Below are 210,292 nucleotides of genomic sequence, written 5' to 3'. Positions count from 1 at the left end.
AAAGAGGCAGTAGATGACGGCATAAATGATAATGTGGTTTAAAAACGCAAAGCTAAAATTTTAACGCTGCTCCACAACATTTGGGATTGATCCAATGTAATTAACTGTAATAGTATCATATGGCACTATATCTATGAATTTCAACAAGCCCACATACAAAATTACAAGTGATATATTTATCTTGCAATCATACGTTTCAGAGAAATCGCTGAAATAAATGCTTACATATAATAACGAAAAAAGCCGCTTTTCGTTATGAAAAACAGCTTTTTACTTTGTGGACCCAACTGGGCGTTTCTCGAACCATTTCCTATCTGATTTATGTTTAATCGCTGATTTAGCAAAAGAAATTGTATAGACTTTGCTATGAGTAATCTTGCATATAGTTAAAGAAAGGGGCCTTAAAAGTGTATAATTAAAATTATCAAATACTCATCATCAAAAACGAAAAATTGGATTTGATTAATGGAATGAGTTTATGATAATCCACAATTAAAAAAACAATGCACCAGGACTTATAAGGCCAAATAAATTCAATGAACTGTGAAGTAATGCTTTTATTAAAAAACGAGGGAATAATGATTCACTCATTCCAATAGTAAATACTTAAAAATACTTATTTTTATTAAAATCGTTTAGAACTTTTAATGGACTCATCTTATCAACAAATATTACCAATCACTTCTATATCCGACTTTATAGAAAAGTTTTGGGTATTTAAAAATAATGGAGAAGAAGACAGAGCGATAACAATATTACCTGACGGTTGCTTTGAATTATTTTTTACATTTTCAGAATTAGAACCCTTAAATGTCTTCCTTTTGAAACCACAAAGTGAACCATCGGCTAAAATATCTAAAGCTCAATCGGTTATTTATTCCATCAGTTTTAAATTATTAGCACTTGAATATATCTTTAAAATGAGAAATCAAGACTTTAAAGAGGGTAAGCTAAAATTATCAGAAAATTTCTGGGATATCAATAAAAGCGATTTGACGAGTTTTGAAAACTTCGTAGATAAAGCTACCTCAAAAATAAAAGAACTAACGAAGGAAAATATTGATGTAAGAAAGCGAAACCTTTTTCAACTTGTTTACGCCTCCGAAGGCTCAATGACTGTAAAAGAATTATCTGGAAAAGTATTTTGGAGCAGTAGGCTAATAAACCTTTATTTTAACTACCAATTTGGATTTTCATTAAAATCGTTTTGCAATTTACTACGTTTTCAAGCCTCTTTTTCGCATGTAAAAGAAGGCAAACTTTACCCCGAAAAGGATTACACAGACCAAAACCATTTTATAAAAGAAGTAAAAAGATTCTCAGGTGTAGTGCCGAAGGAATTGTTCAAAAATGCTGAAGACCGATTTATACATTTTACGGCTTTGACAAAGAAAAAATAGTGGTCCAAAATTACCGATTTATACTATTTTCAGTTTTGCCTAATCTGCAATTTTGCATCATAATTTTAAAGAACATGATACTAATTACGGGTGCTACTGGAAGTATAGGACTTGAGCTTTGCAAGCTTCTAGCACAATCAAACATCAAAGCTCGTGCAATGTGCCGAAAAGAAGCGCATTTAGCTCAATTTATAGAGATGGGTTTAGAAGCCGTTATTGGCGATTTTGATAATCCAGAATCGCTAAAGAAAGCAATGCAGGGTTGTAAGCGGTTGTTTTTACTAACTACCGCACCTAACCAATTGAAGCATTACAAAATCGGTATAGACATTGCCATAGAAACCAATGTTAAGCACATTGTAAAAATCTCTGCAGCCGATGCCAATATCCAATCTGATGTATTATGGGCAAAAGAAAATGCACAAGGTGACCATTATTTGAGAAGCAAAAATATTGGCTGGACTATTCTAAAACCTACGGGTTTTATGCAAAACTTTCTAGAAGCAAAAAGAGGAATTGCGAAAGGCATTTTACAAAGCATTAACCCCAATGGAAGTATTGCCTGTATTGACATTCGAGACATTGCCCTTGTTGCCAGAGTCGTTTTGACAGAAGAAAATCATAATGGAGCAATGTATTTTCTTACCGGTTCAGAAATGGTTTCTTATAAAGATGCAGCGGAAAAACTTAGCAAAGCATTCGGCTACAACATAAAAAATGTTATTGTATCTTCTGATGATATGCGTAACCGACTTGAAGCTGTAGGAGTAGAAAATTGGCGTGTTGACTCCATCATAGCACAGGAAGTCGTTAAAAACGGGTTCAGTGTGGATGTAACTGGAGAAGTAAAGCGATTGACGGGACAGACACCAATTTCGTTTGAACAATTTGCGAAGGACTATGAAAAGCAGTTTGAAGTAAATGAACAATAAGGTGAACAAGGCAGAAGACAATCCCGTGAAACCCAAAAACTGGAAGCTAATGCTGATAGCATTCGTTTTTGTTTACTTTACAATGAACCTTGTTTTCTTTCTCTTAGGGAGCTATTTATTTGCAATTCCACAACTTATGAGGACACTTATTTTAGCAATTATTTTTGTGCCATTATTCGGTATTGGGATTCCAGCCTTACATAAGAAGTTTTATAAATGGACAATTAAATAAGAGCTCGAAAGAAAAGCACCCGATCATGATCTCCAACACTTCGATAGATTTCAAGCAAAAAATAGGAATTACTCTCTTGGGATTCAAGGATTAATGACTAGAGGCAATTACAATGACAAATAGCAGTTAGTTAATTACAGATCAAAATCTCTTATCAAATACTCATCTCAATTTCTACTAAAAAACGGTCGTTTTTTGACGTACACTTTTACATTGTTCCCTTATACTCCTATTCCAAGCTTTAATACTTAGTCTGAATTTACCAGTCTATCAGAACAAAAAAACCTCAATGGGCTCGAATCAAAAAACAGCCTTTATACTACTATTAAGGCCGATTAATTTTCAAGTGAAAAAACAAAACCCTCTCTACGGACTGTAAAGAGGGTCTGTGGGCCCAGCTGGGCTCGAACCAGCGACCAAAAGATTATGAGTCTTCTACTCTAACCAACTGAGCTATAGGCCCTGAAAAATCTATTAGATTTTGCGAGTGCAATGTTACATATTTGTATCGAATTATGGAAACAGTTTTAGCACAAAAAATAAAAAACATTATTTTCGATTACGGCAACGTCATATTCGAAATCAACTTCATAAATGCTCAAAAGGCTCTTTTGCAATTAGGTATACCTGATATTGAATCCTTTTTTGGACATAAAGGTCATGATAATATATTTTCAGAACTTGAAACCGGAGCAATCACAGCAGCAAAATTTAGGGATGGGATTAGAAACGCAGCCAACAATCCGGGATTAATGGATGAAGAGATTGATGCGGCATGGAACGGTCTGCTTATCGGTGTACCGGAAAATGTTCACGAAGTGTTGCTCTCCATAAAAGATAAATACCGGACCTTCCTGTTAAGTAACACCAATGAGATCCATTACAATTACATATTGGATTATCTTAAAAGAACCTATCAGGTAGCTAATAATGACCACCTTTTTGAAAAAGCCTATTACTCACAGCTGATGCTGCTTCGCAAACCGAATGTGGAGATCTTCGAGACTGTAATCAAAGAAAATAACCTGGTACCTGAAGAGACCTTGTTTATAGACGATAGTCCGCAACACCTTGTTGGTGCTAAACAAGCAGGTTTACACACCTTGCTGATGGATAAACATCCCAGAGAACTCGGTCAATTTTTAAAGGAACACAACCTGATCTAACCAGTTATTTTGCTTTCCCGGATTTTGAAAGGTAGTTATCTATTTGTTTTACCATCTCAGAAAATTCCTGTTCGCCAAATCCAATAGATTGGTAAATGATCTTTCCATCTTCATCGATAAGGATGTTTCTTGGAATGGATTGAGTAGCAAATTTGCTAAATACCTCCCTTTTTAGGTCTGGAAGAATAGGGAAGGTAAAGCCTTTTTTAGCCTTATAAGGATCAAGCTTGTCCCAGCCCTCTTCGCGGCCAAATACAAAAAAAGCAAACTTCGAATTGCCCTGATGTTTTTCCCAGATCTGTTTTTGAACCAGCGGCAATTCTATGTTGCATGGGGGGCACCAGGTGGCAAATAGATTGATCAGGATTAACTTGCCTTTATAGTCTTTAATCTGAACAGTTTTTCCTTTTTCAGCTTCAAAAGAAAATTCAGGAACCTGGTCTCCAATTTTTGTTAGCGTGGTTGAATCTTGCTGTGCAAGCGTAACAAAAGGGAGCAGAACCAGAAAAAGAAGTAAATGGGTTCTTTTCATAAAATTATGTTTATAAACTTGTTGCGTTATACTGTTAATCAACGTCTTAGTAAATATAATAGGTAAGTTATGAAAAGAACGTTAAATATCATGATGATTATTGTTTATTTATTAATATCCCTTATGATCGTACTTCTACTCCAGTCCAGATGAGTGTCAGCTCTTCTTGCTTTCTATATAAAACAGGCCAATTAACGTACTAAACGAATTTTTTGCGGGACTAAAATAGTTTTGTCTTAAAAAAGTTATAAATTACACCCTTCCTACAAGGTTGTTCAAAATATGCTGAGATGTATCGTTATTGATGATGAAGATCACGCCGTAAAAGGTCTTGAAAAGTACATCAGTACAGTTTCAAGATTGGAACTGGTAAAAAGCTATACAGATCCATTAAAAGCATTGGTTGAGATCTTAGCTGGAGATCCGGTAGATTTAATTTTACTGGACGTCGATATGCCGCAAATATCAGGCTTGGAGTTATCTAAAGAAATCCGTAGAAAAACAAATAAGCTGGTATTTACAACCGGATTTACAAAATATGCTTATGATGCGTTTGAATCTGATGCAGATGCTTATTTGCTGAAACCCTATTCTTTAGGTAAGTTCTTGATTACCATTAATAAGCTCTTTCCGGAGCAGGAAGAATCAGATGCTCAGAAAAGTAAAGATGATTTTTTCTTTGTGAAAAGTAAGGATGATAACCTTAAAATATTAAAGATTAGGTATGAAGATGTAATTGCTGTAGAAAGTAAAATGAATTATATCATGATTCATACACCCGAAAAGAATGTACTGACCTATATGTCATTAACGGAAATATCGAAATTGCTCAGTGCCCTCCCTGAGTTTATTCAATTTCAACGAAGCTTTATACTCAACCAGAACCACATTGACTCAATTGATGGAAATACAATTAAGATGAATAAAGGTATTGAAATAACTGTGGGTGACCATTACCGAAAAGATTTTGCGAGTTTTGTTGCCGGCAAACTGATAAAGGCGGGTAAAAAGAAATAAAATACCCGCCTTTATGGTAACTCATTTTTTGTAACTATTAAAACCGGTGGTCTTTGCAGTAGTTGTAACCATAGTTGTTGTAGGATCTGAAATCGATTTTCCGTTAGATACCTTAACTGATTTGTACACAAAAAGTGTAGTTTCATTTAGCTTAAAATTTCTCTGTTTCATGGCTTTTTTTTATGAAACTTAGCGGGTGTTTTAAGCAGTTAAAAAATGGTTATACAGAAAGGCAGAAATTCTATTTATAAAGGATTAAATACATGAAAAGAAAACAGGAGAATTGGTTGCAAAAGAATAAGATTCATATCATCGTATGGCTGTTATTTATTGTCTATGAAACCATAGTCCTTGGCTATTCTCTTAATTCTTTTGGATCACCTCTAACATACGCCGCACATTACTTCGTGATCATTTTGTTCTTCTATGGACATTCAAATGTGGCACTGCCCTGGGTATTCAAGAATAAGACGAGTTCATTTATCCTGCTCCCTGTTGTTAGTTTCATTCAAATCGTAATTTATGCGTTTGCACATCTGGTGGCAGACCGGTTCCTGAACTTAGTGGGCGTAATCCAGGAACATGGAGAAATTAAATTTGACTACCAATTTGTATTGAGGAATTTATACCGGGGCATCTACTTCATGGGATTTTCTACGGGTTATTTCCTCCTGCGCAGGTATCTTACGCAAAGGAAGAGAATGGAAATGCTGGAACTCGAAAGATTACAGAATATCATCGATCAGCGCAATATGGAGCAAGAACTTTCGAAAGCACAAAATGCATTCTTAAAAGCGCAGATTAACCCGCATTTTTTGTTCAATACGCTCGATTTTATTTATCACAATGTAAGCAGCCATTCTCCCATAGCTGCAGAAGCAATTATAAGCCTTTCAGATATGATGCGTTTTGCAATAGATTCTGATGAGATGGGAGAGTACATTAAGCTGGAACAAGAAATGGAGCAGGTTGAGAGCCTGCTCCATTTAACGCGTCTTAGAAAAGGCCGGGAACTGTACCTAACAATTGATTTCTCTGAAGATGTAAAGCATTTGAAAATCATTCCACTGGTATTGCTCACCCTGATGGAAAACATTTTTAAACATGGTGACCTGGGTAATCCGGAGCATATGGCAAGAGTGACGGTCATTAAAGACAATACGTTTTTAATTCTTGAAACCGATAACCTTGCCAGAAGAATTTCAAACAACAGGAGCAACCATACCGGATTGCTTAATATTGAGAAAAGACTGATCTATGCTTATGGTAACGACGTTAAATTTGTTTATCATACAGATGATCAAAACCATTTTAAACTTAAGATACAGGTACCTCTTGATTCGTTAAATTACCGCGACGGGAGAGCAGTACTTTAACCAGGTAGTGATAGATGATCGCTTCGTGAACACGCTGCTCCAGTGCAAAGATCCGGTTAATATGCATATGTATCAGATCAGAAATGATCTGAGGCCGTTTAGCCGTATCGTAAGTTTTAATCAGCTTGGAAAATGACCGTACCAGTTTACCAGCTGCAGTATAGATCTGCGAATGGATCTTTTGATCGCTGGTTTTCTTAAACTCATTAAAAGCCTGGTTGATGGTCTTGAAACTCTTCGGGTTCATGTGGAATTCTACTGCGAAATTTTCTGCCATATTTTTGCTGAATGCAATCTGTTCATTTAAACTGTCAAATGCAGCATCTAAAAAAAGCTGGATCATGTATAAAGTAGCCGTATACAACTCTTCGGTATTCGTGGTATTTGAAATTAACAGGCTTGCATATTTACTGTCTTTCCAGAAAAAATATTCTACCTGTTGAATGTGACTGGCCTCATAGCGTGCCATCTCACGGTAATAAGTGCGAATCTTGAAATCGCCAACCGTACCATTATAGATCTCAGGTCTGATCAGGGGTTTGAGCTTAATGATGATCTGGAATCCATAGATGGGATCTTTTAAGTGTAAACGCAGCCGGATCAGCGGATTTCCGTTATCGTCATAATATCTGATAAAGAACCATTTTTTAATACTCTTGCGGCTCTCCCTTAAAAATTCAGCAATCTGGTTTGTCAATAAGCTATTGCTTTTAGAGGGATGAACATGAATTTCAAAGTATAGCCATTCCTCTCCTGGTAAAAGGATATCAGGCAGTTTTTTAGAACTTTGTAAACTGGAATATACTGGATTAAGTGCTTCATAGATCATATCATGATGACTATAATTAACAATATATTGAGGCACATAATTATTATTGCCCTCGTCTTTTATACAATCGTGTTTATTAATAAGTGCTTCAGAAATATAGATCGGTTGCCCATCCTGCTGGCTGCAATAGGTAAGAAAGAATTTTAGATCCGTTAACTTATTGGGATCAAAGCACAGGGTCTGATCGGTATTTCCGGCCTTAAATAAGAAATCAATCTTTTGCATATTTAACCAGGTAGACAATTGATCGATTCGTTCAGTAATGGTTACTCCCTTTTGATCTTCATAGATCTTCTTTGGTACCAGCCACATAGACGGGCAAAGGATCAGCTCTTTGTAACAAACCCTGGGGTAGTGCTGAAGATCCGGAAAATAATGCTTCAGGTCAAAATTCAGATCAGAACGGATATCCTGATGTTGTAGGTCGCAAAGAAACCGGTAAACAGAAAGATCTGATCGTGTATAGTTGTAAGCAGAGGGCAGGCGGGGTACCATTCTTTTCCCGTACTTTTTTGAACGCAGAATAATCTGCTGTCCCTGAACGGAAACCATAATATCATTGAGGCTTAGAGGTTCTTCCATACACGACCAGGTTAAAATTGCCAGTTCCTTTTTATATAAAGACTTTCTCCGGTTTACATTGTCAATGTGCTTTTCTGCCTGATAAGCAATGTCAAAAAACATAACGTCTGGATTTGCTTGTTCTTCTAGTGCAGCTATTTCCTTACAGTGATCTTCCAGCTCGGTGCTGCTCATCGTAAAACGTCCAAGCAATGAGTTAGCTGTACAGCCTCCAATATTGGTGATTACAGGTTTGTCCTGGTATAAACTGAACATCACACTGAATGTGTTCGGTAATTTAACCGGACTGGAAGTGGGGGCACCTTTAAATTCATCCAACTGGAAATTCTTTCCTTGGATAAGCTTGTCTAAAACAAAACGGTGAAGCTCTGTATAACTGATACTGGTGCTGTCAACAGGAATTGATTTGGTCGCATTGATGGTTTCAATGAGCAGATCCGAATAATAACCTTGTTCCAGATTACCGTAGCCTACACCAACTTCAGGATCCATAGCAATAGACAAGGGGATTTCCTTACCCTCAAATTTATTTAAAAATGCTTTACCAAAATTGGTAAGATCACTATTCGTGCTCACCGGCAGATGGTTGGAAAGAAAGGATATAACTTCAGGGATTATCCTGATTTTCTGCTGCTCAATACTGCCAGCCAAATGCTTTCGTTCTGAAAGGATGTAATTGGAGGAAGAACTGACCAACGGATAATTTAGCCGGTTAAAATAGTCATTACCAGTGATATTAGGGAACCGGTCTGTGATCAGCAATTGAACTTTGATCAGCTGACCGATAAATTTATAGCTTTCTTTTTTGCTTAGATTAAATTTACTCAGCATCTGTTCGTAAATATCATCGATCATCACTGGCTTTGAACACAGCTTTAATAGGGCGTCAAGTTCAGGAAAGCAGTTTAATGTGGCGAGTTCAAACGTTTTATCTTTAATACGGATATACCGGATCTCATTTCCAACTTTATAAAGGGAAGAGTTGGCGAAAAAAAAGATAGAGGACCGGATGGTTTTTTTGACATCAGCAATATAATGTTCTTTGTTGCTCCAATCGGCAAATTCATGAGAGATCATCGCATTTGAGATCTGTAAAGGAACCTTATGGTCGCCCTGGCTAACGGGAAGAACGGTAAATGCAGCAAAACTGCCAAAGGGTGTAGAACGGTATTTTGACCGGTTAAAATACTTCCAGATGGTGAACTGGACTTTGTCGTCCAAATGCACTAAATCCGCTGCACACTTTGAAGCAATTAGTTCATAAAAGGGTATCGAAGATTCTTTAATCTTTTCTTTCAGGGATTCCCATTCTTCTTCGAGCGTACTTTCTATACCATATGCAGGAGTACGGCACAATGCGATATCTAGATTTTTTAGTTTCATATATTTTACAATTTGTTGCTAACTGACCGTTCAAAATTTAGTCGGGAATCTTTAGTTTTTCTAATGAAAAGACGGATTTACGATAAAAGTTGAAATGTTTTGGTGTAGAAAATATATGCTTTTAAATAGAAAAACAACCTTTACGTCCTAGTGATTTTATGTTTATTTAATTTGTATTTAAATTTAACAAGTGAATGATGGAAAAGAACTGAAAAGGATTACCAAGTATGAATCATTAATATTGTTGCCCTTAAAATATTGTTGCGCCTCAAGTTAGTTTTTAGAATTAACCAAGTAAGGACAGGAGGTTGCGCTCTTGTCCTTTACTTGTTATAGCCGGTTTTGAGCCGGCTTCTTTAAAGCATAAAAAGATTAGGCTTTTTTGTATTATGGCTGTATCTTTAAATATGCAAAACCTTTCCAGAGTCTTCCTGTTTTTAGTCGTATTGTACGTATGTAGTTGTTCCGGACAATCCATGATCCCAGTTATACGGAAAACAGAATCTAAAGGTTTTCAGAATCCAATTCTTCCTTCTGGTGCCGATCCATGGAGCACATATAAGGATGGATTTTATTATTACACACATACCTTGGGCAATAGGCTCGAAATCTGGAAAACCAAAGATCTGTCTGATCTTAAACACGCAGAACGAAAAATCGTTTGGACACCACCGGCCGGAACATCATACTCAAAGGAAATCTGGGCCCCCGAAATACATTTTATAGGTGGTAAGTGGTATATGTATTTTGCCGCTGATAATGGAAATAACAACAACCACAGGATGTATGTGATTGAAAATGCATCTGCTGATCCAATGCAGGGAGAATGGCAATTTAAAGGGAAGGTTTCGGATACATCAGACAGGTGGGCTATTGATGGAACCGTGTTTGAATATAAAGATCAGTTGTATATGCTCTGGTCCGGCTGGGAGGGACCCATTAACGGAACACAAAGCATTTACATTGCAAAGATGAAAAATCCATGGACAATCTCCAGTGAACGTTACAGGATCTCTTCACCTGTTTTTGACTGGGAAAAAGACGGATCCTTTACTGCGCCAAAGGTAAGCGTGAACGAAGGGCCGCAAATTCTGGAACATAAAAACAAATTGTTTATCGTTTACTCTGCAAGCGGATGCTGGACGGATTCATATGCACTTGGACTACTTACCTTTAAAGGAACAAACAATCTGCTGGATTCTGTCTCATGGATCAAATCAAAAGAGCCGGTATTTAAGAAATCTATAGATAATGGGGTATATGCGCCTGGACACAACTCGTTCTTTAAATCACCTGATGGCAAGGAAGACTGGATCTTGTATCATGCCAATGATGCCCCTGGTCAGGGTTGTGGTGGTCACAGATCGCCAAGAGCACAGCGTTTTAGCTGGAACAAAGATGGAAGCCCTAACTTTGGTGTGCCTCTCCCCAGGCAGTAATCATCAGATTCCGGTTCCCTCCATAATTCCTGTGCTCACAGAAATAAATACCCTGCCATGTGCCCAGTGCCAATTTCCCATTACGAATAGGGATCATAACCGATGTACCCATAATTGAAGCTTTTAGGTGTGCAGGCATATCATCAGAGCCTTCATAATCATGCTGGTATGCAGGATCATTTTCAGGAACTGCTTTGTTGAAATACATTTCGAAGTCTTTTCTTACGGTAAAATCAGCATTTTCGTTAATCGTAAGTGACGCAGAGGTGTGCAGCATAAAAACCTGGCAAATTCCCGTCTTCAATACTGAGATCTCAGGAAATGCAGCAATAACTTCATCCGTGATCAAATGAAAGCCTCTTTTTCTCTCTTTCAAAGTCAAAACTTTCTGATAGATCTTCATTTGAAATATAGGACGATAAGTTATAGAATGAAATATTTTCTTAGCAGCTCTTCAAGTTCCTTTGGAAATAGCGGTTTTCTAAGCAGCTTAATCACAAGCGGATTGGCTTCTGCTTTTTTAATATCGCCGAAGTCAAGTGTAGATGAAAGAATGGCAATGATACATTTTTCTTTTACAGGATCCGGAAAATTCTTATAGATCTCTAAAAACTCAAAGCCATCCATTTCTGGCATTTGGATATCCAGTAAAATGAAATCCGGTAAATTATTGGGATCGTCCGTATGCTCGCTTAAATAAGATAATCCATCCTCACCAGATTTGCAGACTATAATCTCATCAAATAATTTAGATATAGTAATGATTTTAGAGTTGATCTTTAAATCAACTTCGTTATCATCAATCAACATTACTTTTCTCGGTTTACTTAACATTGGGAATCTTAATTTTAAAGGTAGTGCCCTCTAAAGGGTCTGAACTAACAGATATCTTTCCATGGATTTTGTTTAGCGCCTCTTTAACGATAAATAAACCCAATCCACTTCCATGATTTGTTTTGCTTTTAAAAAACTGGGTGAATATTTTTTCCAGATGCTCATTCAGTATTCCTATACCATTATCACTAATTGTAAGCTCTGCATTCTCCTTTTTAACGAGTATGCTAATTCCTACTTTCTTATGTGTTTCTTCAGTTTTTTGATATTTAATGGCATTTGAGATCAGGTTACCTAAAATCACTTCAATCCGAAATGAATCTCCATAAAAAGGCACATCCTGTTTAATATCAACATTAAAATGTGTTTCCTTATCGGAATAAGAATAGAGTTCAATTAAGTCTGGTACCAGTGTTGAAAAATCAATATTCGTATGCTCGGAAATGGTTTTGTTATTTTTATAGTATTGAAGGGTCTTCTGAATATAATAGTCCAGCCGGTTAGAGCAGGTTTCCATTAAACTCCAGTACTCACCACAAGATTCGTAAAGCCCTTCCATTTTGACGAGATTAATAACCCCCATTGCAGAAACCAATGGTGCTCTTAGTTCATGAGATATGCTATAAATAAAGCGATTTAATTCATCATTGGTCTTTTCAAGCTCAATTACTTTATTTCGAAGGTCTATTTTTGCCTTGTAAGCGTCATATGCATTCTTGATCGAGTTGTGCAGTTCCAGGTCATTCCATGGTTTGGTAATGTACCTGTATATATCACCATGATTAATGGCATCAGCTAAAGCTTCAATATCAGTATATCCGGTTAATAAGATCCGAACCGGATCAGGAAAGGTATTTGTTATGCTTTTGAAAAATTCTACTCCTGTTGTTTGCGGCATTTTTTGATCTGCAATGATCACATGGATCGCCACATTCTCAAGTATCTTTAAACCTTCGACAGCCGAAATCGCGGTGTAGATCTCATACTGTCTCCTAAAGCCAGCCTTAAATGCATGTAAATTGTTCTCTTCATCATCAATATACAGAACTCGTACAGTTGGTGCATTCATAATAAACTATGTTAGTTTCAGTTTAAAGGCAAGTTAATAATAAATTCGGTACCTTGATTTACTTTTGTTATAACATCAATATTTCCTTTGTGATTTTCAATAATCCGAAATACAATCGATAATCCCAGACCCGTTCCTTCTCCAACATCTTTGGTTGTAAAAAAAGGTTCAAAGATCTTTTGCTTAACCTCTTCCGTCATTCCGGTTCCGGAATCTTTAATGCTGATCTTAACCTGGTCATCTTCCAGCCAGGTCCTGATGGTAATGAATTCTTCTTCTTCCTGTAACTCTTTTGACCTGATTGCTTGTATGGCATTTGTAATCAGGTTCATAAATACCTGGTTTATTTTTCCCGCCATACACTCAACCAAGGGGATCGTACTGTATTCTTTGATGATCTTCAGATTAGCAGGAAAAGTACTACGGATCAGAACCAGGGTAGAGTCCAGTCCCTCATTTAAATCGACAGGCTTGGTGTCATTCTCGTCCAGGCGGCTAAAATTCTTAAGACTTCTGATAATTTCTGCAGTTCTTTTAGCACCATCGCCAATTCCGGAGAGTAATGATTTTATTTCATCTCTTACAAACTCAATATCAATTCGCCTTTTAAAAGATTCGATCTTTCCCAATTGTTGTTCAATATCGCCTTGCAGATCCAACTGCTCATACATGGTGATTACTTCATTCAATTCATTAATATCAAGCTCCAATGGCTTAATATTGGACGTAACAAAGTTTATTGGATTGTTAATTTCATGTGCAATTCCTGCTGTTAACTGACCAAGGCCAGCCATTTTCTCTGCATCTACCAATTGTGACTGAGCCTCTTTAAGATCGGTCAATGCAGTATTTAAAGATTCATTGGTGTTTTCTAATTCCTCTGTCCGCTCCTTTACTTTTATTTCCAGAACAACATTTTGTTCACGTACTAATTTTTCATTTTCTGTTAAGATCCGCAGGGCTTCTGCCTGTGATTCTTCTTTTTCCTTCTTAAAGATATTGATCTTATCCGCCAGGGCAAAAGAAAGCAATACCGCCTCAAGGCCTGAACTGATGAGAATCGCGTTATTTGTGAAAAATACAGGGGGTAGTACACCAACGTCCTTTAGGATAAATACGATGACACCCATTAAAAAGCAAGACCAGGAAACTGTAAAATACAATGCCGGACGGTATTTTTTTCGATAGATTAAAACACCCGTGGTAATTACAGATATAGAGGCAATCACCGTTATAATTTGTAAGACCTGCTGCGCCAGGATCGGATAACCACAAATACTGATCAGGAAACCAATGGTGTAGAGAACAATCAGAATATTTAAGTAGCGGTCTACTTTTTTTAAGAAAGTTCTGACGTGTAAAAAAACTTTCGCAAAGAGAACGGAAGTTATGCCCACAAATGCAATAGAAAAAACCACGCCCTGGTTATTGAGCCAAACACTGTCTCCCCAAAGATATACCAATGAGTATCCCTTTAGAGACATTTGTGTAAACCCAACACTAAAAATATAAATTACATAGTAGAGGTAACTTTTATCCCTGACCGTGAAGTAAATAAAGATATTATATAGGAACATCGTAATAATAAGGCCGATGTACAAACTGAAAATCGTGTTGTCAAAAGAAATAGCAGCTAAAGTAGCATTGGAGCTCCCCAGATAAATTGGTAATGTAATCGGGTTTGATGATAAAATACTGATATATAGTACTGTCGTGTCTGATGCCAAAGGAGATAGCTTAAACAGCGTGTTCTGGTGGGGGATGTCACGTTTGCTAAGTGGAATGTTTTGCCCGGAGTATTTTTTTTTAAAGTTTCCGGATGAATCGGGGTTATAAAAAACCACTTCATCATAAGAGTGGTTCTTGATTTCCAGGAAAACATCTTTTTTAAGATGGGGATTTACTAATTCGATCTTTACCCAGATCTTCGAAGTTGTCAGGCCAAAGTTTGAAACGTTACTCGTATTGGGTTCAAAACCTTTTTTTGCAATCACCTTTTCAAGTGCTAGTTTGCCGGAAACATCTTCATACACGGAGATCTGGTCACTTATATTTTGTTGCTGGCTAATGTCTTTGCTGATTGTTATAACCTGACTATAACCCTTATTCTGGAATAAGAGCAGGGCTGCAAAACAGCTCAAATAAATGATGATCCTTTGATTTAGCTTCACAATCTGACCGTGTTAAGTAATTTTTAAATCATACATTACATCAATTTCACCTTTGGGTCCGGTTTCTTTTCTAATCTGTTGCGGGTTATTGATCAGGTCGAAAACCAGCTCTCTGATGTCTGGTTCAGCTTTTTCAAGTGTTCTCAGGTTATCAATAACTACAGCAGTAGCTATAAGGTCTAATTTAGGATAATAGAACTGACCGTTATTACCCAATTCAATGTTCACATCAAACCCTGTTTTTTTACCGCCCCTAACTGTTGCCGGAGCACATAATGCAAATAAACTGGCCAGACCCAACGTATAGGCTAAAGCAACGGAGGCACGGATCAGGAAGATACTTCCGACACCAAAGCCTGCAATTTCCCTTGAATTCCACAGGCCGCATAGTTCGCCTGTTTTTAATTTTTTCCGTTCTTCCAGCTGTTTGTAGATGTTTACATCAATCTTTCCAATGGCGTCTTCAATTGGAAGTTTTAATTCCTCATCAGCAATTTGGATGCGCGCACCACCCAGCGCCCGCCCATCCTCAAGTGATTCCACAAGGATCACATAAGTATTATCATGAGTAACCCATTGATGCTTGGCAGAAGTGATCATGGTGATCCCATAGATTTCAAGAACTTTTCTGTGTCCGTCAATAAACTTATAACAAGCTTCTTCGTCTTCTGTCGCTTTAAATGCCCTAAACCTTACCATTTATTTGCTGCTGTTTGACATAAATATCTGTTCTATTGGCAAACGCTCAGAAGGGGGACTTTGCTTTTCTGCATAAAATAATCTAAAAAGAAAAATGGGAACATCGTTTGGATCTGAACTTGAAAAACAATCGTAAAATATGTTATTAAGTTCCGTGAATTTATCTTTTAGGAAAAGGTCATCATTTAAGGCATCACTATACTTAAGCACATTGAAATGTAAAATACTTGCAGTCATAGGATGGATCGAAACCTGGTTCTTATTTGCAGCTAACCACATTCTTTCTATCGCTTTTCCGCCAGCAATAAAGTTATCAGCGTTAAAATAAGGCATGGTAATCAAACCCAATGCGGCGGAAGCAATGCCTGATTTTCGGGACAAACGCTCCAGTCCGCCACCACCTTTCCAATCTTTTAACAAGTGAAGCACTTTAGGGTCTTTAGCGATCCGCATACCAACTGATTCTCCGGGAGTAAGTTCAAAGGATTCCAGGTCTAAGCCGCTGCCGGTTTCCCTGCTGTGTTCTTTTGTCCATCTCAGTTCAAGATTAAAAAGCTCGTGATGTCCTGAAGGGGTAAAAAGACGAAGCTTGTCTGCTTCTCCCAATATATTGGCAATTTTATTAAGGTCTGCCGGGTTTTCAATGCTGTAAAACTTTGCACCATCAACCTGCTCTGCAGCTTCTTTAATTTCGGCTAAGTGCAATGCGTTCATTGGTATTATTTCCTTCGGCCGGTTTCTGCTGGTATGTCTCAATGCTGTAAAATCAGCTAAAGGATCTTTTACCTGTGTATCTGGCAGCTTGGAAAATTGCAGGATAGTAATCAGGGTAGGCAGAGTGGGGTCAGGAAATGTGTGTTCATGAACCAATACATTAAAAGTCTCTGCCTTTAGCCGGATACTTTCAATGACCAGGCCAAAACTGAGATAGGCCGCTATATTCTGTTGGTTGGCAAAGGAAAATGAACGTTCTGTATCGTGAAACAGATATAGTGCACCGTCGTTGTAGAGCCATTTCCAGGGCTGATTGTTCCCTGCAGAGCTGCCCTTTTGAGCAATGGAAATGATTTGGTTCAACTGATCGTCAGATAAGATCAACGGATTAGCTATTTTCTCAAAACTAACCTGCTTTACAGATTCCCTGATCTCATCAAAGGTGATCCCTTTCTCAACAGACAGTTCTTCGGACACAGCATGCTGAGGTTCCGGATTGGAAATGATCTCTTCAATGTCTACAAAGAACCTTCCCGAAATATGAAGCATATCTAATAAGATCCTTCTGGAAAGATCTGCCGTTATCCCGCCGCCATACGTAACTGCACTGGCAAGCTGTGGCCATGAGGTAATGGTTTGCTCAATTTCAAGCATGGAAGCTTTCATCCGGGTGGATAAGGTTTCTACACCCGCTATTGGTAAGATGTAAGGGATTTTTTCTTCATTGGTTTTAAGGTCTTTTACTTTAGAAATATCGAGATGCTCAATAAATCCATGAAGAATAGGACGCTCAGGTTCAAGATCAAACCTTTCTATATCGATTGTGCCACGGTCGCTTGCTTCCATTAATACCGGAATCTGGTACCCTTTGGCTTTTGTTCTGCACAGGATCTTAATGGCTATCCCATCACATTCATCGATCAGCAGATCCAGTTTGCCATTTTCCGTTAAAAAGGCATCAATGTTATCTTCAGTAATGCCTTCATGAAAACAGGTAACCTTTAAAAATGGATCTATCTCTGCAATTTCACGGGCAACAATGACTGTTTTTTTGAGGTCTATATTGTGTACACCAGAACGGATCCGGTTTAAATTGGTGAGGTCGAGCACATCGAAGTCAGCAATGCGCAATTCTCCGCAGCCCCTTTCAATAGCAAGCGTTAATGAAACCGACTGGCCTACCGATAACCCGATAACACCAATTTTTTTCTGCATTAACCGATCCTGTTCCTCTTGTGTGATCTTATGTTTGTTGCGATTGGTGCGAACCTGGATAAATTCTTGCTGATCCAGAATATGAACCACTTTTTCCATCCATGGATAGTACACCCATACGCCGTACTTAAAAGGTTCAATAGTGCCCACATGATCTTTAATGGCAGCGTCAATCGTATCCTTATTGAAAATAACTTTTGGATTAAGCCCTTTTACCAGATCTGTTAGTTGGTTGATGAGCGTGTCAAATACCTGTATGTGTGGTTTTTCCTGGAGTAGAGCTGCTAGTTTTTCTGAATCTTCATGGTTACTTAATCTATAAAAAGAAGGTGTATAAATATCTTTATACAATTTTGAACCTAAAATAAATTCATTTATCTTGTTAAAACTTTTATCTAAATGCATTCGCTTGTATGAAAATATTTGCCCCCGCAATGTAATTCAGCTTCTGAACTAAAATCTACTAAAATTATACTTTTTTAATGTGATAATGAAAACGTATTCTTAACTTTATTTTTAGTTATTCCCCCGTTTTGTTATTAGAGGCTGAATATGAGATATTTCAAGAGCAAAGCCATTTATTAAAATATTTCGTAAGTATTCAAAGAAATAATTTTTAGACCAAAAAAGTTCTTTAAAACTCGGAAAAGCAATATCTTTAACAAAAACATCAAGAGAATATGAATAATGAAACATCGATAAATGTTTTGTACGTAGATGATGAGATACATAATCTCAACTCTTTCAAAGCTGGGTTTAGAAGATTATTCAATATTTTTACTGCGGAGTCTGCCGCAGAAGGCCGGAAAATATTAGAGACTGAGAACATTGAAATTATCATTACTGATCAGCGTATGCCCGTCACTACGGGTATAGAATTTTTAGAATCCATTATCCCTGATTTTCCTGATCCGATCCGGATCCTTTTAACAGGATATGCAGATATCAATGCCGTGATTGATGCAATAAATAAAGGCCAGGTTTATAAGTATATACAGAAACCATGGATGGATGAAGACTTGAGAATCAACATCGAAAAGGCCTATGAAATTTATTCTCTAAGAAAAGAAAACCGCGAACTTACTGAACAGCTGCTGCTGGCAAACAGGCAGCTTGAGTTTTTATTACGGCAGAATCTCCTATCTTAGGAGTCGGGATAAGAATTTATTGTTATGAAAAAACTGGGGTTAGTCATCCTATTGCTAATTTATTTCCCTTTTATTTCTAATTTGGCGGCGCAGAATATATCAAATGAAGGTATAGATTTCTGGACCACCTTTCCAACTCACGACCCATCCGAAAATAATCGCGGTATCCAGTACGCGAACATCCGTATCTACGTAACCTCAAAAACAACTTCTGAAGTAGTGGTTAGCTGCGGCAGTTATACCAGCGGTCTTACTGCTATTCCTGCAAATGAAGCCGTTCCTTTTGATATCCCCAGAACAGATGCGTATATTTCAGAGGTACAAAGTAATGCGGTACTTTCTCAAAAAGGCATTCATATCGTAGTTACTCCAGGTAAGCCTAAGGTAGCCGTTTATGCGCATATCTATGCAGGTGCCAGGTCTGCAGCATCCCTGATTTTGCCTACAGAATCACTCGGGCAGAAGTATTATTCTATGAATTATACACAGGATGCTGCACAGGGCGGTATAAACAGGAATTTTTTAACATTGATAGCCACAGAAGACAATACCTCGCTGCTGCTCCATAGAAACAACGGGGTGGTCATTAAGATTGCTCTTGCAAAAGCTGGTGAGGTTTATCAGTATATGCCAGGCAACACTGAAGATCTTACGGGTACTTTTGTGGAGATAGATCCGGCATCTGCCGATAACTGCAGCAAACGTTTTGCCGCTTTTTCAGGTAGTACCTCCTTAACTATTGGCTGCTCGAATTCCAGAGATCCGCTTTTTCAACAGCTTTATCCAACAACAAGCTGGGGTAAAAATTATGGAATTGTACCTTTTAAAGACAGGACATACTATATTAGGATCATTGCACAGGAGGATAATACTAAAGTTCAGTTTAATGGCAATACGATTGTTATTGCAAAAGCTGGAGATTACTACCAGGATAACCAAATATTAACACAATCTTTATTTGTTACTGCCGATAAGAAGATCAGTGTGGCGCAGTACTCACTTACACAGGATTGTACATCGGCAATAGGCGGCGATCTTTATGGCGACCCTGAAATGGTCATGCTCAATCCCATTGAGTTTAATATCAAGTCTGTTACTTTATTCTCATCAGACAGGGAAAATATTATAGAAAGATACATCAATGTATGTATGAAAACTTCTGCCATATCATCTTTTAAAATAAATGGATCAGCTCCATCAAATGGAACATGGAGTATAATTCCTTCCAAACCGGAATATTCCAGCATACAGATCAATATCAATGAGATTAGTTCTACACTTACAGCAAGTGATGGTTTTAATGCGATAGCCTATGGATTCGGTGACCATGAATCCTATGCCTATTCTGCAGGTACCAACCTCGCAGCAAATAATTATTTACTGATCAGTAATAAGACCACTAAGATAGATGCGCAAAATGCATGTTTGAATCAGGCTTCAGATTTTAAAATCGTACTTTCCTATAAGGCCATTAAAATTATCTGGACATTGGATGATCTGGCCGGTGTTGAGTATACACCGGTACCACAGGAGGTGCCAACCGCAAATGGGTTAACCTATGTATACCTGTATGATAAGAACATTACATTTGATTCGATAAAACAACATAAGATGGTTGTAAGTGCAGAAATGCCGAATCTGGACAATTGCCTGGGAGCAGATGTTGAATATGAATTTACATTTGATGTATACCCAATTCCAACGCCTAAGTTTGGTGCTGCTGATGATGCCTGTACCTATGCCGAAGTTATATTTACGGAATCAAGCGAATCAAATATCACCAGCAGATTAATTAATAAATGGCAGTGGGACTTTGGTGATGGGGAGATCTCAACTGAGCAGAACCCGAGGCACATTTATAAAAATTCAGGATCTTTTACCATTAAGTTTTCTGCCGGACTGGATGATGGATGTATGTCTGATGTAATTGAGAAGTTAATCACCATAAAACCCAAAATAACGGCTAAATTTTCGGTTAGTCCAACAGGATGTGTAAATACAGAAGTGGTGTTCCTAAATCAGTCAACGGTTGAACCAGGAGCAACGATCGATACATGGTTATGGAATTTTGGCGATGGAGAAACCTCAGCGGAAGAGCACCCCAAACATAAGTACATTCTTGATAAGGTTTATGAAGTAACCCTGGTAACCGGCACAGATAATGGCTGTTTAAGCCTGCCCCAAAAAATACAGGTTACCATTAACAAATTGCCATTGGCAGATTTTGTCCTCCCTGAAGCCTGTCTTAAAGATGATGCGGTAACTTTTAAAAATCTATCGGCGAATACAGGCGGTGGTGCATCGGGTTTAACCTATCTGTGGAACTTTGGAGACCCTGCTTCGGGAGCCGGCAATACTTCAACACAGACAGATGGATCTCATAAATATTCCAGTGCAAAGCTATATCAGGTTAGCTTAACCACAATCAATCCAAATGGTTGCATTAATACGATAACAAAAGATTTTACAGTGAACGGCGGTAAGATCACACCCGCTCTTTTGGTCATGAACAAAAGTAATTTATGCAGCAACAGAGAAGTTTTGGTTCAAAATAACTCGAAAGTTGACTTTGGGAAGATTACGCGGGTAATCTTTTACATCGATGCGTTAAATAAGCCAACAGAAGCCATTGTAGATGAAGATCCTGAAGAGGGAGAAACCTATCCCTTTCTTTATCCAGCCTTTACCACTACTGCTGATCAGCATTTTACCATCCGCATGGTTGTCTTTTCAGGTACTAAATGCTTTGAGGAAATCAGTGAAAGTATTGTGGTTAAATCTGCTCCAATTGTAATTTTCGGCTCAATACCGCCAATCTGTATAAATGGTGGAAAAATAACGATTAACCAGGCCAGGGAAACCATAGGCATCCAAGGTACAGGCAGGTACGATGGACCAGGAATTCTTGCTGACGGAACATTTGACCCTGCAGTAGCCGGTACAGGCAATCATACCTTAACCTATACATTTACAGCAACTAACAGATGTGATGAATCTAAAACACAAACCATCACGGTGTATCCAATTCCATCAGTAACCCTAACTAGAGATATTTACGTGTTTATTGGCGGACAGAAAAAGATGGAAGTCAGTGCATCAGGTTCTAATTTAACTTATAAATGGACACCATCTGCCGGTCTGGACCGTGATGATATTCCCGAACCTTTGATCACCGCAGATGACGACCGGGTTTATACATTAACCATACAATCAGATCAGGGTTGCAGCATCACAGAAAAAGTTTATTTACATGTACTCAAAGCCATCGTTGCCCCAAGTGCTTTTAGTCCGAATGGGGATGGGGTAAATGATCAATGGGTGATTAAATATCTGGAGACCTATCCGGATGCAAGCGTGTCCGTTTTTAGCCGTTCAGGAGAACGGGTGTTCTACAGCCATGGCTATATCACCCCATTTGATGGAAATTATAAAAATCAGCCTTTACCTGTTGGAACTTATTACTATATTATCGACCCAAAGGGAGGTCGAAAAACTGTTTCCGGACCATTAACCATATTAAGATAAAGTGAGATCAGCCGCGTATTTATTTTTTGCATTAATTCTAGTCAATTTTAGCAGTATTGCGCAGCAAAGGCCGCAGTATACCCAATATATTTTTAATAATTATCTGCTGAATCCGGCCTTAAGTGGAATGGAAAATTATACCGATGTTAAAATTGGTTATAGAAAACAATGGACCGGTATAAAAGATGCCCCTCAAACTTCGTTCGTTTCTGCAAACTGGAGCCTCGGAGATGAATATCTATGGAGAAATGCACTCTCCCTGCCTGATAACGGAGATGACCCCATGAGCAGGAACTATATGCAGAATTATACGGCCTCACCAGCCCATCATGGCGTTGGTGTGATGGCCGTTATAGATGATGTTGGCCCTTTGTCCAGACTGGATGCCAATGTAACCTATGCTTATCACCTGCAAATGACTGGCCAATTGAACCTTTCATTGGGTGTAGCAGCTGGATTAACACGTATTGGATTAGATGTAAATGCACTTTCATTTGAACAGGAATACGATCCTGCAATTCAAAATACAATTGTAAGCCAGGTAAAGCCAGACCTGAGCATGGGTGTATGGTTATACGGGGCCAGCTTTTTTGCAGGTGCATCCGTACAGCAGATCCTGCCCCAAAAATTAAAGTTTACCAATGAATCCGGATACAATACCGGAAAAGAAGTTCCTCATATATTCTTAACTACCGGCTACCGGTTCTTCTTAGTGGAAGACATTGCGGCTACACCTTCTGTAATGATTAAAAAGGTAAGTCCAACACCAATATCTATTGATGCGAATATAAAGCTTGCATTTAAAGACAGGTTGTGGATAGGAGGGAGCTATCGTAAAAACGATTCGTTCTCCGCACTTGCAGGTGTTAACGTCAGTAAGCTGTTTAATCTAACGTACTCGTACGACTTTGTAACTTCTGCATTAAATAATGTGAGCAGTGGAAGTCATGAAATAGTTTTGGGTATTCAGCTCAATAATATTTACGAAGTACTGAGTACCCAAAGAATGTGGTAGCAGCTTAAAGTTCTTTTCTTAAACGGGCAACAGGAATATTCATCTGTTCCCTGTATTTAGCAACCGTTCTGCGGGCAATGTTGTACCCTCTTTCCTTTAAAATGTCCGTTAGTTTTTCATCAGCAAGCGGTTTGCGCTTATCTTCATTACCGATACAGTCTTCCAATATCTTTTTTACCTCTTTATTAGAGACCTCTTCACCGCTTTCTGTTTGGATGGCTTCAGAAAAGAAAGACTTTAACAGGAACGTTCCAAATTCAGTTTGTACATATTTAGAGTTTGCAACCCTTGAAACGGTAGAAATATCCATATCGATCTTATCTGCAATATCTTTTAAGATCATGGGACGCATTTTACGCTCATCTCCGGTAAGCAGATACTCATATTGATACTGCATAATGGCATTCATTGTTTTAAGCAGCGTTTGCTGTCTCTGCTTAATGGCATCAATAAACCATTTTGCCGAATCCAGCTTCTGCTTTACGAATTGTACCGCCTCTTTTAATTTTTTATCTTTTTGTGCCGCCTTATCATAGTGATCAAACATATCTATATAAGAGCGGCTAACCCTTAATTCAGGGGCATTTTTAGAGTTAAGGGTAAGTATTAAAGTACCATCGTTATTTGAAACATGAAAGTCGGGTATAACCTGAAGCTGCTTTGTAGTCACCTGGTTAGAGTCGCCCGGCTTTGGATTAAGTCTCAATATTTCAGCAATGATCTCTTTAAGGTCTTCACTGTTCAATCCTAAAGATTTCTCTAGTTTATCATAATGCTTCCGTGTAAACTCATCCAGGTAATGCTCAACAATGGCAATGGCTTTCTGGATGATCGGATTTGCAGGGTCTTTACGTCTCAGCTGCAGGGTAAGGCATTCCTGTAAATCCCTTGCCGCAATACCAGGAGGGTCGAAGCCCTGGATTACCTTTAACATTTCCAGTACATCTTCCTCTTCAACGATTACATTCTGAGAAAATGCAAGATCATCGATCATAGAAGTGATAGGCCTGCGCAGATAACCGTCGTCATCCAGACTGCCAATGATCTGTTTGCCGATAATAAAATCCTGATCAGATAATGGAACGAGATCCAGCTGTTCCTGTAAGCTTTCAAAAAAAGTACTTTCAATAGCTATTGGTGTTTCTTTTTTCTCTTCATCATCATCACTATTATTATAGGAGGTGCTGTAGTCATTAACACTGTCGTCCTGTAAATAATCGTCAACATTAAATTCATCAGAACTTTCTTCTTTTGAACCCGCATCATAATCTTCAGGGGTATCATTCAGATCATCGTATTCACCTTTAGGCTCTTCAGCGATCATTAAGCTGGGATCTTCCAGTGCAGGGTTTTCTTCCAGTTCTTCTTTGATGCGTGTATCTAATGCAACAGTAGGTACTTGCAGTAATTTAATAAATTGAATTTGCTGCGGTGATAACTTTTGAAGTAGTTTTTGTTGTAAATGTTGTTTTAGCATAAAGGAAAAATCGGTATTTTATGTACCCGTTTCAAAAATACGCATTTCGTTTACATAAAAGTAATTCCTCAAATTATAATTGTAATAAACGCTGATATACAACCGAAAAATAATATTGACAGAAACAATACCTTTGATTTTAGTGTTAGAATTTATATTTTTAAATAAATAGCAACTAATTATTTATGGGTTTTGTAAAAGAGTTTAAAGAGTTTGCCATTAAAGGCAGTGTAATGGACCTCGCTGTAGGGGTAATCATTGGAGGTGCATTTAGTAAGATCATTGACAGTGTAGTGAAAGATTTGGTTATGCCGCTAATCTCGGCCGTGATTGGCTCTGTTGATTTCAGCAACATGTATGTAGTGCTTAAAGGTACGGTGGCAGAGAACCTGGCATTGGAAGAAGCCCGTAAAATTCCGGATACCGTAATCTTTGCCTATGGTAATTTCATCACGGTAGCCATCAATTTCTTTTTATTGGCCCTTGCCGTTTTTATGCTGGTCAAAATAATCAATTCCTTAAAACGTAAGGAAGAAGCTAAACCAGCAGCTCCTGCAGGTCCGTCTAAAGAAGAAGTGTTACTGGCTGAGATCAGAGATCTGTTAAAAGCAAAATAGTTAAAAAGTTCTTTTAATACCTGGGTCGGTTATGATCACATAATCACCCAGGTGTTTATAACCTTCCCATTTGGGATCCTTAAAGTCGGCCGCAGAAAAACAGGAGAGGTTAGCCGTTTTTAATTTCGGAGCCATAGTTTTCAATTGCTGGTAAGTTCCCAACTTCTCATCGCTGTGAAAACGGCCGTTCAGCTGTAAAATCTTTGAACCTTTATTCGCTTTCATGTAGGTTGCAATAGACCATGCCATAGTCGCGTCCCATAGATTTTGGGTTTGGTAAATTTTCATTCCGCCCATATTGTGGCCGCCCAGTGTTTCTATGAATTTATTGTAATAGTTTCCTGTTGCGGTATCTATAGGTAAGGGGGGCAGTAAACGCTTTGAAGTTTTAGGCAGGGCATCTAAACCGCTTAAGCCAGATTTGGTAACCAGGTTACTGTAGCGCGTTGCGGCATTGCCGGCAACTACATTCAGATCGTTGGCCCTGGCATATTCAATTAAGGGTTTGTAATCTTTATAATTGTTCCATGCCCTGGCATCTTTAATAAAATTCTTCTCAGAAATATAGCCCTTTAGATATTCATTCAGCACCAGCTGAACATCGGTATGGAACATCTCTGTGGTTAAGGCAACCTTTGGATAATTGCTGTGCATGGCTTTAAATAAATTCAACTCCAGCTGGTGTCCGATCGAATCGTTGTGCTCTTCGCCAAAGAATAAGACATCAATACCGCTTAACCCACTGGCCAATTCATTTAAGGTGATTATTTTTTGCTGTTTTACATCGTAAATTTTATAATGTTCTGTATTTTGAGCAACAGAAATTACAGGTATCAGTAGGTATAAGATAAACAGCAATTTTTTCATAGATCAAATTAACGAATATTTTTTCACCGATTAAAAATTGTTATTTACCGACCTTTTACCTGCATATTGCGAATTGCTATTTGGTAATGGAATGCTTCTGTATACATTTGAAGAAACAAAGACAACGCAGCAATTTTTATCTAATCAGATATATAATATAAGAAAATGGAAAAGTGCACAAATAATAGTTCGAGCAGAATAGTTACAGGAGTGGTGATCCTGGTAGTGGGGATGGTATTTTTTTTAAGGAATTTTGGTATTGAAATACCACATTGGATAATTAGCTGGCATACCATGCTCATCGTTATAGGATTGCTGGTAGGTTATAAAAGGGATTTTAATGGCATTGGCTGGCTGGTTATGGTATTGATCGGTGGTATGTTTACACTTGCAGATATTACAGCATACAACCTTTCTAAATTATACTTTCCGATCGGCTTAACCGTGTTGGGATTGTTTCTCATCTTAAAGCCTAAAAGCCTTCATAAACACAAATGGGACAAGAAATGGAAAAAGAAACCCACTAACTTTGATGCCTTTGACCCTGCTGCAGAAGCAGAACCCCAGCCGGTAGAAGGCGGGATCAATGAACATGATATTTTGGATTCAGTGAATGTGTTTGGTGGAAGTCACCAGAATATTTACTCTAAGAATTTTAAAGGAGGAGATGTCATTGCCATCTTCGGCGGATGTGATATTAACCTGACGCAGGCAGATTTTCAAGGGACCATTACCCTGGATGTGGTGGCCATCTTTGGCGGAACAAAGATCATTATTCCATCAAACTGGGAAGTGAAATCAGAAGTTACAGCCATCTTTGGCGGAATGGACGATAAAAGAGGGGTAGGGCCGGTTAAGAGTGATGAAGCGCGTAAAATATTAATTATTAAAGGAGTAGCCCTATTTGGTGGTGTAGATATCAGGAACTTTTAAAGGGGCATTATGACAACAAGACCTTTATCCATCCCCAAGATACAGAAATTCTCATCTGCTATATTTATAGCCTGGGTGGGGGTTTTTGTGTTTTTGTTCTATTATACGCTGAATTTTAACCTGCTTATATCAGTTTCTGATAGTCTGGTTACCAATGGCCTGCTGGCCATTGCCTGTATTATTCTAAGTAATTTGCTGGGATATTACCAGCCTAAGGATGAAACCATCTTGTTCATATTGGTTTTAACATTGATACTGGCGCTTGTAATTACTTACGCCAGTAAGTTTGTACTAAACCTTGTATTTGATGGAAATGTTACTTACCAGAGCTTTCTAAACCTGTCCTTGCTAATCCGTTTCATCATTGTCTTTGTATTTCTGGCCTGGTGCGCCCTCGCCAATATCTTATGGTACAGGCTGGAAGAGCAATCTGCCACGCAAGACAGGCTGCTTACTGCCCAGAATTTATCCAAAGAAGCTGAATTAAACAAACTAAGACATCAGCTGCAGCCCCATTTTCTATTTAACAGCTTAAATTCAGTATATGCATTAACCATTGTAAACCCAACGGAGGCAGGTACCATGATTACTAAGCTCGCTTCTTTTTTACGGGGAACCCTTAAACGGGACGACGAAGTGTGGGTTAACGTCAGAGAAGAAATGGAATATATCCAGCTCTATCTCGATATTGAAAAAGTACGCTTTAGCCACAGACTTAACATTCAGGTTACCATAGATGAAGCAACAATGGATCTCTGTTTGCCGGGCACACTATTGCAGCCAATAGTAGAAAATGCGATTAAGTTCGGCTTGTACAATACATCGGCACCCATAACCATTACGATGAATGTTACGGTAGAACACCAGACGCTGGTTATACAGGTAGAGAATCCATACGATCCTGAAATGAAAGCAACAGGAGGCACCGGTTTTGGTTTGACGGCAATTAGAAGAAGGCTATATTTGTTATTCGCGGATGATACCTTATTACATACACAGGCTACTGAAGAAAAATTATTTATAACAACGCTTAAAATACCTCAGAATAATGATAAGAACAATACTAATTGATGATGAGCCCTTAGCCAGGGATATTGTGAAACATTATTTGAGCAGTTTTCCGGATATTGAGGTCGTTGCAGAGTGCAGTGATGGCTTTGAAGGCATAAAAGCGATTACACAACATCAGCCTGACTTTATATTTTTGGATATCCAGATGCCAAAGATCAATGGCTTTGAAATGCTGGAGCTTCTGGATAAACACCCGGCAGTAATTTTTACGACCGCATTTGACGAATATGCAATCAAGGCATTTGAAGTAAGTGCGGTAGACTATCTCTTGAAGCCGATAGAAAAAAGCAGGTTTGACCTGGCCATTCAAAAGCTGCCCTTACGCTTAACAAATGCAGAGATAAGTGCTACACAAGAGCTGTTGGATTCAGCAGCCTTAAGCCCTGCACAAAACAACAGGGTGGTGGTTAAAAAGAACGGGGTGATCAAGATCATTGCAGTAAGTGATATCCATTACCTGGAGGCAGATGATGATTATGTGAAATTAAGTACAACAGAAGGTATCTTTCATAAGAATAAAACGATGAGCTTTTTTGAGCAGACGCTCGATTCCGCACAATTTATTCGTATTCATCGTTCGTATATTATAAATTTGGCCCAGGTAACCCGGATTGAATTGAAAGAAAAAGACAGTTATATTGTTCTTTTGAAATCAGATATCTGGCTGCCGGTAAGCAAAACAGGGTACATAAAGTTGAAAGCAGCTTTAGGCTTATAGAAAAATCGAAATCTATTTGCAATTAGAAAAAAATCACACTATATTTGCACCTCTTATTTAAAAAAATAGTTAAGATATAATACAGTTATGAAAAGAACATTCCAACCTTCGCAAAGAAAGAGAAGAAACAAACACGGCTTCCGCGAAAGAATGGCTACAGCAAACGGTAGAAGAGTATTAGCTTCACGTCGTGCAAAAGGAAGAAAAAGATTATCAGTTTCTGACGAACGTCGTCATAAAGCATAGTTTTTGATTGCAGCACCTGGTGCTGGCAGATCAGAATGTCTGCAAATTTGCAATCAAAAATATGAACACATTCAGCAAAGAAGAACGGTTATGTAGCAGAAAATTAATAGATCTGCTATTTAAGGACGGTTCTTCTTTTTTATTATATCCTTTTCGCGTATCGTATATCTTTACAGATACACCGCATCAATATCCGGTGCAGGTTGTGATCAATGCGTCTAAAAAAAGATTCAAAAAAGCGGTTGACAGGAACCTGATCAAACGCCGCTGCAGGGAAGCATATCGCTTGCAAAAGCAATTGCAGCTTTATACGGATCTCGCTAATCGCGAACAGCTTTTATTGCTTTCTTTACAATTTGTTGGTAAACAGATCTATGACTATTCTTTTTTTGAAAAGAAACTGTCAGGTGTGTTTAAAAAATTGCTGGTTAACATAGAAAGTGATGGGCGTAATTAACCAGGTTATTGGATGGATCTTTCTTGGGCTGATCAAGCTTTACCAATGGCTCTTATCGCCATTGCTCGGAGCCAGCTGCAGGTTTACACCAACCTGCTCCCAATATGGAATTGAAGCAATAAAAAAGCATGGACCATTTAAAGGGGGATGGTTAACCTTAAAGCGAATTGGAAGATGTAATCCATGGGGTGGTCACGGTCATGACCCAGTTCCTTAACCCATTTTAATTTAACCAGATGGCAACTCTACTTCAAATTGAAACCGCTACACAAGTTTGCTCTGTTGCATTGTCAAAAGACGGGCAGACCATAATGTTGAAAGAACGCATGGCAAATAATATCCATGCCAGCAATTTAACACTGTTCATTCAGGAGGTTATGACCGCTGCAGGCTTGCAGTATACAGATTTGGATGCCATTGCGGTCAGTAAAGGCCCTGGCTCTTATACCGGGCTAAGAATCGGCGTTTCTACTGCAAAAGGACTTTGTTTCGCGTTAGATAAACCGCTACTGGGTATCGATACCCTGCAAATGATGGCAGAAGGGTTTTTAATAGAAAACCCAGGTTATGATGGTTTGATCTGTGCCATGATCGATGCCAGAAGAATGGAAGTATTCACTGCAGTTTATAATGCAGGTTTAAACCCGGTAATCCCTGTTAATGCTAAAATTATTGATGAGCATAGTTTTGAAGAAATATTAAAAGAAAATAAAGTTACGTTCATTGGTGACGGGGCCGCTAAATGCAAAGATGTACTGCAGCATGCCCATGCCGCATTTTCCGAATCAAACTATAACTCTGCAACCCATATGAGCAGACTTGCCAATCAGGCCTTTCATGCTGCAGAATTTGAAGATGTGGCTTATTTTGAGCCTTTTTATCTGAAAGATTTTGTGTTCACAACACCTAAAAAGAAATAACTACCTTTTTTTCTTAGAGAAAATACCAAAGATCTTTTTAAAGATACTGGACCCTTCCTCTCCAATACCTGGCATGGTACTGCTGTTTTGCGGATGCTCTACCAAATTGCCGAATTTTATGCCTACACCCAGGTAGATAGAAGCACTGTTGTACCCTTTTCCTATTGCAGCATCCTGCTGAATGGCAGACCTGGTTTGGGTAACCGTTTTAAATAAATTATCCGAGCCTAAAAAAGCTTCGAAATTGGGTGTTTGATACATGCCCTGCATGCCAAATGATACAATGCCCGCCAGGTTATAAGTTGGCACAGCACTTACCGAAAGATCATTAAAACTAAATTTATTCACAAAAGCAACGTCGCCGCCTTTATACAACACATTCTTTGAAATGATAAGGCTTGGTGTATAGTAATCAAAGGTTTTAGAAACTAAAAAATCGATCTTGGCATTTGTTGGCGTATAAAAACTTTTGTTGATTTCGCTTCGGGTTACAATGTCTATGATCTCGTCTTCCAGGTCATCAGAAGACATTAGGTCCGGGTTATCGATCACCAGCGGGCTTTTAATGTTGTTGAAGGTGGCTGAATAGGAACTTTTAGCCCATTTTATTACGCCAAGATCTTTAATATTGGCCATGATAAACGTTCCATCTTTTGAGGTATATGATGTTCCAAAGCTCAATGCAATACCTGGGTTTTTAAAATTAGGGAAAAAGTTCTTTTTGGATATCTCATCCTCATATTTGAAACTTGTTCTATAGCTCCCATTCACAGCAATGCTTAATGGCCCCTGTTCAGAAGCCAGGCTGATGTTTGAATTGGTAATCTTTAGCTGGTTATAAGTAATGCCGCTCAGCAAGCTTATTTTACCGCCAAATGCAAGTTTTTTAGTCAGGTTCTCCCGGTAGCTTAAACTAAACTGGTGGTAAGACTGTGCATAACCTTTGTTGTTAAAAGCATCGTTAAAATCGGTGTCATAATAATCTTCAAATCTTCGGTAATTGTCAATAATGGCGAGGGTCTCATTCGTATAATCTACCTGTGCATCGGTACGCAACTGCCAGGAGAACCCAATCTCCTTCTGAAATTTGTACGACTGGAAAACTTTAAAAGCGAACAGGTATACGTTGGTATTCTGATAAGCGGTATTCATTTCTTTAGTTCCCAAAGGTAAATCACGCGCTGTAAATACACCATCGCTTGCCAACCTTCTAACCAGGTCATTACTGCCCCTGGATGTAGCGTTTAATCCCAAGTAAGGCAGGAAAAAGTTGGATGAAAAGCGCCTGGAATAATCCAATCGAAAAGTCTTTTGAGCCGGATTTTCAAACCCATCAAACAACGTATTTGTATTGAACAAACCGTATTGCTGCGCTTGTAATTGTTGTGCCATGATCACTAAAAAGCACAGCAAAAGGTATTTCCGTATCATAGGAGCAAAATACTGATTAATGCGAATAAAAAGAATTATTATTTCGTAATTGTCAACGAATCAATTTCTATTGTTAAAGTATCCGCATTCAAAGATTCAGTTGCTTTACTGAGCAGCATATGGGTCTGGAATTTGCTGCCTTCCGGATTTAACTGGTAAAGGAAAGCGGTGTACCCTTTTAATCCGTTCTTCGCATTCAGGTATCTGTAATACGGTAAATAAATATTTTTACTAAATAGCCCTGATGAATTTTTAGGATCAATAAAGAAGCTGATCCCTGCGTTTGCAGGAACCTGGTTGATGGCATTGCTATACGCCGTATCATTTATAAATAACCTGTTGCTGGCATAAGCGTTTAAAAAGGATTCTAAAGTACTGGCATTATTTGCAAAAATCAGGTAATTGTCTATAATCACATAATAAGGCCTTTTAAATTTTTTAAATGGTTCACCAAAATAAGCATACAATAGATCAGGTTCTTTAAAAATCTTGATCTGATCGTTGTAATCGCTGCTTAGATCCAGGAGCAGCTGGCCAACCTTGTCGCCATTTGTTAAGTTGATCGCCCCAATTTTTTCAGTTGTACTCAATTGAAAAGTAATCATCTGATCTTTAAAATATTTAGGGAAAATCTGCTCCAGGTCAATCCGGTACTTTTGATTGATGCTATTTATTTCTTCCAGTAATACTTTGTCCTCTTTTCTTAAAGTCAACCATTCATTAAGCGATTTTTTCCATTCCGTATAATTACCTATTGTAAAAATGGTATAGTTAGCCGTATTATTGGGCAGGATATTATTTATACTGATCTTTTGAGATTCCTGTTTTGCAAATAACTGGTAGTAACTGCCAGGATCATTAACTTTTGTATCCCCTGTAAAGAGTATTTTTTCCTTACTGAAATTATAAACCAAATAAGCAAAAGCATTTTGCTTATTGAAAACAGCCAATTCCCCCGTTAAATTTCCGGCAATTGCTGAAGCCAGTAAACCCGGCATATTTGAGAAGTTAACATAAAGCTGTGCCAGTGAATTTTTAGTTAGGGTAGTGTTGGATTTAATGTATTCAACAAATTCATTTTTTGCCGTAAAGTTTGCCTTCAATGCATTTGATACTGCAGCTGATGAGCTGGACAATAATAATAAATTCTCTTTGCTGCCCAAATAGAACACACTGCTGTCTGTCAGCGTTATCTTTGTGAGTTCTTTTTCCCGGCTTATTTTTAGCTGTTGATTACTTAAGTAACTAAAAAGCTTTGAGCGGTCAGCATCTGGATTCAGTTGTGTGCTGTACAGAAAATCTATGCTTTTGTCCTTACCAGGGATGAGGCTGATGAAAATGGGCTGATGTTCTATGGCCTTACTTAAAAGCGGCAGACTAAGAACATGTGTTTTTAGGGAGATCAATTGCGCATACTTTTCTTCACCTGTCATTTGCTGCAAAAGACCCTGGCTCTTTAGCAGTTCCAGGATGCTTTTGTCATTCTCAAACGAGAAAATAAGTGCAGAATTTACAGTCGCAGCATACAGGCTGCTTTCCGAATTCTTTTGGTCTGCATTTAACCTGGAGAAGTACAGATACGCCATGGTTACAATGGCTGCAAATAACGCAATGATGATAAAAAGTATTTTTTTCATTTGTTAGCTACAAATTTAATTTTAATAGTTGGCATTAATAAAAATGCAGTCAAGTTTGTTAATTTTGTTTTTTTAAATCCGGTACACAATGGCTAAACGTATAATAATAACCGCATCTGTATTGGGTGCCCTGGCAGTGATTCTTGGTGCCTTTGGCGCACATGCTTTAAAACGGGTATTGGAAGTAAACGAATTGGAAATATGGGCTAAAGGGGTAGAATATCAGTTCTATCATACGTTTGCATTGCTGTTCCTTTCTCAGGTTAAAACAGAAAATACGAAGCTGATCCATCTTTCTTATCTCTCTTTTTCATTGGGTATCTTACTTTTTTCTGGTTCTTTATACTTATTAGCTACGCGGACTGTATTAAATATTGGCTTTGTAGATTATATTGGCCCGGTTACACCGATTGGAGGCTTATTGTTAATTATGGGCTGGGTGCTGATGCTGGCAGCCGCTTTAAAACATAAATAATGCTGGATTTTAAAGATCCTGAATTCATAGAAAGGGAAACACTCTTTATAGAGGTGATCCTCCCATTATCGCTGTCCATAAACTATTTTTACCGGGTACCATTTGATTTAAATGACCAGGTGGCAGTAGGGAAGCGGGTAGTTGTGCAGTTTGGAAAGAACAAGATCTATACAGCATTGATCAAGCGCATCAGTACGAATGCCCCAGGCATTTATGAAGCAAAATATATCATCGATGTTGTAGATACCTATCCAATCGTTACGGAGGCACAATTGCAGCTTTGGGACTGGATGACTGCTTATTACATGTGTAATGAAGGAGAGGTAATGGCTGCCGCATTGCCAACAGGTCTAAAGCTGGCCAGTGAAACCATCATTGTATTAAAAGAAGATGCGGCATACAATGAAATGCGGTTTACAGATAAAGAACAAATTATCATAGCCGCATTTAAAAATAGGCCGCGCTTAACCATAGATGATGTATCTGCATTATTGGGACAAAAAACAGTTTATCCGATCATCAATTCCCTGCTGGATAAAGGCCTTATTTATATCGCTGAAGAAGTCATTGAAAAGTATAAGCCCTTACTCAAATCATTCCTGTCACTTCAGCCTTTTTATAAAGATGAAGCCAACTTAAAACCACTGTTTACGGTTTTAGAAAGAGCACCAAAGCAAATGGATGCTTTTCTTGCATTTTTGAAACTCTCCAGGCAACAGGAGGTCATCTCTAAACAGCAGCTGCTGGAAGAAAGTAATTGCGGTGCAGCAGCATTAAAAGCACTTATAGATAAGGAAATCTTTAAAGTATATAAAAAACCAGTTAGCAGGTTAAATGAAAACAGCGATGATCTGATCGCAAATTTTGAACTGAGCCCGGCTCAGTTGGCAGCACTAACACAAATTGAAAATGGTTTTGATGTTAAAGATGTCGTATTGCTGCACGGCATTACAGCATCCGGAAAAACACAGATCTATATCAAGCTTATTGAAAGGGCAATTGAAAAAGGTGGACAAGTGTTGTTTTTATTACCTGAAATTGCATTGACCACTCAAATTGTAGAACGGATCCAGCGATACTTCGGAGATGCCATCGGTGTATACCATTCCAAGTTCAATAACAATGAGCGTGTAGAAATCTGGAATAAGGTATTAAATGGAACCTATCGGGTAGTGCTGGGAGCCAGATCAGCAGTCTTTCTGCCCTTTAAAGAACTTAAGCTTATTGTAGTAGATGAAGAGCATGAGTCATCTTATAAACAGCACGATCCGGCACCACGCTACCAGGCCAGGGATACGGCCGTTTACCTGGCACATCTCCATACCGCTAAAATCGTACTCGGATCGGCAACGCCATCTGTAGAGAGCTACTTTAATGCGAAAGCTGGAAAATATGAATTGGTTACGCTAAATGAACGATACGGAGGCGTAGAATTACCGCTTCAGGAAGTGATCAGTATTGCAGAAGAAACAAAAAAGAAAAAGATGGTTTCTTATTTTACATCCAAACTGATTGACGAGATTACACTTACCCTGGAAAATAAAGAACAGGTAATCCTGTTCCAGAACAGGAGGGGATATGCAACCATCTTAATTTGTGCCACCTGCGGCTATGCGCCTAAATGCGTAAATTGTGATGTCAGCCTAACCTATCACAAAACAAGCGGAAAGCTGCACTGCCATTACTGTGGTTACCATCAGAGCAGTATTAATATCTGCCCCGCTTGCGGATCGGTACATATTGAACAAAAAGGCTTTGGAACAGAACGTGTAGAAGAAGAATTGAGTCTTATTTTTCCTGAAGCAAGAATTGCAAGGCTGGATGTGGATAGTACTCGTACTAAGAATGGTTTACAGCAGATCATCTCAGAATTTCAAAATAAAAAGACCGATATACTGATCGGTACCCAAATGGTGGCCAAAGGGCTCGACTTTGATAATGTCACACTTATCGGTGTAATTAATGCAGATACCCTGTTAAACTACCCGGATTTTAGGGCCTTTGAAAGAAGCTATCAGTTGCTTGCACAGGTGGCCGGCAGAGCAGGCCGGAGAGATAAGCAGGGTAAGGTGATCATACAAGCCTATGCGGATGATCATCGCATCATTACACAGGTAATTGATAATAAATACCAGGAAATGTATGCCGAAGAACTTGCAGAACGTAAGCAATTTAATTATCCGCCATTTACCAGGCTCATCTTTATCAATATCAGGCATAAGGACCATGATGTGCTGAATGTGGCATCCCAGCAGTTTGCAACTGCATTAAGAATGCAGCTGGGTAAGCGTGTTTTGGGGCCTGAGCAGCCGTTGGTATCAAGGATCAGGAATTATTACATCAAGCAGGTGATCATTAAGAGTGATAAAGATACTTCTATACAAAAGGTAAAATCTGTATTAAGGGAGATCATCCTGCAATTTCAATCTGAAAAAGAATTTAGGGGTGCAAACATCCAGGTAGATGTAGATCCGTATTGATAAGTATTGCAATTGATCCTGTGTAGATTAGCAGATTTTTCATTTTTTACCACTAAAAAATTAAGCGTATTAAGATTCAAAAAGCTATTTTTGATTGCTATGGCGTACAAGTTTGTTGACAATTATAGAGAACAGGGAGCAAGAAAGAAATTAGTTTCTCATCTTGAATCGAGAGGTATTGAAGATAAAAAAGTACTTAAAGCCATAGGAAAAGTACCCCGTCATTTCTTTTTTGATGAAACGTTCTGGAACCAGGCATATAAGGATATTGCCTTTCCAATTGGCGACGGCCAAACCATTTCACAGCCTTATACGGTTGCCTATCAAAGCGAGCTGCTGCACATTAAAAAAGGAGATAAAGTTTTGGAAATCGGTACCGGATCAGGTTACCAAACTTGTATACTGATGGAACTGGGTGCCAATGTGTATACCATAGAACGACAGGAAAGTATTTACCGCCATACCATCCGCGTTTTGCCAGGCATGGGATACAATGCGCATTTCTTTTTCGGAGATGGCTCCAAGGGTATAGCAGAGCACGCGCCTTATCACAAGATCATCGTAACCGCCGGAGCACCGTTTGTTCCTGAGATCTTGTTAAAACAACTCAGGATCGGAGGCATTTTAGTGATACCGGTAGGTGATGAGCAAACTCAAAAAATGGTCACAGTAATTCGCGTAAGCGATACAGATTATGAGCGGATCGAACTGGATACCTTTAGATTTGTTCCGCTGGTAGGAGATCAGGCCTGGTAAATTTATCCTTAAACCTTTAAGGCCCGGTCCATTTCACGTTTAGACTCTCTGTCCTTAATGCTGTCCCTTTTGTCAAATTCCTTTTTACCCTGAGCAAGTGCAATTTCTATTTTAGCAAAGCCTCTGTCGTTCGTGAAAATTCGCAAAGGAACAATTGTATACCCTTTTTCCTCACTTTTTACTTTGAGTTTTTTAAGTTCTTTCTTTTGAAGAAGTAGGATGCGGTCACGCTTAATGTCGTGATGATGAAAAGAACTGTGGCTGTACTCTGAGATGTGCAGGTTTCTTACATAAAGAACATTACCGATGAACATGCAGAATGCATCAGACATATTTGCTTTACCTTGTCTGATTGCCTTAATCTCTGTTCCCAGCAAGGCCAGACCAGCATCATATTTTTCAATGATGTGGTAATCGAAATAAGCCCTTTTATTTTTTATTTGGATATCGTTCTTCATAAGAATCTGCTAATATCTGAAACAAATGCTGATTAAGTATAGTTTATCTGAATTTTATCTTACAATCAGAACAGGTATGGTTACTTTATGCCGTACGGAATTGACCGTAGTTCCCAATATCAGATCTTTTAACCCTTTATGCCCATGGGCACCCATAACTAACAACTCAAGCTTGTTTTTGTTGCTGATCTCAACTATGGCCGTCACGGTTCCCCCATATCCGATGTGTGCAGTGGATGAATAGCCAAGTTCTTCCAGGTTATTACAATATTTCTCCAGGTTTTTAGCATCGCTCTGCGTCTCATGGTCCATAGCAGAATTGCCATGGTATCTCGCTACAGCAGTTTCTACAACATGAATTAAATAGTAATGTGCGTCTTTTCCACCCTGGATGAGGGCATGCCGGATCGTATTGCGGTCATTTTTAGAGAAATCAACAGTAATTCCGATTCTCAGATAATGGATCTTCTCTATCTCTTCAATATTCAAGGCATTGCCATGAGGTACATTGTCATGATCGGCCCTGCTCTTCTTAATGAATGGGTAGATAAAAATGAATACAAGCAGCAGTCCGATCAGTATGGCCAACGGGACAATAATGGTATAGATATACCAGCCGCCATCAGCCCCCCATGAACTGATCTCCTCAATAACCAATTTAACATTTAATGCAACAATAACCAGTGAACTTAGCCAGGCCAGTACCTTAACCCAGGGCTTGATGGCAAAGCCCATCATGGTTTTTTTATCCGAGGTAAAATGGATCAGCGGGATTACGGCAAAGCCCAGCTGCAAACTCAGCACCACCTGGCTAAGGATCAATAATCCGCCCAGCGCATCATCTCCAAAAAATAACAGGGTAAAAAATGCAGGGATTATAGCAAGTAAACGCGTAATCAATCTTCTTAACCAGGGTTGGATACGCAGCTTTAAATGTCCCTCCATAATGATCTGACCAGCCAGTGTACCCGTAACCGTTGAACTTTGTCCGGCAGCAATCAATGCAATCGCAAATAATGCAGGCGCTACATTTCCAAATATGTTTTGAAGCAATTTATGCGCATCCTGTATTTCAGCAACTTCATGCAGTCCATTTTTAAAAAAGGCGGCAGCAGCAAGAATTAAGATCGCAGCATTTACAAAGAAAGCCAGGTTTAAAGCCACTGCAGTATCAATGAAATTGAATTTTATGGCTTCTTTTATTCCTTTACTGTCCCGCTCAAATTTCCTGGTTTGCACCAGTGATGAATGCAGGTAAAGATTGTGCGGCATTACCGTAGCACCAATAATACCAATAGCGATATATAAAGCATCACCAGATAACATAGAAGGTTCAAACCCTTTAATGATCTCTTTTAGCGAAGGTTCAACAATGAACATTTCTACCAAAAAGGAGAGGCCTACAATAAATACCATAGAAACAATGAAAGCCTCCATTTTACGCATGCCTTTATTGAGCAGGAACAACAATAAAACAGTGTCAAATATCGTAATGCTGATTCCCCAGATCAGCGGAAGACCGAATAACAGGTTTAAACCAATGGCCATACCAATGATCTCTGCCAAATCACAGGCAACGATCGCCGTTTGGGCAAGCGCAAAAAGCGGAATATTAACCCATTTTGGATACGCGTTTCTTGAAGCCTGTGCAAGATCCAGTCCGCGCACAATTCCTAAACGCGCACTGAGTGATTGTAAAAGCAGGGCAATCAGGTTAGACATCAGCAGGATCCAGATCAGCTGGTAGCCAAATTTACTTCCGCCAGCAATATCAGTTGCCCAGTTACCCGGATCCATATAACCTACACTAACCAGGTAAGCAGGACCAATAAATGACAAGATGCGTTTCCATCCGGTACGTTTACTCGTATCTACACTTTGGTGAACTTCGCTTAAGGAATCGGAATGCTTAATATTTTCAGTACGCTTCATTTTATATTTTAATAAGGATATGTTTAGCCACTTCCCGGCTTACGCTAATTTTCTTGTCTTCTAATAAAAGCTCTATTGATCCGTCAAAATCTGTTACCTCGATAATGGATATATGCTTACCTAAGGTAAGGCCAAGCTTTTCAAGGTGTTTTAAAAACGGAGAAGAGTGCTCACTTACACCCATGATCAAACCAGCGTCTGCCGGCTTAAGCTTATTTAATTTTACAACGGCCATGTGATCAAACTTTCCATTTCTATCCGGAATGGGATCGCCATGGGGATCATTTTTAGGGAAAGAGAGAAACTCGTCTAAACGTTCAATAAGTTCAGCAGAATTGATATGCTCAAGCTCTTCTGCAATGTCATGTACCTCATCCCATTTAAAATTTAACTTATCAACCAGGAAAACTTCCCAAAGTCTATGCTTCCGAACAATATTGACCGCAGATAGTTTTCCTTTAGGAGTCAACTTAACACCCTGGTATTTCTTGTAATCAACCAGTTCTTTATCGGCCAGTTTTTTTATCATATCTGTTACAGAAGCAGGTTTTGTCTGCATCTTTTCTGCTATGGCATTGGTCAGAACAGCGTGATCATTGTTCAAAGACAGATGATAGATTATTTTAAGATAGTTCTCTTCAGTAAAACTCTGCATTTTTGTATACCTAATTTTAAATTTAGACAAATCTAAAAAAATAACAAGAAATAAACTCTATATTTTTAGAATACTTTTAGAATTAAATTTGGTTTAGGCCTCTTTTTTGTACTATATTTGGACTATATTAACACACAAATGGCAGCAGAATTAGATAAAACAGATTTTAAGATCCTGAAATTATTGCAGGAGAACGGTAGAATAACCAATTTACTTTTATCTCAGGAAATAGGATTATCACCGGCACCGACCTTAGAGCGGGTTCGTAAATTAGAAATGTCCGGCTTTATAAAAAGTTATCATGCACTGGTTGATGAAGAGAAACTTGGGCTTGGCATAAAAACCTTTATCCAGGTACAATTGGATTTTCATAAAAACAATACCATCCAGATCTTTTTAGATGAGGTAAACCAGATTAAAGAAATCACGGAATGTCACCACGTTACCGGACAGGCAGATTTTCTGGTTAAGGTATATGTGAATGATATCAAAGCCTACGAACGTTTGATCATGGACAAAATAAGTAAGATCTCTGTGGTTAAAACCTTCCAGACCATGATGATCATGTCAACCACCAAAAAAGAGCCTATCGTTCCATTGGAATACTAAACGATCTGCCAGTCAATTGGCTTGATACCTTCCTTATCTAATATTGCATTTGCTTTCGAAAAATGCCTGCATCCCAAAAATCCGTTATAGGCAGAAAATGGAGATGGGTGTGCTGCGGTAAGGACGGTATGTTTACTTTGATCAATTAATGACGATTTATTCTGGGCATATTTGCCCCATAACAGAAATACGATCCCTTTTCGCTGTTCGGATAACTCGGTTATAATTTTATCCGTAAAGATTTCCCATCCTTTACCCTGGTGAGACCCTGCCTCATGCGCCCTTACGGTAAGGGTAGCATTTAATAATAAAACACCTTCATCCGCCCATTTGGTTAAATTACCATGATTTGGGATGACAAACCCTTCAATGTCGGTAGCCAGTTCCTTATAAATGTTCTTTAACGATGGGGGGGTGACTATCCCTTTTTGTACAGAGAAGGACAATCCATGCGCCTGCCCAATACCGTGGTAAGGATCCTGACCCAGGATTACAACCTTAACCTGGTTAAAAGGGGTATGGTTTAACGCATTAAAAATGTCAGATCCTTTTGGATACACCGTAAATCCTTTCTGCTTTTCTTCCAGCAAAAAGGACTTGAGGTTTTTCATGTATTCTTTGTCAAATTCCCCGTTCAGGGCCTTCAGCCAATTTTCTTCTAATGCAACAGACATCGTTATTTTTTTGTTAAAATAGATAGCATATCCTTTTCAAGGGTAGCAGCAGGTGTTTCAATGATCCGTCCTTTTTCTTTACCCGCTTCATAGAAAATGATGGTCGGAACGCGTTCAATGTTTAAGTTGTCCAGTAATCCATTCTCAGCCTTTTTTTGGCCATCTACGCAAATGATCGTAACGTCTTTCCCGGAAATAGCCAGTTCATCCATGACCTTAAAAAAATGAGGCACCTGCAATTTGCTGTCCCCGCACCAGGTACCCAGAACAATGGTGATTTTTTTGTCGACCACTAAAGGTTTCAATTCCTGAATTACCGTAGAATCCGGTTTGTAATTCGGGTATTCAACATCGTATCTTTCCTTCATTTCCGGAAAGCTAACCAGGCCTTCGCGCGTACATATATTTAGCATAACTTTCTTGTTTCGTGTAGGATCTTCAATGGTTTTATTGATTTTCTGTGCACTAACCTGCATCGCAATGAATACCAGGATAACCGTACCTATTGTTCTCATATGATGATTTCTTTTTTTGTTGAAATTATAATTTTAAATCTACTTTTTGGTATTTAAACACGATATTTGCAAAAAAAAATTATAAAAGAATATGTCAAACATAATTCGTCTTATTATAGGTTTTGTCGTGTTGGGAGCTTCAATTGCCCTTATGGTCTTCAGTTTCTGGGGATGGGGTATTTTAGGCGTATTCATCAGCATCTTAATCTTTGTTACCTATTTCTTTAATGAAAACATGTTACTTGCCCAATGGTTTTTGAGAAAAGATAATATGCCTAAAGCTGAGGTCTTTTTAAAGCGCATCACGAATTATGAAAAACAACTGATCCGGGTTCAGCATGGTTACTATCAATTGCTGATCGGACTGATCGAATCCAGACGCGCACCCATGCAATCGGAAAAGTATTTTAAGAAAGCACTGTCATTGGGTATGCATATGGATCATAACATTGCCCTGGCCAAGCTCAGCTTAGCAGGTATAGCAATGTCAAAGCGGAATAAAAGAGAGGCGCAGATGTATCTTACAGAAGCAAAGAAGGCAGATAAGAATAAATTACTTGCCGATCAGATCAAACAGATGAAAGATCAACTCGGAATGATGGACAGGCAACAGCAGGTCAGATATAGATAATCAAAAGCTCAAAGCCACATGAAAATGTGGCTTTTTTTATTTCTCGCTTAAACGGTCAAAGTTTTCATTCGGTTCGTAAGCTGAAGACCTGCTGATGATGTCATCTTCCAGGTAAGCTTTCTTTTTGCTGAAGAACAATTGTTCTGACTGGATCCTGGTAATCAGTTGTCTGATTAGAGTAAGATCAAATGATTCCTTGCTTAATTTAATACAGTATTCGTTTTCAGTTATTTCTAATGAGCTATTCATGTGATTCAATTTTAATATTGTTAAATGGTAACGGGCACTTATCCGGGTTTTCAGATTAAATTCAAAAGCCGAAAAAACACAACGTTTTGTAGGTATAAATATAAAAAGGCCCGCTAACATTTTATGCAGCAGGCCTTTAAGTTATTGTTATTTATCTGTTAAGAAAACCAGGTTTCTACATCCTCTTTTGAAGGCATTGTTAATTCCAGTTTAAGTTTCTTACGCATTCCGCCCAGATCATTAAATACCTTATTTGGATTGGCTGCTTTTAGCTCTTCAATGGTATTGATTCCCATCTTACGGATTACCTGTACCCACTCTGCAGCAACACCTGCATTTACAAAATCTTCATCCGTAGTTACCTTTGCTTTTTTCTCCGGTCTCATCTGAGGGAAGAAAAGAACTTCCTGTATGGTAGATTGATTGGTCATTAGCATCACCAACCGGTCAATACCAAAACCTAATCCAGAAGTTGGCGGCATTCCATATTCCAATGCCCGGATAAAATCATCATCCATCGCCATGGCTTCAGCATCGCCTCTTGCAGCAAGGTGCAGCTGGTCTTCAAAGCGTTCTCTCTGATCAATAGGGTCATTCAGCTCAGAGTAAGCATTGCCGATCTCTTTACCATTTATAAATAACTCGAAACGTTCTACCAGCCCTTCTTTGCTCCGGTGTTTCTTGGCCAGCGGGGTCATCTCTATCGGATAATCCGTAATGTATGTAGGCTGGATCAGGTTTGCTTCTACCTTCTCACTAAATATTTCATCCACAAGTTTTCCACGGCCCATGGTTGCATCGATCTCAATATTCAGGCTTTTACAGGTCTCTTTCAGCTCATCCTCAGATAAGTTGGAAACATCAATACCCGTATACTTCTCAATAGATTCATACATGGTTAATTTCTCGTAAGGACCTTCAAAATTAATTTGATGGTTGCCAACGGGTACAATAGCAGATCCATGAATGGCCACCGCAATTTTTTCCAGGCACTCTTCAACCATACCCATCATCCAGATGTAATCCTTATAGGCTACATAGATTTCCATGGAAGTATATTCCGGGTTGTGCGTACGGTCCATGCCTTCGTTTCTGAACATCTTGCCGAATTCGTAAACGCCGTCAAAGCCAGCAACGATCAGCCTCTTCAAATACAGCTCATTGGCTATACGAAGGTATAACGGCATGTCTAAGGTATTGTGATGCGTAGCAAAAGGACGTGCAGCAGCGCCGCCATGAATCGGCTGCAGGATCGGGGTTTCAACTTCCATCCAGCCCTGATCATCAAAATAACTTCTCATCGTGTTGATCACTTTTGATCGGTTCATGAAGATCTGCTTAAAATCAGGGTTAACGGTTAAATCAACGTAACGCTGTCTGTAACGCAATTCAGGATCAGTAAAACCATCGTATATATTTCCTTCTTCATCGCGTTTTACAACAGGTAAAGGTTTTAAGGATTTAGAAAGCAGCTTGAACTCTGTAACGTGTATGGAGATCTCACCGGTTTGTGTGGTGAACACATATCCCTTGATCCCGATGAAATCACCAAGATCAAGCAATTTTTTAAATACCGTATTGTAAAGTGTCTTGTCCTCATCCGGACAAATGTCATCCCGCTTCAGGTAAACTTGTATTCTGCCTGTAGAATCCTGCAGTTCCATAAAAGAGGCGCTGCCCATAATCCGGCGGGTCATGATCCTTCCGGCAATGCTGATGTTCTTGTAAGCTGTTTTATCCCGCTCGTAATTGGCCGAAATATCTGCCGCATTGGCATTGATCTCAAATTCTTCAGCAGGGTATGGGTTTATACCCAATTCACGCAGTTGGTTTAGTGAATTGCGACGTAATACTTCTTGTTCTGATAGTCCTGTACTCATATATCTATAATATCCGGCATAGCCGTATAATGCTGTTTATTTTTTTGTTCCGCAAAAATAGGTATTTACCGCATTTTTGTCCGTATTAAATTGGAATAATAACCATTAATTAGAAGCAGGTTCAAATGCGCTAATCTGCTTCAACAGATTCCATATACATTTCATTGATGGATTCTGCATATTTACGTTCAATAACCTTTCTCTTAGCCTTTAAGGTTGGCGTAATTTCGCCCTCTTCCATACTAAACGGATTGCGTTTTATTTTGAAGTTCTTGATGCGCTCAAACTTGGCCAGTTCAGCAGAATACTTTTTAATGTCTTTTCCAATCCAGTCAATGATCTCCTTTTCGGAGATGAACAGTTCAGGATTCAGGAAAAAGGATTCCGGTAAGTTGAACGCCTCCTGCATACTCTCCCTGTTCGGAATCACAATAGCAGTCAGGTATTCTCTCTTATCACCAATTAAGAACAAGGACTCTATTTTAAGGCTTTTTAAGTAAATATTCTCTACAGGTGTAGGATACACATTTTTGCCATAGGCATTTACGATCATATTCTTCAGACGATCTGTAATTTGAAGGTTTCCCTTGTAAAAGCGGCCAATATCACCGGTATGGAACCAGTTGTCTTTATCAATGGCCTCAGCAGTCTCAGCAGGTTTGTTAAAATAACCCTGCATCACACAATGTCCGCGGACAATGATCTCACCTTCTGCACATTCAAAATCCTCATCAAACGATTCATGGGTTTGGATGTTGATCATTTCTTTTGTCTCAATATCCTGTATACCAATCTCAATGCCTGGTATAACCCGTCCAACCGTACCATACACCTGCCTGTGGTATTCAGTTACCGACATAACCGGTGAGGTTTCTGTTAAACCAAAACCTTCCAAAATCTTGATACCCAGGTTACCGAAAAACTCACCAACATTTTTGGGAAGGGCGGCACCACCTGAGATCATGAACTTTAACCGGCCACCGGTCTTTTCCTTGATCTTGCTAAAGACAAGTTTTTCGGCCAACGCTTTTTTAACAGATAACAATAACCCCGGACTGTTACCGGCTTCTTTTTTTCTTCTGTAATCCTGACCGGTCTCCAGGGCCCACAAAAATATTTTGGCTTTCATGCCGCCATCTGCTGTACCGCTTTTTATCGCTTTGTCGTGGATCCTTTCCAATAAACGCGGTACACAGCTCATTACCGTTGGTTTAATTTCAGCCATATTCTTAGCCAGAAGTTCTAAACTTTGTGCATACGCGATCTTACATCCTTGTGCACAACATACGTGGTAGGTAGCGGTCCGCTCAAAAACATGAGATAAGGGTAAAAAAGATAGAAATGTTTCAGTCTCATCAATAACCGGGATCTGTTGCAGGCATACTTTTACATTTTCAACAAAATTACTGTGAGAGAGCATCACACCTTTTGGGGTGCCGGTAGTTCCGGAAGTATAGATAAGGGATGAGGTATCTGAAGGACGTAATGATTCACGGATCCGTATGATTTCCGCGATGCGCTGTTCAGTAAGTTCTTTTTTGGTATCCAGGATCTCATCGAAACTGATGATGTCAATTTGAAGTCCTTCAGGAATACTGACCTTTTCATAACCAGCAAAAGCCGGAATGATCATCTGAAGATTTCTGCAGTTGGCAGCAATCTTCAGTACTTTTTTAAACAGAAAAGTATTTCCAATCAATATCGCGCGAATCCCGGAATCGTTTATGATATATTCTACTTCATGCTCAGACAGGGTAGGGTAGATGGATACATTGATTGCACCAATCTGTTGAATTCCCTGATCGTAATACACATATTCCGGAGAGTTTTCGATCATAAGACCCATTCTGTCGCCCTTTACAATCCCACGGTTTAAAAAAAACGCAGAAACTGCATCCGCATGTTCCAGGGTTTCTCCGAAAGAGATCTCTTCCCAGTCGGAATCTTTTTTATGTATTAAAAAGGTTTCTTCAGGTTTATGAATAGTCTTGACCACATTCCGAAGCAAGCTTGGAATGGTAGAAAACTCGTTAAATAATACCATATTAAATTTTGGTTAGCTTGTTATAACAATGATAAACTTTTTTCTATGCCTTATATATAACTAAAAAAGGGCACAAAAGTGCCCTTTACAAATATAGTATACTATTTCTATTAAACAGAAAAACTCTCGCCGCAACCGCAGGAACGGCTTGCATTTGGGTTATGGAAATTAAAACCTTTCCCATTTAAACCATCAGAAAAATCTAATTCAGTGCCTGCCAGGTATAAAAATGACTTCATATCTAAAGCTATTTTAATTCCTCTGTCTTCAAAAAATTGATCTCCTACTTTTTCTTCGTTATCGAAGTCCAGGTTATAAGAAAGACCAGAACATCCGCCGCCTTTAACTGAAACGCGCAAAAAATAGTCGCTGCCCATTTGCGAATCCTGCATCAGGTGGTCAATTTTGCTTTTTGCTTTATCTGTTATTGTGATCATGTTGTAATCGTATTAATGCTTATAAGGTACTCAAAATGCATACCAAACCAAATTCAATTCAAACCGTATTCCGGTAAGCTGATTTTAGTGATGCGATTTTGCCAGTTCAATTGGCTCTAAACCGTTTTTAACGCGGTAATCATTGATTGCTGATTTAATAGCGTCTTCTGCCAATACAGAACAGTGGATCTTAACAGGAGGTAAAGCCAGCTCCTCAACAATATCCATATTGTCGATCGTCATTGCTTCATCTACTGTTTTACCTTTTAACCATTCCGTAGCCAAAGAAGAAGATGCAATCGCAGAACCACAGCCAAACGTTTTAAATTTAGCGTCTACAATTACATTGTTTTCATCAACTTCAATTTGTAAACGCATCACGTCACCGCACTCAGGTGCACCAACTAAACCCGTTCCAACTGATTTACTGTCTTTATTTAATGTACCAACGTTTCTTGGGTTGGTATAGTGTTCCATTACTTTTTCTGAATATGCCATTTTATTTTCCTCCTGATCTCTTAGAAAGAGATGTTAAATATATTTATAAATTGACAAAGCTTAGTGCTCTGCCCATTCAATTTTACTTAGATCAATACCTTCTTTAAACATTTCCCATAGTGGAGAAAGGTCTCTCAGGTGGTTAACTGCTTTCTTTGTATTCTCAATTGCATAATCAATCTCTTCTTCCGTTGTAAAACGGCCCAATCCAAAACGGATGGAAGAGTGTGCAAGGTCATCAGACAATCCAAGGCTCTTTAACACATAAGAAGGTTCAAGCGAAGCCGATGTACATGCAGAACCAGATGATACTGCAAGGTCTTTCATCGCCATCATTAAGCCTTCACCTTCTACATATTTAAAGGAGATATTGGCAACGTGCGGTAAGCGGTGTTCCACATTACCGTTCACATAACTTTCTTCCATTTGAGAAAGTGAGCTTTCTAATTTATCTCTAAGTCCGGATAAGCGTTTTGCTTCTTCGTCCATCTCTAAACGGCACAGTTCACATGCTTTACCTAGACCCACAATACCAGGAACGTTTAAGGTACCAGAACGCATACCGCGCTCATGTCCACCACCATCCATCTGTGCGGTTACTTTAACTCTTGGGTTCTTGCGTCTCACGTACAATGCACCAACACCTTTCGGGCCGTACATTTTATGTGCAGAAAATGCCATCAGGTCAATTCCATCTGCATTTACATCAACAGGGATCTTACCCACTGCTTGTGTAGCGTCTGTCATGAACAAGGCACCAAATTTATGTGCTATTGCAGATATTTCTTTTACAGGCTGAACTACACCAATCTCATTGTTACCATACATGATGGTTACCAGGATGGTTTGTTCTGTCATTGCAGCTTCTAATTCCTGAAGATCAACCAGGCCGTCTTCCTTTACTTTAAGATAAGTAACCTTTGCACCGAGTTTTTCAAGGTGTTTACAGGTATCTAAAACCGCTTTATGCTCAGTAGTCACTGTAATGATATGATTACCTTTATCCTGATACATTTCAAATACACCTTTAATACCCAGGTTGTCAGCTTCTGTAGCACCTGAAGTAAAGATGATCTCTTTTTCAGTACAGCCAATTAATTTGGCCACTTGCTCACGTGAATAATCCACAGCTTCTTCAGCCACCCATCCAAAAGCGTGGTTACGGCTGGCTGCATTACCGAATTTATTGGTAAAATATGGTAGCATAGCTTCTAATACTCTAGGATCTAGAGGAGTAGTTGCATTATTATCTAAGTAAATAGGAAGTTCCATTGTTATATTATTTCTTATTAATACACAAAGATACGAAAAAACTATCCCAATGATTATAATTAATAGCTATGAAGGTATAGATAAAACTCGCATTTTTACATTCCTGTAACGGTTTAAGATCACATGAAGAAAATAGAGCACATTGGTATTGCAGTTAAGAACCTGGATGAATCCTGTAATCTTTATGAAAGGTTGCTGGGTGTGGAATGTTATAAGAAGGAATTTGTAGCTTCAGAAAGCGTAAATACGGCATTCTTTAGAACTGGCGAAAATAAAATTGAGCTTTTATCGGCAACGGATGAAAATAGTCCAATCGCTAAATTTTTAGACCGGAAAGGTGAGGGTATCCATCATATTGCGTTTGATGTAGCAGATATTCGTGTAGAAATGAAACGGCTGAGAGATGAGGGTTTTGTGCTGTTAAATGATGAGCCAAAATTGGGTGCAGATCATAAACTGGTTTGCTTTGTACACCCAAAGGGGACAAACGGTGTACTGGTTGAACTTTGTCAGGAGATAAAATAAATGCGTTTTATGATGCTACAGCACTATATTAAGGTATCTTTACAACGGAGTTTTCCACAAGGTTAAAAAATGTTTGGTTACTCCTTGTTTCTAAAAAATAAAATTCTGATATTTGCAACCTTAAAAATAAGCGACAAATAAGTATATAATAATATGAAAAAAGATCTGCATCCATCAAACTATAGATTTGTAGTATTTAAAGATATGTCAAATGAGTACTCTTTTTTAACAAAATCTTGTGTAGATACTAAAGAAACTGTTCAATGGGAAGACGGTAATGAATATCCTCTATATAAATTAGAGATCTCACACACCTCTCACCCTTTCTATACTGGTAAAATGAAATTGGTTGATACTGCCGGACGTATTGATAAATTCAAAACGCGTTACGCTAAGAAGTAATTATACCAAAATAAAAAATTATTTTAAAGTCCCGTTGCTGATGCTTCGGGACTTTTTCTATTTTTGCTGCTTATGATAATCAATTTATTTGATGATAGTGCCTGGCTTTCATTACGTCCGTTGTCTTTTACCAGACCGGTTGCAGATCTCCGTATAGGGATATTAACGATAGCCCAGAAGTGGGAAAAGTACCTTTCTGCCCAGGCTGGTTTTTTAACAACAGCTTATCTAAGCACAAAATATCCTGCAGATAAAAACGCAGAGCTTTATATTAATGGCTCTATATGCCCCGATGAAAGGCTATTGGAAGCCATTTCAAATTTAAATTCCGGAGAATCTTTAAAAAAAGATGATCTGCTTATCGCTTATAAAGTAAATTCAGGCAGTATCCATTCTCCTGAAATGACTTTTCAGCTTGATTCAATACAGTTTACATCCGATTTTATCCGCATCCGGGAGCCTGAAGATATTTTTAAATTTAATCATATTGAATTGGTTAAGGATTTTGAATTGCTTACAAAAGGACGTACTTCAGGACAGTTAAGTTCAACCAATACATTTCTTGGAGATCAGGTATTTGCCGAGCCCGGTGCTGCAGCAGAATGTTCTACCTTTAATTCCTTAAACGGACCGATCTATCTTGGCAAAAATTCAGAGGTATGGGAAGGGTGTAACATTCGCGGGTCTTTTGCGCTCTGTAATGATTCTCAGGTTAAAATGGGCGCAAAGATCTACGGACAAACCACAATCGGTCCATTCAGCAGGGTTGGTGGAGAAATCAACAACGCGGTGATCTGGGGATATTCTTCTAAAGGGCATGAGGGCTATCTGGGCAATTCTGTAATGGGACAGTGGTGTAACATTGGTGCCGATAGCAACAACTCAAACCTGAAGAATAATTATGCTGAGGTAAAGCTATGGGACTATGAGACGGAAATTTTCCGCAAAACGGGTCTTCAGTTTTGCGGCCTGATCATGGCCGATCATGCAAAATGCGGCATAAATACCATGTTTAATACCGGGACAGTTGCCGGCGTAAGTGCCAATGTATTTGGTGGCGGTTTCCCAAGAAATTTTATACCTGACTTTGCCTGGGGGGGTGCACAGGGTTTTGAAGTTTACAAACTGCAAAAGATGTTTGAAACCACAGAAAAGGTTTATGAACGCAGAAATATAGCATTTAATCAAATTGAAAAAGATATTTTAATCCAGGTTTTTGAAGATACTAAGAAATACAGACAGTTTAAATAACCAGCTGTCCATGTAAAACTAAAGCCACAAATATATATTATGAGAAAAAAAATAGTTGCCGGAAATTGGAAAATGAATTTAGATTATGCAGAAGGTATATCTCTATTTTCTGAAATTGTTAACATGGTTAGAGACGAGAAAAAAGGCGATCAGATCGCAATCATCTGCGCTCCATACCTTCACTTAAACAGTTTGACAAAATTAGGTGGTAATGTGGTAAGCATTGGTGCCCAAAATTGTCACCAAAAAGAAAGCGGTGCTTTTACAGGCGAAATTTCAGCAAAGATGATTAAATCTGTTGGCTGTGAATATGTGATCGTCGGACACTCAGAAAGACGTGAATATTTTGCAGAAAGTGACGAATTGCTTGCTCAAAAAACAATCATCGCTTTGCAAAATGGATTAACTCCTATTTTCTGTATCGGGGAGACACTTGATGAAAGAAATAACGGAAGCTATTTTGAAGTCTTAAAATCACAATTGCTGAATGGTGTTTTTGGATTAAGCGCAGAAGATTTTTCTAAAATTGTTATCGCTTATGAACCAGTTTGGGCAATAGGCACAGGCTTAACGGCTTCTTCAGAACAGGCTCAGGAAGTCCATGCATTCATCCGTAAGGAAATCGCTGCACAGTATAATGATGAAACTGCAGAAAATACAAGTATTCTATATGGAGGAAGCTGTAATCCAAAAAATGCAGCAGAACTATTTGCCCAAAAAGATATCGATGGCGGCCTTATTGGTGGCGCATCATTAAAATCAAGGGATTTTGCAGACATCGTTAAAACCTTTAACGCTTAATGCAGTATATCCAGGTTACTTTTATTTTCAACAGGATCGAGGAATATCAGCAGGACCTGCTCATTGCTGAACTCGCAGATATTGGATATTCAACCTTTGAAGATACTGAAAATGGTTTTGCTGCTTTTGTAGATTTTGACAGTTATCATGAGGTCAAACTGGGTAATTTAATGACCCGGTTTGATGGAGAGATCGAATATACTTTTACCGTAACAGAAATTGCTGCTGAGAATTGGAACGAAGAATGGGAGAAAAACTTTGAACCTTTGATCATCAGTGAGGAATGCTATGTGAGGGCTACCTTCCACCAGCCACAGCCTCAGTATACCTATGAGATCGTCATTGATCCAAAAATGGCATTCGGTACCGGTCACCATCAAACGACCACCATGATGATGCAGTATATCCTGTCAGAAGATATACAGGATCAGGTTGTATTGGATATGGGCTGCGGTACAGGGATCTTAGCCATTTTAGCAGCGAAAAGGGGCGCCAGGAAATTGGTTGCTATTGATCATGATGAGGTTTGCTACCAGAGTACATTAGAAAATTCAGCTTTAAATGAAATCGGTATTATAGAAGCTGCCTGCGGCGGCAAAGAGGTAATTCCGGCAACTGATTTTGACCTGATCCTCGCCAATATTAACCGTAATATCTTATTGGATCAGATCCCTGTTTATGCCAGTGTATTAAAGCCTGGCGGAACCATTCTTTTTAGCGGTTTCTATGAATCGCCGGATCTTGAAATGATCACTGAAGCCTGCAAGCCATTTGGAATTAATTACTCAGATCATAAAAAGATAGGGGATTGGGTTGCGGCCCGTTTTAATAAAGTAATTTAAGATACGATATGCGGATACATTTCATTGCTATAGGCGGTAGTGCCATGCACAACCTTGCTATAGCTTTACATAAAAAAGGCTATCAGGTTACCGGCTCTGATGATGCCATATTTGAACCGTCTAAAAGCCGGCTGGCAAAGCATGGCATTTTACCTGCTGAAATGGGATGGAATGAAAATCGGATCACAGAAGGTCTGGATGCTGTAATTTTAGGGATGCATGCGCTCACCGATAATCCGGAGTTACTAAAGGCGCAGCAATTAAATGTAAAGATCTATTCCTATCCGGAATACATTTACGAGCAGACAAAAGACAAATTAAGGGTCGTGATTGGTGGAAGTCATGGTAAGACAACCATCACTTCCATGATCCTGCATGTGCTGAATTATTATCACAAGGACTTTGATTACCTGGTGGGCGCACAGCTTACAGGATTTGATACCATGGTAAAGGTAACGGATTCTGCGCCAATGATCATTATTGAAGGTGACGAATACCTGGCTTCACCGATAGACCGGAGACCAAAATTCCATTTGTATAAGGCAAATGTTGCGGTCATCAGTGGTATTGCCTGGGATCATATCAATGTGTTTCCTACTTACGCAGATTATACCCGGCAATTTGAGCTGTTTATAGACACCATTCAGTCTGACGGTACATTGATCTATTGCGAAGCAGATCATGACTTAAATGATATAGTAACGCGCTCAGCTGCAAAATTAATTAAGGTTCCGTATCAGATTCCTGATCATATGGTTAAAAAGGGAATTACTTACTTGTTGCCGGATGAAACGCCATTGCAGGTTTTTGGAGATCATAACCTGATGAACCTGAATGCTGCAAAATTAGTTTGTAAGGAATTGGGGATTACAGCTGGTGATTTTAATAAAGCCATTTCTTCTTTCAGTGGGGCAGCAAAAAGGCTGGAGCTTTTAGAGCGTAAAAATGAGACCAATGTTTATAAGGATTTTGCGCACTCACCCTCCAAGCTAAAGGCAACAATTGAGGCAGTAAAAGCGCAGTTCCCAGAAAGAAAATTAGTAGCGTGTATAGAGTTACATACATTTAGCAGTTTGAATAAAGATTTCCTTGGAGAATATGCCAATACTATGACACAAGCAGATTTGGCAATTGTATACCTCGATAAAAAGACATTTGAAAGCAAGAAAATGCCAACTTTTAGTAACATTGATGTTCAAACAGCATTTAATAATGATAAAATAAAGATTTTTGATAATTTTGCGTTATTAGAAAGTTACCTGTTAAACGTAAATTTCTATCGTACCAATTTATTATTAATGAGTTCGGGAAACTTTGGGGGGTTGGATCTTATTAAATTGGCACGTGAGTTGAATACAATATCACTAGAAGAATAAATAAAATAACACACCTAAATTTTAATTATGAATATTATCGGTAAAAACATTAGACAGCTGCGCCAAAAAAACGGATGGAGTCAGGGAGAAGTAGCGAAACGTCTAAATATTTCCATTCCTGCATTTTCAAAAATAGAAACCGGTATCACTGATATAAATATATCCAGACTTGCCCAAATTGCGAATCTTTTTGAGGTTTCTACCATGGATATCATATCAAAAGAAGGTGAAAATCCTCAGTCTCTGAATTTTGAAGAAATCTCTAATTTAAAAGAGAAACTTTCTCAAAGGGAAGAAGAAGTGATTAAACTTCAGAAGAAAGTAATTGACCTTTATGAAGAAATTCGGGAAAAATAATCCGCTTAGTTAAAAATTTTACGCATAGTCAGGTGCCGCTTACCAAAGGTGGCACCTGTTGCTTGATGGATGGAAAGCATTTTATCATTAAAATCACCAACCCATGACAATTCAAGTTCATCATATTGGTTCATAGGCAGCACATATTCCTTTAGCTTTATGAACAATGCCGATTCAAGGCCATGCTTTTGATAAGCTTTCTTGGTGCCCATTACTATTGCCCGCATTCTATTTACCCCAACCCAGCGTTTGTAAACGAATTTAAGTTTTTCTATTAAACCTAGTTTACCATTGAAACCTTTGATCATTTGATTCGCATCGGGAATGATCACCACAAAAGATGCAGGTTCTCCATTCAGATACGCAAACCAAATCAGCTTTTCATCCATGATGGTTTCCATTTTCTTAAAGCTTTCTTCCAGTGTTTCTTTTTTAATGGGAACAAAATTTTCAAAATCAAGCCAGGCATCGTTGTAGATCTCCATGAGATCACTAACATATTTTTCTGCATTCTTTTTTGAGAAATGCTCAAAGGTATAACCGGGTTTATTCGCAACCCAATTCGCAATTTTTGTAAAACGTTCCGGGAAAGGCTTTCTTACGGCCAAATGATTGGTAATTTGTTCGTATACCTTTTCAAAGCCATATGCTTTAAAAAAATCATGATAATATGCCGGATTATAATTCATGCCATAGGAGGGTGGTGTAAAACCTTCTACAAGAAGTCCCCAGAAAGAATCATTCTCCCCAAAATTAATAGGGCCGTCCATCGCCTGCATTCCATTTTCTACCAACCAGCTTTTAGCAGTATCAAACAGTTTAAAAGCAGCATCGGAATCGTTAATACATTCAAAAAAGCCAATTCCTCCGGTAGGCTGTTCGTATTGATGTGCCTTCTTATCATTGATGAATGCAGCTATTCTTCCTGTCAAATTTCCAGCATCATCTTTTAAGATCCAGCGAAAGCACTTTCCATGATTGAAAAATGGGTTCTTAAGCGGATCAAAGATTTGTTCAATGTCCTGGTCCAGCGGGCAGATCCAATTCTTGTCATCTTTATATATATATCGGGCAACATCCAGGAAATCTTTATTGGCTTGTTTATCAGATACAGGTAATACGATCATTTTTAGGGTACGGCTTTAAATAAAAAGCATCCCGGAGGGATGCTTATAAACATATATTTTATCAATTAATAATCTTCATCGTCGTCATCCGACCCAAAATTATCAAATGTATCGAGATCATCTAATGGAACATCAAAGTCATCATCGTCATCATCATCGAATTTGTTGCTACTAGTTTCTTCATTTGAATCTTCCATATCGGTTTCTGGATCATCAACTAGCGGACTTTTCTTAATTGGTTTCTTTGGAGTTTTCATTGTCAAAAATCTAATTCCCTGTGGCTTTAATTTGTCAGTTTAAATTTACAAAAAAACCTTTAAATATAAATAGCTATTTATCGGCTTTTGTTATTTCAAAAATAATATAAAAAACACTTTTTAGGAAGATTAATTTTAAAAAAATAAGGCTTAATGCAACGAATTTTATTTGAAACAGGTATTCATCTGAAAATAAGGTGGATTGATACGAATCGTTTAAAGAAATTTTAAGGTAAACTTTCAAATTGGTACCTGATCTTTTTTTGACTGAAAATAATTCATAGGTTTTGGTCCTGAATTGAATAATAAAGATCAAACAAGTGGCCGGATTGAGTACGGAAAGGGTAGGATAAGGGCGGGATAAGGGTAGTACATAAACAGGGTGCTAACAGGGTAGTAACAGGGTCGTAACAGGGTGCTCACAGGGTCGTTGATCTGCTGAGTAGTTTGCATAGATTGTGTATAGATAAAGTGTAGTTTAAGTATGCCCGGAACACGGCCTTAACCCTCATGCTTTTTCCAGGGTTATCTAATCATTTGGTTGGTAATCATGATCAATTTTATTTGGAGATCAATCGTTTGTTAACTATAGATTATTTTTATAAGGCTGTTTTCTGATTTTTAAGATTCAAGGGAAGGTCCTTAGAAGAATTTGAAAACTATTTCTTTTTCCCTGTTACTTCTTTTTGACCTTTAGGCTCGTAAAATCAAATTGAACCATAGGATAAACACCATTAAAAATATTCAATTCTAAATCAATAATATATTGAATGAGTGTTCAATTAATCTTTTGATTCTGTGTTAACTTCTCCTTAATATAATATAGGCAATTTAGCGCAGTAAAAGCCCTCTAAAATAGAAGTGGTCTTGTATTAAATATAATTTGGCTGATAATCATATGGAAATAAAAAGAAGAACTTTATTGAAGTCGGCCGGAATGGCCGCAGGCTTGGTGGCTACCGCCGGACTTTCCGCACTGGCTGCAGAAGACAAAAAGAAGGTTGCATTAACCGTAGCACATATTACGGATGTTCACATTCGCGCTGGTGACAGCGCACCTGATCGTTTTAAAAATTGTTTAAAGCAGGTCATCAACAAACATAAGCCCGACTTCTTTTTAAATGGCGGAGATTCAATTAATGACGCTTCTTACGATAACGTCCTGCGTGAACAGGTAACCGAGCAATGGGGTATTTGGGATGATTGTGTGAAAATGCTGGAGAAATATGAGGTGTACAGCTGCATCGGTAACCATGATACCTGGTGGAAGGCACCGTCGACCACAGATGAGATGTATGGCAAGGACTATGCAGTAAAACGCCTGAAGATCCCTAACCGTTATTATAGTTTCTCTAAAAAGAACTGGCATTTTATTATCCTGGATGGCAATAACAGTAAGATATCGCTTGATGATGAGCAATATGCATGGCTGCAGCAGGATCTGGACAAGCTACCTCCAAATACACCGACGTTGATCATGTCGCACTATCCAATCCTGGGTACCACACAAGTTCTGGTAGGGGGTGGTCATTCCGACTGTAAAAAGCTGAAGGATCTATTCTATAAACACCGTGATAAAGTAAAGGTATGCCTGAGCGGGCACAATCATTTGTCTGATCATACGGTTTATAATGAGGTGTTGTATTGCTGTAATGGTGCTATGAGCGGTTATTGGTGGGGGAAAGGCGATAAAGAATCCGCCGGTCCCGGATATTACCTGGAAACGCCTCCAGGATATGCCATGTTGAAATTATATGAAGACGGAACGGTAGAGAATGAATATTTTCCGCATTCTTTTTAAATTTTTTTGATTTGGCATGGCCGCAAGAATTGGGCAAAAAAAATGGTAAAGCTATGAACTTTACCATTTTTTAACACACAAATGAAACCTGAATTGAGATATAGTTTTAGGTTAGGTAAAATATCTTTGATCAATTCTATAAGAACGAGTTTACAAACTATTGTTTGTTTTAATATCTATAACAAGTTTAATGCAAATTTGAAGATGATTTATATTTAATTAGTAAGTGGTATAAAAAACTGAGTAAACGGTATTTTACTCAGTTAATGGGATCGTAATTGATACATATGTACCCGATTCACCGTTTTGTTTGATCTCCAGTTGTATCGGATTTGCTTCAACCTGATTTAAAAGGTTAATCCGCTCTTTTGTTAAATCCATTCCTTTACTCTGATGCTGACCAGTTTTTTGCTGCAATGAGTTATTTATTCCAATTCCATCATCGATGATCTTAATTAATAAATGATCTTCGTCAGTCAGGTCAATATTGATGTCTATCTTTCCGCCTTCTTCCTGGGGCATAATACCATGCCATATGGCATTTTCTATATACGGCTGGAGGATCATAGAGGGGATCAGCGTTTCTTCTTTGTCAATACTGCTATCTACATTAATCGCATAGTTAAGCTTTCCGCCGAAACGTTTCTTTTCCAAACTAAGGTATAGTTCCAGGTACTCCAGTTCTTCTTCCAGTGTAATATAGCTTTTCGTACAGATCTCCAGGTTCTTTCTAATTAACCTTGCAAAGCCTGTAAGTACTTTATTGGCAGATGTGGTATCTTTTGTATTGATATAATGCTGAATGGAATTCATCACATTGAAAACGAAATGGGGATTCATCATCGCTTGTAAAGCCCGTTGTTCCAGCATCAGGATCTTATTCTTTAAAAGCAACTGTTCCTGTTCCTTATTCTTCTGCCGCTTGGTTACAAATACAGCGATCCTGTAAAAGGCCAGTCCGGCAACAACAAACAGAAGAATCAGAAACCAATAGCTTTGCCAAAAATGCTCTTTCAGAATAAACTTAATCCGGGTAGGGCTGCTCCAGTTACCATCATTAAATCTGGCACTGATCTCAAATGTATAATCTCCCGGTTCCAGAGAAGAGAATTCGAGCCTTCTGGTTTTTGTTTCAGTCCAGTTGGACTGTGATTTTAAGCGGTAGCGGTAACTTACATTTCTATTTTGAAAATCGATTACGCTGTAATAAAAGGTAATGTTATTATTTGAAGGGTCCAGAACATGTTCCTGCTGGTTAAGTACAAGTTTGATCTTGTTATTGATGATGCCTGAGATCAGGACCTGTGGTGCCGTTTTAATACTTTTTATCTTGTTTACCGCAAAGTATACCAGGCCGTTATTCGTTGCGAAATACGCATAGTCTGAGTCAATGTACAGCGAATTCACATCGTCGGCAAGCAGATCATTGGTATATTCAAAAGTTTCTACACAAACCGTTCTTTCCTTTAGGATAACCTTATTGATACCCTTATTGGTGATCACCCAAACATTGTTGTTCTTCACAAAAAGCTTCTTGCAAATGTTGTCTGCCAATCCATCCCTTTGGGTAACTACTTTGATCACCTTTTGGTCTTTAATATAAATGATACCATATCCATCTGTAGCCAGTATCATTGTGCCATCGTTTAACTGCTGGATATCATTGATCCGCCGGGTTAAGAGTTCACTTTTGATGTAGTAATCTTTAAGTGATGTAGAAAACTTAGACAGTCCCTTAATATTTGAAAACCAAAGATTCTGATCTTTATCGTAAAAAACACAATATGCCCTGCTGCTGAAAAAATCACTCCCTTCCTTAAAATAGAAAGAGCTGAACTCAAATTTATTGAAGCGGTCCGGTAAGATCACTACCCCTGAAGAAAGCGCGATGGAGAGACTTTTATTCTTTGAGATACTGAAACTCTTGATCACGAACATGGAGTTATTCGTTTCTTTTACATAATCAATTTCATTTTTTTGACTATAAATATTTTTTATCCTGCCCAGGCCATAATCTGATGCAAAGTAAATGGCGTGATTTGCAGAGTCAAAGCTGAGGTGTTTAATTGCATTGTACTTTTTTTTATCGGGCAGTAAAAACTCATTTACCTTGAAGTCGTATGTGCTTACCGCATTAATTTTTCCCTCATCAAGGCCGAGCCAAAGCCTGTTCTGGTTGTCTTTAGTAATGCTTTTAATCACATCCCCGCTTAATCCCTGAGATTTATTGACGAGATATAAACGTTCGTCCCTCTGGGGCAGCATATATATACCGTTAGATGTGGTGAACCACATGTTGTTCTTTGCATCTTTAATAACCTGACTGGCGGATATATTCGTCAAGTAGTTTTTTGTTTCTCCATTCTTCTGGATGTGATGAACTCCCGCCGCATTGCTTAGCCACAGATTTTCCTGATCATCGAAATAAAAATATCCGGGATCATTGTTCAGCAGCTCGGGAGCGATCTTTAGCTGTAAAGATTCATCGGCACCGTTTCTTAACTTTAAACCTTCGGTATCAATAAATACCATACTCTTTCCAGGAAGGTTCAATGCCGTTTTGTAGGATATTGGCAGACTTTTGTGTGCAGCAACGCTAAAGGTATTTCCATCATAAGTACGTACACTGCGATTGCTGAATGCCCAAATCCTGCCGGTTTTATCCTCATGGATAAATGTATTTATAAATTGACGGTCATGATCTGCAGATACATATTTTTTGATCGATTTTCCATCCCACATCACCAGGAGGTTCTTGTTCGTTCCAAGCCAGATCCTTCCTTTAGAATCTTCAAAAAACGAGACGATCACTGCATTTAACTTTAGTGATTTTAAAAGGCGGTCATTGGTCTCATTATAAATTTTTCCGTTAAAAAAGTAACTCAGCTGGCCATTTAATGCAAGAAACCAAATGCGTCCGTTCTTATCTTCTTTTAACTGCAGGATCTGATTGTCAGGCAGTCCGTCATCAACAGAAAAGTTTTCAAAAAGTTTGCCGTCAAACCGGCTTACACCTGCATCCGTAGCAACCCAGATATAACCTTTAGAATCTTGTGTGGTATAAAAGCAATTGTTGCTTGGAAGTCCATTCTTAGTGCTGAAATGCTGTAAATAGGTGGTTTGTGAATATACTTGTACACTAAAAGATAATAATGCAGTTAACATTAAAAACCTGAAAATGAAAGCGGGTTTGTTATTTGTTGTCACTGTCAAAGCTGGTGTATAATTTAACTTTCTCTACAAAATCACTGGCACGTCTTCTGGAAACGGCAATTTTACTTCCATTTTTAAGAATAACTTCCAACCCATTTTTGGAATTATATTCCTTCAGGTAATCCAGGTTAACAATACTGGATTTGTGGATCCTGATGAATTGATTTTCTGGTAAGATCTCTTCATATTCTTTTAAAACTTTGGAGACCGTTATTTTTTCGCCATTTGCCAGGTAAAAGATCGAGTAGTTGCTGTCCGCTTCAATATGGATAATATCGTCAATACTGATCAGGCTATATCCCTGGCCATTGTGCAGGCTAATTTTTCTGATCTCATTTTTTTCAGATAGATTTTGTACCAGATTTTGTAAACTTTCAGCTCTGCCGGACTTATTTTTACTTAAAGAAATATATTTTGAAGCTTTTTCTACCGCTTCTTTTAGCTCATCAATATCTATTGGTTTTAGCAAATAATCGAGTGCATTTGCCTTTATTGCCTTTAGTGCATACTGGTCATAAGCCGTTGTAAAAATGACGTGTGCTTCACTTTGCTGAGCCTGGCCGATGAGTTCAAAACCGTTTTCTCCAGGCATGGCAATATCCAGAAATATAAGGTCTACTGCGTTTTGAAGCAATAATGTTCGTGCTTCGGCTACAGACTTTGCGATGCCAGAAATGTGAATATTATCACAGTTTTCCTGCAATAGAAAGTATAAGGAAGAGCGCGCAAACTCTTCATCGTCTACAATAATGGCATTTAGCATGAATAACTTTTATAATGGTAAATCTTTTTTAATAAATCATCTATATACTGATTTTCTTGTAAATATCAAAAAACCGGATGCAAATTCACAACGTAAGTGCCAATATAAGCCTAAAAATATTGAATATCTGAAGTTTAGTTAAAATCTACTGACAAGCTTCAAAACTTAAAATCAAAAACTATGAAAAACTTAGAAAAACAAGAGCAAGAATTGCTGCAGGAAGAGCGGAGTGTTTTCACTGCTCCATTGCAACGCCGTTCTTTTCTTCAATTTGCCGGAGCTGGTGCTGCCGGTGTAGCATTAGTAGCTGCAGGATGTAAAAAAGACCGTGGTGATTTAATGACAAGTACAGGCGTAACGCTTGATTTTAAAGATGACTTTGGAATCTTGAACTATGCGTATGCGTTAGAACAATTGGAAGCAGCATTTTATGTGCAGGTGGTTAAAACCCCATATGCATCGATGCCGGCAAATGAACTGGCCTTACTTACCGACATCCGTGACCATGAAGTGGCACACCGTGAATTCTTTAAAAATGCATTGTCTACAGCGGCTATCGGCAGTTTAGAGGTTAATTTCAGCAAAATAGATTTTTCATCCAGAGCAAGTGTATTGGGAACTGCCAAAGCATTTGAAGATTTGGGTGTATCTGCATATAATGGTGCTGGTAAAATGATCAAATCAGTTGATTATTTATTATTGGCTGGTAAAATTGTTTCTGTTGAAGCACGTCACGCGGCATTGATCCGTGATTTGTTAGAAAATGGAACATTTGCAAATACAGAGGTTGTTGCTGCATCTACAGGTTTAGATACCTCTAGAACTCCAGCGGCCGTACTTGCAATTGCAGGTGGTTTTATCAAAACAGAAGTTAAGGCTATTAATCTATAATCCAGAAATCATGAATATCGTAAATATATTAGAAGAAATTGAAAAAGTTGATGGTGAGATCTATGAGCGTTTAAACCCGCGTAGAAAAGCCATGAAGGAGTTTTATAACTTCGGATCTAAAGTGGCTATGGCTTCAGTTCCATTGGCTATAGGTTCCATGTTTAAAAAAGCATATGGTCAAACTGTAACTCCAGCTGTGATCAGCATTTTGAACTTTGCTTTGACCTTAGAGTATTTAGAATACCATTTTTACAACCACGCTCTATTGGCAGCACCAGGTTTGCTTACTCCTGGAACACCGGCTCATGGTGCAATCACTACCATCCGTGACCATGAAAAAGCACACGTTGATCTGTTAGCTGGTGCAATCAGAGCTGCAGGTGGTACTCCGGTATCCTTTGAATATGCTCAATTTGATTATACTGGTAAAGGTAACTTTAACAGTGTGTATGACAATTATGTAACTTTCTTAGCTGTTGCCCAGGCATTTGAAGATACAGGTGTAAGAGCCTACAAAGGTCAGGCTGGCGGTTTAATGGGTAGTCCATATCTGGAAGTTGCTTTAAACATCCACTCTGTTGAAGCACGTCATGCTTCGCACATCCGTCAAATGCGTAAAGCAACTGCTGGTGGTGGTGTAAACATTAAACCATGGATCACTGGTGCAAACGATAGCGGTGTAGCTCAGGTAGCAGCCGTTTATCTTGGAGAAGATAACGTAAATCAGGCAAACATTACCATTACCAACATCAATGGACAAAACGTTCCGGTTAGTGCCGCTACTGAATCTTTCGATGAGCCTTTAACAAGAGCTGCAGTAGAAGGAATTGCAAGTCTGTTTATAAGATAAATTTTGTTTAAGTTTAAGATAGAGGGAGCAGACTTTAAATAGTCTCTCCCTTTTTTTATGCAGTTATAAACGGCTGGTTTTAATAAGTGATCACTTGTTCTTCCAGATGCTCCGGAAGATCGCGGAAATTGTATTGCTGTCCGCGTAACTGGGGTTCAAAACCAGCTTCTCTAATCGCATCCTGAATTCCTTTTGCTGTAAAACGATGTGGTGCCCCTGCTGCAGAAACTACATTCTCTTCGATCATGATCGATCCGAAATCATTTGCGCCGGCATGTAAGCAAAGCTCAGCCACATTCTTTCCAACAGTTAGCCAGGAAGCCTGGATATTCTTTATGTTTGGAAGCATGATCCGGCTAAGGGCAAGCATCCGGATATATTCGTCGCCGGAAACATTGTTGCTGATTCCCCTCAATCGTTTTAATAGCGTGCCGTCATCCTGAAAAGGCCAGGGTATAAATGCAAGAAATCCTTTGGCATGTGCCGGTTTTTCACTTTGTACTTCCCGGATCCACACCAGGTGTTCAAAACGCTCATCTATGGTTTCCACATGGCCAAACATCATGGTTGCTGAGGTTGTAATGTCCAGCTGATGCGCAGCACGCATCACATCCAGCCATTCTTGTCCGCCGCATTTTCCCTTTGAGATCAATCTTCTTACGCGGTCGTTGAGTATTTCTGCTCCTGCTCCCGGTAATGAATCCATTCCGGCGGCTTTAAGTGCAGAGAGCACTTCGGTATGGGAAATACCTTCGAGTTTTGCAACGTGTGCAATTTCCGGCGGACCTAACGCATGAAGTTTAAGATCAGGATATAGATCTTTTAGCTGTTTGAACAGCTCGGCATAAAATTGCAATCCCAAATCCGGGTGGTGTCCGCCTTGAAGCAGCAGCTGATCTCCACCTAATCTAAAGGTTTCTTCAATTTTTACTTTATAGGTTTCGATATCGGTAATGTAACTTTCATCATGCCCCGGTCTTCTGAAGAAGTTACAGAACTTGCAGTTTGCAATACATACATTGGTTGTATTTACATTGCGGTCTATCTGCCAGGTAACTTTACCACTCGGAACCTGTTTCTTTCTGAGTTCATTTGCAACAAAAGCAAGCTCAGCTGTTGCCGCATTGTGATACAAAAAAACACCTTCTTCTTTTGTTAAAAAGTCGAAATTCAAGGCTCTCTGTAGTAATCCCGCTGTTTCCATACTGCAAATATACCATAAGTTCTTTTGTTTTTATTTCACATTATTATCACAATTGCGCATGCCTTATTTCCTATATTTGGCACAATTATTTTAATTATGGTAGATTTTAATCGTTTTACATTATCGAATGGGTTGCGTGTATTGGTTCATGAAGATGATACCACGCCCATGGCAGTGTTAAATATTTTATACGATGTTGGTGCACGTGATGAAGAACCGGATAAAACCGGATTTGCACATTTATTTGAACACCTGATGTTTGGTGGCTCTGTAAATATTCCCAGCTACGATGAACCTTTACAGCGGGTTGGGGGAGAGAACAATGCTTTTACAAGCAATGACATTACCAATTATTACATTACCCTTCCTGCGGTAAATATTGAAACTGCTTTTTGGCTGGAGAGCGACCGGATGCTGAGCCTTGCATTTTCTGAAAAAAGTTTAGAAACCCAGCGTAACGTGGTTTGTGAAGAATTTAAACAACGCTACCTGAACCAGCCTTATGGCGACGTTTGGTTAAAGCTCAGACCCCTGGCCTACAAAGCGCACCCATATCAATGGGCAACAATTGGCCAGGATCTGAAACAGATTGAAGATGCAAAAATGGAAGATGTGAAGGCATTTTTTAAAAAACATTACAATCCTCAGAATGCAATCCTGGTTGTTGGCGGCAACGTTAAGGTGGCAGATGTTAAAGCACTTGCCGAAAAATGGTTTGAACCAATCCCTGCAGGTGATAAATACCACAGAAATCTACCTCAGGAGCCTCAGCAAACTGCTGCCAGAATGGAAACAGTTACTGCTGATGTACCCTTAAACTCCATCTATATGGCATTTAAAATGCCTGCCAGAAATGATGCTGAATATCAGTGCTATGATCTTCTGGGTGATATATTGTCTCAGGGCCAATCGTCAAGACTGTATAACAGTTTGCTCAAGGAGCAGCAGCTGTTTAGTGATATTCATGCTTACATCACCAGTAGTATTGACGATGGGTTGTTCATTGTTGAGGGAAAGCTGGTTCACGGCATTTCTGTAGAAGCTGCAGAAGCAGCAATCTGGAAGGAGCTGTTTAAGCTGACTGAGCAGGAAGTCACTGATGAAGAGATTACCAAGGTGAAGAACAAATCTGAATCGATCATGGTATTTGCCGAAATGAGTTTGCTGGACAAGGCCATGAACCTTGCCTATTATGAATTATTGGGTGATGCTGCTGAACTGAATACCGAAATTGATAAATATTTGGCCGTTACTCCACAGCGCATCCTCCATGCTGCAAAATCTACTTTTGTGAAAGAACAATGTTCCACTTTATATTATTTAACTTCCCAAGATGCTTAACCGTACACTAGCACCAGAATCTAAACAGGTTGATGAGATTAATTTTATCAGTCCATTAAAACAACAGCTGGATAATGGCATACCCGTTTTTACGATCAACGCCGGTAGCCAGGAACTTGTGCGGATAGAATTTATATTTCAAAATGTAAACTGGGATGCCTCAAAACCTTTGAGCGCCATTGTAGTGAGCCACCTGATCAATAATGGTACGACACACCTAACGGCAAGAGAAATTGCTGATACCGTAGATTATTATGGTGCCTTTCTTCAAACAGAATATGGTGCCGACCAGTCCAGCGTTAAATTATATACGCTCAATAAACACCTCTCATCTGTACTGCCTATTTTATATGCCATATTGAATGAGAGTATCTTTCCGGAACAGGAACTGGCAATTTTTACACAGAACCAAAAACAATCCTTAGAAGTAAGTCTTCAAAAGAATGACTTTTTAGCAAGGAAGAATTTTGCGAATGCCCTGTTTGGAGATACCACCTACGGATCGAACATCGAGCTTGCTGATTACGATGCACTGCAAAGAAATGATCTTGTTGCTCATTTTAAAGCCGCATTTAAGCCTGAAAATTGTACCATCATCGTTGCCGGCAAATTCGAAGAAAAAGAATATGAGGTCTTAAATGCGATTATTGGTAAGGCGTGGGTTAACAATGAACCATCCTCCATAAATACGTTTGAGTTCAATACGGCAAAAACCGGAGATCTGTTTATTGATAAGCCAGAATCGATTCAATCGGCTATCCGTATCGGTGGATTAAGCATCAATAGGACCCATCCTGATTTTGCGGGCTTCCAGGTACTTAACTGCATCCTGGGTGGCTATTTTGGATCCAGGCTGATGGCCAATATCCGTGAAGAAAAAGGATATACCTATGGTATTGGATCCGGAGTGGTTTCGCTAAAGAACGCAGGCTATTTTTTCATTTCAACTGAGGTAGGTTCCGATGTTTGTAATAGTGCGCTTGCTGAAATTGATAAAGAGATCAGCTTGCTTAAGACAGACCTTGTTCCTGAACAAGAACTGGATCTTGTACGCAGTTATATGCTGGGCTCTATGCTGGGCAGTTTAGAAAATGCGTTTTCACACGCGGATAAATTTAAGAATGTTTACTTCTCCGGACTGGATTACACCTATTATGAGAACTATATCCATATCGTAAAAACGGTTAGCCCGGAAGCGTTGAAAGATCTGGCTAACAAATATTTGAACACAGATAACTTTGCAAAAGTAGTAGTGGGCAAAAAATAGCCTACTCTACTTTTGCTAAAACTGTTTTTTGTTTATCGGACTGATAGATCTTTTTCGAAAAAGCAACATATTCATTGTACTTTTCAGGAGGATATTTTTTATTCGTCATCATTTTTGTACGCGTATAGGTTATTTTATCATCCTTAACTACTGCTTTGGCGGTATATCTGCCAAATTCAGATTCAAGGATAATATCTGCCGGTACATATTCTAACTTATATCCTTTCGGGATGGTGTAAATGATCTCATCATCATCCTGATAGCTGTAATCTACTGCGAAAAAGGTTTTTCTATTGTCTATAGTTGTGATTGTGCCTTCCTGCCTGTTTAGCATGTTCAACGTTAGAAATAACTTATCACCGCCTTTGGTTAGCAGCTGGGTACATTTTAAGCTGATCTTCTCCATCAGGACTGGCAACTCTTTGTCAGGCTGTGTAAAGCTGAATGATTCCATTTGTATGTTAGGAATGCTCAGGCTGTTTATCAATCTTTTCCTTTGCTCAGTGGGTTCCATATACAGCATTCCCATATTGTCTTCATACTGGGCATTTCCATATTTGGTCTCTATCGTGATCGCTGCAGATCCTTCTGCATCCAGATGGACTGTGGCTACCCTTTTTTGGAAATTATTTGCGGGGCTATAGGTTGGTGTTTGTGCCAACTTTCCGCCTTTATCAGTAATTAGAAGTACTGTTTTGTCTGAATTGCCATTACCAATAAATCCTGCGGGTACATATTGACTGGTGCATTCCAGCCAGGTGGTATCTTTTTCCATTGGAACGCATAAGATCATATGGTTTGCCTGGTTCAGGCTGGCATATTTGGTATTCAAAGAAGGCATATCATTTCCAATCATCACCAGATCAGACTTTATTCCTGCTTCCTGCAGCATGGCTTTCATAAAATTAGATAAAGCTTTGCAGTCGCCATAATTTACGGAAAAGACCTTCTCCGCGGCAATGGGCTTGTATCCGCCAATGCCCAGCTGTACGCCAACATACCTGGTGTTGGACTGCAGGTAATTATAGAGTAACTTTATCTTTTCCTTTGGTGTTGCCGCATTTTTTATAATACTGCGGACCTTCGCCCTGGCTGCATCAGGAAGTAACTGTGAGCTGCTGCTTAAACTGTAAAGCCATGATCCTACATTTTTCCAGTTCTCAATATTTCCTTTAGACTCATCAAACTCAAATGTATTTGGCGCAACCATCACCCATGGTAATACATTTCTTAATCCCACACTTAAAGGTTCATATTCGATGGCCTTGATATTCTGACAACTCCATTTATATTGATTTTTATCCTTGATCTTTAACGAATCCGTTTTTAGGTCTTTACTTTTCAAATATTTAAAAGTCATGGTTTCCGGGATCTTAAACGTATACTCAGATTTCTCGATCGCATAACCCCAGGAGCTGGAAGGGTACCAGGATGGATAACTCCTGATTCCGCTGTAATCAATACTATAGCTATATTCTATGGTATAAGGAAACGTGTTGTTAAGGATCTCTAAATATTTAATCCTGCTGTCATCATAAATTGTTCCATCAGATACTGCACTCCGGTCTTTAAAATCAGCGTTTCTGTATTCTTTGATCTTAATTCCTTTTGCATCGTAAAGAATAGCTTTTAAATTGTAAATGCTTGAAAATTTATCGTAGAATTCATGAATGGCAGATGCATCTTCACCATTTTTATTTAAAATGGTAATTACCGTTTTATATTGTAAGGTAGCACTTCCGGGGTTCTTTACTTCATAATTCTGATCTTCCATTCTAATGATGACACTTGCATTTTTTAGAAGATCGGGTTGGATCCTGGCAACATCGTAGGCTCCCTGCGCATTTGTTGATTTATAGGTAACCAATAGAAGTAGGATAACCAAAATATTTTTCATCATCAGATCTTTTTAAATACCAATTGTTCTGCCTGTTTTCTGACTACACTTTTAAATAACTCCTTCAAATAATGATATTCTTCTGGTGTAAATAAAGATTTGTTAACCGTAATCTTACTGGTCAATGCAATCTTATTGTCTTGTTGTGCTACGAGGAATGTAAATGAAGCAGCACCCTCTGGTAAAGAATATTTTTCACTTTTCGGTATTTTATCCAGCTGATATCCTTTTGGATAATCGATGCTAATGCGGTACATTTCTTCAGAAGGGTAGGCAAAGTCTACCGGAAAATTACGCTCTTCTGATTTAAATGGATTTTCTTTGGTCCGGTCGAATAGCAGCGGCGTAAAATATACCAGGTTACCAGCTTCTTCTAAATTATCTTCAATAACCACATCCATCGTTTCATTCAGCAATTCATATGGATTGTTTACATTTTCTATGGTATAATTGGATACCTGGAGCCCTGGTTTATCACTCTTAAAGGATTTTAGAAAATCATTCTGATCGGTAGCAGAAATGTATTTATTTCGCGTGGTAAGGCCTTCAAAATCTGTCCCTGTTAAATATAATTTACCACTTAGCTTATTGTCTGTGTCAAGGGTGAGCATATAATTAATGGTTTTCCGGCTTACGTTCTTTGTCTCCAGTGAAATCCATTCTGCAAGTTCCAGATCGATATCTAGTTTTAAACCCTGGTGGTTCATGTGCTGATAAGAAATAAGATTTGGGCTGTAGCTTTTATTTGTTGCATCTAAAAGGATGGATCTTTCACCAATTTTTGCTTCAACAATTATGGAATTAAATTTAGTTAGCATCGGGTAACCGGGATGGGCACCATTATCACGTGTGCTGACCAAAACCGGCAACGCATTTATTCCTGCTTCCTTTAGCAGGACCAGGAGTGATAGATTAATGTCTCCTGAGTTTCCCGCTTTTTTATCGAATATGGATTTAGAGGTCAGTTCAGAAGTATAGAGATTATAGCTTCCATTCCATTTGATGGAAGTTTTAACATGTTCAAAAATCTTTTTGATAATTGTATCCGGATCCGTTGCATTCTGGATGAGGTTCTTTACTATCGTTTTGCTGCTTCCATTTCTCTTTATAAAAGATCCAAAGTTCTCATCTGTTTTTAATTCTTTCGCTATTTTACCCCAGGTCGATGTAAATTGGCGGTATACCTGCCCGGGAATGGTAATCGAACTCAATTCAAAATCAACCTTGCTTAGATAGTCGTCTATGGTGGTGATGTAGCTTTCTTTCTTTAATCCGGGAACATTTTCGGCCTGATAACTATAATGTGTTGTTTCGAGATTGAATGAGCCGTCAGATCCCATATAATTCTGGTTTTCTACCGTTCTCTTTGGATTTATATACAGAAAACCACCTGCACTTTCTTTATACAGATAGTAGGAGGGAATCAGGACATCATACTTTGAATACAGCGTAGGAATCTCCCGTTGAAAGTACCAGGGATTTAATGTAAATATAAAGTCAGAAGTAATTTTATATTTAAACTCTACAATGGATCCTTCTTTAATATTTGGCAGCGCAAACTTTTTTAAGGTATAATTTTTATCCTGTTTCTCAGAAAATTTGGCTTCTTTATTAAGCTTGCTGGTTATAATTTTACCACCTTCCAGGTTGTAGGTAGCACCTTCAAGACCTCTTAAGTCTGTTTTGCTTCCATTGGAATTGTAGAATTGAAGTTCAAGATTTGCATAATCGTATCCTGCCTTATTATAAATCTTATACCTGACATGACGTTCCAGGATATAATTAAAGCTGCCCGATGTAGGATCGAGTTGAAAATATCCTCTGCCAACATCAAACAAGACCACTGCAGAAGCTGCAGAATCTGTACCGCTTACTTTGGTATTGAATTCGGCGAGGTCAACTTTTCCGTACTTGAATGTTTTTGGGGTTAATTCTTTTTCTTGCGCGTTTGAAGCTATAGTTGTACCTATGAACAAACTAAGCGTGAGTAATTTAATGAATTTCATTTGAGCGAATTTAGCGTATGCAATTATACTGTATTATCCTGAAAGGAAAAAAATAAATCGTGAAATTTAATTGGATTATTTTTTTGTTTAATAGCAAAATTTGCTTTCTGAGTGATTATATCTTTTTAATTATGAGCTGTTCTGCTTGCTTTCTAACAATGCTTTTGAACAGTTCTTTCAGGTAATGGTATTCTTCAGACGTAAATACAGCTCTGTTAATGGTGATCTTGCTGGTTATTGCTATTTTATTATCCTGTTGTGCTGCAACAAAGCTGAAGGTTGCAGCTCCTTCCGGTAAAGTGAATTTTTCAGTCTTTGGCATTTTTTCAACCTCGTATTCTTTTGGCAGATCCAGACTAATCCGGTAGGTCTCTTCATGTGGAAATGCAAAATCAACAGGGAAGTTGCGTTCTTCTGATTTGAAGGGATTTTCTTCTGTCTTATCAAATAACAATGGATTAAAATAGAGTACGTTTCCAGCTTCTTCCATATGATCTTCAATAACTACATCCATGGTCTCATTAAGTGCCTGGTATGGAGCATTTACATTTTCAATTTTATAATTGGTTATTTGTAAACCTGGCTTATTACTTTTATAGTTTTTAAGGAAATCATTTTCATCATTTGAGGATAGATATTTGTTCCTTGTTGATAAGGAATGATAATTCGTAGCGGTTATGAAAAGCTTGCCGCTAAGCTTATGATCTGCTCCAAGGGATAGCACATAGCTGGTTGTTTTCTTGCTGATGTTCTGAGGTTCAAGAGAGATCCATTCGCCAACTTCTTTTTCAGCATTGACCTTCAGTCCGAAATGGTTGAGATGTTCATAGGCGATAATGTCAGGGCTGGAATTTTTAGTTGTTGCATCTAAAAGAACGTATTTCTCTCCAATCTTTACCTGGAGAATTAATGAATTAAATTTAGAAAGCATTGGATATCCGGGATGGGTGCCATTAGACCTTGTGCTGATCAAGACTGGTAGTACTTCTATTCCCGCCTCTTTTAAGAGGATCATTAATGAGAGGTTAACATCTGCTGAATTACCGGATTTTTTATCGAAGACTGCTTTTAAACTTAATTCTGAAGTAAAGAAATTATAATTCCCGTTCCACATCAAATTGTTTTTAACATGGTCTAAGATCTTTTTTACCACAGTATCCGGATTTTTCTCATCCTTAATCAGATCTTTTACAACGATCTTGGAATTTCCAGTCTTCCGGATAAAATAGCCAAACCTTAACTCATCTTTTAACTCTTTAGCAATCAAAGGCCATGAGGAGGTTACCTGGTAAAACATCTTGCCGGGAATCTTATAAGAGCTAAGTTCATATTCTACTTTGCTGACATGATCTTCCATGGTTGTGATGTAACTTTCACTTTTTAGTGCAGGAACATTTTTAGCTACATATTCCAGGTGCATTGGAAAGTTGTTTTGAACGCCTTGTGTATTTAAATAGTTCTTATTAGGTTCGGTTCTGTTTAATTCTATATATCCTCCAGTTATCTCTTTATATTGATAGTCTGAAGGAATGATAATACTGAAGTTGGAATATAAGGTAGGTATTTTCCGTTGAAAGTACCATGGATCAATAGAGAATAAGAAATCAGAACTAATTTTATATTTGAATTCGATGATAGATCCTTCTTTAATATTTGGTAAGGCAAACTTTTCAAGCGTATAGTTCTTATCTTCCTGTTCAGAGAATTTGGCCTCCTTATTAAGCTTACTGATTACTATTTTTCCATTATCAAGATTGTAAGTAGCACCATCAATGATTTTTAGCTCTGTTTTTCTTCCGTTGTATTGCAACATTCGAAGTTCAAGATTGGCATAATCATATCCTGCTTTACTAAAGATCTTATATCTGATGTGTCTTTCAAAAATATAATTTAAGCTTTCAGTGCTTGGGTTAGGTTCAAAATAACCTACACCTGTGTCAAATAATACGACAGCAGATGCTGCAGAATCAGGCCCGCTTACTGTGGTCTTAAATTCGGAGAGTTCAACAACACCATATTTTTCGAATTTCTTCCTTAAAGTTTGTTTGTCTTGCGCAGACACAGAGATTGCGCAGAATACCAGTAGTAGCGGAGCGATGAATTTTGTGATTTTCATTGAGCGGTTTTAGAATGGGCAATTATACCATTTATACTGTGAAGAAAAAAGTGGTATTATTTATTTTTTCACGGTTTTTAATTTTTTATTACTTATTAATTATACTTGTCGATATGGTATAGGATAACATGTTTTTTACGGAAACTAAAATCACATTATAATGTTTAATTACATAAATTTGTTGAATTATGTCTGCTGTTAAATTAGATGCCACCAAACTTAGTTATGAGATTAATCCTGACTTGTCAAGGGTCGACTGGAAATATGTCTGTGAACTTTTTGACAAGGTGAACTGGAGGGTTAGGGAAGAGCGTGAGATTGAAGCGGCTTTTAAAAAAAGCACCTGGTCCATTTTTATTTATGAAGGGGAGCGCTTAATTGCATTTGGACGCACGGTAGACGATGGCCGGTATTATGCGCTTTTGGCAGATGTGGTTGTGGATCCGGATTTTCAGGGCAATGGCTTAGGTAAATACCTGGTTAAAACGTTAAATGAAAAACTTGGCGATAACTACCACTTTGTGAACCTCACTGCAGCACCTGGTAAAGGTGATTTTTATAAAAGCCTGGGCTGGAAAAAGCAGTCTACGTCCTACATCTGGCCACAAGGACCCAAGCAGCTGAGGCAGCATACCGAGCCGGATCAATAGCCCTTAGTAATTTTAAGCTCAAAAGAGGCCTTCATCTCAGTCGTTAATTCTGTTTAATCTAATTGTAATCTTTTAGTCTCCTCTGCCTATATTGGTAATACTGTTGTTTATTATCAATTATAATCGTATTTTTGCCTCGCAAATAGTAACTCATAAATTATTTGCTATGCAACTCGATCCCAATAAATTTATAGCCGAAGGTTTAACATACGATGATGTATTGTTAGTGCCTGCATATTCTGAAGTTCTGCCGCGTGATGTGGATACCGGAAGTTATCTGACCAGGAAAATCCGCCTCAACGTACCTATAGTTTCTGCTGCAATGGATACCGTTACCGAAGCTGGTTTGGCTATCGCTATTGCCCAGGCTGGTGGTATAGGTATTCTTCATAAGAACATGAGCATAAGCCGTCAGGCTGAAGAAGTAAGCAAAGTTAAGCGTTCGGAAAGTGGTATGATCCAGGATCCGGTAACACTTAGGGCAGATGCCGTTCTTGCAGATGCGTTCCAGATCATGACCCAGTTTAAAATAGGTGGTATCCCTGTCATAGATCATGACAATAAACTAGTAGGGATCATCACTAACCGTGATCTGCGTTTCCAAAAAGATATGCAGCGTCCGGTTTCTGAGGTAATGACGTCTGAAAATTTAATTACTGCTGCTGAAGGTACTACACTCATCCAGGCAGAAGAAATTTTACAGGATTATAAAATTGAAAAACTTCCGGTCATTGACGCCAATGGCCGTCTGGCTGGATTAATCACCTTTAAAGATATTCAGAAATATAAAAATTACCCTAAAGCATGTAAAGATGAGCGCGGTCGTTTAAGAGTAGGTGCCGCTGTTGGCGTTGCTGCCGATAATATTGACAGGGTTGCTGCACTGGTACAGGCAGGTGTGGATGTGGTTGTGGTTGATACTGCTCATGGTCACTCTAAAGGGGTAATTGATATGGTAACTGCAGTAAAACTGAGGTTTCCTGATCTGCAGGTCATTGCCGGGAACATCGCCACTGCTGACGCTGCCCTTGCCCTGGCTGCTGCTGGTGCTGATGCGGTTAAAGTAGGAATTGGTCCCGGATCAATTTGTACTACCCGGATCATTGCCGGTGTTGGTGTACCTCAATTGTATGCTGTTTTTGAATGTGCCCAGGCATTAATTGGAACGGGGATACCTGTTATTGCCGATGGTGGTATTAAGCAGACTGGTGACATCGTTAAAGCAATTGCTGCGGGTGCCAGCTGTATCATGGCAGGCTCATTGTTTGCAGGAGTGGAAGAGTCGCCGGGTGAAACCATCATTTACGAAGGACGTAAGTTTAAATCTTACCGTGGAATGGGTTCTGTTGAAGCCATGCAGCAAGGTTCTAAAGACCGCTATTTTCAGGATGAGACCGATGTGGTTACTAAACTTGTACCAGAAGGTATTGTTGGCCGCGTTCCTTATAAAGGTACCCTTGCCGAAATTATCTATCAATATGTTGGTGGTTTAAGGGCTGGAATGCATTATTGCGGAGCTGCTACGATTGAAGAGCTGCAAAAAGCTAAATTTGTAAGGATCACTGCTGCGGGTATGCGCGAAAGTCACCCTCATGATATTTCAATAACTAAAGAAGCGCCAAACTATTCACGTTAATCAAAAAATATTACCCCTAAAATCCCCTGGCTTGCCAGGGGATTTTTTTATTACTTTCCATTATGAAATCTATTTGTGTTTATTGCGGTGCTAATTTTAACGGAGATCCGGTAGTAAGAACAGCTATTGAAAATCTCGCGCAGACTTTTGTTGATCAGCATATTTCCCTGGTATATGGTGGTGGCAGTGTAGGTGTAATGGGTGTGATCGCTGATGAAATGTTAAAAAGGGGCGGACTTGTTACGGGTGTAATCCCTCAATTTTTGATGGATAAGGAAATTGGACATAAGTACATTACAGAAATGATCGTTACGGAGAATATGCACGACCGTAAGAAAAGAATGGCAGATATATCCGATGGTTTTATTGTCCTTCCCGGCGGTTTCGGTACACTGGAAGAATTTTTTGAAGTACTTACCTGGTTACAGCTTGGTCTGCACTCAAAACCCATAGGTGTACTCAATGTAGACGGCTTTTACGATCACTTGTTTGCACAAATGGACGTTATGGTTAAAGGTAAATTTCTTAAGCAGGTAAATAGAGACCTGGTTATTAATGAATCCGATCCCGTTCAATTGGTTCGTGAAATGTTATCCTTTAAACCGGTTACTGATGGTGATGTTTGGTTTACAGATAGAAACCTTACTTAAGCCGCTATAGAAACTCATCCGGACTAATTTCCCAGGTCCAGGGTTTTTTGAAACTTGTAAATGTACGCAGCTGTTTAACTTGCAGCGGTTCTTCTTTACTTGTATTCGCAGATTCTCTATTGAATGTTGTTCCTGTAATCACAAGACGCTTTTTATTGACAAAGTCATATTGCTTTTCGTTCATCTCTCCCGACGATGCATGATAAGAATTGTTGGATGCCTGCGTGAGCAGCCAGTCATTATTTTGAAATTTAAAGGTGTAATTTAATTTCCAGCGCCAGTTGGCACCCCCTTCAAATAAGAAGTTAAGTTTATTGTCGGTGATGTGAAGCGGCCTTAATGGATCGCCCATTGCACCTCCTTCTTCTGATCTTAGTATAAAATTGTTGTTTTGCTTAGCCAGTTTATAACTCTTGCCGCTTTTAAAATAAATGGCCAGAATTCTGGGCTTTTGAATTTCAGTGATAATCTCTGTGGTATTGTCTCCATAGGCCCTGCTCTCCTTAACCGGAGCATAAAATTCCAGGATTAGTGCCATATCTGCTATCTGATCACGGTTTAAATCACCATAAACAGAATCAATGACCTTCCATTGTGCAGGTATTAACGATTTAATGGTTCGCCCCTGGCTGGCCATTGCCGGATATTTAAAGGACTGTGCCTGAATGGAGAATCCACAGATCAAAATAAACAAGGTCAGCTTTATCTTCATAATGATACAACGCTGGTTAGCAGCAAATAGTCTTAATAAAAAAATACGATGCCGGAATCCTCCGGCATCGTATTGGATAATTGCTATATATGTATTGAGGTTATTGAACGATTTTACCGTCTTTGTCAATTTTTAACGATCCGGTTTCCTGCTCTTTTTTAACGTTAACCAGGTAATATTGAGTTTTATCTGCGTTAGTTACTAAAAAGGCATCCGTTGGTGTCCAGGCTTTAACGGGTTCAGTCTGTAACGTTTTTTGAACCGGTTCTGGCAAATCTTTAATTTCTACAGGAGTTCTTGTTGTACTGTCTTGTTTAGTAGTTGAATCCTGTTGTACAGCAACTCTGATTGGGTTTTTAACTTCGCTTGCTTTTACTGTTGCTAATCCTGCTAGTGCTATAAATGTTGCTGATAAGATGATCTTTCTCATACGAATTGTTTTAATGTATTGTTTAAAATTTTTGTTAATTATGTTTAGACTATGCTTCATAATCATGCCTTAACAGCTTGTTTTTGGCACTGGATTGATTTTCAGGGTATTATTAGTTGTGCCGGTTTTTATTTGTGGGGTGTTTCTCTACAGTTTGTTGATGAAGGAATCAAAAAGAGTTGCAGATAGTCGATAAAAAACGGGATCAAGCTAAGCCTGATCCCGTTTTTATATTTTGAACCGGCAAACCATACTATGGCTGACTGGATTCAACGATTTATTTTTAAATGTATTATTTGATTGGATTACCTGCTACACCCTCAAAAGTAATTTTCACTGGTTTTATCAATCCATTTTCATCAAATTCCATTTTGTCAATACAAGTAACGCGATGATTTCCGTTGGTTTCACCCAATGGTCTGCGGTGGTAAATGATGTAGTAGTCGTTTGTTTTCGGATGTTTAATCACCGAGTGATGACCTGCACCTGTTGCTATCAAAGGATCCTGGTTCAAGATCTTATCAATTCTTTTGAACGGGCCTAATGGCGAATCTGCTATGGCGTAAGCTACAGAATAGTTGGGTCCTGTCCATCCGCCTTCAGACCACATGAAATAATATTTTCCGTTACGGATAAACATAAATGGACCTTCTACATATCCTTTTGGGGTAATCTCTTTATAAGTAGTTCCATCAGGAAAGGGAACAACACTTTTAAAGTCATCGCTTAGTTTTACCACATTACAGTGCGACCATCCGCCATAAAATAGATAATGCTGTCCGTCTTTATCTTTAAATACATATTGATCAATTGGCTGTGCACCATTGTGGAATTTATCGATCAGTGGTTTTCCGATCAGATCTTTAAACGGACCTTCCGGTTTATTGGAAACGGCAACACCGATGCCGCCTGTTTCTGAGTCTTTTTGGATGTCATTTGCACCAAAGAAAAGATAATATTTGCTGCCTTTTTTTATAATTGAAGGTGCCCATACCGCTTTTTTAGCCCATTTTACGTTTGATGTATCTAAGATCTTGCTGTGTTTTTTCCAGGTTAAAAGATCTTTAGAACTGTATGCATCTAAAAAGATCTGGTCTGTATAGCGTGCAGAATAGGTTGGATATACCCAATATTCTTTGCCAAATATTGTTGCTTCGGGATCTGCATACCATCCCGGAAATATTGGGTTTCCAGAGGTGCTTTTAACTGTTTTCTCTTGCGCGAAAACGGATAATGCCAGTACAGAAAGGCATAATGCGAAATAATACTTCTTCATTTTAGATTTATAATGTGTGTATAAATTGAAATTGGGTTGAAGGTATTATTTTATATTGTTTTCTACAAGCAATAACGATATAGCGGTTGTGTATTTAGAGGCTTTTGTGTAAAAATGATGTGCATAACCAGGTTAATCCAGGTGTTAAATCCGTTTAAATGTATATTGGGTCTATTATGGAGAAAGGCTTGCCGTAACTCTAAGCATGTTTGGCCATGGTTTAGTACATTTACCAAAAAAGATAATGTTAATGAGAGCCTTACTGCTACCTATCCTAACCTTTATAAGCCTGGCCTTTCCTGCCGTACAGCAGATGTCAACCGATGATGTTTTGGCTGATCGTCAGCTTTTGCTGGCAGACCCAACCATATTCCTTGACAAAGGCATCTATTATCTGTATGGCACGAGTTCTGATTCTGGCTTTTTGGTGTACCAATCTACCGATTTAAAGAATTGGAGCGGACCCGTTGGAAAATCAAATGGATTTGCATTGCTTAAAGGTCAGTCTTTTGGTACTAAAGGCTTTTGGGCCCCACAAGTGTTTAAGTATAAAGATACTTACTATATGGCCTATACTGCTGATGAGCAAATTGCCATTGCAAAAAGTGACCATCCTTTAGGCCCATTTAAACAACAAGAGATCAAGTCTATTTCAGGATCTGGAAAACAGATCGATCCATTTGTCTTTTATAATGCCGGTAAATTCTATCTCTACCATGTAAAGCTTCAGGATGGCAACAGGATCTTTGTTACGGAAATGAAGGCAGACCTTTCTGATGTTTCATCCAAAACTTCTACCCCATGTATTTCTGGTTCATTGCCCTGGGAAAACACAGAAAATACAAACTGGCCAGTTACAGAGGGGCCAACTGTGATTAATTATAAGGGGATGTATTATATGATCTATTCTGCCAATGATTTTAGAAATAAAGATTATGCAGTTGGATATGCAACGGCAACCAGTCCGCTTGGTCCATGGAAAAAATATACTGGCAGTCCAATTCTAAGCCGGCAGAATTTAAAGTACAATGGTACGGGGCATGGCGATTTGTTTAAAGATAAGGACGGCCAGTATCAGTATGTTTTGCATACACACAATTCGATGTCAAAAGTTTCTCCGAGAATGACTGCCTTAATAGGGGTGTCATTTTATAAGAATGGAAAAGACGATGCCGTTCTAAAAGCGGATGACCCGAGTTTCCGGTTCTTATCTTTAAAACCCTAAGAAGTCCTTAACCGCACTGTTTTTTTATCTAAAATTTGGCGTAGCCCAGGAACTCTATTTCTTCCGGACTTTTTGTAAGGTGTGTTTTTCCGCCAGACAATACGTACAGATCATCACTGATCGAAATCACATCACGGTGCATATGGTCTGTAATCAGCAGGCCTTTGTTTTCCTTTTCGGCTACCATCAGTGTTTTAATCTGCTCCACCATGAGGGGGCTTAAATGTGAAAAAGGCTCATCCAGCATCACGAATTGAGTGGGTGACTTTAAAATAACGTAAAGCTCGATCAATCTTTTTTGTCCCCCTGAAAGTTTTTTTAACGGGGAATTATATTTTAATCTAAATTCCGGAAACAGGTCTTCAAATGGGATATAATCTAAATTGAAATCTAAGAATATTCTTTTTAAGCTGAGGCCGTCCGGAATAAAATTAAACTGCGGAAGGTATAAATGTAATTCTGGTCTTTTATAGGCACATGGGATAGATTGACCATCAAAGCGTACCGATTTACTATTTGCAGTTAGATTACCATAAATGATATTCATCAGGGAGGTTTTGCCATTTCCATTTCTGCCCAGTAATCCGGTGATCTTTCCGGTTTCACATTGAATATAAATATCAGAAAGGATTTTCCGTACCCCAAATTCTAAGAAGATGCTGTCGGCCTCTAGTTTGTGGATCATACTTTGGCCCCGATAATTAATAAAAATATAAACAGGAATACATCAAAGGTCAGGGTGCAGCTCCATAAGGATACTTTTGAGATCCCTAGGTTTTGATAATAAAAGAATTCCTTCTTTTTGTAATTGGTTATATAGTAGTAGATTGTTGCTGTGGTAAGCAGTTTTAACCATACCAGAACAGGTATCGTCCTGATACCAAATAGAAAGATCGCGTATGCTAATGTTAAAGACAACGACAGGGTTACTAAACAGAAACTGCTGTAAAATGTGAGGAGTAAACGGAGCGTTTTAGGTATTTTCATGGTTCCATATGTATATGCTAAAGATAGCGGTTAAACATCTATTTCCTAACACATCTTGGTACATGTGCTCAAAAACCCTTATTTTTAGACGCTGGTCTGGTAAAATGCCAGCAAAAGATAGGTGCTGCTATATTAAATATCCAGCAAAAAGAAACGTACGTATTTGAATACCAGAAGTAATTGGTATCATTAAAGAAGTAAACATGAAGAGAGTAGTAGTAACAGGTTTAGGTGCAATAACACCAGTAGGAAATACAGTAAACGAATTTTGGGAAAATATTGTTGCCGGGAACAGTGGTGTGGCAGCGATCACAAAATTTGATTCCTCAAAGTTCAAAACCAATTTTGCTGCTGAGGTAAAGAATTTCGATGCTGAAGCTTACATTGATAAAAAAGAGATCAAAAAATACGATCTGTTCACTCAATATGCAATTGCTTCGAGTGATCAGGCCATCAAAGATTCGGGTCTTAATTTTGAGGAGATGTCTGAAGCCGAACGTTATGAAGTAGGTGTGATCTGGGGTTCTGGTAACGGTGGTATTGGTACGTTTGAACAACAATTAAAAGATTTTCACCTGGGTGACGGTACGCCAAGGTTCAGTCCATACTTTATCCCGAAAATGATCCTTGATATTGCAGCTGGTGTTATTTCTATCCGCAACAAGCTGCACGGACCAAATTACGCCACTGTTTCTGCCTGTGCGTCTTCAAACACTGCGATCATCAATGCATTTGATACCATCCGGTTGGGCAAGGCAACGGTTATGGTTGCCGGTGGTTCTGAAGCGGCAATCACACCTTCTGCTGTTGGGGGCTTTAATGCGGCCCAGGCCTTATCCAAACGAAACGACGATCCTACTGGTGCGTCACGCCCGTTTGATGTAAGCCGTGACGGTTTCGTGATTGGTGAAGGTGGTGCTGCGCTGATCCTTGAAGAACTGGAACATGCCCTTAAACGCGGAGCCCATATCTATGCTGAAATGGTTGGCGGTGGTATGGCTGCTGATGCGTATCACTTAACGGGAACTCCTCCGGATGGCCTGGGAGCTTCACTTGGGATTTCTAAGGCGCTTGCTGATGCGGGCATTTCTGCTGATCAGATCGATTATATCAATGCACACGCTACATCTACCGGTTTGGGTGATATTGGAGAGTTAAACGGGATCAAAAAGATCTTTAAAGATATTCCTGTCGCAATAAGTGCAACAAAGTCCATGACTGGTCACCTTTTGGGTGGTGCCGGTGCCATAGAAAGTGTGATCAGTATACTTTCTGTTAAGCATGACATCATTCCTGGTACGATCAATACGGAAACACTGGACCCGGAGATCCCTCAGGGGTTAAATATTATATTGGGTAAATCTATTCAGCAGCCTGTACATTATGTGCTGAATAATACGTTTGGTTTTGGCGGTCATACGGCAACTTCAATCTTTAAAAAATATACTTCATAAATTTATTTTGCGCTGCAGGCCGCATAATGATCTTCTTTATACCAAAGCCCATTTTGGACTTTTGTTTCATTGGAAATAAGATTTAACTTGCCCCGTATGGATATAGAATTCAATAAGAACGAGGACTTTAACAAGCAGTCTGTTTACGAGTTGAAAACAAGACTAAAAAAGATATATAAAGGTGGGGGAGAGCAGAGTGCTGCAAAACAAAAAGAGAAAGGTAAGCTGCTCGCCCGTGAGCGAATTGCCTACCTGATTGATAAAGAAACCGAGTTTTTAGAAGTCGGCGCATTTGCTGCTGATGGCATGTATGCGGAGCAGGGCGGCTGTCCGGCTGCTGGTGTGGTATGCGGCATTGGTTATGTTTCTGGCAGACAATGCATGATCATTGCGAATGATGCGACGGTTAAGGCTGGTGCCTGGTTTCCAATGACAGCTAAAAAAAACCTGAGGGCACAGGAAATTGCGATGGAAAACAGGCTTCCTGTAATCTACCTGGTAGATAGCGCGGGTGTTTATTTGCCCATGCAGGACGAAATATTTCCGGATAAAGAACACTTTGGCAGGATGTTCAGGAACAATGCACTGATGTCTGCCGATGGGATCGTTCAGATCTCTGCCATTATGGGTTCTTGTGTTGCTGGTGGTGCCTATCTGCCCATCATGAGCGATGAAGCGATGATTGTTGAGGGCACCGGCTCTGTTTTTTTAGCGGGTTCTTATCTTGTAAAATCTGCCATTGGTGAAGATATTGACAATGAAACCTTAGGTGGTGCTGCCACACACTGCGAAATATCAGGTGTAACCGATTATAAGCACCCAAATGACCAGGCTTGTTTGGATAGCATCCGGAACATTATGGGGATGCTTGGTGCGCCGCAAGTTGCAGGTTTTGACCGCATCAAGCCTGCCATGCCTGCAAAAGATCCGCTGGAGCTTTATGGTTTACTACCCGAAAACAGGGAAAAGCCTTATGATATGCTGGACGTGATCCACCGCCTGGTTGATCATTCTGAGTTTGAAGAATATAAACAATTATACGGACAGAGCATCATTTGCGGACTGGGCAGGATCGATGGATGGGCGGTAGGCATTGTAGCTAATCAGCGTAAAGTGGTGAAGTCTAAAAAAGGAGAAATGCAGTTTGGCGGGGTCATTTATTCAGACAGTGCAGATAAATCTGCAAGGTTCATCATGAATTGCAACCAAAAGAAAATTCCATTGGTTTTCTTACAGGACGTTACCGGCTTTATGGTTGGAAGCCGCTCAGAACAGGGAGGAATCATTAAAGATGGCGCTAAAATGGTCAATGCCGTTTCTAATTCTGTGGTTCCTAAATTTACTATTGTCATGGGTAATTCTTATGGTGCGGGCAATTATGCCATGTGTGGAAAGGCTTATGACCCCAGACTGATCTATGCCTGGCCAAGTGCTAAAATCGCCGTCATGGGCGGTGCTCAGGCCGCAAAAGTATTGCTTCAAATCCAGCAAGCTTCCCTCAAGTCAAAAGGTGAGACCATCACCCCGGAGAAAGAAGCAGAATTACTTAAAGAAGTTACTGAAAAATACAACAGCCAGACTACTCCGTATTATGCGGCAGCAAGATTATGGGTTGATGGTATTATCGACCCTTTGGAGACCAGAAAGGTCATTTCTATGGGTATTGAGGCTGCCAATCAATCGCCTATAAAGAAGCCGTTTAATGTTGGGATCATTCAAACCTGATCATTTATAATCCTGATCTCACAATGTTGCGTTTGTTGCGTATTCACGCTTGTTGAATAGCAGGATAAAGCGTAATTTTGTAAGGTAATAGCTAAAATATGTCACAAGAAATAGAACACGTTAAATGTTTAATTATAGGTTCTGGTCCTGCTGGTTATACCGCTGCAATTTATGCTGCACGTGCAGACCTTAAACCAGTTATGTATACAGGTATGGAACCTGGGGGACAATTAACCCAAACCACAGATGTAGATAATTTCCCTGGATATCCCAATGGGATCATGGGTCCTGAAATGATGGAAGATTTCCGTAAACAAGCGGAACGCTTTGGAACAGATATCCGTTTTGGGTATGTAAGTTCGGTAGATTTTTCTGCCATGCCCCATAAAGTGGTGGTTGATGAGATTAAAACCATTACTGCTGATACCGTAATTATCTCTACCGGTGCAACTGCCAAATGGCTGGGCTTACCTAGTGAGCAGCAATACAATGGTTTTGGTGTTTCTGCATGTGCAGTTTGTGATGGTTTCTTCTTTAAAGGGCTTGATGTTGCTATTGTAGGTGCCGGTGATACCGCTGCTGAAGAGGCTACTTATTTAGCCAAGTTGTGTAAGAAAGTATATATGCTGGTACGCAGAGAAGAGTTCAGAGCTTCTAAAGCGATGGTTCACCGCGTATTGACTACCCCAAATATTGAAGTAATATACAATACAGAAACTACGGAGATCTTAGGTAACGGTAAAAATGTAACCGCAGTTAAGGTCTTAAATAACCAGACTGGTGTTGAATCTGAATTGCCTGTTGATGGTTTCTTTGTCGCCATTGGCCATAAACCAAATACAGATATATTTAAAGGCTGGCTGGATATGGACGATACCGGTTATTTGAAAACGATTCCGGGATCAACAAAGACAAATGTTGAAGGTGTTTTTGCCAGTGGTGATGTTCAGGACCATTATTACCGTCAGGCCATAACTGCTGCAGGTTCTGGCTGTATGGCTGCACTTGATGCCGAACGTTATCTTGCGGCTAAGGAAGATGAGGTGAAGGTTTTGTTGTAAGATTTTTTTATATTGGCCAGTAATTCAGCCCATATAAAAAGATTATGAAAAGATTAATTTCTATTGCTATACTGGCCTTTGTTTCTATAAACGTACTGGCGCAGAATGATGTCAACATGGGCATTATCCCTGCGCCAGTTTCTGTTAAGAAGAAAACCGGATCCTTCAAGCTGGACAAAACGGTTGTTCTTATCGCTGCAGATCCAAATCATGCTGCAATTGCTGATCTTTTAAATGCTTCAATCGTAACTAAGGGCGGTTTTGCGCTGCGTGAAGCAAAAAGTGCGGCAGCAGGCGGAAAATCTATTGTATTGACTTCAGAAGGAGCTGATGCATTACCTGCAGAGGGATATACCATTGACATTACAGATAAAAAGATCACCCTGAAAGGTAAACCTGCCGGTTTATTTTATGCGGTACAATCCATGATCCAGCTGCTGCCTGAAAAGCAAAACAACGGGATGAGTATACAAGCTGCAGAAATTACCGACTATCCGCGTTTTAAATACCGCGGGATGCATCTTGATGTATGCCGGCATATGTTCCCGGTTTCTTTCATTAAGAAGTATATTGACCTGATGGCCCAATATAAACTCAATAACTTTCACTGGCATTTAACAGATGACCAGGGCTGGCGGATTGAGATCAAAAAATATCCAAAGTTAACTGCTGCAGGAGCAAGCAGAAATGGAACGATCATCGGTCACCATCCAGGGATTGGAACGGATAATACGGTATATTCCGGCTTTTATACCCAAAATGAAGCAAAGGAAGTGGTTGCTTATGCAGCCTCAAAGTTTATCAATGTAATTCCTGAAATTGAACTTCCCGGTCATAGTTCAGCGGCTATAGCTGCGTATCCGGAACTCAGCTGCTTTCCGGAAAGAGATACTTTTGTCGAAGAGAAAGCCCCATGGGCAGGTTCCAGAAAAGGTAAGCAGGTTCAGCAGACATGGGGGGTGTTTAGTGACGTTTTTGTTCCTACAGAAAATACCTTTACATTCTTAGAAAATGTATTGGATGAGGTGATTGCTATTTTCCCTTCCAAATATATTCATATTGGCGGTGATGAAAGTCCGAAGGAATATTGGAAAGAAAGTGAGTTTTGTCAAAAGCTGATTAAACAACTGGGTATCAAAGATGAGCATGAACTGCAGAGTTATTTTATTCAGCGGATAGAAAAACATGTCAATTCTAAAGGACGCTCTATTATTGGATGGGATGAAATTCTGGAAGGTGGATTGGCACCAAATGCCACGGTAATGTCCTGGAGAGGTACGGAAGGCGGAATTGCTGCAGCACAACAAAACCACGATGTGATCATGACGCCTGGTGGTAATATCGGACTATATTTTGATCATAAACAGTCAAATTCTCCCGATGAGCCCATGACCATTGGTGGTTTATCTCCTTATAGCCTGGTTTATGCGTATGATCCAATACCTAAAGAGTTAACCCCGGAGCAGCAAAAACATGTGATCGGCGTTCAGGCAAATATGTGGACAGAATATATCCAGACGCCGGCTAAAGCGGAATATATGGTTTTACCGAGAATGCTTTCCCTCTCAGAGATTTCATGGAGCCAGGTTGCCAACAAAGATTTTAAGAATTTTTCTGAAGCGCGTGTTCCCGTTCATTTGGCCCGTTTAGATAAATCCAATATAAATTATTGGGTTCCCGTACCATTGGGTACCAGCAACCAGGAGCTAAAGGGTGAAAACTTTAGCTATGCATTAAAGGCACCGGTAACCGGTGCAAAGATCTATTATACATTAGATTTAACCCGGCCATCTGAAACGGCTACATTATATAAAGATCCAATCCGGATCGTTGTTCCTGCAGGTCAGAAGCGTACACTGAAGACCATCGTAATTACGCCTGCCGGCAGACGCAGCGTAGTAACGGAAACTGTGTTTAACAACGGTGCCCCGGATATAAAAACAAAATAATAGCTTTACACCAAAAGAACCACAATCCATGAAACCCTTCTTTAAGATCATTCTGCTGTTTGCCGGACTATTTTCAATAGTTTCCTGTACAGATCATGCTTCAGAAAAACCAGTTGGCCAGAATATTCCTGAAAGCAAAATATCAGGACCATTCCATTTTTACAAAAATATAGAGATCAGACCGGGAATTAACTTTGAGGTAGTGAGCTGGGGCAGGGGTGTAGATAGCCTTGGCGGATACCTGGTGCTGATGTCAGATACTTTGAAAAATAACTATAAGTCTCTGTCTAATGAGCGTGAAGGAATTATAACCGATGCCTGGAATATGGATCTGGATAATGATGGCAATCCAGAGATCTATATTGAATTTAGCAAGCAGCATATTTTAGATCTGAATGTTTATGAATATTCAAGTGGTAGTTTTAACAAGATCACGTTTCCTGGTTTAAACGAAAGCCTAAAGAAAAACTACGGTGGAAATGATAAGTTCTTTATGAAAGAAGGGGAGCTGTTCAGAAGTTTTCCATTGGTGAATCCCAAAGACAGTACCCAAAAGGCTGGTGAACTAAAAACAGTCAGATACCGGTTAAGCAGCAATAGTTTCTCGTCATCAGAAGTAAAAGAATAGTTTAGATCAGCCGGTTTAATTTAGCCACTTTTATTGCATCTGCTTTTGAGTTTACATGGAGCTTTAAATAGATATTTTTAACGTGGGTTTTTACGGTATCTATTTCTATAAATAGTTCTCTGGCTACCTGGCTTCGGTTCTTTCCGATGGATATCAGTTCCAGTATTTGTGTTTCTCTTTTTGTAAGTGGTGAATTTTGATTCTTCTGAAGTGACCGGATCAGGGTTTTAGCCACATTCGGACTCATAGATCCTCCACCCAGCATGACTTCTTTAATGGCATTTATGATCCTGGACGATGCCATGTTTTTTGTAAGATAACCTGAAGCCCCATTGCTGAGCGCTTCTATGATCAGCTTTTCAGTTTCATAAATGGTAAGCACAATGAAATGGGTAAATGGGAGCATCTTTTTCAAAACTGGCAATGCCTCAATGCCGCTGGTTCCCGGTAATTGAATGTCTATGATAACCACATCCGGATTGTCATTTACGATATGGTTCCTGGAAGCATCAAAAGACGGGTAGGTATTCACTACTGTAAAAGCAGCAGTGCGGTTGATCAGATAGGCGTATCCGTTCCTAACGGTTTCATCATCTTCAATGATCACAACACTTACATGTAAAGGTGTATACATCAGAGATTTTTTAGTGATGAAAATGGAAGGGTCAGGGTTATTTGTGTTCCGTTACAATTTGAAGTTATCGCCAGATCTGCATGAATTCTTTTTGCCCTTACATACATGTTATTTATTCCGTGTCCATTTTTGACATGGGTTGTATTAAATCCGATGCCATTGTCACGCAGGCTGATCAATACCAGGTTATTGATCAATTTAGTTTTAAATGTTACCTCGTTTGCCTTAGCGTGTTTTAATGCATTATGTATGGCTTCTTTAAAGATCATCAGCATATTTCTGCTTAGATTTAAGGAGAGTACAGCGTGCATTTGATTTGTATTCATTTCGCTTTTAAACTGGACTTCAGTCTCCTCAAACATTTCAATCGCAAATTCTTCAAGGTGGTCCAGCAATTGATTTAGAGTGTCGTTCTTAGGATTTAGCGACCAAAGTATGTCTTTTGTACAGGTAAACAATTCATCAACATTCTGGCTGATCTGCTTTAAAATAGTCCTTTTTTTGGTGTCATTTTCATCGATCATGCTCTTTAATACTTCGGATAAGATGGTTATTCTGGTCAGTTTGTTACCAAGATCATCATGGAAATCTTCCGCTGTTTGCTTCCTTATTTTAAACTGCTCCTCATATTTAATCCTCAAACGGAGTTTAAGTTTGAATTTTTTTAACAGATGCAGGCTATAAAGGGTAAGAAGAAGAATCAGCCCGGTTAGCGCAATGACCGTAAATAGCTTAGGTACTTCAGTTTGATCATTGAAAGGGATGATTTCAAAAGAAAGAATAGAGCGGAAAAATAATAGTAAGGTCTTTTCGTAATACACTGAACATAAATAGATGGCTAACCCAATGTAAATATATTTATCAATCATCAATTAAAGGATCACCCTTCAGGGGGTATATTTTAATTATTATGAAAAATGCCCCTTAAAGGGTGATTAATATTAAAAAGCGTTCAATTAGATTTGTCTTACGATACGGATCTGTCAGACCTGATATCGCTGGATATTTACAGGAGACAAAAATGACCCATGCAAGCATATAAAGAAAAACTGGCCATCTAAGTTTGGATAAACTTAAAGTTTAGGTTAGTTAATAGTTAAGTCATCCGGAAAGCTACGGATGGCTTTTTTATTGACCCTCTTTAAACTGATCGCTAATTCGTTCAAACTTTTCAATGAGCAGGTCTATTCGTTCTTTTTCCCGTTTCATGTATGCTTTTCTTAAGATAGTGGCACACAAGCCCATCCAAAGAATGGTAAAAGCAATAATGCCTGTTTGTGTCCAAATGTTCAGGTTATCGAGCATTTCATAAAAATATAGGATAAAGCCTACTGAAATGGCAGTTGCATAGATCCAGTATAGTTTGGTATAGATGGTAAACTTATTAAGCTGGTATACTTTAAGGTTTGATAAAAATGCGTTTGGATGTTCAGTAAAGTCATTTTTAGCAATGATGCGGTAGTCTTTATATAGGATAATGGTATAAAGGGCAATTGCAATAATGATGATCGTTAACCCGGCTTGGGTAGTCCATGAATTGAACGGATAAAATAGCTGCAATGCGACAATGGCGGCGAAAGAAAGCAGCATTCCAAGGATATTAAATAAAGACCTTGTCGTGATACCTGCAACTTCTTTCTTTGCCTGTGAAAGCATTTCATCAGATGAGATTTTTACCTCAACAGAATGTGATTGCCAAAGCGATTGTATGTGATCAAATTCTTGCATGCTGATTGTATAATTCGGTAAGTTTTAATTTAATACGATGAATTTTTACCCTTAGGTTTCCCTCACTGATTCCAGATATATCTGCAATTTCATGGTAAGGAAGCTCATCCAGTACCATGGTAATGATCAGACGATCATTTTCTTCCAGTTTTGAAATGGCCTTATAAAGTAACGATACCTGTTCGTTTTTTTCTGAGAATTCTTCCGGGCGGTTTTCTATAATGTTTTCAGTAAGTTCGTCTTTTGCCTGGCGTTTTTCTGATCTTAAATAGGTTAAGCAGGTGTTTACAGCGATCCTGTAGATCCAGGTAGAAATTAAGGACTTATTGCGGAATTTATCCAGATTTTGCCAAACTTTTAAAAAGGTTTCCTGAAGCAGGTCATTTGCAGAATCCTCATCTCCGGTATATCCATAGCATAAATGGAATATCTTCTTCGAATTGGTGTCGAAGATTTCTTTAAATAACTGGTCCTTTTTTTCCATTAATTAACGGCTAATGGGTGTTTGATTGGTTTAATCTTAAAATGTTACAAACATTAAGAACTGCAAAACTAATAAATGTTTGCGGGCTTAACGCAATTAATTACTTTTGCTGAGGATCAAACTAAACCTCTGATATGAAACAAAACCGTGCCGGGTTAATTACTTTAGCATTTGTTACCATTGCGATTATATTAGCTGTTTTAAAAGATTTTAACCTGGTTTCCATTCCTGATGTATTCCTGGTGGTAACCAGATGGGCGCTGGCTGTTGTGCTGTTTATTTATGCGGTGTTAAGAAAGAACCTGACCACATGGATCTTAGTATGTATGGTGCTGGGTGTATTTCTGGGTATTGATTATCCGAATGTTGCAGTGGCGATGCAGCCATTGAGCAAAGGCTTTATTAAGCTGGTTAAAACCATTGTTGGCCCCATACTTTTTGCTACATTGGTTTATGGTATTGCAGGTCATTCAGATCTTAAGCAGGTAGGCCGGATGGCCTGGAAATCCATGCTGTATTTCTATTGCGCAACCACCGTTGCCCTGTTCATTGGTTTGGCCGCAATTAATATCTCACAGGCCGGAGCGGGTGTTAACATCCAGAACATGCCGCATACCGAACTGCCCAAGCCCGTAAAAGACCTTGCTGATGAGAGTATTCTCCAAACCTTACCTGATCACATTCACTGGTTATACAAAACGCTTGCTTTCTTTAGGAACATATTTCCGGAAAATATAGCCAAATCCATTTACGATGCACAAATTCTTCAGATCGTGATCTTTTCGATCATCTTTGGTGTCGGTTTGGCTATGGTTGATGAGAAGAAGAGAAAACCCATGGTCGATTTCTGCGAAAGCTTGTCGGAAACGATGTTTAAGTTTACCAATGTGATCATGTACTTTGCGCCAATTGGTGTTGGTGCTGCTATGGCCTATACGGTAGGACATATGGGGGTAGAGATCCTCAAAAACCTTTTTATGCTTGTGGCCACCTTATATGTTGCGCTATTTGCATTTATTTTACTGGTGATGCTTCCAATCGCATTGTATATCAAACTACCGATCCTTAAATTTATCAATGCGATCAAGGAACCCGTGTCTATCGCCTTTGCAACTACAAGTTCTGACGCTGCCCTGCCAAAGGCCATGAGTGCAATGGAGAAATTTGGTGTGCCCAGAAAGATCGTTTCATTTGTAATCCCTACGGGTTATAGCTTTAACCTGGATGGAACTACATTATACCTGTCATTGGCTTCTATATTTGTAGCCCAGGCTGCGGGTATGCACTTGTCTTTTGGTGAGCAGCTGCTGATCGTATTTACCCTGATGATCACCAGTAAAGGAGTAGCTGCAATTCCAAGGGCTTCCCTGATCATTCTGATCGCTACTGCAGATCAATTTGGGTTACCTACGTTTATCATTGCAGCTATTTTGGGCATTGATGAGCTGATGGACATGGGCAGAACGTCATTAAACGTGATCGGGAATTGTCTGGCCACCGTTGTTATTGCAAAATGGGAGGGAGAATTTAATCCGGACTACATAGAAACAGAAGAAGTTTAATTTAAATTATGAGTACTAAAGCAAAGAAAATATTTTTATTGTTAACCATTGTTGTGCCTTTTTTAGCATACTGCGTGATCTATTACATGCCTATGCTGCGTAATGCACCTTTTAAATCTGCTGAATTTGTATCTATTGTATATAAATGGGGGCCGGGAAATAACCTGGAGAACACGTATAATTCGGCTACAGGCGACTATCAGTATATTGATGGAAAGGATTCATTGATCAGAACAAATGTTAAGCTGAGATCTAACGATATTATTTACCTTCATGGTAAGGCCAATGAGATTGGCTTCTGGAACTTCCCGGACCTGATTGCAAATACGGGTACCGACCTTAAAACTTCGAAGGTGCTGAGGTATGTGATCCAGTTTAACTATAAACGCAAATCTAAAACAGTAACCTACGTGACGGATTACAATGAAATTCCGAAATTAAGGGACCTTGCCAAACAGATGAAAGATCTTATTGATCAGAGCATTAATGATGCGGAAGAAAGATATAGTAATAAAAAGTAATTGTGTTGTGAATTTAGAAAAATAAGTTCTATATTTGCACCTCGATAAAAAAATAAACAATTTAAAATAATAATTATTTAACAATGTACGCAATAGTAAATATAGCAGGACAGCAATTCAAAGTTGCAAAAGACCAGCACCTTTTTGTACACCGTTTACAAGGAGATGAAGGCGCTAGTATTGAATTTGACAATGTATTGTTGGTTGAAGATGGTGGTAACATCTCTGTAGGTGCTCCTTTATTAAAAGGCGCTACGGTTTCAGCTAAAATCGTGTCTCATTTAAAAGGTGATAAAGTTATCGTTTTCAAAAAGAAACGTAGAAAAGGTTACAAAAAGAAAAACGGTCACCGCCAGTATTTCACTAAAATCCAGATCTCTGGTATCAGTTTATAATTAGTTGTTAAACAAAACTTACTTTTCAATAGGTAGTTTATAAAATATAAAACATGGCACATAAAAAAGGAGCCGGTAGTTCGAGAAACGGACGCGAGTCGCATAGCAAACGTTTAGGTATCAAAATTTTTGGTGGACAGGAAGCTATCGCAGGAAACATTTTAGTACGTCAGCGCGGTACAAAACATCATCCTGATAAAGGAGTAGGTATTGGTAAAGACCATACATTATTCGCTTTGGTTGATGGAACTGTAATCTTCAGAAAGAAACAAGATAACAAATCATATGTATCTATTTTACCTGCTGCGGTAGTTAAAGAAGTTCCTGCTGAAGTTGCACCTGCTGTTAAAGAAGCTAAAGCTGAGGCACCGGTTGCAGAAGTTGCTGCTGAAGAAAAAGCACCTAAAAAAGCACCTGCAAAGAAAGCTGCTAAAGTTGAAGAGACTGAAACTACAGAAACTGAAGCTGCACCTGCAGAATAATAAAATATTTCTATATAGAAAAGCCTGGTTCAATCTGAATCAGGCTTTTTTTATATCATAATTCTGAGATCTATCAGGATTGTACTTCATTGAATTTAGTCAGTTCAAGTTCCAGGATCCTTATTGTATCTTTAAAATTTTCAACAGAGTGCTCCAGTTCATTGATGAGCATCTTTACCAGGACAGGAGTTTGGGTCTTTGAAACATTTGAAACGAATGTATCTCCGTGTAAGATCCAGTCGTAGCTGGTGCCGTAGTGCTTTGCTATCAAATGCAGGGTGGTAAAAGATGGGTATTGATTTCCTATTTCTATTTGAGAGTAATTGCTTCTGGAAATGGAAAGTATATTTGCTACATATGCCTGAGATAATTTGTTTACCAATCTCAAATTCTTTATCCGTTCTCCAATTTCCCTTTTTGACAGTAATTCTTGCATATCTGATTTTTATTTTGTTGATTTGTATAGGGCATCTAGCTAATAATTAAATAGGTTTGCAATTAATGAACCATAAATATTTAAAATATGGATTAGGAGCCTGCTTTGCGGATGTTTCTTGTAAATAAGATAGGCAAAGTTTACAAAGTGATTTAAATAAATTACGCTTTAGATGAAATTTAAGCTCTGCATTGGCCTTAATCATATCTCAAATGCCTATTAAAGGTGTATGTGAGCAGTATGCCTGTTCTTTTTTTATAATTGACAGGAATGGGAGGTTATCATTTTTTAATATTGAGCCCCTAAATTTCCTGACAGAATTTATAGCAATCGAACCCTACATTGGGGGAAATATTGAGGAAATCGTTGCACAAAAATATAAACCACATCTACAGAGGCAAATAAAGAAGTGTTTTGCCGGTAACTGCTTCACCCTGGAGCGTAAGTTTGAAAATGTAGAGTCAAAAGAACTCCTGCTGCAGATCGTATTTACACCGATGCTTCAGAATAATGAGGAGTTTGTAATCTGTACCATTTTGAACAATAACATTGGCCTCGGTCAATTAAAGATCCTCAATGATTACTCTCACTTTACTTCACATGAGCTGAGGGCTCCAATCACCAATATTTTAAGCTTGTCTAATATCACTAATTATTCACAAATTGAATCTTATGACGGTGTGAAGATCAATGAGCTGCTCACTGACATTAACATGCAGGCAGAAAAACTCGATGACATCATCGCTACGCTGAACTCACTGATCAATAAGAATGAAACTGTTGAATCGTTTGAAAAGGAGTATCTGAAAAGAAGAAAGCGGCATATTGTTTTGGTTGACGATGATGTGATGACCAATAAGATCCATCAGGCACTTATTAAAAAGCATCATGCAGAAAAACAGGTGGTTTTGTTTGATAAGCCCGGAGCCGCATTGGAATATATCGACAAGCATCATCCCGACCTGATCTTACTGGATCTGCACATGCCTGAAATTGATGGATGGAGGTTCCTTGAAATGATGCAGGCCCATCATATGGAAATCGATGTGATCATCGTTTCTTCATCCATTGATCCCAAAGAAAGAACAAGAGCCAAGTCGTACGAGTTCGTTAAAGATTTTGTTTCAAAACCTTTAACCCACGACAAAGTAAAGCTGATGTTTGACTTTTAATACATTTAAGTAATTTATTTCTCTCTGTTCATCAGTTCAAGAGAAAGACTGATCAGCTGTGATTTCTGAGATTCAGGTACATCAATGCGGTTTAGGGCGTCAAAGGCTTTATCCAGGTAGGCTTTCATCTCAGCTGTTGCAATTTCCCTGATCTTATAGCTTTTGTACATTTTAGTGATATTCCCTATCTTGTCGCTCAGGTCTGCATTGTTGAATTGGCTGGTAAGTTCCGTAAGGTCATCTGCATTTGCAAGCTCCTGCAGCTTTAACAGAAGGAAAGTCTTCTTGTTGGCAATGATATCTCCCGCAATCTGTTTTCCAAATTTTTCAGGATCTCCAAATACATCCAGTATATCGTCCTGCAGCTGAAAGGCGATCCCGAGGTTTTCACCAAAGCTGTAGATCAGCCCGGCATGATCTGCAGTTGCACCGGCTACAATGGCGCCAAGCTTCATTGCACCACCTACGAGTACTGCGGTCTTTAAGCGGATCATGTCTATATATTCAGGAATACTGACATCATCCCTGCTTTCAAATTCCATGTCCAGTTGCTGCCCCTCGCAAACGCCTTGTGCGGTTGCGTTAAATGTATCAAGAGCTGGTTTTAGTACGCTTACATCCACTCTGGTGAGGTGCTTGTTGGCTTCTACCATCATCACATCGCCACTTAATATAGCCGTATTGACATTCCATTTCTCATGTACTGTTTTTTTACCCCGGCGCAAGGGTGCATTGTCCATGATGTCATCATGGATCAGGGTAAAATTGTGAAAGGTCTCTATGGCTAATGCAGCTGGTATTGCCGGCTCTATTTGTCCGTTAAACAAGTCTACAGACATCAAGAGCATGGTTGGGCGGATGCGTTTTCCGCCAAGGCTCATCATGTAACTTATGGGCTCGTATAACGTTGCAGGATAAGTTGGGTATTCAATTTCTACTATTGCTGTTTCTATTTGTTTTAATAATTCCGACGGAGAATGCATTTTTGATTTTATAGTGTTCTTAATCCTGTACTAAAGTGAAATCAATTTGTCTTTTAGACAGATCTACTTTTTTGACCTTTACCTTAACCTCATCACCCAACTGGTACTTTTTCTTTTTGCGCTGACCAACAATGCAGTAGTTCTTTTCATCCAGCACATAGAAATCATCTGCAATATCCCTCAGGCGGATCATTCCTTCACATTTGTTCTCAATAATTTCTACGTACATTCCCCATTCGGTTACTCCTGAAATTATTCCGAGGAAGGTATTTCCTATGTTTTCTTCAAGATATTCTGCCTGTTTGTATTTTATTGACGCACGTTCTGCATCTGCGGCACGTTTTTCCATGGCAGAAGAATGGGATGATGCGGTTTCATAAAAGTCTGCATCGGCAGATTTTTCATTATTTAAATACGAAGCGAGCAGCCGGTGTACCATTACGTCCGGATACCGGCGAATGGGAGAGGTAAAGTGAGTGTAATGATCAAAGGCTAAACCGTAATGACTTGTTTTCTTGGTGGTATATATCGCTTTTGCCATAGACCGGATGGCCAGCTGGGTCAATACGTTCTGCTCTTTCTTGCCTTCTACGTCTTCCATCAGGAAGTTTAAAGAATTGGCAATGTCCTTATCGGTTTTCATGTTGATCTTATAGCCAAACCGCGCTGCAAATAATGCGAAATTACCCAGGTTCTCCAGGTTAGGTGAATCATGTGAACGATAAACGAACGTATATTTACCCTTTCCTTTACCTTTTTTAGCTACAAATTCTGCTACCTTCTTGTTGGCAAGCAGCATAAAATCTTCAATAAGCTTATGGGCATCTTTACGTTCTTTTACATAAACGCCCAACGGCTTGCCGGTTTCATCCAGTTTAAATTTAACTTCTGTACTTTCAAAGCTGATCGCACCATTTTTAAACTTCTGCTCACGCAGGATATAGGCCAGTTCATTCAGCTTGGTAAGCTCTTCAGCGTAGTCGCCTGCTTTATTTTCAATAACCTCCTGAGCCTCTTCGTAGCTAAATCTTCTGTTGGAGTGGATGGCTGTGCGGCCAAACCATTCTGAAATGATATGGGCACGGTCATCGAGTTCAAATACGGCTGCAAAGCATAGTTTATCTTCATTCGGGCGCAATGAACACACCCCATTGCTTAACCGTTCTGGCAGCATGGGTATCACGCGGTCTACCAGGTATACAGAGGTTGCCCTTAAAAAGGCTTCTTTATCGAGGTTGCTTCCCGGTTTTACATAATAGGATACATCGGCAATGTGTACCCCAATCTCATAATTTCCGTTAGCAAGCTTTTTGAATGAAATGGCATCGTCAAAATCTTTGGCATCAGCGGGGTCAATTGTAAATGTCGTGGTATCCCTAAAATCTTTACGGTTCTTTAAGTCGGCTTCAGTAACCTGTTCAGGAATCGCATTGGCTTCTTTTTCTACATCCTTTGGAAACTCCAGCGGGAAGCCGAATTGTGCAAGTATGGCATTCATCTCCGTATTATTCTCTCCTTGTTCGCCGAGAATAGTGGTGATCCTTCCAATGGGGTTTTTAGCACCTTCTGGCCAGTCTGTAATGCTTACCTGCACTTTTTGCCCATTTTTAGCGCCATTAAGGTCGCTTAGCGGAACAAAAATGTCATGAAGCATTTTACGGTCGTCTACATTAACAAATGCAAAGCGATCTGATATTTTAATAACCCCGATAAAGTCGGTTTTTAAACGCTGTATGATCTCTACAACCTCTCCTTCGTTTTTACGGCCGCTTTTCTTTGCGTAGATATAAACTTTAACCTTATCGCCATTCAGCGCGTTATGCAGCTTACGTGCAGAAACAAATATGTCTTTCTCGAATTCATCATCCGGGATCACGAAGGCAGCACCATCTGCGGTCATATCGACCTTGCCGATCACGAATACCTTTAAATCCTTTAAACGATATTTTCCTTTTTCAGGTTCTGTAAAAATGCCTTTTTTTGCTTGATCCTTTAAAACTTCATTTATAGTTTCGCGTGCAGCAGTATCTGTAATATTTAATTTAGCGGAGACCTGTTTGTAATTTAAGGCCTCATTATTGCTTTTCTCTAGAACATCGCTAATCAATTGTATTAAAACAAGTTCGAGGTGAGAAGATTTCTTTTTTGCCATTGTGTAAAATATGAATCATCCGAAGGTAACAATTTGAAGTGAAACATTGTTGTATTATGTACCTTTGCGCATGCACCGCAGCGCGTTTAATAATATTTTTGGCTGAAATGATTGAAGATAGAGAAAGAAAAATTGGCAATGAAATTATCACCATCCTGATCAAGGCTGTTTTATGCGGGGTACTGGTTTATTTTCACAGTAAACAAATCAGGCCTGATTTGTATCTGCAATATCCAAATCTTGAAAACTATGCACGTGGTCTCCTTACTTTTTTAGGCCCCAGCTTAGCTGTTTCTATCTTAAGACTGATCGTCATCTACTGGTACATTAGAAAACATAAATTTAAGAACAACATTAAGGATAACTTTATCCTGGGCATCAACAGGATTGTTTCTATTTTAAATACACTGTTCTTTTTATTTGCGCTGATTGTATTTTTCGGTTCGGATCCGAAAGAGTTCATTACCAGCATCTCCATTGTTGCTGCGGCAATTGCATTGACCTTTAAAGATTATGTTACCAATATGATTAATGGACTGATCATTATGTTTTCTGACCGCTTATCTCTTGGTGATCACATTAAGATCGGCGACAATGAAGGGAAAATATTGGACATCACGTTAATCAATATGATCCTGCAGAATGAAGACAGTGATATGGTGATTGTTCCTAATTCGATTGCTTTTAGCTCTGTCATCATCAACCAGTCCAAGCAAAACACCAAAAAGTTAAGTATTGAATTTGATATGTCTTTGGATAATGGATATACACCTGAATATCTTGAAAACCACCTTAATAAGGTGATCGAAGGCTATACTGCAAATATTATCCCTGGTGGTTTGACCGTGAAGACGATTGCAATTAACAAGGACGTAGCGGTTTTTAAGGCGATGGTATTGTTAAAACATTACGATAAGCTAAAAGAAAGGGAGATTACACGCTCCATTAACACCGCGCTGCTGAGGCTTTCTGCGTCATTGAAAAAAGAAGAGCAGGCTGAGCTTGAAAAAGTAATGAAGGGCAATTAACCCAATGCAGATGTTCCCGGAATGGCGGCAATTAATTTTTTAGTGTATGCTGCCTTAGGATGATCATAGATCTCTTCAGGAAAACCTTCTTCTTCAATTTTACCCTTATTCATCACGATCATCCGGTCTGAGATGTGTTTAACTACCGCAAGGTCATGTGAAATAAATATATAGGTTAAGCCGAATTCCTGCTGCAATTGTCTGAGCAGGTTTAATACCTGTGCCTGTACGGAAACATCCAGGGCCGAAACAGATTCATCACAAATGATGAATTTTGGTTTCAGGGCAAGTGCCCTTGCTATGACGATACGCTGGCGCTGTCCTCCTGAAAACTCATGCGGATACCTGTTAAAATATGCTGCTTTCAGATCAACGCGTTCCAGCAGATCCATTACGTGGGCCTTTCTTTGCTGATCATTTTGAAAGATCTGGTGTACCTGCAATGGCTCCATTAATGCATTACCAACCGTTAACCTGGGGTTTAAAGAGGAGTAAGGGTCTTGAAAAATGATCTGAACATCCCTTCTCATTTTTCTCAACTCAGTCCTGTTTAAACTGGTGATGTCACGGTTTTCAAAGATGATCTTACCGGATGTAGGTTCTACCAGTCTCAATATGCTTCTTCCGAGTGTAGTTTTGCCGCATCCGGATTCGCCTACCAGACCCAGGGTTTCACCGGGAAAAACGTTAAAACTAATGTGATCTACCGCTTTGACATGGTCTGTTGTTTTACCGAAAATCCCTTTTTTAATTGGATACCAGGTGCACAGGTCATTTATTTGTAACAGCGGTTCGTTGCTATAAAGATTTTTTCTTCTTTCTTCTATTTCAAGTTGGGTATAGCTATTTTTTTCTAATAGGTGGGCTACTGCTACATTTGGGTCTTCGTTTAAAAAATCGGCAACCACTGGTAGTTTTTTAAGCAGGCGCTGCGGACTGGGCCTGCAGGCAAGCAGACCTTTGGTATAAGGGTGCTTTGGGTTTTCAAATAATTCTCTTGCATTTCCCTGCTCTACAATGGTCCCATTATACATCACGGCCACCTCATCGGCAATCTCGCTGATTACGGCAAGATCATGAGAAATGAAGATCATGGCCATGTCTCGTTCTTCCTTAATTCTGAGCAGCAATTGAAGTATGGTTTTCTGAACCGTAACATCAAGCGCGGTTGTCGGCTCATCAGCTATTAAAAGTTCGGGGTTACAGCTCAGTGCCATCGCAATCATAACGCGCTGCTTTTGTCCGCCGGAAAGCTGATGCGGGTAACTGCTGTAAATGTGCTCAGGTCTGGGCAGTTGTACTTCTTCAAAAAGAGATATGGTTTGTTCTGCAGCGGTCTTCTTATCCACTTTTTGATGCAGCATGATCGCTTCCTTTACCTGTTCTCCGCAAGTAAATACAGGATTTAATGAGGTCATTGGTTCCTGGAAGATCATGGCAATTTTATTGCCTCTGTATTTCCTGATCTCTTCTGCAGATAACTCCAGTAAGTTAACCTGGCTAAATACGATCTGTCCGCCAATTTTGGTGCTTTGGGGATCATGAAGCCTCATGATTGAAAATGAGGTGACCGATTTTCCGGAGCCTGATTCACCAACTATACCCAGAACCTTTCCTTTTCCAATGCTAAAGTTAACGTTACTGACCGCCTGATGCCAGGACTTATTTTCTTTATTCAGAAATTGGATGTCGAGATTTTTAACGTGAAGCATCGGTTACTTAGATAGGGTCTTGATAAGTAAAATTTTGGTATCAAGGTAAGTATTTTATCTTTCAATTCATCTGTTTGTACTATTTTTGCACTATGGAAAGAGAAATTCTTGATACCAAGCGAAAAGCCTTAAAGATTAACTTAAACCCTAAAATTTACGGAACATTTGCTGAGATCGGTGCCGGACAAGAGGTTGCCCGTAACTTCTTTACCGCGGGTGCTGCATCTGGTACGGTAGCAAAGACCATGTCGGCTTATGATATGACATTCAGCGACGCCATTTATGGCGTAGAAACGTCTGGAAGATATGTGAGTCAATCCAGGTTACTAAAGATGCTTGGTCATGAATTCGGACTTTTAAATGAACGGTTAAATGGTGAAAAATATGACGACCGTACTTTTTTTGCGTTCGCGGATACGGTAACAACCTTAAACTACAATAAATCAAATGATCCCCATGGCTGGATTGGACTGCGTTTTCAGGTAGAACCAGACGGAGAAGCGAATGAGATCTTCTTTCATGTAAGGTTGCTGGATACGGATGCTGCACTGCAGCAAAATGTACTGGGTATTATTGGTGTAAATTTAGTTTATGCTGCTTTCTACTATCATAAAGATCCGAAGACGATGATCGAATCCCTGGCAGACAACCTCACGGTAGGTTCTGTTGAAATTGATCTGATCTCTGTAAACGGACCTGCATTCCAGAATATCAATAATATTCTTTTAAATCTTTATCTGATCGTTAAGGATTTTTCTGATGCGGCCATATTTGATGCGAACGGCAAGCCGCAGCTTCCCAAGGACCTGCTGTATAAGAAAGACATCATGATCTTACGCACAAAATATGCGCAGAAATCAAACCCAAACTTTAGCATGCTCAATAAGGCGGTAGATCAGTTTGTACGCACGGAAAACGTGAAAGAAGAAAATCTAAGCGTGCTGATCGAGGTATTGATGTCAAACGTAATTACCAATGACGATGAGATTGATGAAGATATTGACCTTGAGTCTGTTGCCCAGCGCGCTGAAGACATGTGTAAAACAGGAAATAAGGTGATTGTATCTAATTTTTCCAGGCACAATAAGCTGGCTAAATATTTAGACCGGTGCCGTCCTAAAAGCGTAGGGCTGTCTACCAATATCAATAACTTAAAGTTCGTATTTAATTCAAGCAATTTTGGAGAGAACTATTCCAGTCAGCTGCTGAGTTATGTAAGTGATATGTTCAGCAAAAATGTGAAGCTTTTTGCCTATCCGTTTTTAGACAAGAAAACAAATGCAGTGATCACTACGGCAAATATGCCGGTTACTCCGGATGCCAAACCATTATTTGATTTTTTGATCATCAACGGGTATATTACTGACATTAAAGAATACAGCGAGGATGATGTAAAGACTGTATAGCAATACAGTCTTTTTATTTATAAGCGTCTTTGATCACTATGGCCATCAGACGGTCGGGATGCTCGATTGCTTTAAAGCCAAACTGTGCATACAGTTCATGCGCATCCTGTGTGGCAAGCATATATCTTCGCAAACCCTGCAGGTCTTTGTGGAACAGCATAACTGACATGAGTTTTTTGGATAAACCCTGTCCCCGGTATACTTCTTCTACATACACATCTGCGAGATACGCAAATGTGGCCTTATCCGTAATCCATCTTGCAAAGCCTACCTGTATCTTATCTTTATAGATCCCGAAACACAAAGAATTCTCAATGGAAGTTTTAACTGCTTCCAAAGGAATATTTTGTGCCCAATAGGATTGTGTACTTAAATAATGGTGGACTGCAATTGGATCGATCTTCTTAACATCGTCTGAAAAGATAAAGCCGCTGTCTGCAATTTCCATTAGTTGCGCATATTGATAAACTGAAGGGGCTGTCCAAAGTCTTCCTTCCTGCACAGTGCAATCACACCCTGAAGGTCATCAATACTCTTGCTTTGTACCCGCACCTGGTCGTCCATCATAGAAGCCTGCACTTTTAATCCGCTTGCTTTTATCTTCGCGACAATTTTCTTTGCCGTTTCTTTATCAATACCTTCTTTGACGGTGATCTCCTTACGGATCATATTGCCGGATGCATATTGTTCCTTACCAAAATCCAGGCTTTTGGCATCCAGGTTTTGTTTGACCATCCTTGAAATTATGGAATCTTCTATGGCTTTTAAGCGCATATCATCTTCTGTAACGATGGTGATCATGTTCGTTTTTTTATCGTGATCTATCGTACTCTTTGAAGTGCTGAAATCATAACGGTTTAGAATTTCTTTTTTTGCATTATTCATCGCATTATCAAATGTTTGCGAATCAACTTTGCTTACGATATCGAAAGTGGGCATGATTATAGCTTTATAGTAAAAAATATATTAGATTAGGGTAAAAATTGATTACCGGTACAAAAAAACAAAAATTATGTGAACGAATGTGACTTTTCATGTAAAAAAATGGAATTTCATAAATTGTCAACAGCCTATAAATCCTAACATTTAAATCATAAGACATGAAAACCGTTAAACCAAAAGTGCAAAAAAAAGATGCTAAAAAGGCAGCTAAGAAAGAATTAGAGAAGACGCTTACAGAAAAGATCCTGGAAGTGGTTAAACATCTTGGACATGATGCAGAAAAGATCGGTAAGGATATTGAAATTGCGAGCAAGTTTGTTGCTAAGAAGTTATCAAAAAAATTCAGCGAGGTAAAAGCGGCTGTAGAAAGTAAACTGGATGAGGCTGCTGCTGCGAAAACGCCGCCAGTTAAAGAAAAAGTAGAATCGGTTAAGAAAAGTGTGGTAAAGGGTGCTAAAAGTGCGGAAAAGGTAGTTGCTAAAGCAGTTAAAAAAGCAAAGCCTGTGGTTCAAAGTGTTAAGGTTGCAGCCATTGCTACTGAAGAAAAAGCAGCCAATGCGATTGCTAAGCCCATACAAAAAGTAGTTTCTAAGGTTTCAGCTAAAGCAGCAGCTATCAAAGCTCCTGTTGTTAAAACTCCCGCTGCGGCTAAAGCCCCTGTAAAAAAAGCAGTCCCTGCTAAAGCTGAGGTTAAAACAAAAACAACGCCTGAAAGTAAATAGTCGGTTATCTTATTTTTAGATGAAGGGTGATAATTAACAATAACTTAACAATAAAATTTGCAGTTTTGAACGTCCCTGTTTAGGCAGGGATTTTTTTTATTTTTATTCATGACAAAAAAGAAGGCTCCCTTTTTAAACAGGGAAATCAGTTGGTTATATTTTAATGATCGTGTGCTGCAGGAAGCTGCGGATGAAACTGTACCTCTGATTGAACGCATCAAATTTTTGTCTATTTTCTCATCAAATCTCGAAGAGTTTTATCGCGTAAGGGTTGCAACGATGAGCCGGCTGTCTAACTTAAATGATAAGGCAAAGAACTTGCTGGGCTTTAATCCAAAAAAGGTTTTAAATGAGATTAAGAATATTGTAGTAAAGCAGGAGCGTAAATTTGAGCAGCTCTTTCAAGCCACTTTAATTAATGAACTTGCCCAGAACCGGATCTTTATCTTAAACGAGACCCAGTTAAATGTGTCCAGGGGAGAGTTTGTCAGGAATCATTTCCGGGACAGGATCCTGTCCAATCTGGTTCCGATCATGATTGATCTTGAAAAGCCATTTCCAGAACTCAAAGACAGGTATTTGTACTTCTTTGTACGGCTTTCCAAAAAGTCATCTAAGAATGAGAAATATGCATTAATTGAGCTTCCTCCTGATCTTCCACGGTTTTTGGTACTTCCTGAAACCAATGGGCTAAAGTTTATCATCCTCGCAGAGGATATCATTAAATATTGTCTTGATGATATCTTTTATGTGTTCAATTATGACATTATAGATGCCTTTTCTATTCAGCTGACCAGGGATGCTGAGTTGGATATTGACAAGAATGTGAGCGACAAATTTATTGAAGAACTTAAAACCAGCTTGGATAAACGTAAAAAGGGTAAACCCATGCGGCTGCTTTATGATACTGAGATGCCATTTGATATGCTTACGGTATTGGTTTCTAAAATGAAGATCGAGGCTGAAAGCCTGATCCCGGGTAACCGTTACCACCGTTTTAAAGATTTTATTGCGTTTCCCAATGTAGGCTCTAAAGAACTTGAATATCCGCCAGCCCCTCCAATTAAGGTTTCCGGATTACACCGTACTGAAAGTATTTTTAATAAGCTGCAGGAAAAAGATTATCTGATCAATTTGCCCTATCAATCTTATGATTATATCATCCTTTTTCTTCGTGAGGCCGCTATTGATCCGAAGGTTACTGAAATTAACATCACGTTATACCGTTTGGCAGAAAATTCCAGGGTGATCAATGCGCTGATCAATGCCGCCAAAAATGGTAAAAAGGTAAATTGCCTGGTAGAATTAAAAGCGCGGTTTGATGAACAGGCAAATATTTTTTGGTCAAGCAGGCTGGAAGAAGAAGGGGTTCACGTTAATTATGGCCTTACCGATTATAAGGTGCACTCTAAGATCTGCCTTGTTAAACGCATGGAAAAAGGAAGGGCCGTTTATTACGCCAATTTGGCCACGGGTAACTTCAATGAAAAAACCGCAAAGCTCTACTGTGACCATAGCATCTTTACTTCTAAAAAAGAAATTACTTCAGACCTGTTGAAATTATTTACCGCGCTGAACAAAAAAACGGTAGTTAAAGGGTTTAAGCATTTAATTGTTTCCCCTCTGGAATCCAGAACTAAGCTTTATGCGCTGATAGACCGTGAAATTAAGTTTGCCAAACAAGGTAAGCCAGCCTACATGATCCTTAAAGTAAACAGTATTGCGGATGAGGGGGTAGTTGAAAAACTTTACGAAGCCAGTAATGCGGGTGTCAAAATAAAAATGATCGTACGCGGAATTTGTACACTGGTTCCCGGAGTTGCCGGTTACAGTGAAAACATCACCGTGATCAGCATCATTGATAAATTTTTGGAACATGCCCGTGTCTTTATTTTTGGAAACAATGAGAAAGAAGAAATGATCCTTTCTTCGGCTGATCTGATGAGCAGGAACCTGGAGCATCGTGTAGAAGTAGGGTTTCCGGTATTGGACGCTGAGGTTCGTCAGGAGATCAGGGATATCATCGAGTTTCAGCTGCAGGATAATGTGAAAGCACGGGACATTACGAGATTAAACAATAATAAATACCACAAAAATAGATTAACAACAAAAATTAGGGCGCAAGTGCAAACCTATAATTACCTCAAAAATAAACACCAATAACTTCAATGTTAAGATACGCTGCCATAGATATAGGATCAAATGCTGTAAGGTTACTCATTGCTGATATCTCTAAGACCGATTCTGGTTTTACCTTTAAAAAGAACACATTAATCCGTGTGCCGCTAAGATTGGGTGACGATGCTTTTTTAGATCAGCATATATCTGAGCGTAAGGCAGAGGATTTGTTGAAAACCATGGCTGCGTTTAAAAATTTGATGGATGTTTATCACGTTTCGGAATACCTTGCTTGTGCCACATCCGCCATGCGGGAAGCAAAGAATGGTCAGGAACTCATAAAGAAGATCAAGGAGCATACCAACCTGGATCTGGAGATCATTGAAGGACAGCGCGAGGCTAATATTATTTATTCTAATCATATTGAAGAAAACCTGGACCTTAAAAAGAGTTATCTTTATATCGATGTTGGCGGTGGCAGTACCGAGCTTTCTGTATTTGTAGAGAAGGTTCCGGTTGCCTCAAAGTCGTTTGATATTGGTACCATTCGGATCCTGGACAATAAGGATAAAGAAGAAACCTGGGAAGATATGAGGATCTGGGTTAAGGAAAATACAAAGTCCCTTAAAAATGTAGCAGGTATTGGAACTGGTGGAAACATCAATAAATTATTCCGTATGTCTGACGAAAAGGAAGGGATGCCGCTTACCTTCTTAAAATTAAAGTCTCTTTACAACCAGCTAAACAGTCTCTCTTTAAAAGAACGGATCAGTGTGTTTGGTCTTAATCCCGACCGTGCGGATGTGATCATTCCAGCTTGCGAGATCTATATTACATTGATGAAGTGGACAGGTATTAAGCAGGTCTATGTGCCAAAGGTTGGAATGGTTGATGGGATCATTAACCTGCTGATTGAAGAAAATCTGAATAAAGCAGTTTATAAATAGGCAAGCGCAAGGTATTTTCCATGATGGCTTACTGATGCCGGACCGGTACTTCTATAATCTGAAGTATCGTAAGCACTGATCATAACTTTTGCAAGCGTCAGGTCTGTTTGATCTATGGCTGCTAAGGTGTGGATATAATCCGTTTGCAGGGTGCTGGATGTATAGTAAAGCTCTTCATCGTAATTAACCTCACCAATGGCATGATGCTCATGGACAATGAGGTTACGGCAGCTTATTTTTAAAGGGGCAAACTCCCGCAATTTAAATTTCCTGGCATGTACCTTATAGGCAGATTCCTTCATGGTCCACAATAACCATACGAGCAGGTTTGAGCAGGTTCCGGATGAGATCATGAATTGTTCTTCGGCTGTAAAGATCTTTTTAAGATAGTCTTTTCTATTCCAATCGCTATCCTTTAATGCCTGATTAAGATCAACAATGTCGTTTCCGATCATTTTTCACTTAATTTAATTTCTATAATTTCCAGTGCAGTACCTACGGTAAGCATACGTTCCATGGATTGATTGTCAATGACAATGTCAAAGGCTTCTTCAAGATCCAGAACCACATCAACAAGGTTTGCTGAGTTGATTTTAAGATCGGTAATAAAATCTGTACTTTCGGTCATGTTCTCTAATGCTGCAGGATCCTGGGCATAAGTAGAAATAATGGCTTTGAGTTTTTCTGTTAATACTTCTTTATTCATGGTCGTATTTTTTTAAGAGAATGCATGCATTGACATCTCCAAATCCAAAGCTTGCTTTGGCGAGTATTTTAAGGTCTGCCCTGATCATCGTTTGCGGAATTTTATCCCTGCTGATCAACCGGGTTATTTCCGGGTTCAGATCTTCACAATTGATATTTGGAAAGATAAAACCTTCACGGAGTTCCAGTACGGCAGCCACGCATTCGATGCTGCCTGCAGCACTCAAACAATGCCCTATGGTAGATTTTAAGGAGTTTATATATGGAAAATCACTCCCTTTGCGTTCCAGGGCTGCTGTCCAGTTTTCTATCTCAAGGCTGTCTTTTGCCGTAGCGGTCAGGTGGCCGTTTATACAATCGATCTCAGCAGCAGTTACCTTTGCATTGGCCATTGCGCTTTTAATACAACGCTGAACAGCAATGGAATTTGGGGCGGTCATGGTTCCGCTTCCACGCTGGCCGCCGGAATTGATGGCACCGCCCAAGATCTCTGCATAGATCTTTGCGCCTCTTTTAGTTGCGCTTTCCAGAGATTCCAAAACCAATGCGCCTGCGCCGCTTCCGGGAACAAATCCGGCTGCCGTGGCACTCATGGGCCGAGAGCCTTGTTCCGGAACATTATTGTGTTTATAGGTGCAGACTTTCATGGCATCAAAGCCGCTCCAGATATAGGGTCCGCTGTCACTTGTACTGCCAGCGAGCATCTTAGTTGCTTGTCCGGTTTTTATGCGCTCATAAGCCATTAAAATGCTTTCTGTGCCCGTAATACAGGCAGATGAATTGGTGCTTACCTGGTTTCCGAGTCCAAGCTTGCCGCCCAGGTAAGCACTAACCCCGCTAACCATGGTTTGAACCACAACAGTACTGCCCAGTTTTTTGATCTGCAGTTCATCGAGCTTATAGATCGATTCCCTGAATTTATCAATGCCGGAAGTTCCTGCACCGAATATCGTCCCGCTATCCCAGTCCGGATCTTCATTTTGCTCCAGGGATAATCCGGCATCTGTCCAGGCATCTATGCCTGCAATAATCCCATAAAGGATCCCCGTACTGTTAAAATTCCGTAGTTCCAGCGGACTTAGGTATTTAGCGATATGGGAGGCTTCCAGGTCCGGTTTTCCTGCAATCTGACAGGAAAATTGAAGTTGTTCTAACTGGGGATCATGCCGGATGCCAGAAGTCCCATTCCTGATGGCTTCCGCAAATGAGGTCAGATCAACTCCATTAGGGGCAACAACGCCCAATCCTGTGATCACAACCCGTTTATCCATTCATCTTATTGGTTACCATACCCGCGATTGTGCCTTTGCATACCACTTCTCCGGCTGCATTAAGCATCTGAACACTGCAGTTTAATTTTTTAAAGCGGAAATAGATCTTCTCTGCCAGCACCTTTACTTTTTCACCCGGAAAAACAGGCTTCATGAAATCAATGGCAGTAGATGTAAGCATTACATGTCCCGGAACACCGGATTCAGAATTTCCGGTCAGGTAAATGCCCAGGCAAACCAAACCAATCTGTGCCATTGTTTCTGTTAAGATCACACCTGGAGTTACCGGATGGTCTTTAAAGTGTCCTTTGTAAAAATCAAGGCTTTTATCAAACGTATACGTTCCGGATACTGAGTTTTCATCAATTTCCAGCAATTCATCTACAAATAAAAAGGGCTTTGAATAGGGCAGGCACTGTAATATTTCTTCTTTATTCATGTTTAATTTTTGTGGACTAAAAATATCTTTTCTTTACCTCTTAATTACCATTTCAGCAATATTCTTTGCGCAGAAAATCCTGGACCAAAGCTAAGCATCAGTCCAAGGTCGCCAGGTTTAGGGCCGGCATCCATAATACGTTCTAAAACATATAACACGGTAGCACTGGATAGGTTTCCATACAAGGCCAGAACCGCTTTGGTATCGTCTATATTCTTTCCAAGCTTTCCAAACAAGCCTTCTACCAGCTGCACAATTTTTTTGCCGCCAGGATGAAAGATCAAGTGGTCAACGTTATCAATGGTTAACTGCTGTTTAGCCAGAAATGGATGAATGATATCCGGAAAATGGGATGCTATGGTATCCGGAACAGCAACGTCCAGCACCATTTGTAAGCCGGTGTTGGTCAATTTGAAGCCCATCATTTCTTCGGCATTGTAAAAGTGGTACATTTCTTCGGCAATAAGTTCCGGCCCGTCATCATCCGGGTGCGACGATAAAAGCACGGTTGCGGTACCATCTCCAAAAATTGCGGCACTGATGATGTTGGCCATTGAAAAATCATTGAGCTGGAAAGTTGCCGCCGGAGATTCAAAAGAAACCACTGCTGCACGCTTTCCGGGGTTTGACCTCAGGAAGTTCTTCGCATAGATCATTCCTGAAACTCCGGCTGCACAGCCCATCTCAGTAACCGGTAGCCTAACAATGTCAGATCTTAGGTTCAATTTATTAATGAGGTACGCATCTAATGAAGGGATCATGATCCCTGTACAGCTTACCGTAATGATGTAATCCAGGTCTTCTGGTTTCCAGGCTGCTTTTTCCAGGCTTTGTTTCAAACAGGCCGTGGCCAGCTTAATGCCTTCAGTACAATAAATTTGATTTCGCTCTTCAAAGGAGAGCGTGCTGAATATCTGTTCAGGAGACAAAATAGAATAGCGCTTGTCTACTCCGGCATGCTCAAATATCTTTTTAACTTTCCGGATAAAGCGTTCATCCTGTCCCGTAAGCCAGGTATCTAAAAAAGGAAGGATCTCTTCCGTTCTTCTCGAATATTCGGGCAGCACTTTAGAAACTGTTTTAATTTTTACACTCATAGGGATAGTTTATTATACTGGGATAATCCATTGATACCTAAATGCCCATTTCCAATGCAGTACATATTTCTTCAGGCCGAGCTGTCTGGAAAATGATTCCAGGTCTTTTCGTTTAAATCCTCTTAAAATAGAGATCAGGCCATCGTCCTTTGACATCTTGTTTAGCCTGAATACCACACAAAGTGCGGTAAATAAATAGTAAGCAAGCGCACTTCTGTGCAGATCATTGACCACAATTCCCAGTCTTGCACTGGTCTTAAATCCATTTATCAGTTCCAGTATTTCCGGATCTTTAAAATGATGGAGGGTTAACGTGCAAAGAATAATATCATAAGCGCTTTCCTTTTTAATCTCTTCAAAAATATCGGCACATATATAACTGATGTTTGGGTATTCTGTTGATAACTGACTGGCATGGCCAATGGTAAAGTCATTGGCATCAATGCCGGTTAGCTTAAAGTCTAACTTTTTTGTATGGGCATAATCTGCCAATGCCCGCAGCATATCTCCATTTCCACAACCCACATCCAGTATGCAGATCGGGCCGTGCTTTTTGTTTTGAAGCAGCATTTCTACACCTTGCAGGGTAACTTTATTACCACCCAGTAACCGGTTTATACTGGCAATCTTATCCAGGGCATCTCTTAATAATTCGCCTTTCATCGCAAAATTATCCATGATCTCTGGTTGGTCACTTCTATGATCCGTATTTACTGGCATTTATTTAATGAGGTTACCGTGGGTTTGTTTAATGATAAATGGCATTACTGAAGGAAATTTGACCAGTACGTTTAGAAGAACATTGAATAGTTTGTTTCTGTTGACTATTCCGGCCAGTAATCTTCCGGCGGTGATGCGTCTCCTAAAATTCCTGTTCCAGGCAGAGCGGTAGCCATCTTCTAAAACTGCCCTGGAACCAATGGCCCTGTTCATATACCGGATAATTAATTCTGCGCATATTTTAGCACTGTGTATCGCCATAGCCATTCCGTTACCGCAAAGGGGATGAATAAGACCAGCGGTATCACCAATCATCAAAATATGATCATAAACAGGTTCTTTTTTTTCAAAAGACAGCTCAGCTATGGACAATGGCATTTCTGAGACTCTTGTGCCAGACTTAAAGATCTTTTCCAGATGCGGATTTTGGCAGATGATGTCTTTGATGAACTCATCTGTAGTTTTGCTCGCCTTAAAGGCATTGTAAGTAGTAATGTAACATACGTTGATCTCATTATCTTCCACTTTAGATATGCCGCAATATCCACCGGAAAAATTATGCAAGGCGACAAGATCATCCGGAAAATCTCCGGTAAGATGAAATTTCGTAGCTAGTAAAGACGACCGTTTGGTAAAAAAAACACGTTGTAATTTTTGATCGATTATGGATCTCTTGCCATAAGCGCCTATAACCAGGCAGGCATTTAACTTCGTGTTGTGGGTAGTAACAATAAATGAATCATTCATAAACTCGACCGCACTTACTGAATCCATGAGCACGGTACAACCATTTTGAACTGCTTTTTTATAAAGAAAATGATCCAGGGCCGAGCGACTGATTCCTAATCCGCCAAGGCTGAGATCGGAGCTCACCATTTTACCGGCAGAAGAGGAGATGGAAAATCTTTTTATTTGCTTTGGATTTAACTCCAGGAGATCTATATCTAAAGACCTCAAATATGGAACGACTTCATTGGAGAGGTATTCACCGCATACCTTATGGTGCGGATAGGATTTTTTTTCGATGAGTGTAACTTTAAAACCGGATCTCAAAAGATGAATGGCGCATGTTAATCCAGCCAATCCGCCACCAACTATAACAATTTTATTTTCAGGATCCATAGGTCATTGAACTTAATCATTATAACCGTATAAACCTATTTATTGTTTAGAAATCATAACATCTGAGCTGTCTTTGTCTCAGCAGATTTTTTCTACCCAGGTAGAGGCCTACCGATACCTCGTGACTGCCGTAATTGTAGTTTCTGAATTTGTTGAGTGCATAATCATATGAATAGCCGATTCTTAGATTTTCAGTCGCAAAAAGTTCAAACATCAGTCCGGTTGCACTTTTCTTGGTCAGGTAGTTGTCAAGGTCAGGCTTTTTGTAAAGGGGCACCGATGTTCTGTAAAATGCGCCGATCCATACTTTTTCATTGAGCAGTAAAAATGCATTGAGATCCAGTGAGGTTGGCCCTTTAACGTCATCTTTTAATAAAATAACGGGTTTAAGATCTAATCCGTCGCCGAGCGGAATCAAGGCACCTGCAGTAAAATAGTAATGGGGTTGTGGTACAGGAACGAGCAGGTTGCTGTTGCCCTTACTGTTCTTCGCAGCATAACTGGCCAGCATATTGGTTGCAGAAAGTCCTGCGAAAAACTGTTTGTTGGAGTAGTAAACTCCAAACCTTGCATCCGGAAAAGTTCTGGTTTCGGCATTAACCGGTATTACCTCATCATTCTGTTCAATCGCCCCAAGCTTATTTCCATCCAGCCCCAGCTGCATGATCCCGGCAGCGATCCCAAAAGAAAGTCTGGAAGTTTCATCATAACCTACCTGGATCTTGTACGCATAATTGGCATAGCCGGACAGGTAGGTTTGTGCGCCAATCTTATCGTTTGATACAATTAACCCTAAACCCACATTGCCATCATTTACAGCACCATCCACAGCAACTGAAAAAGTGGTTGGCGCGCCTTGTATACCAACCCATTGTGAACGGAAAAAGGATTGGATATAAATTTCTTTTTTAGCACCCGTATAACCGGGATTGATATGTATGTTGTTAAAAACATACTGTGTAAACTGGCTGTCCTGCTGTGCACTGGAAGATAAGGTCATCCCGATTGCCAGCATTAATAAAAAGATCCGTTTCATCATTGCTTTCCTCTTAATAAAGTCACATATCCATTGTATACTTCCCATTTATTATCGGCTGTCTTGATTTTAAGTAAATAGAAGTAAGTGCCTTCGTTCAATCCTTCGCCGGTCCAGTCATTTTTATAGCCTTTACGGTAATACAAAGTACCTCCCCAGCGGTTAAGTATGGTCAGCTCGTTGGCCTCGTAGAAATCAAGTCCGGGTATCTGGAAAGTGTCATTCTTATTGTCTCCATTGGGTGTAAATACATTGGGTATAATGATGCCGATAACTGATTTGGTATCTTCAGCACTGTTGTTTGATGGTACAGGGTCAGTTTCCAGGGCAGCTGCATGAGCTGTATTTCGAATTACTCCTGCTTTGGTCGCTTTAACCTTTAACCTGAGTTCGGCACTCTGACCATTATCCAGCTGGTCAATTTCCCACAGCACAGTTTTTGAAAATGAATTGTAGCTTGCCCTGCCCATCCCGGGAGTTATGATCTGCTGAAAATTCAATTCTTCGGGCAGGCCGTCCTGGACTTTAACCTGTGTGGCATTGGCAGCACCCTTATTACTTACCTTGATCAGGTATTCAAAGGTTTCATTGACAGTTACCGATCTGAATTCTGAATTTTTACTGACCACTAGGTCAGCATATTGAACCCCACCCTGATCGGCAACAATGACAACGGGATCTGAGATGTTCGAAGCGCATCCCTGTGCATTGAAAGAGATTACCGCATAACTTCCGGTTTGTGTAACTACAAATTCCTGCTTGCCCGCATTTACAATGGCTGTTCCATTCCTGATCCACTGGTAGGTAGCCGCATTCGAAGAATTGGCCTTTAATCTAACCGGAGATCCGGGTTTCATTTTTACCGTTTGTAAAGCAGGAGATTGCGCAAAGCCTGCCGTTGCAGTAAGCAGCAGCAGGCCATACACAAAACTTGTTATCCTGTTAAACATAGGTTGAAAATGATTACTATTTCTGAAGCGGGGCTTCAGAAATAGGTTTAAGAAACCGTAATTACTGGTGTTCCTGGTTTTGGTGCTGCTTTAATTTCCGCAGAGTCGGTTGCGGTACATACACCACTTGCCGGTGATTTTAACGTTTTGCCTGTAGCTGTTACATCAAATACCACATTAGAAACCACGGTATATGTGCCCACAGTAGTTGCTGTCATGTTGAATTTTTTAGGATCCGTACCATCTACTGCACCTGCTCCGGCTGTTGTTCCAGTCCAGTTATAGGCTAAAACTACTCCTGTTGGCAGCGTAGCACTATTCGCAATCGTTGCTGCCGCTGTTACTACAGTTTTTGTGGTATTTGTTGTTCCTTCAACGCAGTAGGCAGACGTTTCAGGGGTAACATCAACAGTAAATGCAGGAAGCATATAAATGTCAATCGCGTTAGAAACATCACCGGTACATGCCGCTGGATCTGCACTGACCACATGGGCTTTCCAAAAATGCTCACCAGTTGTGGTTAGGTCTGTCGTTCCGGTAACTAAAAGATTTGTACTGGATGCTGTTCCATTATATGTTAATGTTTGAGCGGTATAACTTGGAATCGGAGCGCCCGCAGCATCAACCTTCTGCCAGACTACCTTATCACCTGTCACTAGTACATAAGTGCCTGAATACGCTAAATTTACTTCTCCGGTACTACAAACATAAATGTCCGGAACAGCGGCAAATACGCCCAATGGCAGTACAAGCGTGAAGCATAGTGCCATTAATAATTTGATTTTTCTGTTGATAATTTTCATGATCTTTTAATTTTTAAGAGTTAAATAAATATTTATTGAGTTGTGATGTGCGGTGATCCTGGTTTGTGATTTACTTTCACAGTTACATTGGTTATCGTACTGCAGCCATTTGCAGTGATGGTGAATGCATAAGTCACGTTTACAGGCGAAAAGGTGGTGTTGATCAGCGTTTCATTAACCACATTGCTGCTGCCCGATCCTGCAGCGTTACTGATCCCGGAAACCGTTGCCCTGGTCCAGCTAAATGTGCTGCCAGGCGTATTGCTCAAGGCGGTATATGAAAATGAAATACCGCTGCAAACCATGGCGGTGGTACTGCTGGTTAATGTTGTGGCTGCTTTAACGGTCACACTTAAAGGGTATGTCTTGGTACAGCCTGTAGCCGTATTTTTTAAGGTGAGTGTTCCGGTATGCACACCTGCCGAAGCGGTATTTGGAAGCGTTAATGAAATCGGGCTAACCGGAAGATCTGCTGCGGTAACATTAGCAAATCCCGGGGTATTCCAAACGATGTCGTATTTTAACGTACCTGCGGAGGCAGCGGTATAAGGCAACGTTGCGGTTGTACTGCCAAAACATACATCTGCAATTGTACCGGGAGTAATTGATGGTAAAGGATTTACCGTAACCGTAACCGGAGTTCTTTCAGACTCACCAGCACAACCAATTACTGAGGCAGACACATAGTAAGTTGTTGTTGTAGTTAGTATTCCAGTGGTATAGGTAGCCCCAATTGTGCCGGTTCCACCGGATGATGCAGTGTACCAATGGAGTTCGTTACATGCACCGGTTGTAGCTGATAGGGTAGTGCTGTTTCCCGTACAGATGGTTTGTGCCAGGGCATTTAAGGGTGATAGCGTTGGTTTTGCTGGGGTTCTTCTCACCTCATACAAGTTCATCTGACCGATTAAAGAAAGTAGAGAGGTCATCGATATCTCTATTCTGTCAAATTTTTTGTCTGGAACAAGTGAGGTGGTTACCACATTGTTTCCCCTTAGTAAGGCCAGGAGATCAATGGACAATAGAGAACCCAGGTTAACGGCAGTTCTTGCAGTATCTCCGTAATAAGGGGTCATGTAAATATCGTTCAGTAAACTCAGGTCGATCAGTAAAGCTGGAGGAATGGAAAAGGTTACGGTTGCCGCATCACCAATCTTTGATGGGCCAGGAAAATAAACGGTTTCTTTTAATGTCGTTCCAACCCCGGCAACACCCATTGAAAATGTAGTGTAGGTGCTTTGGTTATTGTCTATGGAATTGTTGGGGCTAGTAACTGCACCGCCAAGAGTAAGCAATCCCGTTACGCTGGTCGCTGTGCCCAAAGCAGGATCACAGCTTACCCCATTCGTTTCATAAAAGCCATGGTAAACAAAGATCTGGCCTGTTCCAACCAGTACCGACGCATTCAATGCAATTCTAACCGCATTATAAGCTTCTGCCGAGGTAATTGCGAGGTATACAGACCCATCTATAGTGGTCAGGCTGCTTACCTTTACTTTGGCTGCAGCAATCTGTGTACCTACGCCTCCAGCGGCAGACGTTGCACCAGAATAGGCATAGACCGGTAAACTGGCGCCGCCAATCAGGCCAAGTAAATTGCTCACGCTGCTTCCGCCTATCTTTACATAGGTGGTGGTACCCGCAGTTATCGTAGCCGTAGTGAATTTTAACTCGATCCATGACTCTGCCGCGCCTGCTATAGTAGCCACGTTTAGCGTGGCATAATTGTTAACCGTACTGTTCAGGCCAACGGCATTATCCGGGTTTGCTACAGATGAGGTTGCCAATCCTGCATGTGTGTTACCATTTGACTGAAAGTTGGCATAGATACGGGTAGGGGCAGTACATTGGCCCATGGCAAAATTCATTCCGGCGGCCATTAGCAAAAACGTTACCGGGAGCGTTCTCAAAAACGTTCTCAAAAGTGTTAACGGAAATGTTCTCAAAAACGTTCTCAAAAACGTTCTCAGTAACGTTCTTGGGAACGTTATTGAGAGCCTTAACCTGAGCGTTGTTAGCCTCAAATGGAATGAATATGGAAATTTTACTTTACCCACTTTAGAGGAGATTAATTAATGCACAATCCACTCTGGCTTATTTTTAAGGGATAAATAATTTAGGTGTCGTACTGTATTTCAAACTTATTACAGAAAGCTGATGGATTTTTATTCATTACATTCAGTTTAAAGCCTTGTAAAGCCTGTAATTGTGAAAGTTATTCCAATCATATTTTTATTGACATTAACTTAAGTGTCTGATAATCAATGATTTTTTATAAATCAAAGAAATCATTCATTTTGTTCAATAGTTAATCTGGAAAACAGCTGCATTTAACTGAATTTTTAATGAATGGATTTCTTCCTGAAATGTACTTTTGGAGAAAGAAATTCGTTAAAAATTAACTTTTGACAATTGATCGATAAACCCTATCGGTTAGTCTCCATATCTTTGACCGATGATAAATTTTAATTTATTTAAGACAAAGAAAGCCCGGCAGTTAACTGCAGTATGGGGCATACTGATCTGGGCATTATTTTCCGGATCTGTATTTTCACAAACGGTGGATAAAAGTGATCCTTCTCCGGTTAAGTTTCCGGTGCCTAAGGGAATATCAAACCAGCTTTTTTATTTACAGAGAGATCCAAACATCAATACCATTATTTGTCAGCTTAACGTAGACAAAAAAGGAGAACTGAACAGGGAAGAGCCGATCCTGGTATATTGGATGCGGTACGAGGATGTTGGTAACGAAAAAAAGGACTTAACCTATATTCAGAAAAAATTTGCATATGGCATTCAAACCAAAGAGCTTGCTAAAGATCAGTATGAGCTAAGATTTGTTTCTCATAAAAAACTTCCGCTTTACCTGGTTAGATCAAGCGACGACAAAAAGTTCCATGTTTATGTAACGGTAAATAATAAAAAGCTCCAGGTAGACCGGATATTCATTAGGATTGAGGGTGGATCATTCTGGCTGCCCAATGTTAAATATGTAGAGATCAAAGGGACCAATACAGAAACGAATGCATTGGTTACTGAGCGGATCAAGGTTTAATAAACCGCTTTTAAATAAACAAGCCGGCTTATCAATGCGATAAGCCGGCTTATTTATTTATGGTATAAAGTATTTAGCTTTCCAATAGTTCTGCTGCTGCTTTATCCAGAAACCAGGTCACACTTCCATCAATTGGAACGATCAGCTGAGTAGGATATAAGTCCGTATTTTTTTCCTGATCTTCAATAACATGTTTTACAGCATTGGCTTTTGATTCACCAAATACCAGGAATGCTACGTTACGCGCTTTGTTAATAAGTGGTGCAGTAAAGCTGATCCTGTAGGTAGATAGCTTTTCAACAAAAACAGAATCTGCTTCAACTTCTTTGCTTTTTAGAATGGTTGTACCAGGAAACAGGGATGCGGTATGTGCATCATCGCCCATGCCAAGCAATATCAGGTCAAATACAAGATCCGTACCTTTAAAGTGATCAGCAATTGATTTGGTATATTCAATTGCGGCTTTTTCAGGTGCCAGGGCAGTGTTTACATAAAAGATGTGGTCTTCGGTAATTCCAAGAGGATCCAGGATAGACCGCTTGGCCATTAATCCGTTGTAACTTTCATGATCAGGCAGCACATTCCGTTCATCGCCAAAAAAGAAATAGACCTTATTCCAGTCAATCTGATCTTTATAGGTTGTTGCAAGTGATTCATAAAGTGCTTTTGGAGAATTGCCCCCGGTAAGTACAAAATTAAAACGGCCACGATCAGCAATAGATTGATTGGCCAGGGTTACAATGTAATCTGCCAGGTCTTTTAGCAATTCAGCTTGTGTCTTATAGATCAGTAAATTCATTAATCTTTATTTAATGGTAAGGTAAACCAATGAAAGCCATCTCTGGCAATTAATGCCTCCGCATCCTCTGGTCCCCATGAGTCTGCCGTATAATTCGGGAAGCTTAATGATTTTTTACTTTCCCAGGCATTCACTACAGGCATCAATAGTTCCCAGGCACTTTCTACCTGGTCTGCACGCATGAATTGGGTTTGATCACCAGTCATAACGTCCAGCAGTAAGGTTTCGTAAGCTTCGGGAGTTTCAGAGCTGTAGGTTCCATTGTAATCAAAAACCATGTCAACCGGATTTAACACCATATCTAATCCAGGTCTTTTTGCCTGAACTTGCAAGCGGATGCTCATTTCTGGCTGAATGCTGATGATCAGCCTGTTTTGCTGCCAGTGTTCTGTTACCGCTGCCGGGAATATATGGTGAGGAACATCTTTAAACTGGATCGTAATTAAAGAAGAGGTTTGGAATAACCGTTTACCGGTGCGTACATAAAATGGTATTCCCTGCCAGCGCCAGTTGTCAACAAAGAACTTAATTGCTGCAAATGTTTCTGTATTTGAGTTTGGATCAACACCATTTTCATGACGGTAACCCGGAACTTCTTTTCCTTCAACCCATCCTTTGGTATATTGTCCGCGTACGGTACTAAAGCGGATGTCTTCCGGACTAAACGGACGCATGGCCTTTAATACATCTACTTTTTTATTCCTGATCTCATCAGCATCAAAATTAACCGGTGTTTCCATACCGATCAAACACAACAACTGAAGCAAATGGTTTTGGATCATATCCCTTAATGCACCGGCACCTTCGTAATAACCACCTCTATCGCCAACGCCAAGTTGTTCGGTTACAGAGATCTGAACATGGTCAATATAGGTACGGTTCCAAAGTGGCTCAAGAAATGAATTTGCAAAGCGGAAAGCCATGATATTCTGTACGGTTTCTTTACCCAGGTAATGATCAATACGATAGATCTGCTTTTCTGTAAATATTCCGGTAAGGATGCAGTTCAGCTCTTTTGCAGTCTCCAAATCTCTTCCAAAAGGCTTTTCAATCACAATCCGGCAATTGTCTTCCGTACCTGCAAGCTCATATTTAGATAAACATTTTGCAATTAAAGGGAATAGGTTAGGAGCAACAGCAAGGTAATAAACTACTTGTGTAGTGGGTCCAAACTCCTGTTGGTATTTCTCAATGGTACTTTTAAGATCACCAAAAGTTTCAGGCGCTTCAACATCAACAGGGCTATAAAAGACATGTTCTGCAAATTTGCTCCATTTTTCTTTCTTGACCTTACCAGATCTGGAAAAGCTGTTTACCCCTTCCATAATGGTATCTCTAAACTTTTCATCAGTAAGCGGTCTGCGTGCAGTTCCAATAATGGCATATTTTTCAGGCATATAGCCATCAGAATACAAATTATATATAGCAGGCGCAAGCTTGCGCATATTTAAGTCACCGGTACCACCAAATATTACTATGATTGTGGGATTGAGGTTGATGCTTGTTTTCATTTTTTGAATTTTTTTATTAAATGATCAGAGGGGAATATTAATCGAGGTTCTTTGAATTCCAGTCGGCATGAAAAATTCCCTCAGCGTCTATCCGTTCAAAGGTATGCGCACCAAAAAAGTCTCTTTGTGCCTGCGTTAAATTGAGTGGTGAGCTGGCTGTTCTCAGGGAATCATAATACGTTAATGCAGAAGCGAAACAAGGCACAGCAATGCCATTCTGAATGGCGGTGATTACCACTGCTCTCGTTCCTGGTAAGATGTCTTTAAGCTGCTGCTGAATACTTTCATCTGCATACAAATGCGGAAGGGCAGGTTGTTTTGTATAGGCCTGATAAATATCTTCCAGTAATTCAGCACGGATGATACAACCGCCGCGCCATATTTGAGAGATTTCCTTTAAATTAAGTTCATACTTAAATTCTACAGAGGCTTGTTCTAAAAGATGAAGTCCCTGGGCGTATGAAGTAATCATTGCAAAATAAAGTGCTTGTTCCAGCAGGATCTCAAAAGCACTGCTGTCTTCAATTTTAATCCCTTCATGCGGAAGCGATTTGGAAAGAGATACGCGTAATGCTTTGAATTTCGAAAGATCACGTGCGCTTACCGATTCATTAATGGTTGGAATCGGCAACTGAAGATCCATAGAAACCTGTGAGGTCCATTTTCCAGTTCCTTTAGATTTGGCTTCATCCTTAACATAGTCCAGTAAAAAGCCACCGGTTTTCTCGTCTTTAACTTTAAAGATGTCCTTGGTCACTTCAAGGAGGAATGATTTTAATCTGCCATTGTTCCATTTTTCAAATAAGGCATAGATCTGATCGTTATTATAACCCAGACCATTCTTCAGCAGGTCATAAGTTTCGGCAAGCAGCTGCATCATTGAATATTCAATACCGTTGTGTACCATTTTAACAAAATGTCCGGAAGCACCGGGGCCGATATAGGTTACACAAGGATCTCCGTTCACTTTTGCAGAAACGGCTTCAAGAATTGGTTTTACCGCCTCATATGCTTTTTTGTCCCCGCCAGGCATCATACTGGGCCCAAAACGGGCACCTTCTTCACCTCCGGAAATTCCCATTCCAAAGAAATGGATGCCCTGATCGGCCAGTTCAGTGGCTCTTCTGCTGGTGTCGGTAAAATGAGAATTACCGCTGTCGATAATCATATCATCTTTCTCTAAAAGCGGAACAAGCTCTTTGATCACACTATCCACAATGGCACCTGCAGGTACCAAAAGCACAATTCTTCTTGGCAGCTCCAGGCTCTGTATAAAATCTTCCAATGAGTCAAAACCGATCAGGCTATGGCTTTTACCATCTTCCTCCAGCTTTTTTAACATTTTAGGATCCTTATCATATCCCGTTACCTTAAATCCATTGTCGGCCATATTTAGCAATAAATTGCGTCCCATGGTTCCAAGACCGATCATTCCTAACGTGTACTTATTATTCATTGTGTGCTATTTATTATTTGGGTAATTGGTATAAACATGGTACTTCTCTGCTACTTCCCACAGTTTTGCACCTCCGGTTATCCCATCTTTGTTCGTAACCAGTTTAATGTTGTGATCAAGTTCAAAATTGATGTGTTTAGAGTTGCCTCCTCCTATATATAAGGTATCGTAATTGAAAACGGTCTTGTAGATCTCAATGATCCTTTTCAGGCGCTCGTTCCATTCTTTTTTGCCAATCTTATCAAAAGATTTGGTTCCGATATAATCGTCGTAGTCCTTAGTTTTTGTAACCGGAAGATGTGCCAGTTCAAGGTGGGGGAGCAGTTCGCCGTCAAACGTCAGTGCAGTTCCAAAGCCGGTACCTACCGTAAAGACAATTTCGAATCCTTTGCCGCTCACAATGCCTAAGGCTTGCTGGTCTGCATCGTTAATTAAACGAACAGGCTTACCCAGCATATCACTTACCTGTTGGGCAAGATCAACATTTGTCCATTTGTTCTTAGCCAGGTTTGGTGCGGTTTCTACTTTGCCGTATTTAACATATCCCGGAAAACCAATGGAGATCTTATCAAAGTCGCCATTTAATTCCAATACCAGTTCCTTAACACATTTAAGGATCACTTCGGGGGTGGAGTTAACAGGGGTGGCTATCTTTTTAAATTCAGATTTCAATTCGCCGTCAGCGGTTAATATACAAGCTTTAAGGCTGGTTCCACCAATATCTATGGAGAGGATGTTACTGTTATTTTCTTTTTTTTCCTTAACTGGCATATTTGTTTTTTGAGTATAAAAGCCTGTCTTTTTTAATATAGATCAAAATAACAAATTTTCATTCATTAAATAGGTTATGTTATTGTTTTAATATGGTAATAATTACGGATGGGTGATAAAAACATAAAAACACATTTAAACCGATACAAGCTGAGCATACAATCTGTCTCATTATCAAATCATAATGTTTAAAAAAAATAGTGTAAAATATTTGTAATTAATATTTTCTTTCGTATCATTGTTATAGGTAAATCGATTTAACACACATAAGGTCATTTATCAAAACCATTTATATAACCAATATAAACCAAATTATGAACCTAACATTTACACAAACTCCCTGGGGTAGTTCTGCCCTTATCTTTTACCATTACTTTTCCGAACCTCAATTAATTGGATTTTCAACTGGATCTTAGCATTTTTTTAATCAGCTAAAACCAGCTAAATCGATTTAATCTAATTTTGACATTCTATATGCGACAGAACCTGCATCCAGCGGGGGTATTAACGACGCACGTATAATTCAAAGTATAGCACTGTACAATCCATTCTTAAAAGATTTTCAATCAGTTAATACTTAATTATCTGTTATGCGCTTTATTGCAACTATAACGTTTTCGGGACTGTTGTGTTTAACAACATCATCTTTCGGTACCACTACCGGATATACCCATGTGCCGGGGTATGCTTCACTGTTAAATAGTCAGTTACAAACAGATACGGCTAAAAATAAAAAAGCAGACACAAGTACAGTAGATACTGCACTTCTAAAACTATCGCCACAGCGTAAATCCGGTCTTTTAGAACTTAAGTTAAAAAGTACAAAAATTAATCCGGAGAAGCTGCTCACTTACCCTGCCGTATCCATACAGCAATATTTAAAAGGACAAGCTGCTGGTCTCTATGTTCAGGAAACATCCGGTGAGCCCGGCACCATGCAGAACATGTTCATGCATGGAACTTCACAGCCCTTGTTCTCCGCCAGAGAGCAGTTTCAAACCCAGCCGCTTATTGTTCTGGATGGGGTAACACTGGTTGGTGAACATCCCTTTTCATTTGACATCCAACAATACAAATTTAACAGGATCGGGCCGGCAACAAACCTGCTCACCAATATTGATATGGAGAATATTGCATCCATAGAAGTATTAACAGATATTGCAGCAATTGCAGCGTATGGACCCAGAGGGATCAACGGCGTGATTGTTTTGGTATCTAAAACACCAGATAAGGCAAACCAGATTGCTTTTAATTCGTTTTTCAGTGTGGGCCAGCGCCCGCAGGTTACCACCATCAACGGTAAATATGAGAATGCATTCAGAAAGCAATTCTACGATAAGTATACCGCTGCAGGTCGTTTTTCTGAAGACGATACCTATCCGCTGTATTTGAGTGACTCTTTGAGTAACTCCTATTATGGCCCCTCTAACTGGACTGATCTTTATTACCGTAATTCCATTTCTCATAATGTAAATGCAGCCATTTCCGGCGGTGTTGAGCGTGCAAACTTTCGTTTCTCTTTAGGGAATGTCCGCAATCAGGGGGTAGCCGATAAAACCGTATTAAACCGTTACAGTACCCAGTTTAACATCAATATGAAACCGCTGCAATGGCTTACCTTCTCTGCATTGGTGAACGGAAACCGGGTAGAACGATTGCGGAACAGAAACCAGCGTGACCGTTTTGGCCAGATGAATTATGTGCCCGATCTAAGTACCCCGTTAAGTCCCAACAAAGAGATGTACGGCAACTTCTTAAGCAATACTGATAATGGTTTTGATGACAATAAAACAAATATACTGGAAGGCTCTGCCAGGATGGCCATCAATGTAGGTACATTCAGCTTTGCATCCAGGTTTGGTGCAGATTATAATGAAGGTTACAGAGATCTCTTTTATCCTAAAACCTTGCTGGAAGGTAATAGTTATGCTTCCAATTATTATGGATTTAATCAGCGCCTGATCTTTGACAATACCGCCATGTATGATCTAAAGCTCAACTCTTCACATAACTTTCATTTTGAACTCGGACAGTCCATTACCTGGGATACCTATAAATACAATTATGGTTATGCCTATAAGGGATTTAATGAGTTCATCAAGCTAAACCTGCTTGATGGTGGCGGCGGTTCAAGTGCCTTTCCAAAACAATTGCTTTATAAGTTCCTGGATAAGACAGAAAATAACCTGCTGTCGTTTTATGGAAGAGCCGTGTATAATTTCAAAGATAACTATACATTGTCTGCCCTTGTACGTGCAGATGCGTCTTCAAATGCCCAGCCAACAAGCCGCTGGTTTGTATCCCCTGTCTTGTCTGCAGCCTGGAACGTTAAAAATGAGCTGTTAAGTACAAATGACCTGTTTAATCAGTTTAGCATTCGTGTAAGTGCCGGAAGATTAGGGCGGATTGAACATTTTGACAATTCCGCTCAGGGTCCGCAATATACCGCAGAACTTGGCTTTACCGGTAACATAACAACTCCCGGATACAACGCATTTGCAGGATTAACCAGGCCATATACCTATGGATGGGTAGGTTATGGGATTCCATGGGCCTATGCAGACCAGTTAAACATTGGTACAGACATCAGTGTACTTAAAGACCGCCTGCGTTTATCGGTTGACTTCTACACCAAAACAGATAAAAATCAATTGCTGGGATTACCTTCTTATGCAGAATATGGATACACCCAATCTTTTGAAAGTGGGATGTCTGTAAATAATAAGGGAATTGACCTAACCATTTCCGGAGACGTGTTCAGCACCGGTAAATTCTCCTGGACACCAGCACTAAACCTAAACTTTAATGCCAATAAATTAATGGCACTACCCAGAAACCTGGATCAGATCATCATCAATGATAAGATGCTTAAAGTTGGTGAGCCGATAGATCAATACTGGCTGTTTACCAATGAAGGCATATATACATCGGATGCAGATGTTCCAGTAGTTAACGGGGTACCTATGAAATACAATGGCATCACCTTAAAAGCCGGTGATCCAAAATGGAAAGATCTGAATGGCGACAATGCCATTGATTTTAATGATAAATCTTTAAACGGTAATGCGCTACCGAAAGTTGCCGGTGGTTTTAATAACGACTTCAAATATGGCAACTGGAATTTCGGGGTTAACCTGTATTTCAATATAGGCAGACAGCTGATCAATCAGGAAATGGCAAACCGTTTTGACTTCATCAACCAGGAAAGCGGAAATACCATTAATTCAGTGAAAGAGATCACTTTCTGGGAGAAAAGGGGCGACTTTAGCAAATACCCGATTTATAACCCATGGAGCACCGTAATCCCTTACCGGATTGATCAGGATCTATTCCTGGAAAATGCTTCTTTCCTGAAATTGAGAACCGTTACTGCAGGTTACGACTTGAGCAGCTGGTTCAATTCCAAAAGCAAAAGACCAGGTAAGCTTTACGTGTATGCAACCGCAAACAACCTGTTTACACTAACAAATTATACCGGGCAAGATCCTGAACTGGTAAGCTATACCGGATATGACAATGGCTATGGTATGACCATACCAAAAACATATACACTGGGTATACGCCTTGGATTATAGACTTAATTACTGAATCGAATTATACAATTATAGAAATTGATAAATGAAAAAGATAATATTAGGTAGCCTCATTTCCTTATCCTTACTTTCTGCGGGTTGCAAAAAAGCAATTGAGATAGATTCAAAAAGGGTAGTTGGAGAAAAGAACATGTGGCTGGTACTTGAAGATACCAGGGCTGCATTGATCGGTACTTACGGGTTAACCCGGGCGGCTCTTGCCGATAATAATGCACACTGGTTATATGGCGATGTAAGACCTGGAGAATTTACCGTTACAAACCGCCAGGATTTAAAAGCAATTGTAGACAACAATCTGAATGCATCATATTCAGCAGTTGAAGCACTTTCTAACTGGAGAAGATGGTATGCCGTAATCAATTCGGCCAACCTGTTCCTGGAAAGGGTAGCAGAGGTTAAGGCAAAAGATCCGAGATATACAGAAAACAATATGACGGTTGACATTGCCCAAATCCGTTTTTTAAGGGCTTTTGCTTATTTTTATATGGTTCGGATCTGGGGCGATGTGCCTTTGATCGTATCCTCTCATGACGGACAATTTGAAAATGTAAAAAGAGAAAGCCAGCAAAAGGTTTTAGCCTTTGTAGAATCTGAACTGATCGCTGCTGCCGCATTGCTTCCCTATAAATACAGTGCAAACGATATACAGCAGCCAGGCCGGTATTACAATGAAGATGAGACACGCTGGGCGGGTGCGCTGGCACGTAAGCTAACCGCTTATGCCATACTCACACATGTGGCTGCATGGCAGGGTAACTATCCCAATGTGGCTACCTACAGTAAGTTCATTATGGATAACTATGGTAAAGGCGGCAACGGATTTATCAGCACCGATGAACTGACCAGGGCCAATGGTTTCTTTAATGAGAAAAAGAACAACCACCTGCTTGGATTTAACTTCGACTTTGGTCACGTCGATGCGTCTTTTACAGGCCATATTGAAGAGATCACCCTGGCCAGCCCGGTAGTGAATAAACCGCTTCCTGATATTTACCTGAGTAAAGACTCCATTCTTTCCGTTTTTAACGAAGCAAAAGATCAGCGCTTTAGTCTGGATACTTTAGGACAGCCAATCAATGCCAGGTACTTTACCAATTTTAATGGTAAATACCCGATCTTTAGTAAGATCAAAGTGATCCAGGGCGGAAGTACCGATCCAACATTCCGAATTTTCGGTAGTGCCATTGTCGTTACCAGGCTTGAAGATATCGCCTTGCTCAGGGCAGAAGCACTCGCCGTTCTTGGTGAACGTGACGGCGCCATTGAGATCTTAAATAACAACATCAGAAGAAACAGGGGGCTTGACAATTACAACCCTTTAATTAACGGTAATCTCATCGATGCCATTTTTAAAGAGAGACAACGCGAACTCATGGGTGAAGGACACCGCTGGTATGACCTGATCCGTTATGCGAAAATAAGGACCACCATGCCTAAAATTAACCGGCTGATAGAAAATGGCGGGATCTACTGGCCAATTTCCAGAAACCTGATCATCCAGAATAATTTACTCACTCAAAATTCTCATTGGAAGTAATTAAGCAGATATGAAAAAGCTACATAAAATATTCAGTCATATATTCATCTTATTGTTCTTTGCTGCATTAGCCCTGCAGAGCAGCTGTACAAAGGATCAGGGTTTTTATGAAAATGAACAGGTTCCGGAAGAAGCGGTATTAAATACCTACGATTATTTGAAAAGTAAAAGAGGCGTGTATGACTCCCTGCTGTTTGTAATAGACAGACTTGGACTTGCAGATACATTAAGGAACAATAAGATCACCTTATTTGCGCCAACCAATGCAAGTTTTAAACTGGCCATTACCAATTTAAACAACCTGCGGAAAAATACAGGAAAAACATCCCTGTTCCTTGCAAATATAGATACCCGGCATTTAGATACCTTGATGACCAAATACATCATCAGGGGGAATTATCCGTCAGATTCATTGACCAAACAGGATGGGATGATGTTCTACGGTGTCAAATTTAAACGGATGATGCATGCCAAACTAACGTCTTCCACATCGTCAGGATATCTTGGAGGCGGACCACAGTACATCATACTTGACGATACCAAACAAAGTATCTTCAACAGAAACTGGGTATCTACAAATACCGGTTCCATCAATATCAAGACAACAAATGGTGTGGTACATATTGTTGAACCCAATCACGTATTCGGATTCGACGAATTTGTAAGCCGGATCACTTTTATACCAAAGGTGCGTACCCCTTATTATGGCGTTCCTTTTGAAATTCCGGGAACGATCAATGCCATCGATTTTGATTTTGGCGGTGAAGGTATCGGATATTCTGATGCAGATCCTCAAAACAGAGGCAATCGTTATCGCAGTGCAGAAGGTGTTGATATCGAGTTCTTTGGTACAACCGGATTTAATATCATGGAAACCGTAACCGGAGAATGGCTTTCCTACAGCATCAATGTGGCCGTAGCCGGAGATTATACATTGGACATGCGGGTGTCTACGCCAGATAGCGGCAGAAAACTAAGCGCTGAAATTGATGGCGTCAATGTAACCGCAGGAACCATGAACGTACCAAATACCGGTGGATGGCAAAACTGGCAGTCTGTAAAAAAGGATATCACCTTAACAGCTGGCAGACATATATTTAAGATGAATGTAGCAACAGCAAGATTCAACATATACCAGTACATTTTTACAAAGAAAAACTAGTATCGGAGAATAGCTATGAAATTTCAATTTGATAAACAGATGATAAAAGCATTAAAATATAAACCACTAATCCTAAGCCTGGTCCTTCTTAGCTCAGTTGCGGCAGCGCTTACCGGATGTAAAAAGATCTTTGATCTGCCCGAGGAAAAGGAATTCCTGAGCAACAAGATCAATTACGGAAATAAGGTCTTTGAACCCGTTTTGGGAAGAACCTCTTTGATGGGAAACCTGAACACCGATAATTCTACGGTACCTCTGAAATTTGAGATCGTAAATGCGCGGTATGGCGATGGAAGACCGTATAACGACATCTTTCAGGTTCAAAAAACATACGTTTGGACAGCACCCTATGATGGTCTTGAAACCTCACTGGCCCAGATCGAAGCAAAAAGAAAGCTCGAAGATCATCCGATGTTTGAAGTAAGATCGTCAGGTCAGTTTATCATGTGGCAGTCCTCCACTAATGACCTGATCGCTCCAAGACCGGCAGACAGCAGTAACCTGGAGCAGGACAAACGTTTGTTTGATCTTAAGATCACCAATGTAGGTGGTGAGATCATTCTTAAGAATTTTCAGATCAGACCCTGGAGAGAACGCCTTTATGAACCTTCAACAGACATTAATCCGTATACCGGTAAAACAGCAAGAGATCCTAATGATCCTAAAAACCCGAATAAACGCGACTATATTACGCCTGGGTTTAATAATGTGATCGGTGTTGAAACCAACCGCGGACTGGTAAATGATGCGACAAGAAAAGATCTTGTGGTTTATATCCGTCCATTTACCGGGGGAACAGGAAACTCGTTAAGATTTAAGTTCTTAGGCAAAGATTCATTACCCATAAACCCGGTGTTTTTCAATGAAACCAAGTGGGACTTTATTGTGCATGGTTTCAATAAGGTCATGACTCCGCAGTATGTACAATATGATGTTGCTTATCCGATCCCGGTAATCAACCTGGGTACAAAATATGCACCAAGCGGTTCACAAGCCAGATCAATCTTCTCCTATTCGAGAAGAGGCTTTGGTGGAACCATGACCACAGCGAACATAGAACTTAATTATAATATTTTTAAAAAGGGTGACTGGGAGATCGTATTTCACTTCCGCCGGGAAAATCCAAAATTTCAAGACGAATAATTTATGTTAGGATTTAATATTATGAGAAAAAATATACTCTTTTTATCGATCATGTTTTGCGCCCTGATGATCAATACCCTCCAGGCACAAACAACAAAAATAGTGCTTAAAGGTATCGTCTCAGAAAGGGCAACGAACCTGATCATGCCTGGAGTATCCATCAGTACCGGCAAACCAGGTAAAGTAATCGCTGTAACCAACGCAAAAGGAGAATTTTCAGTAGCTGTTGATGAAGGTGCAACACTAACCATTACCTATACCGGATTTAATCCGCAAATCATCAAACTGAAGGCCGATCAAACTACCTTGAATGTGTTGATGACAGAATCCAATAACCAGCTTACAGAAGTTGTTGTTCGTGGTTATCAGATCAGGTCTAAAGAAACCAGTACAGGATCTTCTTTTACCATCTCGGGAGATCAGGTACAGGACGTTCCGGTATCCAACGTGGAGCAACTCCTTCAGGGTAAAGTAGCTGGTTTAAATATCCAGGTAAATACCGGGGCACCAGGCTTTAGGGGCTCCGCAGCCATACGCGGTCTAAGTACATTGACCGTAACCGGTACCGGTGACGATTCATTTCTTCAGCCTACCTCTCCGCTGTACGTAATTGATGGGGTTCCTATCGATGCAGATAAGGCGGCAGAATATGGTTACAATACGTTAGGTCCAGGGGTGAGCCCGCTTTCCCTGATCCCGCAGGAAGATGTGGCAAGTTTAGAGGTATTGAAAGATGCACAGGCTACTTCGCTGTACGGATCAAGAGGTGCCTACGGGGTAATTATCATCACCACCAAAAGAGGAAATTCTAAAATACCAAGAGTTCGTTATACCACTAACTTTTACGTAAATACGCCTCCAAAGTTAAGAGAGACGCTGGGCGGTAACTCAGAACGCCAGTCTAAGATTAACCACATTCTTGCAAATGCAATCAATGAAGATGATTTTGACAGATTAACCAGAACGTTTTTCCTGGCAGATAGTTTAAATGACTATTACAACAACTCAACCAACTGGCAGGGCATATTCTTCCAGAGTACCTATAACCAAACGCACAACCTGGCGTTGGACGGTGGTGATACCAAATTCAACTATAAGACCAATATTGGTTATTCCAGTGAAAAAGGTGTAATTAAAAATACGGGCTATGACAGGTACAACATGAATATGAACATGGAGTATAATCCTACAGAACGTTTTAGATTTTTTGCCGCTGTAAATGGTGGGGTAGGTAAACAAAATAAAGGAAATGGAAGCGGTCTGCTTCAAACCGGGGTAGCCAGTAACGGACAGGCATCCTCCCTGTTACCAGGCCCGTCGTTCTTTCAGTCCAGTGCCGGAACGCTTGCTTCCTTACGGACATTGAACAACAACGATTCCAGGAATATCCGCGCAAATATTGATGCCCGGTTCCAGATCATCCCCGGCTTATGGGCAGCAACCAGTGTGAGTTATGATTATACCTCCGATAACGAGGATACCTTTACACCCGCTGCTGCTGCCAATCAATTTGCAAGGGTATATTCATTTAACGGAAGAAGTTCCAACCTGTACAACAGAAATAACCTTTCCTATTCAAAGACATTAGGTACCGACCATAATATTTTTGTAAACGTATTTAATGAGATGTCTAAAGAAACCGGACAAGCCGGCCTGATTGAGCAAGTTAAAACGGCGAATGATCAGTTCCAGGGACCACTTGGTTTTGATGCCTATTTCTCAAGAGGGGGAGGGGTGCTTCCAAACTTTAAGAACAGGCACCTTGCATCCTTTGCCGCTGCATTTTCTTACGATTATAAAAAGAAATATATCATTGACCTTTCTTACCGGTTGGATGGATCTTCATTAAGCGGATTAGAAAATCCATATTCTAAAAACCCTTCCATAGGTTTCAGATGGAACTTTAACAAGGAAGCCTGGTTTAAAGATCAAAGCTGGCTTTCCTATAGTGCCTTTCGTTTAACCTGGGGACGTAACGTGATCCCTAATGGAAACCTGCAAAGCATTTATGGATTGTACAACATCAAAGGTACTTATAACAACAATCCTGCAATTGGAATAGACTACGGTGCGGTACCAAATCCAACATTAAAACCAACAACAACCTCCCAATACAACCTGGGATTTGATATGGGATTTTTTGACAGCAGGATTGAGCTGAACTTTGATACCTATTTTAAAAAGGTAGATAATCTTTTGGTAGACAGATACCTAAACAATACTACAGGATTTGAAAGGGTATTAAGTAACGATGGCGGTATTATAAACTATGGTTATGAACTGGCGGTTATTTTCAGGCCATTGCCAAGAAGCAACCCGTTCGATTGGTCCATCTCGTTAAATGGAGCAATAAACAGGGACGTTCTAACCAAGCTTCCGGCAGAATACAACGGACAGTACATCCGCAGGGATGGAAGTCAGTACATCGTAAACCGCGTTGGAAAAAATACCTTCTCTAACTTCCTGATCATTAATCAGGGTGTATTCGGTACAGATGCCAATGTTCCGGTAGATCCGGTTACTGGTTTGAAATATCAGACAGGAGGCCGCTTTTTTCAAGGTGGCGACCCGATCTTTAAGGATGTGAACGGTGATTATATCCTGGATAATCAGGATTATCAGATTACAGGTAACTCCATGCCTTTAATTACAGGCGGACTCTCCACCAACGTGAACTATAAGGGATGGGGCTTAAATATATATGGATCATTTACCTTACTGCGTACCATTTTAAACAATGCACTGGCAGATCGTTTCAGGATCATGAGTGATCCGTTCGACATGAGATCTGTTGTGCCGCTGGATGATCTGGATACCTGGAAACAACCAGGAGATAATTCAAAGTATCCATATGCCTACGATTACGCCAGGTACGGACAGATCAATCCATTCAGGTATGACCAGACCTTATGGGCAGAAGAAGGATCTTATTTTAAATTTAACACGATCACCCTGTCTTATCGCTTTACCAAGCAGTTGGCCAAAATAGTCGGTTTAAATAATTTCAGAACCTATATATCAGCAAATAACCTGATTACCCTATCGCCTTACAGCGGGCCAAATCCGGAAAACGTAACTGCCTTAGGCAGGGATGCTTCGAATGGATACCCGGTACCGCGTACCTATAACATTGGTTTTAATGTGGAGTTTTAATAATATGGATATGAAAAAATATATAGCTTGCTTCTTTTTTGTATGGTGTGGCATCAGCCAGTTCAGTTGTAAAAAGTTTCTGGATGTTAAGCCATTAGATAAGCTTACCGGTAATAATTTTTACCAAAATAAAGAAGATGTCGAGGCAGTCATCAATGACATGTCGCGCATGATGTTCGATAAATTTAATGAAACACAATTTGTGGGTGCAACCGGTGAATACAGATCTGGTGAAGTAAAACATGAACCCGCTTCCGATGGTGGCCCAATCCGCAGGTGTGTAGAAATTGCGGGTACAAACAACCTGCTGGAACTGATGTCTAATGGAACCTGGAACAACACGTATCATTTTGAAAGGATCACCCAGTGGATGACCTATTACAAAATTATCCAGGCTGCAAATATTTTGGTATTTAAGCTAAACGAAGGAATCCCTGCATTATCTGCTGTTGAAACCAAGCAGTATTTAGGGGAAGCAAAATTTGCACGCTGCCTGGCCTATTTCTTTATGGTTCGCCTGTATGGAGATGTGGTGTATTATACCGATGCCTATCACATCGAAGCACTTCCGCGTGAAAGCATGGTTTCGGTATTCAATAAATGTATTGCAGATCTGAAAAGCAATATGAATGATATGCCATGGGGATTTTCTGATCCCGCTCAAAAGGGGGTACGTGCCAGCAGGGGTAGTATTATTGCATTAATCATGAACATGAACATGTGGAATGCAGGTTTTGATGGTTCTAATGCAACCAAATACTGGAGGGAAACCGCAGAAATGGGAGATGTACTGATCAAAAGTAATGCCTACAGATTGCTGCCTTTAACCGAATGGGCAGTAGTGGCAAGGGGAAGATCGGATGAAAGCTTGTTTGAGCTATTCCGTACCGTTAATTACGGTGATTACGTTTGGCCGGGAGCTCCCATATCAGATATGTTTATCCATTTCCCATATAAACAGCCTCAAAGCAGGTTTCAGCTTAGCTACGCTTATTATAAAGCGGAATATATGCAAAAGATCTTTCCGGAAACAGACCCTGATAAACGCAAAGATGCGTGGTTCCAGAACATGTATGCAAATACCGGAGAGTTCCTGTTGTTAAAGGTTGCTATGAACAAATATACCGAAGGTACAGAAGATAATAACCCGGAAAATACCTTTCAGATCTTCCGCTATGCAGATGCCATCTTATTGCGTGCCGAAGCATTGGCCAATCTGAATGAAGATGTTGATGCTTTAACCGCCCTGAACATGGTTCGGAAACGCGCAGATGCGCCAAATTATATTGGCACAGGCCAGGAGTTGAAAGACTTTATCTTCAATGAACGTTCCAGGGAGTTATTTGGAGAAGGGGTTTTGTACTTCGACCTCATCCGTACAAAAAGAATATTAACCAGGACCTGGACATCAAACCCGTTAACACTGGATCAGTTTAACCGTGGCGGATGGACCTGGCCTATTGATGGTGCAGCAAGAGATAATAACCCTTTTATGGTCTTAAATACCTATTGGACAAACGGAGGCATTTAATGCCGGTAAAAACAAATGATATGAAAAATTCAATATTAAATTATTTCAATTTACCCTTTGTAATCGTAGCAGGCTTGCTCCTTGTATTGTCCTCCTGCGCAAAAGATTCTTATTACAGGGATGGTGGTAAAGCAAATCCAATATTTGATGGCAATATGCTGGAGTTTCTCCAGTCTAAACCAAAAGAGTTCGATACCATTGCACAAGTGATCAAGCTGGCAGGTATGGAAGAAGTCTTTAAAAATGAAGAACTTACTTTCTTTGCACCCAACGACAAATTTATCCGGCAAACCATACGCCGCTTAAATCCGGAGCTGCGTACACTATACCTGGATACTATCAAAACTTTAGCAGATATTAAACCAGAGATCTGGAGAAAATACCTTTCCCGGTACCTGTTTAAGGGCAAGAATAAACTGGCAGATTATTCTCAGATAGATTTCGATCTGATCAATACCTTTCCCGGACAAAACTATTTCTCCTACAACAATGCCGTTTTAAATATTGGGGTAATTTATGAGTCTGCCAATGGGGTTAAATATTTAGGCTACAGAAGACTGGTCATTAACCACATTCCCGATATCTCTAAACCGAGGGACAACTGGCAGGGGGGAACTGTTTCCTCTTCAGACATCCAGCCGTCCAATGGTGTAGTTCATACGCTGGTTTGGGAAGGAAGGCTTTTTGGTTTCGATTACAACGATTTTTATCAGGACGTAATTTTCTCCAAAAGGTAACCACGGCCAAAACCATGTATATAATTGACAGATCTAATCCAATCCATATGAAATTTAGAATTATAGTTTTTGCGTATCTCCTGCTGGTTCTTGCCGGATGCAAAGAAACAGAAGAAGTATTCGACCCTCCTTACCAGGGTGGAAAAGAAGCCCTCGGCATTAAAATAAATGAAACACAATTGCCTGTGCCTGCAGAAGGGCTGCCGGGAAGTACCGTGCAGGTTGCCGCTACAGGATTACTCCCGTATAAAGATAAACTGGTGTTTATGTTTAACGGAGAACCTGCAGAAGTACTCGAAGTAACCACCACAGGAATTAAGGCTAAGGTGCCAAATAATGCAAGTTCTGGTGTTACCTCGGTAATGGTGGATGATAAGATCATATTCGGCCCCATCTTTAAAGTTCAGGGACTGATTGCCTTTGACCCAACCTTTAGGGTAATAAACGGAACAAATGCAGAGATTAATCAATATCTGGAATTGCCTGAAGGAAAATACTACTTTGTAGGCGGCTTTACCAATTACGATAACAAAGGAGTTGTTGTACCTATAAACCGGATTGTCAGGACCTCACTTGATGGTGATATTGACCGTACACTGCGTTCTGGTTATGCAGCCAATGGCCCATTGGACGGGATCGTTCCACTTGGAAACCAGTTCATCATTAGCGGAAGCTTTAGCGGTTATAACCAAAGAACAGAAAGTATCAGTAACATTACCCGGATAAACTCCAATGGAAGCATTGATACGATGGGTATTAAAACATTCAGGCCAGTTCCAAAGCCAGATACCATCAAATATTTTCCAAGATTTAATGGCGGTACCAACAGCTCGATCACCAGGTTGTATAACTACCAGGATAAAATAATTGGTACAGGAAATTTCAGGTATTATGTGAAACGTACCTATGATAAATCTAACTTTTACCAGACAAAGGATACCATCATTCTTGACAGTACAGAAGTTCGCCAGGTGATCCGTTTTAATGGGGATGGAAGTTTAGATAAATCCTATCGTTTCAATATCGCAGCAAACAAAAGTTTATCAGCAGGAAATGGAAATGTGACCAGTTATATGCATACAGATGGTTCAAATGCAGGTAAATTGCTGTTGTTCGGATCCTTTACCACATTCGATGATGCACCAGCCAATTACATTACCCGCTTAAATCCAGACGGAACAAAAGACCCCGGCTTTAACCCCGGTTCAGGTACGAATGTAGAGATTGGAAAAGTGACCTACAGTGCGGTCACTAAAAAATACATGGTTACCGGACGGTTTAAAACCTATAATGGAACTGTTTCAGAGTCTATGGCCATGGTTAACCTGGATGGAACGATCGACAATAGTTTTGTTCCAAAAGCAGTTACCGGCGGATTTGTTCGCGGTGCCTCTCAGCTTAGTGATGGTCTGATCGTGGTATATGGCGATTTTAAAAAATATGGAGAGTATACCCGCAATGGTTTCATGATCCTGAAGGCAAATGGAGAACTCGCACCAGGCTATAATGCTACCGGAATATTTAATGGTAACATATCTCATGTGATAGAAACCAAATCAGCCGATGGAAAAAGAGCGTTGCTGCTGATCGGTTCTTTCAACCGTTTTGATAACCTGCAGGTTTCAAACATCATACGTCTGATCATAGAATAATTGCTAAAAAGGAATCATAAGAAATTTAATCATATAAAGATGAAAACAAATCCATTCATATTATATTCAAGACGTTCGGCATTCTCAATGCTGTCAACGTTCTCAGCGCTGCTGATTTTCTGCGGAGCCGTGATGACGGGATGTAATAAAGACTTTGAAACTAAGATTTCAGATAAGGAATATAGCGACAGCGTATCCATTGCATTTGGAAATCCAAAGGTAATCCTGCTCATCGTAGACGGCGCCAGGGGAACATCCGTAAGAGATGCAAGAACACCTGTACTTACGTCGATGCTGCCTGCATCCATTTATTCATGGAACTCAGTAGCCGATGAGGAAAACCCTCAGGAAGGTACGAACTGGGCAGATATGCTTACAGGAGTTAAAAAAGATAAGCATGGCGTAATCGGTAATGATTTTACCGCCAACAAATTCGAGAACTATCCGTTGATCTTCAGCCGTATTAAAAAGGCAAGACCAAATACAAGGATCGTATCTTATGCATCTTCAGCCTTGTTTAAAGAAAAACTATCTAAGGATGTAGATCTGAGTGAAGTGCCAGGTACAGATGCAGGTGTTAAAACGGCCCTTGTAAATGCGTTGAAAACAGATACCGCTTCTTTTTTAGTCGGACAGTTCAAAGAAGTTAATCAAGCGGGGGCAACAAGCGGATATGATGTAAGCAAAGCAGGATATAAAGACGCAATCGTCAAGTTTGATACCCAGGTAGGCGAAGTGCTTGCCGCAATGAAAAGCAGACCAGGGTATGCCACTGAAAATTGGCTGGTCGTTGTAGTTTCCAATAACGGCGGCGACTATCCAACACCTCCGGAGCTGGATGATAAAACGGTCTTTAGCAATTCAAAGGTCAATACTTTTACCATCATCCATAACCCAAAATATAAAACACGGTTTATTGGTAAGCCATATTTGGGTAATAAGTACAATGGCAGGGGAGTACGAATCTATGGTCAGAACGTGAAAGCAGAGGTCACCAACTCTGGTGACTTTAATTTCGGTGATACCACGCAATTTACATTAGAAATAAAAGTGAAGAAAAATATCGGTCCAAATAACAACTACCGCTTCTATTATCCGTCCATTTTAGGGAAAAGACCAGAGTGGTCAAGCGGCGGACCAACTGTAGGCTGGGTTGTGTTTATAGAAGATAACTTCTGGATGTTTAACCTGAGGGGTATTAAGTCATCCGGAACAAGCCAGGTTAGAGGCGGCGACCTAAGCAACGGCAACTGGAATACACTTGGTGTAGTTTGCGTAAACCGTGATGGTAAACGATTTGTAAGGACCTTTACCGATGGTAATTTTAACAATGAAATGGAAATTACTTCTTTTGGAAGTCTCAATAACAACAGTCCGCTAACACTTGGTTATATTCCTGGAAATGGTCACCGTGAACCGGATGCTACATTAACGGACATCCGCATCTGGAGAAAAGCACTGCCAGATACCATCGTTAAAAAGTTTGCCTGTGATACCGATGTATCAGAAGACCATCCTTATTATGGATTCCTGCTGGGTTATTGGCCAGCTACAGACGGATCGGGTGGACAATTGGCAGATCTTGGATACTCTGGTAATAACTTCATCCTTAAAGGCAATTATGAGTGGAGTAATTTCAGCGACCTGATCTGCGCACCTTCAGCCTCAAATATCAGTGCTTTGGTTCCCAGAAATATGGACGTTGCTACACAATTGCTCAGCTGGTTTAAGATACCGACCCAGGAAAGCTGGAACCTTAACGGACGGGTTTGGCTGGATCAATAATTTAACTATTTAATTGGAAAACATGAAAATGATTAAAAATAAAATGCTGATGGGCCTGGTGGCTTTAATGGCTATACTTGGAACTTCCTGTAAAGAAGATCAGCTGGAGGATTTTAAGACTGCAGCAGGCGGAACCGTTAAACTCTCGGCAAGCACCCAGGTTGGTGCCATAGTTAAGGAAGTGGGTAATGTATCTATGGATCTTGAGGTCATGCTGTCTTCACCATCAAACAATGCATTTGAAATAGACTTAAGGGATAACCAGGACACGATCAAAACCCTGATCGCCAATGGAACGCTTAAAGACGTAGCGATGCTTCCTACAGGTACCTTTAACTTTCCAAGTGTGATCAGCGTGCCTTATGGTGTAAATAAAACGACATTCAAAGTTGCATTAAGTATCAATATCATCGAAAAGAACTATGGTAAAAAAATTGCATTTGCCATTAAATTAGCGACGCCCAGTAAAGGCAACCTGGTAGATAACGCGAAAGAAACTTTTATCGTCGTAATCGATACCAAAACGATTCTTAGTGAGACAGATATCCACTACCTAACCATTGAAAGTGGTGTTGACGGAAGATTACTGGTGCCTTCGGCAACAGCCAGGAATTACAATGTAACTTCTGCAGGTATAGTAATCCCAATAAAGGTAGCCTTGAACGGCACCTCAGAAGGTGCAGCCTTCTCTGTAAAATTGAGCTTAAATACAGATACCATCAAAACGTTGGTAACGAATGGATTGCTGCCGGCAAATACCGTTCCTTTGGTTGCCGGAACTTATTCGCTGGATACGCTCGTTCGCTTCCCGGTTAATCAGAAAGAAGGAATTTTTAATCTAACCTTACCAATGGCGCTGGTTGATGCCAATATTACCAAAAGACTTGCGGTATCTGTAACACTTAGCGACGCCACAAGAAACCTCATCGATGTAAATAAAGATAACCTGGTTATACTTATAGATCCGGTTAATATCTCCGAAAAAGACATCACTAATGATAATTCCGTATTGTCTGTGTCTACGGAAAATGGAGCAGGCCCTAACGGCGTTGAAGGTTCACTAAAAGTGATCGATAGAAATCCAAGTACTAAATACCTTGCAGATATGAGGCCGAATATATGGATCCAGCTTAAATATCCAACTGCGGTAAATGTAAAGGCCTATACACTCACCACAGGTGATGACGCTCAGGATAGAGATCCTAAAGATTGGCAGTTTGAAGGATCTAATGATGGGGCAAACTGGGTAATCCTGGATAAAAGAACAGGTATAAACACACCTAATCGTAAAGAAATGAGGCGTTATGAGTTTTCTAACGCAAATAACTATACTCACTACCGGATCAATATAACCGCCTTAAGAAATGGAACCGTTTTCCAATTGTCTGAGTTCCGTTTAATCAAAATGCCATAATTCTTTTCCAGGCCCGGCAGCCCCGCTGCCGGACCTGGAAATAACACGATCTTAAAATAGTACAGAGATGAAAAATATATATCAAATAACACTGATCGGCCTGCTTGCGTTAACGCTGGGATGCAGTAAAAATGAAGACATTGCCATTGTTCCCGAAGAGCCGAAACCAACAGCAAAATTTACGGTTGCCCCGGTGTCAGAAAGTGATGCCTATACCTTAGAATTTAAAAACGCTTCTGTAAACGGCAAAAAAATAAGATGGACATTTGGAGACGATAGTGTGTCTGCAGAATTCTCGCCCATTCATACATTCAGAAGCGCAGGTACCTACCGCGTGCTGTTGTCTGTAGAAAATGGCGACGGGTATAAAGCGCAAAGCGAAATCTTCCTGAAGTTAAATCCAGATCTTCTTTTAAATTTTGCAGCAGTTAACCAGGGTGCGGGTAAAGTAAAACTGAATGTGTCATCACCGACAGTTTACACCACTTTTAAATGGACATTTGAAGATAAAACAACTTCCACAGAAGCCACTCCAATAACTACAGTTCCTGCTGGATCTGTACGTTTGGTCACCTTAGAAGCAAAAACAGCCAAGGGATCAACCGCAACCGTCCAGCGCCTGGTTACCGACTTCGGTGTAGCTCAGGATGTAACCATCGGATCAACCCTGATCGTTTCGAAAGATAATAACTCCGGTGCTTTTGGTGGTGAAGGTTCGCTAAAGCTCATTGATAATAACATCAATACCAAGTTCTTGATGTCTGCCTTTAAAGGAATGTATGCGCAGCAGGTACTAACCACACCACAAGTGGTCAAAGTATACGGGATTACCTCTGGTGATGATGCCCAGGTAAGAGATCCGCAGCAATGGACACTGCTGGGTTCTGAAGACGGCCTAACCTGGGATTTGCTGGATACCAGGGATGAACAGTTTACCGGCAGAAAGATGCTGAGATTATTTGCAGTTCAAAACACAAAAGCTTATACTTACTATCGGTTAAACATCACTAAGAACCAGGGTAATAACGACCTGCTTCAAATCAGTGAATGGCGTCTTTATAAGATCAACTAAAACACCTTTACGCAAATAGAACAAACGCAAATAAAGCACACAAATGAAAAAAACAAACCTCCTATTATTTTTAACCGCTGTATGTAGTTTTGCCGCAATTGCGCAAGAAAAGAAAGCACCCTCTTATCCTTTAATTACTCACGATACGTACTTTAGCATCTGGTCTGATAATGATCAGCTAAACCAGTCGGTCACTAAACACTGGACAGGTGCAGAGCAGTCTTTGCTGGGCATTATTAAAGTGGACGGTAAATCGTACCGCTTTATGGGAAATACAGAACAGGCTTATGTTAATGTTCTTCCGGCTTCAGATGACCAGGCTTACCAGTTTAAATACTCAGAGTCTGTTCCCACAGGCGAATGGAAAGACGTGGAATATGCAGACGGCGACTGGAAATCAGGTGCTGCCCCATTTGGTGATCTGGACCAGTTTGCTAAAACAGAATGGAAATCTAAAAACCTTTGGGTCCGCAGAACATTCGAACTGACCAATCCGGATTTGAAGGACCTTTCATTAAAATTAAATCACGATGATAATGTGGAGGTATATATTAACGGAAGCCTGATCTACAAACATGTAGGGTGGACCAATAACAAGTTCACCTATGTTCCGGTAAAAGAAGTCCTACTAAAAAGCCTTAAAAAAGGTAAAAATGTGCTCGCTATTCATATCGCAAATACTGCAGGTGGTGCATGGTTAGACGCCGGCCTCGTAAGTAAAGCACCAGTTGCAGATCCGGTTATGCTTGCCACACAGAAAAGTGTAAACATCACCGCTACACAAACCAGTTATGAGTTTAAGGCCGGAGCGGCAGACCTTTCCGTAACCTTTACCTCACCGCTTTTGTTAAACGACCTTCATATGGTGTCGCGACCAATATCATACATCACCTATAGCGTAAAATCGAATGATCAAAAAGCGCATACGGTAGATGTTCTGTTCAGTGCATCCACCAGTATCGCAGTCAACACGCCAAGCCAGGAAGTTAAGGCCGAAGCGGTAAAAGCACCCGGTTTATCCGTACTTAAAGCGGGAACAACGCAACAACCCATTCTGAAAAAAAGAGGAGATGATCTAAGAATTGACTGGGGATATATGTACATAGCAACTCCTGCAGCCAATAAGGCAATTCAATATGCAGGTGTTCAGAAGGATGCCGTTGCTGAATTCAACAAGACCAATAAAATAGTAAAGCCAACCACCATGACCGGTACTAAACTGGCATTAAATACAGTGTTATCATTTGGAAGCGTAGGTGTTGCTGCAAAACAACAGTATGTGATGGTTGGATATGACGACATTGAATCTGTTCAATATTTTGGTAAGAACTTAAAAGCTTTATGGAACAATGATGGAACCAAAACCTTTGAAAGTGAGTTGGGTAAAGCGGCAGCTGAATATACCCAGGTAATCAAAAAAAGCAACGACTTTGACGTTTCCATGTACAAAAATGCAGCGTCTGCAGGTGGTGAAAAATATGCCAAACTCTGTGTTTTAGGATACAGACAAGCAATAGCTGCGCATAAACTGGTAAAAAGTCCGGAAGGCGATCTGTTGTTTATGTCCAAAGAGAATTTTAGTAATGGATCTATCTATACCGTTGACATTACCTATCCTTCTGCTCCATTGTTTCTGGCCTATAATCCGGATCTGGTTAAAGGCCTGTTAAATGGCATCTTTGCCTATAGCGAAAGCGGTAAATGGAAAAAACCATTTGCAGCCCATGACCTGGGAACCTATCCATTGGCAAATGGCCAAACCTATGGCGAAGATATGCCTGTAGAAGAATCAGGCAACATGCTGATCGTAACCGCAGCAATTGCTAAAGCAGAAGGAAACGCAGAATATGCACGCAAACACTGGAAAACATTAAGCATCTGGGCAGATTACCTGAGTAAAGAAGGATTTGATCCCGGCAATCAATTGTGTACCGATGATTTCGCCGGTCACCTGGCCAGAAACTCGAACTTATCCGTTAAGGCTATTGTTGCATTGGGTGCTTACGGACAGCTCGCCGCACAATTGGGTGAAACTGCAGAAGCAGAAAAATATACCAAAATGGCTAAAGAAATGGCCCTGAAATGGATGACCATGGCTGATGATGGCGATCATTATGCCTTAACATTTGACAAAAAAGGAACCTGGAGCCAAAAGTATAACATGGTTTGGGATAAGCTTTTGGGCTTAAACCTGTTCCCTAAAGAAGTGTATACCAAAGAGATTAAATATTACCTGACCAAACAAAATCCTTACGGTCTGCCATTAGACAGCCGCAGAACATATACCAAGTCAGACTGGATCATCTGGACTTCCGTACTTGCTGATAATGATGCCGATTTCCAGGCACTGATAGCCCCGGTATATAAATTTGCTGTAGAAACCCCATCAAGGGTTCCACTATCAGATTGGCACGAAACAACAACCGGTAAAATGACAGGGTTTCAGGCAAGAAGTGTAGTTGGTGGATATTTCATTAAAATGCTTGAAATGAATTGGAATAAAAAATAATTCCCGCTATTGAAACGCAATAAAGGGGCATATAATGAAAATTATATGCCCCTTTTCAATGGGTTAATGTCAATGGATTACCGCTTACCCAAACATTGGTAGATCTCTGCAAACAAAAGTCCGCTGCCGCCTCCGTAGTGATGTACAACCGGTACTGCAAGACTTAATTTATTAACCACACCGGCCAGCTCCGTTTCTTCGTTTTCCGCTAAACCGGCACCAACCAGTACCATATCAAATGCCGTAGCCTTAAACAATGTAATGGCTTGTTCAAGTGTATTTGCACCAATTCCATGCAGCTCACTGTTAGAGTTGATCAGCCTCACAATCGTATTCAGGATTTCCTGGTGTGTACAAATGACTAAGATCTCTGTCTGTTTCATCATATTTATAAGTTCATGGGAACTTCCATCAATAGAATTTCCGAGACGGTGGTCGATGTAATAGAAACCAGATCAGTTTCCCAAAGGCCATAGCCATCACGGGTATTTAAGATCTGGTCATTTACAAGGGCATCACCCTCAATTATAAATACATATAAACCGTTTTCTTTGTTTTTTAATTTATAGTCTATTTTATTTCCAGCTTCAAATTTCCCAATATTAAACCAGGCATTCTGGTAGATCCAAACCCCCTGATCATGCTGATCGGGAGATAAGATCTGGGTAAAGGCATTGGGTTTCATCAGGGCTTCGTAACTGATCTGCTGATACCGGGGTTCTACATTGCGCTGGTTTGGAAATAACCAGATCTGCAGAAATTCAACCGTTGTTATTTTACTTTTGTTAAACTCCTTATGATAGATTCCTGTTCCTGCACTCATTACCTGGATCTCTCCGGGTTCAATTACAGCAATGTTATCCATGCTGTCTTCGTGCTGGAGTGAACCCCGTAACGGTATAGAGATGATCTCCATATTGTCGTGCGGGTGTTCACCAAAACCACCACCACCGGTAACACGGTCGTCATTAAGAACCCGCAATGCACCAAACTGGATCCTTTCCGGATTGTAATGCATCCCAAAGCTAAAGGTCTGGTGGCTTTTAAGCCAGCCATGGTCAGCAGCTCCACGGGTATCTGCCTTATGTAATATGGTCTGTCCCATTTTTATAAAATTAAGCGTTGTTAAAAATTAGTGTGTTACTCAGATCAATTTCAGGCTGACTGATGGAATGCGCTTTCCCGGCATATATTTTCAGGTTTACCTTCGCATTCATCTTTGTTAAAAGACCTTCAGTAACCTCAACACGTCTCAATGGAACATGCGGGTCAGGATCACTGGTTGTAATCAATATTGGGGTCTGTTTAAAATCGCCCTTATAATTGTTCATATTGATCTCTTTACCAATTAAACCACCCGTAAATGCGGCAACACCGCCATATTGAACTGCATTTCTGGTAATATATTCCAGTGTTAAACAGGCACCTTGTGAAAACCCGGCAAAATAGATCTTGTTTGCCGGAATACCAGATTCAATAATTTCGGCAACCAATTCTTTAAGCACACTTAATGCAGAATCCAAAGCCGGCTGGTTTTCAGCAACCGGCGAAAGAAAACTATAAGGGTACCAGCTGCTGTTTGTAGCCTGTGGTGCAAAAACAGCAGCATTGTCAAGTTTTAAATGTTTGCCCAGACTGATGATGTCTTCCGCAGAAGACCCGCGGCCATGAAGCAGTATAAGTGCCTTGCCGGCGTCTTTTACAGGCACACCTGCCGTTACAATATCTTTTATGTGTGTATACATCTTATTGATCTAATTTAGGTAAAATGCTTTCAATCTCCGCTCTGCTGCTTTCATATTGAGCAGGCAGTTTCAGGTTTTTGCCCAACTCTTCAAGCGGCTCATCCACTGTAAATCCGGGATTGTCAGTAGCCAGTTCAAAAAGTACACCACCTGGTTCACGGAAATATAAAGAGAAGAAGTAATTGCGGTCAATCTTTTCGGTAATGTTCAATCCCATTTCCACCACTTTATCTCTGAAGTACATTAAGGTCTCTTCATCTTTTACCCGGAAAGCAACGTGGTGTACAGATCCTGCTGCAACATGACCTATCGCTTCACCAGGTGCTTCAACAAGATCAACAATGGCCGCATATTCAACAGTATCAGTCACAAAACGGGAGCGGTTAACTTCTGTTTTGTCTGGTTTATATCCAAATATAGAAGTCAACACAGCAGCAGTACCCTCCATTTTATTGGTAGTTATGGTTACATGATGAAAACCATGTACCGCATGATCAGTGTTGATCTCTGAAGTAGTCCATTGGGCCCTTTGATCCGGAGTACTAACCTCGGTTAGTTCAAATTTTAATCCATCAGGATCAAGAAACGTTAAATAGCGTTCTCCGAATTTCTCTGCCGGTTTATTATAGGTAACGTTATTATCTTCAAAGCGCTGCTGCCAGAAAGCAAGGCTCCCTTTAGGAACACTGTATCCAATTTCTGTAACTTGCCTGGTGCCCCTTCTTCCGGCGGTAATTCCTTCCCATGGAAAAAAGGTTAAGATACTTCCCGGCGTACCCTGTTCATCACCATAATAAAAATGATAGGTATGCGGATCATCAAAATTCACTGTTTTTTTAATCAGCCTTAAACCCAATATGCGGGTATAAAAATCATGGTTTTTTTTTGCGTTCCCTGCAATTGCAGTAATGTGGTGCAGGCCTAAAATTTCAGTTTTCATAATTCAATTTTTTAATAACACCACAAATCTAAACCTATATTTTTTCAAAAATCTTACCATAGAATAAGAAATGATTAGCTTTATGTCCAGATCGTTAACTCATGCTAAAATATACTCTTCTCCTTACTTTACTGCTATTAAGCACTTTCGGGTATGCTCAGGATTCCATATCCGTCAGGATCTATCCTAAATATGACAGTGTAGGCAAGTTTCACCGATTCATGTTCGGAGAAAACTATAGAAAGGAATATGCAATGGATACGAAAGTACCCATCATTAAAATATCTGAGATCAAAGGCGGCTTAACACCAACACAGCGGGGCGGGGGCAATCAGTCACATTCCCTCCGGCTTGTTGATCGAAGCGGAAAAGAATGGGTGCTGCGGAGTGTAGAAAAATATCCGGAAATACTTTTGCCGGAAGTATTCAGGAAAACCTTTGCCGGAGCCGCCATCAAAGATAATATGTCTGCACAGAACCCATTTGCCGCATTGATCGTACCCATTGTGGCCGATGCGGTAAAAGTGCCGCACAGTGATCCAATGATCGGATGGGTACTCCCCGATGCAAAGCTTGGACAGTTCTCAGAGATGTTTGAAAATACCCTGTGCCTTCTGGAAGAAAGAGAACCTGTAGGTGATACCGATAATTCTGAGAAAATGCTGAGAAAGCTGAATGAAAATTCAGACAATAGCTATGATGGGATAACATTGCTCAGGGCTAAAGCAATGGATGCATTATTGGGAGACTGGGACCGGCATGAAGACCAATGGAGATGGAAACCAGAAAAAAGAGGCGATGGGATCACTTATATTCCCATCCCCAGGGATAGGGATCAGGTATTTTACCTTACTGAGGGCATCATACCCAGGTCTGCCCAGGTATCCTGGCTGCTGCCGATGATCCAGGGATATGACCGGAAACTTAAAAATATCAATTGGTTTTTTTGGGAAGGAAGAGCAATCTACAGCAGGTGGTTCTCACAGATCAGCGAAGACGAGTGGACAAGAACCGTTAATGCATTTTGTGATGCCGTTACAGATGACGTGCTGGAAAAGGCACTTCGAAAATTACCAGAACCAGGGTATACCTTAAGGCACGATCATTTACTAAAAGAATTGAAAGCGAGGCGCGCAGCACTTCCTAAAATGATGAATACCTACTATCATTTTATCAACCGTATCGTAGACATTCAGGCCACTAATAAAAATGAACTCATTACCATCTCTGATACCGCAGGTCAGCAATTAACAGTAACCATACGCAAAATATCAAAAGAAGGAAATGTTAAGGATCTGCTTTTTAAACGCACCTTTAATCCTGAAGTAACCAAAGAGCTCCGCGTATATGTAAGAGATGGCAATGACAGCCTGATCCTCAACAACAGTACCTCTAAGATTAAACTGCGCATCATAGGAGCAGAAGGGGTAAAGAAGTATCACATCGAAAATTCCAACCGTACCGTACGTCTGTACAGCAAGGAAGAAGCCGTAAGCTTTACCGGAAACACCAGTAAGCTTCATAAGATCCTGGATAACGATACTTCCAATACACACTTTGTAGCAACAGACCTCTACAAAAGAAAGATGACCTTATTAAATGCAGGATATAACATTGATGATAAGCTGCTGCTGGGCCTTTCCTATACCATCACACAGCCCGGATTTAGAAATGTACCCATTGGAAGTACACATTCTTTCTCTTTTCTTCATTCCTTTGCTACAACAGGCTTTAGGTTTAGTTACAAAGGCGAGTTTTATAAAGCCATCGGTAATGCAGACCTGATCCTGCAGGCCAATGCAATGGCACCGGAAAACTCCCAGAACTTCTTCGGACTGGGCAATGAGACCACATTCAATAAATCGGGAGATTACATCCGGTATTACCGGGCAAGATTTAGCCTATACCAGCTGGATCCCGCTTTAAGATGGCACATGGATAAATCTACCCTGACCGCAGGCCCGTCCATTCAATATTACCGGTACAATAGAAGTGAGAACGATGGGCGTCTCATCAACAACATGATGGAACTGCATTCGCCAGACAGTGCAACCGTAGCACGGGATAAAACCTTTGCCGGTATTACCATAAACTATAGCTACAACAACAGGAACAATGACATTCTCCCATCATCAGGGACCTACCTGGATGTAAAATTTAGCGCCTATAAAGGATTAAATACCTTTTCAAATACCATCGGGCAATTAAATGCATCTTATTCCATCTATAAGAACCTGAATAAAAAGAGAACGATCATCCTTTCTGACCGGATTGGGGGAGGGGTAACCGTTGGAAAACAGGCGTTTTACCAATCGCAGTTTTTAGGCGGACAAGGAAACCTGCTTGGGTATCGTGAATTTAGGTTCGGCGGACAGCATAGCCTGTATAATAACCTCGAAGCCAGGGTTAAGATAGCAGATTTTATCAGTTATGTATTACCCGGACAATTTGGTTTAATCGGACTGTACGACATTGGGCGGGTATGGATAAAAAATGAACAGTCAGACAAATGGCACCAGGGGTATGGCGGAGGGATCTATTTTGCACCTGCATCATTAACCGTATTCCGCGTTGTAGTCGCAAACTCAGAAGAAGGTACGTACCCATATATCGCCATGAAATTTAGATATTAAATTAATATGACTAAATTATAAACAAAACACTTTTCAAAGTATTTTAAAAGACTTAATTTTATCGGCTTATTAAATTAATCAAAATTAATAAGGATGAAGAAGAATTTTATATCCAATTCTACAGAATCTGTAAGAATGTTTAAGAGTCCGCTTTTAGAAGCTTTGTCAAAAGTACATTACTTTATTCCATTGGTGGTATATATCCCTGTAATTAGCTATTTCTGTTTCGAATCTGTTCAGGAGAATGGCTTTGTTCCTTTCTTTGGGTACCTGCTGCTCGGGCTCTTCTTCTGGACCTTAACAGAATATATCCTTCACCGCTTTATATTCCATTTCTATCCATCTTCAGCTATAGGAAAAAGGATCCATTTTATCTTCCATGGTGTGCACCATGATTATCCAAACGATGCCAAACGCCTCGTAATGCCGCCATCTGCGAGCGTTCCGCTGGCAATCGCCTTTTATTATTTGTTTAAATGGCTGCTGGCCCCGCTCATGCTCAACGGTTTTTTTGCTGGTTTTATGCTTGGTTATTTGTTCTATGACATTACCCACTATATGCTGCACCATGCCCAGTTTAAAAATGAATTCTGGAGAAAATTAAAACAACAGCACATGCTGCACCACTATGATGATGCTACCAAAAAATATGGCGTAACATCAGATTTTTGGGATAAGATCTTCAGAACAAAATAACCGTTCTGTAAAGAACCTTATTTCTTATCCGTCTTTACCTTTTTTGCATCCTTTGCCGATGTCGCATTTTCAGGCTCGGCACCTTTAGGTTTTTTCTGATCCGTGATCTCTGCTTTTTCTGTTTTATTCTTAGGACTTTTCATGGCATTTTTACTTTAATGGTCAGTACAATTAAATAATAAACCTATAACAAACTTAAAGTTCAATAAGTTCGAAAAAACTAATACTTTTATCAACTTTAAACATCACAACCTATGCGGATCAAGATCCTGTTCATTATCTTACTATCTATTACAGTCAATAAAATCTATGCCCAGGAAGTTGAAGGCAATATAAACATACACACCTTTGCTGATAACAGGGAGTATGGGAAATCCGGCCGGTATCCGCAAACCATATTCGGACTTCGTTTCTCCCCGGAAATTGGCCTGTTGTTAGACAGTACACACCGGATCCGTGTTGGCTTTAATGCCCTCCATGAATTCGGCTCGCCAAAGTTTACCAATAAGATAGATCCAGTCGTATACTATGAATTTCTTAAACAAAACTGGAACTTCTACATGGGCGTATTCCCGAGGCATAACCTGCTTTCAGATTACCCAAGGGCCGTTCTTACCGATACCTTAAATTACTATCGCCCAAATGTGGAAGGGATGCTTGTTAAATATGAAAATGAAAACTGGCGGCAAACCATCTTTATCGACTGGACCAGCCGCCAGACTGCAACAGACCGGGAGAATTTCATATTCGGTTTCTCCGGCCGCTATAAAAAAGGGATCTTCTTTGTATCCCACTATGCCATGATGCTCCACAATGCAGGGCCGGCAATTGAAATTCCTGGTGATCATATCGAAGACAACGGTGCCATTGCCGTTAAAATAGGACTGGATCTTTCAGATAAAACATTTCTGGATTCGTTAACCTTAAACACCGGCGGACTCATGTCCTTTGAGCGCACACGCAGTGTTGGCGATTGGCAAACCCCAAAGGGAGTACTGTTGGAAATGCATGCAGAATACCACAGGTTTGGCATCATCAATTCCTTTTACAGTGGTGAAGGTCATAACCTCAATTTTGGAGATCAGTTCTATACTGCTAAAAAATATAACCGTACAGATCTGATCTGGCGCCCAATTATCTATAAGAACATAGAAGGTAAACTGGCGCTGTCCTTTCACTTCGTGGATGGGGTAGTAGACAGTCAGCAGGCATTCGGACTTCGATATAACATTGGCGGCAGCAAATCACTGCGCAAAAAGAACGATTAAGTACAGCTTCTTTTTGAATTAAGTCTTTAATTGGTTCATTATTGATCAACATATATCCGGATGATATAATTTGATCAATAATTGATTGGTTTTAGGTAAAAAAGTACATAGATTTTAAAATGTAATAAATCAATTTAATGCATTGATTTATAGTATTTTAAGATTTTATGTGTTTTGGTGTAGTCTTTTTATGACTAGCATAAGTTAAAATACTATTATAAAAGCAGTAGCCTTCTCCATTAAATTTGATTTAATAAATCATTAACCAAATATAAAAACTATGAGTACAACTTTACGAGCAATCTGGCTCTTCATGTTGTGTCTGGGTTCGATAAATATCGCATTGGCCCAAAACACACAAAACAGGGTAATCACGGGTACGGTATTCGATGAATCGAAAACTTCACTGCCCGGAGTTGGAGTGGTGATCAAAGGAGGTACTACTTCTGCTTTAACAAACATAGACGGTAAATTTACAATCACTGTTCCTTCCAACACCACCACACTCGTATTTTCTTACATCGGAATGAAAACGCAGGAAGTACTTGTCGGTACCAGGTCAACCCTTAACATCACCTTAGAATCTGCAACCACTACCTTAACAGATGTTGTGGTAATCGGTTATGGTACTGCCAAAAGATCAGATGTTACTTCGGCAATTTCTTCTATTGGTGAAAAAGACATCAAGAACCTTCCGGTTTCGGGAATAGACCAGGCCCTGCAGGGAAAACTGGCCGGGGTAAGTGTAAATAACAACGGCGGGCAACCCGGGGGTGGTGTTTCTGTTCGGGTAAGAGGGGTAACCTCCGTAAATGGTAATGAACCTTTATACGTAGTAGACGGGGTGCCGCTTCAAACTACACGCAGTACCATCTCACAAGATCAGCTGGGTGGTATGGGTGGTCAAACGTCACAAAGTCCGCTGGCTTCCTTAAACCCATCAGATATATTAAGCATAGACATTCTTAAAGACGCTTCTGCACAGGCCATTTATGGTTCTCAGGCAGCCAATGGTGTGGTGATTGTAACTACAAAAAGAGGTAAGGCAGGAGAAGGAAGGATTACTTATGAAGGATATTATGGCCTCCAGGAAGTTCAGAAAAAGCTGGACATCATGGACCTGAGCCAGTTTGCACAATACAACAACGAAGTGCTTGGAGAAATTGCTGCCGTTGATGGTAATCCAACTTATACAACCATTGGAGAATTTCAAAACCCGTCTATCCTTGGTAAAGGAACAGACTGGCAGGATGAAGTATTCAGAAGGGGAAAAATGCAGAACCACCAGGTAAGTTTCTCCGGCGGACAGGATAAAACCACTTACTATACTTCATTGAACTATTTCGATCAGGAAGGAACCATCCTGGGTTCAGAATTTAAACGGGTATCCCTTCGTTTCAATATCGATCAGCAGGTAAAAAGCTGGTTAAAAATAGGCTTAAGCGCCAACGGGACACGAAGCAACCAGCGCATATCGCTAACAAATGGTTCTGATGCCATTGTAACGATCGCCACAGCAAACAGCCCTGCAGCCCCTGTATTTACACCGTCCGGCGGATACGCAACAACCGTTGCTGTTGGTGGTTATAACTTTGGTAACGTCAGAAATCCAATCGCCCTGGCATTGGCACGTGAGGTTAGAAACATCCAGACCAAAGGATATGGTAACCTGTTCGGAGAGCTGTCGTTCACTAAATTCCTGACTTTTAGAAGTGAGGTCAACTTTGATTATACCGTGGGTGATAACAGCGCCTTTCAGCCATACATAGATGGTATATTAACACCAAGTAAACTGGTAGAGCAGCGCTCAACCAATGTGTACTATGGCCTGCGTAACTTTTTCAATTACAACCAGACATTTGGTAGGCACAACGTAACCGCCTTACTTGGGCATGAGATCCAGGAAGGGGAATACGATCAGCTGGATGCCTCCAGGCAAAATCTAACACAAAATATACCGGCAATCGGCGCAGGTGGAGAAGCCGGACAAACCCTGGGTTCTTACCTGGGCAACTTCGCCATGGAATCTTACTTCGCAAGGGCAGGATACAGCTATGACAACAGATATGCCCTAAACCTGTCCATCAGAAGAGACGGTTCATCAGCGTTTGGTCCGGATAACAGGATTGGTTATTTCCCGGCAGCATCAATAGGATGGACAGTAACCAATGAAGCCTTCGCTAAAGACATTAAATTCTTAAATTATCTAAAGGTTAGAGCAGGAGCAGGAGCCGTTGGTAATCAAAACTCACCAACGGCAAATGCTTACGTTACCCGTGTAAGACTGGTATCTACAGCGCCTTTTGGTCAGGGTGGTATCCCGCAGAATGTGGGTAACCCTAAACTGGGCTGGGAATCTGTAATTACCTATAATGGGGGTATAGACATGGCCTTTCTAAATAAAAGGTTAGAAGTTAGTGTTGATGTGTATAAGAAAGAAACATCAGATATGATCCTTTCCAGTTCCCTGCCGGTATTTACCGGGATCGGAACCCAATACAACGACATCCAGGCGCCGGTGGTGAATGCCGGAAACATGGTTAATAAAGGCTTCGATATTGCTGTTACGACGTATAACATGAACCGCCAGGATTTTGAATGGCGTACCAATGTCGTATTCTCCAGGTATAAGAACATCTTAAATGCGTTAAACAGTGAAACATCAGACATTTCCCGGTATGTGGAATATGGAAATGCAGTATTGCTGACCCGTACCGTTCCAGGCAGATCAGTAGGTGGCTTTTACGGCTTCCTGGAAGATGGTTTGTTCAGAAGTATGGAACAGTTGAACAGCAGTGCAGACCAGGGGTTAGGGATCAATCCCAAAGGAACCTGGCTTGGCGATATCAAATATAAAGACCTCAACTCTGATGGCGTAATTGATGATAAAGACCTAACCTTTATCGGTGATCCCAATCCTGATTTTACTTTTGGTATCACAAATACTTTCAGGTATAAGTCGTTTGATCTTTCTGTGTTCCTGCAGGGAACCTATGGTAATGATGTGCTCAACTATACCAAGCGGACTACAGAAGCACTAAACAATGTGTACAGCAACCAGCTTGTTACGGTAACAGACCGTTATTCTGCATCCAATCCAAACGGCACCATTCCAAGATATAACCAATGGCACAACAACAATATCAGGGTTTCAGACCGTTTCGTCGAAGATGGTTCTTACCTTAGGATCCAGAATGTAACCATCGGGTACAACCTGCCGGCAAAGCTCATCGCTAAGGCAAAAATGTCGAATGCACGCGTATTCGCATCCGGGCAGAACCTGCACACCTTTACCAAATATACCGGCTATGATCCGGAGCTGGGTGCTTTTAACGGAGGTGCAACTTTCTTTAATATAGATAACGGAAATTATCCCAATCCACGCACCTTCACTTTTGGTGTAAACGTTACTTTCTAAGATTTTAAGAACATGAAAATGAAAACGAAAATAATATATCCGGCCTTGTTGTTAACAATGCTGATGTTCACGTTCGCCTGTAAAAAAGACTTTCTCGAAAAACCATCAAGAAACGAGCCTACACTGGAAACGTATTATGACAATGCCACACAGGTAAGGGGTGCAACAGGCCTTTTATACAACAGCATCTGGTACGAGTATCAGGATAAAGCATTCCATGCCATAGGCGAGGTACTCAGCGGTAATATGTATACCGGCGATCCCAAATACAATACCTATTTAAACTTCTCAATATCCGGTACCGATGAGCAGGTAACGCGCTCCTGGTATGCCTTTTATAAAGTTGCAGGTAACGCCACAGTACTGATCAATACCTTTGAACAAAAGAAATCAAGGGTTTCGGATCCGGCCTTTTTAACACAGGGAATTGCCGAAGCGCGTTTCATGAGGGGAGTGGCTTATTTCTATCTTGCACGGGTTTTTGGTGCAGTTCCAATCATTACAGATCCGGTTGTACTTGCCGAAACCGGTAAGTTCAACGTGCCCCGCTATCTGCAGGCAGATGTATTAAAATTTGCAATTGAAGATCTCAAATTTGCCGAGGCAAACCTGCAGCCGTCTGACGAGCCTGGCCGTGTTACCCAGTACTCCGCAAAGGGAATGATGGCCAAGATCTATCTTTACCTTAAAGATTATGCAAATGCAAAGGCCAAAGCCAATGAGGTGATCACTTCAGGGAAGTTCTCCTTGTATCCGGACTACAGTAAAATGTTTACCGATCCGTCAGCAAATAACAACCCGGAAGTATTGTTTGCACTGCAATGGCTTGCTGCAGGCGGATATTCCATTGGGAATCCAATCCAGGCCTACGTAGGCCCGTCAACGCTGCTATTGCCAACAACAGGCGCGGGCTGGTCAGCAATTCTGCCCTCAATAGACTTGTTAAACAGCTATGAGTTTGGTGACAAGAGAAGAGGATGGTCAATTATGGAGCAAGGGTTCTCCAGACCAGACTGGAAAAACGTGAACTTTCCCAATGGGTTTGTTTACGATACCACTTATGTGACCAACGCAGATGAAAAAACGAAGATCAAGACAGGCACACGTTCCAATGCGTTAAAATATGTAGTAGGACCAGGAGGCAACGGCGTAAATGTAAATGGCACATCTACGGACATCAATACCTACATTCTCCGGTATGCTGATGTCCTGCTGATCTATGCCGAAGCTACATTGGGAGCAAATGCATCTACGGCAGACGCAACGGCACTTAAAGCGTTTAACGAGGTAAGGCACCGTGCCGGATTTGGCGTTTCGGCAGACAAGACCTCGTTGAATGCAGACATGATCCTGCACGAAAGAAGGGTGGAGTTCGCGTTTGAAGGCGATTATTGGTTTGATATCCAGCGTCTCGGTTTTGCAAAAGCAAAGCAGATCGTAGACAACCAGGAGCGCGGAACTTACGGCTTTAATGGTAAACATGAGATCCAGAGCATCAAGGCAACCCTTCGCACAGAAGCCAATCTGTTCATTCCAATCCCAACCACAGAAATTTTAACCAATCCGGAACTCGGTAAACCGGCAGTTCCTTATTATTAGTCATCAACTAAATACGTTTGACATGAAAAAAATTAATTTTAAAGGCCAGTATTTATTTCTTGCATTCCTTGTCCTCCTTTTTGGAGCATGTACCAAAGAGGAGCAAAAGCCAGAAGCATCAAATAATCCCAAAGCCAATGCCTTGGAGGTGGCCGAAGGCGCAGCAGGGACAGTGGTGTCCATTACCGGAAGCAACCTGGGTGGCATGAAAAGCATCCTTTTTGAAAAAGATAGTGTATTTGCACCCTTTAATCCGGTATTGAATAATGACAATGCCATTATTTTCCGGGTTCCGGATGATGCAGCAGGCGGGCCTCAAAACATCATCATCACCAACACCCTGAACAAACAGATCAGCATTCCTTATAAAGTGATCGCATTGCCAACGGTAAGTTCCGTTTCAAACTATAACTTTTCGGCAAACGGACAACTTACGTTAACCGGAAATAACCTGGGTGATGTAACTACAGCACTGTTTACCGGAACAACCGTTTCCGCTGAAATTGTATCCAAATCAAAAAGGGAACTGGTGCTTAGGTTTCCAGCCTCCACGGTAACCAGCGGAACATTGACCATCACCAACTCCACAGGTCCGATTACAACAACGCAGGTTTTTGTGAACCTGGATAACGCCTATAAGATCTTCACAGATACCTATAGCAATGGTTTTGAGAATGCGTCATGGGGACCAGCAGAAGTATCCAGTACATTTGCCAAGTCGGGCACCTATTCATTCAAAGCAGGTTACAACAAAGGCAACTGGAGTGCCGATGGCTTTGCCAACTGGAACGGTGTACCAAATATGCCGGAGTATAAATTTCTTTCCTTCTGGGTTAAGGGCGGATCAGCAGACTATACGCTGTACGTTACAGGCGACCAAAGAGCAGGAGGTTATGGCAATGCCGACCGTACCGTGCCTGTTGCCATACCAGCAAATGTGTGGACCTATTTTAAGATTCCGATGGCAACACTGGAACTTTGGAAAAAAGGCGGTGATTTCAAACAGCTTGGCTTTTGGATTGCCGGCCCTGATGCACAGGATGAAGCCTTTTACTTCGACGATGTGATCTTTATCAAATAAATGAAACGCACAAACCTTGCTGTACTTCTGCTTTGCTGCGCGCTGTATCTTTCATGCAGTAAGCACAAAGCAGAAGCTCCGGAAGATAAAAATGAAGTCATTGTGCCAGAAACGGAAAATCCGAACCTGGCTACCATACGGAGCGGGTTAACAGATAAAAATGCAACAGAAGAGACTGCTGCGTTATTTTTTAATCTTAAGAAGATTGCTAAAACAAATGTCCTGTTCGGCCATCAGGATGATACCAAACGCGGAGTTACCAGTGTTGCCGCCCAATGGGCCAATGAGCAGCAGTTTGCAGGCGTTTTAACTACGCAATCTGATGTTAAAGCCGTTACCGGATCTTACCCGGCCGTATATGGGTTTGATTTTATCCATATCGCAAACTTCAGTGCCGGTGCATGGTACGATTATGAACGTGCCATTGCCAAAACGTTAACCATAGAAGCTTATAACCGTGGCGGTGTCATCACTTATTGCTGGCACTACTTCAATCCGGTTAATCAAGGCGCTTTCTATTTTGCAGATAACCCGGTGCAGGCGGTTAGCCAGGTTCTGCCTGGCGGCGCAGCGAATGAAACGTATAAAACCTCGCTAAAGACCATTGCAGATTATGCAAAATCTTTAATTGGAGCAGATGGGAAGCTTGTTCCGGTTATATTCAGGCCATTTCATGAGATGGATGGCAGCTGGTTTTGGTGGGGAGCAGGCCATGCTTCCACAGCAGATTATATTGCCCTGTATAAGTATACCGTAAGCTATCTGAGAGACGAGTTGCAGGTTAGGAATTTCCTATATGCCTGGTCGCCCGACAGGAACTTTGCCTCAGAAGCCCAGTATCTGAATTACTATCCTGGTGATGCGTACGTGGATCTTGTAGGAACCGACAATTACGAAGACATGAAGGCTGGTGTAGCTACAACAGTAGCAACTGGTAAGTATAGAATAGTATCAGACTACGCGAAAACGCACAATAAGGTAGCTGCGTTAACAGAAACGGGCCAGCAGAACTTAACCAAATCAGATTGGTATACCCAGCAATTGCTCAAATCCCTCAAAAATCAAAATATTGAATTTGCATACGCACTGGTTTGGGCAAATACCACAGGTGCATTCTGGACACCCTATGAAGGCCACCCCGCAGAAAATGATTTTATTAACTTTAAAAATGATGGCTACGTGCTGTTCTCAGATAAGATGCCGCAGGTTTATAAATTGAAATAAGTAAAAACAACGCAATGAAAAAAATAGCTTTCTTAACCGCACTTATGATTGGCTGTGCATTTCAGTCATGGTCACAAAAAAATACGCCTGTTCAACTTCATGGGCAGCTTAAGGTAAGTGCTGGCAAAATCCTCGATAAAAACAATAGGGAGCCTCAATTAAGAGGAATCAGTATGTCATGGAGTATTTGGGGCGGCAAAAAATATTATAACACCAACGTAGTGAACTGGCTAAAAGATGATTTCAGGATCAGCCTGCTGCGGTTGTCCATGGCAGTCGAGCCGGATAGCGGATACCTGCAGGATCCAGTAGGTCAAACCCGGCTGATCACCAGAACAGCAGACGAGGCCATCAAATTGGGGATCTATGTCATCATAGACTGGCACGATCACCATGCGCATCTCCATCCCGAAAAAGCAAAGGCATTCTTTGCAGAGGTCTCTAAAAAATATGCAGGGATACCCAATGTAATCTATGAGATCTATAATGAACCAGAACGTGTAGCCTGGCCGCTCATTAAAAACTATGCAATAGAAATAATAGCAGAGATCAGGAAACACGATCCTCAAAATTTAATTGTGGTTGGCAGCCCTTCCTGGGATCAGGATATAGATGTAGCTGCAAAAGATCCGGTTACCGGTTATGCTAACATAGCATACTCTTTTCATTTCTATGCATCAGAACCCAGTCACCAGGAACGTTTAATGCAAAAGGCAGATGCTGCAATACATGCTGGCTTACCAATTTTTGTTACCGAATGGGGAGTGGGCGAGGCTGATGGTAATGGCAAATTCGATCAGGAGAAAACGGCCAAATGGTTCCAGTGGATGGAAACAAATAAGCTGAGCTGGGCAAACTGGAACATTACCGATAAAGACGAAACCACCGCACTGTTAAAGCCTGGTGCTCCTGTAAATGGTAAATGGAAGGCAGATCAGCTCACACCAGCCGGATCATACATCCGTTCAAAATTGAGAACGTTAGCAGAACAGGTTAAATAAAATGCAGTGCTGAACTTATTAATGACAATTTCAATTGCAGGGTTTAGGTGAATTGCAGAATTGAGAATGCCCAGTAGAACATTAAATAAAGCAGCCAAACGAATTAATAAATACGACATGAAAATAAAATTAATAATCCTGTTTGTACTGGTGTCTTTTTCTGGATTTAGTCAGGGTAATAACTATGTCCAAAATTACAATAAGTTTGATGGTCTTGCACTTACCCCGCCAATGGGATGGAATAGCTGGAACAAATTCTCCTGTAATGTAGATGAGAAACTAATCCGTGAAATAGCAGATGCGCTGGTCAGCACCGGAATGAAAGATGCAGGATATACCTACATTAATATTGACGATTGCTGGCATGGCGACCGCGATAGCCTTGGGTTTATTCATCCGGATGCGAAACGGTTTCCATCCGGAATGAAGGCATTGTCAGACTATATTCACAGTAAAGGATTAAAATTAGGATTATACTCAGATGCAGGATCACAAACCTGTGGCGGAAGGCCCGGAAGCAGGGGCTATGAATTTCAGGATGCATTAACCTATGCAAACTGGGGAGTAGATTATTTAAAATACGATTGGTGTAATACGGATGGCTTAAAAGCCGAAGGCGCTTACAAAACCATCACTGCTGCATTGAGAAAAGCCGGACGCCCAATGGTATTGAGCATTTGCGAATGGGGAAATGATAAACCCTGGATCTGGGGACCGGCAGTAGGTCATTTATGGCGCACATCGGGCGATATCTACAATTGCTTTGATTGCATCGAAGACCATGGCACCTGGAAATCATTTGGTGCAATGGTGATCCTGGACAAACAGGATGGATTGCGCCAGTATGCGGGTCCGGGGCATTGGAACGATCCTGATATGCTCGAAATAGGAAATGGTAAATTGACGCCCGGTGAAGATCGTGCGCATTTTTCGATGTGGGCCATGATTGCTGCACCGCTGATTGCAGGAAATGACCTTCGGAATATGGATCAGGAAACACTCGGCGTACTAACAAACAAAAATGTGATTTCGGTAGATCAGGATTCTTTAGGGATCCAGGGATTTAAATACCGCAGCGAAGATGGATTAGAAACCTGGTTTAAACCATTAAAGGGCGGCAATTGGGCGGTATCATTCTTAAACCGCTCAGCCACCATAAAAAAGATAAACTTCAACTGGATCCAGGAATTGGTAAAAGATGATATCTTTAAATTGGCATTGAATGCAAAAGCGATCAGCTATAAACTAACAAACGCCTGGACGGGAAAAAGTGCCGGTACCACAAAGAAAGCCTTAACTGCAGAAGTGCCATCGCACGATGTGCTTATGCTGATCCTTGAAAAATAAAAGCAGTTAAGTAAAAGGCCGAACCCATTCAGTGATCATTAAAGTATTGGCAAATTGAGATGCCGGCAACAAGGGCCCTGGTAAGTTTAAGATCCCTTGTGAATTTAAGTGCTGAATAGTAAGGAGGAACGGAGTAATAAAGAACTGAAAAAAGGTAAACGTTAAATGAAAACCCGCGTACCGGAAAAGTTTTCCCTGAACTCTTTCGGCGTACAATGCTTCTTCTTTTTAAATAAACGGTTAAAATTTGAAATGTTATTAAAACCGCAATTGTATGAAATTTCTGCAACCGAATGTGTTGTTTCAATCAACATTCTCGTAGCATGGCCGAGTCTGATATCGTTCAGGCTATCAATAAAAGTGTTTCCAGTCCTTTTTTTGATAAACCGGCTAAAAGAAACTTCAGTCATGCTTACCAGCTTGGAAAGGTCTTTCAGGGTAATGGGCTTGTCAAAGTTTGCGTGCATAAACTCGAAGGCCTTATCAATCCTTCGGCTATTATAATTTAAAACCTGGTCATTGTTAAATGTTGCATCAGATAGAATACGCATGCTTTTAGAAGTAGACAGCTCATGTAAAATGCTCATCAGCTCCAGAACAGAATCAAATCCCTGTAACTGGTCTATCGCCAGGATCCTTGGGTATAGTTTCTCTATGGTCTCTTTCGGAAAAAGAATGCCGCGCACCGAACGGTCAAACATCCTGCGGATAAAGCTAAGCTGGTTCCTTCTCAGCATCTTGTCGTCAAAAAGATCCTTGTGCCATTGTATCGTAACCTCCGTAATTTCCTCGCTGCAACAGTTGTGTGTAGTCCATACATGTGATAAATTAGGGCCAACCAGCACCAGTTCCATATCCGTAATTTCTTCAATATTATCGCCAACCATCCTGCGTGCACCAGAAGCATTCAGGATCAGGTTTAATTCGTATTCCTCATGGAAGTGTAAAGGGAAGTCAAACTCCTTCTTTACCCTCGAAAATATAGTAAAACAATCGTTTTGGGTAAGCGGAGTGATTTCTTTAATGATATTATTCATGACTGGCTGTTTCGAAAAATATGTATTTAAGATAAAAGAACATTATGCAATATAAATAAAATTACAGCTATAATGAGTTGTATCAGTGATATTTTTCAGGTAAAAATGATTATTCTATATAAATTGGTTAAAATAGTATTACTGATCAAGATAAATCTATACCTAAATTAGGTCATTATTAAACAGACAAACCAAAATATAAACAACGTAGTAAATGGTCAAAAGAATAATCCTGTTTTTGTATGTGTTTGGAAGCTTTCAATTCATATTGATGGCACAAACAGCAGATAAAAATGCAACCAGAGAAACTAAAAATCTATACCTTAACCTGCAGCGGTACCAGGGTAATGGTGTGCTGTTCGGACATCAGGATGATATGGCTTACGGTGTAGGCTGGAAATATGAGAAGGACAGGAGCGACATTAAAGATCTTGCCGGCCAATACCCGGCAGTTTTGGGCTGGGATGTGGCTGGTTTGGAAAAAAATAACAGCCGTAACCTCGATGGTGTACCCTTTGACCAGATGCGCGACTTTATAAAAAAGGCCTACGATCTCGGTGCAGTAAATACCTTCAGCTGGCACATGGATAACCCGTTAAACGGAAACACTGCCTGGGACACCACATCCACAGTTACCGTAAAATCAATGCTTCCCGGCGGAGCAGCCCACGCAACCTATAAAACCTGGCTAAATAGCTTTGCGGCGTATGTAAAGACATTAAAGGGAAGCGATGGAAAACTAATCCCGATTTTGTTCAGGCCTTTTCATGAACATACCGGCAGCTGGTTCTGGTGGGGTAAAAAAGAAAGCACACCACAAGAATATAAAGCGCTATGGCAATTTACCGTGCGCTACTTAAGAGATGTAAAACAAACACATAACCTCATCTACGTATTTAACCCCTCTGGTTTTGATACCGAAGCAGAATACCTGGAACGTTACCCCGGAAACGACTATGCAGATGTACTTAGTTTTGATATTTATCAATATGGCGACGTAGCCGGAGGAAAAGCCTTCTCTGCCGATCTGGCAAAGAAAGTGGCCATTCAGCACCAGATTGCCCTTAAAAATAAAAAGATCACAGCCATTGCAGAAATGGGTTATGTAGAAATTCCAGACCCGAAATGGTGGTCGGAAGTGGTATGGAAAGCCATAGAAGCTCATCAGCCATCATACCTTTTGGTGTGGCGCAATGCCGGTTACCGCAAGCAGGAAAACGACCAGCATTACTATGCGCCATATAAAGGGCACCGCTCCTCAGCCGATTTTCTGGAGCTGTTTAATCAAAAAAAACTAATCCTCCAAAAGGGCGCACAGCAATACCGCATGTATTCAGATCACAAATAACCAGGTATAATAACAACTATGAGATTAACAACAATAGATCTGAGTATCATAGCCGCATATCTGCTGCTCACCATCTTCATCGGATTGTGGTACAGAAAGAAGGCCAAAGAAAATAAAGACAGTTACCTGATGGGGGGCAAGTCCCTGCCCTGGTATAAGCTGGGATTAAGTGACGCGTCAGACATGTTTGATATCAGCGGAACCATGTGGATGGTGAGCCTCTGTTTTGTGTATGGGTTAAAAAGCATCTGGATCCCCTGGCTCTGGCCGGTATTTAACCAGGTATTCATGATGATGTTCCTCAGTAAGTGGCTGCGGCGGAGCAACGCAAATACGGGGGCCGAATGGCTGCTTACCCGTTTCGGGGTAACCGGAAAAGGCGTAAACGGATCGCAGGTTGTGGTCATTGCCTTTGCGCTGATCAGCTGCTTCGGCTTTTTAGCCTATGGCTTTGTCGGACTCGGTAAGTTCATAGAGATCTTTGTACCCTGGGATCTGGTTAAAGGATACCTTCCCTTTGATCTCCAGCCCAAATATGTACCGCATTTTTACGGCATCATATTCACCTTATTTGCCATGTTCTATTCCATCATCGGCGGAATGCATAGTATCGTTCTTGGTGATATGATCAAATACATCATCATGACCGTAGCCTGTATCGCCATTGCGGTCATTGCAATTACACACCTGAATGGAAACACATTGAATGTGCCGAAAGGCTGGGATGATCCGTTCTTCTCCTGGCGCCTGGACCTCGACTGGAGTAAGATCACGGCAGATGCGAATAAGAAAATTGAAGAAGACGGCTTTAGCCTGTTCGGATTGTTCTTCGGAATGATGATCATGAAAGGGGTGTTTGCATCCCTTGCCGGACCAGCACCAAATTACGACATGCAAAAGGTGCTCAGCACACGCAGTCCGGAAGAAGCAAGTAAAATGACCGGCTTTGTCAGTATCATCTTATTGCCAATCCGTTATTCTATGGTAATGGGCTTAACCGTTCTTGCACTGCTGCATTACAACCAGCTGTATCTAAAAGGTCCGGATGGGGTTACAGATTTTGAAAGGATCCTGCCAGCAGCCATCAACACCTTTCTTCCGGTAGGGGTATTGGGTATTGTATTAACCGGTTTATTGGGTGCGTTTATGGGAACCTTTAGTGGTACACTGAATGCTGCACAGGCCTATATCGTCAATGACATCTATCTAAAATATATCAATCCGGCAGCCAGCACCAAAAAGATCATATCGATGAATTACATCGTCGGCATCCTGGTCGTAATCATTGGGGTGGTACTCGGCTTGTTTGTTAAAGATGTAAATACGGTGCTGCAATGGATCGTGTCAGGATTATACGGAGGTTATGTGGCAGCCAATATGCTGAAATGGTTTTGGTGGCGCTTCAATGCAAATGGTTTTTTTATGGGGATGCTCTTTGGTATCGTACCGGCAATAGCCCTGGCCGTTTTAAAATCCTTTCAGCTCCTGTCCGGATTGGATCTGTACTACTGGCCGGTATTGTTTGTCCTGTCCATTGCCGGATGTATCATCGGAACCTATGCCGCACCGCCAACAGATCCCGCCGTCTTAAAATCCTTCTATACAACCGTAAGGCCCTGGGGTTTTTGGAAGCCGGTAAACGACCTGGTAATGAAAGAAGATCCTTCGTTTAAGCCCAATAAAAATTTCAAGTTGAACATGTTCAACGTGCTGCTAGGTATCATCGCACAATTGTGTTTAACCATTCTGCCGATGTACCTGATCATGATGCATAAGTTACCGCTCCTCATTACCGTAGCCATTCTTGCCGTAATCATTGCGGTGCTTAAAAAGACCTGGTGGGATAAATTAAATGATTATTAGAAATAGAATAGTACGATGAATAATTTCGAACAGAGGTTAAAAGACCTTACAGATAGTTATAAAGAACTTATATCAAAAGAAAATACAAAATCAGCGTTGGGAAACGGCATTTATAGCCGGTATGAGTATCCGGTGCTTACCGCTGCACATACCCCACTAAACTGGAGGTATGACTTTGACCCGGAACGTAACCCCAACCTGCTGGAACGGATCGGTATCAATGCTACGTTTAATGCCGGGGCGATTAAGTTTCAGAATAAATATATGCTGCTGGTCAGGGTAGAGGGTGCAGACCGTAAGTCCTTCTTTGCCGTTGCAGAAAGCCCGAATGGGATAGATCATTTTACATTCTGGGATCAGCCGGTAATATTGCCGGAAACAGATGAGCCAGACACCAACGTATACGATATGCGGATTGTAGCACATGAAGATGGTTGGATGTACGGGCTGTTCTGTACAGAACGTAAAGATCCAAATGCACCGGCGCATGACCAGTCCATGGCGGTAGCGCAGTGTGGAATAGTACGCACCCGGGATCTGAAAACATGGGAGCGTTTGCCAGATCTCAAAACACCATCACCGCAACAACGGAATGTAGTATTGCATCCTGAGTTTGTAAATGGAAAATATGCGTTCTATACCCGCCCTCAGGATGGCTTTATTGAAAGCGGAACGGGAGGCGGGATCGGATTTGGATTGAGCGATTCGATTGAACACGCTGTAATTGAAAAGGAAACCATTGTAGACAATAAAAATTACCACACGGTATATGAAGCCAAAAATGGAATGGGTCCGGAGCCGCTCAAAACTGAACATGGCTGGTTATTTTTAGCACATGGTGTTCGCAATACTGCGGCAGGACTCAGGTATGTACTGTATATGTTCATGACAGATCTGAATGATCTGACCAAAGTGATTTACAAACCTGCAGGATATTTTATTGCTCCGGAAGGAGAAGAGCGCATCGGAGATGTTTCTAATGTAGTGTTCAGCAACGGCTGGATCCTGGATGAAGATGGAACAATATATATATATTATGCATCATCCGATACCCGGATGCACGTAGCAACCAGTACCTTAGCAGTGTTGCTGGATTATGTGATGAACACCCCTGCAGATGGATTCCGTTCTGCAGCATCCGTTCAGACCATTCTGCAGAACATAGAAAGTAACCAGCTGGTTCAAAAAAACTAAAGCTACATGCCGGGAAGATTAAAATTATATGCAGCAGAACTTGAGGATGAACTGAAAAGCATCCTCGATTATTGGATGACGTTTACGCCCGATCCAGAGTACGGAGGTTTTAAAGGGAAGATCCATACGGATAGCCATGCCGATCCGCAGGCACCAAAAGGATCAGTATTAAATGCCAGGATCCTGTGGACCTTTGCTGCTGCATATCATCTTAACCCGCAAAAGGAATATCTTCAAATGGCAGATCGTGCGTATGCGTATATCAATGATCATTTCATAGATCAGGAATTTGGAGGGGTATTCTGGACGGTAAACTATAAGGGTAATCCCTTAGATACCAAAAAACAGATCTATGCCATTGCATTTACTATCTATGCGTTTAGCGAATATTACCTGGCCAGCAAGAATGAAGAAGCAAAGCTGAAAGCGATAGCGCTGTATAAAGACCTGGTTAAGTACAGTTACGATCCGAAACGGGGAGGTTATTTTGAAGCGTTTACCCGGGAGTGGCAAAGCATAGAAGATCTCAGGCTGAGCGATAAGGATGCGAATGAAAAGAAGACCATGAATACGCATTTACACGTCCTCGAAGCATTTACAACATTATACGCAATCTGGCCAGACCCATCATTAAAAGAAAAGATCAAAGCGTTGCTGGATGACTTTTGCAATCACATGATCAACCCATATACAGGTCACCTGAACCTGTTCCTTGATGAAGACTGGACCATAAAGTCGGAGATCATTTCTTATGGCCATGACATCGAGGCTTCCTGGCTGCTGCTGGAAGCGGCCGAAGGTATTAACGAGGAAAAAGCAGTCCTTAAAATTAAGGAGCTGAGCCTCAAAATGGCTGAAGCATCTTTAAAAGCGATCGATGATGATGGCGCCTTATGGTATGAGTACGATCCAGCCATTGTACATCTAAACCGGGAAAAACATTGGTGGGTGCAGGCAGAAAGTATGGTCGGCTTTTTTAATGCCTGGCAGCTTTCGTCAGAAACCCGCTATTTGGAAACATCGCTGGCCAACTGGCAATTTGTTAAAGACCAGATCATAGACCATAAAAATGGAGAATGGTTTTGGGGTATAGCAGAAGACGGAAGTGTGATGACTGCAGAAGATAAAGTTGGACTGTGGAAGTGTCCGTATCACAATAGCCGTGCATGTATTGAGATTGTAAAGCGCATCTCAGGTCTTTTAAACAGATAAATCTGTACCAGGAAACAACATCTGTATTACTTGTTTGAGGTAACATTTGAAGCTTAATAGTTGGTTAACATATAATTTTATAATTTAGGGGCTTTTAAAAAGCGTTGAGATCGCTGTTGAAGGATAAATTTTTTTAACAGCAGAAGCATGGATCGGAAATGATCCATAATCAACGATTATTATAGATAAAACCCGGTAAATCATAAAATCCAGTACGTAGATCATGAGAAAGTTTTTAGCTGTAGTCTGTTTGTTTGTAAGCTCAGGTGCATTGGCCCAGGTACAAAGCCCGGGTTCTTTTTTTTCCGTTAAAACCGCTAAGCCAGTTGACCTGGTAAACGTTTTTCTTGGATCAGCAGGAGACCATGGTCAGTTGTCGCCGGCAGCATCATACCCGTTCAGCATGTTAAGCATCGGACCTCAAACCTACCCCAATACCCATACCGGTTATGAATACCTGGCTAAAAAGTTTCTAGGTTTTACACACAACCGCTTTGAAGGCGTAGGCTGCCAGGGAAGTGGTGGAAACATCCTGGTTAAGCCATTTTTAGGAGCAGATCCGGCAAAGTCAGAACTTCTTAAGGTATCAGAAAATGCAGGTCCGGGCTATTACGAGGTTGGTTTTTCAAATAAAGTTCATGCTAAAATGGCTGTTCTTAATAACTCCGGTAAACACGTATATCAATTCCCAAAAGGAGAAAAAGGAATCTATCTCGATCTAAGCCATTGTTTTGTAGGTCGCTTTGTAGCAGAAGAACACCAGGTAAATGGAAATTCGGTAAGCGGATGGATCGATGCAAAAACAACATGCAGTGCCGGTAAATACCGGGTATATTATTACCTGGAACTTGAAGGGAACGACTCCTGGAAAGCCACGTCGGCACATGAGCTCGTGGCTATGCTGAAGCCAGATGCAGAAACAGCAGAAATGCGGGTTTCCCTGTCGTCGGTAAGTGCAGAAGCTGCTAAGGCATCAGTAAGCAAAAACAGCTATGAAGCAGTAAAAAGTAAAAGCAGCGCAGACTGGAATACACTATTAAGCAGGATCGCGGTAGAAGGAGATACGGAAAATGCGAAACTGTTCTACTCCCTGTTATACCGCACCATGCAGTCGCCGTATGTCATTTCTGAAAACGACGGACAATACCGGTCTACCAAAGGAGAACTGCAAAAGGATAAAGAATTAAGGTACAATGGATGGGCCATCTGGGACAATTACAGAACACAGCTGCCATTGTTGTCCATCATCACTCCGGACCGCTATGCAGGTATGGTCAGCTCCATTGCTGATCTGTATAACTCCGGAAAAAAGGACTATGCCACACAAACAGAACCATCCAATACCGTACGTACAGAACATGCCATTGTAGTCCTGCTGGATGCATACCGAAAAGGATACAAGGTAGACTTTGCTAAGATTGCCGATTCACTGGTTAAAGAAGTGAATAACCTGGATTATAAAGCACCAGATAAAGCGTTGGAGTCCAGTTATGATGCATGGGCGTTGTCAGAGATCTTCAGCATCCTGAAAAACAAAGAGAAAGCTGCATTCTATAAGAACAAAGCCCTGGAATATAAAAAATACTGGGATAAGGATTTTAAGGATATGAATAAAAGGGATGTAGACCAGATGCAGGCACGCGGCCTGTACCAGGGAACCATCTGGCAGTACCGTTGGTTTGTGCCGTATGACGTTAAAGGACTGATCGAACTGGATGGTGGTGAAGCCGCATACCTGGCCAAACTGGATGAGTTCTTTGCCAGGGATCTTTACAACCATGCCAATGAGCCGGATCTGCAGGTGCCCCTTATGTACAACGCAACCAGCCAGGGTGCAAAGTCACAATACTGGATGAATATGATCGCTGCAGATACCGTGATCCAGAACTACTTCAACGACAATAGCCGTGGCATCGGTTCATTTATAGGTAAGATCTATCAGAATACGCCCGAAGCCTACCTGCGTACCATGGATGATGATGCAGGGGCCATGTCTGCCTGGTATGTGTTTACCGCAAGCGGATTTTCACCGGCATGTGTGGGCTGGCCGGTATATTACTTAAATGTACCTTTATTCCAAACGCTAACCTATCAGCTGCCAAAGGGAAAAACCTTTAAGATCGAAGTGGAAAATTACAATCCAAAACACAAATACATCAAATCGGTGTTTCTAAATGGAAAGGCGCTTAAACGCAATTACATTACCCAGGATGACATCAATGCAGGCGGAACATTAAAGATCGTTGCTTCAGATGTACCTGTTCAGAATACGGACACTGAAAATTGGATTTCATCATTTAATTAGGTAAAACACCGCTGATACGGAATATTTATAGCGTGTTTCTAAGGTAATTGCGTTTTTTGTTGCTTAATAATTTAGATTTAAGCATAAAATACACTATAATTAGGAATATTTAATAGAATATGAGCGGTGTCAATTTAAATACGTACCAAAATGTTCCGGATACCTGGGATGAAATGTATATTTCAGACAATAATCTTAGGGAACAGTACCATAAAATTGTAGAATATCTTAAAAAAGAGTCTGCAAGCGACCTGAATAAAAAGGAAGAGCTTGCAAAAAGACTGTTCATGAGCCAGGGAATTACGTTTACGGTGTATGATAGCGGAGAAGGCATAGAAAAGATCTTTCCGTTTGACATCATTCCGCGTGTCATCACCTCTTCAGAATGGGGCTTTATAGAAAAAGGAATTAAGCAGCGTTTAAAGGCCCTTAACCTGTTTCTTAAAGATGTGTACAGCAACCAGTTTATCATTAAGGATAAAGTGATCCCTGCCGCGCTCATTTATTCATGTCCCCATTTTCTCCGGGAAATGTACCAGCTAAATGTACCGCACGACATCTATATCCACATAGCCGGTATTGATCTCATCCGTGATTATGACGGCACATTCTACGTGCTGGAAGATAACCTCAGAACACCGTCCGGAGTAAGCTATATGCTCGAGAACCGGGAGATCACCAAAAGGTTATTTCCAGACCTTATTCCGCAATGCAAAGTGCGCAGCGTAACCGAATATCCGTCTATATTGTATAAAAACCTGCAGGCCCTGTCGCCAAGAGCGGTATCCAATCCAACCATCGTGCTGCTAAGTCCGGGTATGTATAACTCGGCCTATTACGAACACACCACACTGGCAAGGCTGATGGGCGTTGAGCTGGTAGAGGGAAGGGACCTTGTAATCAGGGACCAGAAGGTATTTATGAAAACAACCACCGGGCTGCAGCAGGTAGATGTGATCTACAGGAGGGTAGACGATGATTTTATTGATCCCCTTGTATTCAACCCCAGCAGTGTATTGGGCGTAGCCGGATTAATGAGTGCCTACCGCAAAGGAAACGTGGCCATCATCAACGCCGTAGGAAACGGAGTGGCCGATGATAAAGCGGTTTACAGCTATGTGCCGGACATGATCAAATACTATCTGAATGAAGAGCCCCTGTTAAAAAATGTTCCAACATATAGCCTGGATGATCCCGATCAAAAGGAATACGTGTTCCAGAACATGAATAAAATGGTCATCAAGAAAACAAATGAAAGCGGAGGTTACGGAATGCTGATGGGACATGCCGCAACCGAAAAGGAAATGGAAGATTATAAAAAGGAGATCCTTAAAGATCCGCGTAATTTCATTGCACAGCCTACAATAAGCCTTTCTACAGCACCATGTTATATGGATGGTGTATTGCAGCCGAGAAGGGTAGATCTGCGGCCTTATGCGCTCGTTGGGCCGGATGGCATCTCCATTGTTCCGGGCGGTTTAACCCGCGTGGCCTTAAAAGAAGGATCGCTCGTTGTAAACAGCTCACAGGGCGGCGGCAGTAAAGATACCTGGGTTTTATCATCTTAAAAATTATCAGTCTATATGTTAAGTAGAGTAGCATCAAGTTTATATTGGTTAAGCAGGTATGTAGAACGTAGTGATGGCATTTTAAGGATGTTAAAGATCAACTATGCATCCTCACAGGATACCATACAGGAATTTACATGGGATCCGGTAATCCGCATTTCCTCCGGAGGAAATGAAGAAGAAATGGCGGCCATCAAGAACGATAGCCGTTCCGTAGTGGAATACCTGCTGTTTAACCGTGACAATCCAAATTCCATCATCAACATCATTACCCTGGCACGGGAAAATGCAAGAAGCGTACAGGAGCACATTGCTACAGACCTGTGGCAGTGTTTAAATGAATACTACCATACCGTAAAAGATCCAAAGCTGCTTTGGTATGTACAAAAGGACGATCCAATCACCGCACTGGATATCCTGATCAAACAAGTCATGCTGTACTACGGAACGGCAGACAGCACCATGGAACGCGGAGAGATCCGGAGCTTCATGAGCATCGGCAAGTACCTGGAACGAAGTATTCAGTCGATCGATATCCTGGACATTAAGTTCATTTCCATCTCCAGCAATCCCGATCTGCTTACCGATACATCATACTGGAAGCATTTACTGCTCTCCCTGGGCGGGTACGAACTCTATCTAAAAACATACAGGGGAGGGTTTGAAGCAGATAACATCATGGAACTGGTGATCCTCAATAAAGACTTTCCCCGTTCTGCGATCTATTCTGTAAACAACATCCTCCGTTATTTTGAACGCCTTAAAAGCGATAAGAACCTGGATCATTACAACAGCCTATCCTTTAACATCGGGCGTTTAAACAGCAGCATTACCTATACCACGGTTTACAGCATGGAAGCCGAAGGCCTGCACAATTACCTGATCAAGCTAAAGAACGAGCTGTACGGGATCGGGAATCTTTTAGATAAATATTATTTTGCAAACTACTAAACAAACGCAGTATGCCGATCTTCAAAATTAAACACATCACCAATTATAAATACGATTCACCGGTACGCGACAGCGCCAACCAGATCATCCTGTTTCCAATCAAAGACGATTACCAAAAAGTGATCAAGCATGATCTTAATATTTCCAACGGACCGGATGTAGATATCTTTATCGATTATTACGGGAACGAAGTAGGCATCTTTACACAAACAGAACGCCATACCCAACTTAAGATCTTTTCCAAGATCTATGTAGAGACCATCTCCAAGCCATTGCCGCAAGATGATGGCATCTTTAAAAAAGACCAGTGGAAAACCCTTGACGACATTAAGCATGAGGTTCCCTATATCGATTACCTGAAGCATACGTATTTTGAAGAAGCAGATATGCTGCTCCAGATCACCAAAGACCTGAGAACAGAAGAAGATACCCCATACAAAACCGCCGTTAAGTTTTGTCAGTATGTGTTCAATCATTTTGAATACATTAAAGGGGTAACCACGGTAGACAGTACCCTGGATGAGATTATCCGGTTAAGGGCAGGAGTGTGTCAGGATTTTGCACACATCTTAACCACCATGCTGCGGTTTACAAAGATACCGGCTCGCTATGTAAGCGGGTATATCTGTCCGAACAAAGATGGCATGCGCGGAGAAGGGGCAACACATGCCTGGGCTGAGGCTTATATCCCGGATTATGGCTGGCTCGGACTGGATCCAACCAACAACTGCATTGCCAATGAAAATCATGTGAGACTTGCCGTAGGCAGGGATTTCAGTGACTGCTCACCGGTAAAAGGAGTTTTTAAAGGCGCATCCGGACACATCATGGAAGTAAACGTTTCTGTAGGACATGATGATGAAGACCTGGAGACCGAAAACTATGTTCAGCCCAAAGAGGTTAATTACAGCAAATCAACAGTGCCAAGTCAGACGATAAAAAATAGCTTTCAGCGCCATATGGATGCCATCATCCAGCAACAGCAACAACAGCAGCAGTAAACAAAAAAAGCTTCCGGATCATCCGGAAGCTTTTTTTGTCAGGTTAAGTTAACCTCACTTATATTGTACAACGTGTTACTTGTATTTTACGTTTGGAAAATCTTCCTGTGCTTTTTTAAATTGCGCTTCATATACATCAGACCATCCAAAAGCAAGAGTAGCCTGCTCTTTCAAGTTTACACCTGCAGCACCGCTCCAGAAGTGAACAAAATCTCCCCAGGTCATTCTTTTTGTAAACCTGTTGTTGGCGTTCTTAGGATAATTGGCAGATAACAGTTCGAAGTATTTATTCAATACCTTACCTTTTCCATATTTACTATAAATCGGGTAGAACCAATTTTTAAACCACTGGGTCCTTGCGCGGGGGAAATTATCATATTGACCTTGCATTTGTTCGAAAACGCGTGCAGCTTCATCTTTCATTCCAATGTTCATCAATACATCGTAATTGAAGATTTCCATGAATTTGCTGTCGCCCCAAAGTGCATCAGAAGGAGAACCTTTAGTGCCATGGCTCGCATTGTTTACAATGTGACCGATCTCATGGATCGGAATGCCGATTTGCTGACCGGTAGAATTTGTCCAATCCGGTAAACCGCAATCCAGAACATTGTGGAAATCGTGACTTGCATCAAAGTATGGTGAAGGATGTCCGCCAGTCAGCGTGTTGGATTGGTGAAATACCACGTATAATTTTGGATCCGGACCAAAATCACCATAGGTCTTTTTAACATAGGCCCAGGTATCAGACATGGCTTTAAATGGCCATTTCACAGTTTTAGACATGTTGTCATCATAATAGAATGCCACATGCTTGTCCTGATAAACAAGTTTTACAAGCAGATCATGCTCAAACCAATGCTCTTTCCAGGTCAATGGCGGGGCTTTTACCGTATCGGTAGTTTTTTTTAATTGTGCATCAGCATCTCCGCCAGAAATAATCAACAGCGACATGCATAAGGTAGAAAACACGAACAGGCGTTTTAAAATAGTCATAATAGGCTCATTAAATTGTGTGCGCCGCAAATGTATAATTAAGTATTAAATAATTAATACCTTTTCTAATTCAATTTCAAGTTAAAAATCTAAAATTAATCGAGTTAGTGCTCAAATAGTTCAGGTTTATTGAATATAATGGCTAATTTTCTAGCAATATTTTAAGATTCTCTAAGAAAACATTATTAATGAGTCCCTCTCTGATTAAAAAAAATAATGTTACCCTGGAAGGTAATGTTAATGCCGGCAAAACAATCATTTTTGCACACGGCTTTGGTACGGATAAAACATCCTGGGATATCGTAAAGCAAGCATTCGCCGCTGATTACAGGCTTGTTCTGTATGATAACGTAGGTGGTGGCAACGCTGATCCTAAAGCATACAGCCCTTTAAAGTACAATACATTAAATACCTATGCAGATGATCTGCTGGCCATCGCTAAAGAACTGGATCTGAAGGATGCAATTGTTGTCGGCCATTCCGTAAGCTCCATGATCTGCCTGATCGCTGCAGTAAAAGCACCACAATGCTTTTCTAAAATGATCCTGATCGGCGCATCACCCCGGTATCTGGATGACGATGGTTATTTTGGTGGTTTTAACCAGCAGGTATTGAACGACATGTATGAGAACATGACCAATAACTATTATGCCTGGGTTAGCGGGTTTTCTGCCGTAGCCATGGCCAATCCCGATAAACCCGAACTTGGAGAAGGGTTTGCCAAAACACTGGCAGCCATCAGGCCCGATATTGCCTTGTCCGTAGCCAAGGTAATTTTCGAATCCGACATCAGAAAAGAACTTACCAAACTCAATAAGCCAACCTTACTGATCCAAACGAAGGAAGATATTGCTGTACCTGCAGCAGTAGCTGAGTATTTAAATGAAAATATATCCGGCAGTACCCTGACCTATGTAAATGCAACCGGACATTTTCCGCACATCAGTGCGCCACAGGAAATAATTTCAGCAATTAAAGCGTTTATATAGACCGCATGGATGAAAATCGAGCAGCTATAAACTGGGCCAAACGAGCGCTAAAATTTATTAGCCAGGAGCTTCAGAGTGAAACCTATGAAGGCTGGAGCACGATCATGAAAAAAAATACGATCCTGCTCAAGTCGCTCGCCGAAGCCGATCGCCTGCTCATTGTTAAAAAAGAAGATGAAGTAACGTTAAGCGTGGTCGTCCCTGGTGAATCCGTTAAAAAGAAATATATTGATCCCGAAGCATTGAAAAATGTGAATGATCAAGCCATCTTTTCCGATATGCCATTTTTAGAACTGGATATCAACTTAACAGCACAATTCAAAAATGCAGCTGCCGCAGTACTTATCCCATTTCATGAAATCGACTTCCAGGGCTGCCTGGTACTGGAATGGGACAGCCAGTTTGATTTTAATGACGACTTTAAAGAATTTATACAGGCCTGTCTGCTAAAAATCAAGGAAACCCTAAAATTATCACGCACCTATTACGCCCTCGAAGAATTAAAGGTACGTTTCAACTCGATACTGCAGTCTGTACCGCAGAACATTGTGTTTATTGACGATTCCGGAAAGAACAGCTGGATCAATGATAAAGCAGCTAAGCTGTTCGGCATTCCCGGAGGCAATGTATCGCCGGCAGTACTCGCCGGTTTAATGCAGAAACTGCGTGCCACAGCCGATAACCATGAGGAGATCTCAAAAAAGGGACAAGCGCTTTTTCAGTCTAAAGACAAACACATTAGCGACTGGCACTGGATCTATTCAAACCCGGAAACCCGGGTACTTAACGTGTGTTCAACACCAACCATCTCAGAACACGTCAGCGGCAGGCTGTGGATGTTTGAAGATGTTACCGCCAAATACCTGATCGATCAGCACCTGAAAGAACTGAATGCCGAACTCGAAGAGAAAACCAAACTCGCCGAGTCTCAGAATATGGCCAAATCTGAATTCCTGGCCAATATGAGCCATGAGATCAGAACACCTATGAACGGTGTAATGGGAATGACCAGTTTGCTCGACAATACCAAACTTACCGAAGAGCAGCACGACTATGTAGAGTCGATAAGAATCAGTGCAGACTCCCTGCTGGAGATCATCAATGAGATCCTTGATTTCTCAAAAATCGAATCCGGTAAACTCGAACTCGAAGAACATCCATTCCTGCTGTATAAGGTGATCGAAGAAACCTACGATTTGATGGCTCTTAAGGCACAGCAGAAGAAATTGGAACTGCTCTACCTCATCGATACCGATGTGCCGCTGGAGATCATCGGCGATATGACCCGCATCCGGCAGATCATTGTAAACCTCGTAGGTAATGCCATTAAGTTTACAGAAGAAGGAGAGATCCTGATCCGTATAAAGATGAACAAAAGGATAGACAGTCTCTACGAACTGGAATTCAGTGTTAAAGATACCGGCATTGGAATACCAGCAGATAAAATGCACAAGCTTTTCACGTCATTCTCGCAGGTTGATTCTTCCACAACACGTAAATATGGCGGTACCGGACTTGGCCTGGCCATCAGCTCACGCCTGGTGCAGAAAATGAACGGACACATCCGGGTAGAAAGCGAAGAGCATGTGGGCACAACGTTTATCTTTACCATCCCCGTTAATGCCAATGAAGTACTAAAGACCCTTAAACCCACACCAGTTCAAAAAGACCTCAATGGAAAGAGAGCCCTGATCATTGATGACAATCATACGAATTTATACATCCTTAAAACCCATTGTGCACTTTGGGGAATGCATGCCGATATTGCAAAAAGCGGTAATGAAGGACTGGATTGCCTGGCACAAAACACCTATGATGTTGTAGTTGTTGATCTCCTCATGCCGGGGATGAACGGCATTGATACTGCCCATGAGATCAGGAAAAAATATACCATACCACTTGTGCTATTCAGCTCGGCCGGTCAGTTTCCGGGAAGGAATACCAGCGATGGTCAGTTATTTGCTGCAATACTTGATAAGCCCATCAAGCCAAATTACTTTCATAAAGTATTAAAAGAGGTGCTGTCAAATGCTCCTGAAGAAAAGAAAGCAGACCCTGTTCATGCCAAAACAGATACGGTAACAACTCATGAAACCGAAAAAGTGGCCATCCTCGTTGCCGAAGATAACCTGATCAACCAGAAGATCATGGTCAATGCATTTAAGAACATTGGCCTCAACTGTGATGTTGTATCCAACGGATTAGAAGTACTGGCCTCATTGGAAAGACAGCATTATGACCTGATCTATATGGATGTTCAAATGCCGGAAATGGATGGTTATGAAGCGACAAGAAGTGTCATTAAGAAATATGGCGACAAGCGGCCGGTGATTATAGCCATGACCGCAGGTGCCTATGAAAAAGATAAGCAAGACTGCCTCAATGCAGGTATGGACGATTATCTGAGCAAACCATTTGATTTTGATACTTTTTATGCTAAGTTTAATAAATGGAAAGCAAAAGCAATTTGACCCCAAGGCTTACCAGAAACTTTTCTCATTCAACCGTAACCTTTCTCATTTTCTGATCACAATGACGTATTTTTCTGGTTAAATTTAGCTGCAATAATGTTGCAATTAAAAATATTGGCTACATTTGGACATGCAATTTAATTGCATTTAAGCAATAGAAAATATGTTAGCTACTAAAAAATACGATGTGGTAATCATTGGCGGAAGTTATGCCGGATTATCAGCAGGCATGGCTTTAGGTCGTGCAATTCGCAATGTACTCATTGTCGACGGCGGAAAACCATGTAACATTCAAACGCCGCACTCCCATAATTTTTTAACCCAGGATGGAAACACACCAGCAAGAATAGCGGCAATAGCAAAAGAACAGCTGTCGGCATATCCAACCGTTGAGTATAGAAATGGGTTGGTTACTACCATAAATGGAAAGAACAGCCAATTTGAAGTGTCTCTTTCTTCTGGTGAAAATGTGCAGGCTAAAAAACTGTTGTTTGCCACAGGAATAAAAGACGTGATGCCAGATATCCCCGGATTTGCAGAAAGCTGGGGCATTTCTGTGATTCATTGTCCGTATTGTCATGGTTATGAATACCGCGAACAGCCAACCGGCATCTTGATCAATGGGGATATGGCCTTTGAATTTGGCCGCCTGATCAACCACTGGGCAGGGGAACTTAGCATCTTTACCAATGGAAAATCGACCATCAGTGCTGAGCACCGCAGCGAACTGGCCGCATTAAATATCATCGTAAATGAAAAGGAGATCAAAACAATAGACCACAGTAACGGATCTATTAAACAACTGATGTTTAAAGACGGAAGCGCAGCATCCATCGACGCCATGTATGCCAGGCTCCCATTTGAACAACATTGCCAAATTCCTAAAGAATTGGGATGTGCATTAGATGAGAATGGATATATCCAGGTAGATGATTTCCAGAAAACAACCGTTCCGGGTATTTATGCAGCGGGAGACAATACTACGCCGTTTAGAGCCGTAGCTATGGCCGTTTCCGCCGGCTCAAGGTCGGGCGCTATGGTTAACCACGAACTGATTGCCGGTAAATAGTAGATGCGGCATAATAAATAACCTGCTGAGCGGGTTATTTATTATTTTCCAGGTAAACGGTTAAAATACTTTTCAGGTAAAGCTCTGGTTTAGGCATCACGATAACTGTGCCCGGTTCTTTATCCTGAGAATGTTTCAGGTAGTTCGCTTTGATCTTTCCCCAATCCTTTGAGTAAAGCTCAATGAACATATCTACAAACTGTTTATCGGTATAATCTTTTGGAAGCTTACTAAGCACAACTTCAATTTTCTCTTCTTTTCTATGTAATACTGCCATGGTGTTTTAATATTCCTGACAAAGGTACGAACTAATTTGAGTTAATGTTCTGCAATCTCTAATGGGTCTATCCATGAAAATATAAACTTAAAGATATTATATAATGAAAGCTCCCTGTTTTGGGAAGCTTTCATTATAAACTAATAATCATCTCTTTCTCAATAGCAACAAGCTAACAGCAGATATCAGTACAATACCTGCCGCAATATACTTGCGATGCGCCTTGGGTTTACCGGGAACACCCCATCCTCCGTAAACGGCATTACCGTAACTAACCGGAACAAAAACATTTCCGTCTGATTTTAACATGGGTTGGGCCTGCTTTAAATAGTGGGATATCACCTTAGCCGTAATGGTACGGGTTAATTTAGGAAACACACCATACGCAAGTCTGAGTACCGTTGATAAGCTGCCAACCATAACCTCAGGCTTCGGATTTTGCGCAAGCTTAATCACTGCAATGGCCACCCGTGCCGGATCATACACCGGAGGGGCAGGTTTTAACTGCTTACCAGTATAGTTTGCAGCATGCTGAATCCCGGGGGTATCTAAAAAAGCAGGGAATACGTCGCAAATGTGGATATCAGGCCATTCCGTTAGCTCAGCTTTCAATGCGGCAGAAAATCCACGGAGTCCAAATTTACTCGCTGAATAGCCAACGCCAAAAGGTACCGGTAAAAAACCGCCAATTGAAATGTTGTTGATCAGCGTTCCATACCCTTGTTTCTTAAAATAGGGGAGAACAGCATGTGCACCATGCAGATAGCCCATCAAATTTGTTTTAATGACCTGGTCATGCACGGCCATTGGCGTCTCGTCGAAAGTACCGGCAGCCAATAAGCCGGCATTATTGATCCAAACATCTATTTGGCCGGTATAAGCACTGGCCTCATCAGCAAGCAGGATCATCGCTCCCGGATCAGTAACATCAGTCAGTACGATCTTAACTACCGAACCCAATGCAGTACATTCGTCGGCCACTTCCTGCAGTGCCGTCTCATTTCTGGATGCAAGGACTAAATTTACCTGGTGTGGCGCAAACTCCAGCGCAATGGCTTTTCCAACCCCGCTAGACGCGCCCGTAATTACAATAGTTTTATGATATAGCATTTGAGTATCCATTTATGTGATACTAAATCAACATCACTTTAAAAATTATGTTTTAATTAACTTCAAATTAGAACCATGGCTAAGTTTGTCATACCATTTTAGGTTATTATATTTATAAATACTTTAGTAAACAAGCATACTTATTTGTCCGATTATCATCAATTTTGTCCGATATATCATCAATTTAGTCGAATCATAACAAGAAGGAATCACAATTGTCAGCAGCAGGAACTTGTGGAAGTACAGCCGGTATCTAATTGATTCGTCAGATATTTATGTTAAAATGAATATCTGACGAATCAATAGGTAAATTGAGAATGACGCACTGTTTAATGGAACAACCAACTTGAACTATTGTACACCAAAGCCAGCACCGGCAGGTTCCTGCACCTTACTTTTCCTAAAGTCTTTCATGGATTGAGGCTCTTTGGCTTCCAGTGTGCTGAAATCAACAACACCGGTTCGCTTTGCCCAATCAAAGTACTTCACAGAAAGCCTGCTCACTACATCGTGGTTGGTGCGGGCAACATTTGTCGTCTCGCCTCTGTCCGTTTCCAGGTTGTACAATTCCCAGGTATAGGATGGGTACGTAGAAACCAGCTTCCAGTTGCCATCGCGCACAGCACGGTTACCGGCTCTTTCCCAAAACAGGCCTTCAGGTCTTACTACTTCAGACTGTTTACCAAAAAGAACAGGCAGCAAGCTTTTACCCGGAAGCGGATTGGAAGCTGTATTTTTATACTTTGCCGGATATTTTGTACCAGCGAGTTCATAAAAGGTCGGGGCAATATCAATGATATGCCCGGTGCCTTTTGCAATTTCGCCGGCTTTAATTTTTGCAGGATACCAGGCGATAAAAGGAGAACTGATACCGCCCTCATACATATAATCTTTAAATGCAAGAAAAGGAGTGTTAGAGGCGTAAGACCAGTTCTTGCTTTGCGATTCATAAGAACCGTTTGAACCTACAGGGCCGCTGTTCTTCGTAGCACCATTGTGCCATTTTACAAGGTCCTCCGCGGGAGCACCATTGTCGGATATAAATACGATCAGTGTATTTTCAGCCTGTCCGGTCTGCTTTAATTTCTCCAGTACCGCTCCAATACCCTGATCCAGGCGGTCAACCATAGCGGCATAAACCTCCATCTTTTTAGCCCATTGCTGCCGCTGGTCAAAAGATAAACGGCTCCAGTCGTAAATGTCTTCATCCTTTACAGAAAGTTTTGCGTTGGCAGCAACAATGCCCAGCTTTTTCTGGCGCTCGAAGCGTTCCTTTCTCAACTCATCCCAGCCCTTATCGTATTTGCCTTTGTACCTGGCAATATCTTCCGGCAAGGCAACCAATGGCCAATGTGGTGCGGTATAAGCAAGATACAAGAAGAAGGGTTTCTCTTTTTTGCTTTCCTGATCGATAAAGTCAACGGCATTTTTGGTAATCACATTGGTCTGGAAATACGCAGATACAGGAAACCCATTTCCATCAGAAACCAGCGTGCGCTCCTGCGGGGCACCTGACCTGGCAGAATTCTCATCTCTTGGGTAGACCGAATCAAATCCCCGCTGCCAGGGCATACTGACGTTATCACCAGATACATGCCATTTTCCTGATGTGAGTGTAGCATAACCGTTTTCCTTAAGCACTTCAGCAAGTGTTAAGGAAGCTGCATTCAGGTAACCCTGATAGGCAGGCAGACCAAGGTCATTGGAGAAATAACCCACCCCAGCTTTATGCTGATACTGGCCTGTTAAAAGCGACGCCCTGGTTGGTGCACAGATCGAATTATTATAAAACTCCTTTAAGCGCAGACCTTCACTGGCCAGCCGGTCGAGGTTTGGCGTTTGGATCTCAGAACCATAAGAGCCGATATCCGAATAGCCGAGGTCGTCAGCCATGATCAGAATGATGTTGGGTTTGCTCTTTTTAACGGTGTTCTGGGCAAATCCAGCAGGGGCTGCACAAATGATCATTAAAAGAGCAAAAAGAGATTTTTGGAAAAATATGGTCTTCATGTGAAATCGTATTAAAGATAAATACTCAATTAATTGGTTCGTCTGCTGCCTGGTTGTACTCCGGCTGCAGGCAGCGGACGCAGCTTCTCATAATCTACCACGTCATTTTTTGAGGCCCAAACGGTATAAGCAGACTTTAACCGCTCTACTACTTCAGGGTACTGAGCAGCAAGGTCCGTATTTTCAGCCCGGTCCGCTTCCAGGTCGTACAGCTCATATTTGGCATCAGCACCAGCAAGAGAAACCAGTTTCCATTTCCCATCCCTTACTGCTTTTTTGCCGCTACGCTCCCAAAATAAAGGCTCTGCACGATCCACGCGGTTAACCTGACCGGTTAATAAAGGCACCAGGCTTTTCCCTGCTAATGCATTGGTTTTTGTATTTTGGAATTGTGCCGGGTAAGTGATGCCGGCAAGCTGGTAGAACGTAGGAGCAAGGTCAATCAGGTGGGCCGTGCCCTGCGCAATGGTATTCGCGTTGATCTTACCAGGGTACCAGGCGATAAAAGGAGCACTGATGCCGCCTTCATATGGAGAATCCTTGTAGCTCCGTAAAGGGGAGTTCCCGGTCTGCGACCAGTTACTGTTCTGAACTTCATAAGAACCCGCACTGCCAACAGGGCCAGTTGTCCTTTGAGTATACAATCTTAAACCATTGCCACCCTGAGATCCGTTATCGGATATAAACACGATCAGCGTGTTCTTATCCTTTTTAAGCTCCTTTAATTTTTCCAGCAGCTTCCCAATGCCCTGATCCACATGATCAATCATAGCCGCATAAACCTCCTGCCTCAATTGCCAGTACTGCTGCTCATCATAGGTCAGCTTATTCCATGGTTTTAACAGCTTGTCGGCAACCGCTATTTTCTGTCCCGGATCAATCAAACCTTTTTCAACAGCATTCTTAAACCGGATGGTTCGTAAAGAATCCCAGCCCAGCTTATACCTTCCTTTATACTTTGCAATATCTTCCGGCAATGCCTGTAAAGGCCAGTGCGGCGCATTATACGCCAGGTATAAAAAGAAGGGTTTTTTCGTTTGATTCTGTGCAGTTAAAAAATCAAGGGCATGACCGGTAATCTCGTCCGTAAGGTACTTGCCGGGCTCCAGGTAAAAGGGTTCATTGTTGAGCATCAGCGGAACCTGGGCTTTTTCTTTAGCTTCCAGTTCGTAGTAGTTGCTCGCACCGCCAATAAAGCCAAAGAACTGGTCAAACCCACGCTGGTTGGGCCATTGGTCTTTGTCGTCACCAACATGCCATTTGCCAGACATAAGTGTCGAGTATCCGCCGCTTCTTAAAACTTCAGCAAGCGTAAGAGATTCCTTGTTCAGAAAACCCTGGTACGCAGGTAAGCCCAGGTTAACGTTGAAGTAACCCATCCCGGCCTTATGCTGGTACTGTCCGGTTAATAAAGAAGCCCGTGTAGGTGCACAGATCGAATTGTTGTAAAACTCCTTTAACCGGATTCCCTCTCCGGCCAGCTTATCGAGGTTTGGTGTTTCGAGGTCCAGTGCTCCATACGGGCCGGTATCCGAAAACCCAAGATCATCAACAAGGACCAGCACAATATTGGGCCGCTCCGCTTTTTGTGCATAGACAGGCAAAACAAATAGCAGGGATGAAGCAGTGCCGATGCAGCACGCAATCATCAGGCTAAAGGATCTTTGAAAGTGTTTTTTTAATGAATTTTCCATTTTACGTAAGATTAGGATTTAGAAAACTATCCGGCTATCTGCGCCATCAAAAGCAGACGAGCGGTTTAAATTAAAAGCCAACCCAGTCCGGATGCTGCTTAAGTTTAAGGTTTAGGTTCAGTTCGCGCTGCGGAGTGGGGAAGTGTATATGCCGTGCAGCTGCGAGCGTTTTACCCGCGGCCTTTAAAATTCGGATGTAATATTCAGGGCCTCTGCGTACCAGGTCAAACCAGCGCTGGTACTCGTAAACAAATTCTTTGCGGCGCTCCTGAAAAACAGCATCGCGAAATTCATCTTTGTTCAGCGCAGGCACCTGATCCTGCAGCCTGCTGATCCCGGCACGGCTGCGTACCAGGTCAATCGCATCGTATGCAGCCGTCGTCGGACCGTTCAGTTCATTCACCGCTTCCGCGTAGATCAGCAGCACTTCGGCATAGCGGATGATGGAGAGGTTTTTGGACGACTGGCTTTGGTTGCCCACCACTGCCGGATCATAATATTTATTAAACTGGGGAGTCGCAAGTGTATATAGCTGGCCATTCACCGGACTTACAATCTGGGTAACAAAGGTAACCGCGCGGCGTTTATCCGTTGTGCTGTAGCTTTCATACAAGCCGCCGGCAACATGCAGTGCATCTGCATAATCTCCATTTATACCGGGAACATCTGCCGGCGCAGACCGGCTTGCCAGGCTATTGCCCTGGTAACCCGCATTCCCTTTAAACTGCGCAGAGAAGATATGCTCCTTACCATTTTTAGCAGCCACATTGAACACATCAGCAAACTCATCAAACAGCGCATACTGCTTGCCATCAATAACCTCCTTGCTCTTATCAGCAGCAAGCTGCCAGTCCTTATGGGTAAGGTATACCTTGGCCAGTAAACTTTTAACGGCACCAGAAGTGGCCCTCCCAATATCAGCAGCTCCATAAGTGGCTGGTAAAGTTTCCGCATCTTTCAGGTCCTGAATAATCTGCAGATAAACAGCGTCTTCCGCAGCCTTTTCTACATATAGATTCTCTGGGGTAAGTGAAGTCACTTCATGCAGAACAACCGGAATTCCGCCGAACCAGCGTACCAGGTTAAAATAGTGCAGCGCCCTTAAAAATTTAGCTTCGTTGGTTAGCCTGGTCCTGGCCGTCTCAGAAATTTTCGACGCATCAATAACCGCAATACGATCTATAGCAATGTTAGAAACGTTGATCGCATCGTAGCTTTGCTTCCACAACTGCTCCATACGGTCATTTGAAGAATCATGGGTAAGGCCAGAAATAGCCCTCACATGCGCGTTTCTTGCACGCGGACCCGCTTCATAATCGTCTGTAGCCATTTCAACCCCAATCTGAAATAACCCGTTATACAGGGATTGTCCGCTATCATATAACTTTCTGTAGGCTGCAGTAACCGCAGCTGTAGCCTGTGCTTCATTTTCATAGAACTGGTCAGAAACCAGCAAGGCGGCAGGCTTCTCATCCAGCTTAGAGCAGGAAAACAGGCTTAAAGTAAGAATGATCAGGTAGTGTAACTGTTTAGTTTTCATTAGAAATATCATTTATATCGTGATGCAGCCGTTGTAAGTGCTATTTATTATAGCACATGAACTTATTCGCACATTGGCTTCATTTAATTAATTTATAAGGGTCAGCAGCACTCCATTCAGCCTGCTAAAACCCAATTCTTACACCTGCACTAACCGTTCTTGAAACCGGATAGATCCCGGCATCAGTTCCCGGAGAGACATTGCTTCCAGAAGTTACCTCAGGATCAAAACCTGTGTAATTGGTCCAGGTCAGCAGGTTCTGTCCGGACACAAAAATGCCCGCCCTGGACAACTTTAACCTGCTCAGCAGCGATCTGGGAAGCGAATAGCCCAGTGTAACATTCTGAACCCTTAAAAAGGAACCATCTTCAATAAAACGGTCAGAAAAGACGGGAGCAGGGTCTAGCTTGGCACGTGGTAAGACCTGGCTCGGATTTGCAGGCGTCCATCTGTCCTTTGCAGAAGCAGCCGCATTTTGCTGCCCCGTAAACAATTCTAGGTTCTGCCGGTTGGTATTCAGGATCTGGTTCCCATAGGCGCCCTGCAAAATAACAGACAGGTCAAAACCCTTCCATGAAAAGGTATTCGTTAACCCAAAAATGAAATCTGGTTGTGCATTCCCAATAATATCCTTATCGGCAGCTGTGGTAAACGAACCATCGGTATTCACATCCCGGTATAACCGGTCGCCTGCCTTAGGAACCGCATTCCCGGTATATTTTCCCTTTTCAGCTTCTTCGCCGGTCTGCAGGATACCATTGGTCACATTCCCGAAAAAGCTGCCCAGGGGTTCACCAACGCGAATGATATAATTGCCGTTAATGTAGGAGCTAGCCCCATTTCCAATCGTTAGCACCTTGTTCCGGTTAATAGAAACATTCAGTCCTGTATTCCACAATAAAGCCCCGGTCAGGTTCTTCGTATTGATGCCAATTTCAAAACCGGTATTCTGTACCGATCCATAGTTTTGCAGCGACGAAGGATAGCCTGAAGTCCATGGAATTTCAACATTGAGCAGCAGGTCCGTTGTCTTTTTATAATAACCATCAAGGGTAAGCTGGATCCGGTTTGCTGCAAAGCCAATATCTATCCCGGCATCATATTGATAGGTGGTTTCCCAGCTTAAATTGGGATTTCCAATCCGGTTGGGAGAAAAGCCCGTTAAAATTGAATTTCCAATAATGTAGGTGTAAGTACCCAGTGTAGCAAGAGACTGATACTCTCCAATTTCAAGGTTTCCGGTAGTACCAAAACTCGTTCTTAACTTTAGATCGCTGATCGTTTCAGACAGGGAACTAAAAAAGGATTCATTGCTGATCTTCCAAGATAATGCTGCAGATGGAAAATATCCCCATTTATTGCCCTTACCAAACCTGGAAGAACCATCCGTCCGGATACTTGCAGTAGCATAATATAAATTGTTATAATTATAATTGATCCTTCCCAGGTAAGAATGAAGAATCCAGTCGGTCGCATCAGAACCGGGTTTAACCAGTGTAGCACCGCCAGACAATCCATCCGGACCTAAGTCATCCACAATAAAGTTTTGCGCAGCGGCAGTAAAGTTCTCCCGTGTATATTCCTGCTGTGTAAAACCGGCCAGCACATCAAAAGTATGTTTTCCAATCGTTTTGGCATAATTAACGGTATTCTCATTTAGCCAGGAATAGGAGTTGAGTGAACCTCTTCCAGCAGATCCATTGGTCAGACTGCCTTCATAGATCGTGCTGGGAACATAGCTTTTTTCGGCTATGTTATTCACATCCGCACCAAACAGCACTTTTACCGTAAGACCGGGAATAATTGAATATTCAGCAAAAGCAGTTCCCAGCAACCGGTTTGTAGTCGATTGGTTGGTCTGTTCAAGAATCGTTGCAATGGGATTGGCAAAAATATTCTCGAAAGGATTTCGGAGGGTATAGCCGCCGTTAGCATCATAAATAGATGCCGTGGGCGGCATAATCAGTAAGGAACCTATAATTCCGCCGGGTGCTACATTGGCGTCCGATTTGTTAAAGGTCAGGCTGGCACTCACCTTTAGGTTTTCATAAGGCCGGGCATCCACATTTGCCCGGAAACCAAGCCGTTTAAAGTCTGTATTTTTAATGATCCCGTCCTGTTTTACATAATTTCCGGAAAGGAGGTAACGCACCTTTTCACTGCCGCCGCTTAAGGAAATCTGGTGGGTTTGTGTAGCAGCATCCCTTAATGCAGCATCCTGCCAGTTGGTGCCTTCGCCGAGCTGGCTGATCTGTGCCTGCGACAAGTATTGGTTTGGACCTAACGCAGGATTAGCGTCAAACAAGGCTTCATTTCTTAAAATAGAGAAATCACGCGCATTAAGCACATCCACCTTTTTCCGGATGGATTGAATACCGAAACTGGCTTCATAATTTAAGACGGTTAAGTTGGACTTTCCCTTTTTAGTGGTGATGATCACCACACCATTGGCACCTCTTGAACCATAAATGGCAGTGGCCGATGCATCTTTTAAAATGTCTACCGTTTCAATATCTGCAGGATTGATCGAGGACAACGGATTAACCGGGATCCCGCTCAGCGTACCGGCAGAAGAAGTGCTGTTGTAAACCGGGAAGCCATCAATCACATACAAAGGTTCATTACCACCCTGTATCGAACTGCCGCCACGGATGCGGATACTTACACCACCCCCAGGCTGTCCCGAAGTTTGGGTAACCTGGATTCCGGGAGCAGCACCTTTTAATGCCTGGTCTATCGAACTAACCGGCTGCTTTAAACTGGTTTGGGATACCGATGATACAGAGCCGGTAACATCACTTCGTTTCTGGGTGCCATAACCAACTACAACAATGTCGTTAAGCTGGTTAGAGATCTCTTCCAGGGAAATGGCAACCGGACTTCCATCCACAAAGAGTTCTATGGTCTTATAACCAACATAGCTGATGATCAGCGTATATGGAAACTTCTGGCCGGTAATCAGTTCAAATTCACCGGTGGCATCTGTGATGGTAGAGTTCGTTACGCCTTTGATCTTAACATTCACACCAGGCAAAGATTCTTTAGTGCGCGAGTCGGTAACCTTCCCTTTAAGTTTAGAATTAATGGTAGGCTGCGTGGGGACCTGGGCAAGTCCTAAAAATGGGATAAATACGAAAAAACACGTAATGAACGAAGCCAATATCCGGATTGCCGGATTGACTTTCTCAAAATTATGCATAACTTTGAAATGGGTTAGTTGGAATAATCGAAACAGGAGCAACGCCAATTGAATTCCTGTTTCATGAATTGGCCTGGGGGAAATGCGGTAACGTATTTCCCTTTTTTATTAAAAGAAGGTGTTCAGCAGCTTTAACCAGCTGTTAGAAACTGCAAAAGGTCAGCAACAACAACAATACTGTTTTTTCGGTAGGCGGGATACGGGAATAGTAAAATATAGTTTCATATTAGTTTGATTAAGTTCACAAATATAAAAACTATTTTAATAGACTACTAATTTTGTAGACTTTATTTTGCAACGATTATTCGCTTAAACCTGCTTTAACCCAGCAGGTGCAGGAACAGCTTAGGCAGGATCCAAAGTATTCAGAAGAAGAGAAGCCCTTCGTGTAACCGCAATTGGTACAGCTGTATTTTCGGGCATCAGGCACACGGTCAGCACCGTCAAACAATGAATTGGGATCTAGTAATTCTCTGGGAACAACCGGTAGGCCCGGCTTAATGTTCTTTGGGGCATGAAAGGAAACAGAGATATAGCCGGATGTTTCAAACAATGCCATTTTTACTTCTCCCAAATGATCTACCTGGTTACTTCTCAGCGACCGGAACAAATCTTCTTGCGACAGGTTGTTTACTTTAAGGTTCTCATACACGACCAGTCCGTCATTTACTAAACAATCCGGCTTCCCCTCCATTAGGGTTTCCATTTTTCGATGCCGGTTAATCAGGCGTTCCATTCCGGTTTGCAGCAGGCCAACCGTGGTGATCACAACCATACCATGAAGTAATGGTACATCAGCACCCATCATCGGATCTCCGACGGCAGAGCCAAAGCAAATGATGATCGCAACCTCCAGGGTAGAAAGCTGGCCCATACTTCGTTTACCCAGAAAGCGAAGCAAAAGAATGGTATATATGTACATGACACCCGTTCTAAAAACGATCTCCATTAAAAAGAGCATCGGGAAATCGCCAATGAAGATGCGGTGAAAATCAAAAATCTGAAGTTTATCCATGATTCATAGTTGTATGCTTTGTTTATCGTATGCTTTATTCAATTCATCAGAAGTTGAATTTAAAGTACACCCTAAACAATTAAAGCAGACTCTAATTTATAGTACACTTTAAACGCTGTTTTGTTTCTTCATTTTGCATCCTGATGCAGAACCTATACCTTTGAACTCCTAAAACCCTATATTTTGTACAGCAAAGACCAGGCATCATCAATCAAACAATCCTTTTGGACAGCCTTTGGGCAATATATGGCCCTGCAGCCTTCGGCAGAAGGACAACGGATCAATTGGGTCAATTACAAAACAGGGATTAAGCACCTGAACTTTAAAATGGATGCCGGACAAAAATCAGCAGCCATAGCAATCGAGATCGTACACCCTGATCCCTCTATCCAGGAACTGATCTTTGAACAGTTTAAAGAATTTAAAAATATCCTGAATGGTTATTTTGAAGAGGAATGGGAATGGGAACTGCACGTATCCAATGAATATGGTAAAACGGTAACCCGGATAGTTAAGCATCTGTACGGCGTAAATATCTTTAAACAGGAAGACTGGCCTGATCTCATTACTTTTTTTAAGGTCAGGATGGTTGCATTGGATCAGTTTTGGGACGATGCACAATATAGCTTCGATGTATTTAAATAGAAGACTGCCATGATCGCGGGTGTGGCCGCGACCTAAAGCTATGGCAATCGTTAATGTCCTGGTAAAAAAATAACAGCAGCCACGAATGACTACTGTTATAACCCTACTCTCCCTTATCTTGATCATCCCTTTGTTGTCGTATTCCGAAGAATTTCGGTGACACTTCGAAAATGTATTGCACTACTTTTTCTCAGGATGTATTTCTTCAATTTTCAATTTGCATATCCGCTAATTGTTGATATAAATGTCTGCTTAATCAAGCACTATTTAGTCAATGTATCGGTAAATGATGCAATTGTATGGATGAATAGCATAGCCGATTTTAATCAGATAATGCATATACTTGTATATCTGATGGGGGTAGCATGATTTCTTATAGTGATTTTCAGGAAGCGGAGCTGCTTGATCTATTAAAGGCCGGTGATTATGCCGCATTTAATGAACTGTATGCCAGGCATTGGTCTGCACTTTATGGGTCTGCTTATAATGTATTGAGGGACAGGGATTCCTGTATGGATATTGTACAGGAAGTATTCGTTTGGTTTTGGGAGCACCGTAAAAAATGGGAACTCACCTCCTGCAAAGGATACCTCCTTACCGCAGTCAAATTTAAAGTAGCCAATTACATCAGGAACAATAAGGCGAAGAACTCTTTTTTTGAAAAACTGGCCACCACACAAATCCAGATTACCGATGAACTGGCCTTCGAAGCCCAGGAATTAATGGAATTTATTAAAAAATTTACCAATGATCTGCCAGATCGCTGCCGTGAGATCTTTCATCTCAGTCGTTTTGAGCAGTTAAGTAATAAAGAAATTGCCAATAAACTTGGGATTTCTGAAAAAACAGTAGAAAACCAAATTACAGTAGCGCTAAAAAAGCTCAGAAGTAGGCTTGGAACGAATATGATGCTCATCTTTTTCTTTTTATAGCTGTCAGTTGTGGGGTATTTTCTTTTTTTCTTAAAAAAATCACGTCTTATGTAGGGGGTGATGCGTGTTCATGTGCTTTACATATATAAGCGCATCTGGGAATACATGGAAAAAGAAGAATTTATTAGCGTTTCTGCACACGTTGCTGATGGTTCAGCAACTGAAAGCGACTTGATTATATACAATACCTATTATGATCATTTTCAAACAGATCATCCGGAATGGAATACCGTAAGTGATCGGGATAAAGAAGAAATAAAGAATACACTATACCAAAAGATCGATACCGGGATTCATCCCGCCCGGAAATCTACCGGCATAATAAAACTGTGGCCTCAAATTACAGCAGCAGCGGTACTGCTGCTAACTGTAGGTATAGCGGTATTGTTTTATTTTAAACATCAGCCATCCAGTCAAATGCAGCTGGTTAATGACGTAGCCCCCGGAAAAAATACAGCGATACTAACCCTGGCCAACGGAAAGAAAATTGACCTGGGTGGAACCAGGGCCGGAAAAGTTGTGGCTTATGGGAATGTAACTGTTACCAGAACAAAGAACGGACAACTGCTGTATGCATTCAATAACAACCCGAAAACCAACACCGGAGATCAGCAGGTCGCCTACAACACCATTTCCACACCCAGGGGAGGTCAAATCCAGATCAACCTGCCTGATGGAACACGGGTATGGCTCAATGCCGATTCAAGACTGATCATACCCTCCACATTTAACCTCCAACCAAACCGCCAGGTAAAAATGGAAGGCGAAGGGTATTTTGAAGTGGCCCACAATCCAAACAAACCATTCCAGGTAACCACAAACGATCAGGTTGTAGAAGTATTGGGCACCCATTTTAACATCAATTCGTATGCAGATGAACCGGAAACGAAGACCACCCTGCTGGCAGGATCAGTTAAAGTAAATCAGCAGATCCTGAAACCCGGACAACAATCGGTCATTTCAGGAAATGAGATTAAAGTGTTAACCGTTGATCCGGAGACGGAAACCGGATGGAAAGATGGTGTATTCATCTTCGACGGACAGGATTTTAAAAGTCTGATGCGTACCATCTCCAGATGGTACGATGTAGAAGTCGTTTATGAATATGTGCCAGAAAACCTGCACATCGTAGCGCGGGTATCCAGGTATAGAAATATATCCGAAGTATTGAGAAGATTAGAACAAACAGAAGACGTGAACTTTAAGATCGAAGGAAGGAGGATCAGGGTGATTAAATAAATACAAGATCCACCTGGTAACCTGAAAAAAGAAGCCGGGAGTGCTGCAAACACTCGCCGGCAAAGATTGGGGCCAGATAACTATTTCCACAACACATTATCAACCAATGCAATCACCCAAAGGTGACCGCACAAAACCAACCAACTAAATGTATAAAAATTTTACCAATTATTTAGGTAGGCCTCCAGGCTATATCCTGAAATTCCTGTTCATTATGAGGGTAGCCATTGTCATTATACTGACCACAATTTTGCAGCTGAAAGCTAACGTAACACTGGCGCAGCGCATCAATATCAATGAAAAAAATGTCGATCTAACCACCATACTTAAACAGATCCGTACCCAGAGTGGCTATGATATCATTTACAATAAAGACCTTGTTAGCGGAATTAAAAGCTTAACAGTAAACTTTAAAAACGTAACGGTTGATGAAGCCTTAACCAGAAGTCTTAGCAATCTTCCGCTAAGCTATGTGATTGAAGATAAGCTGATCGTGATCAAACGTAAAGCGGCAGATCAAATTATAGAAATGAAACAGGCAGATTCTGTACTGGCAGGTAAAGTGGTAGATGCCAAAACGAAACAAGGCATTCCAGGTGCAACCGTAAGTGTCAGAAATAGAAAAGGAGCAGTAATCACAGAAACCAACGGTAACTTTCTCATCAATGCAAGAGTGGGATCCGTAGTAATGGTCAGTTATATCGGCTATAAACCGATGCAGGTAACAGTTACGGATCTGGCCGGCCGGATGACCGTAAGTATGGAAGAAAGTATCAATGAAATGAAAGACGTGGTCGTAACGGGGATGTTTACAAGGAAAGCAAACACCTATACCGGATCTACAACCAGCTTTAAACAGGAAGACCTGTTGAAAGCCGGAAGCCAAAACGTAGTTCAAAGCTTGCGGAATCTGGATCCTGCGTTCGCCATTGTAGAGAACATCTCGATGGGGTCAAATCCAAATGCCCTGCCAGATATTCAATTGCGTGGACAATCCGGACTGCCCGACCTGAACGGTGAGTATTCTGCCAATCCAAACCTTCCGCTTTTTATCCTGGATGGATTTGAGACCACCCTGCAGAAAGTGATCGACCTGGATATGTACCGCGTAAGCAGCGTTACGCTGTTAAAGGATGCAGCTTCAAAGGCCATTTATGGGTCTAAAGCCGCAAATGGAGTCGTGGTTATTGAAACCCTTCGTCCGCAGGCCGGTCAGCTTCAGGTATCTTACAACAGCCAGATCGGCTGGGAAGTAGCAGACCTGAGCAGCTATAAGCTTACCAATGGGATGCAGAAATTACAGGCAGAGCTGGCAGCAGGCATTTATCAAAGTACAAACCCTGCAAACCAATACACACTGGCCACAGAATATAACAATTACTTAAGGGCCGTTGAAAGTGGTGTCAACACCGATTGGTTATCCAAACCAATCCAGAATGGGCTAAACCAGAGACATTCCATTCGTGTTGAAGGCGGTGATCAGCAGCTGGTATATGGCGTGAATGCGATGTATAATGGTATCAAAGGAACCATGAAAGGATCCGACCGGAATATCCTTTCTGGTGCAATCGACTTAAGATACCGTAAAAAGGCATTCAACATCAACAACGTGCTTACCCTGCAGTCTACCAAATCAAACAACTCCCCATGGGGCAGTTTCTCTGATTACGTGTCCATGAACCCATACCTGGCCTATACGGATGCAAGCGGCAGGATTCAAAAGATTGCAAATACCGTTGTTAAACCCCCTGCAGGTTCACCAAACTTAACATCCAGCCCGGTTTATAACCCCGCATATAATGCTACGCTATCCACTTTCGATAGAAGCAACTATACCGATATCACCAACAACACCAGCATAGACTGGCTGATCCTGCCCTCATTAAGGGCAGTTGGAAGATTTAGCTTTACCAAACAGATCAGTGAAACAGATATTTTCCTTCCGGCAGACCATACCACATTCACCACCACAGAATTTACCTCGGGTGCCGGTATATTTAGAAAAGGAAGATACACGAAAGGAAATGGTACCAATGATAATTTAATCGGTAACCTGACCCTAAGCTATACCAAACTGATCAACAAGCACGCCATCACGCTGAATGCCGCTTATGACATGTCCAGCTTCGAATCCATGGGCAATTCTTATATCGTGGAAGGCTTTCCGAACGATAGGCTCGACCTGCCTTCTTTAGGACTTCAGTATATGCTGAATACCCGTCCGGCAGGTACAGAAAGTACGGTGCGTGACATGAGTGTGCTTGCATCCGGAAACTATGCCTACGATGAAAAATATCTGTTAGATGCATCGTACAGGACCACACAGTCCTCACAATTCGGCTCAAATAACCGCTGGGGTAAATTCTGGTCTGTAGGACTGGGATGGAACCTGCACAATGAAAATATATTCAAAGAACTTGGCTTTGTAGACCAGTTCCGGTTAAGGGCAACCACCGGGTTTACCGGTTCGCAGGGCTTTAACTCCTACATGAGCCTCGGCACACTCCGTTATTATTTAGACGATACCTATTCTAACGAAAATGGGGCCTACCTGATCGGCCTGGCCAATCCGGATCTGAAATGGCAGCGCAAACAAGACCATAACTTTGGTGTTGATGTGGCTGTTCTTCAGCGCTTAAGTGCAAATTTTGACTATTATGTATCCTATACTGATGGGCTGCTAACCGATATTACCCTTCCGCCATCTGCAGGTTTCGCAACCTATAAAGCCAACCTGGGTAAGGTAGAAAACAGGGGCTTCGACTTCCGCCTGCGCTACAGCGTCTTTCAAAACTCAGCAACACGGAATTCGTTAAGCTTCTTTGCATCAGTATCACACAACAAGAATACGCTGAAAGAAATTTCAAATGCACTGCAAAGCTATAACAACAGGCAGGATGTGATCAGCAGTAACCCGGCCACAGCAGGATCAAACCTTCCAAGGGTACGCTTCGTAGAAGGGCAGTCGATGGATGCCATTTATGCAGTGCCCTCATTAGGGATCGATCCGGCAACAGGAAGAGAAGTGTATCAGAAACTGGATGGAAGTGTTACGTACGACTGGAATGCGGCAGATCAGGTAGTAGTTGGTAACAGCCTCCCTGATTTTAACAGCAACTTCGGGTTTAACCTGCAATATGCGGGATTCCTGGTGAATGCAACATTCAGGTATACTTTCGGCGGACAGATCTATAACACCACACTTGTTAACCGTGTAGAAAATGCAGACATCTATCAGAATGTGGATCTAAGGGTATTGTCAGACCGCTGGCAGAAGCCCGGAGACATCAGTTTCTTTAAAAATATAGCCGACCGTACCAACACCCGTTTAACCTCCCGTTTTGTGGAAGACAATAACCAGCTCACTTTTGCATCGCTTCAGCTGCAGTATGAACTGGACCGGTTTACCGCCATCAAAAAGTTAGGATTTAGCCGCTTAAGGGCAGGATTCCAGACCAATGAAGCCTTCGTGTTCTCAACGGTAAAAGTTGAAAGAGGAACCACCTATCCATTTGCAAGGCTATTCCAGTTCACACTAAATGCAAACTTTTAAAACCAAGGAAATGAAAGCACCTAAACTAATAAATATAAGCCTGTGTCTGGTAATCCTGTTCAGCCTTTCCTGCAAAAAATGGATTGAGGTTGAGCCCAAAACACAAATTGAAAATGACCGTTTCTTTGCCAATGAACAAGGTTTTGCAGAAGCATTGAACGGCGTATATATTAAAATGGGATCGACGCCATTATACGGCAGGGAACTCACTTTCGGGTTAACCGATGTACTGGGCGGACTGTATAACCTGTCTACCTCCAATGGATCTGTGGCCTATCGGGATGCATTTGCGGGTGCTTATCAGAATGACAGCGACCGGCCAATTATTGAAGGCATCTGGTCCAACAGCTATAATGCCATTTCAAACCTGAACAATATCCTGGAGCAGCTGGAAACGGCAGACCGTTCCCTATTTAGCGGCAATCAGTACAACATCATCAAAGGAGAAGCACTTGGATTAAGGGCATTTCTGCATTTTGACCTGCTGAGGTTATATACCCCATCTATAAGGAACGGTGGACTGGATAAACCCGGAGTTCCATACGTAACGCAGTATAAACCTGTAATTACACCAAAGCTTTTAGTAAGCAATACACTGGAAAAGATCCAGGCTGATCTGGATGCGGCAGAAGACTTATTAAAATCTGATCCATTGTTTACAACCGGTGCAGGTAACCTGGTCCGAAATCTTCGCTTTAATTATTATGCGGTAAAAGCCGTTAAAGCCCGTGTATTTTTGTGGAAAGACGATAAAGTAAATGCATTGGCCGCAGCAAAGGAAGTCATTGCCGCAGCACCGGTTAAATTCCCGTTTGTACTGCAGGCCGCTATCGCTGCGGGTAATGAAGCCGTTCGTGACCGCGTGTTTACAACAGAACAGATCTTCGGACTTTATGTAAATAAACTGGCCCAGAATTATGTAGGTATCCTGGATAGTACCCGTTTTACCACCACCCTGATTATCACAGCCGCGCGATTGGCAGAACAGTTTGAAACTGCATCCATCGGAACCACAGACTATAGGAATGTGTACCTGATCAGAAACCTAACGGGACTGGCAACGCCTAAAATATTCTTTGGCAAGCTGTACCAGCCCTCTGGCATTACTGAGGCATTTTCTAAAAGAATGCCGCTGATCAAGATCCCTGAAATGTACTACATCGCTGCAGAATGTTTGAAGGATACCGATCCAGCAACCGCGATAGGTTATCTGACTACGGTGAGACAGGCTCGTGGAATCACTGCCGTAATCAGTGCGGCGTCAACTTCTGCACAGATCCAGGAAGAGATCCGTAAAGAATACTGGAAAGAAACGCCTTCTGAGGGACAGTTCTTCTTTTACCACAAACGGATGAACAGCACAACCGTTCCCGGCGTTTCAGGAACCTATCCGCCAGCCAGGTATGTACTCCCATTACCGCAGCTGGAAACAGAATTTGGTTATTAAAGAATTTGGTTATGAACAAGAATAAAACAGTTATGTATAAAATAAGAACTTTTACCGCAATACTGATCGCCCTGGTTACTCTTCCATTGTTGTTTGCCTGCAAAAAGAACGAACAGGACAAGACCTATAAAGATGTTAACCGGATCGGCATTGCCGGAGATCCGCTTGAATATGCTACAGCAGATTCCCTGCTGTTCAGCTTCGCCGTTTATCCGGCAGGAACATCAGAAGCCCCGGTTTCTGTAATTGCCACCATAATGGGCGGGGTTTCATCGTCAGACAGGGAGTTTCAGCTGGAAATAGATCCCGCTAAAACTACAGCAATGCCTGCAGAATATGCGCTGCCGCCATCATTCATTGTTAAAGCAGGAAGCGCAACCGCAAGAATACCTGTGGTATTAAAGCGCAGTACAAGAATTCAAAGTTCAAGTGTTAAACTGGCGCTGAGAGTTGCAGCGAACGCCAATTTTGAGGCGGCACCCAAAAGTACCTTCAGCCTGGTGTGGACCGACGAACTGACAAAACCCGCCAATTGGGACGGTAGCGGAGCCGTAGGTTTTTACTTCGGAAAATACAGCAAAGTAAAGCACAGGCTTATTGTTGATGCTACAGAGTATAAAAATCTGGCGGTATTGTCCGGGCTTTATAACCAGCTGTTCTACATTGCCAGCAGGGCCCTTGAAGATCTGACCGCTTATAATGCCGCTCACCCCGGTGAGCCATTGAAAAGTGAAGGTGGCATAGCCATCGGCATCTGCAGCAGCTGCGAGTAAGGTTTAATCATGAATTTCAAAAAATAAACAGATGAAATTATCAAAATATTTAGGGTATATATTCCTGCTCCTTGCAACGCTTGCGGCTTGTAAAAAGGATAACGGGAACTACGATTACAAAGAACTGCCAGATTTTTATATCGATACGGTTGGTGTTCAAAAAACATTTGAAACCCCGCAAAGCATCGGAACGGTTGTTATCACTCCAAAAGTAGTGTACAATGGCAGTGAATCCAATTTAGAATACCTATGGCGCGTGTATGGTACCACTGCAGATACATTAAGCAGGGAGAAAGAATTCAGGTCTGTCATCGCGAATAACCCCGGTACTTACACGGCAGAGCTTCAGGTTAAGGAAAAAACAACCGGCATCCGTGCACTGATGCGGTATACGATCATCGTAAACTCTCCGCGTCCCTACGGCTGGCTGGTTGCATACGAGACCCAGGCAGGGGGCAGCACCGATGTGGCACTAATCCGGTCTACGGAAATCGTCAAAACCATCACAACAGATGTGGTAATGAGAAACATCTATTCGGAAGTGAATGGCGGTCCCCTTGCAGGTACACCGGTTTCCATTGTGAGCAATGTATCCAGTCCGGCAGCAGATATGCTCTTTACCAGCCAAACCGCAGTACGGTTAAACCGGCCGGATTATAAAAAACTGCAGGATTTTAACCAGCTGTTTGTAGCCGGTGCGCCAACACCAAAACCAGAAGCCGTAATGGAAGTTCCGTTCTTTGGCAATCACCTCATTAACGATGGCGAAGTGTACTGGCAATATAGCGGATTATTTATTGGTAAAATATCTGTAGATACTAAAGGGTATAAAGCAGCACCGTTCGGTTACGCCATTTATGGTAAGAACGGCGGGTTTTACGACATGCTGAACAGAAGGTTTATTTACATGGAACAGCAGTTAAGTCAGGCCGCCACCTATGCAAGCCCTAAAGCCGGCTCAACAGCCCGCTTCAACCTGGGCAACATTGGCAAAGACCTGGTATATGTTGGAATTGGCTTTGGACAAAATGGCGTTTCATCCAATCCGGATACTTATAAATACGCATTTTTTGAGGATATAGACAAAAGCAAGCGCTGGTTCTATGGCATTAACTTTACGCTGCCAGATCAGCCGGATCTTTGTATGGTCGATATCAGTGCGATGCCGAATATCTTTAATGCGAAGTATTTTGAGCTGGGAACATTGGGATCCGTCGCTTTTTATGCGAACGATCAGATCTTGTATAATTTTACCTATAACAATGCGACCAATACGGCAAGCACTCCATCAGTAGCCTTTACGGCACCAGCGGGCGAAGTGATCACGTCTATAAAACTCCTCAAACAACCAGGAAGCGGGTATACCGGAACAGAGAGTAAAAGCAACCGGATCATGTATGTGGCAACCTGGAATGCAGCCACTAAGAACGGAAAAGTATATCTGCTGGATGCCAACCCAACCAGCGGGTCGCTGATGGCAACGCCGCTTAAAGTGTATGACGGATTTGGGAAAATAAAAGAAATGTGTTTAAAGCCAGCTTAAGCCCGGTCATTGGTTGTATGAATAATTGATCAAGCGTACTGCTCATGGAAATAAAAATGATCGTTGCAACATTACAGAAGTTTTGATCATTGGATTCTAATGGTGAATGGATTATTGATAAGACCAAAGATCAGGAATAGCCTAAAATAACCTGAGGATGTATCATAAATCCTCAGGTTATCAAAACTTTCAAATCTGGCTGAACCTAATATCAACCTTAAATAAAATAACAAATGAAAAAATTAACACGGATCGTTTTACTAAGTATACTGGTTTTCAATGTGCTCAGCGGTTTCAATGTAACCCGGTCACACGCACAAACGGCAGAACCAAAGCCCCTTAAGTCATTGGGAGATCCGGCACCACCCCTTAAAATTGCAAAATGGTTTAAGGGAGACAGCATTTCCGAATTTAAAAAAGGCAGGATCTACGTGGTAGAGTTCTGGGCAACCTGGTGTCTGCCCTGCATTGCAGGAATGCCGCACCTGTCTAAACTAGCCAATGAATATAAGAAAGACGTATCGGTTCTTGGAATCAGCATTATGGAGCGGGCCGCAACGACCATTCCAATGATTGAAAAGTTTGTTGCCGGAATGGGCGATAAAATGGATTATGCCGTTGGTTTTGAGCAGGATAAATTTATGGCCGATAACTGGCTTAAGGCTTATGGTCAGCGGGGAATACCCCATGCCTTTGTGGTAGACCGTGAAGGAAAGATTGCCTGGGCCGGACATCCGAAGAACCTCGATAAAATACTGCCGCAGGTGGTATCCGGAACCTGGAACAACCAGGCAGAAGCGGTAAAAAGAAAAGAATGGGAACGCTTATCGGCCATAGACAATAACATCATGATGGTACTCAACCCGTTCATGGGAAATCCAGGAAAGCCGCAGGAGGCGCTTTTGGAAATTGAAAAGATCAATGCGAAAGAACCGGCGTTGAAATATTATCCCTATTTAGGGCATTTTACGTTCTGGTCGCTGGTCAAAACAGACCCTAAGCAGGCAGCAGTATATGGAAAGGTATGGATCGCCAAAAGCGATGAGCCGAAATTTTCCACCATTACAGATGCGGTAACCGGCAGGGAGAATATGCCGGCAGAGCTGTATGTGCTGGCGGCGGACAGCTACCAGGCACAGCTGGACTTGTATCCATGGAGTATGGACTTCCCGAAGACCTACACCGCAATGGCAGACTTGTATACCAAGGCCGGACAACCGGAAAAAGCCAAAACACTGTTGAAAAAGGCAGAAGCCGCCGCCGCTGAAGCTCCGAAAAAATAACTGGGATATTTTACTATTTTCGCAGCAGTTATTAATGGCAAATATATAATATTACCATAAACCACGAATTGAACCAACGATATGAAACTTAAAACATTATTTATTTTGCTTGCCGGTCTTTCGGCATTGACCGCATCGGCACAACGCGGGCCAGCAAATCCGAAATTAACTGAACTGATCAACCAAAAAGATTCAGTGGCCCTGAAGCAAAGCCTGGAAACGCTTTATAAAAGCAATGAAGAGGAAGATCTGTCCTTACTCGTTTCCTACTACAACACCAAGCGCAATGCAACCAGGAGAGATGAAGTTGCCAGGCTTTCGCGTCAGAAATTTCCGGATGGACTGGCTGCATTTGATGAAGCCTTAAACGAGATCTACAGTGAAACCGATGCGGTAGAGAATGAGAAAAAATACAAGCAGTTTGTTGCCCGGTTTGGTGCCAACCCTAAGCTTGCCGGTCACCGTTACTTTGACACCTCAAAGTACTTCGTAGCCGTTACCTTTAAAAATAACCCGGAAAAGGTGATAGAATACCTGAGCGGGATTAAAGATACCGTATATAAAACCAAGGCATTCTCTTATGCGGCGAGAGAAACTTACGCGAGAAAAGAATATGTGCTGGCAGAAAAACTGATCAAAAAATCAATCGATGATGAGCTGAAAAGTTCTTCCGTACGTTCGGCAGATTACTATGCGTATGCCAAGCAGTATGCAGCGGCATTGTATGCCAATAAGAAATATACAGAAGGATTAAAATATGCTAAAGAGGTGGCTGCTGCGCAGGACAACAGCAAAGATCTGGCCTTTAACGATACGTATTTAAACCTGTTGGTCGCAAAGAGCCAGTACAATGAAGCTTATCCATTAATGGAAGAGAGCATCAAACAGGGACGTGCATCCGCAGAAGTTAAGGCACAGTTTAAAGCCGCTTATGCAGCGGTAAAAGGAAGCGATCAGGGATTTGCAGACTATGAAAAATCATTATATGCGCAGCTAAAAGAGAAAGTAAGTGCAGAGCTGGTTAAGAAGATGATCAATGAGCCAGCATTCAATTTCACGGTTCAGGATTTAAAGGGAAAGACTGTTTCCCTGTCCGATTATAAAGGTAAAACCGTGATCCTTGATTTTTGGGCAACCTGGTGCGGTCCGTGTAAAGCTTCATTTCCACACATGCAGGCTGCAGTGACGAAGTTCAAAAATGATCCAAATGTGGTTTTCCTGTTTATCCATACCTGGGAAACGGTAGCAGATCCGGTTAAGGATGCTGGAAATTATATCAGCAGCAATAAGTACACCTTTAATGTATTGATGGACTTGAAAGATCCGGCAACAAAATCAAATAAAGCAGCATCAGGTTATAAATTATCGGGAATTCCGGCTAAGTTTGTAATCGATGGTAAAGGAAATATCCGGTTCCGTTCTCTCGGTAATTCAGCTGGTGGGAACGATGCTTTTGTAGAAGAGATCAGTACCATGATCGCACTTGCAAGATCAGAATCATCTTTAGGAAAATAGAATAAATGAAAAAGTATTGTTTGATTGTACTCGTTGCGTTCTTTTGCGCATTAACAGATGCATACAGCCAGAAGTTTGACCAAAAAGCCCTCGAAAAGACCTTAGGTCAGGCCATCAAAAAGTCGTACGCAGCAAGTGTCCGCATGTGGGGCTTTGATACGGTTCGTAAAGCACAGGCCAGTGCGCAGTTCAGTGGGGTGGTGGTAAATGCCGAAGGGTATATCCTAACGGTTTCTCATGCCATACAGCCGAACAAAACCTATAAAGTGTTTTTTCCTGATGGCCGGGAAGCGATTGCCATCGCCCTTGGAAAGATGGGCTTCCAGGAAATGGATAACCGCCCGGATCTGGGCATGATGAAGATCATAACCAAAGGGGAATGGCCATTTGCAGAGATGGGCTGGTCGTCCAGCCTGAAGGTAAATGAGCCCTGCCTGAGCATCTCTTACCCGGAAACCTTAAACCAGACCTTGCCGACCATCCGTTTCGGACGGATCACCAATGTCCTGGATCAATGGGGATTTACAGAATCTACCTGTAAAATGGAGCCGGGAGATTCCGGAGGTCCGTTGTTCGACTATATGGGAAGGGTGGTTGCACTGCACAGCAGGATCGATCAGCCGGAAGATATTAACTTCGAAGTACCGGTTGATATGTACCGAAAATACTGGACGGCCCTAACCGTTCCCGAAGCTTACAAAGCGTTGCCGGCTACAGAAGAACCGGTCAAAGCGGATCCTTTAGCAGATGGAATCAAAGCAATTCCCGGACTGGCCGCTTTAACGGCTAATTTTAAGGAATCGGCGATGAAAGTGATGGGAAGTACCCTGATGATTAAAAGCACCGTGAATGGTGAAGAAAAAAAAGCATTGGGTACTGTGTTTTCAGCAGAAGGATTATCCCCTAAAGGCAATGAAGTACCGATGAGTAAATCGGGCACCGCGCTAAAAGGCGGATCATTTCTGGTGGGCAAAAGTTCAGTGATCGGCAATTCTGCTGAGGTAGACCTGGGGGCGGGCAAAACGGCAAAAGCAGAGGTACTGTCGAGGGACAAAGAAAATGACCTGGTACTGCTTCATATTACAGAAAGCCTGAAGAACGCCATCAAACTAAAAACAGTGAAAGAAACGGATAGCCTGACCTTTAACGATCTGGGTAAATTCCTGATCTCACCATTACCGGGAACAGATTATAAGGTCAGCATTGCAGGAAGCGGATATTTCAACCAGCCAAGAAAGTTCAGTGCCGGATATTTCGGTGCTTCGGCAAACTTTAACGACGAGAAGATCATCCTAACGCGCATCAATCCAAACAGTCCGGCAGAAGAAGCAAAGCTGGCTTTGGGCGACCAGATCACAGGCTTTAACAACGTAGCCATCAGCAGACCGGAACAATACGGAGGGGAGCTGATCAAGTATGGCCCGGGTGATACGGTGACCATACAGGGTATCCGCGCCGGTGAAAAATACAACCTGATCTCCATTTTAAAACAACGGCCTCAAATCAGCAACCATCCGGCAGAAAGATTTGATGGTGGTAAAAGTATCCTTCTTGATGGATTTAAACGGGTATTCTCACACGATGCTGCGTTAAGACCAGAAGAATGCGGAAGTCCGGTTTTCAGTGCAGACGGTGTGTTTTACGGGATCAATATTGCACGTTTCAGCAGAACATCCACATTGGCCATACCTGCAATGGAAGTAAAGAAATTTATTGAAGACGCGTTAAGTCAAAAGCTGGTGCTATAATAATCTGGCACTATAACGAAAGTAGATTCTGTAAAATGCCAATTGTATAATTACGAAGGTGTATCATAAATTTACAGTGCTATAAAAAAGTTGGATTGCACAGCCCTCAAAAAGTTAGAAACTTTTTGAGGGCTTTTTTATGAATGAAAAATCACAAAGCATTCAGATATCCAACGTTCAGAGGTGGAGTTTGATTGATGACAAGTCCTCGTTTTAACATGATTGTGTCATAATGACGATTTAGCCGAACCTTACGGGAATAGATTCGTTTTAAAAATACAAGTTTAAACATTTAATATTTTTATTATGAATTCATTACAAGGAAAAGTTGCGTTAGTTACAGGAGCATCAAGAGGAATCGGACAAGGAATTGCATTAAGTCTGGCAAAAGCAGGAGCGGATATTGCATTGGCAGATATCGGTCTTGATGTTTTAGAAGAAACCAAAGTTTTAATTGAGAAAGAAGGCGTAAAAGTAAAAACATACCAGGTAGATGTTACCAATTACGATACGGTGAAGACAATGGTACAGGCGGTTGCTGCTGATTTTGGAACCCTTGATGTGGCGGTAAACAATGCCGGTGTATTGGGAATCCATAAGGTAATAGATATGACCGGTGAAGACTGGGACCGCATTATGAATGTAAATGCAAAGGGAGTATTTCTGTGCAGCAAGGCTGAGCTGGAAGTGATGCTGCCTAACAAATCTGGAAGTATCATCAATATATCATCCATTTTAGGAAAAACAGGCATGTCTGATGTATCGGCCTATAGTGCATCAAAATTTGCGGTTGTCGGATTTACGAACTCACTGGCTAAGGAAGTTGCGAAAGAAGGAATCACAGTCAACGCGTTATGTCCGGGTATTGTTGGCACTGGTATGTGGAGAGGTGATAAAGGATTGGCTAAAGCCTTCGCGAAAGATGGAGAAACGGAAGAGCAGTCGTGGGAAAGAAACCAGGAAAGCCTGTTGCCTCAGGGAGAGGCCCAAACTCCGGAAGATATGGGTCAGCTGGCCGTTTACCTGGCTTCAGCAGTTCATGTAACCGGACAGGCCATTTCCGTTGACGGCGGATTTGGAATGTAAGATTATGAATCGCATTTAAAATGTTCATTAAATGTAGTAGTTTGTTACTACGACATTGAGAACGTTAAGAACGTTGAGAACGTTGAGAACGCTCTAAGTATGATTAAATGAACATATGATTTGATTTTATAAAAAAGGTCTCTCCGATAAAATGGAGAGACCTTTTTATTGTTGTCTAATTATGCATTTACATATATTTCTGCCTAAATACTGTTAATATTTACTGGTATAATTACTCATTAATGATGGAGATGAAGCCTTTAATGATGGGGCGATAGTTTCCAAGATCAATAAAGTAATAATAAGTTCCTTCTTTGAGCGGACTTCCGTTTAGCATTCCTTTCCAATCATTTTGATATCCTTTTGTTTTATAGATTTGCCGGCCGGCCCTGTCCATGATCGTTACGGTATTATCCGGATACATGTCAATATTTCTAACGATCCAGGTATCGTTTCGTCCATCTCCGTTGTTACTCAGAATATTTGTTCCTTTAACCAGGGAATAATCTTCGGTCACTTCAATGGTAATGGTCTGGGTGCTGCTGCAGCCTGTAGCATTGGTTGTGATCAGTTCGAATGTTGTCGTCTTGGATGGCCTAACGCTTATGGAAGCCGTTCCTTGTCCGCTGATCAGTCCGTCTGGATTGGTCCAGCTGTAGGTATTTGCATTTCCGGAAGTATTCAGGTGTATAGTTTCTCCTTTTTTGATGCTATTGCCTTTATCACTGGTGATAGTTACGATCGGAAGCGGGTTAACAGTTAACGTGCCGGGAACAAGTTCCAGGGTATAATTGGCCGCAGTGCCACCTGTCAACGTAATTGGATAGGTACCTGCTGCGCTTTGAAGATCTGCAGCAGATGCAATTGACGGTATAATGATCTGTGCTTCATTTTCATTGTTTACAAAGCCGGTAAACTGCATGGTCAATGCGGGATTTTGTGTTCCATAACAGCGTGATACATTGTTAGCCACAACGCGTAACGGTGCTTTCAATATGTTAATCGTTACACTTTGGGTACTTACCGGGTAAAGCGGATTATCCGGACGGAAGGTTACAGACAGCATTTGACCGGTGCCGGAATGCAGCAAGGTACCTATTTCCGGACTGTACTTAAAGGTACCAGGAATTGCCGCACTGGCGTTCAATTGTATGGCGCTTAATGCGGTTCCATATATCAGATCAGCAGGAGCAGACCAGGTGACCATCGTGACATCGGAATTGATGGTGATGCTGACAAGTGCCGTTGTGTTGCCGCCGCTGTTTGCCGCAGTAACGGTATAATTTACGGTTGGGCTAATTGCTGCCGGTGTTCCACTGATTATACCTGTTGTGGCATTCAAACTTAACCCAGCAGGCAACGCAGGGGAAATGCTGTAGCTGGTTACTGCACCGCCACTCACTGTTGGAGATAACGAAGTGATTGCTGTACCCCTGGTAAAGACATTTGGAGTAGTGTAGCTCAACGCAGAAGGGATCACATCGTTAACCGCAATGTTCAAGCTCGCCGTTGTATTGCCACCGGTATTGGTAGCGGTTACTGTGTAATTGGTTACTGTTTTAAGCACGCTTGGTGTTCCGCTGATTACACCAGTTGTGGTACTAAAACTCAAACCAGTTGGTAAGGCAGGACTAATGCTGTAACTGGTTATGGCACCACCACTAACAGTTGGAGATAATGAAGTGATCGCTGTTCCTTTAGTAAAGATATTTGGAGTGGTATAACTCAATGCAGACGGGGTTACATCGATAACAGCAATATTTACTGCAAAGGTTGTACTGCCTCCGCTATTCGTTGCAGTTACGGTATAATCGGCTGCTGTTTTAAGTACAGTTGGCGTTCCGCTGATTACACCAGTTGTGGTACTGAAACTCAAACCAGTCGGCAAAGTGGCACTAATGCTGTAGCTGGTCACTGCACCACCACTCACTGTTGGAGATAACGAAGTGATTGCAGTTCCCTTAGTAAACACATTTGGCGTAGTATAGTTCAATGCAGAAGGGATCACATCATTAACCGTAATGTTCACTGTAAAGGTTGTGCTGCCTCCGCTGTTTATCGCAGTTACGGTATAATCTGTAGCGGTTTTAAGTACGGTTGGAGTTCCGCTGATCACACCAGTTGTGGTATTGAAGTTCAATCCAGTTGGTAAAGCAGGAGCAATGCTGTAGCTGGTTACTGCACCACCGCTTATGGTTGGAGATAAGGAAGTAATCGCAGATCCCTTAGTGAAAACATTTGGCGTGGTATAACTCAATGCAGACGGGATCACATCGTTAACGGTAATGCTTACCGCAAAGGTTGTGCTGCCTCCACTGTTTGTTGCGGTTACGGTATAATCGGTTGCTGTTTTAAGCACGCTTGGAGTTCCGCTCATCACACCGGTTGTGGTATTGAAGTTCAATCCAGTCGGCAAGACAGTACTAATGCTGTAGCTGGTTACTGCACCACCGCTAATTGTTGGAGATAAGGAAGTAATCGCTGTTCCTTTAGTAAATACGTTTGGCGTGGTATAGCTTAACGCTGACGGTATTATATCGTTAACTGTAATGCGCACACTTGCAGTTGTATTGCCACCAGTGTTAGTAGCGGTTACTGTATAATTGGAAGCGGTTTTAATTATGGTCGGTGTTCCGCTGATTACCCCGGTTGTGGTACTGAAATTTAAACCAGCAGGCAAAGCAGGACTAATGCTGTAACTGGTTACTACGCCACCATTAACCGTTGGAGACAATGAAGTTATCGCTGTACCCTTAGTGAAGATATTTGGAGTGGTGTAGCTTAATGCAGAAGGAACCACATCGTTAACGGTAATGTTTACCGCGAAGGTTGTGCTGCCGCCACTGTTTGTTGCAGTTACGGTATAATCTGCTGCTGTTTTAATTACAGTTGGCGTTCCGCTGATTACACCGGTTGTGGTACTGAAATTTAACCCAGCAGGCAAAGCAGGGGTAATGCTATAGCTGGTTACTACGCCACCATTAACCGTTGGAGACAATGAAGTTATCGCTGTACCCTTAGTGAAGATATTTGGAGTGGTATAGCTTAATGCAGAAGGAACCACATCGTTAACGGTAATGTTTACCGCGAAGGTTGTGCTGCCGCCACTGTTTGTTGCAGTTACGGTATAATCTGCTGCTGTTTTAATTACAGTTGGCGTTCCGCTGATCACACCGGTTGTGGTACTGAAATTTAACCCAGCAGGCAAAGCAGGGGTAATGCTATAGCTGGTTACTACGCCACCATTAACCGTTGGAGACAATGAAGTTATCGCTGTACCCTTAGTGAAGATATTTGGAGTGGTATAGCTCAATGCAGATGGCGTCAAATCGTTAACGGTAATGTTCACTGCAAAGGTTGTGCTGCCTCCGCTGTTTGCAGCGGTTACGGTATAATCGGCAGCTGTTTTAAGCACGCTTGGCGTTCCGCTGATTACACCGGTTGTTGTATTGAAGTTCAATCCAGCAGGCAAAGCAGGACTAATGCTGTAACTGGTTACCGCGCCGCCGCTAATTGTTGGCGATAAGGAAGTAATCGCAGATCCCTTAGTAAAAACATTTGGCGTGGTATAACTCAATGCAGACGGGATCACATCGTTAACGGTAATGTTTACCGCAAAGGTTGTGCTGCCTCCACTGTTTGTAGCGGTTACGGTATAATCGGTTGCTGTTTTAAGCACGCTTGGAGTTCCGCTGATCACACCGGTTGTGGTACTGAAATTTAAACCAGTCGGCAAAGCAGGACTAATGCTGTAACTGGTTACTGCACCGCCACTCACTGTTGGAGACAACGAAGTGATCGCTGTACCCCTAGTAAAGACATTTGGCGTGGTATAACTCAATGCAGATGGCGTTACATCGTTAACGGTAATGTTGACTGCAAAGGTTGTGCTGCCACCACTGTTTGTAGCAGTTACTGTATAATCGGTTGCTGTTTTAAGTACGGTTGGTGTCCCGCTGATTACACCAGTTGTGGTACTAAAACTCAAACCAGTTGGTAAAGCAGGACTTATGCTGTAACTGGTTATGGCACCACCGCTAATTGTTGGAGATAATGATGTAATATCAGTTCCCTTCGTAAATATATTTTGAGTGGTATAGCTCAACGAAGATGGGATTACATCAATAACAGCAATATTTACTGCAAAGGTTGTACTGCCTCCGCTATTCGTTGCAGTTACGGTATAATCGGTTGCTGTTTTTAGTAGGGTTGGCGTTCCGCTGATTACCCCAGTTGTGGTATTGAAATTCAATCCAGTCGGCAATGCAGGACTAATGCTGTAGCTGGTCACTGCACCACCACTCACTGTTGGAGACAACGAAGTGATTGCAGTTCCCTTAGTAAACACATTTGGCGTAGTATAGCTCAATGCAGAAGGGGTCACATCATTAAC

174 protein-coding genes and 1 tRNA gene are annotated in these 210,292 nt (G+C 41.0%); 97 read left to right on the top strand and 78 right to left on the bottom strand.

Translation table 11 applies throughout. The features are described 5' to 3' along the window. Positions 1-647 precede the first annotated feature (647 nt). Both ATK78_RS22195 and ATK78_RS22190 read left to right on the top strand, forming a co-directional pair. On the top strand, positions 648-1,400 hold the full coding sequence (locus ATK78_RS22195; RefSeq protein ID WP_133578338.1) for a DUF6597 domain-containing transcriptional factor: 753 nt from the start codon (positions 648-650) through the stop codon (positions 1,398-1,400). Between the two features lie 74 nt (positions 1,401-1,474). After that, positions 1,475-2,332, top strand: coding sequence for an SDR family oxidoreductase (locus ATK78_RS22190; RefSeq protein ID WP_133578337.1), 858 nt, complete (start codon positions 1,475-1,477; stop codon positions 2,330-2,332). Between the two features lie 621 nt (positions 2,333-2,953). On the opposite strand, the gene ATK78_RS22185 is transcribed toward ATK78_RS22190, so the two are convergent. After that, positions 2,954-3,027 (bottom strand) — tRNA-Ile (locus tag ATK78_RS22185). 52 nt (positions 3,028-3,079) lie between these two features. On the opposite strand from ATK78_RS22185, the gene ATK78_RS22180 reads away from it, so the two are divergent. Beyond that, positions 3,080-3,730: an HAD family hydrolase gene (locus tag ATK78_RS22180; RefSeq protein WP_133578336.1), complete on the top strand. Its 651-nt coding sequence runs from the start codon at positions 3,080-3,082 to the stop codon at positions 3,728-3,730. Positions 3,731-3,734: 4 nt separating this feature from the next. Here ATK78_RS22180 and ATK78_RS22175 read toward each other — a convergent pair whose 3' ends face one another. Further along, positions 3,735-4,262: a TlpA family protein disulfide reductase gene (locus tag ATK78_RS22175; RefSeq protein ID WP_133578335.1), complete on the bottom strand. Its 528-nt coding sequence runs from the start codon at positions 4,260-4,262 to the stop codon at positions 3,735-3,737. A 282-nt stretch (positions 4,263-4,544) separates the two neighbouring features. Between ATK78_RS22175 and ATK78_RS22170 the strand changes: the two genes are divergently transcribed. Beyond that, entirely contained in the window at positions 4,545-5,279 is a 735-nt protein-coding gene (locus ATK78_RS22170; protein WP_133578334.1) for a LytR/AlgR family response regulator transcription factor, read from the top strand. Positions 5,280-5,300: 21 nt separating this feature from the next. Here the strand turns inward: ATK78_RS22170 and ATK78_RS22820 are convergent, their stop codons facing one another. Next, the gene (locus ATK78_RS22820; protein WP_166664944.1) at positions 5,301-5,450 is read right to left on the bottom strand and encodes a hypothetical protein; all 150 of its coding nucleotides are present in this window, start codon (positions 5,448-5,450) and stop codon (positions 5,301-5,303) included. A gap of 92 nt (positions 5,451-5,542) precedes the next feature. Here ATK78_RS22820 and ATK78_RS22165 point away from each other — a divergent pair, with 92 nt between their 5' ends. Beyond that, the gene (locus ATK78_RS22165) at positions 5,543-6,655 is read left to right on the top strand and encodes a sensor histidine kinase (RefSeq protein WP_133578333.1); all 1,113 of its coding nucleotides are present in this window, start codon (positions 5,543-5,545) and stop codon (positions 6,653-6,655) included. Here the strand turns inward: ATK78_RS22165 and ATK78_RS22160 are convergent. Then, positions 6,597-9,449, bottom strand: coding sequence for a lantibiotic dehydratase (locus tag ATK78_RS22160; RefSeq protein WP_133578332.1), 2,853 nt, complete (start codon positions 9,447-9,449; stop codon positions 6,597-6,599). The genes ATK78_RS22165 and ATK78_RS22160 overlap by 59 nt on opposite strands. Positions 9,450-9,856: 407 nt before the next feature. Between ATK78_RS22160 and ATK78_RS22155 the strand changes: the two genes are divergently transcribed. Continuing rightward, entirely contained in the window at positions 9,857-10,888 is a 1,032-nt protein-coding gene (locus ATK78_RS22155) for a glycoside hydrolase family 43 protein (RefSeq protein WP_208112423.1), read from the top strand. On the opposite strand, the gene ATK78_RS22150 is transcribed toward ATK78_RS22155, so the two are convergent. Genes ATK78_RS22150 through ATK78_RS22125 form a run of 6 tightly spaced genes read right to left on the bottom strand, consistent with a single transcriptional unit; the run spans position 10,857 to position 17,995 of the window. Further along, positions 10,857-11,291, bottom strand: coding sequence for a secondary thiamine-phosphate synthase enzyme YjbQ (locus tag ATK78_RS22150; RefSeq protein ID WP_133578330.1), 435 nt, complete (start codon positions 11,289-11,291; stop codon positions 10,857-10,859). The genes ATK78_RS22155 and ATK78_RS22150 overlap by 32 nt on opposite strands. 20 nt (positions 11,292-11,311) lie before the next feature. After that, positions 11,312-11,722 (bottom strand): response regulator, encoded by a 411-nt coding sequence (locus tag ATK78_RS22145; protein ID WP_133578329.1) that lies wholly within the window; start codon positions 11,720-11,722, stop codon positions 11,312-11,314. After that, positions 11,712-12,791, bottom strand: coding sequence for a hybrid sensor histidine kinase/response regulator (locus tag ATK78_RS22140; protein WP_133578328.1), 1,080 nt, complete (start codon positions 12,789-12,791; stop codon positions 11,712-11,714). The genes ATK78_RS22145 and ATK78_RS22140 overlap by 11 nt, the downstream gene beginning before the upstream one ends. A 17-nt stretch (positions 12,792-12,808) precedes the next feature. After that, positions 12,809-14,962, bottom strand: a complete 2,154-nt coding sequence (locus tag ATK78_RS22135; RefSeq protein ID WP_133578327.1) for a sensor histidine kinase — start codon at positions 14,960-14,962, stop codon at positions 12,809-12,811. Between the two features lie 12 nt (positions 14,963-14,974). Continuing rightward, positions 14,975-15,661 (bottom strand): hypothetical protein, encoded by a 687-nt coding sequence (locus tag ATK78_RS22130; protein WP_133578326.1) that lies wholly within the window; start codon positions 15,659-15,661, stop codon positions 14,975-14,977. Then, positions 15,662-17,995 carry an Rv1355c family protein gene (locus tag ATK78_RS22125; protein ID WP_133578325.1) on the bottom strand — a complete coding sequence of 778 codons (2,334 nt, stop codon included), beginning with the start codon at positions 17,993-17,995 and terminating at the stop codon, positions 15,662-15,664. It abuts the gene before it with no gap. Positions 17,996-18,270: 275 nt separating this feature from the next. Here ATK78_RS22125 and ATK78_RS22120 point away from each other — a divergent pair, with 275 nt between their 5' ends. Genes ATK78_RS22120 through ATK78_RS22110 form a run of 3 tightly spaced genes read left to right on the top strand, consistent with a single transcriptional unit; the run spans position 18,271 to position 23,278 of the window. Further along, positions 18,271-18,738 (top strand): response regulator, encoded by a 468-nt coding sequence (locus tag ATK78_RS22120; RefSeq protein ID WP_133578324.1) that lies wholly within the window; start codon positions 18,271-18,273, stop codon positions 18,736-18,738. A gap of 24 nt (positions 18,739-18,762) precedes the next feature. Next, positions 18,763-22,263 carry a PKD domain-containing protein gene (locus ATK78_RS22115; protein WP_133578323.1) on the top strand — a complete coding sequence of 1,167 codons (3,501 nt, stop codon included), beginning with the start codon at positions 18,763-18,765 and terminating at the stop codon, positions 22,261-22,263. A 1-nt stretch (position 22,264) separates the two neighbouring features. After that, complete coding sequence (locus tag ATK78_RS22110) at positions 22,265-23,278, top strand: PorP/SprF family type IX secretion system membrane protein (RefSeq protein ID WP_133578322.1); 1,014 nt, start codon at positions 22,265-22,267, stop codon at positions 23,276-23,278. A gap of 4 nt (positions 23,279-23,282) precedes the next feature. Here ATK78_RS22110 and rpoN read toward each other — a convergent pair whose 3' ends face one another. Beyond that, entirely contained in the window at positions 23,283-24,755 is a 1,473-nt protein-coding gene (gene rpoN, locus ATK78_RS22105; RefSeq protein WP_133578321.1) for an RNA polymerase factor sigma-54, read from the bottom strand. Positions 24,756-24,940: 185 nt separating this feature from the next. On the opposite strand from rpoN, the gene mscL reads away from it, so the two are divergent. Next, positions 24,941-25,372 (top strand): large conductance mechanosensitive channel protein MscL, encoded by a 432-nt coding sequence (gene mscL, locus ATK78_RS22100; RefSeq protein ID WP_133578320.1) that lies wholly within the window; start codon positions 24,941-24,943, stop codon positions 25,370-25,372. Here mscL and ATK78_RS22095 read toward each other — a convergent pair whose 3' ends face one another. Beyond that, positions 25,373-26,239, bottom strand: a complete 867-nt coding sequence (locus ATK78_RS22095; protein WP_133578319.1) for a ChaN family lipoprotein — start codon at positions 26,237-26,239, stop codon at positions 25,373-25,375. Between the two features lie 165 nt (positions 26,240-26,404). Between ATK78_RS22095 and ATK78_RS22090 the strand changes: the two genes are divergently transcribed. The 7 genes from ATK78_RS22090 (at position 26,405) to tsaB (ending at position 30,584) form a co-directional block, all read left to right on the top strand. Then, positions 26,405-27,172 carry a LiaF transmembrane domain-containing protein gene (locus tag ATK78_RS22090; RefSeq protein ID WP_133578318.1) on the top strand — a complete coding sequence of 256 codons (768 nt, stop codon included), beginning with the start codon at positions 26,405-26,407 and terminating at the stop codon, positions 27,170-27,172. Positions 27,173-27,181: 9 nt separating this feature from the next. Further along, entirely contained in the window at positions 27,182-28,243 is a 1,062-nt protein-coding gene (locus ATK78_RS22085) for a sensor histidine kinase (RefSeq protein WP_133578317.1), read from the top strand. Further along, a complete protein-coding gene (locus ATK78_RS22080; protein WP_133578316.1) occupies positions 28,221-28,961 on the top strand; it encodes a LytR/AlgR family response regulator transcription factor in 741 nt (246 codons plus the stop codon). The genes ATK78_RS22085 and ATK78_RS22080 overlap by 23 nt, the downstream gene beginning before the upstream one ends. A gap of 87 nt (positions 28,962-29,048) precedes the next feature. Continuing rightward, positions 29,049-29,207: a 50S ribosomal protein L34 gene (gene rpmH / locus ATK78_RS22075; RefSeq protein WP_055133745.1), complete on the top strand. Its 159-nt coding sequence runs from the start codon at positions 29,049-29,051 to the stop codon at positions 29,205-29,207. A gap of 61 nt (positions 29,208-29,268) precedes the next feature. Further along, on the top strand, positions 29,269-29,664 hold the full coding sequence (locus ATK78_RS22070; protein WP_133578315.1) for a ribonuclease P protein component: 396 nt from the start codon (positions 29,269-29,271) through the stop codon (positions 29,662-29,664). Continuing rightward, complete coding sequence (gene yidD / locus ATK78_RS22065; protein ID WP_133578314.1) at positions 29,651-29,881, top strand: membrane protein insertion efficiency factor YidD; 231 nt, start codon at positions 29,651-29,653, stop codon at positions 29,879-29,881. The genes ATK78_RS22070 and yidD overlap by 14 nt, the downstream gene beginning before the upstream one ends. 19 nt (positions 29,882-29,900) lie before the next feature. Then, a complete protein-coding gene (gene tsaB, locus ATK78_RS22060) occupies positions 29,901-30,584 on the top strand; it encodes a tRNA (adenosine(37)-N6)-threonylcarbamoyltransferase complex dimerization subunit type 1 TsaB (protein ID WP_133578313.1) in 684 nt (227 codons plus the stop codon). On the opposite strand, the gene ATK78_RS22055 is transcribed toward tsaB, so the two are convergent. Then, positions 30,585-32,015 (bottom strand): DUF5723 family protein, encoded by a 1,431-nt coding sequence (locus ATK78_RS22055; RefSeq protein ID WP_133578312.1) that lies wholly within the window; start codon positions 32,013-32,015, stop codon positions 30,585-30,587. 38 nt (positions 32,016-32,053) lie between these two features. Beyond that, positions 32,054-33,652 (bottom strand): hypothetical protein, encoded by a 1,599-nt coding sequence (locus tag ATK78_RS22050; RefSeq protein ID WP_133578311.1) that lies wholly within the window; start codon positions 33,650-33,652, stop codon positions 32,054-32,056. Positions 33,653-33,740: 88 nt separating this feature from the next. Between ATK78_RS22050 and ATK78_RS22045 the strand changes: the two genes are divergently transcribed. The 3 genes from ATK78_RS22045 (at position 33,741) to ATK78_RS22035 (ending at position 37,363) form a co-directional block, all read left to right on the top strand. Beyond that, positions 33,741-34,127 carry a DUF423 domain-containing protein gene (locus ATK78_RS22045; protein ID WP_133578310.1) on the top strand — a complete coding sequence of 129 codons (387 nt, stop codon included), beginning with the start codon at positions 33,741-33,743 and terminating at the stop codon, positions 34,125-34,127. Then, positions 34,127-36,607, top strand: a complete 2,481-nt coding sequence (gene priA / locus ATK78_RS22040; protein WP_133578309.1) for a replication restart helicase PriA — start codon at positions 34,127-34,129, stop codon at positions 36,605-36,607. The genes ATK78_RS22045 and priA overlap by 1 nt, the downstream gene beginning before the upstream one ends. A 99-nt stretch (positions 36,608-36,706) precedes the next feature. Further along, positions 36,707-37,363 (top strand): protein-L-isoaspartate(D-aspartate) O-methyltransferase, encoded by a 657-nt coding sequence (locus ATK78_RS22035; protein WP_133578308.1) that lies wholly within the window; start codon positions 36,707-36,709, stop codon positions 37,361-37,363. Between the two features lie 8 nt (positions 37,364-37,371). Here the strand turns inward: ATK78_RS22035 and smpB are convergent, their stop codons facing one another. Genes smpB through ATK78_RS22020 form a run of 3 tightly spaced genes read right to left on the bottom strand, consistent with a single transcriptional unit; the run spans position 37,372 to position 40,408 of the window. Next, a complete protein-coding gene (smpB, locus tag ATK78_RS22030; RefSeq protein ID WP_208112422.1) occupies positions 37,372-37,821 on the bottom strand; it encodes an SsrA-binding protein SmpB in 450 nt (149 codons plus the stop codon). A gap of 54 nt (positions 37,822-37,875) precedes the next feature. Next, positions 37,876-39,753, bottom strand: coding sequence for an Nramp family divalent metal transporter (locus ATK78_RS22025; RefSeq protein ID WP_133578306.1), 1,878 nt, complete (start codon positions 39,751-39,753; stop codon positions 37,876-37,878). Between the two features lies 1 nt (position 39,754). After that, positions 39,755-40,408 (bottom strand): metal-dependent transcriptional regulator, encoded by a 654-nt coding sequence (locus tag ATK78_RS22020; protein WP_133578305.1) that lies wholly within the window; start codon positions 40,406-40,408, stop codon positions 39,755-39,757. Positions 40,409-40,546: 138 nt separating this feature from the next. Here ATK78_RS22020 and ATK78_RS22015 point away from each other — a divergent pair, with 138 nt between their 5' ends. Next, on the top strand, positions 40,547-41,017 hold the full coding sequence (locus ATK78_RS22015; protein WP_133578304.1) for an Lrp/AsnC family transcriptional regulator: 471 nt from the start codon (positions 40,547-40,549) through the stop codon (positions 41,015-41,017). Here ATK78_RS22015 and ung read toward each other — a convergent pair. Together ung and ATK78_RS22005 are read right to left on the bottom strand one after the other, a co-directional pair. Further along, positions 41,014-41,691 (bottom strand): uracil-DNA glycosylase, encoded by a 678-nt coding sequence (gene ung / locus ATK78_RS22010; RefSeq protein ID WP_133578303.1) that lies wholly within the window; start codon positions 41,689-41,691, stop codon positions 41,014-41,016. The genes ATK78_RS22015 and ung overlap by 4 nt on opposite strands. Positions 41,692-41,693: 2 nt before the next feature. Continuing rightward, complete coding sequence (locus tag ATK78_RS22005; RefSeq protein ID WP_133578302.1) at positions 41,694-42,206, bottom strand: thioredoxin family protein; 513 nt, start codon at positions 42,204-42,206, stop codon at positions 41,694-41,696. 91 nt (positions 42,207-42,297) lie between these two features. Between ATK78_RS22005 and ATK78_RS22000 the strand changes: the two genes are divergently transcribed. Continuing rightward, positions 42,298-42,837, top strand: a complete 540-nt coding sequence (locus tag ATK78_RS22000) for a DUF2892 domain-containing protein (protein ID WP_133578301.1) — start codon at positions 42,298-42,300, stop codon at positions 42,835-42,837. A gap of 36 nt (positions 42,838-42,873) precedes the next feature. Here the strand turns inward: ATK78_RS22000 and ATK78_RS21995 are convergent, their stop codons facing one another. From ATK78_RS21995 to ATK78_RS21970, 6 genes are all read right to left on the bottom strand, one after another. Further along, complete coding sequence (locus tag ATK78_RS21995) at positions 42,874-43,086, bottom strand: hypothetical protein (protein WP_133578300.1); 213 nt, start codon at positions 43,084-43,086, stop codon at positions 42,874-42,876. A gap of 158 nt (positions 43,087-43,244) precedes the next feature. Then, complete coding sequence (lysS, locus tag ATK78_RS21990) at positions 43,245-44,966, bottom strand: lysine--tRNA ligase (RefSeq protein WP_133578299.1); 1,722 nt, start codon at positions 44,964-44,966, stop codon at positions 43,245-43,247. A 130-nt stretch (positions 44,967-45,096) separates the two neighbouring features. Further along, positions 45,097-47,010: an AMP-dependent synthetase/ligase gene (locus tag ATK78_RS21985; RefSeq protein ID WP_133578298.1), complete on the bottom strand. Its 1,914-nt coding sequence runs from the start codon at positions 47,008-47,010 to the stop codon at positions 45,097-45,099. A 110-nt stretch (positions 47,011-47,120) separates the two neighbouring features. Beyond that, entirely contained in the window at positions 47,121-47,447 is a 327-nt protein-coding gene (locus tag ATK78_RS21980; RefSeq protein ID WP_133578297.1) for a HesB/IscA family protein, read from the bottom strand. 84 nt (positions 47,448-47,531) lie between these two features. Continuing rightward, positions 47,532-47,945: a Fe-S cluster assembly scaffold IscU gene (gene iscU / locus ATK78_RS21975; protein WP_133578296.1), complete on the bottom strand. Its 414-nt coding sequence runs from the start codon at positions 47,943-47,945 to the stop codon at positions 47,532-47,534. Between the two features lie 60 nt (positions 47,946-48,005). Then, a complete protein-coding gene (locus ATK78_RS21970; protein ID WP_133578295.1) occupies positions 48,006-49,217 on the bottom strand; it encodes an IscS subfamily cysteine desulfurase in 1,212 nt (403 codons plus the stop codon). Between the two features lie 123 nt (positions 49,218-49,340). Here ATK78_RS21970 and mce point away from each other — a divergent pair, with 123 nt between their 5' ends. From mce to ATK78_RS21935, 7 genes are all read left to right on the top strand, one after another. Further along, the gene (gene mce, locus ATK78_RS21965) at positions 49,341-49,742 is read left to right on the top strand and encodes a methylmalonyl-CoA epimerase (protein WP_133578294.1); all 402 of its coding nucleotides are present in this window, start codon (positions 49,341-49,343) and stop codon (positions 49,740-49,742) included. Positions 49,743-49,895: 153 nt separating this feature from the next. After that, the gene (locus tag ATK78_RS21960) at positions 49,896-50,144 is read left to right on the top strand and encodes a type B 50S ribosomal protein L31 (RefSeq protein WP_048906621.1); all 249 of its coding nucleotides are present in this window, start codon (positions 49,896-49,898) and stop codon (positions 50,142-50,144) included. A 72-nt stretch (positions 50,145-50,216) separates the two neighbouring features. After that, the gene (locus tag ATK78_RS21955; protein ID WP_133578293.1) at positions 50,217-51,395 is read left to right on the top strand and encodes a putative sugar nucleotidyl transferase; all 1,179 of its coding nucleotides are present in this window, start codon (positions 50,217-50,219) and stop codon (positions 51,393-51,395) included. 39 nt (positions 51,396-51,434) lie between these two features. Next, the gene (gene tpiA, locus ATK78_RS21950; protein ID WP_133578292.1) at positions 51,435-52,196 is read left to right on the top strand and encodes a triose-phosphate isomerase; all 762 of its coding nucleotides are present in this window, start codon (positions 51,435-51,437) and stop codon (positions 52,194-52,196) included. Further along, entirely contained in the window at positions 52,196-53,038 is an 843-nt protein-coding gene (gene prmA, locus ATK78_RS21945; RefSeq protein WP_133578291.1) for a 50S ribosomal protein L11 methyltransferase, read from the top strand. Before tpiA ends, prmA begins: the two co-directional genes overlap by 1 nt. 8 nt (positions 53,039-53,046) lie before the next feature. Further along, positions 53,047-54,414 (top strand): UDP-N-acetylmuramate--L-alanine ligase, encoded by a 1,368-nt coding sequence (locus tag ATK78_RS21940; protein WP_133578290.1) that lies wholly within the window; start codon positions 53,047-53,049, stop codon positions 54,412-54,414. 27 nt (positions 54,415-54,441) lie between these two features. Beyond that, on the top strand, positions 54,442-54,771 hold the full coding sequence (locus ATK78_RS21935) for a helix-turn-helix domain-containing protein (RefSeq protein ID WP_133578289.1): 330 nt from the start codon (positions 54,442-54,444) through the stop codon (positions 54,769-54,771). A 5-nt stretch (positions 54,772-54,776) separates the two neighbouring features. Here the strand turns inward: ATK78_RS21935 and ATK78_RS21930 are convergent, their stop codons facing one another. Continuing rightward, positions 54,777-55,898: a GNAT family N-acetyltransferase gene (locus ATK78_RS21930; protein ID WP_133578288.1), complete on the bottom strand. Its 1,122-nt coding sequence runs from the start codon at positions 55,896-55,898 to the stop codon at positions 54,777-54,779. A 65-nt stretch (positions 55,899-55,963) separates the two neighbouring features. Further along, positions 55,964-56,155: a hypothetical protein gene (locus tag ATK78_RS21925; protein WP_133578287.1), complete on the bottom strand. Its 192-nt coding sequence runs from the start codon at positions 56,153-56,155 to the stop codon at positions 55,964-55,966. Positions 56,156-57,053: 898 nt separating this feature from the next. On the opposite strand from ATK78_RS21925, the gene ATK78_RS21920 reads away from it, so the two are divergent. Continuing rightward, positions 57,054-57,956, top strand: a complete 903-nt coding sequence (locus ATK78_RS21920; RefSeq protein WP_133578286.1) for a metallophosphoesterase — start codon at positions 57,054-57,056, stop codon at positions 57,954-57,956. A gap of 255 nt (positions 57,957-58,211) precedes the next feature. Here the strand turns inward: ATK78_RS21920 and ATK78_RS21915 are convergent, their stop codons facing one another. Together ATK78_RS21915 and ATK78_RS21910 are read right to left on the bottom strand one after the other, a co-directional pair. Beyond that, a complete protein-coding gene (locus ATK78_RS21915) occupies positions 58,212-61,121 on the bottom strand; it encodes a ligand-binding sensor domain-containing protein (RefSeq protein ID WP_133578285.1) in 2,910 nt (969 codons plus the stop codon). 28 nt (positions 61,122-61,149) lie between these two features. Next, positions 61,150-61,932, bottom strand: a complete 783-nt coding sequence (locus tag ATK78_RS21910) for a LytR/AlgR family response regulator transcription factor (protein ID WP_133578284.1) — start codon at positions 61,930-61,932, stop codon at positions 61,150-61,152. 180 nt (positions 61,933-62,112) lie between these two features. Here ATK78_RS21910 and ATK78_RS21905 point away from each other — a divergent pair, with 180 nt between their 5' ends. After that, positions 62,113-62,823 (top strand): ferritin-like domain-containing protein, encoded by a 711-nt coding sequence (locus tag ATK78_RS21905; RefSeq protein ID WP_133578283.1) that lies wholly within the window; start codon positions 62,113-62,115, stop codon positions 62,821-62,823. A 10-nt stretch (positions 62,824-62,833) separates the two neighbouring features. After that, positions 62,834-63,673: a ferritin-like domain-containing protein gene (locus ATK78_RS21900; RefSeq protein ID WP_133578282.1), complete on the top strand. Its 840-nt coding sequence runs from the start codon at positions 62,834-62,836 to the stop codon at positions 63,671-63,673. 79 nt (positions 63,674-63,752) lie between these two features. On the opposite strand, the gene ATK78_RS21895 is transcribed toward ATK78_RS21900, so the two are convergent. Further along, on the bottom strand, positions 63,753-64,877 hold the full coding sequence (locus tag ATK78_RS21895) for a CofH family radical SAM protein (RefSeq protein ID WP_133578281.1): 1,125 nt from the start codon (positions 64,875-64,877) through the stop codon (positions 63,753-63,755). Positions 64,878-64,973: 96 nt separating this feature from the next. Here ATK78_RS21895 and ATK78_RS21890 point away from each other — a divergent pair, with 96 nt between their 5' ends. Then, positions 64,974-66,218 (top strand): M16 family metallopeptidase, encoded by a 1,245-nt coding sequence (locus ATK78_RS21890; RefSeq protein WP_133578280.1) that lies wholly within the window; start codon positions 64,974-64,976, stop codon positions 66,216-66,218. Continuing rightward, on the top strand, positions 66,211-67,485 hold the full coding sequence (locus ATK78_RS21885; RefSeq protein ID WP_133578279.1) for a M16 family metallopeptidase: 1,275 nt from the start codon (positions 66,211-66,213) through the stop codon (positions 67,483-67,485). The genes ATK78_RS21890 and ATK78_RS21885 overlap by 8 nt, the downstream gene beginning before the upstream one ends. A gap of 1 nt (position 67,486) precedes the next feature. Here ATK78_RS21885 and ATK78_RS21880 read toward each other — a convergent pair whose 3' ends face one another. The 3 genes from ATK78_RS21880 to ATK78_RS21870 form a co-directional block, all read right to left on the bottom strand. Next, on the bottom strand, positions 67,487-69,385 hold the full coding sequence (locus tag ATK78_RS21880) for a DUF3857 domain-containing protein (RefSeq protein WP_133578278.1): 1,899 nt from the start codon (positions 69,383-69,385) through the stop codon (positions 67,487-67,489). Beyond that, positions 69,385-71,388, bottom strand: coding sequence for a DUF3857 domain-containing protein (locus tag ATK78_RS21875; protein ID WP_133578277.1), 2,004 nt, complete (start codon positions 71,386-71,388; stop codon positions 69,385-69,387). Before ATK78_RS21875 ends, ATK78_RS21880 begins: the two co-directional genes overlap by 1 nt. Before the next feature lie 115 nt (positions 71,389-71,503). Beyond that, positions 71,504-73,504: a DUF3857 domain-containing protein gene (locus tag ATK78_RS21870; RefSeq protein WP_133578276.1), complete on the bottom strand. Its 2,001-nt coding sequence runs from the start codon at positions 73,502-73,504 to the stop codon at positions 71,504-71,506. A 188-nt stretch (positions 73,505-73,692) separates the two neighbouring features. Here ATK78_RS21870 and ATK78_RS21865 point away from each other — a divergent pair, with 188 nt between their 5' ends. The 3 genes from ATK78_RS21865 (at position 73,693) to ATK78_RS21855 (ending at position 76,440) form a co-directional block, all read left to right on the top strand. Then, entirely contained in the window at positions 73,693-74,154 is a 462-nt protein-coding gene (locus ATK78_RS21865; RefSeq protein WP_133578275.1) for a GNAT family N-acetyltransferase, read from the top strand. A gap of 166 nt (positions 74,155-74,320) precedes the next feature. Next, the gene (gene guaB, locus ATK78_RS21860; protein WP_133578274.1) at positions 74,321-75,790 is read left to right on the top strand and encodes an IMP dehydrogenase; all 1,470 of its coding nucleotides are present in this window, start codon (positions 74,321-74,323) and stop codon (positions 75,788-75,790) included. Between the two features lie 62 nt (positions 75,791-75,852). Continuing rightward, a complete protein-coding gene (locus ATK78_RS21855; RefSeq protein ID WP_133578273.1) occupies positions 75,853-76,440 on the top strand; it encodes an LOG family protein in 588 nt (195 codons plus the stop codon). A 4-nt stretch (positions 76,441-76,444) separates the two neighbouring features. On the opposite strand, the gene ATK78_RS21850 is transcribed toward ATK78_RS21855, so the two are convergent. The 3 genes from ATK78_RS21850 to ATK78_RS21840 form a co-directional block, all read right to left on the bottom strand. Continuing rightward, a complete protein-coding gene (locus tag ATK78_RS21850; RefSeq protein ID WP_133578272.1) occupies positions 76,445-77,152 on the bottom strand; it encodes a hypothetical protein in 708 nt (235 codons plus the stop codon). A gap of 100 nt (positions 77,153-77,252) precedes the next feature. Beyond that, a complete protein-coding gene (locus tag ATK78_RS21845) occupies positions 77,253-77,582 on the bottom strand; it encodes a hypothetical protein (RefSeq protein ID WP_133578271.1) in 330 nt (109 codons plus the stop codon). Positions 77,583-77,874: 292 nt separating this feature from the next. Continuing rightward, positions 77,875-78,858 carry a glycoside hydrolase family 43 protein gene (locus ATK78_RS21840; RefSeq protein WP_133578270.1) on the bottom strand — a complete coding sequence of 328 codons (984 nt, stop codon included), beginning with the start codon at positions 78,856-78,858 and terminating at the stop codon, positions 77,875-77,877. A 250-nt stretch (positions 78,859-79,108) separates the two neighbouring features. Between ATK78_RS21840 and ATK78_RS21835 the strand changes: the two genes are divergently transcribed. Further along, a complete protein-coding gene (locus tag ATK78_RS21835; RefSeq protein WP_133578269.1) occupies positions 79,109-80,083 on the top strand; it encodes a glycoside hydrolase family 43 protein in 975 nt (324 codons plus the stop codon). 28 nt (positions 80,084-80,111) lie between these two features. Here the strand turns inward: ATK78_RS21835 and ATK78_RS21830 are convergent, their stop codons facing one another. Together ATK78_RS21830 and ATK78_RS21825 are read right to left on the bottom strand one after the other, a co-directional pair. Then, complete coding sequence (locus ATK78_RS21830; RefSeq protein ID WP_133578268.1) at positions 80,112-80,768, bottom strand: ATP-binding cassette domain-containing protein; 657 nt, start codon at positions 80,766-80,768, stop codon at positions 80,112-80,114. Then, positions 80,765-81,070, bottom strand: coding sequence for a hypothetical protein (locus ATK78_RS21825; protein WP_133578267.1), 306 nt, complete (start codon positions 81,068-81,070; stop codon positions 80,765-80,767). The genes ATK78_RS21830 and ATK78_RS21825 overlap by 4 nt, the downstream gene beginning before the upstream one ends. A gap of 203 nt (positions 81,071-81,273) precedes the next feature. Between ATK78_RS21825 and fabF the strand changes: the two genes are divergently transcribed. The 5 genes from fabF (at position 81,274) to ATK78_RS21800 (ending at position 87,887) form a co-directional block, all read left to right on the top strand. Continuing rightward, positions 81,274-82,524, top strand: a complete 1,251-nt coding sequence (gene fabF / locus ATK78_RS21820; protein WP_133578266.1) for a beta-ketoacyl-ACP synthase II — start codon at positions 81,274-81,276, stop codon at positions 82,522-82,524. A 96-nt stretch (positions 82,525-82,620) separates the two neighbouring features. Further along, on the top strand, positions 82,621-84,249 hold the full coding sequence (locus ATK78_RS21815) for an acyl-CoA carboxylase subunit beta (RefSeq protein ID WP_133578265.1): 1,629 nt from the start codon (positions 82,621-82,623) through the stop codon (positions 84,247-84,249). Positions 84,250-84,347: 98 nt separating this feature from the next. Beyond that, positions 84,348-85,310, top strand: a complete 963-nt coding sequence (gene trxB, locus ATK78_RS21810) for a thioredoxin-disulfide reductase (RefSeq protein ID WP_133578264.1) — start codon at positions 84,348-84,350, stop codon at positions 85,308-85,310. A 44-nt stretch (positions 85,311-85,354) separates the two neighbouring features. Beyond that, the gene (locus tag ATK78_RS21805; protein WP_133578263.1) at positions 85,355-87,259 is read left to right on the top strand and encodes a beta-N-acetylhexosaminidase; all 1,905 of its coding nucleotides are present in this window, start codon (positions 85,355-85,357) and stop codon (positions 87,257-87,259) included. 28 nt (positions 87,260-87,287) lie between these two features. Continuing rightward, on the top strand, positions 87,288-87,887 hold the full coding sequence (locus ATK78_RS21800) for a hypothetical protein (protein WP_133578262.1): 600 nt from the start codon (positions 87,288-87,290) through the stop codon (positions 87,885-87,887). Between the two features lies 1 nt (position 87,888). On the opposite strand, the gene ATK78_RS21795 is transcribed toward ATK78_RS21800, so the two are convergent. The 4 genes from ATK78_RS21795 to ATK78_RS21780 all read right to left on the bottom strand — a co-directional run bounded on the left by ATK78_RS21795 (position 87,889) and on the right by ATK78_RS21780 (position 90,733). Continuing rightward, complete coding sequence (locus ATK78_RS21795) at positions 87,889-88,521, bottom strand: response regulator (RefSeq protein ID WP_133578261.1); 633 nt, start codon at positions 88,519-88,521, stop codon at positions 87,889-87,891. Further along, complete coding sequence (locus tag ATK78_RS21790) at positions 88,521-89,390, bottom strand: sensor histidine kinase (RefSeq protein WP_133578260.1); 870 nt, start codon at positions 89,388-89,390, stop codon at positions 88,521-88,523. Before ATK78_RS21790 ends, ATK78_RS21795 begins: the two co-directional genes overlap by 1 nt. Positions 89,391-89,649: 259 nt before the next feature. Next, positions 89,650-90,249, bottom strand: coding sequence for a hypothetical protein (locus tag ATK78_RS21785; RefSeq protein WP_133578259.1), 600 nt, complete (start codon positions 90,247-90,249; stop codon positions 89,650-89,652). Then, the gene (locus ATK78_RS21780; protein WP_133578258.1) at positions 90,236-90,733 is read right to left on the bottom strand and encodes an RNA polymerase sigma factor; all 498 of its coding nucleotides are present in this window, start codon (positions 90,731-90,733) and stop codon (positions 90,236-90,238) included. The genes ATK78_RS21785 and ATK78_RS21780 overlap by 14 nt, the downstream gene beginning before the upstream one ends. A gap of 134 nt (positions 90,734-90,867) precedes the next feature. On the opposite strand from ATK78_RS21780, the gene ATK78_RS21775 reads away from it, so the two are divergent. The 4 genes from ATK78_RS21775 to rpmA all read left to right on the top strand — a co-directional run bounded on the left by ATK78_RS21775 (position 90,868) and on the right by rpmA (position 93,693). After that, positions 90,868-92,295, top strand: a complete 1,428-nt coding sequence (locus tag ATK78_RS21775) for a dicarboxylate/amino acid:cation symporter (protein WP_133578257.1) — start codon at positions 90,868-90,870, stop codon at positions 92,293-92,295. 8 nt (positions 92,296-92,303) lie between these two features. Continuing rightward, the gene (locus ATK78_RS21770) at positions 92,304-92,816 is read left to right on the top strand and encodes a hypothetical protein (RefSeq protein ID WP_133578256.1); all 513 of its coding nucleotides are present in this window, start codon (positions 92,304-92,306) and stop codon (positions 92,814-92,816) included. 83 nt (positions 92,817-92,899) lie between these two features. Further along, positions 92,900-93,211 carry a 50S ribosomal protein L21 gene (gene rplU / locus ATK78_RS21765; RefSeq protein ID WP_133578255.1) on the top strand — a complete coding sequence of 104 codons (312 nt, stop codon included), beginning with the start codon at positions 92,900-92,902 and terminating at the stop codon, positions 93,209-93,211. 53 nt (positions 93,212-93,264) lie between these two features. Then, positions 93,265-93,693: a 50S ribosomal protein L27 gene (gene rpmA, locus ATK78_RS21760; RefSeq protein ID WP_133578254.1), complete on the top strand. Its 429-nt coding sequence runs from the start codon at positions 93,265-93,267 to the stop codon at positions 93,691-93,693. A 73-nt stretch (positions 93,694-93,766) separates the two neighbouring features. Here the strand turns inward: rpmA and ATK78_RS21755 are convergent, their stop codons facing one another. Beyond that, entirely contained in the window at positions 93,767-94,129 is a 363-nt protein-coding gene (locus tag ATK78_RS21755; RefSeq protein WP_133578253.1) for a helix-turn-helix domain-containing protein, read from the bottom strand. A gap of 212 nt (positions 94,130-94,341) precedes the next feature. Between ATK78_RS21755 and ATK78_RS21750 the strand changes: the two genes are divergently transcribed. Then, positions 94,342-95,301: a response regulator gene (locus tag ATK78_RS21750; RefSeq protein WP_133578252.1), complete on the top strand. Its 960-nt coding sequence runs from the start codon at positions 94,342-94,344 to the stop codon at positions 95,299-95,301. Between the two features lie 14 nt (positions 95,302-95,315). Here the strand turns inward: ATK78_RS21750 and ATK78_RS21745 are convergent, their stop codons facing one another. After that, positions 95,316-96,284, bottom strand: a complete 969-nt coding sequence (locus ATK78_RS21745) for a polyprenyl synthetase family protein (RefSeq protein WP_133578251.1) — start codon at positions 96,282-96,284, stop codon at positions 95,316-95,318. A gap of 19 nt (positions 96,285-96,303) precedes the next feature. Next, positions 96,304-98,436 carry a ribonuclease R gene (gene rnr, locus ATK78_RS21740; protein ID WP_133578250.1) on the bottom strand — a complete coding sequence of 711 codons (2,133 nt, stop codon included), beginning with the start codon at positions 98,434-98,436 and terminating at the stop codon, positions 96,304-96,306. A gap of 107 nt (positions 98,437-98,543) precedes the next feature. Between rnr and ATK78_RS21735 the strand changes: the two genes are divergently transcribed. Then, positions 98,544-99,464 (top strand): mechanosensitive ion channel family protein, encoded by a 921-nt coding sequence (locus tag ATK78_RS21735; RefSeq protein WP_133578249.1) that lies wholly within the window; start codon positions 98,544-98,546, stop codon positions 99,462-99,464. On the opposite strand, the gene ATK78_RS21730 is transcribed toward ATK78_RS21735, so the two are convergent. Beyond that, positions 99,461-101,176 (bottom strand): ABC transporter ATP-binding protein, encoded by a 1,716-nt coding sequence (locus ATK78_RS21730; RefSeq protein WP_133578248.1) that lies wholly within the window; start codon positions 101,174-101,176, stop codon positions 99,461-99,463. The genes ATK78_RS21735 and ATK78_RS21730 overlap by 4 nt on opposite strands. Positions 101,177-101,268: 92 nt before the next feature. Between ATK78_RS21730 and ATK78_RS21725 the strand changes: the two genes are divergently transcribed. Next, entirely contained in the window at positions 101,269-102,582 is a 1,314-nt protein-coding gene (locus ATK78_RS21725; protein WP_133578247.1) for a nicotinamide mononucleotide adenylyltransferase, read from the top strand. Positions 102,583-102,595: 13 nt separating this feature from the next. Here ATK78_RS21725 and ATK78_RS21720 read toward each other — a convergent pair whose 3' ends face one another. Further along, a complete protein-coding gene (locus ATK78_RS21720; protein WP_133578246.1) occupies positions 102,596-103,030 on the bottom strand; it encodes a GNAT family N-acetyltransferase in 435 nt (144 codons plus the stop codon). Further along, entirely contained in the window at positions 103,030-103,521 is a 492-nt protein-coding gene (locus ATK78_RS21715; protein ID WP_133578245.1) for a YajQ family cyclic di-GMP-binding protein, read from the bottom strand. The genes ATK78_RS21720 and ATK78_RS21715 overlap by 1 nt, the downstream gene beginning before the upstream one ends. A 161-nt stretch (positions 103,522-103,682) precedes the next feature. Here ATK78_RS21715 and ATK78_RS21710 point away from each other — a divergent pair, with 161 nt between their 5' ends. The 3 genes from ATK78_RS21710 to ATK78_RS21700 all read left to right on the top strand — a co-directional run bounded on the left by ATK78_RS21710 (position 103,683) and on the right by ATK78_RS21700 (position 107,311). Continuing rightward, the gene (locus tag ATK78_RS21710; protein ID WP_133578244.1) at positions 103,683-104,246 is read left to right on the top strand and encodes a hypothetical protein; all 564 of its coding nucleotides are present in this window, start codon (positions 103,683-103,685) and stop codon (positions 104,244-104,246) included. A gap of 108 nt (positions 104,247-104,354) precedes the next feature. Beyond that, positions 104,355-106,409, top strand: a complete 2,055-nt coding sequence (gene ppk1 / locus ATK78_RS21705; RefSeq protein ID WP_133578243.1) for a polyphosphate kinase 1 — start codon at positions 104,355-104,357, stop codon at positions 106,407-106,409. Between the two features lie 5 nt (positions 106,410-106,414). Next, the gene (locus tag ATK78_RS21700) at positions 106,415-107,311 is read left to right on the top strand and encodes a Ppx/GppA phosphatase family protein (RefSeq protein ID WP_133578242.1); all 897 of its coding nucleotides are present in this window, start codon (positions 106,415-106,417) and stop codon (positions 107,309-107,311) included. Here the strand turns inward: ATK78_RS21700 and ATK78_RS21695 are convergent. From ATK78_RS21695 to ATK78_RS21645, 11 genes are read right to left on the bottom strand one after another with little or no spacing between them, the layout of a single operon-like run. Then, entirely contained in the window at positions 107,302-107,766 is a 465-nt protein-coding gene (locus ATK78_RS21695) for a 4'-phosphopantetheinyl transferase family protein (RefSeq protein WP_133578241.1), read from the bottom strand. The genes ATK78_RS21700 and ATK78_RS21695 overlap by 10 nt on opposite strands. Then, on the bottom strand, positions 107,763-108,017 hold the full coding sequence (locus tag ATK78_RS21690; RefSeq protein ID WP_133578240.1) for an acyl carrier protein: 255 nt from the start codon (positions 108,015-108,017) through the stop codon (positions 107,763-107,765). Before ATK78_RS21690 ends, ATK78_RS21695 begins: the two co-directional genes overlap by 4 nt. After that, positions 108,010-109,287 (bottom strand): beta-ketoacyl-[acyl-carrier-protein] synthase family protein, encoded by a 1,278-nt coding sequence (locus tag ATK78_RS21685; RefSeq protein WP_133578239.1) that lies wholly within the window; start codon positions 109,285-109,287, stop codon positions 108,010-108,012. The genes ATK78_RS21690 and ATK78_RS21685 overlap by 8 nt, the downstream gene beginning before the upstream one ends. Further along, on the bottom strand, positions 109,280-109,726 hold the full coding sequence (locus ATK78_RS21680; protein ID WP_133578238.1) for a 3-hydroxyacyl-ACP dehydratase FabZ family protein: 447 nt from the start codon (positions 109,724-109,726) through the stop codon (positions 109,280-109,282). The genes ATK78_RS21685 and ATK78_RS21680 overlap by 8 nt, the downstream gene beginning before the upstream one ends. Before the next feature lie 44 nt (positions 109,727-109,770). Next, a complete protein-coding gene (locus ATK78_RS21675) occupies positions 109,771-110,823 on the bottom strand; it encodes a type III polyketide synthase (protein ID WP_133578237.1) in 1,053 nt (350 codons plus the stop codon). Positions 110,824-110,835: 12 nt separating this feature from the next. Continuing rightward, entirely contained in the window at positions 110,836-111,543 is a 708-nt protein-coding gene (locus ATK78_RS21670; protein WP_133578236.1) for a methyltransferase domain-containing protein, read from the bottom strand. Next, entirely contained in the window at positions 111,544-112,665 is a 1,122-nt protein-coding gene (locus ATK78_RS21665) for an NAD(P)/FAD-dependent oxidoreductase (protein ID WP_133578235.1), read from the bottom strand. It abuts the gene before it with no gap. 46 nt (positions 112,666-112,711) lie between these two features. Beyond that, on the bottom strand, positions 112,712-113,704 hold the full coding sequence (locus tag ATK78_RS21660) for a PorP/SprF family type IX secretion system membrane protein (RefSeq protein WP_133578234.1): 993 nt from the start codon (positions 113,702-113,704) through the stop codon (positions 112,712-112,714). After that, positions 113,701-114,651, bottom strand: a complete 951-nt coding sequence (locus ATK78_RS21655; protein ID WP_133578233.1) for a T9SS type B sorting domain-containing protein — start codon at positions 114,649-114,651, stop codon at positions 113,701-113,703. The genes ATK78_RS21660 and ATK78_RS21655 overlap by 4 nt, the downstream gene beginning before the upstream one ends. A 47-nt stretch (positions 114,652-114,698) precedes the next feature. After that, complete coding sequence (locus ATK78_RS21650) at positions 114,699-115,454, bottom strand: hypothetical protein (RefSeq protein ID WP_133578232.1); 756 nt, start codon at positions 115,452-115,454, stop codon at positions 114,699-114,701. A gap of 32 nt (positions 115,455-115,486) precedes the next feature. Next, on the bottom strand, positions 115,487-117,322 hold the full coding sequence (locus tag ATK78_RS21645; RefSeq protein WP_208112420.1) for an Ig-like domain-containing protein: 1,836 nt from the start codon (positions 117,320-117,322) through the stop codon (positions 115,487-115,489). Positions 117,323-117,909: 587 nt separating this feature from the next. Here ATK78_RS21645 and ATK78_RS21640 point away from each other — a divergent pair. After that, positions 117,910-118,509, top strand: coding sequence for a DUF4833 domain-containing protein (locus ATK78_RS21640; RefSeq protein ID WP_133578230.1), 600 nt, complete (start codon positions 117,910-117,912; stop codon positions 118,507-118,509). 73 nt (positions 118,510-118,582) lie between these two features. On the opposite strand, the gene pgl is transcribed toward ATK78_RS21640, so the two are convergent. The 4 genes from pgl to ATK78_RS21620 are packed head-to-tail and all read right to left on the bottom strand — an operon-like array spanning position 118,583 to position 123,046. Further along, positions 118,583-119,308: a 6-phosphogluconolactonase gene (pgl, locus tag ATK78_RS21635; protein WP_133578229.1), complete on the bottom strand. Its 726-nt coding sequence runs from the start codon at positions 119,306-119,308 to the stop codon at positions 118,583-118,585. Continuing rightward, positions 119,308-120,819, bottom strand: coding sequence for a glucose-6-phosphate dehydrogenase (gene zwf, locus ATK78_RS21630; protein WP_133578228.1), 1,512 nt, complete (start codon positions 120,817-120,819; stop codon positions 119,308-119,310). Before zwf ends, pgl begins: the two co-directional genes overlap by 1 nt. A gap of 37 nt (positions 120,820-120,856) precedes the next feature. Next, on the bottom strand, positions 120,857-122,275 hold the full coding sequence (gene gndA, locus ATK78_RS21625) for an NADP-dependent phosphogluconate dehydrogenase (RefSeq protein ID WP_133578227.1): 1,419 nt from the start codon (positions 122,273-122,275) through the stop codon (positions 120,857-120,859). Positions 122,276-122,281: 6 nt separating this feature from the next. Next, complete coding sequence (locus ATK78_RS21620) at positions 122,282-123,046, bottom strand: ROK family protein (RefSeq protein ID WP_133578226.1); 765 nt, start codon at positions 123,044-123,046, stop codon at positions 122,282-122,284. Between the two features lie 590 nt (positions 123,047-123,636). Here ATK78_RS21620 and ATK78_RS21615 point away from each other — a divergent pair. The 12 genes from ATK78_RS21615 to ATK78_RS21560 all read left to right on the top strand — a co-directional run bounded on the left by ATK78_RS21615 (position 123,637) and on the right by ATK78_RS21560 (position 144,334). Further along, complete coding sequence (locus ATK78_RS21615; protein ID WP_133578225.1) at positions 123,637-126,621, top strand: SusC/RagA family TonB-linked outer membrane protein; 2,985 nt, start codon at positions 123,637-123,639, stop codon at positions 126,619-126,621. Positions 126,622-126,664: 43 nt separating this feature from the next. Beyond that, positions 126,665-128,176 (top strand): RagB/SusD family nutrient uptake outer membrane protein, encoded by a 1,512-nt coding sequence (locus tag ATK78_RS21610; RefSeq protein ID WP_243732605.1) that lies wholly within the window; start codon positions 126,665-126,667, stop codon positions 128,174-128,176. 10 nt (positions 128,177-128,186) lie between these two features. Beyond that, on the top strand, positions 128,187-129,338 hold the full coding sequence (locus ATK78_RS21605; RefSeq protein WP_133578224.1) for a carbohydrate-binding protein: 1,152 nt from the start codon (positions 128,187-128,189) through the stop codon (positions 129,336-129,338). Between the two features lie 39 nt (positions 129,339-129,377). After that, positions 129,378-130,481 carry a DUF5007 domain-containing protein gene (locus ATK78_RS21600; RefSeq protein WP_133578223.1) on the top strand — a complete coding sequence of 368 codons (1,104 nt, stop codon included), beginning with the start codon at positions 129,378-129,380 and terminating at the stop codon, positions 130,479-130,481. A gap of 21 nt (positions 130,482-130,502) precedes the next feature. Beyond that, entirely contained in the window at positions 130,503-133,634 is a 3,132-nt protein-coding gene (locus ATK78_RS21595) for a SusC/RagA family TonB-linked outer membrane protein (protein WP_243732604.1), read from the top strand. 10 nt (positions 133,635-133,644) lie between these two features. Further along, entirely contained in the window at positions 133,645-135,165 is a 1,521-nt protein-coding gene (locus tag ATK78_RS21590) for a RagB/SusD family nutrient uptake outer membrane protein (protein ID WP_243732603.1), read from the top strand. Between the two features lie 20 nt (positions 135,166-135,185). Continuing rightward, positions 135,186-135,902, top strand: a complete 717-nt coding sequence (locus ATK78_RS21585; protein WP_133578221.1) for a hypothetical protein — start codon at positions 135,186-135,188, stop codon at positions 135,900-135,902. Between the two features lie 47 nt (positions 135,903-135,949). Next, a complete protein-coding gene (locus ATK78_RS21580) occupies positions 135,950-137,554 on the top strand; it encodes a DUF5008 domain-containing protein (protein ID WP_243732602.1) in 1,605 nt (534 codons plus the stop codon). A 39-nt stretch (positions 137,555-137,593) separates the two neighbouring features. Next, a complete protein-coding gene (locus tag ATK78_RS21575; RefSeq protein ID WP_133578219.1) occupies positions 137,594-139,339 on the top strand; it encodes an alkaline phosphatase family protein in 1,746 nt (581 codons plus the stop codon). 22 nt (positions 139,340-139,361) lie between these two features. Then, positions 139,362-140,753, top strand: coding sequence for a discoidin domain-containing protein (locus ATK78_RS21570; RefSeq protein ID WP_133578218.1), 1,392 nt, complete (start codon positions 139,362-139,364; stop codon positions 140,751-140,753). A gap of 67 nt (positions 140,754-140,820) precedes the next feature. Continuing rightward, positions 140,821-141,825 carry a PKD domain-containing protein gene (locus tag ATK78_RS21565; protein WP_133578217.1) on the top strand — a complete coding sequence of 335 codons (1,005 nt, stop codon included), beginning with the start codon at positions 140,821-140,823 and terminating at the stop codon, positions 141,823-141,825. 43 nt (positions 141,826-141,868) lie between these two features. Next, a complete protein-coding gene (locus ATK78_RS21560; RefSeq protein WP_133578216.1) occupies positions 141,869-144,334 on the top strand; it encodes a glutaminase family protein in 2,466 nt (821 codons plus the stop codon). Positions 144,335-144,411: 77 nt separating this feature from the next. Here the strand turns inward: ATK78_RS21560 and ATK78_RS21555 are convergent, their stop codons facing one another. Genes ATK78_RS21555 through ATK78_RS21540 form a run of 4 tightly spaced genes read right to left on the bottom strand, consistent with a single transcriptional unit; the run spans position 144,412 to position 147,019 of the window. Next, complete coding sequence (locus ATK78_RS21555; RefSeq protein ID WP_133578215.1) at positions 144,412-144,720, bottom strand: response regulator receiver protein; 309 nt, start codon at positions 144,718-144,720, stop codon at positions 144,412-144,414. A gap of 2 nt (positions 144,721-144,722) precedes the next feature. Further along, entirely contained in the window at positions 144,723-145,439 is a 717-nt protein-coding gene (locus tag ATK78_RS21550; protein WP_133578214.1) for a pirin family protein, read from the bottom strand. A 10-nt stretch (positions 145,440-145,449) separates the two neighbouring features. Further along, positions 145,450-146,079 carry an alpha/beta hydrolase gene (locus ATK78_RS21545; protein WP_133578213.1) on the bottom strand — a complete coding sequence of 210 codons (630 nt, stop codon included), beginning with the start codon at positions 146,077-146,079 and terminating at the stop codon, positions 145,450-145,452. Between the two features lies 1 nt (position 146,080). After that, a complete protein-coding gene (locus ATK78_RS21540) occupies positions 146,081-147,019 on the bottom strand; it encodes a ring-cleaving dioxygenase (RefSeq protein ID WP_133578212.1) in 939 nt (312 codons plus the stop codon). Between the two features lie 101 nt (positions 147,020-147,120). On the opposite strand from ATK78_RS21540, the gene ATK78_RS21535 reads away from it, so the two are divergent. Then, positions 147,121-149,652 (top strand): BamA/TamA family outer membrane protein, encoded by a 2,532-nt coding sequence (locus ATK78_RS21535; RefSeq protein ID WP_133578211.1) that lies wholly within the window; start codon positions 147,121-147,123, stop codon positions 149,650-149,652. A 93-nt stretch (positions 149,653-149,745) separates the two neighbouring features. Further along, a complete protein-coding gene (locus tag ATK78_RS21530) occupies positions 149,746-150,348 on the top strand; it encodes a sterol desaturase family protein (protein WP_133578210.1) in 603 nt (200 codons plus the stop codon). Positions 150,349-150,365: 17 nt separating this feature from the next. Here the strand turns inward: ATK78_RS21530 and ATK78_RS23070 are convergent, their stop codons facing one another. After that, complete coding sequence (locus ATK78_RS23070) at positions 150,366-150,491, bottom strand: hypothetical protein (RefSeq protein ID WP_262712188.1); 126 nt, start codon at positions 150,489-150,491, stop codon at positions 150,366-150,368. A gap of 111 nt (positions 150,492-150,602) precedes the next feature. Here ATK78_RS23070 and ATK78_RS21525 point away from each other — a divergent pair, with 111 nt between their 5' ends. The 7 genes from ATK78_RS21525 (at position 150,603) to ATK78_RS21495 (ending at position 161,286) form a co-directional block, all read left to right on the top strand. After that, on the top strand, positions 150,603-151,616 hold the full coding sequence (locus tag ATK78_RS21525; RefSeq protein ID WP_133578209.1) for a hypothetical protein: 1,014 nt from the start codon (positions 150,603-150,605) through the stop codon (positions 151,614-151,616). A 280-nt stretch (positions 151,617-151,896) separates the two neighbouring features. Then, on the top strand, positions 151,897-155,034 hold the full coding sequence (locus ATK78_RS21520) for a SusC/RagA family TonB-linked outer membrane protein (protein WP_243732601.1): 3,138 nt from the start codon (positions 151,897-151,899) through the stop codon (positions 155,032-155,034). An 18-nt stretch (positions 155,035-155,052) separates the two neighbouring features. After that, on the top strand, positions 155,053-156,633 hold the full coding sequence (locus ATK78_RS21515; protein ID WP_133578208.1) for a RagB/SusD family nutrient uptake outer membrane protein: 1,581 nt from the start codon (positions 155,053-155,055) through the stop codon (positions 156,631-156,633). A gap of 22 nt (positions 156,634-156,655) precedes the next feature. Beyond that, positions 156,656-157,714, top strand: coding sequence for a cell shape determination protein CcmA (locus ATK78_RS21510; RefSeq protein WP_133578207.1), 1,059 nt, complete (start codon positions 156,656-156,658; stop codon positions 157,712-157,714). Beyond that, positions 157,715-158,938 carry a glycoside hydrolase family 26 protein gene (locus ATK78_RS21505; protein ID WP_133578206.1) on the top strand — a complete coding sequence of 408 codons (1,224 nt, stop codon included), beginning with the start codon at positions 157,715-157,717 and terminating at the stop codon, positions 158,936-158,938. Between the two features lie 14 nt (positions 158,939-158,952). Beyond that, complete coding sequence (locus tag ATK78_RS21500; RefSeq protein ID WP_133578205.1) at positions 158,953-159,939, top strand: glycoside hydrolase family 5 protein; 987 nt, start codon at positions 158,953-158,955, stop codon at positions 159,937-159,939. Positions 159,940-160,056: 117 nt separating this feature from the next. Next, positions 160,057-161,286, top strand: a complete 1,230-nt coding sequence (locus tag ATK78_RS21495) for a glycoside hydrolase family 27 protein (RefSeq protein WP_133578204.1) — start codon at positions 160,057-160,059, stop codon at positions 161,284-161,286. 161 nt (positions 161,287-161,447) lie between these two features. On the opposite strand, the gene ATK78_RS21490 is transcribed toward ATK78_RS21495, so the two are convergent. Next, positions 161,448-162,323, bottom strand: a complete 876-nt coding sequence (locus ATK78_RS21490; protein ID WP_133578203.1) for a helix-turn-helix domain-containing protein — start codon at positions 162,321-162,323, stop codon at positions 161,448-161,450. Positions 162,324-162,537: 214 nt separating this feature from the next. On the opposite strand from ATK78_RS21490, the gene ATK78_RS21485 reads away from it, so the two are divergent. The 8 genes from ATK78_RS21485 (at position 162,538) to ATK78_RS21450 (ending at position 173,765) form a co-directional block, all read left to right on the top strand. Continuing rightward, positions 162,538-163,671: a glycoside hydrolase family 26 protein gene (locus ATK78_RS21485; protein WP_133578202.1), complete on the top strand. Its 1,134-nt coding sequence runs from the start codon at positions 162,538-162,540 to the stop codon at positions 163,669-163,671. 18 nt (positions 163,672-163,689) lie between these two features. Next, positions 163,690-165,534, top strand: a complete 1,845-nt coding sequence (locus ATK78_RS21480) for a sodium:solute symporter family protein (protein WP_133578201.1) — start codon at positions 163,690-163,692, stop codon at positions 165,532-165,534. Positions 165,535-165,549: 15 nt separating this feature from the next. Then, complete coding sequence (locus ATK78_RS21475; protein WP_133578200.1) at positions 165,550-166,728, top strand: glycoside hydrolase family 130 protein; 1,179 nt, start codon at positions 165,550-165,552, stop codon at positions 166,726-166,728. 6 nt (positions 166,729-166,734) lie between these two features. Next, on the top strand, positions 166,735-167,940 hold the full coding sequence (locus ATK78_RS21470; RefSeq protein WP_133578199.1) for an AGE family epimerase/isomerase: 1,206 nt from the start codon (positions 166,735-166,737) through the stop codon (positions 167,938-167,940). A 223-nt stretch (positions 167,941-168,163) separates the two neighbouring features. Next, positions 168,164-170,245, top strand: coding sequence for a glycoside hydrolase domain-containing protein (locus ATK78_RS21465; RefSeq protein ID WP_133578198.1), 2,082 nt, complete (start codon positions 168,164-168,166; stop codon positions 170,243-170,245). Between the two features lie 119 nt (positions 170,246-170,364). After that, positions 170,365-171,813, top strand: coding sequence for a circularly permuted type 2 ATP-grasp protein (locus ATK78_RS21460; protein ID WP_133578197.1), 1,449 nt, complete (start codon positions 170,365-170,367; stop codon positions 171,811-171,813). A 15-nt stretch (positions 171,814-171,828) separates the two neighbouring features. After that, positions 171,829-172,764: an alpha-E domain-containing protein gene (locus tag ATK78_RS21455; protein ID WP_133578196.1), complete on the top strand. Its 936-nt coding sequence runs from the start codon at positions 171,829-171,831 to the stop codon at positions 172,762-172,764. An 11-nt stretch (positions 172,765-172,775) separates the two neighbouring features. After that, positions 172,776-173,765, top strand: a complete 990-nt coding sequence (locus ATK78_RS21450) for a transglutaminase family protein (protein ID WP_133578195.1) — start codon at positions 172,776-172,778, stop codon at positions 173,763-173,765. Positions 173,766-173,840: 75 nt separating this feature from the next. On the opposite strand, the gene ATK78_RS21445 is transcribed toward ATK78_RS21450, so the two are convergent. After that, positions 173,841-174,761, bottom strand: a complete 921-nt coding sequence (locus ATK78_RS21445; RefSeq protein WP_133578194.1) for a hypothetical protein — start codon at positions 174,759-174,761, stop codon at positions 173,841-173,843. Positions 174,762-174,949: 188 nt separating this feature from the next. Here ATK78_RS21445 and ATK78_RS21440 point away from each other — a divergent pair, with 188 nt between their 5' ends. The 3 genes from ATK78_RS21440 to ATK78_RS21430 all read left to right on the top strand — a co-directional run bounded on the left by ATK78_RS21440 (position 174,950) and on the right by ATK78_RS21430 (position 179,290). Further along, on the top strand, positions 174,950-175,750 hold the full coding sequence (locus tag ATK78_RS21440) for an alpha/beta fold hydrolase (RefSeq protein WP_133578193.1): 801 nt from the start codon (positions 174,950-174,952) through the stop codon (positions 175,748-175,750). Between the two features lie 5 nt (positions 175,751-175,755). Beyond that, positions 175,756-178,221 (top strand): response regulator, encoded by a 2,466-nt coding sequence (locus tag ATK78_RS21435; protein WP_133578192.1) that lies wholly within the window; start codon positions 175,756-175,758, stop codon positions 178,219-178,221. A 163-nt stretch (positions 178,222-178,384) separates the two neighbouring features. Next, on the top strand, positions 178,385-179,290 hold the full coding sequence (locus ATK78_RS21430; protein ID WP_133578191.1) for an NAD(P)/FAD-dependent oxidoreductase: 906 nt from the start codon (positions 178,385-178,387) through the stop codon (positions 179,288-179,290). A gap of 34 nt (positions 179,291-179,324) precedes the next feature. Here ATK78_RS21430 and ATK78_RS21425 read toward each other — a convergent pair whose 3' ends face one another. The 7 genes from ATK78_RS21425 to ATK78_RS21395 all read right to left on the bottom strand — a co-directional run bounded on the left by ATK78_RS21425 (position 179,325) and on the right by ATK78_RS21395 (position 190,135). Next, complete coding sequence (locus ATK78_RS21425) at positions 179,325-179,567, bottom strand: hypothetical protein (RefSeq protein WP_133578190.1); 243 nt, start codon at positions 179,565-179,567, stop codon at positions 179,325-179,327. 147 nt (positions 179,568-179,714) lie between these two features. Next, a complete protein-coding gene (locus ATK78_RS21420) occupies positions 179,715-180,677 on the bottom strand; it encodes an SDR family oxidoreductase (protein ID WP_133578189.1) in 963 nt (320 codons plus the stop codon). Between the two features lie 351 nt (positions 180,678-181,028). Continuing rightward, entirely contained in the window at positions 181,029-182,687 is a 1,659-nt protein-coding gene (locus ATK78_RS21415; protein ID WP_133578188.1) for an arylsulfatase, read from the bottom strand. Positions 182,688-182,716: 29 nt separating this feature from the next. Then, positions 182,717-184,381, bottom strand: coding sequence for an arylsulfatase (locus tag ATK78_RS21410; RefSeq protein ID WP_208112419.1), 1,665 nt, complete (start codon positions 184,379-184,381; stop codon positions 182,717-182,719). Between the two features lie 70 nt (positions 184,382-184,451). Continuing rightward, positions 184,452-185,921, bottom strand: a complete 1,470-nt coding sequence (locus tag ATK78_RS21405) for a RagB/SusD family nutrient uptake outer membrane protein (protein ID WP_133578187.1) — start codon at positions 185,919-185,921, stop codon at positions 184,452-184,454. Positions 185,922-186,045: 124 nt separating this feature from the next. Then, on the bottom strand, positions 186,046-189,120 hold the full coding sequence (locus tag ATK78_RS21400; RefSeq protein ID WP_133578186.1) for a SusC/RagA family TonB-linked outer membrane protein: 3,075 nt from the start codon (positions 189,118-189,120) through the stop codon (positions 186,046-186,048). Between the two features lie 301 nt (positions 189,121-189,421). Continuing rightward, positions 189,422-190,135, bottom strand: a complete 714-nt coding sequence (locus tag ATK78_RS21395) for a DUF421 domain-containing protein (protein ID WP_133578185.1) — start codon at positions 190,133-190,135, stop codon at positions 189,422-189,424. A gap of 183 nt (positions 190,136-190,318) precedes the next feature. On the opposite strand from ATK78_RS21395, the gene ATK78_RS21390 reads away from it, so the two are divergent. The 11 genes from ATK78_RS21390 (at position 190,319) to ATK78_RS21340 (ending at position 205,899) form a co-directional block, all read left to right on the top strand. After that, a complete protein-coding gene (locus ATK78_RS21390) occupies positions 190,319-190,780 on the top strand; it encodes a DUF4268 domain-containing protein (protein WP_166664943.1) in 462 nt (153 codons plus the stop codon). A 365-nt stretch (positions 190,781-191,145) separates the two neighbouring features. Then, the gene (locus ATK78_RS21385) at positions 191,146-191,712 is read left to right on the top strand and encodes an RNA polymerase sigma-70 factor (RefSeq protein WP_133578184.1); all 567 of its coding nucleotides are present in this window, start codon (positions 191,146-191,148) and stop codon (positions 191,710-191,712) included. Between the two features lie 105 nt (positions 191,713-191,817). Continuing rightward, positions 191,818-192,951, top strand: coding sequence for a FecR family protein (locus ATK78_RS21380; RefSeq protein WP_166664942.1), 1,134 nt, complete (start codon positions 191,818-191,820; stop codon positions 192,949-192,951). A 148-nt stretch (positions 192,952-193,099) separates the two neighbouring features. After that, positions 193,100-196,504 carry a SusC/RagA family TonB-linked outer membrane protein gene (locus ATK78_RS21375; RefSeq protein ID WP_133578182.1) on the top strand — a complete coding sequence of 1,135 codons (3,405 nt, stop codon included), beginning with the start codon at positions 193,100-193,102 and terminating at the stop codon, positions 196,502-196,504. A 10-nt stretch (positions 196,505-196,514) separates the two neighbouring features. Then, complete coding sequence (locus ATK78_RS21370; protein ID WP_166664941.1) at positions 196,515-197,951, top strand: RagB/SusD family nutrient uptake outer membrane protein; 1,437 nt, start codon at positions 196,515-196,517, stop codon at positions 197,949-197,951. 11 nt (positions 197,952-197,962) lie between these two features. Continuing rightward, the gene (locus ATK78_RS21365; protein WP_133578180.1) at positions 197,963-198,724 is read left to right on the top strand and encodes a DUF4843 domain-containing protein; all 762 of its coding nucleotides are present in this window, start codon (positions 197,963-197,965) and stop codon (positions 198,722-198,724) included. A 31-nt stretch (positions 198,725-198,755) separates the two neighbouring features. Beyond that, entirely contained in the window at positions 198,756-200,267 is a 1,512-nt protein-coding gene (locus ATK78_RS21360) for a PKD-like family lipoprotein (protein WP_133578179.1), read from the top strand. 233 nt (positions 200,268-200,500) lie between these two features. Continuing rightward, a complete protein-coding gene (locus ATK78_RS21355; protein WP_133578339.1) occupies positions 200,501-201,550 on the top strand; it encodes a TlpA family protein disulfide reductase in 1,050 nt (349 codons plus the stop codon). An 81-nt stretch (positions 201,551-201,631) separates the two neighbouring features. Next, positions 201,632-203,065: a TlpA family protein disulfide reductase gene (locus tag ATK78_RS21350; RefSeq protein WP_133578178.1), complete on the top strand. Its 1,434-nt coding sequence runs from the start codon at positions 201,632-201,634 to the stop codon at positions 203,063-203,065. A 5-nt stretch (positions 203,066-203,070) separates the two neighbouring features. Beyond that, positions 203,071-204,813: a PDZ domain-containing protein gene (locus tag ATK78_RS21345; RefSeq protein WP_133578177.1), complete on the top strand. Its 1,743-nt coding sequence runs from the start codon at positions 203,071-203,073 to the stop codon at positions 204,811-204,813. A 306-nt stretch (positions 204,814-205,119) separates the two neighbouring features. After that, positions 205,120-205,899 (top strand): SDR family NAD(P)-dependent oxidoreductase, encoded by a 780-nt coding sequence (locus ATK78_RS21340; RefSeq protein ID WP_133578176.1) that lies wholly within the window; start codon positions 205,120-205,122, stop codon positions 205,897-205,899. A gap of 232 nt (positions 205,900-206,131) precedes the next feature. Here ATK78_RS21340 and ATK78_RS21335 read toward each other — a convergent pair. Continuing rightward, the coding region (locus ATK78_RS21335; protein WP_133578175.1) for a putative Ig domain-containing protein at positions 206,132-210,292 on the bottom strand (4,161 nt) is incomplete at its 5' end.

The sequence above is a fragment of the Pedobacter metabolipauper genome (assembly GCF_004362715.1).
Lineage (GTDB): Bacteria > Bacteroidota > Bacteroidia > Sphingobacteriales > Sphingobacteriaceae > Pedobacter > Pedobacter metabolipauper.
This window is presented reverse-complemented; position numbering and strand designations above follow the sequence as displayed.

Bases quoted from the DNA above. Each gene is read 5' to 3' on its own strand.
- ATK78_RS22195 (WP_133578338.1), top strand. From the start codon at position 648: ATGGACTCATCTTATCAACAAATATTACCAATCACTTCTATATCCGAC.
- ATK78_RS22190 (WP_133578337.1), top strand. From the start codon at position 1,475: ATGATACTAATTACGGGTGCTACTGGAAGTATAGGACTTGAGCTTTGC.
- ATK78_RS22180 (WP_133578336.1), top strand. From the start codon at position 3,080: ATGGAAACAGTTTTAGCACAAAAAATAAAAAACATTATTTTCGATTAC.
- ATK78_RS22175 (WP_133578335.1), bottom strand. From the start codon at position 4,262: ATGAAAAGAACCCATTTACTTCTTTTTCTGGTTCTGCTCCCTTTTGTT.
- ATK78_RS22170 (WP_133578334.1), top strand. From the start codon at position 4,545: ATGCTGAGATGTATCGTTATTGATGATGAAGATCACGCCGTAAAAGGT.
- ATK78_RS22820 (WP_166664944.1), bottom strand. From the start codon at position 5,450: ATGAAACAGAGAAATTTTAAGCTAAATGAAACTACACTTTTTGTGTAC.
- ATK78_RS22165 (WP_133578333.1), top strand. From the start codon at position 5,543: ATGAAAAGAAAACAGGAGAATTGGTTGCAAAAGAATAAGATTCATATC.
- ATK78_RS22160 (WP_133578332.1), bottom strand. From the start codon at position 9,449: ATGAAACTAAAAAATCTAGATATCGCATTGTGCCGTACTCCTGCATAT.
- ATK78_RS22155 (WP_208112423.1), top strand. From the start codon at position 9,857: ATGCAAAACCTTTCCAGAGTCTTCCTGTTTTTAGTCGTATTGTACGTA.
- ATK78_RS22150 (WP_133578330.1), bottom strand. From the start codon at position 11,291: ATGAAGATCTATCAGAAAGTTTTGACTTTGAAAGAGAGAAAAAGAGGC.
- ATK78_RS22145 (WP_133578329.1), bottom strand. From the start codon at position 11,722: ATGTTAAGTAAACCGAGAAAAGTAATGTTGATTGATGATAACGAAGTT.
- ATK78_RS22140 (WP_133578328.1), bottom strand. From the start codon at position 12,791: ATGAATGCACCAACTGTACGAGTTCTGTATATTGATGATGAAGAGAAC.
- ATK78_RS22130 (WP_133578326.1), bottom strand. From the start codon at position 15,661: ATGGTAAGGTTTAGGGCATTTAAAGCGACAGAAGACGAAGAAGCTTGT.
- ATK78_RS22125 (WP_133578325.1), bottom strand. From the start codon at position 17,995: ATGCATTTAGATAAAAGTTTTAACAAGATAAATGAATTTATTTTAGGT.
- ATK78_RS22120 (WP_133578324.1), top strand. From the start codon at position 18,271: ATGAATAATGAAACATCGATAAATGTTTTGTACGTAGATGATGAGATA.
- ATK78_RS22115 (WP_133578323.1), top strand. From the start codon at position 18,763: ATGAAAAAACTGGGGTTAGTCATCCTATTGCTAATTTATTTCCCTTTT.
- rpoN (WP_133578321.1), bottom strand. From the start codon at position 24,755: ATGCTAAAACAACATTTACAACAAAAACTACTTCAAAAGTTATCACCG.
- mscL (WP_133578320.1), top strand. From the start codon at position 24,941: ATGGGTTTTGTAAAAGAGTTTAAAGAGTTTGCCATTAAAGGCAGTGTA.
- ATK78_RS22095 (WP_133578319.1), bottom strand. From the start codon at position 26,239: ATGAAAAAATTGCTGTTTATCTTATACCTACTGATACCTGTAATTTCT.
- ATK78_RS22090 (WP_133578318.1), top strand. From the start codon at position 26,405: ATGGAAAAGTGCACAAATAATAGTTCGAGCAGAATAGTTACAGGAGTG.
- ATK78_RS22085 (WP_133578317.1), top strand. From the start codon at position 27,182: ATGACAACAAGACCTTTATCCATCCCCAAGATACAGAAATTCTCATCT.
- ATK78_RS22080 (WP_133578316.1), top strand. From the start codon at position 28,221: ATGATAAGAACAATACTAATTGATGATGAGCCCTTAGCCAGGGATATT.
- rpmH (WP_055133745.1), top strand. From the start codon at position 29,049: ATGAAAAGAACATTCCAACCTTCGCAAAGAAAGAGAAGAAACAAACAC.
- ATK78_RS22070 (WP_133578315.1), top strand. From the start codon at position 29,269: ATGAACACATTCAGCAAAGAAGAACGGTTATGTAGCAGAAAATTAATA.
- yidD (WP_133578314.1), top strand. From the start codon at position 29,651: ATGGGCGTAATTAACCAGGTTATTGGATGGATCTTTCTTGGGCTGATC.
- tsaB (WP_133578313.1), top strand. From the start codon at position 29,901: ATGGCAACTCTACTTCAAATTGAAACCGCTACACAAGTTTGCTCTGTT.
- ATK78_RS22055 (WP_133578312.1), bottom strand. From the start codon at position 32,015: ATGATACGGAAATACCTTTTGCTGTGCTTTTTAGTGATCATGGCACAA.
- ATK78_RS22050 (WP_133578311.1), bottom strand. From the start codon at position 33,652: ATGAAAAAAATACTTTTTATCATCATTGCGTTATTTGCAGCCATTGTA.
- ATK78_RS22045 (WP_133578310.1), top strand. From the start codon at position 33,741: ATGGCTAAACGTATAATAATAACCGCATCTGTATTGGGTGCCCTGGCA.
- priA (WP_133578309.1), top strand. From the start codon at position 34,127: ATGCTGGATTTTAAAGATCCTGAATTCATAGAAAGGGAAACACTCTTT.
- ATK78_RS22035 (WP_133578308.1), top strand. From the start codon at position 36,707: ATGGCGTACAAGTTTGTTGACAATTATAGAGAACAGGGAGCAAGAAAG.
- smpB (WP_208112422.1), bottom strand. From the start codon at position 37,821: ATGAAGAACGATATCCAAATAAAAAATAAAAGGGCTTATTTCGATTAC.
- ATK78_RS22025 (WP_133578306.1), bottom strand. From the start codon at position 39,753: ATGAAGCGTACTGAAAATATTAAGCATTCCGATTCCTTAAGCGAAGTT.
- ATK78_RS22020 (WP_133578305.1), bottom strand. From the start codon at position 40,408: ATGCAGAGTTTTACTGAAGAGAACTATCTTAAAATAATCTATCATCTG.
- ATK78_RS22015 (WP_133578304.1), top strand. From the start codon at position 40,547: ATGGCAGCAGAATTAGATAAAACAGATTTTAAGATCCTGAAATTATTG.
- ung (WP_133578303.1), bottom strand. From the start codon at position 41,691: ATGTCTGTTGCATTAGAAGAAAATTGGCTGAAGGCCCTGAACGGGGAA.
- ATK78_RS22005 (WP_133578302.1), bottom strand. From the start codon at position 42,206: ATGAGAACAATAGGTACGGTTATCCTGGTATTCATTGCGATGCAGGTT.
- ATK78_RS22000 (WP_133578301.1), top strand. From the start codon at position 42,298: ATGTCAAACATAATTCGTCTTATTATAGGTTTTGTCGTGTTGGGAGCT.
- ATK78_RS21995 (WP_133578300.1), bottom strand. From the start codon at position 43,086: ATGAATAGCTCATTAGAAATAACTGAAAACGAATACTGTATTAAATTA.
- lysS (WP_133578299.1), bottom strand. From the start codon at position 44,966: ATGAGTACAGGACTATCAGAACAAGAAGTATTACGTCGCAATTCACTA.
- ATK78_RS21985 (WP_133578298.1), bottom strand. From the start codon at position 47,010: ATGGTATTATTTAACGAGTTTTCTACCATTCCAAGCTTGCTTCGGAAT.
- ATK78_RS21980 (WP_133578297.1), bottom strand. From the start codon at position 47,447: ATGATCACAATAACAGATAAAGCAAAAAGCAAAATTGACCACCTGATG.
- iscU (WP_133578296.1), bottom strand. From the start codon at position 47,945: ATGGCATATTCAGAAAAAGTAATGGAACACTATACCAACCCAAGAAAC.
- ATK78_RS21970 (WP_133578295.1), bottom strand. From the start codon at position 49,217: ATGGAACTTCCTATTTACTTAGATAATAATGCAACTACTCCTCTAGAT.
- mce (WP_133578294.1), top strand. From the start codon at position 49,341: ATGAAGAAAATAGAGCACATTGGTATTGCAGTTAAGAACCTGGATGAA.
- ATK78_RS21960 (WP_048906621.1), top strand. From the start codon at position 49,896: ATGAAAAAAGATCTGCATCCATCAAACTATAGATTTGTAGTATTTAAA.
- ATK78_RS21955 (WP_133578293.1), top strand. From the start codon at position 50,217: ATGATAATCAATTTATTTGATGATAGTGCCTGGCTTTCATTACGTCCG.
- tpiA (WP_133578292.1), top strand. From the start codon at position 51,435: ATGAGAAAAAAAATAGTTGCCGGAAATTGGAAAATGAATTTAGATTAT.
- prmA (WP_133578291.1), top strand. From the start codon at position 52,196: ATGCAGTATATCCAGGTTACTTTTATTTTCAACAGGATCGAGGAATAT.
- ATK78_RS21940 (WP_133578290.1), top strand. From the start codon at position 53,047: ATGCGGATACATTTCATTGCTATAGGCGGTAGTGCCATGCACAACCTT.
- ATK78_RS21935 (WP_133578289.1), top strand. From the start codon at position 54,442: ATGAATATTATCGGTAAAAACATTAGACAGCTGCGCCAAAAAAACGGA.
- ATK78_RS21930 (WP_133578288.1), bottom strand. From the start codon at position 55,898: ATGATCGTATTACCTGTATCTGATAAACAAGCCAATAAAGATTTCCTG.
- ATK78_RS21925 (WP_133578287.1), bottom strand. From the start codon at position 56,155: ATGAAAACTCCAAAGAAACCAATTAAGAAAAGTCCGCTAGTTGATGAT.
- ATK78_RS21920 (WP_133578286.1), top strand. From the start codon at position 57,054: ATGGAAATAAAAAGAAGAACTTTATTGAAGTCGGCCGGAATGGCCGCA.
- ATK78_RS21915 (WP_133578285.1), bottom strand. From the start codon at position 61,121: ATGTTAACTGCATTATTATCTTTTAGTGTACAAGTATATTCACAAACC.
- ATK78_RS21910 (WP_133578284.1), bottom strand. From the start codon at position 61,932: ATGCTAAATGCCATTATTGTAGACGATGAAGAGTTTGCGCGCTCTTCC.
- ATK78_RS21905 (WP_133578283.1), top strand. From the start codon at position 62,113: ATGAAAAACTTAGAAAAACAAGAGCAAGAATTGCTGCAGGAAGAGCGG.
- ATK78_RS21900 (WP_133578282.1), top strand. From the start codon at position 62,834: ATGAATATCGTAAATATATTAGAAGAAATTGAAAAAGTTGATGGTGAG.
- ATK78_RS21895 (WP_133578281.1), bottom strand. From the start codon at position 64,877: ATGGAAACAGCGGGATTACTACAGAGAGCCTTGAATTTCGACTTTTTA.
- ATK78_RS21890 (WP_133578280.1), top strand. From the start codon at position 64,974: ATGGTAGATTTTAATCGTTTTACATTATCGAATGGGTTGCGTGTATTG.
- ATK78_RS21885 (WP_133578279.1), top strand. From the start codon at position 66,211: ATGCTTAACCGTACACTAGCACCAGAATCTAAACAGGTTGATGAGATT.
- ATK78_RS21880 (WP_133578278.1), bottom strand. From the start codon at position 69,385: ATGATGAAAAATATTTTGGTTATCCTACTTCTATTGGTTACCTATAAA.
- ATK78_RS21875 (WP_133578277.1), bottom strand. From the start codon at position 71,388: ATGAAATTCATTAAATTACTCACGCTTAGTTTGTTCATAGGTACAACT.
- ATK78_RS21870 (WP_133578276.1), bottom strand. From the start codon at position 73,504: ATGAAAATCACAAAATTCATCGCTCCGCTACTACTGGTATTCTGCGCA.
- ATK78_RS21865 (WP_133578275.1), top strand. From the start codon at position 73,693: ATGTCTGCTGTTAAATTAGATGCCACCAAACTTAGTTATGAGATTAAT.
- guaB (WP_133578274.1), top strand. From the start codon at position 74,321: ATGCAACTCGATCCCAATAAATTTATAGCCGAAGGTTTAACATACGAT.
- ATK78_RS21855 (WP_133578273.1), top strand. From the start codon at position 75,853: ATGAAATCTATTTGTGTTTATTGCGGTGCTAATTTTAACGGAGATCCG.
- ATK78_RS21850 (WP_133578272.1), bottom strand. From the start codon at position 77,152: ATGAAGATAAAGCTGACCTTGTTTATTTTGATCTGTGGATTCTCCATT.
- ATK78_RS21845 (WP_133578271.1), bottom strand. From the start codon at position 77,582: ATGAGAAAGATCATCTTATCAGCAACATTTATAGCACTAGCAGGATTA.
- ATK78_RS21840 (WP_133578270.1), bottom strand. From the start codon at position 78,858: ATGAAGAAGTATTATTTCGCATTATGCCTTTCTGTACTGGCATTATCC.
- ATK78_RS21835 (WP_133578269.1), top strand. From the start codon at position 79,109: ATGAGAGCCTTACTGCTACCTATCCTAACCTTTATAAGCCTGGCCTTT.
- ATK78_RS21830 (WP_133578268.1), bottom strand. From the start codon at position 80,768: ATGATCCACAAACTAGAGGCCGACAGCATCTTCTTAGAATTTGGGGTA.
- ATK78_RS21825 (WP_133578267.1), bottom strand. From the start codon at position 81,070: ATGAAAATACCTAAAACGCTCCGTTTACTCCTCACATTTTACAGCAGT.
- fabF (WP_133578266.1), top strand. From the start codon at position 81,274: ATGAAGAGAGTAGTAGTAACAGGTTTAGGTGCAATAACACCAGTAGGA.
- ATK78_RS21815 (WP_133578265.1), top strand. From the start codon at position 82,621: ATGGATATAGAATTCAATAAGAACGAGGACTTTAACAAGCAGTCTGTT.
- trxB (WP_133578264.1), top strand. From the start codon at position 84,348: ATGTCACAAGAAATAGAACACGTTAAATGTTTAATTATAGGTTCTGGT.
- ATK78_RS21805 (WP_133578263.1), top strand. From the start codon at position 85,355: ATGAAAAGATTAATTTCTATTGCTATACTGGCCTTTGTTTCTATAAAC.
- ATK78_RS21800 (WP_133578262.1), top strand. From the start codon at position 87,288: ATGAAACCCTTCTTTAAGATCATTCTGCTGTTTGCCGGACTATTTTCA.
- ATK78_RS21795 (WP_133578261.1), bottom strand. From the start codon at position 88,521: ATGTATACACCTTTACATGTAAGTGTTGTGATCATTGAAGATGATGAA.
- ATK78_RS21790 (WP_133578260.1), bottom strand. From the start codon at position 89,390: ATGATTGATAAATATATTTACATTGGGTTAGCCATCTATTTATGTTCA.
- ATK78_RS21785 (WP_133578259.1), bottom strand. From the start codon at position 90,249: ATGCAAGAATTTGATCACATACAATCGCTTTGGCAATCACATTCTGTT.
- ATK78_RS21780 (WP_133578258.1), bottom strand. From the start codon at position 90,733: ATGGAAAAAAAGGACCAGTTATTTAAAGAAATCTTCGACACCAATTCG.
- ATK78_RS21775 (WP_133578257.1), top strand. From the start codon at position 90,868: ATGAAACAAAACCGTGCCGGGTTAATTACTTTAGCATTTGTTACCATT.
- ATK78_RS21770 (WP_133578256.1), top strand. From the start codon at position 92,304: ATGAGTACTAAAGCAAAGAAAATATTTTTATTGTTAACCATTGTTGTG.
- rplU (WP_133578255.1), top strand. From the start codon at position 92,900: ATGTACGCAATAGTAAATATAGCAGGACAGCAATTCAAAGTTGCAAAA.
- rpmA (WP_133578254.1), top strand. From the start codon at position 93,265: ATGGCACATAAAAAAGGAGCCGGTAGTTCGAGAAACGGACGCGAGTCG.
- ATK78_RS21755 (WP_133578253.1), bottom strand. From the start codon at position 94,129: ATGCAAGAATTACTGTCAAAAAGGGAAATTGGAGAACGGATAAAGAAT.
- ATK78_RS21750 (WP_133578252.1), top strand. From the start codon at position 94,342: ATGCCTATTAAAGGTGTATGTGAGCAGTATGCCTGTTCTTTTTTTATA.
- ATK78_RS21745 (WP_133578251.1), bottom strand. From the start codon at position 96,284: ATGCATTCTCCGTCGGAATTATTAAAACAAATAGAAACAGCAATAGTA.
- rnr (WP_133578250.1), bottom strand. From the start codon at position 98,436: ATGGCAAAAAAGAAATCTTCTCACCTCGAACTTGTTTTAATACAATTG.
- ATK78_RS21735 (WP_133578249.1), top strand. From the start codon at position 98,544: ATGATTGAAGATAGAGAAAGAAAAATTGGCAATGAAATTATCACCATC.
- ATK78_RS21730 (WP_133578248.1), bottom strand. From the start codon at position 101,176: ATGCTTCACGTTAAAAATCTCGACATCCAATTTCTGAATAAAGAAAAT.
- ATK78_RS21725 (WP_133578247.1), top strand. From the start codon at position 101,269: ATGGAAAGAGAAATTCTTGATACCAAGCGAAAAGCCTTAAAGATTAAC.
- ATK78_RS21720 (WP_133578246.1), bottom strand. From the start codon at position 103,030: ATGGAAATTGCAGACAGCGGCTTTATCTTTTCAGACGATGTTAAGAAG.
- ATK78_RS21715 (WP_133578245.1), bottom strand. From the start codon at position 103,521: ATGCCCACTTTCGATATCGTAAGCAAAGTTGATTCGCAAACATTTGAT.
- ATK78_RS21710 (WP_133578244.1), top strand. From the start codon at position 103,683: ATGAAAACCGTTAAACCAAAAGTGCAAAAAAAAGATGCTAAAAAGGCA.
- ppk1 (WP_133578243.1), top strand. From the start codon at position 104,355: ATGACAAAAAAGAAGGCTCCCTTTTTAAACAGGGAAATCAGTTGGTTA.
- ATK78_RS21700 (WP_133578242.1), top strand. From the start codon at position 106,415: ATGTTAAGATACGCTGCCATAGATATAGGATCAAATGCTGTAAGGTTA.
- ATK78_RS21695 (WP_133578241.1), bottom strand. From the start codon at position 107,766: ATGATCGGAAACGACATTGTTGATCTTAATCAGGCATTAAAGGATAGC.
- ATK78_RS21690 (WP_133578240.1), bottom strand. From the start codon at position 108,017: ATGAATAAAGAAGTATTAACAGAAAAACTCAAAGCCATTATTTCTACT.
- ATK78_RS21685 (WP_133578239.1), bottom strand. From the start codon at position 109,287: ATGGATAAACGGGTTGTGATCACAGGATTGGGCGTTGTTGCCCCTAAT.
- ATK78_RS21680 (WP_133578238.1), bottom strand. From the start codon at position 109,726: ATGAATAAAGAAGAAATATTACAGTGCCTGCCCTATTCAAAGCCCTTT.
- ATK78_RS21675 (WP_133578237.1), bottom strand. From the start codon at position 110,823: ATGAGTGTAAAAATTAAAACAGTTTCTAAAGTGCTGCCCGAATATTCG.
- ATK78_RS21670 (WP_133578236.1), bottom strand. From the start codon at position 111,543: ATGCCAGTAAATACGGATCATAGAAGTGACCAACCAGAGATCATGGAT.
- ATK78_RS21665 (WP_133578235.1), bottom strand. From the start codon at position 112,665: ATGGATCCTGAAAATAAAATTGTTATAGTTGGTGGCGGATTGGCTGGA.
- ATK78_RS21660 (WP_133578234.1), bottom strand. From the start codon at position 113,704: ATGATGAAACGGATCTTTTTATTAATGCTGGCAATCGGGATGACCTTA.
- ATK78_RS21655 (WP_133578233.1), bottom strand. From the start codon at position 114,651: ATGTTTAACAGGATAACAAGTTTTGTGTATGGCCTGCTGCTGCTTACT.
- ATK78_RS21650 (WP_133578232.1), bottom strand. From the start codon at position 115,454: ATGAAAATTATCAACAGAAAAATCAAATTATTAATGGCACTATGCTTC.
- ATK78_RS21645 (WP_208112420.1), bottom strand. From the start codon at position 117,322: ATGAATTTTGCCATGGGCCAATGTACTGCCCCTACCCGTATCTATGCC.
- ATK78_RS21640 (WP_133578230.1), top strand. From the start codon at position 117,910: ATGATAAATTTTAATTTATTTAAGACAAAGAAAGCCCGGCAGTTAACT.
- pgl (WP_133578229.1), bottom strand. From the start codon at position 119,308: ATGAATTTACTGATCTATAAGACACAAGCTGAATTGCTAAAAGACCTG.
- zwf (WP_133578228.1), bottom strand. From the start codon at position 120,819: ATGAAAACAAGCATCAACCTCAATCCCACAATCATAGTAATATTTGGT.
- gndA (WP_133578227.1), bottom strand. From the start codon at position 122,275: ATGAATAATAAGTACACGTTAGGAATGATCGGTCTTGGAACCATGGGA.
- ATK78_RS21620 (WP_133578226.1), bottom strand. From the start codon at position 123,046: ATGCCAGTTAAGGAAAAAAAAGAAAATAACAGTAACATCCTCTCCATA.
- ATK78_RS21615 (WP_133578225.1), top strand. From the start codon at position 123,637: ATGCGCTTTATTGCAACTATAACGTTTTCGGGACTGTTGTGTTTAACA.
- ATK78_RS21610 (WP_243732605.1), top strand. From the start codon at position 126,665: ATGAAAAAGATAATATTAGGTAGCCTCATTTCCTTATCCTTACTTTCT.
- ATK78_RS21605 (WP_133578224.1), top strand. From the start codon at position 128,187: ATGAAAAAGCTACATAAAATATTCAGTCATATATTCATCTTATTGTTC.
- ATK78_RS21600 (WP_133578223.1), top strand. From the start codon at position 129,378: ATGATAAAAGCATTAAAATATAAACCACTAATCCTAAGCCTGGTCCTT.
- ATK78_RS21595 (WP_243732604.1), top strand. From the start codon at position 130,503: ATGAGAAAAAATATACTCTTTTTATCGATCATGTTTTGCGCCCTGATG.
- ATK78_RS21590 (WP_243732603.1), top strand. From the start codon at position 133,645: ATGAAAAAATATATAGCTTGCTTCTTTTTTGTATGGTGTGGCATCAGC.
- ATK78_RS21585 (WP_133578221.1), top strand. From the start codon at position 135,186: ATGAAAAATTCAATATTAAATTATTTCAATTTACCCTTTGTAATCGTA.
- ATK78_RS21580 (WP_243732602.1), top strand. From the start codon at position 135,950: ATGAAATTTAGAATTATAGTTTTTGCGTATCTCCTGCTGGTTCTTGCC.
- ATK78_RS21575 (WP_133578219.1), top strand. From the start codon at position 137,594: ATGAAAACAAATCCATTCATATTATATTCAAGACGTTCGGCATTCTCA.
- ATK78_RS21570 (WP_133578218.1), top strand. From the start codon at position 139,362: ATGAAAATGATTAAAAATAAAATGCTGATGGGCCTGGTGGCTTTAATG.
- ATK78_RS21565 (WP_133578217.1), top strand. From the start codon at position 140,821: ATGAAAAATATATATCAAATAACACTGATCGGCCTGCTTGCGTTAACG.
- ATK78_RS21560 (WP_133578216.1), top strand. From the start codon at position 141,869: ATGAAAAAAACAAACCTCCTATTATTTTTAACCGCTGTATGTAGTTTT.
- ATK78_RS21555 (WP_133578215.1), bottom strand. From the start codon at position 144,720: ATGATGAAACAGACAGAGATCTTAGTCATTTGTACACACCAGGAAATC.
- ATK78_RS21550 (WP_133578214.1), bottom strand. From the start codon at position 145,439: ATGGGACAGACCATATTACATAAGGCAGATACCCGTGGAGCTGCTGAC.
- ATK78_RS21545 (WP_133578213.1), bottom strand. From the start codon at position 146,079: ATGTATACACACATAAAAGATATTGTAACGGCAGGTGTGCCTGTAAAA.
- ATK78_RS21540 (WP_133578212.1), bottom strand. From the start codon at position 147,019: ATGAAAACTGAAATTTTAGGCCTGCACCACATTACTGCAATTGCAGGG.
- ATK78_RS21535 (WP_133578211.1), top strand. From the start codon at position 147,121: ATGCTAAAATATACTCTTCTCCTTACTTTACTGCTATTAAGCACTTTC.
- ATK78_RS21530 (WP_133578210.1), top strand. From the start codon at position 149,746: ATGAAGAAGAATTTTATATCCAATTCTACAGAATCTGTAAGAATGTTT.
- ATK78_RS23070 (WP_262712188.1), bottom strand. From the start codon at position 150,491: ATGAAAAGTCCTAAGAATAAAACAGAAAAAGCAGAGATCACGGATCAG.
- ATK78_RS21525 (WP_133578209.1), top strand. From the start codon at position 150,603: ATGCGGATCAAGATCCTGTTCATTATCTTACTATCTATTACAGTCAAT.
- ATK78_RS21520 (WP_243732601.1), top strand. From the start codon at position 151,897: ATGAGTACAACTTTACGAGCAATCTGGCTCTTCATGTTGTGTCTGGGT.
- ATK78_RS21515 (WP_133578208.1), top strand. From the start codon at position 155,053: ATGAAAACGAAAATAATATATCCGGCCTTGTTGTTAACAATGCTGATG.
- ATK78_RS21510 (WP_133578207.1), top strand. From the start codon at position 156,656: ATGAAAAAAATTAATTTTAAAGGCCAGTATTTATTTCTTGCATTCCTT.
- ATK78_RS21505 (WP_133578206.1), top strand. From the start codon at position 157,715: ATGAAACGCACAAACCTTGCTGTACTTCTGCTTTGCTGCGCGCTGTAT.
- ATK78_RS21500 (WP_133578205.1), top strand. From the start codon at position 158,953: ATGAAAAAAATAGCTTTCTTAACCGCACTTATGATTGGCTGTGCATTT.
- ATK78_RS21495 (WP_133578204.1), top strand. From the start codon at position 160,057: ATGAAAATAAAATTAATAATCCTGTTTGTACTGGTGTCTTTTTCTGGA.
- ATK78_RS21490 (WP_133578203.1), bottom strand. From the start codon at position 162,323: ATGAATAATATCATTAAAGAAATCACTCCGCTTACCCAAAACGATTGT.
- ATK78_RS21485 (WP_133578202.1), top strand. From the start codon at position 162,538: ATGGTCAAAAGAATAATCCTGTTTTTGTATGTGTTTGGAAGCTTTCAA.
- ATK78_RS21480 (WP_133578201.1), top strand. From the start codon at position 163,690: ATGAGATTAACAACAATAGATCTGAGTATCATAGCCGCATATCTGCTG.
- ATK78_RS21475 (WP_133578200.1), top strand. From the start codon at position 165,550: ATGAATAATTTCGAACAGAGGTTAAAAGACCTTACAGATAGTTATAAA.
- ATK78_RS21470 (WP_133578199.1), top strand. From the start codon at position 166,735: ATGCCGGGAAGATTAAAATTATATGCAGCAGAACTTGAGGATGAACTG.
- ATK78_RS21465 (WP_133578198.1), top strand. From the start codon at position 168,164: ATGAGAAAGTTTTTAGCTGTAGTCTGTTTGTTTGTAAGCTCAGGTGCA.
- ATK78_RS21460 (WP_133578197.1), top strand. From the start codon at position 170,365: ATGAGCGGTGTCAATTTAAATACGTACCAAAATGTTCCGGATACCTGG.
- ATK78_RS21455 (WP_133578196.1), top strand. From the start codon at position 171,829: ATGTTAAGTAGAGTAGCATCAAGTTTATATTGGTTAAGCAGGTATGTA.
- ATK78_RS21450 (WP_133578195.1), top strand. From the start codon at position 172,776: ATGCCGATCTTCAAAATTAAACACATCACCAATTATAAATACGATTCA.
- ATK78_RS21445 (WP_133578194.1), bottom strand. From the start codon at position 174,761: ATGACTATTTTAAAACGCCTGTTCGTGTTTTCTACCTTATGCATGTCG.
- ATK78_RS21440 (WP_133578193.1), top strand. From the start codon at position 174,950: ATGAGTCCCTCTCTGATTAAAAAAAATAATGTTACCCTGGAAGGTAAT.
- ATK78_RS21435 (WP_133578192.1), top strand. From the start codon at position 175,756: ATGGATGAAAATCGAGCAGCTATAAACTGGGCCAAACGAGCGCTAAAA.
- ATK78_RS21430 (WP_133578191.1), top strand. From the start codon at position 178,385: ATGTTAGCTACTAAAAAATACGATGTGGTAATCATTGGCGGAAGTTAT.
- ATK78_RS21425 (WP_133578190.1), bottom strand. From the start codon at position 179,567: ATGGCAGTATTACATAGAAAAGAAGAGAAAATTGAAGTTGTGCTTAGT.
- ATK78_RS21420 (WP_133578189.1), bottom strand. From the start codon at position 180,677: ATGCTATATCATAAAACTATTGTAATTACGGGCGCGTCTAGCGGGGTT.
- ATK78_RS21415 (WP_133578188.1), bottom strand. From the start codon at position 182,687: ATGAAGACCATATTTTTCCAAAAATCTCTTTTTGCTCTTTTAATGATC.
- ATK78_RS21410 (WP_208112419.1), bottom strand. From the start codon at position 184,381: ATGGAAAATTCATTAAAAAAACACTTTCAAAGATCCTTTAGCCTGATG.
- ATK78_RS21405 (WP_133578187.1), bottom strand. From the start codon at position 185,921: ATGAAAACTAAACAGTTACACTACCTGATCATTCTTACTTTAAGCCTG.
- ATK78_RS21400 (WP_133578186.1), bottom strand. From the start codon at position 189,120: ATGCATAATTTTGAGAAAGTCAATCCGGCAATCCGGATATTGGCTTCG.
- ATK78_RS21395 (WP_133578185.1), bottom strand. From the start codon at position 190,135: ATGGATAAACTTCAGATTTTTGATTTTCACCGCATCTTCATTGGCGAT.
- ATK78_RS21385 (WP_133578184.1), top strand. From the start codon at position 191,146: ATGATTTCTTATAGTGATTTTCAGGAAGCGGAGCTGCTTGATCTATTA.
- ATK78_RS21380 (WP_166664942.1), top strand. From the start codon at position 191,818: ATGGAAAAAGAAGAATTTATTAGCGTTTCTGCACACGTTGCTGATGGT.
- ATK78_RS21375 (WP_133578182.1), top strand. From the start codon at position 193,100: ATGTATAAAAATTTTACCAATTATTTAGGTAGGCCTCCAGGCTATATC.
- ATK78_RS21370 (WP_166664941.1), top strand. From the start codon at position 196,515: ATGAAAGCACCTAAACTAATAAATATAAGCCTGTGTCTGGTAATCCTG.
- ATK78_RS21365 (WP_133578180.1), top strand. From the start codon at position 197,963: ATGAACAAGAATAAAACAGTTATGTATAAAATAAGAACTTTTACCGCA.
- ATK78_RS21360 (WP_133578179.1), top strand. From the start codon at position 198,756: ATGAAATTATCAAAATATTTAGGGTATATATTCCTGCTCCTTGCAACG.
- ATK78_RS21355 (WP_133578339.1), top strand. From the start codon at position 200,501: ATGAAAAAATTAACACGGATCGTTTTACTAAGTATACTGGTTTTCAAT.
- ATK78_RS21350 (WP_133578178.1), top strand. From the start codon at position 201,632: ATGAAACTTAAAACATTATTTATTTTGCTTGCCGGTCTTTCGGCATTG.
- ATK78_RS21345 (WP_133578177.1), top strand. From the start codon at position 203,071: ATGAAAAAGTATTGTTTGATTGTACTCGTTGCGTTCTTTTGCGCATTA.
- ATK78_RS21340 (WP_133578176.1), top strand. From the start codon at position 205,120: ATGAATTCATTACAAGGAAAAGTTGCGTTAGTTACAGGAGCATCAAGA.